The sequence below is a fragment of the Rhodococcus sp. NS-SX18 genome (assembly GCF_057367935.1).
The window spans coordinates 2,160,282-2,390,053 of sequence record NZ_CM170633.1; the positions used below are offsets into that span (position 1 = coordinate 2,160,282).

At 70.8% G+C, this 229,772-nt stretch carries 212 protein-coding genes and 2 pseudogenes (2 of these 214 cut by a window edge); 140 read left to right on the forward strand and 74 right to left on the reverse strand.

Annotated elements, in window-relative coordinates:
• The 11 genes from AC2IPW_RS10095 to AC2IPW_RS10145 form a co-directional block, all read left to right on the forward strand.
• Positions 1-3,134 carry the 3' portion of a pyruvate carboxylase gene (locus AC2IPW_RS10095; protein WP_486376799.1) on the forward strand. It extends 265 nt beyond the left edge of the window, so only the last 3,134 of its 3,399 coding nucleotides appear in the window; its start codon lies beyond the left edge, outside the window; the stop codon is at positions 3,132-3,134.
• Positions 3,094-3,723 carry a 16S rRNA (guanine(966)-N(2))-methyltransferase RsmD gene (rsmD, locus tag AC2IPW_RS10100; RefSeq protein ID WP_486376800.1) on the forward strand — a complete coding sequence of 210 codons (630 nt, stop codon included), beginning with the start codon at positions 3,094-3,096 and terminating at the stop codon, positions 3,721-3,723. Before AC2IPW_RS10095 ends, rsmD begins: the two co-directional genes overlap by 41 nt.
• Positions 3,720-4,214 (forward strand): pantetheine-phosphate adenylyltransferase, encoded by a 495-nt coding sequence (gene coaD, locus AC2IPW_RS10105; protein WP_003939055.1) that lies wholly within the window; start codon positions 3,720-3,722, stop codon positions 4,212-4,214. The genes rsmD and coaD overlap by 4 nt, the downstream gene beginning before the upstream one ends.
• Positions 4,215-4,443: 229 nt before the next feature.
• On the forward strand, positions 4,444-5,205 hold the full coding sequence (locus AC2IPW_RS10110; RefSeq protein WP_003939054.1) for a DivIVA domain-containing protein: 762 nt from the start codon (positions 4,444-4,446) through the stop codon (positions 5,203-5,205).
• Between the two features lie 126 nt (positions 5,206-5,331).
• Positions 5,332-5,946: a YceD family protein gene (locus tag AC2IPW_RS10115; protein ID WP_003939053.1), complete on the forward strand. Its 615-nt coding sequence runs from the start codon at positions 5,332-5,334 to the stop codon at positions 5,944-5,946.
• Positions 5,947-5,948: 2 nt separating this feature from the next.
• Positions 5,949-6,131 (forward strand): 50S ribosomal protein L32, encoded by a 183-nt coding sequence (rpmF, locus tag AC2IPW_RS10120; protein ID WP_003939052.1) that lies wholly within the window; start codon positions 5,949-5,951, stop codon positions 6,129-6,131.
• 19 nt (positions 6,132-6,150) lie between these two features.
• Positions 6,151-6,912 (forward strand): ribonuclease III, encoded by a 762-nt coding sequence (gene rnc / locus AC2IPW_RS10125; RefSeq protein WP_054374642.1) that lies wholly within the window; start codon positions 6,151-6,153, stop codon positions 6,910-6,912.
• Positions 6,913-6,918: 6 nt separating this feature from the next.
• Positions 6,919-7,788 (forward strand): bifunctional DNA-formamidopyrimidine glycosylase/DNA-(apurinic or apyrimidinic site) lyase, encoded by an 870-nt coding sequence (mutM, locus tag AC2IPW_RS10130; RefSeq protein WP_010592786.1) that lies wholly within the window; start codon positions 6,919-6,921, stop codon positions 7,786-7,788.
• Positions 7,789-7,897: 109 nt separating this feature from the next.
• Positions 7,898-8,347, forward strand: coding sequence for a hypothetical protein (locus AC2IPW_RS10135; protein WP_486376801.1), 450 nt, complete (start codon positions 7,898-7,900; stop codon positions 8,345-8,347).
• Between the two features lie 181 nt (positions 8,348-8,528).
• The gene (gene nhaA / locus AC2IPW_RS10140; protein WP_371383169.1) at positions 8,529-9,755 is read left to right on the forward strand and encodes a Na+/H+ antiporter NhaA; all 1,227 of its coding nucleotides are present in this window, start codon (positions 8,529-8,531) and stop codon (positions 9,753-9,755) included.
• A gap of 140 nt (positions 9,756-9,895) precedes the next feature.
• Positions 9,896-12,892, forward strand: a complete 2,997-nt coding sequence (locus AC2IPW_RS10145; protein WP_486376802.1) for a UPF0182 family protein — start codon at positions 9,896-9,898, stop codon at positions 12,890-12,892.
• Positions 12,893-13,098: 206 nt separating this feature from the next.
• Here the strand turns inward: AC2IPW_RS10145 and AC2IPW_RS10150 are convergent, their stop codons facing one another.
• The 10 genes and pseudogenes from AC2IPW_RS10150 to pcaH all read right to left on the reverse strand — a co-directional run bounded on the left by AC2IPW_RS10150 (position 13,099) and on the right by pcaH (position 23,962).
• Entirely contained in the window at positions 13,099-14,751 is a 1,653-nt protein-coding gene (locus tag AC2IPW_RS10150) for a cation:proton antiporter (protein ID WP_486376803.1), read from the reverse strand.
• A 6-nt stretch (positions 14,752-14,757) separates the two neighbouring features.
• Positions 14,758-17,529, reverse strand: a complete 2,772-nt coding sequence (locus tag AC2IPW_RS10155; RefSeq protein WP_486376804.1) for a cation-transporting P-type ATPase — start codon at positions 17,527-17,529, stop codon at positions 14,758-14,760.
• A gap of 218 nt (positions 17,530-17,747) precedes the next feature.
• Positions 17,748-17,858, reverse strand: a pseudogene (locus tag AC2IPW_RS10160) (potassium transporter Kef); the annotation flags it as partial.
• A 110-nt stretch (positions 17,859-17,968) separates the two neighbouring features.
• Positions 17,969-18,748: an ABC transporter permease gene (locus AC2IPW_RS10165; protein WP_486376805.1), complete on the reverse strand. Its 780-nt coding sequence runs from the start codon at positions 18,746-18,748 to the stop codon at positions 17,969-17,971.
• Positions 18,745-19,479 carry an ABC transporter ATP-binding protein gene (locus AC2IPW_RS10170; protein WP_486376806.1) on the reverse strand — a complete coding sequence of 245 codons (735 nt, stop codon included), beginning with the start codon at positions 19,477-19,479 and terminating at the stop codon, positions 18,745-18,747. Before AC2IPW_RS10170 ends, AC2IPW_RS10165 begins: the two co-directional genes overlap by 4 nt.
• A complete protein-coding gene (locus AC2IPW_RS10175) occupies positions 19,476-20,054 on the reverse strand; it encodes a TetR/AcrR family transcriptional regulator (protein WP_486376807.1) in 579 nt (192 codons plus the stop codon). Before AC2IPW_RS10175 ends, AC2IPW_RS10170 begins: the two co-directional genes overlap by 4 nt.
• 56 nt (positions 20,055-20,110) lie before the next feature.
• A complete protein-coding gene (locus AC2IPW_RS10180; protein WP_486376808.1) occupies positions 20,111-21,163 on the reverse strand; it encodes an ABC transporter permease in 1,053 nt (350 codons plus the stop codon).
• A gap of 39 nt (positions 21,164-21,202) precedes the next feature.
• On the reverse strand, positions 21,203-22,441 hold the full coding sequence (locus tag AC2IPW_RS10185; protein ID WP_140189121.1) for a cation:proton antiporter: 1,239 nt from the start codon (positions 22,439-22,441) through the stop codon (positions 21,203-21,205).
• Between the two features lie 106 nt (positions 22,442-22,547).
• Positions 22,548-23,213: a protocatechuate 3,4-dioxygenase subunit alpha gene (gene pcaG, locus AC2IPW_RS10190; protein ID WP_289381720.1), complete on the reverse strand. Its 666-nt coding sequence runs from the start codon at positions 23,211-23,213 to the stop codon at positions 22,548-22,550.
• Positions 23,210-23,962, reverse strand: a complete 753-nt coding sequence (pcaH, locus tag AC2IPW_RS10195; RefSeq protein WP_003939037.1) for a protocatechuate 3,4-dioxygenase subunit beta — start codon at positions 23,960-23,962, stop codon at positions 23,210-23,212. The genes pcaG and pcaH overlap by 4 nt, the downstream gene beginning before the upstream one ends.
• A 113-nt stretch (positions 23,963-24,075) precedes the next feature.
• On the opposite strand from pcaH, the gene AC2IPW_RS10200 reads away from it, so the two are divergent.
• From AC2IPW_RS10200 to trmD, 16 genes are all read left to right on the forward strand, one after another.
• The gene (locus tag AC2IPW_RS10200) at positions 24,076-25,023 is read left to right on the forward strand and encodes a LysR substrate-binding domain-containing protein (RefSeq protein WP_486376809.1); all 948 of its coding nucleotides are present in this window, start codon (positions 24,076-24,078) and stop codon (positions 25,021-25,023) included.
• 19 nt (positions 25,024-25,042) lie between these two features.
• Positions 25,043-25,480: an OsmC family protein gene (locus AC2IPW_RS10205; protein ID WP_003939035.1), complete on the forward strand. Its 438-nt coding sequence runs from the start codon at positions 25,043-25,045 to the stop codon at positions 25,478-25,480.
• Positions 25,481-25,506: 26 nt separating this feature from the next.
• Positions 25,507-26,433 carry an SMP-30/gluconolactonase/LRE family protein gene (locus AC2IPW_RS10210; RefSeq protein ID WP_289381475.1) on the forward strand — a complete coding sequence of 309 codons (927 nt, stop codon included), beginning with the start codon at positions 25,507-25,509 and terminating at the stop codon, positions 26,431-26,433.
• Positions 26,430-26,720 (forward strand): acylphosphatase, encoded by a 291-nt coding sequence (locus AC2IPW_RS10215; RefSeq protein ID WP_289381478.1) that lies wholly within the window; start codon positions 26,430-26,432, stop codon positions 26,718-26,720. The genes AC2IPW_RS10210 and AC2IPW_RS10215 overlap by 4 nt, the downstream gene beginning before the upstream one ends.
• 25 nt (positions 26,721-26,745) lie before the next feature.
• The gene (gene smc / locus AC2IPW_RS10220) at positions 26,746-30,381 is read left to right on the forward strand and encodes a chromosome segregation protein SMC (RefSeq protein ID WP_486376810.1); all 3,636 of its coding nucleotides are present in this window, start codon (positions 26,746-26,748) and stop codon (positions 30,379-30,381) included.
• Positions 30,378-31,943: a signal recognition particle-docking protein FtsY gene (ftsY, locus tag AC2IPW_RS10225; RefSeq protein ID WP_486376811.1), complete on the forward strand. Its 1,566-nt coding sequence runs from the start codon at positions 30,378-30,380 to the stop codon at positions 31,941-31,943. The genes smc and ftsY overlap by 4 nt, the downstream gene beginning before the upstream one ends.
• 464 nt (positions 31,944-32,407) lie before the next feature.
• Positions 32,408-33,715 (forward strand): ammonium transporter, encoded by a 1,308-nt coding sequence (locus AC2IPW_RS10230; protein ID WP_003939030.1) that lies wholly within the window; start codon positions 32,408-32,410, stop codon positions 33,713-33,715.
• 43 nt (positions 33,716-33,758) lie between these two features.
• Positions 33,759-34,097, forward strand: coding sequence for a P-II family nitrogen regulator (locus tag AC2IPW_RS10235; RefSeq protein ID WP_003939029.1), 339 nt, complete (start codon positions 33,759-33,761; stop codon positions 34,095-34,097).
• Positions 34,087-36,600 (forward strand): [protein-PII] uridylyltransferase, encoded by a 2,514-nt coding sequence (locus AC2IPW_RS10240; RefSeq protein WP_486376812.1) that lies wholly within the window; start codon positions 34,087-34,089, stop codon positions 36,598-36,600. The genes AC2IPW_RS10235 and AC2IPW_RS10240 overlap by 11 nt, the downstream gene beginning before the upstream one ends.
• A gap of 102 nt (positions 36,601-36,702) precedes the next feature.
• Positions 36,703-38,280, forward strand: coding sequence for a signal recognition particle protein (ffh, locus tag AC2IPW_RS10245; protein WP_486376813.1), 1,578 nt, complete (start codon positions 36,703-36,705; stop codon positions 38,278-38,280).
• A gap of 6 nt (positions 38,281-38,286) precedes the next feature.
• Complete coding sequence (locus AC2IPW_RS10250) at positions 38,287-39,381, forward strand: amidohydrolase family protein (RefSeq protein ID WP_486376814.1); 1,095 nt, start codon at positions 38,287-38,289, stop codon at positions 39,379-39,381.
• Positions 39,378-40,124, forward strand: coding sequence for a CPBP family intramembrane glutamic endopeptidase (locus AC2IPW_RS10255; protein ID WP_486376815.1), 747 nt, complete (start codon positions 39,378-39,380; stop codon positions 40,122-40,124). Before AC2IPW_RS10250 ends, AC2IPW_RS10255 begins: the two co-directional genes overlap by 4 nt.
• Before the next feature lie 176 nt (positions 40,125-40,300).
• Positions 40,301-40,741, forward strand: coding sequence for a 30S ribosomal protein S16 (gene rpsP, locus AC2IPW_RS10260; RefSeq protein ID WP_003939024.1), 441 nt, complete (start codon positions 40,301-40,303; stop codon positions 40,739-40,741).
• Positions 40,741-40,983, forward strand: coding sequence for an RNA-binding protein (locus AC2IPW_RS10265; protein ID WP_003939023.1), 243 nt, complete (start codon positions 40,741-40,743; stop codon positions 40,981-40,983). Before rpsP ends, AC2IPW_RS10265 begins: the two co-directional genes overlap by 1 nt.
• A gap of 10 nt (positions 40,984-40,993) precedes the next feature.
• On the forward strand, positions 40,994-41,551 hold the full coding sequence (rimM, locus tag AC2IPW_RS10270) for a ribosome maturation factor RimM (RefSeq protein WP_486376816.1): 558 nt from the start codon (positions 40,994-40,996) through the stop codon (positions 41,549-41,551).
• Positions 41,552-41,557: 6 nt separating this feature from the next.
• Positions 41,558-42,259, forward strand: a complete 702-nt coding sequence (trmD, locus tag AC2IPW_RS10275; RefSeq protein WP_003939021.1) for a tRNA (guanosine(37)-N1)-methyltransferase TrmD — start codon at positions 41,558-41,560, stop codon at positions 42,257-42,259.
• 10 nt (positions 42,260-42,269) lie between these two features.
• On the opposite strand, the gene AC2IPW_RS10280 is transcribed toward trmD, so the two are convergent.
• Positions 42,270-43,226: a hypothetical protein gene (locus AC2IPW_RS10280; RefSeq protein ID WP_486376817.1), complete on the reverse strand. Its 957-nt coding sequence runs from the start codon at positions 43,224-43,226 to the stop codon at positions 42,270-42,272.
• Between the two features lie 162 nt (positions 43,227-43,388).
• Between AC2IPW_RS10280 and AC2IPW_RS10285 the strand changes: the two genes are divergently transcribed.
• The 9 genes from AC2IPW_RS10285 (at position 43,389) to dprA (ending at position 52,335) form a co-directional block, all read left to right on the forward strand.
• Positions 43,389-45,734, forward strand: coding sequence for a Tex family protein (locus AC2IPW_RS10285; RefSeq protein WP_486376818.1), 2,346 nt, complete (start codon positions 43,389-43,391; stop codon positions 45,732-45,734).
• Positions 45,735-45,881: 147 nt separating this feature from the next.
• On the forward strand, positions 45,882-46,787 hold the full coding sequence (locus AC2IPW_RS10290) for a hypothetical protein (RefSeq protein WP_289382075.1): 906 nt from the start codon (positions 45,882-45,884) through the stop codon (positions 46,785-46,787).
• An 85-nt stretch (positions 46,788-46,872) separates the two neighbouring features.
• Positions 46,873-47,214 (forward strand): 50S ribosomal protein L19, encoded by a 342-nt coding sequence (rplS, locus tag AC2IPW_RS10295; RefSeq protein WP_003939017.1) that lies wholly within the window; start codon positions 46,873-46,875, stop codon positions 47,212-47,214.
• Between the two features lie 108 nt (positions 47,215-47,322).
• On the forward strand, positions 47,323-48,081 hold the full coding sequence (lepB, locus tag AC2IPW_RS10300) for a signal peptidase I (RefSeq protein ID WP_486376989.1): 759 nt from the start codon (positions 47,323-47,325) through the stop codon (positions 48,079-48,081).
• Positions 48,078-48,776 (forward strand): ribonuclease HII, encoded by a 699-nt coding sequence (locus tag AC2IPW_RS10305; protein ID WP_003939015.1) that lies wholly within the window; start codon positions 48,078-48,080, stop codon positions 48,774-48,776. Before lepB ends, AC2IPW_RS10305 begins: the two co-directional genes overlap by 4 nt.
• A gap of 37 nt (positions 48,777-48,813) precedes the next feature.
• Entirely contained in the window at positions 48,814-49,128 is a 315-nt protein-coding gene (locus AC2IPW_RS10310; RefSeq protein WP_003939014.1) for a DUF2469 domain-containing protein, read from the forward strand.
• A 221-nt stretch (positions 49,129-49,349) separates the two neighbouring features.
• The gene (locus AC2IPW_RS10315; RefSeq protein WP_371383096.1) at positions 49,350-49,706 is read left to right on the forward strand and encodes a YraN family protein; all 357 of its coding nucleotides are present in this window, start codon (positions 49,350-49,352) and stop codon (positions 49,704-49,706) included.
• Positions 49,706-51,214: a YifB family Mg chelatase-like AAA ATPase gene (locus tag AC2IPW_RS10320; RefSeq protein ID WP_486376819.1), complete on the forward strand. Its 1,509-nt coding sequence runs from the start codon at positions 49,706-49,708 to the stop codon at positions 51,212-51,214. Before AC2IPW_RS10315 ends, AC2IPW_RS10320 begins: the two co-directional genes overlap by 1 nt.
• A complete protein-coding gene (dprA, locus tag AC2IPW_RS10325) occupies positions 51,211-52,335 on the forward strand; it encodes a DNA-processing protein DprA (protein ID WP_486376820.1) in 1,125 nt (374 codons plus the stop codon). The genes AC2IPW_RS10320 and dprA overlap by 4 nt, the downstream gene beginning before the upstream one ends.
• A gap of 3 nt (positions 52,336-52,338) precedes the next feature.
• On the opposite strand, the gene AC2IPW_RS10330 is transcribed toward dprA, so the two are convergent.
• The gene (locus tag AC2IPW_RS10330) at positions 52,339-52,575 is read right to left on the reverse strand and encodes a hypothetical protein (protein ID WP_486376821.1); all 237 of its coding nucleotides are present in this window, start codon (positions 52,573-52,575) and stop codon (positions 52,339-52,341) included.
• Positions 52,576-52,720: 145 nt separating this feature from the next.
• Between AC2IPW_RS10330 and AC2IPW_RS10335 the strand changes: the two genes are divergently transcribed.
• Positions 52,721-53,494, forward strand: coding sequence for a siderophore-interacting protein (locus AC2IPW_RS10335; protein WP_289379240.1), 774 nt, complete (start codon positions 52,721-52,723; stop codon positions 53,492-53,494).
• Between the two features lie 6 nt (positions 53,495-53,500).
• On the opposite strand, the gene AC2IPW_RS10340 is transcribed toward AC2IPW_RS10335, so the two are convergent.
• Positions 53,501-54,661 carry a multidrug effflux MFS transporter gene (locus AC2IPW_RS10340; protein WP_003939006.1) on the reverse strand — a complete coding sequence of 387 codons (1,161 nt, stop codon included), beginning with the start codon at positions 54,659-54,661 and terminating at the stop codon, positions 53,501-53,503.
• A 97-nt stretch (positions 54,662-54,758) separates the two neighbouring features.
• On the opposite strand from AC2IPW_RS10340, the gene AC2IPW_RS10345 reads away from it, so the two are divergent.
• Both AC2IPW_RS10345 and AC2IPW_RS10350 read left to right on the forward strand, forming a co-directional pair.
• The gene (locus AC2IPW_RS10345; RefSeq protein ID WP_289379239.1) at positions 54,759-55,685 is read left to right on the forward strand and encodes a tyrosine recombinase XerC; all 927 of its coding nucleotides are present in this window, start codon (positions 54,759-54,761) and stop codon (positions 55,683-55,685) included.
• Positions 55,686-55,983: 298 nt separating this feature from the next.
• Positions 55,984-57,384, forward strand: a complete 1,401-nt coding sequence (locus AC2IPW_RS10350; protein WP_486376822.1) for a MinD/ParA family ATP-binding protein — start codon at positions 55,984-55,986, stop codon at positions 57,382-57,384.
• A gap of 38 nt (positions 57,385-57,422) precedes the next feature.
• Here the strand turns inward: AC2IPW_RS10350 and AC2IPW_RS10355 are convergent.
• Positions 57,423-57,908, reverse strand: a pseudogene (locus AC2IPW_RS10355) (M23 family metallopeptidase); the annotation flags it as partial.
• Between the two features lie 321 nt (positions 57,909-58,229).
• Here AC2IPW_RS10355 and rpsB point away from each other — a divergent pair.
• From rpsB to AC2IPW_RS10385, 6 genes are all read left to right on the forward strand, one after another.
• Positions 58,230-59,063 (forward strand): 30S ribosomal protein S2, encoded by an 834-nt coding sequence (rpsB, locus tag AC2IPW_RS10360; RefSeq protein ID WP_003939003.1) that lies wholly within the window; start codon positions 58,230-58,232, stop codon positions 59,061-59,063.
• Positions 59,064-59,222: 159 nt separating this feature from the next.
• The gene (tsf, locus tag AC2IPW_RS10365) at positions 59,223-60,047 is read left to right on the forward strand and encodes a translation elongation factor Ts (RefSeq protein WP_003939002.1); all 825 of its coding nucleotides are present in this window, start codon (positions 59,223-59,225) and stop codon (positions 60,045-60,047) included.
• 161 nt (positions 60,048-60,208) lie between these two features.
• On the forward strand, positions 60,209-60,937 hold the full coding sequence (pyrH, locus tag AC2IPW_RS10370) for a UMP kinase (protein WP_003939001.1): 729 nt from the start codon (positions 60,209-60,211) through the stop codon (positions 60,935-60,937).
• Between the two features lie 28 nt (positions 60,938-60,965).
• A complete protein-coding gene (gene frr, locus AC2IPW_RS10375; protein ID WP_003939000.1) occupies positions 60,966-61,523 on the forward strand; it encodes a ribosome recycling factor in 558 nt (185 codons plus the stop codon).
• A 2-nt stretch (positions 61,524-61,525) separates the two neighbouring features.
• Entirely contained in the window at positions 61,526-62,488 is a 963-nt protein-coding gene (locus AC2IPW_RS10380) for a phosphatidate cytidylyltransferase (RefSeq protein WP_416063392.1), read from the forward strand.
• A 37-nt stretch (positions 62,489-62,525) separates the two neighbouring features.
• A complete protein-coding gene (locus AC2IPW_RS10385; protein WP_416063655.1) occupies positions 62,526-63,224 on the forward strand; it encodes a class I SAM-dependent methyltransferase in 699 nt (232 codons plus the stop codon).
• Between the two features lie 31 nt (positions 63,225-63,255).
• Here the strand turns inward: AC2IPW_RS10385 and AC2IPW_RS10390 are convergent, their stop codons facing one another.
• The gene (locus tag AC2IPW_RS10390) at positions 63,256-64,116 is read right to left on the reverse strand and encodes an HpcH/HpaI aldolase/citrate lyase family protein (protein ID WP_289379235.1); all 861 of its coding nucleotides are present in this window, start codon (positions 64,114-64,116) and stop codon (positions 63,256-63,258) included.
• 105 nt (positions 64,117-64,221) lie between these two features.
• A complete protein-coding gene (locus AC2IPW_RS10395; protein WP_003938996.1) occupies positions 64,222-64,590 on the reverse strand; it encodes a LapA family protein in 369 nt (122 codons plus the stop codon).
• An 87-nt stretch (positions 64,591-64,677) separates the two neighbouring features.
• On the opposite strand from AC2IPW_RS10395, the gene rlmN reads away from it, so the two are divergent.
• Positions 64,678-65,787 (forward strand): dual-specificity RNA methyltransferase RlmN, encoded by a 1,110-nt coding sequence (rlmN, locus tag AC2IPW_RS10400; RefSeq protein WP_003938995.1) that lies wholly within the window; start codon positions 64,678-64,680, stop codon positions 65,785-65,787.
• 78 nt (positions 65,788-65,865) lie between these two features.
• Here rlmN and AC2IPW_RS10405 read toward each other — a convergent pair whose 3' ends face one another.
• Positions 65,866-66,111 (reverse strand): DUF2631 domain-containing protein, encoded by a 246-nt coding sequence (locus AC2IPW_RS10405; RefSeq protein WP_003938994.1) that lies wholly within the window; start codon positions 66,109-66,111, stop codon positions 65,866-65,868.
• Between the two features lie 142 nt (positions 66,112-66,253).
• On the opposite strand from AC2IPW_RS10405, the gene dxr reads away from it, so the two are divergent.
• The 5 genes from dxr (at position 66,254) to AC2IPW_RS10430 (ending at position 72,681) form a co-directional block, all read left to right on the forward strand.
• On the forward strand, positions 66,254-67,417 hold the full coding sequence (dxr, locus tag AC2IPW_RS10410) for a 1-deoxy-D-xylulose-5-phosphate reductoisomerase (RefSeq protein ID WP_289379232.1): 1,164 nt from the start codon (positions 66,254-66,256) through the stop codon (positions 67,415-67,417).
• Positions 67,418-67,432: 15 nt separating this feature from the next.
• Positions 67,433-68,650, forward strand: coding sequence for a M50 family metallopeptidase (locus AC2IPW_RS10415; RefSeq protein WP_289379231.1), 1,218 nt, complete (start codon positions 67,433-67,435; stop codon positions 68,648-68,650).
• A gap of 45 nt (positions 68,651-68,695) precedes the next feature.
• The gene (gene ispG, locus AC2IPW_RS10420) at positions 68,696-69,850 is read left to right on the forward strand and encodes a flavodoxin-dependent (E)-4-hydroxy-3-methylbut-2-enyl-diphosphate synthase (RefSeq protein WP_054374016.1); all 1,155 of its coding nucleotides are present in this window, start codon (positions 68,696-68,698) and stop codon (positions 69,848-69,850) included.
• 84 nt (positions 69,851-69,934) lie between these two features.
• The gene (locus tag AC2IPW_RS10425; RefSeq protein WP_003938990.1) at positions 69,935-70,771 is read left to right on the forward strand and encodes a GNAT family N-acetyltransferase; all 837 of its coding nucleotides are present in this window, start codon (positions 69,935-69,937) and stop codon (positions 70,769-70,771) included.
• 68 nt (positions 70,772-70,839) lie between these two features.
• Positions 70,840-72,681: a penicillin-binding transpeptidase domain-containing protein gene (locus AC2IPW_RS10430; RefSeq protein ID WP_486376823.1), complete on the forward strand. Its 1,842-nt coding sequence runs from the start codon at positions 70,840-70,842 to the stop codon at positions 72,679-72,681.
• Between the two features lie 39 nt (positions 72,682-72,720).
• Here the strand turns inward: AC2IPW_RS10430 and AC2IPW_RS10435 are convergent, their stop codons facing one another.
• The gene (locus AC2IPW_RS10435; protein ID WP_003938988.1) at positions 72,721-73,581 is read right to left on the reverse strand and encodes a helix-turn-helix transcriptional regulator; all 861 of its coding nucleotides are present in this window, start codon (positions 73,579-73,581) and stop codon (positions 72,721-72,723) included.
• 106 nt (positions 73,582-73,687) lie between these two features.
• Between AC2IPW_RS10435 and AC2IPW_RS10440 the strand changes: the two genes are divergently transcribed.
• The 3 genes from AC2IPW_RS10440 to AC2IPW_RS10450 all read left to right on the forward strand — a co-directional run bounded on the left by AC2IPW_RS10440 (position 73,688) and on the right by AC2IPW_RS10450 (position 76,888).
• Positions 73,688-75,346, forward strand: coding sequence for an AMP-binding protein (locus AC2IPW_RS10440; protein ID WP_416063395.1), 1,659 nt, complete (start codon positions 73,688-73,690; stop codon positions 75,344-75,346).
• Between the two features lie 69 nt (positions 75,347-75,415).
• Entirely contained in the window at positions 75,416-76,273 is an 858-nt protein-coding gene (map, locus tag AC2IPW_RS10445; protein WP_003938986.1) for a type I methionyl aminopeptidase, read from the forward strand.
• Between the two features lie 48 nt (positions 76,274-76,321).
• A complete protein-coding gene (locus AC2IPW_RS10450; protein ID WP_040784192.1) occupies positions 76,322-76,888 on the forward strand; it encodes a hypothetical protein in 567 nt (188 codons plus the stop codon).
• A gap of 58 nt (positions 76,889-76,946) precedes the next feature.
• On the opposite strand, the gene mtr is transcribed toward AC2IPW_RS10450, so the two are convergent.
• Positions 76,947-78,320 (reverse strand): mycothione reductase, encoded by a 1,374-nt coding sequence (mtr, locus tag AC2IPW_RS10455; RefSeq protein WP_486376824.1) that lies wholly within the window; start codon positions 78,318-78,320, stop codon positions 76,947-76,949.
• A gap of 31 nt (positions 78,321-78,351) precedes the next feature.
• The gene (locus AC2IPW_RS10460; RefSeq protein WP_054374771.1) at positions 78,352-79,359 is read right to left on the reverse strand and encodes an alpha/beta hydrolase; all 1,008 of its coding nucleotides are present in this window, start codon (positions 79,357-79,359) and stop codon (positions 78,352-78,354) included.
• 234 nt (positions 79,360-79,593) lie between these two features.
• On the opposite strand from AC2IPW_RS10460, the gene mqo reads away from it, so the two are divergent.
• The 4 genes from mqo to AC2IPW_RS10480 all read left to right on the forward strand — a co-directional run bounded on the left by mqo (position 79,594) and on the right by AC2IPW_RS10480 (position 85,607).
• On the forward strand, positions 79,594-81,123 hold the full coding sequence (gene mqo, locus AC2IPW_RS10465; RefSeq protein WP_289379226.1) for a malate dehydrogenase (quinone): 1,530 nt from the start codon (positions 79,594-79,596) through the stop codon (positions 81,121-81,123).
• 384 nt (positions 81,124-81,507) lie between these two features.
• Complete coding sequence (cobA, locus tag AC2IPW_RS10470) at positions 81,508-82,797, forward strand: uroporphyrinogen-III C-methyltransferase (protein WP_416063396.1); 1,290 nt, start codon at positions 81,508-81,510, stop codon at positions 82,795-82,797.
• 11 nt (positions 82,798-82,808) lie between these two features.
• Positions 82,809-84,290 (forward strand): MFS transporter, encoded by a 1,482-nt coding sequence (locus AC2IPW_RS10475; protein ID WP_289379223.1) that lies wholly within the window; start codon positions 82,809-82,811, stop codon positions 84,288-84,290.
• A 183-nt stretch (positions 84,291-84,473) separates the two neighbouring features.
• Positions 84,474-85,607 (forward strand): FUSC family protein, encoded by a 1,134-nt coding sequence (locus tag AC2IPW_RS10480; RefSeq protein ID WP_416063397.1) that lies wholly within the window; start codon positions 84,474-84,476, stop codon positions 85,605-85,607.
• Here AC2IPW_RS10480 and yaaA read toward each other — a convergent pair.
• Positions 85,578-86,321: a peroxide stress protein YaaA gene (yaaA, locus tag AC2IPW_RS10485; protein WP_416063398.1), complete on the reverse strand. Its 744-nt coding sequence runs from the start codon at positions 86,319-86,321 to the stop codon at positions 85,578-85,580. The genes AC2IPW_RS10480 and yaaA overlap by 30 nt on opposite strands.
• A gap of 53 nt (positions 86,322-86,374) precedes the next feature.
• Here yaaA and AC2IPW_RS10490 point away from each other — a divergent pair, with 53 nt between their 5' ends.
• The gene (locus AC2IPW_RS10490; RefSeq protein WP_486376825.1) at positions 86,375-88,108 is read left to right on the forward strand and encodes a proline--tRNA ligase; all 1,734 of its coding nucleotides are present in this window, start codon (positions 86,375-86,377) and stop codon (positions 88,106-88,108) included.
• A 35-nt stretch (positions 88,109-88,143) separates the two neighbouring features.
• Positions 88,144-88,818: an O-methyltransferase gene (locus AC2IPW_RS10495; RefSeq protein ID WP_003938976.1), complete on the forward strand. Its 675-nt coding sequence runs from the start codon at positions 88,144-88,146 to the stop codon at positions 88,816-88,818.
• A gap of 18 nt (positions 88,819-88,836) precedes the next feature.
• On the opposite strand, the gene AC2IPW_RS10500 is transcribed toward AC2IPW_RS10495, so the two are convergent.
• Entirely contained in the window at positions 88,837-89,283 is a 447-nt protein-coding gene (locus AC2IPW_RS10500; protein ID WP_003938975.1) for a ferritin-like domain-containing protein, read from the reverse strand.
• On the reverse strand, positions 89,280-89,780 hold the full coding sequence (locus AC2IPW_RS10505; protein ID WP_289379219.1) for a hypothetical protein: 501 nt from the start codon (positions 89,778-89,780) through the stop codon (positions 89,280-89,282). Before AC2IPW_RS10505 ends, AC2IPW_RS10500 begins: the two co-directional genes overlap by 4 nt.
• Before the next feature lie 163 nt (positions 89,781-89,943).
• On the opposite strand from AC2IPW_RS10505, the gene rimP reads away from it, so the two are divergent.
• The 11 genes from rimP to truB all read left to right on the forward strand — a co-directional run bounded on the left by rimP (position 89,944) and on the right by truB (position 101,002).
• Positions 89,944-90,552, forward strand: a complete 609-nt coding sequence (gene rimP, locus AC2IPW_RS10510; RefSeq protein WP_486376826.1) for a ribosome maturation factor RimP — start codon at positions 89,944-89,946, stop codon at positions 90,550-90,552.
• On the forward strand, positions 90,549-91,577 hold the full coding sequence (gene nusA / locus AC2IPW_RS10515) for a transcription termination factor NusA (protein ID WP_003938972.1): 1,029 nt from the start codon (positions 90,549-90,551) through the stop codon (positions 91,575-91,577). Before rimP ends, nusA begins: the two co-directional genes overlap by 4 nt.
• A gap of 44 nt (positions 91,578-91,621) precedes the next feature.
• Entirely contained in the window at positions 91,622-91,942 is a 321-nt protein-coding gene (locus AC2IPW_RS10520; RefSeq protein WP_371383080.1) for a YlxR family protein, read from the forward strand.
• A 150-nt stretch (positions 91,943-92,092) separates the two neighbouring features.
• A complete protein-coding gene (infB, locus tag AC2IPW_RS10525; RefSeq protein ID WP_486376827.1) occupies positions 92,093-95,008 on the forward strand; it encodes a translation initiation factor IF-2 in 2,916 nt (971 codons plus the stop codon).
• Between the two features lie 104 nt (positions 95,009-95,112).
• On the forward strand, positions 95,113-95,403 hold the full coding sequence (locus AC2IPW_RS10530; protein WP_003935690.1) for a DUF503 domain-containing protein: 291 nt from the start codon (positions 95,113-95,115) through the stop codon (positions 95,401-95,403).
• A gap of 59 nt (positions 95,404-95,462) precedes the next feature.
• Positions 95,463-95,945 (forward strand): 30S ribosome-binding factor RbfA, encoded by a 483-nt coding sequence (gene rbfA / locus AC2IPW_RS10535; RefSeq protein ID WP_010592705.1) that lies wholly within the window; start codon positions 95,463-95,465, stop codon positions 95,943-95,945.
• Between the two features lie 7 nt (positions 95,946-95,952).
• Complete coding sequence (locus AC2IPW_RS10540) at positions 95,953-96,936, forward strand: DHH family phosphoesterase (RefSeq protein ID WP_003935688.1); 984 nt, start codon at positions 95,953-95,955, stop codon at positions 96,934-96,936.
• Positions 96,937-96,938: 2 nt separating this feature from the next.
• Positions 96,939-98,357: an MATE family efflux transporter gene (locus AC2IPW_RS10545; protein WP_486376828.1), complete on the forward strand. Its 1,419-nt coding sequence runs from the start codon at positions 96,939-96,941 to the stop codon at positions 98,355-98,357.
• A complete protein-coding gene (locus tag AC2IPW_RS10550; protein ID WP_450121796.1) occupies positions 98,354-99,346 on the forward strand; it encodes a metallophosphoesterase family protein in 993 nt (330 codons plus the stop codon). Before AC2IPW_RS10545 ends, AC2IPW_RS10550 begins: the two co-directional genes overlap by 4 nt.
• A complete protein-coding gene (gene npt / locus AC2IPW_RS10555) occupies positions 99,343-100,047 on the forward strand; it encodes a 4'-phosphopantetheinyl transferase Npt (RefSeq protein WP_003935685.1) in 705 nt (234 codons plus the stop codon). The genes AC2IPW_RS10550 and npt overlap by 4 nt, the downstream gene beginning before the upstream one ends.
• A gap of 31 nt (positions 100,048-100,078) precedes the next feature.
• Entirely contained in the window at positions 100,079-101,002 is a 924-nt protein-coding gene (truB, locus tag AC2IPW_RS10560; RefSeq protein ID WP_486376829.1) for a tRNA pseudouridine(55) synthase TruB, read from the forward strand.
• A 12-nt stretch (positions 101,003-101,014) separates the two neighbouring features.
• Here truB and AC2IPW_RS10565 read toward each other — a convergent pair whose 3' ends face one another.
• The 4 genes from AC2IPW_RS10565 to AC2IPW_RS10580 are packed head-to-tail and all read right to left on the reverse strand — an operon-like array spanning position 101,015 to position 104,282.
• Positions 101,015-101,674 (reverse strand): metal-dependent transcriptional regulator, encoded by a 660-nt coding sequence (locus tag AC2IPW_RS10565; RefSeq protein ID WP_486376990.1) that lies wholly within the window; start codon positions 101,672-101,674, stop codon positions 101,015-101,017.
• A gap of 51 nt (positions 101,675-101,725) precedes the next feature.
• Positions 101,726-102,613 (reverse strand): metal ABC transporter permease, encoded by an 888-nt coding sequence (locus AC2IPW_RS10570; RefSeq protein ID WP_003935682.1) that lies wholly within the window; start codon positions 102,611-102,613, stop codon positions 101,726-101,728.
• Complete coding sequence (locus AC2IPW_RS10575) at positions 102,610-103,374, reverse strand: metal ABC transporter ATP-binding protein (protein ID WP_486376830.1); 765 nt, start codon at positions 103,372-103,374, stop codon at positions 102,610-102,612. The genes AC2IPW_RS10570 and AC2IPW_RS10575 overlap by 4 nt, the downstream gene beginning before the upstream one ends.
• The gene (locus tag AC2IPW_RS10580; protein WP_052033936.1) at positions 103,371-104,282 is read right to left on the reverse strand and encodes a metal ABC transporter substrate-binding protein; all 912 of its coding nucleotides are present in this window, start codon (positions 104,280-104,282) and stop codon (positions 103,371-103,373) included. Before AC2IPW_RS10580 ends, AC2IPW_RS10575 begins: the two co-directional genes overlap by 4 nt.
• Before the next feature lie 96 nt (positions 104,283-104,378).
• Between AC2IPW_RS10580 and AC2IPW_RS10585 the strand changes: the two genes are divergently transcribed.
• The 4 genes from AC2IPW_RS10585 to AC2IPW_RS10600 all read left to right on the forward strand — a co-directional run bounded on the left by AC2IPW_RS10585 (position 104,379) and on the right by AC2IPW_RS10600 (position 109,873).
• Positions 104,379-105,350 (forward strand): bifunctional riboflavin kinase/FAD synthetase, encoded by a 972-nt coding sequence (locus tag AC2IPW_RS10585; protein ID WP_200863121.1) that lies wholly within the window; start codon positions 104,379-104,381, stop codon positions 105,348-105,350.
• Between the two features lie 48 nt (positions 105,351-105,398).
• Positions 105,399-106,811 carry a wax ester/triacylglycerol synthase domain-containing protein gene (locus AC2IPW_RS10590; protein WP_486376831.1) on the forward strand — a complete coding sequence of 471 codons (1,413 nt, stop codon included), beginning with the start codon at positions 105,399-105,401 and terminating at the stop codon, positions 106,809-106,811.
• Between the two features lie 128 nt (positions 106,812-106,939).
• Entirely contained in the window at positions 106,940-107,209 is a 270-nt protein-coding gene (gene rpsO / locus AC2IPW_RS10595; RefSeq protein ID WP_003935677.1) for a 30S ribosomal protein S15, read from the forward strand.
• Between the two features lie 369 nt (positions 107,210-107,578).
• Complete coding sequence (locus AC2IPW_RS10600; RefSeq protein WP_289377887.1) at positions 107,579-109,873, forward strand: polyribonucleotide nucleotidyltransferase; 2,295 nt, start codon at positions 107,579-107,581, stop codon at positions 109,871-109,873.
• An 85-nt stretch (positions 109,874-109,958) separates the two neighbouring features.
• On the opposite strand, the gene AC2IPW_RS10605 is transcribed toward AC2IPW_RS10600, so the two are convergent.
• From AC2IPW_RS10605 to AC2IPW_RS10615, 3 genes are read right to left on the reverse strand one after another with little or no spacing between them, the layout of a single operon-like run.
• Positions 109,959-112,682 carry a winged helix-turn-helix domain-containing protein gene (locus tag AC2IPW_RS10605; protein ID WP_486376832.1) on the reverse strand — a complete coding sequence of 908 codons (2,724 nt, stop codon included), beginning with the start codon at positions 112,680-112,682 and terminating at the stop codon, positions 109,959-109,961.
• A 51-nt stretch (positions 112,683-112,733) separates the two neighbouring features.
• Positions 112,734-112,910 carry a hypothetical protein gene (locus tag AC2IPW_RS10610; RefSeq protein WP_486376833.1) on the reverse strand — a complete coding sequence of 59 codons (177 nt, stop codon included), beginning with the start codon at positions 112,908-112,910 and terminating at the stop codon, positions 112,734-112,736.
• A gap of 33 nt (positions 112,911-112,943) precedes the next feature.
• Entirely contained in the window at positions 112,944-113,090 is a 147-nt protein-coding gene (locus AC2IPW_RS10615; protein ID WP_235157193.1) for a hypothetical protein, read from the reverse strand.
• 346 nt (positions 113,091-113,436) lie between these two features.
• On the opposite strand from AC2IPW_RS10615, the gene AC2IPW_RS10620 reads away from it, so the two are divergent.
• The 9 genes from AC2IPW_RS10620 (at position 113,437) to AC2IPW_RS10660 (ending at position 124,840) form a co-directional block, all read left to right on the forward strand.
• Positions 113,437-114,648, forward strand: a complete 1,212-nt coding sequence (locus AC2IPW_RS10620) for a nitrate/nitrite transporter (RefSeq protein WP_052033935.1) — start codon at positions 113,437-113,439, stop codon at positions 114,646-114,648.
• Between the two features lie 22 nt (positions 114,649-114,670).
• Positions 114,671-118,357 (forward strand): nitrate reductase subunit alpha, encoded by a 3,687-nt coding sequence (locus AC2IPW_RS10625; protein ID WP_486376834.1) that lies wholly within the window; start codon positions 114,671-114,673, stop codon positions 118,355-118,357.
• Positions 118,358-118,397: 40 nt separating this feature from the next.
• Positions 118,398-120,074 carry a nitrate reductase subunit beta gene (gene narH, locus AC2IPW_RS10630; protein ID WP_486376835.1) on the forward strand — a complete coding sequence of 559 codons (1,677 nt, stop codon included), beginning with the start codon at positions 118,398-118,400 and terminating at the stop codon, positions 120,072-120,074.
• A complete protein-coding gene (gene narJ, locus AC2IPW_RS10635; protein WP_486376836.1) occupies positions 120,071-120,766 on the forward strand; it encodes a nitrate reductase molybdenum cofactor assembly chaperone in 696 nt (231 codons plus the stop codon). The genes narH and narJ overlap by 4 nt, the downstream gene beginning before the upstream one ends.
• 1 nt (position 120,767) lies before the next feature.
• A complete protein-coding gene (gene narI / locus AC2IPW_RS10640; protein ID WP_486376837.1) occupies positions 120,768-121,499 on the forward strand; it encodes a respiratory nitrate reductase subunit gamma in 732 nt (243 codons plus the stop codon).
• Positions 121,500-121,583: 84 nt separating this feature from the next.
• On the forward strand, positions 121,584-122,933 hold the full coding sequence (locus AC2IPW_RS10645) for a M16 family metallopeptidase (RefSeq protein WP_003935667.1): 1,350 nt from the start codon (positions 121,584-121,586) through the stop codon (positions 122,931-122,933).
• 81 nt (positions 122,934-123,014) lie between these two features.
• A complete protein-coding gene (gene dapB, locus AC2IPW_RS10650) occupies positions 123,015-123,770 on the forward strand; it encodes a 4-hydroxy-tetrahydrodipicolinate reductase (RefSeq protein ID WP_486376838.1) in 756 nt (251 codons plus the stop codon).
• On the forward strand, positions 123,767-124,243 hold the full coding sequence (locus AC2IPW_RS10655) for a hypothetical protein (protein ID WP_003935666.1): 477 nt from the start codon (positions 123,767-123,769) through the stop codon (positions 124,241-124,243). The genes dapB and AC2IPW_RS10655 overlap by 4 nt, the downstream gene beginning before the upstream one ends.
• A gap of 114 nt (positions 124,244-124,357) precedes the next feature.
• Complete coding sequence (locus tag AC2IPW_RS10660; RefSeq protein WP_486376839.1) at positions 124,358-124,840, forward strand: flavodoxin family protein; 483 nt, start codon at positions 124,358-124,360, stop codon at positions 124,838-124,840.
• Between the two features lie 23 nt (positions 124,841-124,863).
• Here the strand turns inward: AC2IPW_RS10660 and AC2IPW_RS10665 are convergent, their stop codons facing one another.
• Together AC2IPW_RS10665 and AC2IPW_RS10670 are read right to left on the reverse strand one after the other, a co-directional pair.
• Entirely contained in the window at positions 124,864-125,301 is a 438-nt protein-coding gene (locus AC2IPW_RS10665; RefSeq protein WP_054373511.1) for an SRPBCC family protein, read from the reverse strand.
• A gap of 60 nt (positions 125,302-125,361) precedes the next feature.
• Positions 125,362-125,889, reverse strand: a complete 528-nt coding sequence (locus AC2IPW_RS10670) for a toxin-antitoxin system HicB family antitoxin (RefSeq protein ID WP_486376840.1) — start codon at positions 125,887-125,889, stop codon at positions 125,362-125,364.
• Positions 125,890-126,079: 190 nt separating this feature from the next.
• Between AC2IPW_RS10670 and thyX the strand changes: the two genes are divergently transcribed.
• From thyX to AC2IPW_RS10700, 6 genes are all read left to right on the forward strand, one after another.
• The gene (thyX, locus tag AC2IPW_RS10675) at positions 126,080-126,835 is read left to right on the forward strand and encodes an FAD-dependent thymidylate synthase (RefSeq protein WP_486376841.1); all 756 of its coding nucleotides are present in this window, start codon (positions 126,080-126,082) and stop codon (positions 126,833-126,835) included.
• 49 nt (positions 126,836-126,884) lie between these two features.
• On the forward strand, positions 126,885-127,793 hold the full coding sequence (gene dapA, locus AC2IPW_RS10680; protein WP_010592676.1) for a 4-hydroxy-tetrahydrodipicolinate synthase: 909 nt from the start codon (positions 126,885-126,887) through the stop codon (positions 127,791-127,793).
• Positions 127,794-127,918: 125 nt separating this feature from the next.
• Entirely contained in the window at positions 127,919-129,607 is a 1,689-nt protein-coding gene (locus AC2IPW_RS10685; RefSeq protein ID WP_003935660.1) for a ribonuclease J, read from the forward strand.
• Positions 129,608-129,660: 53 nt separating this feature from the next.
• Positions 129,661-130,284 (forward strand): TIGR03085 family metal-binding protein, encoded by a 624-nt coding sequence (locus AC2IPW_RS10690; protein WP_486376842.1) that lies wholly within the window; start codon positions 129,661-129,663, stop codon positions 130,282-130,284.
• 90 nt (positions 130,285-130,374) lie between these two features.
• Positions 130,375-133,041 carry a DNA translocase FtsK gene (locus tag AC2IPW_RS10695; RefSeq protein WP_486376843.1) on the forward strand — a complete coding sequence of 889 codons (2,667 nt, stop codon included), beginning with the start codon at positions 130,375-130,377 and terminating at the stop codon, positions 133,039-133,041.
• Between the two features lie 207 nt (positions 133,042-133,248).
• Positions 133,249-134,235: a TerC family protein gene (locus tag AC2IPW_RS10700; protein ID WP_003935657.1), complete on the forward strand. Its 987-nt coding sequence runs from the start codon at positions 133,249-133,251 to the stop codon at positions 134,233-134,235.
• 21 nt (positions 134,236-134,256) lie between these two features.
• Here the strand turns inward: AC2IPW_RS10700 and AC2IPW_RS10705 are convergent, their stop codons facing one another.
• Together AC2IPW_RS10705 and AC2IPW_RS10710 are read right to left on the reverse strand one after the other, a co-directional pair.
• The gene (locus AC2IPW_RS10705) at positions 134,257-134,541 is read right to left on the reverse strand and encodes a YciI family protein (protein WP_003935656.1); all 285 of its coding nucleotides are present in this window, start codon (positions 134,539-134,541) and stop codon (positions 134,257-134,259) included.
• Positions 134,542-134,577: 36 nt separating this feature from the next.
• Complete coding sequence (locus AC2IPW_RS10710; RefSeq protein ID WP_003935655.1) at positions 134,578-135,105, reverse strand: amino-acid N-acetyltransferase; 528 nt, start codon at positions 135,103-135,105, stop codon at positions 134,578-134,580.
• Between the two features lie 132 nt (positions 135,106-135,237).
• Here AC2IPW_RS10710 and pgsA point away from each other — a divergent pair, with 132 nt between their 5' ends.
• From pgsA to pspM, 5 genes are all read left to right on the forward strand, one after another.
• Positions 135,238-135,894: a CDP-diacylglycerol--glycerol-3-phosphate 3-phosphatidyltransferase gene (pgsA, locus tag AC2IPW_RS10715; protein WP_486376844.1), complete on the forward strand. Its 657-nt coding sequence runs from the start codon at positions 135,238-135,240 to the stop codon at positions 135,892-135,894.
• A gap of 4 nt (positions 135,895-135,898) precedes the next feature.
• Positions 135,899-136,399, forward strand: a complete 501-nt coding sequence (locus AC2IPW_RS10720; RefSeq protein WP_486376845.1) for a CinA family protein — start codon at positions 135,899-135,901, stop codon at positions 136,397-136,399.
• Between the two features lie 146 nt (positions 136,400-136,545).
• Positions 136,546-136,941, forward strand: a complete 396-nt coding sequence (locus AC2IPW_RS10725) for a helix-turn-helix domain-containing protein (protein WP_003935652.1) — start codon at positions 136,546-136,548, stop codon at positions 136,939-136,941.
• 194 nt (positions 136,942-137,135) lie between these two features.
• Complete coding sequence (locus AC2IPW_RS10730) at positions 137,136-137,951, forward strand: PspA/IM30 family protein (RefSeq protein WP_003935651.1); 816 nt, start codon at positions 137,136-137,138, stop codon at positions 137,949-137,951.
• A 40-nt stretch (positions 137,952-137,991) separates the two neighbouring features.
• The gene (gene pspM, locus AC2IPW_RS10735; protein WP_003935649.1) at positions 137,992-138,801 is read left to right on the forward strand and encodes a phage shock envelope stress response protein PspM; all 810 of its coding nucleotides are present in this window, start codon (positions 137,992-137,994) and stop codon (positions 138,799-138,801) included.
• 15 nt (positions 138,802-138,816) lie between these two features.
• Here pspM and AC2IPW_RS10740 read toward each other — a convergent pair whose 3' ends face one another.
• Genes AC2IPW_RS10740 through AC2IPW_RS10750 form a run of 3 tightly spaced genes read right to left on the reverse strand, consistent with a single transcriptional unit; the run spans position 138,817 to position 140,718 of the window.
• On the reverse strand, positions 138,817-139,422 hold the full coding sequence (locus tag AC2IPW_RS10740) for an energy-coupling factor transporter transmembrane component T family protein (protein WP_486376846.1): 606 nt from the start codon (positions 139,420-139,422) through the stop codon (positions 138,817-138,819).
• Positions 139,419-140,099: an energy-coupling factor ABC transporter ATP-binding protein gene (locus tag AC2IPW_RS10745; RefSeq protein ID WP_486376847.1), complete on the reverse strand. Its 681-nt coding sequence runs from the start codon at positions 140,097-140,099 to the stop codon at positions 139,419-139,421. Before AC2IPW_RS10745 ends, AC2IPW_RS10740 begins: the two co-directional genes overlap by 4 nt.
• A 22-nt stretch (positions 140,100-140,121) precedes the next feature.
• Positions 140,122-140,718: a biotin transporter BioY gene (locus AC2IPW_RS10750; protein WP_371383056.1), complete on the reverse strand. Its 597-nt coding sequence runs from the start codon at positions 140,716-140,718 to the stop codon at positions 140,122-140,124.
• 217 nt (positions 140,719-140,935) lie between these two features.
• Between AC2IPW_RS10750 and AC2IPW_RS10755 the strand changes: the two genes are divergently transcribed.
• Positions 140,936-141,109 (forward strand): hypothetical protein, encoded by a 174-nt coding sequence (locus AC2IPW_RS10755; protein ID WP_003935645.1) that lies wholly within the window; start codon positions 140,936-140,938, stop codon positions 141,107-141,109.
• Between the two features lie 12 nt (positions 141,110-141,121).
• On the opposite strand, the gene AC2IPW_RS10760 is transcribed toward AC2IPW_RS10755, so the two are convergent.
• Together AC2IPW_RS10760 and AC2IPW_RS10765 are read right to left on the reverse strand one after the other, a co-directional pair.
• Complete coding sequence (locus AC2IPW_RS10760) at positions 141,122-143,608, reverse strand: bifunctional lysylphosphatidylglycerol flippase/synthetase MprF (protein ID WP_486376991.1); 2,487 nt, start codon at positions 143,606-143,608, stop codon at positions 141,122-141,124.
• Complete coding sequence (locus AC2IPW_RS10765) at positions 143,605-144,936, reverse strand: alpha/beta hydrolase (RefSeq protein WP_486376848.1); 1,332 nt, start codon at positions 144,934-144,936, stop codon at positions 143,605-143,607. The genes AC2IPW_RS10760 and AC2IPW_RS10765 overlap by 4 nt, the downstream gene beginning before the upstream one ends.
• Positions 144,937-144,993: 57 nt before the next feature.
• Here AC2IPW_RS10765 and AC2IPW_RS10770 point away from each other — a divergent pair, with 57 nt between their 5' ends.
• Positions 144,994-145,707, forward strand: a complete 714-nt coding sequence (locus tag AC2IPW_RS10770; protein WP_003935642.1) for a PIG-L deacetylase family protein — start codon at positions 144,994-144,996, stop codon at positions 145,705-145,707.
• Here the strand turns inward: AC2IPW_RS10770 and AC2IPW_RS10775 are convergent.
• Together AC2IPW_RS10775 and AC2IPW_RS10780 are read right to left on the reverse strand one after the other, a co-directional pair.
• The gene (locus tag AC2IPW_RS10775; RefSeq protein ID WP_486376849.1) at positions 145,689-146,594 is read right to left on the reverse strand and encodes a diacylglycerol kinase; all 906 of its coding nucleotides are present in this window, start codon (positions 146,592-146,594) and stop codon (positions 145,689-145,691) included. The genes AC2IPW_RS10770 and AC2IPW_RS10775 overlap by 19 nt on opposite strands.
• Entirely contained in the window at positions 146,591-148,213 is a 1,623-nt protein-coding gene (locus tag AC2IPW_RS10780) for an FAD-binding oxidoreductase (RefSeq protein WP_486376850.1), read from the reverse strand. The genes AC2IPW_RS10775 and AC2IPW_RS10780 overlap by 4 nt, the downstream gene beginning before the upstream one ends.
• A gap of 20 nt (positions 148,214-148,233) precedes the next feature.
• Here AC2IPW_RS10780 and AC2IPW_RS10785 point away from each other — a divergent pair, with 20 nt between their 5' ends.
• The 8 genes from AC2IPW_RS10785 to recX all read left to right on the forward strand — a co-directional run bounded on the left by AC2IPW_RS10785 (position 148,234) and on the right by recX (position 156,741).
• Positions 148,234-148,851, forward strand: coding sequence for a TetR/AcrR family transcriptional regulator (locus AC2IPW_RS10785; RefSeq protein WP_416063423.1), 618 nt, complete (start codon positions 148,234-148,236; stop codon positions 148,849-148,851).
• Positions 148,848-150,395 (forward strand): glycerol-3-phosphate dehydrogenase/oxidase, encoded by a 1,548-nt coding sequence (locus AC2IPW_RS10790; protein WP_203011737.1) that lies wholly within the window; start codon positions 148,848-148,850, stop codon positions 150,393-150,395. Before AC2IPW_RS10785 ends, AC2IPW_RS10790 begins: the two co-directional genes overlap by 4 nt.
• An 81-nt stretch (positions 150,396-150,476) precedes the next feature.
• Positions 150,477-151,553 (forward strand): alkene reductase, encoded by a 1,077-nt coding sequence (locus tag AC2IPW_RS10795; RefSeq protein ID WP_416063657.1) that lies wholly within the window; start codon positions 150,477-150,479, stop codon positions 151,551-151,553.
• 235 nt (positions 151,554-151,788) lie between these two features.
• Positions 151,789-153,324 (forward strand): serine/threonine-protein kinase, encoded by a 1,536-nt coding sequence (locus AC2IPW_RS10800; protein ID WP_003935636.1) that lies wholly within the window; start codon positions 151,789-151,791, stop codon positions 153,322-153,324.
• A 129-nt stretch (positions 153,325-153,453) separates the two neighbouring features.
• Positions 153,454-154,608 carry a glycosyltransferase gene (locus AC2IPW_RS10805; protein ID WP_040781729.1) on the forward strand — a complete coding sequence of 385 codons (1,155 nt, stop codon included), beginning with the start codon at positions 153,454-153,456 and terminating at the stop codon, positions 154,606-154,608.
• 130 nt (positions 154,609-154,738) lie between these two features.
• Positions 154,739-154,933: a DUF3046 domain-containing protein gene (locus tag AC2IPW_RS10810; RefSeq protein ID WP_054373281.1), complete on the forward strand. Its 195-nt coding sequence runs from the start codon at positions 154,739-154,741 to the stop codon at positions 154,931-154,933.
• Between the two features lie 180 nt (positions 154,934-155,113).
• On the forward strand, positions 155,114-156,154 hold the full coding sequence (gene recA, locus AC2IPW_RS10815) for a recombinase RecA (RefSeq protein ID WP_003935633.1): 1,041 nt from the start codon (positions 155,114-155,116) through the stop codon (positions 156,152-156,154).
• Positions 156,155-156,162: 8 nt separating this feature from the next.
• Entirely contained in the window at positions 156,163-156,741 is a 579-nt protein-coding gene (recX, locus tag AC2IPW_RS10820) for a recombination regulator RecX (protein ID WP_003935632.1), read from the forward strand.
• Positions 156,742-156,745: 4 nt separating this feature from the next.
• Here recX and AC2IPW_RS10825 read toward each other — a convergent pair whose 3' ends face one another.
• The 4 genes from AC2IPW_RS10825 to AC2IPW_RS10840 all read right to left on the reverse strand — a co-directional run bounded on the left by AC2IPW_RS10825 (position 156,746) and on the right by AC2IPW_RS10840 (position 160,057).
• Positions 156,746-157,675 carry an amino acid ABC transporter permease gene (locus AC2IPW_RS10825; protein ID WP_416063427.1) on the reverse strand — a complete coding sequence of 310 codons (930 nt, stop codon included), beginning with the start codon at positions 157,673-157,675 and terminating at the stop codon, positions 156,746-156,748.
• Positions 157,672-158,352, reverse strand: coding sequence for an amino acid ABC transporter permease (locus tag AC2IPW_RS10830; RefSeq protein WP_003935630.1), 681 nt, complete (start codon positions 158,350-158,352; stop codon positions 157,672-157,674). The genes AC2IPW_RS10825 and AC2IPW_RS10830 overlap by 4 nt, the downstream gene beginning before the upstream one ends.
• 83 nt (positions 158,353-158,435) lie before the next feature.
• Positions 158,436-159,269, reverse strand: coding sequence for a glutamate ABC transporter substrate-binding protein (locus AC2IPW_RS10835; protein WP_003935629.1), 834 nt, complete (start codon positions 159,267-159,269; stop codon positions 158,436-158,438).
• 59 nt (positions 159,270-159,328) lie between these two features.
• Positions 159,329-160,057, reverse strand: a complete 729-nt coding sequence (locus AC2IPW_RS10840) for an amino acid ABC transporter ATP-binding protein (protein WP_203011861.1) — start codon at positions 160,055-160,057, stop codon at positions 159,329-159,331.
• Between the two features lie 274 nt (positions 160,058-160,331).
• Here AC2IPW_RS10840 and miaB point away from each other — a divergent pair, with 274 nt between their 5' ends.
• A complete protein-coding gene (miaB, locus tag AC2IPW_RS10845) occupies positions 160,332-161,879 on the forward strand; it encodes a tRNA (N6-isopentenyl adenosine(37)-C2)-methylthiotransferase MiaB (RefSeq protein ID WP_416063658.1) in 1,548 nt (515 codons plus the stop codon).
• Positions 161,876-162,484 (forward strand): Rv2732c family membrane protein, encoded by a 609-nt coding sequence (locus tag AC2IPW_RS10850; protein ID WP_040781726.1) that lies wholly within the window; start codon positions 161,876-161,878, stop codon positions 162,482-162,484. The genes miaB and AC2IPW_RS10850 overlap by 4 nt, the downstream gene beginning before the upstream one ends.
• 80 nt (positions 162,485-162,564) lie before the next feature.
• Here AC2IPW_RS10850 and AC2IPW_RS10855 read toward each other — a convergent pair whose 3' ends face one another.
• Entirely contained in the window at positions 162,565-163,923 is a 1,359-nt protein-coding gene (locus AC2IPW_RS10855; protein WP_416063428.1) for a DUF349 domain-containing protein, read from the reverse strand.
• A 151-nt stretch (positions 163,924-164,074) separates the two neighbouring features.
• On the opposite strand from AC2IPW_RS10855, the gene AC2IPW_RS10860 reads away from it, so the two are divergent.
• The 5 genes from AC2IPW_RS10860 to AC2IPW_RS10880 all read left to right on the forward strand — a co-directional run bounded on the left by AC2IPW_RS10860 (position 164,075) and on the right by AC2IPW_RS10880 (position 169,163).
• Positions 164,075-164,791, forward strand: coding sequence for a class III extradiol ring-cleavage dioxygenase family protein (locus AC2IPW_RS10860; RefSeq protein WP_416063429.1), 717 nt, complete (start codon positions 164,075-164,077; stop codon positions 164,789-164,791).
• Positions 164,779-165,714, forward strand: coding sequence for a tRNA (adenosine(37)-N6)-dimethylallyltransferase MiaA (miaA, locus tag AC2IPW_RS10865; RefSeq protein ID WP_416063430.1), 936 nt, complete (start codon positions 164,779-164,781; stop codon positions 165,712-165,714). The genes AC2IPW_RS10860 and miaA overlap by 13 nt, the downstream gene beginning before the upstream one ends.
• A gap of 10 nt (positions 165,715-165,724) precedes the next feature.
• Positions 165,725-166,591: a diaminopimelate epimerase gene (gene dapF / locus AC2IPW_RS10870; protein WP_371383044.1), complete on the forward strand. Its 867-nt coding sequence runs from the start codon at positions 165,725-165,727 to the stop codon at positions 166,589-166,591.
• Positions 166,592-166,689: 98 nt separating this feature from the next.
• Entirely contained in the window at positions 166,690-168,138 is a 1,449-nt protein-coding gene (gene hflX, locus AC2IPW_RS10875; protein ID WP_003935621.1) for a GTPase HflX, read from the forward strand.
• A complete protein-coding gene (locus tag AC2IPW_RS10880; RefSeq protein ID WP_416063431.1) occupies positions 168,138-169,163 on the forward strand; it encodes a hypothetical protein in 1,026 nt (341 codons plus the stop codon). Before hflX ends, AC2IPW_RS10880 begins: the two co-directional genes overlap by 1 nt.
• Positions 169,164-169,165: 2 nt before the next feature.
• Here the strand turns inward: AC2IPW_RS10880 and AC2IPW_RS10885 are convergent, their stop codons facing one another.
• From AC2IPW_RS10885 to AC2IPW_RS10900, 4 genes are read right to left on the reverse strand one after another with little or no spacing between them, the layout of a single operon-like run.
• Positions 169,166-169,423, reverse strand: a complete 258-nt coding sequence (locus AC2IPW_RS10885; protein ID WP_003935619.1) for an HPr family phosphocarrier protein — start codon at positions 169,421-169,423, stop codon at positions 169,166-169,168.
• A 52-nt stretch (positions 169,424-169,475) separates the two neighbouring features.
• Positions 169,476-171,539 (reverse strand): PTS fructose transporter subunit IIABC, encoded by a 2,064-nt coding sequence (locus AC2IPW_RS10890; protein WP_371383042.1) that lies wholly within the window; start codon positions 171,537-171,539, stop codon positions 169,476-169,478.
• A 9-nt stretch (positions 171,540-171,548) separates the two neighbouring features.
• On the reverse strand, positions 171,549-172,565 hold the full coding sequence (pfkB, locus tag AC2IPW_RS10895) for a 1-phosphofructokinase (RefSeq protein ID WP_003935617.1): 1,017 nt from the start codon (positions 172,563-172,565) through the stop codon (positions 171,549-171,551).
• The gene (locus AC2IPW_RS10900; protein ID WP_416063432.1) at positions 172,562-173,329 is read right to left on the reverse strand and encodes a DeoR/GlpR family DNA-binding transcription regulator; all 768 of its coding nucleotides are present in this window, start codon (positions 173,327-173,329) and stop codon (positions 172,562-172,564) included. Before AC2IPW_RS10900 ends, pfkB begins: the two co-directional genes overlap by 4 nt.
• 138 nt (positions 173,330-173,467) lie before the next feature.
• On the opposite strand from AC2IPW_RS10900, the gene ptsP reads away from it, so the two are divergent.
• From ptsP to AC2IPW_RS10915, 3 genes are all read left to right on the forward strand, one after another.
• A complete protein-coding gene (ptsP, locus tag AC2IPW_RS10905) occupies positions 173,468-175,153 on the forward strand; it encodes a phosphoenolpyruvate--protein phosphotransferase (RefSeq protein WP_416063433.1) in 1,686 nt (561 codons plus the stop codon).
• A gap of 64 nt (positions 175,154-175,217) precedes the next feature.
• Positions 175,218-176,528, forward strand: a complete 1,311-nt coding sequence (locus AC2IPW_RS10910; RefSeq protein ID WP_003935614.1) for a uracil-xanthine permease family protein — start codon at positions 175,218-175,220, stop codon at positions 176,526-176,528.
• 80 nt (positions 176,529-176,608) lie between these two features.
• Positions 176,609-177,751, forward strand: a complete 1,143-nt coding sequence (locus tag AC2IPW_RS10915) for an acyl-CoA dehydrogenase family protein (RefSeq protein WP_003935613.1) — start codon at positions 176,609-176,611, stop codon at positions 177,749-177,751.
• A gap of 74 nt (positions 177,752-177,825) precedes the next feature.
• Here AC2IPW_RS10915 and lexA read toward each other — a convergent pair whose 3' ends face one another.
• Positions 177,826-178,539: a transcriptional repressor LexA gene (gene lexA / locus AC2IPW_RS10920; RefSeq protein ID WP_371383037.1), complete on the reverse strand. Its 714-nt coding sequence runs from the start codon at positions 178,537-178,539 to the stop codon at positions 177,826-177,828.
• Between the two features lie 270 nt (positions 178,540-178,809).
• On the opposite strand from lexA, the gene AC2IPW_RS10925 reads away from it, so the two are divergent.
• Complete coding sequence (locus AC2IPW_RS10925) at positions 178,810-179,328, forward strand: LysM peptidoglycan-binding domain-containing protein (protein WP_100246237.1); 519 nt, start codon at positions 178,810-178,812, stop codon at positions 179,326-179,328.
• A 192-nt stretch (positions 179,329-179,520) separates the two neighbouring features.
• Positions 179,521-179,994, forward strand: coding sequence for a transcriptional regulator NrdR (gene nrdR / locus AC2IPW_RS10930; RefSeq protein WP_486376851.1), 474 nt, complete (start codon positions 179,521-179,523; stop codon positions 179,992-179,994).
• 24 nt (positions 179,995-180,018) lie between these two features.
• Here nrdR and hrpA read toward each other — a convergent pair whose 3' ends face one another.
• Positions 180,019-183,939 carry an ATP-dependent RNA helicase HrpA gene (gene hrpA / locus AC2IPW_RS10935; RefSeq protein WP_486376852.1) on the reverse strand — a complete coding sequence of 1,307 codons (3,921 nt, stop codon included), beginning with the start codon at positions 183,937-183,939 and terminating at the stop codon, positions 180,019-180,021.
• 58 nt (positions 183,940-183,997) lie between these two features.
• Here hrpA and AC2IPW_RS10940 point away from each other — a divergent pair, with 58 nt between their 5' ends.
• Complete coding sequence (locus tag AC2IPW_RS10940; RefSeq protein ID WP_416063438.1) at positions 183,998-185,260, forward strand: aminotransferase family protein; 1,263 nt, start codon at positions 183,998-184,000, stop codon at positions 185,258-185,260.
• A 21-nt stretch (positions 185,261-185,281) separates the two neighbouring features.
• Here AC2IPW_RS10940 and AC2IPW_RS10945 read toward each other — a convergent pair whose 3' ends face one another.
• A complete protein-coding gene (locus AC2IPW_RS10945; protein ID WP_416063439.1) occupies positions 185,282-185,545 on the reverse strand; it encodes a hypothetical protein in 264 nt (87 codons plus the stop codon).
• Between the two features lie 112 nt (positions 185,546-185,657).
• On the opposite strand from AC2IPW_RS10945, the gene AC2IPW_RS10950 reads away from it, so the two are divergent.
• Complete coding sequence (locus AC2IPW_RS10950; protein ID WP_416063440.1) at positions 185,658-186,311, forward strand: hypothetical protein; 654 nt, start codon at positions 185,658-185,660, stop codon at positions 186,309-186,311.
• Between the two features lie 93 nt (positions 186,312-186,404).
• Complete coding sequence (locus AC2IPW_RS10955; protein ID WP_003935605.1) at positions 186,405-186,782, forward strand: VOC family protein; 378 nt, start codon at positions 186,405-186,407, stop codon at positions 186,780-186,782.
• 76 nt (positions 186,783-186,858) lie between these two features.
• On the opposite strand, the gene AC2IPW_RS10960 is transcribed toward AC2IPW_RS10955, so the two are convergent.
• The 5 genes from AC2IPW_RS10960 to AC2IPW_RS10980 form a co-directional block, all read right to left on the reverse strand.
• Positions 186,859-187,611, reverse strand: coding sequence for a LysR family substrate-binding domain-containing protein (locus tag AC2IPW_RS10960; protein WP_416063441.1), 753 nt, complete (start codon positions 187,609-187,611; stop codon positions 186,859-186,861).
• A gap of 4 nt (positions 187,612-187,615) precedes the next feature.
• Positions 187,616-189,058, reverse strand: coding sequence for an amidohydrolase (locus tag AC2IPW_RS10965; RefSeq protein WP_416063442.1), 1,443 nt, complete (start codon positions 189,056-189,058; stop codon positions 187,616-187,618).
• A gap of 3 nt (positions 189,059-189,061) precedes the next feature.
• Positions 189,062-191,566, reverse strand: coding sequence for a DEAD/DEAH box helicase (locus tag AC2IPW_RS10970; RefSeq protein WP_416063443.1), 2,505 nt, complete (start codon positions 191,564-191,566; stop codon positions 189,062-189,064).
• A gap of 92 nt (positions 191,567-191,658) precedes the next feature.
• Positions 191,659-192,696 (reverse strand): alpha/beta fold hydrolase, encoded by a 1,038-nt coding sequence (locus AC2IPW_RS10975; protein WP_003935601.1) that lies wholly within the window; start codon positions 192,694-192,696, stop codon positions 191,659-191,661.
• Between the two features lie 182 nt (positions 192,697-192,878).
• Positions 192,879-193,832: a proteasome assembly chaperone family protein gene (locus AC2IPW_RS10980; protein WP_003935600.1), complete on the reverse strand. Its 954-nt coding sequence runs from the start codon at positions 193,830-193,832 to the stop codon at positions 192,879-192,881.
• 138 nt (positions 193,833-193,970) lie between these two features.
• On the opposite strand from AC2IPW_RS10980, the gene AC2IPW_RS10985 reads away from it, so the two are divergent.
• Positions 193,971-194,729 (forward strand): sensor domain-containing protein, encoded by a 759-nt coding sequence (locus AC2IPW_RS10985; protein ID WP_486376853.1) that lies wholly within the window; start codon positions 193,971-193,973, stop codon positions 194,727-194,729.
• A gap of 151 nt (positions 194,730-194,880) precedes the next feature.
• On the forward strand, positions 194,881-196,014 hold the full coding sequence (locus AC2IPW_RS10990) for a DUF4192 domain-containing protein (protein ID WP_416063445.1): 1,134 nt from the start codon (positions 194,881-194,883) through the stop codon (positions 196,012-196,014).
• A 10-nt stretch (positions 196,015-196,024) separates the two neighbouring features.
• Here AC2IPW_RS10990 and galE read toward each other — a convergent pair whose 3' ends face one another.
• Positions 196,025-197,017, reverse strand: coding sequence for a UDP-glucose 4-epimerase GalE (gene galE, locus AC2IPW_RS10995; RefSeq protein ID WP_416063446.1), 993 nt, complete (start codon positions 197,015-197,017; stop codon positions 196,025-196,027).
• A 51-nt stretch (positions 197,018-197,068) separates the two neighbouring features.
• The gene (locus AC2IPW_RS11000) at positions 197,069-197,755 is read right to left on the reverse strand and encodes an iron-dependent transcriptional repressor DtxR (RefSeq protein WP_054373252.1); all 687 of its coding nucleotides are present in this window, start codon (positions 197,753-197,755) and stop codon (positions 197,069-197,071) included.
• Between the two features lie 150 nt (positions 197,756-197,905).
• On the opposite strand from AC2IPW_RS11000, the gene AC2IPW_RS11005 reads away from it, so the two are divergent.
• Positions 197,906-199,177, forward strand: a complete 1,272-nt coding sequence (locus AC2IPW_RS11005) for an acetoin utilization protein AcuC (RefSeq protein ID WP_416063447.1) — start codon at positions 197,906-197,908, stop codon at positions 199,175-199,177.
• Positions 199,170-202,010, forward strand: a complete 2,841-nt coding sequence (locus AC2IPW_RS11010; RefSeq protein WP_416063448.1) for a bifunctional acetate--CoA ligase family protein/GNAT family N-acetyltransferase — start codon at positions 199,170-199,172, stop codon at positions 202,008-202,010. The genes AC2IPW_RS11005 and AC2IPW_RS11010 overlap by 8 nt, the downstream gene beginning before the upstream one ends.
• Positions 202,011-202,167: 157 nt before the next feature.
• Here AC2IPW_RS11010 and AC2IPW_RS11015 read toward each other — a convergent pair whose 3' ends face one another.
• The 3 genes from AC2IPW_RS11015 to AC2IPW_RS11025 all read right to left on the reverse strand — a co-directional run bounded on the left by AC2IPW_RS11015 (position 202,168) and on the right by AC2IPW_RS11025 (position 205,204).
• Positions 202,168-203,130, reverse strand: a complete 963-nt coding sequence (locus AC2IPW_RS11015) for a sigma-70 family RNA polymerase sigma factor (RefSeq protein ID WP_003935593.1) — start codon at positions 203,128-203,130, stop codon at positions 202,168-202,170.
• A gap of 181 nt (positions 203,131-203,311) precedes the next feature.
• Positions 203,312-204,793, reverse strand: a complete 1,482-nt coding sequence (locus AC2IPW_RS11020) for a DUF7782 domain-containing protein (protein ID WP_486376854.1) — start codon at positions 204,791-204,793, stop codon at positions 203,312-203,314.
• A gap of 51 nt (positions 204,794-204,844) precedes the next feature.
• Complete coding sequence (locus tag AC2IPW_RS11025; protein WP_054375097.1) at positions 204,845-205,204, reverse strand: DUF3099 domain-containing protein; 360 nt, start codon at positions 205,202-205,204, stop codon at positions 204,845-204,847.
• Positions 205,205-205,276: 72 nt separating this feature from the next.
• Here AC2IPW_RS11025 and AC2IPW_RS11030 point away from each other — a divergent pair, with 72 nt between their 5' ends.
• Complete coding sequence (locus tag AC2IPW_RS11030; protein ID WP_003935590.1) at positions 205,277-205,513, forward strand: DUF3039 domain-containing protein; 237 nt, start codon at positions 205,277-205,279, stop codon at positions 205,511-205,513.
• On the opposite strand, the gene AC2IPW_RS11035 is transcribed toward AC2IPW_RS11030, so the two are convergent.
• The gene (locus tag AC2IPW_RS11035) at positions 205,486-206,661 is read right to left on the reverse strand and encodes a YihY/virulence factor BrkB family protein (protein WP_003935588.1); all 1,176 of its coding nucleotides are present in this window, start codon (positions 206,659-206,661) and stop codon (positions 205,486-205,488) included. The two genes, AC2IPW_RS11030 and AC2IPW_RS11035, sit on opposite strands and share 28 nt — an antisense overlap.
• Before the next feature lie 253 nt (positions 206,662-206,914).
• Here AC2IPW_RS11035 and AC2IPW_RS11040 point away from each other — a divergent pair, with 253 nt between their 5' ends.
• Positions 206,915-208,639, forward strand: a complete 1,725-nt coding sequence (locus tag AC2IPW_RS11040; RefSeq protein WP_003935587.1) for a DEAD/DEAH box helicase — start codon at positions 206,915-206,917, stop codon at positions 208,637-208,639.
• Positions 208,640-208,742: 103 nt separating this feature from the next.
• Here AC2IPW_RS11040 and AC2IPW_RS11045 read toward each other — a convergent pair whose 3' ends face one another.
• Positions 208,743-208,943 (reverse strand): DUF7455 domain-containing protein, encoded by a 201-nt coding sequence (locus AC2IPW_RS11045; protein WP_003935586.1) that lies wholly within the window; start codon positions 208,941-208,943, stop codon positions 208,743-208,745.
• A 255-nt stretch (positions 208,944-209,198) separates the two neighbouring features.
• On the opposite strand from AC2IPW_RS11045, the gene AC2IPW_RS11050 reads away from it, so the two are divergent.
• Genes AC2IPW_RS11050 through AC2IPW_RS11060 form a run of 3 tightly spaced genes read left to right on the forward strand, consistent with a single transcriptional unit; the run spans position 209,199 to position 211,294 of the window.
• The gene (locus tag AC2IPW_RS11050; RefSeq protein ID WP_486376855.1) at positions 209,199-209,543 is read left to right on the forward strand and encodes a DUF952 domain-containing protein; all 345 of its coding nucleotides are present in this window, start codon (positions 209,199-209,201) and stop codon (positions 209,541-209,543) included.
• 44 nt (positions 209,544-209,587) lie between these two features.
• Positions 209,588-210,070: a cation:proton antiporter regulatory subunit gene (locus AC2IPW_RS11055; RefSeq protein ID WP_003935584.1), complete on the forward strand. Its 483-nt coding sequence runs from the start codon at positions 209,588-209,590 to the stop codon at positions 210,068-210,070.
• A gap of 3 nt (positions 210,071-210,073) precedes the next feature.
• Entirely contained in the window at positions 210,074-211,294 is a 1,221-nt protein-coding gene (locus AC2IPW_RS11060; protein ID WP_486376856.1) for a cation:proton antiporter, read from the forward strand.
• Between the two features lie 8 nt (positions 211,295-211,302).
• Here AC2IPW_RS11060 and AC2IPW_RS11065 read toward each other — a convergent pair whose 3' ends face one another.
• Both AC2IPW_RS11065 and ppgK read right to left on the reverse strand, forming a co-directional pair.
• Positions 211,303-212,658: an RNA polymerase sigma factor gene (locus tag AC2IPW_RS11065; protein ID WP_054375093.1), complete on the reverse strand. Its 1,356-nt coding sequence runs from the start codon at positions 212,656-212,658 to the stop codon at positions 211,303-211,305.
• Positions 212,659-212,792: 134 nt separating this feature from the next.
• The gene (gene ppgK, locus AC2IPW_RS11070) at positions 212,793-213,578 is read right to left on the reverse strand and encodes a polyphosphate--glucose phosphotransferase (RefSeq protein ID WP_371383022.1); all 786 of its coding nucleotides are present in this window, start codon (positions 213,576-213,578) and stop codon (positions 212,793-212,795) included.
• 122 nt (positions 213,579-213,700) lie between these two features.
• Here ppgK and AC2IPW_RS11075 point away from each other — a divergent pair, with 122 nt between their 5' ends.
• On the forward strand, positions 213,701-214,597 hold the full coding sequence (locus tag AC2IPW_RS11075) for an inositol monophosphatase family protein (protein ID WP_486376857.1): 897 nt from the start codon (positions 213,701-213,703) through the stop codon (positions 214,595-214,597).
• 13 nt (positions 214,598-214,610) lie between these two features.
• Here AC2IPW_RS11075 and cei read toward each other — a convergent pair whose 3' ends face one another.
• Positions 214,611-215,294 (reverse strand): envelope integrity protein Cei, encoded by a 684-nt coding sequence (cei, locus tag AC2IPW_RS11080; protein WP_003935579.1) that lies wholly within the window; start codon positions 215,292-215,294, stop codon positions 214,611-214,613.
• Positions 215,295-215,659: 365 nt separating this feature from the next.
• Between cei and AC2IPW_RS11085 the strand changes: the two genes are divergently transcribed.
• The gene (locus AC2IPW_RS11085) at positions 215,660-215,962 is read left to right on the forward strand and encodes a DUF4193 domain-containing protein (RefSeq protein WP_003935578.1); all 303 of its coding nucleotides are present in this window, start codon (positions 215,660-215,662) and stop codon (positions 215,960-215,962) included.
• 126 nt (positions 215,963-216,088) lie between these two features.
• On the opposite strand, the gene AC2IPW_RS11090 is transcribed toward AC2IPW_RS11085, so the two are convergent.
• Positions 216,089-216,598 carry a DUF3093 domain-containing protein gene (locus tag AC2IPW_RS11090; protein ID WP_052033932.1) on the reverse strand — a complete coding sequence of 170 codons (510 nt, stop codon included), beginning with the start codon at positions 216,596-216,598 and terminating at the stop codon, positions 216,089-216,091.
• Positions 216,599-216,617: 19 nt separating this feature from the next.
• Here AC2IPW_RS11090 and dut point away from each other — a divergent pair, with 19 nt between their 5' ends.
• Complete coding sequence (gene dut, locus AC2IPW_RS11095) at positions 216,618-217,088, forward strand: dUTP diphosphatase (protein WP_052033941.1); 471 nt, start codon at positions 216,618-216,620, stop codon at positions 217,086-217,088.
• 1 nt (position 217,089) lies between these two features.
• Entirely contained in the window at positions 217,090-217,902 is an 813-nt protein-coding gene (locus AC2IPW_RS11100) for a DUF3710 domain-containing protein (protein ID WP_450120738.1), read from the forward strand.
• Between the two features lie 12 nt (positions 217,903-217,914).
• Here AC2IPW_RS11100 and AC2IPW_RS11105 read toward each other — a convergent pair whose 3' ends face one another.
• Positions 217,915-218,643: an alpha/beta fold hydrolase gene (locus AC2IPW_RS11105; RefSeq protein ID WP_003935574.1), complete on the reverse strand. Its 729-nt coding sequence runs from the start codon at positions 218,641-218,643 to the stop codon at positions 217,915-217,917.
• A gap of 135 nt (positions 218,644-218,778) precedes the next feature.
• Between AC2IPW_RS11105 and AC2IPW_RS11110 the strand changes: the two genes are divergently transcribed.
• A complete protein-coding gene (locus AC2IPW_RS11110) occupies positions 218,779-219,156 on the forward strand; it encodes an OB-fold nucleic acid binding domain-containing protein (protein WP_003935573.1) in 378 nt (125 codons plus the stop codon).
• A 69-nt stretch (positions 219,157-219,225) separates the two neighbouring features.
• Positions 219,226-219,903, forward strand: coding sequence for a DUF3159 domain-containing protein (locus AC2IPW_RS11115; RefSeq protein WP_003935572.1), 678 nt, complete (start codon positions 219,226-219,228; stop codon positions 219,901-219,903).
• 4 nt (positions 219,904-219,907) lie between these two features.
• On the opposite strand, the gene AC2IPW_RS11120 is transcribed toward AC2IPW_RS11115, so the two are convergent.
• Positions 219,908-220,561, reverse strand: coding sequence for a potassium channel family protein (locus AC2IPW_RS11120; protein WP_003935571.1), 654 nt, complete (start codon positions 220,559-220,561; stop codon positions 219,908-219,910).
• 61 nt (positions 220,562-220,622) lie between these two features.
• On the reverse strand, positions 220,623-221,288 hold the full coding sequence (locus AC2IPW_RS11125; protein WP_003935570.1) for a potassium channel family protein: 666 nt from the start codon (positions 221,286-221,288) through the stop codon (positions 220,623-220,625).
• A gap of 177 nt (positions 221,289-221,465) precedes the next feature.
• Here AC2IPW_RS11125 and AC2IPW_RS11130 point away from each other — a divergent pair, with 177 nt between their 5' ends.
• The 4 genes from AC2IPW_RS11130 to AC2IPW_RS11145 all read left to right on the forward strand — a co-directional run bounded on the left by AC2IPW_RS11130 (position 221,466) and on the right by AC2IPW_RS11145 (position 226,876).
• The gene (locus AC2IPW_RS11130) at positions 221,466-223,457 is read left to right on the forward strand and encodes an APC family permease (RefSeq protein WP_486376858.1); all 1,992 of its coding nucleotides are present in this window, start codon (positions 221,466-221,468) and stop codon (positions 223,455-223,457) included.
• Positions 223,454-224,722, forward strand: coding sequence for a class I SAM-dependent RNA methyltransferase (locus AC2IPW_RS11135; RefSeq protein WP_416063451.1), 1,269 nt, complete (start codon positions 223,454-223,456; stop codon positions 224,720-224,722). Before AC2IPW_RS11130 ends, AC2IPW_RS11135 begins: the two co-directional genes overlap by 4 nt.
• Positions 224,723-224,825: 103 nt before the next feature.
• Complete coding sequence (locus tag AC2IPW_RS11140) at positions 224,826-225,284, forward strand: MarR family winged helix-turn-helix transcriptional regulator (RefSeq protein WP_003935567.1); 459 nt, start codon at positions 224,826-224,828, stop codon at positions 225,282-225,284.
• Positions 225,285-225,343: 59 nt separating this feature from the next.
• A complete protein-coding gene (locus AC2IPW_RS11145) occupies positions 225,344-226,876 on the forward strand; it encodes an MDR family MFS transporter (protein WP_486376992.1) in 1,533 nt (510 codons plus the stop codon).
• On the opposite strand, the gene AC2IPW_RS11150 is transcribed toward AC2IPW_RS11145, so the two are convergent.
• Together AC2IPW_RS11150 and AC2IPW_RS11155 are read right to left on the reverse strand one after the other, a co-directional pair.
• Complete coding sequence (locus tag AC2IPW_RS11150; protein ID WP_003935565.1) at positions 226,877-227,716, reverse strand: ABC transporter permease; 840 nt, start codon at positions 227,714-227,716, stop codon at positions 226,877-226,879.
• Positions 227,713-228,687 (reverse strand): ATP-binding cassette domain-containing protein, encoded by a 975-nt coding sequence (locus AC2IPW_RS11155; RefSeq protein ID WP_416063453.1) that lies wholly within the window; start codon positions 228,685-228,687, stop codon positions 227,713-227,715. The genes AC2IPW_RS11150 and AC2IPW_RS11155 overlap by 4 nt, the downstream gene beginning before the upstream one ends.
• Positions 228,688-228,971: 284 nt before the next feature.
• Here AC2IPW_RS11155 and dxs point away from each other — a divergent pair, with 284 nt between their 5' ends.
• On the forward strand, positions 228,972-229,772 hold the 5' portion of the coding sequence (gene dxs / locus AC2IPW_RS11160; RefSeq protein WP_416063454.1) for a 1-deoxy-D-xylulose-5-phosphate synthase. It continues 1,173 nt past the right edge of the window; only the first 801 of its 1,974 coding nucleotides appear in the window; its start codon is at positions 228,972-228,974; the stop codon falls past the right edge of the window.

Consider the following 229,772-nt stretch of genomic DNA (forward strand, 5'->3'; position numbering starts at 1 on the left):
ACCCGGATCTGGCGGCGGCGTGTGCGGCGGAAGGGATCACCTTCATCGGTCCGTCGGCGCACGTGCTGGAGCTGACCGGGAACAAGGCCCGGGCGATCGCCGCGGCGAAGGCGGCGGGCCTGCCGGTGCTGGCGTCGTCCGAGCCGTCGGCGGACCTCGAGGAGCTGCTCGAGGCGGCGGAGTCGATGGAGTTCCCGATCTTCGTCAAGGCCGTCGCCGGCGGCGGTGGCCGCGGGATGCGGCGCGTCGCCGAGCCGGCGGCGCTGCGCGAGGCGATCGAGGCGGCGTCCCGCGAGGCGGACGCGGCGTTCGGCGATCCCACGGTGTTCCTCGAGCAGGCCGTGGTCGATCCCCGGCACATCGAGGTGCAGATCCTGGCCGACACCCAGGGCAACGTCATGCATCTGTTCGAGCGGGACTGCTCGCTGCAGCGCCGCCACCAGAAGGTCATCGAGCTGGCCCCGGCACCGAACCTCGCGCCCGAGCTGCGGGAGCGGATCTGCGCGGACGCCGTCGCCTTCGCGAAGCAGATCGGGTACAGCTGTGCCGGCACCGTGGAGTTCCTCCTCGATTCGCGCGGCAACCACGTCTTCATCGAGATGAACCCGCGTATCCAGGTCGAGCACACCGTCACCGAGGAGATCACCGACGTCGACCTCGTGCAGGCGCAGCTGCGCATCGCCTCCGGCGAGTCGCTGACCGACCTGGGCCTGTCGCAGGACAAGGTCGCCATCCGCGGGGCGGCGCTGCAGTGCCGCATCACTACCGAGGATCCGGCCAACGGATTCCGGCCCGACACCGGCCGCATCAGTGCCTACCGCACGCCCGGCGGCGCCGGGATCCGCCTCGACGGCGGCACCTCCGTCGGTGCCGAGGTCTCCGCTCACTTCGACTCGATGCTGGTCAAGCTCACGGCGCGCGGCCGCGACCTGCCCACCGCCGTCGCCCGTGCCCGCCGCGCGGTCACCGAGTTCCGCATCCGCGGCGTGTCGACGAACATCCCCTTCCTGCAGGCCGTACTCGACGATCCGGACTTCCGGGCCGGCAACGTCACCACGTCGTTCATCGACGAGCGCCCCCAGCTGCTGACCGCCAAGACGTCCGCGGACCGCGGCACCAAGATCGTCGAGTACCTGGCCGACGTGACGGTGAACAAGCCGCACGGCGAGCGCCCGACGACCGTGTACCCGCACGACAAGCTGCCGAAGATCGACCTCGACGTCGCCCCGCCGGAAGGCTCGCGGCAGCGTCTGCTCGCCCTCGGCCCGGACGGCTTCGCGAAGGCGCTGCGCGAGCAGAAGGCCCTCGCCGTCACCGACACCACCTTCCGCGATGCGCACCAGTCGCTGCTCGCGACCCGCGTGCGCAGCAAGGACCTGCTCACCGTCGCCGGTCACGTCGCGCGGATGACCCCGCAACTGCTGTCGATCGAGGCGTGGGGCGGTGCCACCTACGACGTCGCGCTGCGCTTTTTGCACGAGGATCCGTGGGAGCGGCTCGCGGCGCTGCGCGAGGCCGTCCCCAACATCAACCTGCAGATGCTGCTGCGCGGGCGCAACACGGTCGGCTACACCCCGTACCCGGAGGTGGTCACCCGCGCGTTCGTGCGGGAGGCCACCGACACCGGCATCGACATCTTCCGCATCTTCGACGCGCTGAACAACGTCGACCAGATGCGGCCGGCGATCGACGCGGTCCGCGAGACCGGCACCGCCCTGGCCGAGGTCGCGATGTCCTACACCGGGGACCTGTCGGATCCCGGCGAGACGCTCTACACCCTCGACTACTACCTGCGCCTGGCGGAGCAGATCGTCGAGGCCGGGGCGCACGTGCTGGCGATCAAGGACATGGCCGGGTTGCTGCGCGCCCCCGCGGCCGCCACCCTGGTCTCGGCGCTGCGCAGCAACTTCGACCTGCCGGTGCACGTGCACACCCACGACACCCCCGGCGGCCAGCTCGCGACGTACCTCGCGGCATGGCAGGCCGGCGCCGACGCCGTCGACGGCGCCTCCGCCGCACTGGCCGGCACCACCAGCCAGCCCGCGCTGTCGGCGATCGTCGCCGCGGCGGCGCACTCGGAGCACGACACCGGCCTCGACCTGCAGGCCGTGTGCGACCTCGAGCCGTACTGGGAGGCGTTGCGCAAGGTGTACGCGCCGTTCGAGTCGGGTCTGCCCGCCCCCACGGGCCGGGTCTACACCCACGAGATCCCCGGCGGGCAGCTGTCGAACCTGCGGCAGCAGGCCATCGCGCTGGGCCTGGGCGACCGGTTCGAGGAGGTCGAGGCCAAGTACGCCGCCGCCGACCGGATGCTCGGCCGGCTGGTCAAGGTCACGCCCTCGTCGAAGGTGGTCGGCGACCTGGCTCTGCACCTGGTGGGCTCCGGCGTCGCCAGCGAGGAGTTCGCGGCCGACCCGTCCCGCTTCGACATCCCGGACTCGGTGGTCGGATTCCTGCGCGGCGAGCTCGGCACCCCGCCCGGCGGGTGGCCCGAGCCGTTCCGCTCCAAGGCCCTCGAGGGCCGCGGTGCCCCCAAGGCCGAGGTGCCGCTGACGTCCGAGGACGAGAAGGCCCTCGACGACACCTCCACCGAGCGCCGCGCCACCTTGAACCGGCTGCTGTTCCCCGGCCCGACCCAGGCGTTCCTCGAGCACCGGGACCGCTACGGCGACACCTCGGAGCTGTCGGCCAACCAGTTCTTCTACGGGCTGCGGCGCGGGGAGGAGCACCGGGTGCGCCTGGACAAGGGCGTCGAACTGCTGATCGGGCTCGAGGCGATCTCGGAGCCGGACGAGCGCGGCTTCCGGACGGTGATGTGCATCCTCAACGGGCAGTTGCGTCCGGTGTCGGTGCGCGACAAGTCCGTCGCCAGCGAGGTTCCGGCCGCGGAGAAGGCCGACCGCACCAACCCCGGGCACGTCGCCGCACCGTTCGCCGGCGCCGTGACCCTCCTGGTCGCCGAAGGCGACCGGGTCGCCGCCGGCGACACCGTCGCCACCATCGAGGCGATGAAGATGGAGGCCGCGATCACCGCGCCGCGCGGCGGCACCGTCACCCGTGTCGCCCTCGGCGGCGTGTCCCAGGTGGAAGGCGGTGACCTGCTGGTCGTCGTGTCCGAGGCGAGCGCGGAGTGATCGGACGGTTCTCCGGGACGGTGCGATGACCCGGATCGTGGCCGGCCGGGCCGGGGGGCGGCGCCTGAAGGTGCCGCCCCGCGGCACCCGGCCCACCTCGGAGCGGGTCCGGGAGGCGCTCTTCAGCTCCCTCACGGCCCGGATGGAGCTCGACGGCGCGTCGGTGCTGGACCTGTACGCCGGCTCCGGCGCGCTCGGCCTCGAGGCGTTGTCCCGGGGCGCCACCCATGCCCTGCTCGTCGAGTCCGACGCGCAGGCCGCCGCGGTGATCCGCCGGAACATCGGCGAACTCGGGCTGCCTGCGGTGTTGCGGGCGGCGCCGGTGGCTGCGGTGCTCGGCGGTGTTCCGGACCGGATCTACGACCTGGTGCTCGCAGATCCGCCGTATGCGGTGACCGAGCAGGCGGTGACCGCGATGCTCGCCGGCTTGGTCGACGGGGGCTGGGTGGGGGAGGGTTCCGTGGTGGTGCTCGAGCGCTCCTCCCGCTCGCCGGAGACGGTGTGGCCGGACGCCCTCGAACCGGAACGCGTCCGCAAGTACGGTGAGACCCGGATCGAGATCGCCACCTGCTACGGTTCGGACTCATGAGCAGTGCGGTCTGCCCCGGTTCGTTCGATCCCGTGACCAACGGCCATCTCGACGTCATCTCGCGGACTGCTGTGCAGTTCGACGAAGTGACGGTGACCGTCGTGATCAACCCCAACAAGCAGGGAATGTTCACGGTCCCCGAGCGCATCGAGATGCTCACCGAAGCCACCGCGCATCTCGGCAACGTGCGCGTCGACTCCTGGCAGGGCCTGTTGGTGGACTACGCACGTGCCCACGGGATCACCGCTATCGTCAAGGGCCTGCGCGGTGCCAACGACTTCGACTACGAGCTGCAGATGGCGCAGATGAACCACAAGCTCACCGGCGTCGACACCCTCTTCGTCGCGACCAATCCGGCCTACAGCTACCTGTCGAGTTCGCTCGTCAAGGAGGTCGCCACCTACGGCGGCGACGTCGCGGACATGCTTCCGGCGACGGTGCACAAGCGGCTCCTCGCGCGGATCGCGGAGCGCACAGCCGCGCAGCGCTGATCGGGCCCAGCCGCGCAGCGCTGGCCGGGCCCAGCCGCGCAGCGCTGATCGGACCCGGCCGCGCAGCGCTGATCGGACCCAGCCGCGCAGCGCTGGCCGGGCGGGCCGGCCCCGCCGTTCGATTGCCGACACACCGGGTGCGCGATGCCCGACTCGGACGGTACCTGCGGCAGACTTGCATCCGGCGGCGGTCGCACCGGCCGCGCCGGGACGACGATTGGGGTTGGGCGTGTACCGGGTATTCGAGGCACTCGACGAGCTGGTCGCGATCGTCGAGGAAGCACGCAGTGTCCCGATGACCGCGAGCTGCGTGGTCCCGCGCGGCGACGTACTGGATCTGCTCGACGACGTCCGCGACGCGTTGCCCGCGGAACTGGACGACGCGCAGGACGTCCTGGACCATCGTGACAAGCTCATCGGTGACGCGCGGACCCAGGCCGACAAGACGGTCGCGGACGCCGACGCGGAAGCCCGCGAGACTCTCGACAACGCCCGCGCGGACGCGGACCGCATGCTCGCCGACGCGAAGGCGCAGGCGGACCGGATGGTGCAGGAGGCCCGTGCCCACGCCGACGATCTGGTGCGCGATGCCCAGGCCGAGGCCGACGACACGATCGCCGACGCCAAGGAGCAGTACGAGTCCGTGACGGCCCGCGCGCAGGCCGAGGCCGACCGCATGATCGAGGCAGGCAAGGCCTCGTACGAGCGGTCGGTCGCCGACGGCGAGGCCGAGCAGGCTCGGCTGGTGTCGAAGACGGAGGTCGTGCAGGCCGCGCACGCCGAGTCGGCCCGGGTCATCGACGCCGCGCATGCCGAGTCGGATCGGTTGCGATCGGAATGCGACGAGTACGTCGATTCCAAGCTCGCCGAGTTCGAGGACGTGCTCGGAACGACCCTGCGGTCGGTGGGTCGCGGCCGGCAGCAGTTGCGAACGGGCGCCGGGGTGCCCGACTACACGGAGGCCGAACGCCGGTCCGAGCGGCGCCGCTGACGCTTCCGGCGTCCGCGCGGGGGGTTGGGGGGCGATTTCGTTGTGCCCGGCTCCGTCGCGTATCGTGGAGTGGTTGCCCAGCCGTTCCGCGGCATCCGCCACCTGGAAAGAGGAAGAAGCATTCCCGTGTCTGCCCGCCGTCACAGCTCCCAGCATCCCGACCGGGATTCGGGTCTCGTGCTGGACGTACTCTCGCTCGGCCGCCGTCCGGGTTCCATGCGCACCGTCCACGAAGTGGTACCCGCGCCGGTGCGGATCGGACTCGACGCAATCGCGATCGAGGAAGGCACGGATGTGGAACTCGACCTCCGGTTGGAAGCGGTCTCGGAGGGGGTCCTCGTCACCGGGACCGTGCGTGCCGATACAGTCGGCGAGTGCTCGCGCTGCCTCGAGCCCTTCGAGGACTCGGTGGAGTTGTACCTGACGGAGCTGTTCGCCTACCCGAACAGCGTCACGGAGCAGACCACCGACGAGGACGAGGTCTACCGCCTGGTGGACGACACGATCGACCTCGAGCCGGTCATCGTCGACACCGTCGGACTGGAACTTCCGCTGCGGCCGTTGTGTAGTGACGACTGCGCGGGACTGTGCCCCGAATGCGGCATTCGCCTGGCGATTGCGGAATCCGGGCACGGGCATGAGAGAATGGATCCTCGCTGGGCTGGGTTGGCAGCCGCTTTCGGCGCAGGCTCCGAAGAACCCAGCAGTGCATCCGACAGCAAGAACAACGAGGAGAAGTAGACGTGGCCGTCCCCAAGCGCAGAATGTCGCGTTCGAACACCCGGTCGCGGCGGAGCCAGTGGAACACCACTGCGCCGACGCTCGTCACCTGCCCGAACCGCGGCTGCGGCGAGAAGAAGCTGCCGCACGTGGCGTGCCCGTCGTGCGGCACCTACAACGGCCGTCAGGTGACCGCCGCCGTCTAGTTCTCGAATCTGAGACATCGTGACGAGCGATTCGACCACCGCATCCGAGGGCGGCGAAGGGGAACACGCGTCCCTTCTCGCCGCCCTCGGTGTCGATGTGGATCCGGAGCTGCTGACGCTTGCGCTCACGCACCGCTCCTACGCGTACGAGAACGGCGGCCTGCCGACCAACGAGCGTCTCGAGTTCCTCGGCGACGCCGTCCTGGGCCTCACCGTCACCGAGAAGCTGTACCTGTCGCACCCGGACAAGTCCGAGGGTGAACTCGCGAAGATCCGGGCTTCGGTGGTGAACATGCACGCCCTCGCGGAGGTCGCGCGATCCCTCGGTGAGGGGGGCCTCGGTCCGCACCTGCTGCTCGGCAAGGGTGAGGAACTCACCGGTGGCCGCGACAAGCCCAGCATCCTCGCGGACGGCATGGAGTCGCTGCTCGGTGCCGTCCACCTGCAGCACGGCATCGACGTCGCGCGCACCGTCGTGCTGCGCCTGTTCGCCGAACTCCTGGAGCGCGGCCCGCGCCTCGGCGCCGGCCTCGACTGGAAGACGAGCCTGCAGGAACTGACCGCGGAACGCGGCGTGGGCGTGCCGGCGTACGAGATCACCGCGACCGGCCCGGACCACGACAAGGAATTCACCGCGACGGTGATCGTCGCGGGCGACGCTCGTGGTGTCGGCGTGGGACGCACCAAGAAGGAAGCCGAGCAGAAGGCCGCCGCCGCGGCCTGGCAGAGCCTGTCCGACAGCGACGCCGCCCCCACCGGCGCCGCGGCCGACCAGAACTGACCCGGCGTGCCCGAACTGCCCGAGGTCGAGGTCGTCCGCCGCGGCCTGGACGCGCACGTCCGGGGCGCCACCATCGAGTCCGTCCAGGTGCTGCACCCTCGTGCGGTGCGCCGCCACGAACCCGGCCCGCGGGATCTCGCGTTGCGGCTGACCGGGCAGGCCGTCGCCGCCGTCCAGCGTCGCGGCAAGTACCTGTGGCTCGTCCTCGAGCCCGCCGACGTCGCGCTGGTCGTGCACCTCGGGATGAGCGGACAGATGCTGGTCCAGCCGCCTGCGGTGCCGGACGAGAAGCACCTGCGCATCCGCGCCGTTCTCGACAACGGCACCGATCTGCGGTTCGTGGACCAGCGCACCTTCGGAGGCTGGGCCCTCGCCCCGCTCGTCGAGGTCGACGGCGCCGTCCTGCCGGAACCCGTCGCACACATCGCCCGCGACCCCCTGGACCCAGCGTTCGATGCGGCCGCCGTGGTGAAGGTGCTGCGCGGCAAGCACTCCGAGATCAAGCGCCTCCTCCTCGACCAGACCGTCGTCTCGGGCATCGGCAACATCTACGCCGACGAATCGCTGTGGCGGGCCGGCGTACACGGCAACCGCGCAGCCGATCGGCTCGGGGGACCGACCCTGCGCCGGCTGCTCGATGCGGCCCGCGACGTGATGGGCGAGGCACTCGCGAAGGGTGGCACCTCGTTCGATGCCCTCTACGTCAACGTCAACGGTGAGTCCGGGTACTTCGATCGGTCGCTGAACGTCTACGGCCAGGAGAACCTGCCGTGCCCGCGGTGCGGTACGCCGGTGCGGCGCGAGAAGTTCATGAACCGTTCGTCGTTCAGTTGCCCGACGTGTCAGCCGCCGCCCCGGAGCGCGCGGCGAGTCTGAGCTCCGCCCACCTCCGAGTCGAAGCAGCGAATCCGCCTCACGATCCCGCTCCGGGCAGGCACAGTGGGAGCGGCGGAGGAGGACGCACATGCGAACATCGAGGAGAGCCGTGGCCGTGGCTGCGGCAGCGCTGACGGTGGCACTCGCGGTCGGCGGCTGCGGCACCGACGACACTTACCCGAGCGAGTCGGCGCAGACGACCACCGAGGCAGCCCCGGAGACGACCCCACCGACCGGGACGGCCGGTTCCGAACCCGGGCAGCCGGGCACCGAGCCGCAGGTCACCGAGGCGACGGGTGGGATCCCGGCCTATCAGCCGTCGACACTCGTCAGCCGATCGATCGGCTCGACCGTCCTGACGACCTCCGACCCGATCGACCAGGTCGGCGCCTTCTACCTCGACTTCGTGGACCGGGAGGGGTGGCAGACGGTCTCCGAAAGCGTCACCCCGTACAGCACGAGTCTCACGATCAGGAAGGAAGGTGAGGGCGCCTCCATCTCGGTCTCGGCGGGCGGTGACGGGACGCTGGTCTCCATCAGCACCTATCCGTCCCCGTGACGGGCCGCCCGGTTGTCTCGGCTCGAATCGGGGACCCGGGGTGGGATACGGTGGATCCGGTGCGCCGGGAAGTCTGGTCGGCAGACGATGACCGCTACCCGAAATCCGAGGACGATCGATGACGACACCCTTCTCCCGCCTGCCGTTGCTCTCACGTGGATCGTGGGAGGAATCCAAGCGGGTGACCGAGATTCTCCGCAAGGAGACGGTCGGCGGTGTCCTGCTGCTCATCGGCGCGCTCGTGGCCCTGATCTGGGCCAACACGCCGTGGTCCGACGCCTACCACAGCCTACGTGACACGACGGTGGGCCCGTCCGCCCTGCATCTGGACCTCTCGCTCGGGACGTGGGCGGCCGACGGGCTGCTGGCCATCTTCTTCTTCGTCGTCGGCTTGGAACTCAAGCGCGAGTTCGTCGCCGGCGACCTGCGCGATCTACGGCGCGCAGCGGTGCCGATCACCGCCGCGGTGGGGGGAATGGCGGTTCCCGCCGTCGTGTTCGTCGCGGTGAATCTGCGCGGCGGAGGGGACGCCCTGGCGGGGTGGGCCGTGCCCACCGCCACCGACATCGCCTTCGCCGTGGCCATCCTGGCCGTCATCGGCACACACCTCCCGGCCGCACTGCGTACCTTCCTGCTCACGCTCGCCGTCGTCGACGACCTGCTCGCCGTCACCGTGATCGCGGTGTTCTACACCGACGACCTCGACTTCGTGTACCTCGGACTGGCGGTGCTGCCGCTGCTCGCCTTCGCGCTCGCGGTGCAGCGCGGCATCCGGTTCTGGTGGCTCCTGGTGCCGCTGGCGGCGCTCACGTGGTTCCTCGTCCACGAATCCGGCGTGCACGCCACCGTGGCCGGCGTCCTGCTCGGGTTCACCGTGCCGGTCGCCCGCCGGACCCGCACCGGCACGGAAGCCATGGCCGAGCAGTTCGAACATCGCCTCCGGCCACTGTCGGCCGGGGTGGCTGTCCCGATCTTCGCGTTCTTCGCCGCCGGCGTGACGATCGGGGGCCTCGACGGCCTGGGTGAGGCGCTCCGCGACCCGATCTCGATCGGTGTCGTCGCGGGCCTCGTGCTCGGCAAGGTCGTCGGGATCTTCGGCGTCACCTACCTGATGGCGCGGTTCACCCGCGCCCACCTGGACGAGGGTCTGAGCTGGCTGGACGTGCTCGGGGTCGCGCTGCTCGGCGGCATCGGCTTCACCGTCTCTCTGCTGATCGGGGATCTCGCGTACGGCGCCGGCACCGTCGCGGCCGACCACATCAAGGTTGCCGTCCTCGTCGGCTCCCTCACGGCGGCACTCGCCGCCTCGGTGGTGCTCCGCTCCCGGAACCGGGCCTACCGCAGGATCGCCGAACTCGAGACCGTCGACGCGGATCACGACGGCATCCCGGACGTCTACCAGCGCTGAGGCTCCGCCGGGTCGCGTGGCAGGGGTCGTCGGTTTCCTGGGCGGGGTGATCGCCCCCGCCTAGAATGGACGGACGGACATCGCGGCGGCACCCGCTCCGGCGTCGCCCCGGGCACCGCGGTGTACGCGGGTGATCGGAGGTGGACGTGCATCCCTCCGAACCCGCACGCGTGCTACCCCGCCGGGCGTATCGGGCGCTCGTCGCGTTTCTGGTCCTCTTCGTTCTGCTCGTCGCCGGACCTCGCCTGGTGGCGGTGTACACCGACTGGCTCTGGTTCGGAGAGGTCGGCTACCGGGACGTGTGGGGCACCGTCCTCGTGACCCGGCTGGTGCTGTTCGCCGTGGTGACGCTCGTGGTGACGGGGCTGCTCTTCGGAGCGACGGTGTGGGCGTACCGATCGCGGCCCCTGTTCGCCACCGGTCCGGACGATCCGATCGAGCGATACCGGATCATGGTCCTGCGGCGCCCGAAACTGTACGCGATCGGCATCCCGCTGCTGCTGGGACTGTTCTTCGGCCTGAGCGCACAGAGCCAGTGGGCCAGGGTGCAGCTCTTCCTCCACGGCGGAGCATTCGGAAGCACCGACGCCGAGTTCGGGCACGACATCGGGTTCTACGTCTTCGACCTGCCCTTCTACCGGCTCCTGCTGACGTGGGCGTTCCTCGCGCTGTTCCTGGCACTCGTGCTCTGCACGGCCACCCACTTTCTCTTCGGCGGACTCCGGGTGCCCTTCGTGACCGGCTCCGGCACTCGGCGCGGCACCACCGGCGCGACGACGCGCGCGGCCCGGATCCAGATCGCGGTTTCCGCCGGGAGTTTCATCGCGCTCAAGGCGGTCGCATACTGGTTCGATCGGTACGAGCTGTTGTGGAGCGGCCGGAAGGAACCGACGTTCACCGGGGCCGGGTTCACCGACATCAACGCGGTCCTGCCGGCGCGCCTGATCCTGGTGGCGATCGCCGTGCTCTGCGCGGCGGCGTTCTTCGCCTCGATCCTGCTGGACGACCTGCGGGTGCCGTTGATGGCGACCGCGCTCCTGGTCCTGTCGTCGATCGTCGTCGGCGGTATCTTCCCGGCACTCACGGAGCAGTTCTCGGTGCGCCCGAACGCCGCCGATCGTGAGAGCCCGTACATCGAGCGCAACATCGCCGCGACCAGACAGGCATACGGGATCGAGGCCGATCGCGTCGAGTACCTCGACTATCCCGGGGTCGGAACCCGGCCCCCCCGGGAGATCCCGGCCGACGTCACCACGATCGCCAACGCCCGGCTGCTGGACCCGAACGTGCTTTCCAGGACCTTCACCCAGCAACAGCAGCTGAAGAACTTCTACGGGTTCACTCCGCAGCTGGACATCGACCGGTACACCATCGACGGGAAGGTCGGTGACTACATCGTCGCCGCACGGGAACTGTCCCCGGACAGCCTGAGCGGCAATCAGACCCAGTGGATCAACCGGCACACCGTCTACACCCACGGCAACGGATTCGTGGCGGCGCCGGCGAACCGGGTCAACGCCGCCGTACGAGACGCGGCCGCGGCCGGCAGCGGAAGCGACAGCGGTTACCCCATCTACACCGTCAGCGACATCGCTTCCCAGGCCTCCGGCAGGCAACTGATCCCGGTCGAACAACCGCGCATCTACTTCGGTGAACTGATCGCGGCGTCGGACCCGGACTACGCGATCGTCGGTGGGCCCGCCGGCGCGACGCCGCGCGAGTACGACACGGACACCTCCCAGTACACCTACACCGGAAGCGGGGGAGTGCCGATCGGGAACTGGATCAACCGGCTGGCCTTCGCGGTGCGCTACGGCGAGCGCAACATTCTGTTCTCCGGCGCCATCGGGGTGGATTCGAAGATCATCTTCGATCGTGATCCGAAGACCCGCGTGGAGCGGGTCGCGCCGTGGCTGCGCACCGACGGCAATCCGTACCCTGCGGTCGTGGACGGCCGGATCGTCTGGATCGTCGACGGCTACACCACCCTCGCGCACTACCCGTACTCCCAGTCCGGCGCGCTGCCCGGCGCCGGCCTCACCGATACGGGCCGGCTGTTGCCGGGTGAGGCCGTCTCCTACATCAGGAACTCGGTCAAGGCCACGGTGGACGCCTACGACGGGACCGTCACCCTCTACCAGGTGGACACGAACGACCCGGTCCTCGTGGCGTGGATGGGCGCCTTCCCTGAGGCCGTGCAACCGCCGGAATCGATCAGCCCGGAACTGCGCGCCCACTTCCGATACCCGGAGGACCTCTTCGGTCTCCAGCGGGAGCGGCTCGCGAAGTACCACGTCGACGACCCACGGGAATTCTTCACCAACAATGCGTTCTGGTCCGTTCCCAGCGACCCCACCTCCGAGGCCGTGGGGTCTCAGCCGCCGTACTACGTGCTGGTCGGTGACCGCGAGAACGCGGAACCGTCCTTCCGTCTGGCCAGCGCGATGGTCGGGTTCAACCGGGAATTCCTCTCCGCCTACATCTCGGTGGACTCCGACCCGGACAACTACGGCCGGATGGAGGTGCTGCAGCTGCCGACCGACACGCAGACCCAGGGTCCGCAGCAAACCCAGAACTCGATGATCTCCGACACCCGGGTGGCCTCCGAACGCACCCTGCTCGAGCGGTCCAACCGGATCCACTACGGCAATCTGCTGACGCTGCCGATCGCGGACGGCGGGGTGCTCTACGTCGAGCCCCTGTTCACCGAGCGTCTCACCAGCACCGCCGACGGCTCGACGTTCCCGCAGTTGTCGCGGGTGCTGGTCAGCTATCGCGAACCCAGCGCCGGCGGCGTCCGCGTCGGGTACGCACCCACCCTCGCCGAGGCACTCGACCAGGTCTTCGGTGCGGGTACGGGCCGGGTGGCAACCGCACCCGGCGGTGACGCCGCGACCGCGCCGGATCCTGCTGCGACCGCACCGCCGCCCGAGGAAGGCGCTGCGGTGCCGCCGACCACCGCGCCAGCGGAGCCGACCCCGGAACAGCTGACCGCTGCCGTCGTCGAACTGAACAATGCCCTGGCGGATCTGCGCGAAGCCCAGCGCACGGGCGACTTCACGTCGTACGGCGCTGCGCTCGACCGGCTCCAACGCGCCGTCGACAACTTCCTGGCGGCTGGGGGAAGCCTCAACTGAAGTTCACGTGGCCGATGTCGGGGACCGTCCGGCACCGCAAGCTCCGTCCCGAGACCGCGGGATTTCGGTCGCGTCCCGGCAGAAAAGCGGTAGCCGTGCCAGGGTGATCCGCCTCGCCGTCGTAGTCGGGCAAGCGCTCGGCACCACGCAGCGGGTCCACCTGGACGTGCGCCCGGTTCCCCTCCGCGTACCGCGCAGTGCGCCGGTCAGTCGTCTGACCTTTCGGGGTCGGCGACCTCCACGAGCTGGTCCAGTGCATCAATCGTGGTGGTGGCCGCCAGCGCGAACGGGTCGACCACAAGGTCGGCGCCTGCGTCGCGGAGCCGCTCGGAGTCGTGGCTGCCGTGGGCGGTGACGGCGACCTTGCCGCGAAACCCGTGGTGACGCAGTCCGTGCAGGAGCGCGAGATTCGTCTCCAGGACAGGGATCGTGCTGATCACGTACCGCGCGGTCGACAGAGGGAGGGTTTCGAGGAAGTGTGCGTCCTCGGCGCTGCCGTAGACAGCCGTGATGCCGAGCCGACGGTTGGTCGACACGCGGTGCGGATCGAAGTCCACCGCGAGCACGCGGTGGTCGGTCTCGCTCAGTCGGTCGGCGAGGTGCCCACCGAACCGGCCCAGCCCGTAGACGATGCCGTCGACGTCGGCGTCGGGCCCGTCGAGAGCGACACGGCGGACGTCGGGACGCTCGAAGAGACGCAGACCGCACGCGAGGCGCTCGTAGATCCGGTGCGAGTACAAGATCAGGTAGGTCGATCCCCCGATCGTGACCACGCCGACGACGGTGATCAGGCTGACCGTCGCGTTCGTGATGTGCCCTAGGCTCAGCCCGAGTGCCGCCAGGATCAACGAGAACTCGGAGATCTGCGCCACCGTGAGACCGGCGAGGAAGCCCACCCGCACCGGGTACCGCATGAAGGACATGATCGCCACGACGATCAACGGGTTGCCGACCAGTACGAAGACCGAGAAGACGATCGCGGGCACGATCTGTTGCCCGGCGTCCGTGAAGTCGAGCCGGGCGCCCAGATCGAGGAAGAAGAACAGCAGCAGGAAGTCCCGCAGGCTCACCATGCGGGCGCCGAGGGCGTCGCGGTACGGCGTGCTCGCCAGCGACACACCGGCGAGGAAGGCACCCACTTCGGAACTGAAGCCCAGCCACTCGCTGAAGGCGGCAACCGAGACCGCATACGCGACACCGAAGAGCACCAGTAGTTCCTGGGAACGCGCGACGTGGCCGAGCAGCCACGGCAGGACGTAGCGCATCAGCACGACGATGCCGCCGAGCAACCCGAGTCCCTTGGCGAGCACGAGTGCGACCCCGACGGCGACGTGATCGTCCGTCGACTGGCCGAAGGCGGTGAGCACGATCATCACCAGCACGACCACGATGTCCTGGACGATGAGGAAGCCCACGGCGATGCGGCCGTGCAACTGCTCGAGCTCGCGCTTGTCCGACAGCAGCTTGACGATGATGATCGTCGACGAGAAGGTCAGGGCGACGGCCACATACATCGCCGATACCGAATCCATGCCGAGCGCCAGCGCGATGAGGTAGCCGACCACCGAGGTGAACAGGACCTGCCCGAGCCCGGTGGCGAGTGCCACGGGACCGGTGGTGCGAACGAGGTGGAGGTCGAGCTTGAGCCCCACCAGGAACAGCAGGATCGCGATTCCCATCCGGGCCAGCAACTCGACGGTGCTGTCCGCGACGACCCACCCCGTACCGGTCGGACCGACGAGGATGCCGACGCCGATGAACGCGACGATCATCGGCTGCCGCAGCCGCGTCGCGAGCAGCCCTGCCAGCGCAGCGAGGGCGAGGATCGCGGCGACGAGCGGGAAGGAGTGCACGTCCACGGCGGGTCACCTACTCACGGTCGGTGCGGCGACGGGACCGCGTCTCTGGCGGGGTGTCGTGGTCTCTCGTGCGGTCCGGGCGCGCAGGGACTTGTCGACGGCGACGACGAGCACCGCCAGCGTGGCGAGGCCGACGATGCGCAGCCATGCGCCGGCGTCGATCGGCGCGGTCTGGAAGAGCGTGTTCATGGCGGGTACATAGGTGATGGCCAGCTGCGCGAGCGTCTGGACGAACACCCCGACGAGGATCCACCGGTTGCCGAAGAACCCGATCCGCCACACCGACGACGTGAGCGAGCGGCAGCTGAAGAGGTAGAACAGCTCCACCGCGACGACGAGATTGACGGCCGAGGTGCGTGCCTCGTCGACGCCGGCGCCGTTGCCCAACTCCCACTCGAACAGCCACCACGCGCCGCCCACGATGAGCCCGGACACCAGCAGGATCCGGGTGACGAGCGCACCGGTCAGCAGCGGGCGAGTGGGGTCCCGCGGGGGCCGGGACATCGTGTCGGGTTCCTTCGGCTCGAAAGCCAGCATGAGACCCAGCGCGACGGCGGTCGTCATGTTGATCCACAGGATCTGGGTGGGCAGGATCGGCAGGGTCGTCCCGAAGACGATGGCGGCGAGGATGACCAGGCCCTGCCCGAGGCTGGTGGGGAGTACCCAGACGATGAACTTCGTGAGGTTGTCGAATACGCCGCGTCCTTCCTCGACGGCGGCCTCGATGGTGGCGAAGTCGTCGTCGGTGAGCACCATGTCGGCGGCCTCCTTGGCGACCTCCGTTCCGCCATGTCCCATGGCCACCCCGATGTCGGCCTGCCGCAGGGCGGGAGCGTCGTTGACGCCGTCACCCGTCATGGCGACGACGTGGCCGCGTTCCTGCAGGGCCCCGACCAACCGGAGCTTCTGTTCGGGGGAGACCCGTGCGAACACCCTCGCCCGGCCGACCGCCTCCGCGAGTTCCTCGACAGGGATCGCGTCGAGATCCTGTCCGGTGAGCACCAGGCCGTCGTCTGCCTCGCCGATCAGCCCGAGTTGCCGCGCGATCGCCGCTGCGGTGGCCGCATGGTCGCCGGTGATCATCTTGACCGCGATGCCGGCGACGTGGCACACGTGCACGGCGTCCACGGCAGCCTGCCGGGGCGGGTCGAGCATCGCGTGCAGGCCGGTGAACACCATCTCGTCCGAGACGACCGGCAGGTCGAACACCGCCTCCGCATCGATCGTGCGGACGGCCGTGGCCAGCACGCGCAACCCCTGCCGCGCCAAGTCCTCGACGGCCCGGTGGACCGAGTCCCGGTCCAGGGGAAGAAGGCCGCCGTCGGGACCCATGGCGTAGCGGCACCGTTCGAGAATCCGCTCGACGGCACCCTTTGCGAGCACGATCCGCTCACTCGGATGCGACCCGGCGTGCAGTGTCGCCATGAACTGGCGTTCGGAACTGAACGGGATGGTGCCGGCACGGGGATGTTCGGCGCGGACCGCGTCGGGCCCGATGCCGGCCTTGCCCGCCACGACGAGCATCGCGGCCTCGGTGGGATCACCGACGACGGACCACCGGCCGTCCTGCCGGTCGAGGTGGGCGTCGTTGCATCCGGCACCCGCGACGATCGTCCACCGCAGGGCCTCGTCCGAATCGGTCGGCGCGACGGATCCGGTGGGCTCGTGGACGGCGCCTTCGGGCGCGTATCCCGATCCGGTCACCGTGTACAGGGAGTGCATCGTCCACAGGTGGCGCACGGTCATCTGGTTCGCGGTGAGAGTTCCCGTCTTGTCCGAACAGATAACGGTCGTGCTGCCGAGCGTCTCCACGGCGGGTAGGCGACGGATCACCGCTCGGCGCCGGGCCATTCGCGCCACGCCGATGGCCATGGTGATGGTGACGACCGCCGGGAGTCCTTCGGGGATCGCACCGACCGCGAGCGCCACCGCGGCGGTGAACGTTTCCGGCGCGTCCTGACCGCGGACGAGACCGATCGCGAAGGTCGCCGCCGCCAGTACGACGATCGCCACGGTCAGAACCCTGCTGAACGAAGTCAGTTTGGCGGTGAGCGGCGTGGCCAGCACGTCCGCCGCCCCGACGAGGCGATGGATCTCCCCGAGTTCGGTCCGGTCGCCGGTCGCGACGGTGATCCCGGCGCCTGTTCCGGCGGTGACCAACGTGCCCGAATGCACCATGTTGCGGCGATCCGCCACGGCGGTGGCGCGCGGAAGGACCACCTCGTCCTTGAGCACCGGGACGGACTCCCCGGTCAGCGCGGACTCGTCGACCTGCAGTTCGGCCACGCGGATCAGGCGCAGGTCCGCGGGAACCTTGTCGCCGGCCTCGAGGACGACGAGATCACCGGGTACGAGGTCGTCCGACGGCAGGGTCTGCTGGCGGCCGCCGCGGATCACACGTGTCTGTGTGCGCACCATGGACCGGAGTGCGTCGAGCGCCGCCTCGGCCTTGGACTCCTGGACGAAGCCGACGGTGGCATTGACCAGCACGACCGCGAGGATGACCGCCGAGTCGACGTATTCGTCCAGCCACAGCGTGATCGCCGCTGCGGACAACAGGACATAGATGAGGGGATTGTGGAACTGGCGCAGAATCCGCCGCAGCAACCCGTGGCCCGACGCCGCCGGCAGGACGTTGGGCCCGAAGCGATCCAGTCTGTGGACGGCCTCGTCCGCGTCGAGGCCGCGATGTGGATCGGTCTCGTGCAGGAGCACGACCTCGTGGGCCGACAGGTCGTGGTGAGTGTCGACGGGCGAGGAATCGAGGGGTGCAACCATCACGCGACCTCCGGCATCGATTGCGGGGATGACGAGAGCAGCAACCAGGCTCGGTCCGGCACGCCGGATGCAGAGCAGGCGGTCGTCGACTCCGACGGTGAGGGCCTCCGGCGATCCGACGTGCAGCCCCGCCCGCCGTGGGTGATTCCGAGCACGATGTCGGGCAGATCTTCGACCGTCTGCACGACGCCGAGTGTGGCCGTCGCGACGCCCAGCAGTTGCCTGGCGGCGACCTCGAGCATCGACGGATTGGTGTCGACGACCACGATCCGAGACGGCGGGACGCCGTCCCCGAGCATCGCGTCCACCGCGGCACGGCTCATGGTGCCTCCCTGGTCGTGAGATGCGAACACCGATCGCCGACCAGACTTCCCGGCACTCCGGGCATCACCCTATCGTGCGTGCGGCCCGGATCGAAGGGGCTTCGGTCCCTCTGGAGTCACTGATGCACGAGGCTGAGCCGGCGCCACGACCACAGGGTCAGCCCCGCCGAGACGACAGGAACGGTGAGTGCGAGTGCGAGCTGCGGAGCGTTCACGGAACCGGCTTGCGGTCCCGCCGCCCACAGACCCGGAGCGGAGAACGGGAACCAGCCGCCGGCTCCGGTCATGACCGCCATCTGGGCGGCAATCACCACGGCGATGATCGCCCCGATCGCGGGCAGGTATCCCCGTGCCAGGGTGGCGACCCAGGCGCAGGGAAAGGCGAGCCCCGCGGTGAGCAGGGCTACGGCGAGGAATTTGCCGACGAGCGCAGCCGTCCCTGGGTCGAGGGGATCGTCGTCGACGAACGTTCCCGCGACCGCAAGCGCGGCGCCCGTCGCGACGCTGACGGCGACGGACCAGGTCAGCAGGATCAGCAGTTTCGCTGCAGCGACGGCCGAGCGGGAGACCGGGGCGGCCCACAACCCGCTGATCGCCCCGTCGGTGAACTCGCGGCCGAAGACCCAGCCGACGACTACACCGAACCCGAGAAGCCCGCCCACCGAGACGATGGTGTCGGCTGCGGCGAACAGCCCCGCACGGCCTCCGTCCCCGACGATCGCCTGCGCCTTTCCCGCCATCGCGGCGTCGGCACCGTGCACGGATCGCAGAGTCAGCACGCACATGGCCACCACCCCCGTCGTGAGAAGGACGGTGGTGACCCATACGGGACGTGCCCGCCGGAACTTGGCCCATTCCACCGCCAGCGCGGCCCGGACCTGCTCGGACGTGGTCATCGGCGCGCCTCGCTGTCGCGGTACACGAGGTCGAAGAACTGCCGCTCGAGATCGATACCGCGGGGGTCGAGGGCACCGACGGTGCGCCCCTCGTTCACGACTGTGATGCGGTCGGCCACGCGGGCGACCTCGTCGAGGTGGTGACTCGACACCAGCGTCGCCGTGCCGCGCTCCCGGCTGCGCTGCAGTAGCGTGCGCAACAGCATGATCCCGGCCGGATCCAGCGCATTGGTCGGCTCGTCCAGGATCAGCACATCCGGGTCCGCGATCAGCGCCGCAGCCAGCCCCAGTCGCTGCCGGTTGCCGAGGGACAGTTTCCGGGCACTGGTCCGTGCCCACCGGGTCAGGACGAGTTCCTCGATCCACCGGTCGGCCGCGGCGGTGGCGCCCGCCGCGGACAGGCCGGCGAGACGCCCCGCGATGCGCAGGTTCTGCGTGACGGTCAGTTCGGGGTAGAGAAGCGGTGTTTCGACGAGGTGCCCGACTCCCGTCCAGTGCCGAGCCGGCATCGATGCCGGTGCCAGGCCTCGGACGCGCACGATTCCGTCGTCGGGCTCGATCATGCCGAGGAACAGGCGCATCAAGGTCGTCTTGCCCGCCCCGTTGAGGCCCACGAAGGCGTGCACCTCGCCCGCGCGTACCTCGGTGGAGACGTTCTCGAGTACGGCCGTGGAGCCGTAGCGTGTGCACACGTTGCGGCACTCGAGCACGACGTCGCCCACCGCGGTCATGACGTCTCCCGCGACTGACGCGAAGGACGGGCCTGCGGTGCGAGCTGGTGCAGGGCCGACACAATTCGGTTGCCGAGAGTCCCGTCGCCGGTCTCTGCCCAGTCCGTCAGCGCCGCCATGAGGGCGCCCATGCAGGCCCCGGCGGCGACGGCGGCGTCGAGTCGTCGGGTGCCCGGTTCGGCGAGCGCGGCAGCGACGGCCTCCTGGGTGCGCAGCGTGTTCTCCCACATCCGCGCGCGCAGCCGGGGGTGCGCCGCGACGATTCTCAGGCGGGTGCGCACGTCCCCGAGGTCGCTCTCGGGAATCTGCGCCCAGGCGTCGAGGACCCCCCGGCACGCCCGTTCCAGCGGGCTCCGGTCCGCCGATTGCGCGGCCACGGCCTCCGCGATGACCGGGTCGTAGGGGTCGTCGAGCAGGACCGCGTCCTTGGACGGAAAGTGCCGGAAGAACGTCATGTGCGACACCCCGGCGGCGGCGGCGATCCGGTCCACGGTGACGGCGTCGTAGCCGTCCTCGGTGAACAGTTGCACCGCCGTCGCCTGGATGCGCTGACGGGTTCGCGCAGACTTGGACACCGCGTAATGTTATCGACTAACATTTCGGGGGGCAAGGAGATTCCACCGCGGGTGAGTCATGCGCTCAGGAGGTCGCGGCGCCGGAACGCGGCCAGCCCGGCCGCCGTGACGAGCGCGGCAAGAGCGACGAGAGCGACGAAGGAACCCGCGGCGAACGGTTCGAGCGGCATCTGCCGTACATGGTTCAGCGGGGAGAAGGCGCCGGCGCTGTCGGGCAGATTCAGGATCGGTCCGAAACTGCCCACCAGGTAGCCGCAGACGACCAGCACCCAGACCAGATCGAAGGCGCGAGGGACGAGACCGAACAGCGCCGCTGCGATCGCCGCGATGCCGAGCACGGCGGGAACGTAGCCGACATGCGCCCATACCGACGCGGGCGCCCGGGTCGGCTCGCCGGTGGACGCCGCGGCCCCCAGCCCGGTCCCCAAGCCGGCGAGTGCGAGGAGCGCCACCACGCCCACGGCGGTCACGGACAGCCCCGATGCCATCCATCCGGCGCGGCTCGTGGCGGTCGCCAAGACGGGCTCGATCCGGCCCGACTGCTCCTCGCTCCGCAAGCGACGGACCGACAGGATCGCGAAGCAGGAGGGGAGGAAGGCCATCGTGTACCCGGTCAGGCCCAGGAAGCCGTCGACGAGATTCGCGGTCGAACCACCCATGAGAACAAGAATGTCCTCGGGCAGGTTCGCGAAGCTCTCGGCGATCGAGCCGGTCAGGGAGCCGTAGAACAATCCCGTCAGTGCCAGGCCCGTGCCCCACCCGGCGATACTTCCGCGCTGCAACCGAAGCGCCAGCGCGAACGGGGTCGCCAGCGCCGGTGCCGCCTCGTCCCGGCCCGGCCGCGGGGGCACCAGTCCGGCGCCGAGGTCGCGACGGTCGACGACACGGTACGCGGCCGCTGCGGCGACCGCCGCGAACCCGAACGACAGGGCCAGCGGGCCCCACCGCGGATCGACGAATGCTCGCGTCTGCTGGGACCAGGCGATGGGGGACAGCCAGGACACCGCGCTGCCGTGCCGCTCCAGGACGTCGCCGACGCCCCGCACGACGAAGGCCGTTCCCAGTGCCGCTGCGGCCAGTCCTGTGGCGGTGCGCGTGTGTTCGCACACCTGGCACACCACGGCGGTGAGTGCGGCGAAGAGGAGCGCCTACGGCGAGCCCTGCACGCGCGCGTTGTCGAGCATGCGCATCACGCGCGTCGCGCTGACCCCGTGTATCAGGACGGAGAGGACGACGGTGAAGGCGACGGCCGCCCACAACTCCTGCTCCTGCGCGAGGTCGAATTCCGCCGCCGCGTACGCCAGGTAGTAGACGGAGCCGATGCCGCGTACGCCGAAGAAAGCCGTGACGCGACGTTCTCGGGCGTCCAGCTCGTCGCAGCCCAGGAGCGAGAGCCAGCCGACCACGGGCCGGATCACCAGGACCAGGGCGGCCCCGACGAGAACCGAACCCCACGACAACTCGGCGAGCAGACCGGTGGTGAGGCCGGCCCCCAGCAGGAGCAGGACGGCGAGCGTGAGGACGTGCTCGAGCTGCTCGATGAGGCTGTGCATCTCCGCGTGGTACTCGTGTGCGCGTTCGATGCGCCGCATGGCGACCGCGCACACGAAGACGGCGAGGAAGCCGTAGCCGCCGACCAGTTCGGCGATTCCGTACACCGCGAAGGTGGCCGCGAGCGCGACGATCGGTTCACCCCGGTCCGCGAGCCGGACGTGTTCGACCGGGAAATGGAACACCGCCCGGCCGACGAGATGACCCGCCACCGCTCCCACCACGGCGCCCACGACGATCTTGCCGAGCAGCTCCCACAGGACCCAGGAGACGATCCAGTCCTCGATCGGTCCCTTGGTGTACAGGAAGAGCGCGAGGTAGACGAACGGAAACGCCAACGCGTCGTTGAGGCCGGCCTCGGAAGTGAGCGCGAAGCGCACCTCGTCGTCCTCGCGATGAGAACCCTCCCCGGAGGTGGGTCCCTCGACCTGCACGTCGGACGCGAGGACGGGATCGGTGGGGGCGAGGGCCGCCCCGAGCAGCACGGCGGCCGCGGGGGTGAGGGCCGCGGCCCACCAGCCGAGCACCGCGACGGCCGCGATGCCGAGGGGCATCGCGATCAACAGCAGCCGCCGGGTGGACTTCCACGACCGCCACCCGAGGGGACGGTCGATCGCGAGGCCGACGCCCATGAGCGCGACGATCACGCAGACCTCGCTGAGGTACTCCGCCACGGCCGGATGCCAGCCGGGAGTGACGGCTTCGACGTTGTCGAATACCAGCCCGAGCAACGCGCCGGCTACCAGCACGATCATCGGTGCCGAGATCGCCCGGTTGTCGAAGAGCCGCGGCACTGTGACGGCGAAGAGCAACGCAAGTCCGGCGGAAACGTAGATGATCGCGGTGTCCAGTGCCGTGGCCTTCGTTCGCTGCGACGTGGTCGGACCAGGGATGCCCACGCGACCCCCACCCGAAACGCGCGATCACGCCCTCGGCACCCGGTCAGATGTCGAAGAACACGGTCTCGAGCCCGCCTGCCGGGGTGTCCTGCAGGTACACGTCGAAGGTGTAGACGACCCGGCCGTCGCGTTCGGAGCGCTTCGCGACCAACGTGTCGCGGCGGGTCTCCCACTCGATCCCGTTCAGGACGGGATCGGCGGCGTTGGCGTCGGCCTCGTCGTCGAAGTAGACCCGGGTGTGCAGGCCGAGGTTGATGCCCCGGGCGAAGAGCACCATGAGGATGTGCGGGGCCTGGGTTCCGCCGTTGCTCGCCGGCACCGGTCCCGGCTTGATCGTCTCGAAGGTGTAGACGCCGGTGTCGAAGTCCCCGCCCGTGCGGCCCCAGCCGCGGAACGTCGGATCGAGCTCCCTGCCCTGGGTGTCGCCGTCCGGGGTGTCGCCGGGGTGGGCGTACCTGCCTGCGGCGTTGGCCTGCCAGATCTCGATCAGCACGTCGCGCACGGGGGTGCCGGTGCCGTCGAAGACCCGGCCTTCGAGGGTGATGTGCTCGCCCTTCGTCTCCGGGGTGGTGAGGACGTTGCCGAAGTTGTTGTCGAAGATGTCGAACCCGGCCTGCTGCGGCGCGAGCCCGATGTGTACGTACGGGCCGCCGGTCTGCGAGGGGGTCTCCGGGTGGCGCGTGACCATGCTGTGCGGGGAAAGGCTCATCGGGGGGCTCCGGGAAGGGTGACGTTGTCGAAGAAGGTGGCGCGGCGGCCGCGCAGGGTGAGGTCGAAGCGGTAGGTCCGCGCATCGAACGGGGCGTTGTTCGCCGGATCCTCCTGCGCGATCAGGCTGCGCAACTGGTCCAGGGTGGGAACGGTCTTCGCGATGGGGCAGCGCTCGATGAGCGGGTCGCCTTCGAAGTACATCTGGGTGATCAGGCGCTGTGCCCAGCCGGTGCCGTGGATCGAGAAGTGGATGTGCGCGGGCCGCCACGCGTTGGTGCTGTTGGCCCACGGGTACGGTCCGGGCTTGATGGTGCGGAAGAAGTAGTAGCCGTTGTCGTCGGTGATCATGCGGCCGCAGCCGCCGAAGTTCGGGTCGATCGGCGCGAGGTAGCGGTCCTTCTTGTGGCGGTAGCGGCCCCCCGCATTGGCCTGCCAGGCCTCGACCAGGGCGCCCTTCACCGGGTTGCCGAACTCGTCGCGGACGTAGCCGTGCACGATCAGCCGTTCACCGATCGGCAGGCCGTCCCTGGCGAAGTTGAGGATCAGGTCGTTGTCCTTCTCGCCCAGCTCGCGCGGGTCGAACACCGGTCCGGTCGTTTCGGAGAGCGTGTTGCGCGGCGCGATGAGCGCATTGCGCGGGGAACGCAATACCGAGGTGCGGTACCCGGGGGTCAGGGCGGGCGGGTGCTGGGTGTGGTCGCGTTCGACGAACTCGCCGGACGCGGCGCCGGGGGCGGCGATGATCATGAGCGGTACTCCTGGGAACTGTCGCACTGCGACGGACGGGATGTGCATCACGCTATGGGTGAGCGATAGTCATGTAAATTGACGATTTCGGCGACTTTGCATAACTTTTGGTGATGCAAAGTGACGTCGTGCCACCGGGCGACCGGGCATCGCGGCTTGTCGATCGCATCCGGCTACGTCACCTGACGTGCTTCGTTGCCGTCGCCCGGGAAGGCAACCTCGGGCGGGCGGCGGCCCGGCTGCATCTGAGCCAGCCGGCGGTCACCAAGACGCTCAACGAACTCGAAGCCCTCTCCGGCGCGCGCCTGGTGGACCGGGGACGGCACGGCGCCCGGCTCACGCCCGCGGGAGAGGAATTCCTGAGTCGTGCCGTCGAGGTCACCGACGCGCTGGCATCCGCCGCGGGTGTGCTGGCCGGAACGGGACAGCCGGCCGTCGCCCCGGTGCGGGTCGGCGCCCTGCCCACCGTTGCGAGCACCCTGCTGCCCGGCGCGGTCACGCGGCTGCGGCACCGGCGTCCGCATGTCGGCGTGCAGATCCGGACGGCCCCGAACACCGCCCTGCTGGGCGCGGTGCGCGCCGGTGAGCTGGACTTCGTCCTCGGCCGGACGGCCGACCCGGAGACGATGCGAGGGCTCTCGTTCGAGCTGCTGTACGCCGAGTCGCTGGCCCTCGTCGTGCGCCCGGATCATCCGCTGGCCGGGGGGCCGGTGTCCGTGCCGTCGGTGCTGAACCACCCCCTCGTCGTCGCCACCGCCGGGACGGTGCCGCGGCACCACACCGAGGGTTTCCTCGCCCGGCACGGCCTGCGGCTGCCGGCCGGCACCGTCGAGACCCTCGACGTGTCGGTCGCGCGGGGGCTGGTCCGCGCCGGTGACGCGGTGTGGCTGACCCCCGAGCGGGTGCCTCAGGGCGACCTCGACGACGGCACGCTCGTGCGGCTGCCGGTGCCCACGCCCGGCACCGCCGAACCCGTCGGGCTGCTGCGCCGCACCAGCACCGACACGCCCGTCGCCGCCGAGGAGCTCATCGCGATCCTGCGCGAACTGGCCGTCGGGTGATCATGGCAGGATCTCCCGCATGGCCGAACAGACTTCCGACACCCCGACGACCGAGCTGTGGGTCGAACGCACCGGCACCCGCCGCTACACCGGGCGCAGCTCCCGCGGTGCCGAGGTCCTGATCGGATCGGAGACCGTCGAGGGTGTCTTCACTCCCGGAGAACTGCTGAAGATCGCGCTGGCAGCCTGCTCGGGGATGAGCTCGGACTTCCCGCTCTCGCGCCGCCTCGGCGACGACTACGACGCCACGATCCGGGTCTCCGGCGCCGCGGACCGGGAGAACGAGGTATACCCCCACCTCGTCGAGGAGATGATGCTGGACTTGAGCGAGCTGGACGAGGAGGCGCAGCGGCGCCTCGTCGCGCTCGTCGAGCGATCCGTCGACAAGGTGTGCACCGTCGGCCGTACCCTCGAGGCCGGCACCGAGGTGACGCTGAACATCGTTCCGGACGCGTGAGCGGCGGACATCGGCAGGGAGGGCGGATGAAGCGGACAGCGACCGGACTCGCGCTCGCCGGCGCACTCCTGGCGGGCGTAGCGCCGGCGGCGGCCGCACCCGCCGCGGCGGACTGCACGCCCTGGCGGGTGGACGTCGTCGCGTCCGGGCTCGGCATCCTGGAGAATCTCGCCTTCGACGGTCGGGGCCGCCTGCTGGTCTCGGCGTCCACCCCGGCAGGCGGCGGGTCGCTGTCGAGCCTCACCCCCGACGGGCGGACCGATACCGTGGTGGCCGAAGTCCCGGCGCCCGGCGGCATCGTCGTCGACGAGGGCACCGCGTTCTTCACGACAGGCAACGGCACCGTCTCCGGGCTGCTCGGCCGCACCGACGGCACCCTGGAGGCCGTCGACCTCGACACCGGGGACCGGCGCACCGTCGCGGCGGGCCTGACCATGCCCAACGGCCTCGTCCGTCTCCCCGGCGGCGACTTCCTCGTCAGCCGGAATCTGGGCAGCCCCCCGGGCCTGACACGGGTCCCGGTCGACGGCCGCGCTCCGCGGACGCTCCGCACGGATCTCGGATCCGTCAACGGACTCGCGGTCGACGGCGAAACCGTGTATGCGGCTACGACATTCGATCCGACCACCCGGATTCATGCGCTCGACGCCGACGATCTCGACGGCCCCGTCCGGACTCTGGACCCGTCCGGGCCCGGCCCCCTCGAAACCGCTGACGACCTCGACGTGGGCCCCGACGGCGCGCTGTACGTCCCGCTCAACGTCGCCGGCCGGATCCTGCGCGTCGACCCGGTGACCGGCGCCGGCTGCACGATCGCCACCGGGGTGCCCTTCGTCTCCGCCGTCGCGTTCGGTGACGGTCCCGGCTGGGACCCGGAGGTCCTCTACACCACCGGATTCGACGGCTCCGTCCACGCCGTGCGTCCGGTTCGCGGTTCCGGGGAGGCGTCGTGACGCAGTCGTCGCCGGATGCGGTCCGGCTCACCGCCTGGGTGCACGGGTATGTCCAAGGTGTGGGATTCCGCTGGTGGACGCGCTCGCGCGCCCTCGAACTCGGTGTCGTCGGTCACGCCACCAACCATCCCGACGGACGCGTGCTCGTCATCGCCGAGGGGCGCCGCGACGCCCTCGAACGCCTGCTCGCCGCGCTGCGCTCGGGGGAGACCCCGGGCACGGTGCGGCTGGTGGTGGAGAGCTGGGAGCCGGCGCGCGGCGACCTGACCGGCTTCGTCGAGCGGTGACGGCCCGCCGGTAAGGTTCTCGCACATGTATTTGAAGGGTCTGACGCTCAAGGGCTTCAAGTCTTTCGCGTCCGCGACGACTCTGCGGTTCGAACCTGGCATCACGTGTGTCGTGGGGCCGAACGGCTCCGGCAAGTCCAACGTCGTCGACGCCCTCACCTGGGTGATGGGCGAGCAGGGCGCCAAGGCGCTGCGCGGCGGCAAGATGCAGGACGTCATCTTCGCCGGCACCGCCGGCCGGCAACCCCTGGGCCGGGCCGAGGTCACCCTCACCATCGACAACTCGGACGGCGCACTGCCCATCGAGTACTCCGAGGTGTCCATCACCCGGCGGATGTTCCGCGACGGCGCGGGGGAATACGAGATCAACGGGAACTCGTGCCGGTTGATGGACGTGCAGGAACTGCTGTCCGACTCCGGCATCGGCCGGGAGATGCACGTCATCGTCGGTCAGGGCCGCCTGTCCGCCATCCTCGAGTCCCGGCCGGAGGACCGCCGTGCCTTCATCGAGGAGGCGGCCGGAGTCCTCAAGCATCGCAAACGCAAGGAGAAGGCGGTCCGCAAGCTCGACGCGATGCAGGCCAACCTCGCTCGCCTGACCGACCTCACCGCCGAGCTGCGCCGCCAGCTCAAACCGCTCGGCCGTCAAGCCGAGGTGGCGCGCCGCGCCCAGACCATCCAGGCCGACCTGCGCGACGCCCGCCTGCGGCTCGCCGCCGACGATCTCGTGACCCGGCGCGCCGAATTTGCCGATCAGGACGAGCAGGAACGCGTCCTGCGCGAACGACTCGACCACGTCGCCGCCGAACTGGACGACGCCGGCGCCGAACTCGCGCGCCACGAGGAGGCGGTCGCTCGGCTCACCCCCGGCGCCGAGGCCGCGTCGCAGACCTGGTTCCGCCTGTCCGCGCTCGCCGAACGCCTCGGTGCCACCGTGCGCATCGCCCAGGAACGCGCCCGCCACCTCGACACCGCCCCGGCAACCCGCGACGGCCAGGACCCGGACGAGATGGAGGCTCGCGCCGACCGGATCGCCCAAGAGGAGGCCGAACTCCTCGAAGCCGTCGAGATCGCCCACGGCACCCTCGAAGCCGCAAAGGAGCAGCTCGCCGTCCAGGAGGAGGCCGCCGCGGCCGCCGAGCGGGCGCACCTGGCGGCCGTGCGGGCCGTCGCCGACCGGCGGGAGGGACTCGCCCGCCTGGCCGGCCAGGTCGAGACCGTGCGCACGCGTGCCGAGTCCATCGACGCCGAGGTCACCCGGCTGACCGTCGCCATCGAGGAGGCCCGGCTGCGGGGTGTCGCCGCCCAGGCCGAGTTCGAGACGGCCCAGGCCCGCATCGACGACCTCGACGCCGGCGAGATCGACGCCGACGCCCAGCACGAACGCGCCCTCGAGGCGCTGCGGCTCGCCGACGCGCGGGTGAAGGAACTGCAGGACGCCGAGCGCGCGGCCGGCAAGGAGGTCGCCTCCCTCGGGGCGCGCATCGAAGCACTGTCGATGGGCCTCGAACGCAAGGACGGCGCCGCCTGGCTCCTCGAGCACCGCCCCGACCTCGGACTGGCGGGACCCCTCGCGGAACGCGTCCGCATCGAGACCGGATACGAGGTCGCCGTCGCAGCGGCGATGGGCCCGGCCGCCGATGCGCTCGCCGCGGACTCCGTCCCGGCGGCCGCCGCGGCCGTCGCCGCGCTGGTGGACGCCGACCAGGGCCGGGTCGCGTTCGTCGCCGGTGGCATCACCGCGCCGGCCGAGCCGGCAGGACTGCCGGACGGGACGCGCTGGGTGCGGGACGTGATCGACTGCCCCCCGGAACTGCGCGGCGGACTCGACGCGCTGCTGGCGCGCACCGTCGTCGTGGACGACCTGCCCTCCGCGCTCGAACTGTGCCACGTGCGCCCCGACCTGCGGGCCGTGACCCGCAGCGGTGATCTCGCGGGCTCCGGCTGGGTCGTCGGCGGATCCGGGCGTGCCCCGAGCACGCTCGAGGTGCAGGCCGCGATCGACGCGTCCCGCACCGGCCTCGACCGTGCGGTGCGGCGTTCCGAGGAGCTCTCGGCGGCACTCGCCGGCGCCCTGGCCGAGCAGGCGGCGCGTGCCGAGGTGGCCGAACAGACCCTCGCCGCCCTCAACGAATCCGACGCCGCGATGTCCGCGGTGTACGAGCAACTCGGCCGGCTCGGGCAGGCCGCGCGCGCCGCCCACGCCGAGTCCGAGCGGCTCGCCGCGCAGCGCACCCGCGCCGAGACGGAACGGGACACGGCCCGCCGCGAGGTCGTCGAACTCGAGGAGCGGCTGCGGCTGGCCGAACAGGAACAGAGCGACGACGGCGCCGACCCGGGCACGGACGCGACGGCCGTCGACCGGGAGGTTGCCGCGGCCGCCCTCGCCGAGGTCCGCGCGGTGGAGATGGAGGCGAGGCTTGCGGCCCGCACCGCGGAGGAACGCGCCCAGGCGTTGCGTGGCAAGGCGGACTCGCTGCGCCGCGCCGCCCAGGCCGAACGGGAGGCGCGGGCGCGGGCGGAGCGGGCGCAGCGGGCCCGCAAGCAGGCCGCGACCGTCGCCGCGGCGGTGGCCGAGTCCGGGGCCCGGGTCGCCGCCCACCTGGACGAGGTGATCGCCGCCGCATCGGACCACCGCGACGAGCTGACCCGTCAGCGCGCCGAGCGCGCCGAACAACTCGACCGGGTCAAGGAACGGGTACGCGACCTCGGTGCGCAGCGGGAGCAGCTCACCGACGCCGTGCACCGGGACGAGGTCGCCCGCGCGCAGGCGGCACTGCGGATCGAGCAGCTCGAGCAGGCCGTCGTCGAACAGTTCGCCGTTGCGCCCGACGACCTGGTCGCCGAGTACGGCCCCGACGTGCCGCTGCCGCCCAGCGAACTCGAGATCGCGGAGTACGAGCAGGCGCGCGAGCGCGGCGAGCAGGTCGTCGCGCCGCAGCCGCTGCCGTACGACCGTGCCACCCAGGAGCGGCGCGCCAAGCGCGCGGAGAAGGACCTGACGACCCTCGGCAAGGTCAACCCGTTGGCCCTCGAGGAGTTCGCCGCCCTCGAGGAGCGGTACAACTTTCTCGCCACGCAGCTCGAGGACGTCAAGAACGCCCGCAAGGACCTGCTCGGCGTGGTCGCCGACGTCGACGCCCGCATCCTGCAGGTGTTCACCGAGGCGTATGCGGACGTCGAGCGCGAGTTCGAGCAGGTCTTCGCCAAGCTCTTCCCCGGCGGCGAAGGCCGCCTCGTGCTGACGGATCCGTCGGACATGCTCACCACCGGGATCGAGGTGGAGGCCCGGCCACCGGGCAAGAAGGTCAAGCGCCTGTCGCTGCTCTCCGGGGGCGAGAAGTCGCTGACCGCGGTGGCGATGCTCGTGGCGATCTTCCGGGCCCGGCCCTCGCCGTTCTACGTGATGGACGAGGTGGAGGCCGCCCTCGACGACACGAACCTGCGCCGGCTGATCGGATTGTTCGAGCAACTGCGGGAGAAGTCCCAGCTCATCGTCATCACCCACCAGAAGCCGACGATGGAGATCGCCGACGCCCTGTACGGAGTCAGCATGCGCGGTGACGGCATCACCCGCGTCATCTCCCAGCGGATGCGCGGTCAGGATCTTTCTCGCCCAGAGCTGAACGCCTCCGCCGCGCCTGACAGTATGGGGGCGTGAGTACCGGAGCCTGGATAGCCATCGCGGCGGCGCTTGCCGTCCTCCTCGTCGCGCTCGTCGTCGGCTTGACGCTGTACCGGAGACGGCAGGTGTCGCTGACGGCGCGGCAGACGCCGCAGCTCGAAACCACCGAGCAGAAGGACCGATCCGGCGGCTACAAGGCCGCGGGCGGATTCAGCTTCAGTCAGGGTGCGACCGCGACGGCGCCCCCGCAGCCGGTCGAGCGGCCGGCTCCGGCACCTCCGGTGGTCCCGGAACCGCCGGCGTCCCCCAAACCGCCGGTTGCGCCGGAATCGACGGTGATGCCGGAACCGAAGGTCGTGCCGCTCCCGGAGGAGGTGTCGGAAGCTCCGGCGCCGACGGTCGAGCCCGAGCAGGCTCCCGAAGCCGGCGCCGCGCCCACCGTCGAACCGACTCCCCGGCTCGAGCCCGTGCCGGGCGTCGAGCCGCAGACCGCGCCGGCACCGTCCGAGGTCGTCCCGCCGGTCGAGGAAGCCGCACCGGTCGAGGAGGCCGCGCCGGCGCCCGCCGCCGAACCCGAGGTGGTCGCCCCGCCGGCCGCCGAACCCGAGGTGGTCGCCCCGCCGACCGTCGAACCCGAGGTCGCGCCGGTCCCGCAGGTGCCCCCGATCGAGGAGATCGCCCCGACCGAGGGCCGGCTCGACCGTCTGCGGGGTCGTCTCGCCCGGTCGCAGTCGGCCGTCGGCAAGAGCCTGCTCGGTCTGCTCGGCGGTGGCGACCTCGACGAGGACTCGTGGGAGGAGATCGAGGACACCCTGCTGATCGCCGACCTCGGCGCCGCGACCACCACGCAGATCGTCGAGCGGTTGCGCGTGCAGATGGCCGCCCGCAGCGTGCGCACCGAGGCCGAGGCCAGAGCCGTCCTGCGGGACGTGCTGGTCGAGGCGCTGCACCCGGAGCTGGATCGGTCGATCCGGGCCCTGCCGCACCAGGATCACCCGGCGGTGCTGCTGGTCGTCGGGGTCAACGGCACCGGGAAGACCACCACCACCGGCAAGCTCGCCCGGGTCCTCGTCGCCGACGGCCGCCGCGTCCTGCTGGGCGCCGCCGACACCTTCCGCGCGGCCGCCGCCGACCAGTTGCAGACGTGGGCCGAGCGGGTCGGGGCCGAGGTCGTGCGCGGCAAGGAGGGGGCCGACCCGGCCGCGATCGCCTTCGACGCCGTCGCCCGGGGCACCGATCAGGGCGTGGACGCCGTGCTCGTCGACACCGCCGGCCGCCTGCACACCAAGACCGGTCTGATGGACGAGCTCGGCAAGGTCAAGAGGGTCGTGGAGAAGAAGGCCGCGGTCGACGAGGTTCTGCTGGTGCTCGACGCGACGATCGGGCAGAACGGCCTGATGCAGGCACGCGTGTTCGCCGAGGTCGTCGACATCACCGGTGTGGTGTTGACCAAGCTGGACGGCACCGCCAAGGGCGGAATCGTGTTCCAGGTTCAGCACGAACTCGGGGTCCCGGTGAAGCTCGTCGGCCTCGGGGAGGGCGCGGACGATCTCGCGCCGTTCGAGCCGGGTGCGTTCGTCGACGCCCTGCTGGGCTGACGCTCCCGCACCCCACCGCCACCTCGCGACCGAACCGGCCACCCGGCCTCCGACCGGGTGGCCGGTTTTTGTCACGGAAAGATAACAAATTGTCACTCGGTTCCCGTCCGCCACTCGGGTTCGGTAGAAACAGGTGCCGGACGGATCCCGCGGGAGCGGGTGGCGACGGGGAAGCAGCGACGGGAAGCTCCTGCGGGAGTTCGCCGCGCTGGCCACTCGGTCCCGCCGGATCCGTTCGGCCCGAGTTCCGCGTCGATCCGCAGTCGTTGTTTCCCGCGAGCACTCCCGCAGCACTCGTGGGCCGGCCCACGGCGTCCGCCGGCGCGCGCGACGAAACAGGAACGAAACACATGTCCGATTTGCGTTCACTGCGCTGAAACAGCGCGGCGCTCCCACCGAAACATCACCACAGCATTCTTCTCTCGACGACGCGCTGACCGGCGCGGCCAACAGGGAGGTTGCAAGTGGAGGAAGTGGTGAACACCGGCGACGCGGCATGGATGCTGATATCGGCGTCCCTGGTGCTGTTGATGACGCCCGGTCTGGCGTTCTTCTACGGTGGCATGTCGCGCACGAAGGCCGTCCTGAACATGATGATGATGTCCTTCGGGGCGATGGCGGTCATCGCGGTGATCTACGTCCTGTGGGGCTGGTCGATGTCCTACGGCACCGAGGACATCGGGGGCATCTTCGCCAACCCCTTCCAGATGTTCGGTCTGCAGGGCGCCATCTACGACGACGCCGGTGAGTTCCTGCCCGGTCTCGGCGACTATCCGCAGATCATCGACATCGGCTTCCAGGTCACGTTCGCGGTCGTCACCACCGCCTTGATCAGCGGTGCCCTGGCCGAGCGCGTGAAGTTCGGCACCTGGCTGGTCTTCGCCGGCGTCTGGGTCACCGTCGCGTACTTCCCCCTCGCCCACATGGTGTGGGGCGGTGGCCTGCTCTCCGGCTCCGCGGACAGCATCGCCGCCAAGATCTTCGGCACCTCCGACGACGGTGAAGGCGGGCTCGTCGCGACCGTCGCGCCCATCGACTTCGCCGGTGGCACCGTCGTGCACATCAACGCCGGCATCGCCGCGTTCGTCCTGGCGCTGATCATCGGCAAGCGCACCGGGTTCGGCCGCACCGCCTTCCGCCCGCACAACCTGCCGTTCGTCATGCTCGGCGCGGCACTGCTGTGGTTCGGGTGGTTCGGGTTCAACGCCGGTTCCGCGTTCGCCGCCGACGGTGTGGCCGGCCTGGCCTGGGTCAACACCACCACGGCCGCCGCCGCCGCGATCCTCGGCTGGCTGCTCGCCGAACGCATCCGCGACGGCAAGGGCACCAGCCTGGGTGCCGCCTCGGGTGCGGTCGCCGGCCTGGTCGCCATCACCCCGGCCGCCGGTGCGCTCAGCCCGGTGGGGTCCATCGTGCTCGGAGCGACCGCCGGCGTCCTGTCCGCCCTGGCGGTCGGCCTGAAGTACCGGTTCGGGTACGACGACTCGCTCGACGTCGTCGGTGTGCACCTCGTCGCGGGCCTGTGGGGCACCGTCGCGATCGGTTTCCTCGGCACCGAGACGGGCCTGTTCTACGGCGGCGACTACAAGCAGCTCGTGATCCAGATCGTCATCGCAGTATTTGCCCTGGTCTACACCGGCATCGTCACCGCGATCGTCGCCTTCGCGCTCAAGCCGCTCGGCTGGCGGGTGTCGGAGGAGGAAGAGGCACGCGGCATCGACGAGGCCGAGCATGCGGAGTCGGCATACGACTTCGCGGCCGCCCTCAAGTGATAAGAAGACAGCAGGGCACTGGAGACTGGGAAGGGATGAGGATATGAAGCTGATCACGGCAATTGTCAAGCCGTTCACCCTCGAGGACGTCAAGGCAGGCCTCGAGCAGGCGGGTGTGCTCGGCATGACCGTCAGCGAGGTGCAGGGATACGGTCGCCAGAAGGGCCACACCGAGGTCTACCGCGGAGCCGAGTACTCCGTCGACTTCGTCCCCAAGGTCCGCGTCGAGGTCGTCGTCGACGACGCCACCGTCGACAAGGTCGTCGAGACCATCGTCGAGGCATCCCGCACCGGCAAGATCGGCGACGGCAAGGTATGGGTCACCCCGGTCGAAACGGTGGTCCGGGTGCGCACCGGCGAACGAGGTACCGATGCACTCTGACCCCAACGGGTCCGGAACTCGCGGCCCTGGTCCCGCTGCCTCCGCAGCGGGATCGGGGCCGCCGGTGTCTGCGGGGCCGACCGGAGCCGGCACCGCCGCCACCGACCTCGCCCTGGCCCGAACCCAGCTGCTCTCCGGTGGTGTCCGTCATCGCCGGCTCGACGCCCCGGCCCTGCGCCACGCCCTCGTCGACCTCCACGACTTCTGGCTCGTCACCAAGGGCGCCGAACTCGGCATCCAACCCGACTGCGGCTTCGCCGTCGTCGCCGTCGGCGGCCTCGGCCGCCGCGAGATGCTGCCCTGCTCCGACCTGGACCTGGTCCTCCTGCACGACGACATGGATCCCGCGGTCGTGTCCCGGATCGCCGATCGGCTGTGGTACCCCCTCTGGGATGCCCACATCAAGCTCGACCACAGCGTCCGGACCGTCCCGCAGGCACTGCAGGTGGCCGCTTCCGACCTGACCGCCGCGCTCGGCATGCTCGAAGCTCGTCACATCGCCGGCGACCCCGAACTGAGCAACCTGCTGATCGGCGGCGTGCGGCGGCAGTGGCGCACCGGCATCCGCAGCCGGTTCGACGAACTCATCGCGCTGACCGAGGCCCGGTGGGAGCGCAGCGGGCAGATCGCGCACCGGGCCGAACCCGACCTCAAGAGCGGCCGCGGTGGGCTGCGGGACGTGCAACTGCTCAACGCCCTGTCCGTCGCGCAGCTCACCGACGGAATGCCGGGCCTCGGACCCGACGTTCCCGGCGGCGGGCTCGCGGCGGCGCACCGCCGCCTGCTCGACGTGCGCACCGAGCTGCACCGCGTCGCCGGCCGGCCCCGGGACCAGCTCCGCGCCCAGGACGCGGACGAGATCGGCGCCGCCCTGCGTATCGGCGACCGGTTCGACCTGGCACGCGTGCTCACCGAGGCCGCGCGGACCGTGAGCTACTCGGTGGAGGTCGGGGTACGCACGGCCGGGAACGCGCTGCCCCGCAAGGGCCTGTCCCGGTTGCGGCGCGTCCCCGTCCGCCGTCCCCTCGACGAGGGCGTCGTGGAGCACGGTGGGGAGGTGGCACTGGCCCGCGACGCGAATCCCCGCAAGGACCCCGGTCTGATCACGCGGGTCGCGGCGGCGGCGGCGCAGCACGACCTCCCGATCTCCGCGTCCACTCTCGGCCGGCTGGCCGACAACGCCCCGGAACTGCGCGAACCATGGCCGCGCACCGCACTGAACGACCTGCTCGTGCTGCTCGGTTCGGGCACCCGCGCGATCGACCCCATCGAGGCGCTCGACCGGACGGGACTGTGGGGCCGGTTGCTGCCCGAGTGGGGAGCGGTGCGGGATCTGCCCCCGCGCGACGCCGTGCACATCTGGACGGTGGACCGGCACCTGGTGGAGACCGCGGTGCAGGCCGGCGGCCTGACCACCCGCGTCGCGCGCCCCGATCTGCTGGTGCTCGGGGCGTTGCTGCACGACATCGGCAAGGGCCGCGGCGGCGACCACAGCGTCGTCGGAGCCGAGCTCGCCACGCGGATCGGACGCCGGATGGGGCTGTGGCCCTCCGACGTCGCCGTGCTGTCCGCGATGGTCCGTCACCATCTGCTGCTTCCGCAGACCGCGACCCGCCGCGATCTCGACGACCCCGCCACGGTGGAGTCCGTCGTCGAGGCCATCGACGGCGACCCGGTGCTGCTCGAGCTGCTGCACGCCCTCGCCGAGGCGGACTCGCTCGCGACGGGGCCGGGCGTATGGGGCGACTGGAAGGCGGCGCTCATCCGGGAACTGGTCCGGCGCTGCCGGCTGGTGATGGCGGGGGAGGAGCTGCCGCACCCCGACCCGATCGATCCGCAGCTCGCCGAGCGGGCGGAACAGGGCGGTACCCACGTCGACCTGCAACCCGGCGAGAACCCGCACGCCTACACCGTGACGGTCGTCGCGCCCGACGAGCCGGGTCTGCTGTCCGACGCCGCCGGAGTGCTGGCGCTGCACGGCCTGCGCGTGCTGTCCGCCTCGGTGGGCAGCCACGCCGGCAGCGCGGTCAACAGCTTCGCCGTCGCCCCGCTGTTCGGGTCGCCACCGGCGGCGGGCCTGCTGCGGCAGGAACTCGTCCGGGCCCGGTCCGGGGACCTGGATCTGCTCGCCGCACTCGACGCGAAGGAGCAGGCCGCCCGCGAGGCGCAGCTGCCCGAACGACCGGAGCGGGCCGTGCCGGGCACCTACGCGCAGGCACCGCCGCACCTGATCTGGATCGACGCTCCGGAGCAGGGGCAGGCGATCCTCGAACTGCGCGCCGAGGACCGGCTCGGCATGCTGTGCCGGCTCGCGGACGCGTTCGAACGGTGCGGTGCCGACGTGCGCTGGGCCCGGGTCGCCACCCTCGGACGCACCGTCGTGGACTCGTTCTGCATCGATTTCGCAGGCTCCGACACCCGGGAGAACCGGGAGCGGATCGAGCGGGCCGTGCTGGCCGTGGTGCCTGCGCCGGAACCGAAGAAACCCGAGGACAACCGCTGAGTGCGGGACGGGCGCTCGTGCACGTGCGAGAACTCGTGCCGCGAACGGCTACCCTGGAACGCAGAACTGTCCGCATCTTCGCCAGACCCAGGAGCGCATTCGGTGTTCGAATCCCTTTCCGACAGGTTGACCGGAGCCCTCAAGGACCTGCGCGGCAAGGGGCGCCTCTCCGACGCCGACATCGACGCGACCGCCCGGGAGATCCGCCTGGCGCTGCTCGAGGCCGACGTCGCACTGCCCGTGGTGCGCTCGTTCATCGCCAAGATCAAGGAACGCGCCAAGGGCGCCGAGGTGCACGGCGCGCTCAACCCCGCCCAGCAGGTCGTCAAGATCGTCAACGAGGAACTCGTCGGGATCCTCGGCGGTGAGACCCGTCGGCTGCAGTTCGCCAAGACCCCGCCCACGGTGATCATGCTCGCCGGTCTGCAGGGTTCCGGTAAGACCACCCTCGCCGGCAAGCTCGCCAAGTGGCTCAAGGACCAGGGGCACACCCCGCTGCTCGTCGCCTGCGACCTGCAGCGACCCGGTGCGGTCACCCAGCTGCAGATCGTCGGCGAGCGCGCCGGCGCGACGGTGTTCGCCCCGCACCCCGGCACCTCGATCGGCGGAGGCGAGAACCCGCTCGGCATCACCGCCGCCGACCCGGTGAACGTCGCCCGCGACGGCGTCGCGGAGGCCCGCGCCAAGCACTACGACGTCGTCGTCGTCGACACCGCCGGCCGCCTCGGCATCGACGAGGAGCTGATGGCCCAGGCCGCCGGCATCCGCGACGCCGTGCAGCCCGACGAGACGCTGTTCGTGCTCGACGCCATGATCGGCCAGGACGCCGTGAGCACCGCCGAGGCGTTCCGCGCCGGCGTGGGCTTCACCGGCGTGGTGCTCACCAAGCTCGACGGCGACGCCCGCGGCGGTGCCGCCCTCAGCGTCCGCGAGCTGACCGGCCAGCCGATCCTGTTCGCGTCGACCGGTGAGAAGCTCGAGGATTTCGACGTCTTCCACCCCGAGCGCATGGCCAGCCGCATCCTCGGCATGGGCGACGTGCTCACCCTCATCGAGCAGGCCGAGCAGGTCTTCGACGCGCAGCAGGCCGAGGCCACCGCCGCGAAGATCGGTTCCGGTGAGCTCACCCTCGAGGACTTCCTCGACCAGATGATGGCCGTGCGGAAGATGGGTCCGATCGCGAACCTGCTCGGCATGCTGCCGGGTGCGGGCCAGATGAAGGATGCTCTCGCGAACGTCGACGAGAAGCAGCTCGACCGCATCCAGGCGATCATCCGCGGCATGACCCCGGCGGAACGCGCCAACCCGAAGATCATCAACGCCTCCCGGCGGCTGCGCATCGCCAACGGCTCCGGCGTCAAGGTCTCCGACGTCAACCAGCTCGTCGACCGGTTCTTCGAGGCCCGCAAGATGATGGCCGCGATGGCCGGGCGGATGGGAATGCCCGGATCCCGCAAGCCGCAGCGCGCGAAGAAGGGCAAGAAGGGCAAGAAGGGCGGCCGCGGGCCGACCCCGCCGAAGATCAAGGGCGGGTTCCCCGGCGGCATGCCCGGCATGCCCGGCATGGGGGGCATGCCCGCCGGGTTCCCGGATCTGTCGAAGATGCCGAAGGGCCTCGACGAGCTGCCGCCCGGTCTCGAGAACTTCGACCTCTCGCAGCTGAAGTTGCCGAAGAAGTAGACCGCCGTGGCGTTCACCCTGCGCGGACGGTCCCTGCCGGACGGCGAACCGATCGAGCTGTGGATCGACGACGAGGGCACGTTCGCCGCCGAGCCGATCCCCGGGGCCGAACTGCTCGCCGCCGACGGCTGGATCCTGCCCGGTCTCGTCGACGCCCACTGCCACGTCGGGATCCGCTTCGGTGGCGGCGCGGAGGACGCGGGCGGACTGGTCGCGCAGGCCGTCACCGAACGTGACGCCGGGGTGCTGTTGCTGCGCGACGCGGGATCGCCGGTCGACACCCGGCATCTCGACGAGCGGGCCGACCTGCCGCGGATCGTGCGCGCGGGACGGCACATCGCCGCGCCCAAGCGCTACATCCGCGGCCTGCCCGTCGATCTCGAAGACGAATCGCAACTGCCGGACGAAGTGGTACGGCAGGCCCGTGCCGGTGACGGCTGGGTCAAGCTCGTCGGTGACTGGATCGACCGCGACACCGGCGATCTCGCTCCGCTGTGGTCGGACGAGATCCTCGTCGAGGCGATCGCCGCGGCCCACCGGGAGGGGGCGCGCGTGACCGCGCACGTGTTCGGGGAGGACGCACTGCCCGGCCTGCTCGCCGCCGGGATCGACTGTGTCGAACACGGCACGGGACTGACCGACGACACCATCGCCGCCATGGCCGCGCAGGGCACCGCCCTCGTGCCGACGCTGGTCAACATCGACAACTTCCCGGAGATCGCCGACTCGGCCACCCGCTTCCCGGCCTATGCGGCGCACATGCGGGACCTGCACGCCCGCGTCGCGGACACCGTCGGCGCCGCCCGCGACGCCGGAATCCCGATCTACGCCGGCACCGACGCCGGCGGCTCGGTGCGGCACGGTCGCATCGCCGACGAGGTCGCCGCCCTCGGGAAGGCGGGGCTGACCCCGACCGAGGCGCTTGGCGCCGCCAGCTGGGCGGCCCGCACCTGGCTGGGGTACCCGAGCCTCCAGCCGGGCACGTCGGCGGACCTCACGGTGTACGCACAGGACCCGCGCAGCGGCCCGGACGTGCTGGCCCGGCCCGATCTGGTGATGCTCCGGGGTGCCGTCGTCACCCGTCGTGCCGCCTGCGCATGACCGCCCCCGAACCACCCGACCCGGACACCGCTGCGGCTCCCGCACGGCCCGCCCCGTCCCGGCCCGCGCACCGATGGGGCATTCCCGCCGCGCTGGTGGTGCTGGCCGTCAACCTCGTCGGGTTCACGCTGGGACCGGTCCTGGCCGGGGAGGGCTTCGTCGCCGAGACGTACGTGCTGGCCATCATGGCCCCCACCCTGCTCGCCGGAGCGGCGGCCCTCGCGTTCAGCGTGTGGCGTGGGTGCGGGCCCGTCGCCGACTTCGGACTGCCGCGGTCGTGGCCCGAGTTCCGCGACCAGCTCGGGATCGGCCTGCTCGGCGGGGGGATCGCGCTGCTCGGCGCGTTGATCCTGGCAGCGATCCTCGTCGTCGCCCTGGGAATCGACGCGGCCGATTCCCCGTTCACGGCGCTGGTCGGGTTGCCCGTGGGATGGAAACTGCTGCTCGTGGCCTGGGTGTGGTTCGGCGCTCCCCTCGGCGAGGAACTGATGTTCCGCGGCATGCTGTGGGGGGCGCTCGAACGCCGGCCCGACCGGTGGTGGGGACGCCCGATCGGCGTCCTGACGATCACCACGGTCGTGTTCGCCATGTGGCATCAGGAATGGTGGCGGCTGCCGGTGCTGCTGTGGGGCGGCGCGGCGATGGGGTTCGCGCGGCTGCGCAGCCGGTCGGTGTTCTCGTCCTGGGTGGCGCATTCGCTCAACAACACCCTGCCCGCGTTGGGCCTGCTGCTGCTGCTCTGACCTGTCGTTTTCGTCCCACCGGGCGGATCTGGCAGAATGGTCCGCTGTCGTCGCATCCGGTTACGTACCGCGCGGCGGTCACAGGATAGAGGCAAAACCGGGCGTGCCAGAAGGGCGCGTCGTCCGAATTGCACGTGACAGGCGTATTTCGCATGCGCCGAAGGAGATTCGCAGCAGTGGCTGTCAAGATCAAGCTCACCCGTCTCGGCAAGATCCGCAACCCGCAGTACCGCATCGTGGTTGCCGACTCGCGCACCCGCCGCAACGGCCGCGCCATCGAGACCATCGGCAAGTACCACCCGAAGGAAGAGCCCTCGCTGATCGAGATCGACTCGGAGCGGGCGCAGTACTGGCTCGGCGTCGGTGCGCAGCCGACCGAGCCGGTCGAGAACCTCCTCAAGATCACCGGCGACTGGCAGAAGTTCAAGGGCCTGCCCGGCACCGAGGGCACCCTGCGCAAGGCCGAGCCCAAGCCGTCCAAGCTCGAGCTGTTCCAGGCTGCCCTCGCGCAGGCCGAGAACGAGCCGGCTGCCGAGGCCATCACGCCCAAGAAGAAGAAGGCCGCCAAGGAAGACGCCGCGGAGGAGTCCTCCGAGTCCACCGAGGCTGCCGAGTAATGAGCGCCGTTGTCGCCGATGCCGTCGAGCATCTCGTCCGTGGGATCGTCGCCAACCCCGACGACGTGCGCGTCGAGCTGATCACGGGCCGTCGGGGGCGCACCGTCGAGGTGCACGTGCACCCCGACGATCTCGGCAAGGTCATCGGTCGCGGTGGCCGCACCGCGACCGCCCTGCGGACCCTCGTCTCCGGCATCGGAGGCCGCGGGATCCGCGTCGACGTTGTCGACACCGACCAGTAGGCGCACCGCGGTGGAGCTCGTGGTGGGCCGTGTCGCCAAGTCGCACGGCATCAAGGGTGAGGTGGTCGTCGAGGTTCGCACCGACGAACCCGAGGAGCGCTTTGCCGTCGGCGCGGTGCTGCACGGCCGCAAGCCCCGCGAGCAGACCCTGCAGACGTACACGGTGGAAGCCGCCCGGGAACACTCCGGGCGGCTTCTGCTGCGCCTGCGGGGCGTCACCGACCGCAGCGCCGCCGACGCCCTGCGCGGCACCCTGTTCGTCGTCGACAGCGCCGATCTGCCGCCGTCCGACGATCCGAACGAGTTCTACGACCACGAACTCGAGGGACTGTCCGTACGCATCGTCGCGGGCCGGCCCGACGCCGGCACCGAGATCGGCACCGTCCGCGAGGTGCTGCACACCGCCGCCGGCGAACTGCTCTCCGTCCGGCCGGCCGGCGACGAACAGCGCGAACTGCTGATCCCGTTCGTCACCGCGATCGTCCCGACGGTCTCGCTCGCGGACGGTGTCATCGAGATCGATCCGCCCGAGGGTCTGCTCGACCCCGACTTCGGCTCGGAGACATAACCTCCCGTGCGTTTCGACGTCGTCACCATCTTCCCCGAATACCTCGAGCCGCTGCGTGTCGCGCTGCTCGGCAAGGCCATCGACAAGGGGCTCGTCTCCGTCGGGATCCACAATCTGCGGGACTGGACCCACGACGTGCACAAGGCCGTCGACGACGCGCCGTACGGCGGGGGACCGGGCATGGTCATGAAACCCACGGTGTGGGGGCCCGCCCTCGACGACGTGCTCGCCGGACCCGACGGTGAACCCGACCCGGACGTGCTGCTCGTCGTCCCCACCCCGGCCGGTGTGCCGTTCGACCAGGCCACCGCGCAGCGCTGGGCCGGCGAGAAGCGCATCGTGTTCGCCTGCGGCCGCTACGAAGGCATCGACCAGCGCGTCTTCGACGACGCCGCGCGCCGGGTACGCGTCGAAGAGGTCAGCATCGGCGACTACGTCCTCATCGGCGGCGAGGTCGCCGTCCTCGTCATGACCGAGGCCGTCGTGCGGCTGCTGCCGGGCGTCCTCGGCAATCAGCAGTCCCACCAGGAGGACTCGTTCTCCGACGGTCTGCTCGAGGGCCCCAGCTACACCCGCCCCGTCAGCTGGCGCGGCCTCGACGTGCCGCCGGTACTGCTGTCCGGGGACCACGCCAAGGTGGCCGCGTGGCGCCGGGAACAGGCGCTCGAACGCACCCGCGAACGCCGACCCGACCTGCTCGCCGACTGACCGACCGCGCTCAGTGCGTCCCGGCGCTGCCGAACACCGTGCGGACCACCTCGGTGACCGTCTCCCGCGCGTGCTGCGCGCTCGCATCCCCGGTCACATCGAACAGCGCCGTGTCCGGCAGATCGGTCCACCGGTCGTCGTCCACGTCGTAGTGCACGAGTTCGCGGGAGAGCACCACCAGCACGTACCGCTCGTCCTCCCCGACGAACCCCGTGGACAGATGGATCCAGTGCCCGTCCAGGCAGCACATCCAGCCCTGCTTGACGCCGAGCCCGGTGGTGTCGCTCAGCCCGTCCGGCAACCCGAATCGCTGGTCGTACCCGTCGGCGCCGACGGGACCGGCGGCACGCAGGTGCCCCACGATCGTCGCGCGGCCCCACTCGTCCAGCCCGCCCGTGCCGTCGAGCAGATCCGCGTACCAGGTGAGCAGGTCCGACGCGGTGGTGACGGTGTTCCACCACAGCCCGTCCGCCGGCGCGACGGTACCGGTGAGCGCGTGCCGGGTGGCGGTGCGCTCGACGATCTCCGAGTCGCCGTGCCGGAACCACAGGTCGTTCGCCGCCGAGTCGTCCGACGACTCGAGCATCGCGGCGATCCGGTCGTAGTCGCTGCCGCCGAGCGGCAATTCGCCCGTCGCCGCCCGGTACAGCAGGTCGTCGGCGATGAACAGCTTGGCCACCGACGCGGTCTCGACGGGTGCGTCGACGCCACCGACGACCCGGAGCCCGGTCCGCCGGTCGAGCGCGGCGATCGTGACGTCCGCGCCGCGACCGGCCGCGGTCGCCGCCGCCGCCGTCATCCGGTCGGCCAGCGACCCGAGTGGTTCGAGCGGACCGGGGGACTCGACGGCGGCGGACGGCAGAGCGACCGGCGACACGACCGGTTCCGGACCGCACGCCCCCACCGTCGCTGCCGTCAGCAACGACAGCGCCAGCATCGCCCAGCGTCCGCCGCGCACCCGGGACATGCCTACCCTCCTGCGCTCGATTGTCCGACGTACTCGTCCCACCGTCGAGGAGACGGGCACACCCGTCCGCGTCACCGAGGGCGGAGCCCGTCCGCGTCACCGAGGGCGGAGCCCGTCCGCGTCACCGAGGGCGGAGGAAGGATAGCGGTAGGGTCGACCGCTGTGACGACCGCTCTCAAGACCGTGAATCAGCGCATCGCCGAGGAACTCGACGTCCGGGAAGGTCAGGTCGCTGCGGCGGTCGACCTGCTCGACGGCGGCGCGACGGTGCCGTTCATCGCCCGCTACCGCAAGGAGGTCACCGGCGGGCTCGACGACGCCCAGCTCCGGCAACTCGAGGAACGCCTGCGATACCTGCGTGAACTCGACGAGCGCCGCACGGCGGTGCTCGAGTCCGTCGAATCCCAGGGCAAGCTCGACGACGGGCTGCGCACGCAGATCCTGCTCGCCGACACCAAGGCCCGGCTCGAGGACATCTACCTGCCGTTCAAGCCGAAGCGCCGTACCAAGGCGCAGATCGCGCGGGAGGCCGGCCACGAGCCCGTCGCCGACGCCCTCCTCGGCGACCCCGCCACCGATCCCGCGCAGTACAGCGCCGAACAGCTCGACGGCGCCCGCGCCATCCTCGTCGAACGCTTCGCCGAGGACGCCGACCTGGTGGGCGAGCTGCGCGAGGCGATGTGGACCCGCGGCCAGCTGAAGTCCACCGTCCGTCCCGGAAAGGAAACCGAGGGCGCCAAGTTCGCCGACTACTTCGAGTTCTCCGAGCCCTTCCCCGACCTGCCCTCGCATCGCATCCTGGCGGCGCTGCGCGGCGAGAAGGAGGAGGTGCTGAGCCTGTCGCTCGAACCGGACTCCGCGGAACCCGAGCCCGGGCAGCGCACTTATTACGAAGGCCGCATCGCCGCCCGCTTCGGCATCGCCGACGAGGGCCGGGCCGCCGACAAGTGGCTGCTCGACACCGTCCGCTGGGCGTGGCGCACCAAACTGCTCGTCTCCCTCGCCCTCGACATCCGCATGCGGCTGCGGCAGTCCGCCGAGAAGGACGCCGTCGACGTGTTCGCCGCGAACCTGCGCGACCTGCTGCTCGCCGCCCCCGCCGGCACCCGGCCGACGATGGGACTCGACCCCGGCTTCCGCACCGGCACCAAGGTCGCCGTCGTCGACGCCACCGGCAAGGTCGTCGCGCACGACACGATCTACCCGCACCAGCCGCACAACAAGCGGGACCAGGCCCTGGCCACCCTGGCACGGCTCGTCGCGCAGCACGGTGTGGAACTGATCGCGATCGGCAACGGCACCGCCTCCCGCGAGACCGATGCCCTCGCCACCGAACTGATCGCGAAATCCGGCGCCACGAACCTCACCAAGATCGTGGTGTCCGAGGCCGGCGCGTCCGTGTACTCGGCGTCGGCGTACGCGTCGAAGGAACTGCCGGACCTCGACGTGTCGATCCGCGGTGCCGTGTCCATCGCCCGGCGCCTGCAGGACCCGCTCGCCGAGCTCGTCAAGATCGACCCCAAGTCCATCGGTGTCGGCCAGTACCAGCACGACGTGTCCGAGACGCTGCTCGCCCGCTCCCTCGGCACGGTCGTCGAGGACGCGGTCAACGCCGTCGGCGTGGACGTCAACACCGCGTCGGTCCCGCTCCTGGCCCGGGTGTCGGGTATCGCGTCGTCTCTCGCCGAGAGCATCGTCGCGTACCGCGACGGGAACGGACCGTTCCGCAGCCGCAGGGACCTCACCGCGGTGCCGCGCCTCGGCCCGAAGGCGTTCGAGCAGTGTGCCGGCTTCCTTCGCATCCCGAACGGCGACGATCCGCTCGACGCGTCGAGTGTGCACCCGGAGGCGTATCCGGTCGTGCGGCGCATCGTCGAACGCACCGGCAGCGACGTGCGCGAACTGGTCGGCAATACCGCGGTGCTGCGGCGCCTGCGCCCGGAGGAATTCGTCGACGACCGCTTCGGCCTGCCCACGGTCACCGACATCATCGCCGAACTCGAGAAGCCGGGCCGCGACCCGCGCCCGGAGTTCAAGACCGCGACGTTCGCCGCCGGCGTCGAGAAGGTCGCCGACCTGAAACCCGGCATGGTGCTCGAGGGCGTGGTCACCAACGTCGCGGCGTTCGGCGCGTTCGTCGACGTCGGGGTGCACCAGGACGGTCTCGTGCACGTGTCCGCGATGTCCCGCAGCTTCGTCAAGGATCCGCGCGACGTCGTCAAGTCCGGCGAGGTGGTCAAGGTCAAGGTGCTCGACGTGGACGTGCCGCGGCAGCGGATCGGCCTGACGCTGCGCCTCGACGACGAGATCCCGGCCTCCGGGGCCCCATCCGGCGACGACTCGCGCGGTCCGCAGGACCGGGGCGGACGTCGGCCGGGTGGCCGGCAGCAGGGCAGGCGTCAGGACGGACAGGGGCAGGGTGCTCGCCGCGGCGGCCGTCGCCAGGACGCCCCGCCGGCCGCCGGTTCGATGGCGGACGCGTTGCGGCGCGCCGGATTCGGCAAGTAGATGCCGCCCGGGCCGCGCCGACTACCGGCGCGGCCCGGTTCCTGACATCCTCGGGAGCATGCAGCCCACGGTGACGACCGGCCGCGCGCCGAAGGCCCCGCCCCGCCCCGCCGGCAGAGTCCCGAGGGCGATCGCGCCGTGACGGCCGTGACCGAGTGGCTGCAACGCGAGATCGTCGACCGCGGGCGCCTGCCCCTGCTGTTCTTCCTGCTCGGCTTCCTCCTCGCGTTCCTGTTCATCCGGTTCAGCGTCCGCATGATCCGCGCCCAGGTGCGCTGGTGGCCCGGCAATGTCACCCCCGGCGGCCATCACGTGCACCACGTGGTGTTCGGCGTCGTCACCATGGTGGTCGCGGGCGGATCCCTCATCGCCGTCTACGAGGACGGCACGCAGACCACCGGGGCGGCTCTGGCCGCGCTCTTCGGCATCGGCACCGCGCTCGTGCTCGACGAGTTCGCCCTGATCTTCTACCTCAACGACGTGTACTGGGAGCAGGAGGGTCGCGTCTCGGTCGATGCGGTCTTCGTCGCGATCGCCGTCACCGGCCTGGTGCTGCTCGGCCTGCAGCCCCTCGAATTCGCCGACGTCACCAATTTCCGGGAGGACCCGTCGTGGGTGACCCGCACCCTGATCGCCGTCTCCGCCCTCGGCAATCTGGCCCTCGCGGCGGTCGTGCTGGCCAAGGGCAAGATCTGGACGGGCCTGATCGGTCTGTTCGTCTTCCCTCTGCTGCTGGTCGGGGCGGTGCGCCTGTCGCGGCCCGGCGCACCCTGGGCCCGCTGGCGCTACACCGGCAAGACCCGCAAGATGCGCCGCGCGATCGAACGCGAGCGGCGCTACCGACGCCCGGTGATCCGGGCGAAGATCTTCGTGCAGGACCTCGTCGCAGGCAAACCCACGATGGACACCGTGCAGGGAGCCGTCCAGCACTCGCGCGTCGCCGCCGAAGTCGAACTGGCCCGCACCGTGCACGCCGCACCTCCGCCGATTTCCGCCACCCCGGCACCGTCTGGCACAATTGACGGGTTGCCCGGCTCGGGCACGCATACCTGACCTGGGCACGAACCAGTCGAGTACCGCCTTCCGGTGGATGCCGCTCGGTTCCTCTGCTCATGCGAACAAGCGAGGATGACAACCGATGAACACCCTGGACTTCCTGGACGCCAAGTCCCTGCGCGACGACATTCCGGACTTCCGTGCCGGCGACACCCTGAACGTGCACGTGAAGGTCATCGAGGGCTCGAAGGAGCGCGTGCAGGTCTTCAAGGGCGTCGTGATCCGTCGCCAGAACGGTGGCATCCGCGAGACCTTCACCGTGCGCAAGGTCTCGTTCGGTGTCGGCGTCGAGCGGACCTTCCCGGTGCACAGCCCCAACCTCGCCAAGATCGAGGTCGTCACCCGCGGTGACGTGCGCCGCGCCAAGCTGTACTACCTGCGCGAGCTGCGCGGCAAGGCCGCCAAGATCAAGGAAAAGCGCTGATCGTCACGCGCTGACCGTCAGGCCCCGAGTAGCCCGGTCCGGATCCGTTCCGGGCCGGGCTACTCTGATTCGGTGGCAGATTCATCGCGAGACCCGGCCGTGCCGGAGATGCAGCAGCACAGCACCGACGACACGCCCGGACGCGATCGGAAGCAGGACAAGAAGGAGAAGTCGTTCCTGCGGGAACTGCCCGTCCTGATCCTCGTCGCGCTCGTGCTGAGCTTCCTGCTCCAGACCTTCGTCGCGCGGGTGTACCTGATTCCCTCGGAGTCGATGGAGCCCACCCTGCACGGCTGCCCCGGCTGCACCGGCGACCGGATCGTCGTCGAGAAGATCGGCTACCGCTTCGGCGATCCCCGGCCCGGCGATGTCGTGGTCTTCCGCGGCCCCGACTCCTGGTCCGCCGGTTACGTCTCCACCCGCTCCGACAACGTCGTGATCCGCGGCATGCAGGAGGTCGGCTCCCTCGTCGGCCTCGTCCCACCCGACGAGAACGACCTCGTCAAGCGCGTGATCGCCGTCGGCGGGCAGACCGTCGAATGCTGCGACGACCAGGGCCGTGTCCTCGTCGACGGCCGGCCCCTCGACGAGCCGTACATCGAGATGGACTTCCCGTTCACCCCCGGCGTGGTCACCTGCGAGACCGAGGTGCGCTCGGGCCGCTGCTTCGGTCCGGTCACCGTGCCGGACGGCCACCTCTGGGTCATGGGCGACAACCGCTCCAACTCCGCGGACTCGCGCTACCACGTCGCCGACGAGAACCAGGGCACCATCCCGGTCGACAACGTCATCGGCAAGGCCCGGTTCATCGTCCTGCCGCCCTCGCGGTGGGGCACCATCGACTCCCCGGAGATCCAGCAACCGTGACCCCGTGGCCGCCGCGCGCTGTGATCCGCAGGTCCGCGGGCCTGCGCACCATGGAGTCGACGCTCGTGCGGTGCGGGCTCGGGCCGGTTGCGGGGGTCGACGAGGCGGGCCGGGGCGCCTGCGCCGGACCGCTCGTCGTCGCCGCGTGCATCCTCGATCCCCGACCGCACCCGACGCTCGCGCGTCTCGACGACTCCAAGAAGCTCACCGAGAAGACCCGGGAGGAGCTGTTCCCGATCATCCGACGCCGCGCGGTGGCGTGGAGCGTGGTGATCGTGCCGGCCGCCGAGATCGACGCCATCGGTGTGCACGTGGCCAACATCGAGGGCATGCGCCGGGCGGTGATGCGGCTGTCCGTCGCGCCCGGGTACGTTCTCACCGACGGGTTCCGGGTTCCGGGCCTGCCGGCGCCGTCGCTGCCGGTCATCGGCGGGGACGCCGCAGCGGCCTGCATCGCGGCGGCGAGCGTGCTCGCCAAGGTCACCCGGGACCGGATCATGGTCGACCTCGACGGCGAGCTGCCCGGCTACGGCTTCGCTGTCCACAAGGGTTACAGCACCGCCGCGCACATGGCGGCGCTGCGCGATCTCGGCCCCAGCCGGGAGCATCGCCTGCGATACGCCAACGTCGCCGCCCTCCTCGGCGACGACCCCGGCCACGGCCGATTCGGCTCCGACGAGGCAGATGCGGGATGATGGATCGACACACCAGAACGGGAGGACACCGAGACCGATGAGTGCCGAGGATCTCGAGAAGTACGAAACCGAGATGGAACTCTCGCTGTACCGGGAGTACCGGGACATCGTCGGTCAGTTCGCGTACGTCGTGGAGACCGAGCGACGGTTCTATCTCGCCAATGCGGTCGAGCTGCTCCCGCACAACTCCGGCGGCGAGGTGTACTTCGAAGTGCGCATGTCCGACGCGTGGGTGTGGGACATGTACCGCCCCGCCCGCTTCGTCAAGCACGTCCGGGTCATCACCTTCAAGGACGTCAACATCGAAGAGCTCGACAAGCCCGACCTGCGCCTGCCCGACAAACTGGGATAGCCCGCTCACCCCCTTCGCGTCCCGTCGGCCGAATGTCACATTCCTTCGATTCGATCGAAGCGGTGTGACATTCGGCCACGCGCTGTTCCCCGGCCGCGCCCCGTCGGCCGCACTTGTCCACACCCGGCAAGTTCATCCACAGATTCCGTGATCCGGGCCGGTGCGGGCCATGGACGTCCCTCGTGTGACGCACAGTGGTTGCCACACAGGGAGGGACGGGGATGGGACGCAATCAGCAGGTGGGGGCGCTGGGGGAGGACCTGGCCGCCGAGTTTCTCGAGTCGGCGGGCCTGGTGGTGCTCGCGCGTAACTGGCGCTGCCGGTACGGGGAACTCGATCTGATCGCCGAGGACGGCGACACGGTGGTGTTCGTGGAGGTCAAGACCCGCACCGGCCTCGGGTACGGCACGCCGGCCGAGGCGGTGACCGCGGTCAAGGCGGATCGGATCCGCCGGCTGGCCGCGCTGTGGCTCTCCAGCCACGAGCGACGGTGGCGGCGTATCCGGGTCGACGTGGTCACGGTGCTGCTCCCATCCCGAGGCGAACCCTTGATCACCCATCGCCGGCAGGTGCTGTGATGGCACTGGGGAAGGCCTACTCGGTGGCGGTCACCGGGGTGGACGGGCAGGTCGTGGAGATCGAGGCCGACATCGGCCGCGGACTGCCGGGGGTGAGGATGGTGGGCCTGCCCGATACCGCGCTGCAGGAGTCCCGGGACCGAGTCCGGGCGGCGGTGACGAATTCCGGCGGCACCTGGCCGGATTCACGGGTAGTGCTGGCCCTGTCGCCGGCGACGCTGCCGAAGGTGGGCAGCGTCTACGATCTCGCCCTCGCGTGCGCGGTGCTCAATGCCGCCGAATCGATTCCACCCGAGTCGGTTTCGCGGACGATTCTGCTCGGAGAGCTGGCGCTCGACGGCCGGATCCGGTCGGTGCGCGGGGTCCTTCCGGCGGTGCTCTCCGCCAAGCGTGCCGGATGGCAGCGGGTGGTGGTCCCGGCCGCCACGATGCCCGAGGCCGGGCTGGTCGACGGCATCGACATCTACGGGGCGGGCACTCTCGCCGAGGTGGTGCTGTGGCTGCGCGGCGACGGACCGCTCGAGCGACCCGGTCCCCGCCCGCCGGGGGAGCGGCCGGGACGAGCGGACATGAGCGAGGTGGTCGGTCAGCAAGAGGCACGGCGGGCCATCGAGATCGCGGCCGCCGGTGCGCACCATCTGATGCTCACCGGCCCGCCCGGCATCGGGAAGACGATGCTCGCCCAGCGCCTTCCCGGCGTGTTGCCGGCGTTGACGGAGGAACAGGCCCTCGAGGTGACCGCGATCCACTCCGTCGCCGGAACGCTGTCGGCGGATCAGCCGCTCGTCACCGACCCGCCGTTCATCGCTCCCCACCACACCGCGTCGGTCAGCTCGCTCGTCGGTGGGGGCAGCGGCATGGCCAAGCCCGGTGCGGTCAGTCGTGCCCACCGGGGCGTCCTCTTCCTGGACGAGGTCGCCGAGATGGGCACCAAGGCGCTCGAGGCGTTGCGGACCCCGCTCGAGGACGGGGAGGTGCGTATCGCCCGCCGCGACGGGGTCGCGCGCTACCCGGCGCGATTCCAACTGATCCTCGCCGCGAATCCGTGCCCGTGTGCGCCGCCTCGCGACGCCGACTGCGTGTGCCCGCCCGCCGCGCGCCGACGCTATCTGGGGAGGTTGTCGGGCCCGCTGCTCGACCGGGTGGACCTGCGGGTTCGGATGGAGACGGTGGCGACCGGCGCGCTCATGGGGGAGGCCGGGGAGAGCACCGAGGATGTTCGCACCCGGGTGGCCCGGGCCCGGGATGCTGCGGCCGCCCGCTGGAGCGCGCACGGGTGGAGCACCAACGCCGAGGTGCCCGGTCCCGCGCTGCGGCAGAAATTCCGCCTGCCGCGCGCGGCGCTCGGACCTGTGGAGTGGGCGCTGCGGAAGGGAGCGATCACCGCGCGCGGCGCGGATCGCGCGTTGCGGGTCGCGTGGACGCTGGCAGATCTCGCGGGGCTCGACGCTCCGGGAGAAATGCACGTGGCGACGGCTCTGGATTTCCGGGATCGGGGGACGGCATGAGTGCACCGGATCCGCGTCGGCTGGCGTGGGCCTATCTGTCGGTCGTGGCGCAGGGGGCGTCGCGGATCCTGAACGCCGCTATCACGGAGGACGGCCCGGAGGCGGTCGCGGCGGCGGTGCGGGACGGCTCGATCGGTGGCGCGCTGGGCAGACGTACTGCCGCCCGTGCTCATCTCGACTCCGCGGCGAGGGATCTCGAGCTGGTGGAGCGGCTGGGCGGTCGTCTGGTCACGCCCGACGACGACGAGTGGCCGGCATGGCAGCTGCTGGCGTTCGACGGTCTCGACGGCGCGGACGTCGATGCCGCGCCGCCGGCGTTGTGGGTGCTGGGGCGACGGCGGGTCGACGAGCTGGTGGAGCGGTCCGTGGCCGTCGTCGGCACGCGCGCGGCCAGTGGCTACGGCGAGAACGTGACCGCGGAGATCGCCGGGGACCTGGCGACCGACGGGTGGACGGTGCTGTCGGGGGCGGCCTTCGGGATCGACGCGGCGGCGCACCGGGCGGCCCTGGGGGTCGGTGGCGTGACGATGGCGGTCCTCGCGTGCGGGGTGGACCGGGCGTACCCGGCGGCGCACACCGGGTTGTTGCGGCAGATCGCCGAGCACGGGGCGGTGGTCAGCGAGTATCCGCCCGGCACGCTCCCGGCGCGGTTCCGGTTCCTGGCCCGCAACCGTCTGGTCGCGGGGCTGGGTGGTGGGGTTCTGGTGGTGGAGGCGGGCTGGCGCAGCGGGGCGCGGAACACGGCGGCGTGGGGCAGACGGCTGGGGCGGCCGGTGCTGGCGGTTCCGGGGCCCGTGACCTCGGCGGCGTCGCAGGGTTGTCATCGGATGATCCGCGAGCAGGAGGCGCGACTGGTGGGCACCGCACGCGAGGTGGTCGAGGAGGTCGGCCCGATGGGTGTGGCCGACGACGGCGACGGGCGCTGGGTGCGGGCGCTCGACGGACTCTCGGGTGACATGGCAGCCGTCTACGAAGCTCTGCCCGCGGCGGGGGCGGTATCGGTGCAGCACCTGTCGGAAACGTCGGGGCTGCTCCCGGAGCGGGTGCGGGCCGCGTTGCCGTTGCTCGAGCTCGAAGGACATGTGCAGCGGGAGGCGGCCGGGTGGGCACGCAGCAGGTGAGTGTCAGGACTGGTCGTGCCCGCGTAGTTCCTCGGCTTTGGCCAGGATGGGCTTGTAGTACTTGTCGCCGAGCACCCTGGTCACCTGGGCGGCGAGCTCGGTCTCCCCGGTCTGGAGCAGGACGTACTCGAGCTCGGCCAGCTGTGCGCCGATCGCCTCGCGCCTGCGGTCCGTCTCCTCGAGGGCGCCGACGAGGCTGGTCAGGTACTGCGACGTGACGGTGTTCATCGTTTCTCGCATACCGCAACGATGGCGGAATTCCGACGCGATGTCGGCGGATCGGACGATCCCGGTGGTGTTGCGTCGGCGCGGGGCGGTGGCCGCCGACGGACCGCACGCGTACGCTGCAGTAGTTAGGTAAGCCTGAGCAAATACGGAGGTGGGCGTGGCCCCGAAGACCCCGCGATCGACGACCCTGACGGTGACGGGCAGCGAACGCCTGACTCCGCACCTGGTTCGGGTCCACCTCGGCGGCCCCGGGTTCGACGAGTTCGAACCAGGTCCGCACACGGACTCGTACGTCAAACTCGAGCTGGAGGCCGGCGGCGAGACGGTCCTGCGCACGTACACGGTGCGGGCCGTGGACCGGGAGGCCCGGCAGATCGCGATCGATTTCGTCGTCCACGGCGATCAGGGTGTCGCCGGCCCCTGGGCGGCGTCCGTGCGGCCGGGGCAGACCGTCGTGGTCCGCGGGCCCGGTGGTGCCTACCGCCCGGATCCGGACGCCGACTGGCACCTCCTCGCCGGTGACGACACCGCGATACCGGCCGTCGCCGCGGCGCTCGAAGCCCTGGCCCCGGATGCGCGGGGCCGGGTGTTCCTCGAGGTGGCCGGCCCCGACGACGAAATCGCCCTCGCGACGCCCGCCGGAGTCGAGGTCACCTGGCTGCACCGCGGCTCCGCCACCGGACCGGACCTGACCGGCGCGAACGCGCCCCTGGTCTCGGCGGTGACGGGCGCGGAGTGGCTGCCGGGCGACCCGCAGGTGTTCATCCATGGGGAAGCGGAGACCGTCATGCAGTACCTGCGGCCGTACGTCCGCAAGATCCGCGGGGTTCCGGCTGCCCGTGCGTCGATCTCCGGGTACTGGCGTCGCGGCCGCACCGAGGAGGGCTTCCGGGAATGGAAGCGCGAACTCGCGACGGCCGAAGCGCGGTGAACGCGCTCACGCGCGTTCGCGGGTGAGGGTGAGCAGGGCGGTCATGGACAGCGCGGCCGAGATCGCGATCGCCAGCGCCATCGGCAGCGCGGTGTCCTCCCCGCCGAGCCCGACCAGTGGTGACACCAGGGCAGCCAGGCCGAACTGCGACGCGCCCATGACCGCGGAGCCGGTGCCCGCCGTCTTCGGCACCTGCCCCTGTGCCAGCGCCGTCGCGTTACCCATGACGAAGCCCAGGCTGGAGACGACGAGGAACAGCAGTGGCAGCACCAGCCAGCGGGCGGTGTCCGCGACCAGGACCGCGAGCACCAGCAGGATCCCGGCGGTCAGCATCTGGGCTACGCCGTACCGCAGCAGGTTCCGCACCTCGAAACGTCCGATGAGCCGGGTGTTGACGATGTTGCCCGCGACGAGGCCCACCGAGTTGACGGCGAAGACGAGTGAGAACTGTCCCGGCGTCATCCCCAGGACCTCCTGCACCACGAACGGTGATGCGGAGATGTACGAGAACATGGCGCCGAAGCCGAGCGCGAACGTCGCGGCGTAACCCACGAAGCGCCGATTGCCGATCACCGTGCCGAAGTTGCGGGCGAGTGTCGCCAGGCCCCCGCTGTGGCGGCGTTCGGGCGGCAGCGTCTCCGGCACGACCGTGAGCACAGCGACGACCATCACCACGGCCAGGCCCGTCAGGACCCAGAAGATGCCGCGCCAGCCGATCGGCCCCAGCAGGACGCCGCCGAGCAGGGGTGCGACGATCGGCGCCACCCCGCCGATGATCATCATGATGCTGAACAGGCGGGCGGCCTCGTTGCCGCGGGAGCGGTCCGCAATCACCGCGCGCGCCAGCACGATTCCCGTGCCGCCGCTGAAGCCCTGGATCAGGCGGGCTGCGATGAGCACCTCCACCGTCGGCGCCGTCGCGCACAGGGCGCTGCTCAGGGCGAGGACGATGGTGCCCGCCAGCAGCAGGCGACGCCGGCCCCACCCGTCGGAGAGCGGTCCCACCACGAGCTGCCCGACGCCGAGGCCGGCCATGAAGGTGGTGAGCGTGAGCTGGATGCCGACCGTGCTGGTGCCGAGACTTTCGGACATGATCGGGAGTCCGGGCAGATACATGTCGGTGGCCAGCGGCGCGGTAGCGGAGAGCAGTGCCAGACCGAACAGCATCGGCAACGGAATCGTTTTACTCACGAACTAACCCTAGTGGGCGCCTGATCGGCGTGTGCGGTTGCGTGGGCGGTGCCCACAGCGCACGGTGACGGCCATGGACACCGCGCTGCCGCCGCCTCTCGCCGTGCATCTCGAGGAGTTCGCCGAGCATCTCGACCTGCGGGGAGGACGGTCCGCCCACACGATCCGCGCGTACACGACCGACATCCGAAGTCTGCTTGCCCACCTCGAGGCCGGCCACCCGGATGCGCGGATCGACGACCTCACCCTCGAGGTGCTGCGCTCCTGGCTGGCCGACCAGGTGGCGGGCGGCGCTGCCCGCACGACCTTGGCGCGGCGCACCTCCTCCGCCCGCACCTTCTGCGCGTGGCTGGCCCGCACCGGCCGGCTCGACCACGATCCCGCGGCTCGGTTGGTGTCGGCCCGCACCCACCGCACCCTTCCGCCGGTGTTGCGTGCCGATCAGGCATCCGAGGTGATGGCGGCTGCGGAGGCCGGTGCGCGCGAGCTGGACCCGGTGGCGCTGCGCGATCGACTCGTGCTGGAACTGCTGTACGCGACGGGGATCCGGGTCGGGGAGCTGTGCGGGCTCGACGTCGACGACGTCGATGCCGACCGTCGGTCGCTGCGCGTGCTCGGTAAGGGCAACCGGGAACGGACCGTGCCGTACGGCGCGCCCGCGGCCGCCGCGCTCGACGCGTGGCTGCACAGCGGGCGGCCCGCCCTCGCGCGCCCGGATTCCGGGCCTGCGCTTCTGCTCGGTGTACGCGGCGGCCGGCTGGGCCCGCGCCAGGTCCGGTCCGTGGTGCACGAGAACGTAGCCGCAGTCCCCGGCGCACCCGATCTCGCGCCGCACGGGCTGCGGCACAGCGCCGCGACCCATCTGCTCGAGGGCGGTGCCGACCTGCGGGTGGTGCAGGAGTTGCTGGGTCACGCGAGCCTTGCGACGACCCAGCTCTACACCCATGTGTCGGTAGCGCGGTTGCGGGCGGCGCACGAACAGGCGCATCCGCGGGCGTGACCCGGGCGACGAAGACCCCGAGGTTTGGTACCGTCGCCGCCGCATCTGCTGCGCAATCCGGGGGGAATTCGTGGGGTACGAGGAGTCGACGCACGCTCTGCCTGCCTGGCTTCGGGACGAACCGGAGCCGGCGGGCCGCCGCGGAAGGCGACGGGGCGGCGACCGTGCGGTCGTGCCGCCCGAGCAGCCGGAGCCGTCTCCGCAGCCCGTACAACGACCATCCGGGACCACATCCCCGCCCGTGGATGTGGACCGACCGGCCGGTCCACCGGCCCCGGTGCCGTCTGTCCCGTTCGGCATGCCGTCTTCGGACCGTCCCGCGTCTGTGCCCGAAGCGCGGGTCGTCGAGCCGACGGTTCCCGCCCCGCCCGATGCCGAACCTGACACCGCCGAACCTGACACCGCCGAACCTGACACCGCCGAACCCGACACCCCCGAGCCCGGCACCCCCGAGCCCGGCACCCCCGAATCGGCGGAGCCGGAACCGGTGATCACCGCACAACCTGCCGACGCCGTCGCCGGACCCACCACTGCCGGGGAGGAGACCGCGGCGCAGAACGGCCCCGGAGAGCATCCCCGCACCGAGCCCGCGCCGCCTCCACCGACGCCCGGCTCGGAAGCCACCGGGTCGCCCCTGCGGGAGGCGGACGACCCCGAAGGCCGGCCGTCGTCGATCCGTTCCGGGCCTTCCACCCCAGGGCACTGCCGGGAAGCCGGCACGGTGGAGTCCGGCGCCCCGGAGCCGCGGCCGTCCGATCAGGACCTGACCTCCGGCGCGCTGGTCCGGCGGCCCCGGCGCTCTCCCGCAACCGGTTGGCGGCGCAGCGTGCACCGGCTCACCGGCGGAATCCTCGCGCCCGGCGAATCGACTGACGAGACGTATCGGCGTGAGCTCGAGGACCGGGTTCGGCAGCCGATCAGCGGCGACTACCGGATCGCGGTGCTGTCCCTCAAGGGCGGTGTCGGGAAGACGACGACCACCGTCGGACTCGGCTCCACGTTCGCCTCGCTGCGGGGGGACTGTGTGATCGCGGTCGACGCGAATCCCGACTTCGGGACGCTCGCGCAGCGAGTGCCCCAGCAGACCGGGTCCACGGTGCGCGACCTGCTCGCCGCGGCCCCGCGGATCTCCCGCTACGCCGACGTCCGCGCCCACACGTCGCAGGCGCCGAGCCGTCTCGAAGTGCTTGCGAGCGAACGCGACCCGGCGGTGTCGGAGGCGTTCAGCGAGGACGACTACCGCCGCGTCGTGGACATCCTGCGGGTGTACTACAACGTCGTCCTCACCGACTGCGGCACGGGCATCATGCATTCGGCGATGCGGGGGGTGCTCGATCTCGCCCACGCACTCGTGCTGGTCGCGTCCCCGGCGATCGACGGGGCGCGGAGCGCGGCCGCGACACTCGACTGGTTGCAGCACCACGGTTTCGGGGCACTCGTCGAGCGCACCGTCGTGGTGATCAGCGCTGCCCGGCCCGGGGCCACCAACATCGACATGCAGGCACTGACGGGACACTTCCTCGCGCGGTGCCGGGCCGTGCAGGTGGTGCCGTTCGACGAACACCTTGCCGAGGGGGCCGAGATCGACCTCGCTCTGCTCCGGCCTGCCACTCGTCGCGCCTTCCTCGAACTCGCCGCCATGGTTGCCGACGACTTCGCGGCAGTGTCGGGACGCCACGCCGCGGACCGCCGCCCGTAGCCGAGCCGCGGCCGCGGCTGAGCGGTTCCGCCGCCGCGCCCGGACACGGGCTCGAGACGGATCACCGACCGCACGAGCGGCAACGGGTCGAGGTAGTCGTCGCGGCCTCGGCGCAGACCCCAGTGCAGGCAGGCCGCCGTGGGGCAGCCCTCGTGGCCCGGCTCGAGGGAGCCGAGCGGATCCCCCCGTTCCACGCGCCGGCCCGCGGCGACCGTCGCGGTCACCGGCTCGTAGGTGGTGCGCAGCCCACCGGCGTGCTCCACCGAGACGACAGGTTTGCCGGCGACGGTCCCCGCGAACACCACCACGCCGGCGCCGGCGGCGAACACCGGCTGCCCGGGCCGGCCGGCGAGGTCGGCGCCTCGGTGCCCGGGCAGCCAGTCGTGCTCGGGACCGTCGAACGGGCGGGCCACGACCGGCCGTGGCTGCAGCGGCCAGCCGAACTCGCGGGAGGACGCCGCGGCGGGAACCGACCCCGCGAGCGCGGCGAGCGCGATCAGGACGGCGATCCCGGTGATCTTCATCCGCCCAGCGTGCCGGGCGGTGCCGGCGACGGACAGAGCCTTTCCGGCATTGTGGACAACCCTCCGATTCGTCCACAGATCGGCCGAACCGGCCCGCTGATCAGGCAGTTGTGGTTCCCGGCGGGCAAGGCCGTACACTGTTCGAGCGGTCTGTGTTCGCAGATCGACTTCGCGCGTCCGCGCGCTGATCGCCGCCCGGTGTTCCGGGCGCCATCGGAAATTGGCCGTCGGCCGGTCCCGCAAGGGTCCGACGGGCATGCGGACGCCAGGGCGGGGATCACCCGATCTCCCGCGGCAACCGAATCGAAAGAGAGAACAGCCATGGCTGTCGTAACAATGAAGCAGCTGCTCGACAGCGGCGCCCACTTCGGTCACCAGACCCGTCGCTGGAACCCGAAGATGAAGCGGTTCATCTTCACCGACCGCAACGGCATCTACATCATCGACCTGCAGCAGACCCTGACGTACATCGACAAGGCGTACGAGTTCATCAAGGAGACGGTCGCCCACGGTGGCACCGTGCTGTTCGTCGGCACCAAGAAGCAGGCGCAGGAGTCCATCGCGGAAGAGGCCACCCGGGTCGGGATGCCCTACGTGAACCAGCGCTGGCTCGGCGGCATGCTCACCAACTTCTCCACCGTCCACAAGCGTCTGCAGCGCCTGAAGGAGCTGGAGTCGATGGAGCAGACCGGTGGCTTCGAGGGGCGCACCAAGAAGGAAATCCTCATGCTCACGCGTGAGAAGACCAAGCTCGAGCGTACGCTCGGTGGCATCCGCGACATGGCCAAGGTGCCGTCGGCGATCTGGGTCGTCGACACCAACAAGGAGCACATCGCCGTCGGCGAGGCCCGCAAGCTGAACATCCCGGTCGTCGCGATCCTCGACACCAACTGCGATCCCGACGTCGTCGACTACCCGATCCCGGGCAACGACGATGCGATCCGTTCGGCTGCGCTTCTGACCAAGGTCGTCGCCTCCGCCGTCGCCGAGGGCGTGCAGGCCCGTGCCGGCCAGAGCGCCGACAAGGACGCCAAGCCGGAGGCCGGCGCCGGCGAGCCGCTCGCCGAGTGGGAGCAGGAGCTGCTCGCGCAGGCCACCCCGGCCGCCGAAGCCGAGGCCCCCGCCGCCGACGCGGCGCCCTCCGCCGAAGCCTGATCCGATGCGCGGCCCCGACCGGTAGATCCTGAGATCATGGTCGGGGCCGTCGCACGCGACCGCGCCGCATCAGTGCACCCGCACGCGACCGAGCCGCATCAGAGGAAACTTCCGCGCGAGCACCCATCGCGCACAACAGACACAGGAGGCTCGCTTCCCATGGCGAACTACACCGCCGCCGACGTCAAGCGTCTGCGTGAGCTCACCGGCTCCGGAATGCTGGCGTGCAAGAACGCCCTCGCCGACAACGACGGCGACTTCGACAAGGCCGTCGAGCAGCTGCGCATCAAGGGCGCCAAGGACGTGGGCAAGCGCGCCGAGCGCTCCACCGCCGAAGGCCTGGTCGCCGCGAAGAACGGCGTGCTCATCGAGCTCAACTCCGAGACCGACTTCGTCGCCAAGAACGACGAGTTCCAGGCCCTCGCCGAGAAGATCGTCACCGCCGCGGCCGACGCCAAGCCGGCCGACCTCGAGGCCCTCAAGGCCGTCGAGATCGACGGCAAGACCGTCGACACCCTCGTGCAGGAGCTCTCCGCCAAGATCGGCGAGAAGCTCGAGCTGCGTCGTCTCGCCGTCTTCGACGGCCCCGTCGCGGTGTACCTGCACAAGCGTGCGTCCGACCTGCCGCCGGCCGTCGGCGTGCTCGTCGAGTACTCCGGCGAGGGCGACGCCGCCGCAGAGGCCGCTCGCGCCGCCGCGATGCAGGTCGCCGCGCTGAAGGCGAAGTACCTCTCCCGCGACGAGGTTCCGGCCGACACGGTCGAGAACGAACGCCGCATCGCGGAGGAGACCGCCAAGAACGAGGGCAAGCCGGAGGCAGCCCTGCCGAAGATCGTCGAGGGTCGTCTCAACGGCTTCTTCAAGGACGTCGTGCTGCTCGAGCAGGCCTCGGTGACGGACTCCAAGAAGACCGTCAAGGCGCTTCTCGACGAGGCCGGCGCCTCCGTGTCGCGCTTCGTGCGTTTCGAGGTCGGCGCCAGCTAGACCTCTCGTTTCCTCGACCCCGTCGGCGCTCGCCGGCGGGGTCGAGGCGCGTCGGCGACCCGATATCGGGCCGATCGGACACTCGCGCCCCCGTCTCGGTTCCACGGGGTCGGATGAGGCAGGATGAAAGGGCCGAACCACCGCTCGACCCGAGGAGAACCATGTCCGAACACGCCCAGGAACGTCCCGGTTTCCGTCGGGTGCTGCTCAAGCTCGGTGGGGAGATGTTCGGCGGGGGCAAGGTCGGTCTCGACCCGGACGTGGTGACGACCGTGGCGGAGGAGATCGCCGAGGTCGTCCGCTCCGGGGTGGAGGTGGCCGTGGTCATCGGCGGCGGCAACTTCTTCCGCGGCGCCGAACTGCAGCAGCGCGGCCTCGACCGTGCTCGCTCCGACTACATGGGCATGCTCGGCACGGTGATGAACTCCCTTGCGCTGCAGGACTTCCTGGAGAAGCAGGGTGTGGACACCCGGGTACAGACCGCCATCACGATGGGGCAGGTCGCCGAGCCGTACCTGCCGCTGCGGGCCCGCCGGCACCTCGAGAAGGGCCGCGTGGTGATCTTCGGTGCCGGCATGGGCATGCCCTACTTCTCCACCGACACCACCGCCGCGCAGCGCGCCCTCGAGATCGGCGCGGAAGTGGTCCTGATGGCCAAGGCCGTCGACGGGGTCTACTCGGCCGACCCGCGGATCGACGCCGACGCGACCCTGTTCACCGAGATCACCCACCGCGAGGTCATCGAGAAGGGGCTCAAGGTCGCGGACGCGACCGCCTTCAGCCTCTGCATGGACAACGACATGCCGATCATGGTCTTCAACCTGCTCACCGAGGGGAATATCGCTCGGGCCGTCGCCGGTGAGAAGATCGGAACACTCGTACGGTCATGAACGGACAACGGAACATGGAGGAACAGCCGTGATCGATGAAGCTCTCTTCGAAGCCGAGGAGAAGATGGAAAAGGCCGTCACGGTGGCCAAGGACGATCTCGGATCCATCCGCACCGGCCGCGCGAACCCCGGCATGTTCTCCAGGATCGTCGTCGACTACTACGGAGCGCCCACCCCGGTCACGCAGATGGCCAGCATCAACGTCCCCGAGGCGCGGATGGTGGTCGTCAAGCCCTACGAGGCCTCGCAGCTCGGTCCGATCGAGACCGCGATCCGCAACTCCGACCTGGGCGTCAATCCGACCAACGACGGGTCCCTGATCCGGATCTCCATCCCGCAGCTGACCGAGGAACGCCGCCGCGAACTGGTCAAGCAGGCCAAGGCGAAGGGCGAGGACGCCAAGGTGTCCGTGCGCAACGTGCGGCGCAAGGCGATGGAGGAACTGCACCGCATCCAGAAGGACGGCGAGGCCGGCGAGGACGACGTCACCCGCGCGGAGAAGGAGCTCGACAAGACCACGGCGAAGTACGTGGCGCACATCGACGAGCTGGTCAAGCACAAGGAAGCCGAGCTGCTGGAGGTTTAACCGTGGGTACCGCCGCCGGGTCGTCCGATCCGCAGCTCCCCCTGGGCGTCACCGACGCCGACTCGGCAGCCGAAGCCGCGAAGGCGGACACCGAGGTCCCGCCGGGCCGGCCCGATCCGATCCCTGCCGCAGAGCCGGAGAAGAAGGCGTCCCGGGCCGGCCGGAACCTGCCCGCCGCCGTGGGCGTGGGCGCCGGCCTCGGCGGCCTCGTCATCGGCGTGCTCGCGTTCGCCCCCAAGGCTTGGCTCCTCGTCGTCGCGGTGGCCATCGCGATCGCCACCTGGGAGGTCACCAAGCGCCTGCGTGAGGCGGACGTCCTGGTTCCCCGTATCCCGCTCCTGGTCGGGGGGCAGGCGATGATCTGGCTCGGCTGGCCCTACGGCACCACCGGTGTGCTCGGCGCCTTCGCCGGCACCACCGTCGTGTCGATGCTGTGGCGGTTGTTCGACCGCGGACTGCGGGGCCGGCCCCGCAACTACCTGCGTGACACCGCGGTCACCGTCTTCACCGCGGCCTGGGTACCGTTCCTCGCGTCGTTCGCGACGCTGATGGTCCTCGAGGACGACGGCGCCGCCCGGGTGTTCTGCCTGATGATCGTGTGCGTCGCATCCGACGTCGGCGGATACGCGTCCGGCGTGTTGTTCGGCAAGCACCCGATGGCGCCCGCGATCAGCCCGAAGAAGTCCTGGGAGGGTTTCGGCGGGTCGGTTCTCGCCTGCATCGTCGCCGGCGTGCTCACGGTGATCCTGCTGCTCGACGCCGCCTGGTGGATCGGTGCGCTCCTCGGTGTCGTGCTCGCCGCCACGGCCACGGCGAGCGACCTCATCGAGTCGCAGGTCAAGCGGGATCTCGGCATCAAGGACATGGGCACTCTGCTGCCCGGCCACGGCGGGATCATGGATCGGCTGGACTCCATCCTGCCGTCCGCGTTCGTCGCCTGGCTCGTCCTCGGGGCCTTCGTCTAGGCCGGTGGCGAGCAGGCAGCGGTCCGACCCGCACGGGGTGGTGCCCAGCCCCAACATCTGGCACTGGCCGGAGGTCTACGAGGAGGAGAACCGGGCCCAGGACGTCCACGGCGTGGTGTACACGGCGTTGCGCGAGTCATGCGACTGGGCCGGTCGCGACGTCGTCGACGTGGGCTGCGGCACCGGTTTCCACCTGCCGATGTTCGCGGCCGCCGCGCGCACCGTGACCGGTGTCGAACCGCACCCGCCGCTGGCGGAACTGGCCCGCCGACGGACGCTGGACCAGCCGGGCGTGCGGGTGCAGACCGGTTCGGCCGAGCAACTGCCGCTCGCGGACAGCAGCGTGGACCTCGTGCACGCCCGCACCGCGTACTTCTTCGGCCCCGGATGCGGGGCGGGTATCGCCGAGGCGATGCGCGTGCTGCGGCCCGGCGGCGCCCTCGCGATCGTCGATCTCGACGCGACCGCCCATCCGTACGGCGAATGGATGCGCGCGGACCTGCCGCACTACGACCCGTCCGCAGTCGAGGCATTCTTCGACGCCCAAGGCTTCGATCTGCGCCGGCTCGACACCGAGTGGCGTTTCCCGGACCGCGCCACGCTCGAGCGCGTACTCGGCATCGAGTTCGGCCCACGTGTCGCCGAACGCGCGGCGCGCGGCACGGCAGGCACCACCCTCACGGTGCGCTACCGGCTGCACGTGCGCCGCAAGCCCCGGGGCCTGGAGATCTCCTGACCGTGCCGCGAACCTGCCGGTGGCCGCGGACCTAACGGTGGTGGGTGCCCCGGATGCGGAACACCCGGGCCAGTTCGCTGATCCGCTTGGCCTTGGCCAGGCGGGGCAGGTCACTGCCGTCGCGCACACCGCGGCCGTCCTCGCCGAGCGTGTCGATCACGTCGCGGGCCCAGCCGACCTCGTCGGAACTGGGGCTCAGGGCCGCGTTGGCGAACGGTGCCCGGGCCGGGGTCATGCACAGCTTCCCGGTCATTCCCATCGAGGCGGTCAGCTTCGCCTCCCGCTCGAGAACCTCGGGGTCGTCGGTCAGCGACGGTCCGTCGACGGGACCGGGCAGGCGGGCCGCCCGGCTCGAGACGACCAGGCGGGAACGCGGGTAGGCCATCGCGAGCGGTGAGTCGTCCATGCCGGTGTCGCGGCGGAAGTCGCCGCTGCCGAACGCCAACCGGAACGTTGCGTCGGCGCGGGCGATCTCGGGCGTGGCCTCGAGGCCCACCGCCGACTCGATGAGTACGAGGATGCGGGTTCCGGGCGGCAACTGAGCGGCGGTGGCGTCGACCTGCTGGCCGCTTTCGGTCTTGGCGAGCATCACGCCCTGCAGGCCGGGAACACCGGCGAGCGCGGTGAGATCGTCGGCCCAGTGCACGGTGGTGGCGTCGTTGATCCGCACCCAGGCCCGGCCGCCGCCGCGCAGCCATTCGACGACATGATCCCGCGCGGCGGCTTTGCCGGCCGCCGGCACGGCGTCCTCGAGGTCGAGGATGACGGCATCGGCTGCGGACGCGGCAGCCGCGGCGAAGCGCTCCGGGGCGCTGCCCGGAACGAGCAGCCAGGATCGGGCGAGCTCGGGTGCGACGGTGGCGGAGGCGGGGGCATCCAGGTGGGCGGTCACGTCAGGCTCCTCGGGTGAAGGTCTTGTCTCCAGGGTGCCCTCTTGTCGCCGCCCCGACGAGATTGGGTGCGTTGTGTTCGTCACCCGCCGCTGGGCGGCGTGGTCCTACCGCCGCTTCGCGGCGCGCTTGATCTGCAGGATCCGCACGCCGCCCGCCAGGGCCATGACGAGGGCTCCCGCGATGGCGGACAGCAGCAGGCTCACCCCGAGCGGCAGGGTGAACTCCCACGCGAACAGTTCCATGGTGACCGGATCGAGGTTCTGCAGGATGAACACGAGCAGCAGAATCAGGACCAGAACACCGATGACCAGGCCGGTCCACGTCGACGCCGCGCGGCTGCGGTCGAGGGGAACCTCCGGAGCGGGACGGAGGTCGGAATCGGGCGTGGCCTTCGTCGAGCCCTGCCGGTCGAGCCGATCCCCGGCGGGCAGGTCGGGTACCGGGTCGGGCAGATTCGCGGGGCGTTCGGTCATGGATCGATCATCTCGCTCCGGCCGCCGCTGCACACCGAATTCGGCGAGGAAGACCGGCTCCGCCGCCGTGATGGATAATGGGTCATTATGCCCTCCTCTCTTCCCCTGGTTTTCGACGCGCCCAAACGCGGAATGCCGCCGCGTCACCTCGCCGACCTCGATGCCGAGCAGCGCCGGGCGGCCGTGCGTGAACTGGGTCTGCCGGCCTTCCGGGCCGATCAGCTGGCCCGGCACTACTACGGGCGGCTCGAGGCCGATCCGGAGAAGATGACGGATCTGCCGGCGAAGGTGCGCGAACAGGTGGGGGCAGCGTTCTTCCCTGCCTTGCTGACACCGGTCAAGCACGTGGCGTGCGACGGCGGCGAGACCCGCAAGACGCTGTGGCGCGCCGGGGACGGCACCCTCCTCGAGAGTGTGCTCATGCGTTATCCCGACCGCGCCACGCTGTGCATCTCGAGCCAGGCCGGCTGCGGGATGGCCTGCCCGTTCTGCGCGACCGGCCAGGGCGGCCTGGACCGGAACCTGTCCACCGCCGAGATCGTCGATCAGGTGCGCGCCGCGGCAGCGGCCCTGCGCGACGGTGACGTCGCCGGGGGACCGGGCCGGCTGTCCAACGTGGTGTTCATGGGCATGGGGGAGCCGCTGGCGAACTACAAGCGGGTGGTGGCCGCCGTGCGGCGCATCACCGCCCCGCCGCCGGAAGGTCTGGGACTGTCGCAGCGGTCGGTCACCGTCTCCACCGTCGGTCTGGCGCCGGCGATCCGCCGCCTCGCCGACGAGGGACTGCACGTGACCCTCGCCGTGTCGCTGCACACGCCGGACGACGAACTGCGCGACACGCTGGTGCCGGTCAACAACCGCTGGCCGGTCGCCGAGGTGCTCGACGCCGCGCGCTACTACGCCGACCGGACCGGTCGCCGGGTCTCCGTCGAGTACGCCCTGATCCGCGACGTCAACGACCAGCCGTGGCGGGCGGACATGCTGGGCAGGAAGCTGCACAAGGCCCTCGGCCCGCTCGTGCACGTGAATCTGATCCCGCTCAACCCGACGCCGGGCAGCGAATGGGACGCCAGCCCGAAGCCGGTCGAGCGCGAGTTCGTCCGTCGCGTCCAGGCTCAGGGGGTCTCGTGCACCGTCCGGGACACGCGGGGCCAGGAGATCGCCGCAGCCTGCGGCCAGCTCGCCGCCGAGAACTGAACCCGGCCTCGCGGCAAACGAAGGGTCCGCCCGGGACGAACCGGGCGGACCCTTCGGCGTTGCTGCGGGGAGGTGCAGCTACCTGCGACGCCGGCGCCGGACGATGTCGCGCACCAGGATGGCGACGAGCGCCGCGGCGAAGCCGATGAGGAACCAGTTCTCGACGTTGCCGTTGTGGTTACCGATGATCATCGCGAGCAGGAACAGGGCGACGAGCCAGCCCATGAAACGGAACAGGCGGGGAGCCTCGCCACTCCAGCCCCACTCCGCCGACGGCACCTCGGCCGTGTCGACGCCAGTGGTCTTCAACTCGGTACCGGCCACCGCTTGTCCTCCTGGTCGCAAAGATCTTCGCTGTTGGGCCAATCGTGACATACGACCGGCCGTCGTACGAAGTGGGGGCGCGCTCCCGCGCGCCGGACGGGTGATTCAGCCTCCCCTCAGGAGGGTCGGGAACAATATCGGCGTGGTCGACTCCCAACCCAGCCCCCGCACCCGTGTCCTGCTGCTCGGCAGCACCGGCTCCATCGGCACCCAGGCACTCGAGGTGATCGCCGCCAACCCCGACCGGTTCGAGGTGGTCGGTCTCGCCGCCGGTGGTGGCAGCATCGATCTGCTCGCCGAGCAGATCCGCGTCACCGGCGTCACCGAGGTGGCCGTCGCGAACGCCCGGGCCGCCGCGCGGCTCGACATCCCGGGCCTGCAGGTCCGCAGCGGGCCGGAGGCGGTGACGGGGCTGGTGCGCGACGTCGAGGCCGACGTGGTGCTCAACGCCCTCGTCGGATCCCTCGGCCTGGAGCCGACGCTGGCCGCCCTGGCGACGGGCGCACGCCTGGCGCTGGCCAACAAGGAGTCGCTCGTCGCGGGCGGCGCACTGGTCACCGCCGCCGCGGCCCCGGGGCAGATCGTGCCGGTGGACTCGGAGCACTCGGCGCTGGCCCAGTGCCTGCGCGGCGGCAGCCCCGACGAAGTGGCCCGGCTCGTGCTCACCGCCTCCGGCGGTCCGTTCCGCGGCTGGACGGCCGAACGGCTCGAGTCGGTCACCCCCGAGCAGGCCGGCGCCCATCCGACCTGGTCGATGGGCCCGATGAACACCCTGAACTCGGCGACCCTGGTGAACAAGGGACTGGAGCTGATCGAGACGCACCTGCTGTTCGGCATCGGTTACGACCGGATCGACGTCACCGTGCACCCGCAGTCGATCGTGCACTCGATGGTCACCTTCACCGACGGTTCCACCCTCGCCCAGGCGTCGCCGCCGTCGATGAAGCTGCCCATCGCGCTCGCGTTGGGCTGGCCGCACCGGATCGCGGACGCGGCGCCAGCCCTCGACTTCGCGACCGCCTCGACCTGGGAGTTCGAGCCGGTGGCGCACGACGTGTTCCCGGCGATCGAGCTGGCACGGGCCGCGGGGGAGGGCGGTGGCTGCCTGACCGCGGTGTACAACGCCGCCAACGAGGTGGCCGCGGAGGCGTTCCTCGCCGGTGCCCTGCCGTTCCCCGGGATCGTGCGCACGGTGGCGGCGGTGCTGTCCGACGCCGACGACTGGTCCGCCGCACCCGCTACCGTGGAAGATGTGCTCGCCGCCGACGGCTGGGCTCGGGACCGAGCCCACGCGCTCGTGAAGTAGGAGGACCGGCCACCGATGATGTTCGTTCTGGGCGTCGTGCTGTTCGCCCTCGGCATCGCCGTATCCATCGCCCTGCACGAGGCCGGACACATGTGGACCGCGCAGCGTCTGGGGATGAAGGTGCGGCGCTACTACATCGGGTTCGGGCCGCGGCTGTTCTCGTTCCGGCGGGGTGAGACCGAGTACGGCCTCAAGGCGATCCCGGCGGGCGGGTTCTGCGACATCGCGGGCATGACGGCGCTCGACGAGCTGGCTCCGGACGAGCACGAGCGCGCCATGTTCAAGCAGAAGGCGTGGAAGCGCGTCGTGGTGATGTCCGGCGGCATCGCGATGAACTTCGTCCTCGGCATGGTGTTGATCTTCGGGCTCGCCGTGGCGTGGGGTCTGCCCCGGCTGGGGGAGACCCCGGCGGAGATCGGCGAGCTCTCGTGCGTCGCACCGACCCAGGCCGGTGAGTCCGGGGGCTACGAGCTCGCGCCGTGCAGCGGGCCGGGTCCGGCCGCCGCTGCCGGCCTCGAAGTCGGGGACGTTGTCGTCTCCGTCGGCGGCACCGAGGTCGCGACGTTCGCGGACCTGGTCGACGTCACCCGCGCCGCGACCGGCACGGTGGATTTCGTCGTCGAGCGCGACGGCCGCACGTTGACGATCCCGGTGCCGGTCCAGTCCGCCCAGCGGTGGGTGCAGGACCCCGAGACGGGCGCGATCACTTCGGAGACCGTCAGCGCCATCGGCGTGGCCGCGCCGCCGTCCGTCACCGAGTACAACGCGGTCACCGCGGTGGGTGGCACGCTGCAGTTCACCGGCGACATGTTCGTCCTCACCGCGCAGGCCCTCGCCGACCTGCCCAGCAAGGTGGGGGCGCTGTGGGAGTCGGTGACGGGCGGCGAACGCGACCCCGACACCCCGATCAGCGTGGTCGGCGCCTCCGTCATCGGTGGGCAGGTCGCCGAGCGTGGCATCTGGCAGATGTTCGTCCTGCTGCTCGCGCAGCTGAACTTCTTCCTGGGCATGTTCAACCTGCTCCCGCTGCTGCCGCTCGACGGCGGCCACATCGCCGTCGTCGCGTACGAGAAGGTCCGCAACTGGATCCGCGGGCTGCGCGGGCTGCCGGTCGGCGGCCCGGTCGACTACACGAAGCTGCTACCCGTCACCTACGTGTTCGTCCTCATCGGCGGCGCGTTCATGCTGTTGACACTCACCGCGGACATCGTCAACCCCATCCAGCTGTTCTGACCCGCATCGCTAGAATTGCCGCGTAGCTACGAAAGAAGGCGAAACGTGACCAGCCCCGTCGGTTTGGGCATGCCCGAAGTCCCCGCCGTCCTCGCGCCCCGGCGCAAGACCCGTCAACTCATGGTCGGCGACGTCGGCGTGGGCAGCGACCACCCGGTGTCGGTGCAATCGATGTGCACCACCAAGACACACGACGTCAACGCGACGCTGCAGCAGATCGCCGAGCTCACCGCGTCCGGCTGCGACATCGTCCGGGTCGCGTGCCCGCGCCAGGAGGACGCCGACGCGCTCGCCACGATCGCGAAGAAGAGCCAGATCCCGGTCATCGCGGACATCCACTTCCAGCCGCGCTACATCTTCGCCGCCATCGACGCCGGCTGCGCCGCGGTGCGCGTCAACCCCGGCAACATCAAGGAGTTCGACGGCCGCGTCAAGGAGGTCGCCAAGGCCGCCGGTGACGCGGGCATCCCGATCCGTATCGGGGTCAACGCCGGCTCGCTGGATCCGCGCATCCTGAGCAAGTACGGCAAGGCCACGCCCGAGGCGCTCGTCGAATCCGCGTTGTGGGAGGCGAGCCTGTTCGAGGAGCACGGCTTCGGCGACCTCAAGATCTCGGTCAAGCACAATGACCCCGTCGTGATGGTCGAGGCCTACCGTCAGCTCGCCGCGCAGTGCGACTACCCGCTGCATCTGGGGGTGACCGAGGCCGGGCCCGCGTTCCAGGGCACGATCAAGTCGGCCGTCGCGTTCGGTGCGCTGCTCAGCGAGGGCATCGGCGACACCATCCGGGTGTCGCTGTCGGCGCCGCCCGCCGAGGAGATCAAGGTCGGCACCCAGATCCTGCAGTCGCTGAACCTGCGCCCGCGCAAGCTCGAGATCGTCTCCTGCCCGTCGTGCGGCCGCGCCCAGGTCGACGTCTACACCCTCGCCGACGAGGTCACCGCCGGCCTGCAGGGCATGGAGGTGCCGCTGCGGGTCGCGGTCATGGGATGCGTCGTCAACGGCCCCGGGGAGGCACGCGAGGCCGACCTCGGCGTCGCGTCCGGCAACGGCAAGGGCCAGATCTTCGTCAAGGGCAAGGTCGTCAAGACCGTGCCCGAGGCCCAGATCGTCGAGACGCTGATCGAGGAGGCCATGCGCATCGCCGAGGAGATGGAAGGCGACGCCGGCACCGGAAACCCGGTGGTCTCGGTCGGCTGAACCGGTTCGGCGGGCACAGGACTCCCGCGCGGCCCCGGCTTCTGGCAGTCTGATTGCGTATCCGCAGTCGACAGGTGGTGGGACGTGCTCAAGCTTCTGGGAGTCCGGTCTCTCGGTGGCCGTGACACCGCACACGTGTTGCGGGTGCTGGCCCGCGATCCGGTGGCGGCGTGCATGGTGGCCGGCCGGATCGAGGAGTACGGTCTCGATTCCCGCGCAGTCGGCGGCGACATGTGGAGCCGGGGCGGACCCGACGAGTCGCTGTGCTTCTCGGGGGCGAACCTCGTCCCGCTGCTCGGTGATCGCGACGATCTGCACGCCTTCGCGGACCGCGCCGCCCGTGGCCCCCGCCTGTGCTCGTCGCTCGTCGGCCGCGCCGAACTCGCATTGCCGATGTGGGAGGTCCTGCAGCCGGAATGGGGTCCCGCGCGTGAGGTGCGGGCCGAACAACCGCTGCTGGTACTCGACCGGGAACCCCTCGTCGTCCCCGACCCGCTGGTGCGGCGCGTGCGACCGGACGAGATCGACGCCTACATGCCGGCCGCGATCGCTATGTTCCGCGAGGAGGTCGGGGTGGACCCGTGCGCGGGCGACGGCGGATCGGGATACCGACGCCGGGTCCAGAGCCTGATCGCCACCGGACGCGCATGGGCCCGCTTCGAGCACGGCCGCGTGGTGTTCAAGGCCGAGATCGGCTCCCAGTCCTCGTCGGTGGGGCAGATCCAGGGTGTGTGGGTGGACCCCGGCAGGCGCGACGCCGGCCTCGGCTCGACCGGCACCGCGGCCGTCGCCGCCGCCGTCACCGCCGGTGGCCGGCTGCCGAGCCTGTACGTCAACAGCTTCAATCACCGCGCCCGCGCGGCGTATGCCCGTATCGGCTTCCGGCAGGTCGCGACCTTCTGCACGGTTCTGCTGGACTGAGGGGCCGCTTCGACCGGGTCCGTGTCGCCTCCCCGATCCCGGGTGCCACCGGTCCTACGATGACGGCGATGAGAACTCGATCCACCCGCGCCCCGGTCCCGCCTGTCCGGTTCGTCGCGGCACCGCGCCGGCTCGTGCCGATCCTGGCAGCCGCCGTCGCGCTGGCCGGCGGCGTCGTGGCATGCACTCCGAAACCCGCCGGACCGGAGCCTGCCGCCCAGGAGTTCCTCACCGACTTCGCCGACCGGGACTTCGCCGCGGCCGCTGCCCTGACCGATCGTCCCGAGTCGGCCGAGGAGGCGCTCGCGGCGACGTGGTCGGGGCTGCAGGCGGAAGGGCTCGAGGTGGACACCGACGGGGTGCGGATCGAGGGGGACACCGCGACCGTCACCTACGTCTACGAGTGGGACCTGCCCGGCGAGCGTGTGTGGCGGTACTCCGGGCAGATGAACATGGGCCGCAGCGGCGAGGACTGGGTGGTGCGCTGGACGCGATCGAACCTGCATCCCCAGCTCGGGGACCGGCAGCGGATGCAGCTGCGGACCAATCCCGCCCCGCGTGCCCGCGTCAACGAGCATTCCGGCTCGGACGTGCTCGTCCCGGGCATCGTCTACGGAATCGGTTTCGATGCTGCGCAGGCCGGCGACGTCCGGGCGGCGGCGCGGGCGCTGTCGGCGGCGCTGACCGAGTTCGACCCGTCGCTGACCGCGCAGTCGATCGCCGAGACCGCGACGGCCGCCGACGGCGCCTACTCGGTCGTGCGGCTGCGCGAGGAGGACTACGAACGCGTCGCCGACACCCTCGCGGCGGTGCCCGGCGTCACGATCACCGAGCAGGCCGATCTCGTCGCCACCGACCGCACCTTCGCCCCCGACCTCGTCGGCCAGGTCAAGAAGACCGTCATCGACGAGGTGGACGGCAAGGCCGGGTGGAGTGTCGTCGCGGTCAACCAGAACGGTGTCGACACCGGGGTGCTCACCGAGACCCCACCCGAACCCGCGCCGTCCTTCTCGGTCAGCCTGGACCGTCCCATCCAGGTGGCAGCGCAGGCCGCCGTGGACGCGCGCACCGACCAGGCGATGATGGTGGTGATCGAGGCATCGACCGGCGCGGTCCTCGCCGTCGCGCAGAACAAGGCCGCCGACCGGGACGGCCCCGTCGCGCTGGCCGGGCAGTATCCCCCCGGCTCGACCTTCAAGATCATCACCTCCGGCGCCGCGATCTCCGGAGGTGTCGCCACCCCCGGCACGATGGTGCCCTGCCCGGGCCGGATCACGATCGGCGAACGCAGCGTCCCGAACTATAACGAGTTCTCCGTCGGCACCGTGCCGATGGCGACGGCGTTCGCGCGCTCGTGCAACACCTCGTTCGCCAAGATCGCCTCCGAGCTGGCGCCCGACGCCCTCACCGTGGCGGCGTCCCAGTTCGGCATCGGTCCTGACTACGACATCGTGGGCATGCCCACGTTCTCCGGGTCGGTGCCGCCCGCCGAGGACATGGTCCAGCGCGCCGAGGACGGCTTCGGTCAGGGGCGTGTCGTCGTCAGCCCGTTCGGGATGGCGCTCGCCGCGGCGACCGTCGCGCACGGGAGCACCCCGGTGCCGTACCTGCTGCAGGGACGCGAGACCGTCGTGACCGGGGACCGGCCGCCGGTAACCCCGGAGATGGTCGACGGCCTGCGCGGCATGATGCGCCTGGTGATCACCAGCGGCACCGCCGAACGCATCCGCGACCAGGGCGAGGTGTACGGCAAGACCGGGGAGGCCGAGGTCGAGGGCGGTTCGCATGCCTGGTTCGTCGGCTACCGCGGGGACCTGGCGTTCGCGACGCTCGTCGTGCGCGGCGGCAGTTCCGACAACGCCGTCGCTGTCACGCGCGACATGTTCGCGGCGCTGCCGGAGGGCTACTGACCGGCCGGGCGCGGCGCGGGAGAGCCCTCCGGTCGCCGGTCAGGGCAGCAGCCCCAGGCGCCGCGCGGCCACGACGGCCTCGTGCCGGGTGTGGGCGTCGAGCTTGCCCATCGCGCTGCGCAGGTAGCTCTTGACCGTCTCCTGACCGACCGACAGCCGGTCGGCGATCTCGGCGTTGGTGCATCCCAGCGCCACGTGCGCGAGCACGTCGGTCTCGCGTGGCGAGAGCACCACGTCGGTCTGCTGCGGTGCCGGGCCGCCCAGCGCCCCGGCCAGCCGGTCCGACAGGGCCCGCAGCTTGCGCTGTAGGCCGGCATCCTCGACGCACTGGGCGAGGCCGCGCAGTTCCGCATGCACGTCCCGGATCTGGGCGGCCGCGACCGGGCTCTCGGCCGGGCGGTCGAGGGAGCCGAGCATCGCCAGCCGCCGGTCCACCTCGTCCCGGACGGCGATCTCGCTGCTGAGCCGTCGCGCCGCCTGCACGAAGGCTCCCACCGCGCGGTCGCCGATCGGTGAGCACTCCCGGATCGCGCCGTAGAGCACGGCACGCGCCGCGCCGCTCACCATCACCGGCACCGCGAGGATCGAGCGCAGCCCCTCGCCGAGGACCGGCCGATCGAAGTGGTGGGTGATCGACGACGACCGGCCGTAGTCCGGCACCGTCGCCGGCCGGGCCCGGTCCACCACGAGCCCGCCCAGGCCGGCCCGCGGCGGCACCACGACTCCCTCGAGGCCGTTGGTGCGGGTGCCGAAGAACTCGGTCAGATGCAGGTTCCCGTCGCGGACCTCCCCGGCGAACACCACAGGGATCAGGGCCTCCGCCGCGGTACGACGGAGTTCCCCGCGCAGTGCATCGCTGTCGCGGGGACGAAGGAGAGGCGAGGTGCCGGCCGGCGCCATCGGTCACCCCTTTCCGGGGGTATCGGGACGGACGTGTGACTTGGATCATAAAGGAATCGATCCTCGGGACGTTCACCCCGGGGTGCTTCATGAGAGGACGGATTCGATGACCACCGAGACCACCGCGCGTGCGCATTCCGGACAGGAGGCACGGGTGCGGGAACTGCTGGACCGCTACGACACCGTCGACGCGTGCGCCGCAGAGCTGTTGTGCGACGGGCATCCCGCGGACGCCGTCGCGTTCACAGTGGTCGAGGCGGACCTGACCGCGACCGACCTGACCTTCGGTGAGCTGCGTGAGCAGTCGACCCGGTTCGCCGCAGCCCTCGCCGATCTCGGCGTCGAGCCGGGCGACCATGTCGCCACCCTGATGGGCAAGTCCGCGGACCTGGTGGTGGCCCTGCTGGGCATCTGGCGTCGCGGTGCCGTGCACGTGCCGCTGTTCACCGCGTTCGCGCCCCCGGCGATCGGTTTCCGGCTGCAGGCCAGCGGGGCGAAGGTCGTCGTCGCCGACGCGGATCAGGTCGGCAAGCTCGCGCCCGGCGAGGACATCCCCGCCGACGCGTCGTGGCAGATCGTCGTCGCGGGTCCCGCCGAGGACACTGCCGCCGGCATCGGGGTGAGCTTCGCCGACCTGGTGGCCTCGCACGATGCGGACGATCCGCGCGGTGCCGCGGTCGCCGTCGGTGGGCACGGCGGGCTCGTGCAGCTGTTCACCTCCGGCACGACCGGCACCCCGAAGGGTGTGCCGGTGCCGGTGCGGGCGCTCGCGTCGTTCCACGCCTACCTGGACTTCGGCCTGGACGTGCGTGAGGACGACGTGTTCTGGAACGCCGCCGATCCCGGCTGGGCCTACGGGCTCTACTACGCGCTGCTCGCGCCGCTGGCCGCCGGGGTGCGCAGCCTGCTGCTGCACGCCGGGTTCTCCGCCTCCCTCACCTGGCAGGTGATGGAGAAGTTCGGGGTCACCAACTTCGCGGCCGCGCCCACCGTCTACCGCAGCCTGCGGGCGGACTCGGCGCCGGTGCCGGAGTCGATCTCGCTGCGGCGCGCCTCGTCCGCCGGCGAGCCGCTCACCCCGGACGTCGTGGCGTGGTCCGAGCAGACCCTCGGCGTGATCGTGCGCGACCACTACGGCCAGACCGAGCACGGCATGTTCGTCGTCAACGCGTGGGCCGACGGGCTGCGCGAGCAGGTGCGGCCGGGGTCGATGGGCAAGCCCCTGCCCGGGTGGTCCTGCGCCGTGCTCTCCGACGACTCAGACGAGATCGCCGCCCCCGGCGTGCCCGGCCGGGTTGCGATCGACACCCACGCCAGCCCCCTGCTGTGGTTCACGGGGTACGTGGACGCACCGGAGAAGACCGCGCAGCGGTTCACCGAGGACGGCCGCTGGTACCTCACCGGCGACGCCGGCCAGGTGGACGAGGACGGGTTCTTCTACTTCTCCGCCCGCGACGACGACGTGATCATCATGGCGGGTTACCGGATCGGCCCGTTCGACGTCGAGAGCGTGCTGGTGATGCACGAGCATGTGGTCGAGGCCGCCGTCGTCGGTATGCCCGATCAGTTGCGCGGCGAGGTGCTCGAAGCGTTCGTGGTGCTGCGCGACGGAGTGGAGGGCACCGACGAGCTCGAGGCGGAGCTGCAGCAGCTGGTCAAGCGCAAGTTCGCGGCGCACGCCTACCCGCGGACCGTGCACTTCGTGCCGCAGCTGCCGAAGACGCCGAGCGGCAAGATCCAGCGCTACATCCTGCGCCAGGGCTGAGCCGCCCGCGTGGGGCGGCGCGGCCGACGCCGCGTCGCCCCTCGCCGGCCGGGGCTTATCCTGGTGACCATGCCTGTTCGCACCGCACTCGTCCCCGGAACCGTCTCGCCCGTCCGCGCCGTCCCCAACGGGATCGAGCGACCGGAGTACGCGTGGAAGCCGACGGCGAACGAAGGGCACGAGCCGTGGGTGCAGACCCCCGAGACCATCGAGAAGATGCGGGTCGCGGGCCGTATCGCCGCCCAGGCGCTGGCCGAGGCGGGCCGGGCCGTCGCGCCGGGCGTGACCACCGACGAACTGGACCGGATCGCGCACGAGTACATGTGCGACCACGGCGCGTATCCGTCGACGCTGGGGTACAAGGGCTTCACCAAGTCGTGCTGCACGTCGCTGAACGAGGTGATCTGCCACGGCATCCCGGATTCGACGGTGCTCGAGGACGGCGACATCGTCAACATCGACGTCACCGCCTACATCGGGGGAGTGCACGGCGACACCAATGCCACGTTCCTGGCGGGCGAGGTCTCCGAGGAGCACCGCCTGCTCGTGGAGCGGACCCGCGAGGCGACGATGCGGGCGATCAAGGCGGTCAAGCCGGGCCGAGCGCTCAACGTCGTCGGCCGGGTCATCGAGTCCTACGCGAACCGGTTCGGATACGGGGTGGTGCGTGACTTCACCGGCCACGGCATCGGCGAGACGTTCCACAACGGGCTGGTGATCCTGCACTACGACCAGCCGTCCGTCGACACCGTGCTCGAGCCGGGCATGGTGTTCACGATCGAGCCGATGATCAACCTCGGCACCGTCGACTACGAGATCTGGGACGACGGCTGGACCGTGGTCACCAAGGACCGCAAGTGGACCGCCCAGTTCGAGCACACCATCGTGGTCACCGACACCGGAGCGGACATCCTCACGCTGCCGTGACGCAGCCGGGTGCCGGACGCATCGCCTTGTCGCGTACCGTGCTTCGGCATGGAACCGACTGACGTGGCGATCCCGGCCGGCACCTTCACCGTGCGCATCGACGGCCCCGAGAGCCGGCATGCGGTGCTGTTGCTGCCCGGCGCCGGGGAATCCGCCGACGTCTACGACGCGGTGTGTGAGCGGCTGCACCGTTCGGATCTGCGTACGTTCGTCCCGGAGACCATCGAGGGTCTCGACGTCGCGGGCGTGCACGCACTGCTCGACGCCCTGCAGTTGCGGTGGGTGCACCTCGTCGGCAGCGGGGCAGGAGCGGAGCTGGCGTGGGCGGCCGCCTCGGGCCGGTTCGGGCGGTTCGCCAGCCTGGTGGTCGCCGACCGGGGCCACCCGGCGGTCCCGGACGTCGAGGGCGTCGTACGGGACGCGAACGCCGCCCCCGCCGAGGTGCCTACCACCGTAGTCGTGGGCAGCGCTGCCCGCCGCCCGGAGGCCGACGCCTCGATGCGGTACGTCCTGTCGGAGTTCCGCGTCGTCGAACTGAGCGGAGTGGACAACATCCCGGCCGAGGCGCCCGCGGAACTGGCCGGCGCGATCGCCCTGCGCACCGGCAGCTGGTAGGCGGCTTCGCCGCCGGTGTGTCCTTCGGGTGGCCCCCACCGCCTGAAGGACACACCGGTCACAACCCCAGGAGAGCGTTCTCGACCAGTTCCGGCAGGGCCGGATGGATCCAGTACTGGCCGGTGGCCGTCTCCCGGGCGGTGAGACCGAAGCTCATCGCCTGGATCAGGGGCTGGATCACCGACGACGCCTGGGCGCCCAGGATGTGCGCGCCGAGCAGCTTGCCCGTGGTGCGATCGGCGATCACCTTGCAGAAGCCCTCGGTGTCCTCCATCGCCCAGCCGTACGCGACGTCGCCGTAGTACTGGATCTTCACCGCGACGTCGTAGCCCTGGGCGCGGGCCTGTTCCTCGGTCAACCCGACCGTCGCGACCTGCGGGTCGGTGAAGACCGCGGACGGCACGAACCGATGGTCCGAGCGGCGCAGGACCGAGAGGTCCTCGCCCCACGCGTCGTGGAGCAGATTGTGCTGTACGACGCGGGCCTCGTGATTGGCGACGTGCTTGAGCTGGTGCGGCGACGAGACGTCGCCGAGCGCGAATACCCCGCGCGCGGTGGTGCGCTGGAACTCGTCGACGACGATCCGGCCGTCGTCGTGCAGCGCGATGCCGCCCGCGGCGGCGTCGAGTGCGTCCCCGTTGGGTGTGCGGCCGACGGCGACGAGCAGCGCGTCGCCGCTGACGATGGTGCCGTCGGCCAGTTCCACCTCGACGCCGTCACCGACGGGTCGGAACGCCGTCGCGGGGTTGGACAGGTGCACGTCCCACCGGTCGGTGGCCAGGCCGGTGAAGTGCTCGGCCAGATCGTGGTCGAGGTGCCGCAGCAACTGGCCGGTACGGGCGAGCACCGACACCCGGGTGCCGAGAGCGGAGAAGACGTGCGCGAACTCCATCGCGATGAACCCGGAGCCGAGGATCACCAGCGATTCCGGCAGTTTCGGCAGCCGCATGATGTCGTCGTTGGTGTAGTAGCGGACCCCGCCGTCGAGCACCTCCTGCGGGATCACCGGACGCGCGCCCGCTGCGACGACGACCTGGTCGGCGGTGATGATCTCGCCCGCACCGGTGTCGAGGGTGCGCTCGCCCACGAACCGGGCGTGCCCGCGGTGGACGGTGACATTCGCGCAGTCCTCGGTGCGGTAGCGGTCTCCGCCGGCCGCGATCGGGTCGATCCGGCCGAACACCCGGTCGACGATGTCGCTCCACCGAACCCCGTCGAGCGTCGCGTCGACGCCGTACTTCGCGGCCTTGCGCACGGTCTGCGCGACCTCCGCCGCATAGACGTACATCTTGGTGGGGATGCAGCCGACGTTGAGACAGGTGCCACCGAAGGTGCCCTGCTCGAGGATCGCCACCTTCCGGCCGTCGAATCGCTCGTCGATGATCGAGTTTCCGGATCCGGTGCCGATGATGGCCAGGTCGTAGTGACTCACTGTTCTCCCGTTGTCAGGTTCGTGTGGACGATCACAGGGATCTGCTGTGACCGTCCAACCAGTCCAGCCACAGATCCAATTCCCGGAATGCCACGTCGAGCACGTCGGGTGTGGAGAGGAACACATCGTGGCGGGCCCCGGTGATCGGAACGATCGTCGTGCGATCGCCCAGGCATCCGGCCCACCGGGCGATCTGCTTGACGTCGAGGACCGCGTCGGCGGTGTCCACCGTGGGGTCGTACGCGGGGGCCCAGCGGGTGTCCTTCGACCGCAGGATCAGCGACGGAACGCCGACATCGAGGCCGCGGTGCAGTTTCGCGTGGCCGCGCCGGACCGCACGGAGCCAGCCGAACGTGACGGGAAACCCGGCCAGCGGCTTCCAGTCCAGGTCGTACTCCCAGTGGCCGTTGGCGTCCTTGTGCAGGCTCATCCCGTAGGTGTCCAGGCTCTGCCCCGGGATGACGGCGCGGCTGCGGACCCGCCCGACGGCATCGACCGCGACGGTACCGAGGCCGCGCAGGATCGACGGTCCCTGCAGGTCGAACCACGGGCTGTTGAGGATCAGGCCGTGGATCCCGGCGCCGCCCGTGCCGCCGGGCCGGCGGTTCAACCGATCGAGCCACAACGGCAGGACCAGCCCGCCCGTGGAATGCGCCACGAGCAGGATGCCGCCGCCGACCTCACCGCGGACGATCCGCAGTGCCTCCTCGAGTTCGGCGTCGTAGTAGGTCAGATCGGTGACGAAGTGCGGTGTCTGTCCGGGTTGCCGCGAGCGCCCGCATTTGCGCAGGTCCAGGGCGAAGAACCGGTAACCCTGGGCGGCGAAGTGCTCGGCGAGGTGCTGCTGGAAGAAGTAGTCGGTGAAGCCGTGCACGTAGATCACCGCACGGTCCGGCGCGGACTCGCCGCCCGGGTAGACGGAGGGCTGGTAGCGGACGAGGGTGGCGACGGCCTCGCCCTCACCGTCCGGATCGGGGCCGAGAGGCAGCGTGAGCTGCTCGTATCCGTCACCGAGGATGTCGGGCTGCCAAGTAGTCACGATCACACTGTATTGGTCGGTACGCGGACCTGTCGTCGGGGCACAATTGGGTGAAGACAAACGCCGGACAACGCGCGGGTAACCTGTTCGTCGCAGTCGGCGCGGCCGCGACGTCGCCGGGATCCGTGAGTTCAGCGAGACCCGGCGGCCGAGCACGGACGTGCACGGGACACTCATGCGGCGCAGTGCGGAACGCAGCGGCGCGTGCGAACAGACAAGGAAGTCGATCCTCCAGTGTCAGAGAACGTGGTAGAGGCCAAGACCGATGTAGTGCTCGTGGGTGCGGGCATCATGAGCGCGACACTCGGCGCCATCCTGCGCCGGCTGCAGCCCGACTGGTCCATCACCGCTTTCGAGCGGCTCGACGCCGCGGCGGCCGAGAGCAGCGACCCCTGGAACAACGCGGGCACCGGCCACTCGGCGCTGTGCGAGCTGAACTACACGCCTGCCAAGCCCGGCGGTGGCGTGGACATCACCAAGGCGATCAACGTCAACGAGCAGTTCCAGGTCTCGCGCCAGTTCTGGGCGTTCGCGGTGGACAACGGCATCCTCACCGATCCCAAGAACTTCATCAATCCCGTTCCGCACGTCAGCTTCGTCCACGGCGCCGACAACGTGAAGTACCTGCGTGCCCGCTACGACGCGCTGGCCGGGCACCCGCTGTTCGCGGGGATGGAGTACTCGGAGAGCCCCGAGTACTTCTCCGAACGGCTGCCGCTGATGGCGCAGGGCCGTGACTTCTCCGAGCCCATCGCACTGAACTGGACCCAGGACGGCACCGACGTCGACTTCGGTGCCCTCACCAAGCAGCTGCTGAACAACGTCGCCGCCTCCGGTGGCACCGTGCACTTCGGCCACGACGTGACCGATCTGGACAAGCAGTCCGACGGCAGCTGGATCGTCAAGGTCCGCAACCGTCGCACCGGCCAGGCCCGCAAGGTGCACGCCCGGTTCGTGTTCGTCGGCGCCGGCGGCGGCGCGCTGCACCTGCTGCAGAAGTCGGGCATCGCGGAGGCCAAGGGGTTCGGCGGCTTCCCCGTCTCCGGCCAGTTCCTGCGCTGCACCAACCCGGAGCTGATCGCCATGCACAGCGCCAAGGTGTACGGCAAGGCTGCCGTGGGGGCGCCGCCGATGTCGGTCCCGCACCTCGACACCCGCGTGATCGGCGGCAAGCAGGGCCTGCTGTTCGGCCCCTACGCCGGCTGGTCCCCGAAGTTCCTCAAGAACGGCAAGTTCACCGACCTGCCCGGGTCGGTCAAGCCGAACAACCTGCTGTCGATGATCGGCGTGGGCCTCACCGAGATGGGACTGACCAAGTACCTGATCGGTGAGCTGATGCAGTCGCCGCGCGACCGTATCGGCACCCTGGGCGAGTTCGTGCCGCAGGCCCGCATGGCGGACTGGGAGCTCATCACCGCCGGCCAGCGGGTGCAGGTCATCCGCCGTAAGGGCGCAGGCGGAGTGCTCGAGTTCGGCACCGCCGTGGTCAATGCCGGCGACGGCACGATCGCCGGCCTGCTCGGCGCGTCGCCGGGGGCCTCGACCGCCGTTCCGGCGATGCTCGACGTGCTCGAACGGTGCTTCCCCGACCGGTGGACGGCATGGCAGGACACCCTGCGGGAGATGGTGCCGTCCCTCGGAGTCAAGCTCTCGGACGACACCGCACTGTTCGACAAGGTGTGGCGCTGGGGTACCAAGTCCCTGCAGCTCGATGTCGCCTCCCCGGTCGACGCCACCGCCCCGGCGGAGCCGGCGACGGTCTGACCATCCTGTCCTGGAGACGGCCCGCGCGGGATCCGGTCGGGTCCCGCGCGGGCCGTCTCGTCCGCCGGAACGTCCTGGCGTCCCGCCCGGCGGTCTACGCTCGTTTCCGGCGTGGCGTGGGCCTTGGCTGTGAGCACCGGCGCGGGAGCACTGCCGGTCGCGCCTGGCCGCCTACAGGGTCCCGCGACGGGTGGTGGTGGTGGACGACCTGCCGCGCTCCCTGATCGGGAAAGTGCTGCGCCGGCAGGTCCGCGCTTCTCTCCTCCCCGGCTGATCCTTCCGGAGCCGTGTGGGCCGCGACTGCGGCGTCCCTCACGAAGTTCGTACGGCGGATGGCGCCGCAAACCACCCTGCCCGTAGTGTTTGTGCGTTCCACGCAGCGTGATGCGCGTTGCAGACAGTGCCGAAAGATGGGAAGTGCCGGTGTCCAGTGCTGCCGATGACGAGACCAACTACCTGGTCGGGCTCAATCTGCGGGGCCGGCGAGTGGTGGTGGTCGGCGGCGGTACCGTCGCACAGCGGCGGCTCGGCCTGCTCGTTGCCGCCGGGGCGCACGTGCACGTGATCACCCGTGCCGCGACACCCGCCGTCGAGGGCATGGCGACCGCCGGGCAGATCACCCTGGAACTGCGCGACTACCGCGCCGGGGATCTCGACGGCGCCTGGTATGCCATCGCCTGCACGGACGAACCGGACACGAATGCCGCGATCGTCGCGGAGGCAGAACGCGACCGCGTCTTCTGCGTCCGGGCCGACAACGCCCGTCGCGGCACCGCGGTGACCCCGGCCACCGCCCACTACGACGGGATGACCGTCGGTGTGCTGGCCGGCGGCGACCACCGTCGCTCCGCGGCCGTGCGCACCGCGATCCGCGAGGCCCTGCAGTCCGGCGCCGTCGTCGCAGACGCCGAACCCGCCCGTCCCGGGGTCGCGCTGGTCGGCGGTGGGCCGGGTGATCCCGACCTGATCACCGTCCGCGGGCGGCGCCTGCTGGCCCGGGCCGACGTCGTCGTCGCCGACCGGCTGGCCCCGCCGGAGCTGCTCGCCGAGCTCGGCCCGCACGTCGAGGTGATCGACGCCGCCAAGATTCCTTACGGCCGGGCGATGGCGCAGGAGGCCATCAACCAGGCCCTGATCGACGGCGCGAAGGCCGGGAAGTTCGTCGTCCGGCTCAAGGGGGGCGACCCGTACGTGTTCGGTCGCGGCTACGAGGAACTCGAGGCATGCGTTGCCGCCGGGGTGCCCGTGACGGTCGTGCCCGGCATCACCAGCGCCATCTCGGTACCCTCCGCGGCCGGGATCCCGGTCACCCACCGCGGGGTCACCCACGAGTTCGTCGTGGTCAGCGGGCACGTGGCCCCGGACCACCCGGATTCGCTCACCGATTGGGGTGCGCTCGCGCGCCTGCGCGGCACGCTGGTGCTGCTGATGGCGGTCGAACGGATCGAGCAGTTCGCCGCCGCCCTGCTCGAGGGGGGCCGCCCCGCGCAGACGCCGGTCACCGTGATCCAGGAGGGCACGCTGCGCACCCAGCGGGTGCTGCGGGCCGATCTGGAGACCGTCGCCGCCCGGGTCCGGGAGGAACAGATCCGCCCGCCGGCCATCGTCGTCATCGGGCCGGTGGCCGCGTTCGACGCCGGGCCGGTGGCCGAGGTCGCCTCGGACGCTCGGTAACGTTGATCCACATGGCCGAAACCTCCTCGCCCGTGAGCTACCCCGTCACCACACGTGCGCTGGGTCTGGCGATCGTCGTCCTCAGCGGCCTGCAGCTGATGGTCGTGCTCGACGGCACGGTCGCCAATCTCGCGCTGGCTCCGTTGCAGGAGGACCTCGGCCTGAGCGACGCGGGCCGCAACTGGGTGCTCACGTCGTACGCGCTGAGCTACGGCGGTCTCATGCTGCTCGGCGGACGTCTCGGCGACGCCTTCGGTCGCAAACGCATGTTCATCGCCGGCGTCGGGCTGTTCACGGTCGCCTCGCTGCTGTGCGGGCTCGCCGTCAACGAGGGCACCCTGGTCGCGGCCCGCGCGCTGCAGGGCGTCGGCGCCGCTGTGGCCTCGCCCACGGCCCTGGCGCTGGTCGCGACCACTTTCGCGCCCGGACCGGCCCGCAACCAGGCGATCGCCATCTTCGCGGCCATGACCGGCGTCGGCTCGATCGCCGGGCTGATCATCGGCGGCGCACTGACCGAGGTGTCCTGGCGCTGGATCTTCCTGATCAACGTGCCGATCGGGATCCTGATCGTGACCCTGGCCGTGATCGCGCTCCGCGAGACCGCCGCCGAGCGGCTGCCGCTCGACGTACCGGGCGCGGTGCTCGCCACGCTCGGCTGTACCGGTCTCGTCTTCGGGCTCACCGAGGGCCCGGAGATGGGGTGGAGCAGCCCGGCGGTGGTCGGCGCGCTGCTCGCCGGTACTGCGCTGCTCGCGGTGTTCCTCGTCGTGGAGCGCCGCGCCGAGAACCCGCTGCTGCCGTTCGTGCTGTTCCGCAATCCCGACCGGGTCGCGACGTTCGTGTCGATCTTCTTCGCCGGTGCCGTCATGTTCAGCCTCGCCGCGTTCGTCGCCCTGTTCGTGCAGGACATCCTCGGGTACTCGCCGCTGCAGGCCGGTCTGGCGTTCGTGCCCTTCGCCTTCGGGCTGGGCGCCGCCGCTGCCGTCGCGTCGAAGCTCGCGGTCCGGGTGCGGCCCCGGTGGCTCGTCGTCACCGGAGCCCTGATCATGGCGGTCAGCCTGCTGTACGGGTCGACCATGTCGCACACCGTCGCGTACGTGCCGACGCTGTTCGTCCTGGTGCTCGTCGTCGGTTTCGGCGTGGGCCTGGCCGTGGTCCCACTGCCGCTGTGTGCGATCGCCGGCGTCGGCTCGCACGAGATCGGCCCGCTCGCCGCGATCGCCCAGGTGGCGCAGACGCTCGGCGGCCCGATCGGTCTCGCCGTGATCGGCGCGATGGCCACCTCCCGGACCCTGTCCCTGGGGGGTACGTCCGGCGCCGTCGCCGACATGGACCCCGCACAGCTCTACGCGCTGGGGGAGGGCTACCTGTTCGCGCTCGTCGGTTGCGCGGTGTGCGCCGTGATCGCGGGGGCTGCGGCGCTGTTCATCCGGTTCACCCCGGAGCAGGTCGCGCAGGCCCAGGAAGCGGAGAAGGCGGCGCAGGGTACATAGGCCTCCGCCGGCGAAGGCACAGGGTACATAGACCTCCGCCGGCGAAGGCACAGGGTACATAGACCTCCGCCGGCGAAGGCACAGGGTACATATACCTCCGCCGATGAAGGCACACGGTACCCAGACCTCCGCCCCCGTGGTCGCCGGGGTGTGACCGCCGTGCGCTTCGGGTAGCCCGAGCACATGCTGTCCGCCCTCACCGATCGGGTCCGATACTCGGCGTCGTGGACGGTACGCGCGGTCCGCGAACGAGGCCACGAGCGCCATATCGCCACCCAGGCCGCCAAGGCGTCCGTGGCTGCGATGATGGCCTGGCTCGTCGCCGCCGAGTGGCTCGCGCTGCCGCAGGCCTATCTCGCGCCGTACGTCGCGGTGTTCCTCGTCGAGACGACGGTGTTCCGCTCGGTCCGGCAGGCGCTCGTGCAGATGGCGATCGTCCTGTCCGGGGTACTGCTCGCCGCGGCGGCGATCACGCTCGTGCCCGGGACGACGCTGTCGATCGGTGCAGCCGTGCTCGTCGGCTGGTTCGTCGGCCGGTGGCGGGTGTTCGGCACCAACGGGATCTGGGTGGCGATCACCGCTCTGTTCGTCATCGCGACGGGCGTCGCGGGCGATCCGGTGATGTTGGGAGATCGGTTGATCGAGACCGCCATCGGCGCGGTCTGCGGACTCGTGGTGACGGCGGTGCTCTTCCCGCCCCTCTACCCGGTCGGAGACGAAGTCGAGGCACTCACCCGGGAGACCCGGTCCCTGCTGGGCGACATGGCCGCCGGGACGGGCGACGACGCGGGACCCGGCCCCGGGGGCTGGGCGCGTCGGGCGGAGGAGATCGACCGGATGATGGAACGCGCGGCGGAATCGTCGCAGTGGGCACGCGAGAGCGCACGGCTCAACCCGCGCCCGATCGCGGACCGGGTCCGGGATCAGGCCACGGCGTCCCAGGACATCCTGGGCCGGATGTGGTACGCCGTGCCCGCGCTGCGCGAACTCGCACGCGTCGCCGAGTCGGCGTCGGACGGTGTTCTCGCCGAGGCGGACGACGCGTCGCGCTGCACGGTGCCCGCCCTCCTGACGGCCCTCGCCGAGCTCGTGGACCGGATCGGGGACGCCGGCGACGACCCCGTCCGATTCGACGAGGCCCGCGACCGGTGCGCCCATCGGCTGGCCGAACTGCAGCGCTCGGCGGCCGGGTCCGGCGATCCGCACGTGGCGGCCGTGCTCGGAAGCTTCTGGCACCCGGCGCACCGGTTCCTCACCGCCGTGCAGGACACCGGGCGCACACCGCAGTCAGGTCAGGATCACCAGTTCGGTGGCTGACGCCGTCTCCACCCGCAGACCCGCGCGGGCCGCGACCCGGGCGACACCGTCGACGTCCGCCGGCTCCGCGCGGGTCAGCACGAGCGCACGTGCCAGCAGGCCCTTGTGGTGCTTGTTGAAGTGGCTGACCACCTTGCGGCTGCCGTCTCGCTGCTCGGTGAGCACAGTTGCCGTGACCGCACCGGGAACAGGTCCGAGCTGCTGATACACCCCCGACCGCAGGTCCACAACGAGTTCCCCGGCGGCCTCCGTGGACAGTGCGTCGCTCAGTTCCGGGCGCCACCACGACGCGAGGGTGCCGAACCCGGGCAGCTTCGATCCGCCCGACAGGCGGTATGCCGGGACGGGATCGCCCGCACGGACCGCGCCGAACAGCGCCGACCCGATCGCGAGCCGCCGGTAGGCCTTCTCTCGCTGCGTCCTGGTGAATGCGGCGGCGTCGAGGGCGTCGAACAGCACCCCCGTGTATCGCGCGAGCGCCGGCCGCGTGGGTGAGACCCACAGCTTGGCATTGCGCTCGATCTCGTCCGCCTGCGTGGGACCCAGGCCGAGCGCCACGGTCGACGCCTCGTGGTCCGCGGCCAGGTCGACGAGCGCCTGCACGAGCGCCTCGCGGGTCGCGGTCAGCTGCGGCATCGACAGTTCGCCCAGGTCGAGGGGCGCACCGTCGCCGCCGTCGGACTTGGTTTCGGAAGGAGGCAGAAGCACCAGCACAAGCGGTAACCGTACCGAGGCCGGTCCGGGGGCGGCAGGTAGGCTGCTCTCCCGTGATCACCCGCATGTCGCACCTGTTTCTCCGCACCCTCCGCGACGATCCGGCCGACGCCGAGGTCGCCAGCCACAAACTGCTCGTGCGCGCCGGCTACGTCCGCCGCATCGCTCCGGGGGTGTACTCGTGGCTGCCGCTGGGTCTGCGGGTGCTGCGGCAGGTCGAGCGCGTCGTTCGCGAGGAGATGAACGCCATCGGCGCGCAGGAGATCTCGCTGCCGGCGCTGCTGCCGCGCGATCCCTACGAGACCACGAATCGGTGGACCGAGTACGGCGACGGGTTGTTCCGGCTGCACGACCGCAAGGGCGCCGACTACCTGCTCGGTCCCACCCACGAGGAGATGTTCGCGCTCACCGTCAAGGGTGAGTACAACTCCTACAAGGATTTTCCGGTCACGCTGTACCAGATCCAGACCAAGTACCGGGACGAGGAGCGGCCGCGTGCCGGGATCCTCCGCGGCCGCGAGTTCGTGATGAAGGACTCCTACAGTTTCGATCTCACGGACGAGGGCCTGGCCGAGTCCTACCGAGCCCACCGGGACGCCTACGAGCGGATCTTCGCGCGTCTCGGGGTGAAGTACGTGATCGTCTCCGCGACCTCGGGCGCGATGGGCGGCAGTGCGTCGGAGGAATTCCTCGCCGAGAGCGAGGTGGGTGAGGACACGTACGTGCGCTGCCTCGAGTCGGGTTACGCCGCGAATGTCGAGGCGGTGCGCACTCTGGCTCCGGAACCGGTCGCGTTCGACGAGCTGTCCGAGCCGGTCGTGCACGACACGCCCGACACCCCGACCATCGAGACTCTCGTCGAGTGGGCCACCGGTGCGCTCGACCGTCCGGTGACCGCCGCCGACACTCTGAAGAACATCCTCGTCAAGACGCGGCGACCCGGCGGGGAGTGGGAACTGCTCGGTATCGGCATCCCCGGCGACCGGGAGGTCGACGACAAACGGCTCGGGGCGGCGCTCGAGCCGGCCGAGTACGAACTGCTCACGGACGCCGACTTCGCGGCCCACCCGTTCCTCGTCAAGGGATACATCGGTCCGAAGGCCCTGCTGGACAACGGGGTTCGCTACCTCGTCGATCCGCGGGTCGCGGACGGCACGTCGTGGATCACCGGCGCGGACGAGCCCGGCAGGCACGTCGTCGGACTCGTCGCGGGCCGGGACTTCGTCCCGGACGGCACGATCGAGGCCGCCGAGGTGCGCGACGGTGATCCGTCGCCCGACGGTGCCGGACCGCTCGTGTCGGCGCGTGGCATCGAGATCGGCCACGTCTTCCAGCTCGGCCGCAAGTACACCGACGCCTTCGCCGTCGACGTGCTCGGTGAGAACGGCAAGCCGGTGCGCCCGACCATGGGCTCCTACGGTGTCGGCGTCTCGCGGCTCGTCGCGGTGATCGCCGAGCAGCAGCACGACGACAAGGGCCTGCGTTGGCCGTCCGAGGTCGCTCCCTTCGGCGTGCACCTGGTGATCGCCAACAAGGACGAGGCGGCCCGGGAGGGCGCCGAGAACCTGGCGGCCGAACTCGACAAGGCCGGCGTCGAGGTCCTGCTCGACGATCGCAAGGCCTCGCCCGGGGTGAAGTTCAAGGACTCCGAACTGCTCGGCGTGCCGCTGGTGGTCGTCGTCGGGCGGGGTTGGGCGGACGGCAAGGTGGAGCTGCGCGACCGGTTCGGCGGCGAGTCCCGCGAGGTACCGGCCGACGAGGCGCTGCAGGAGATCCTCGGTCGCTGAGACGCGTCCCGCCGTCGGCCCCCACAATCGGTGTCATGACCGACCACGACACCGCCGACGACTGGGCCGCCACGGACAGCTACCTCGCCGAGCTCCTCGTCGGCGACGACCCCGCCCTGACCGCGACGCTCGAGGCCAACGCCGCAGCCGGGTTGCCGCCGATCGACGTGGCTCCGGTGCAGGGCAAGTTGCTGCACCTGCTGGCCCGGATCCGTGGTGCGCGGCGCATCCTCGAGATCGGCACGCTCGGCGGATACTCGACCATCTGGCTGGCGCGGGCCGTCGGCGACGACGGACGCGTGGTCACCCTCGAGTACGAACCGCGGCACGCCGAGGTCGCCCGCGCGAACCTCGACCGCGCCGGGGTGGGGGAACGCGTCGACGTCCGGGTCGGCGCCGCCCTCGACCTCCTGCCGTCCCTCACGGACGAGGCCCCGTTCGACCTGGTCTTCGTCGACGCCGACAAGGAGAACAATCCGCACTACGTGCGGTGGGCGCTGCGGCTCGGCCGGCCCGGGACCGTGATCGTCGTCGACAACGTCATCCGGGGCGGGTCGGTGACCAATGCCGACCTCGACGACGAGCGCGTGCGCGGCGCCCGGGAGGTGCTCGAACTCATGAGGGCGGAGCCCCGTCTCGACGCGACCGCGCTGCAGACCGTCGGCGCCAAGGGGTGGGACGGCTTCGCGCTCGCCGTGATGACCGGCTGACCTGCCGCGCGGGGCGGCTCAGGGTTGCCCGGGCAGCGCGACGGACGGCGGGGCGATTCCGAGGTTGGCGCGCCAGCGTGCCGCCCGCATCGCCGACTCGGTGAGCGCCTCGATCGCCGCGCCGCGGGTGTGTTCGCTGCGTGCCCGCTCGACGACGGAACGCCACGCCACTGCGACATCGGTCTCGATCTGTACTGCCAGCTGTGCCGCCGAGACCGGATCGGTCACCGGGAAGGGCGTGGTGTACCCGGCGGCAGCGGTGGGTGGGGTCACGGCCGCTGCCCGCAGCGCATCCGTCGTGGCATCGCGCCGGGCGCGGTGGGCGGCGGTGTCGGCCGAGACCTCGGCCGCACGGGCGGGGTTGGAGAAGGCGGCGACGACCCCGTAGCCGAACACCGCGGCGTACTCGGCGTTCAATGCGTCCACGAGGGCCTGCTGTTCGACGCCCAGCGATTGCGAACTCACGGCAGCAGCACCTCCGTGTGCACGGCGCACGCGGCGCTGATCGAAGCCAGCAGGCCCGCGCGGTATCCCTGCAGGGTGCGGGCGAGATCGGCGGCGGCGCGGCGGGAGGTGCCCAGCCGGTCGCGCAGCAGATCGAGGGTCGGTGGATCCGCGGCCGGAGCGACGGTCGTCGTCGTGACGCCCGACACCGTCGGGTCGGTCCCGGCGAGCCGGGCCACTTCGGCGTCCAGGGTCTGGGCGTGGGTCGTGCGTTCGGCGGCGACGGCCTGCAGCGTCTGCGCGCGGTCGGGCAGCAGCGCGACGAGCAGGGCGGCGGTCGCAGCGTCGACGCGCGCCCGCTCGGCCTGCGCGATCAGCGGATCGACCTCCCCGGTGCCGTCGTCCTCGCCGGCCGCGCAGCCGGCGACGGTGAGCGCGCCGAGGCCGCCGAGAGCGGCGCCGGACCACCGCAGCACGGTGCGGCGGGATACGGGCGGTGAGGATGCGGGCGTCGGCACCGCACCATCGTGCCAGCCCGGTCTGTGCGGAGCCGACGGTGGTCGGGCCGCAGGGGTTGGTCACGGGGCCGTCGAATGCGCGATACCCTGGGATACCTGCCGGTCCGCTCGTGCGCCGGCATGTCGTCCGCTGCGATCACAACTGAACGAGGAGCTTGTCGCGATGCCGGTGCCGCCCCCGGAGAGAATTGCCGAACTCGTCTCCGGACCGATCGAGCGCGAGGGATACGACCTCGAGGACGTCGTGGTCACGTCTGCGGGCAAGCACAGCACGGTGCGGCTGTTCGTCGACAGCGACACCGGGTTGAGCCTCGACGAGGCCGCTCGGCTGAGCACGCTCCTCTCGGAGGTCTTCGACTCCGTCGCCGATTTCGGCGAGTCGCCCTACGTGCTCGAGGTGACCAGCCCCGGCATCGGCCGCCCGCTCACCCTCGAACGGCACTGGCGCCGGTCCCAGGCCCGCAAGGCGCGGATCGAACTGGACGACGAGACGATCGTCGGCCGCATCGGTGAGCTCGTCGGGGACGAGGTCCGGATCGTCGTTCCCGGCCGCGACGGGCCGTCCGTGCGGGTGCTTCCGCTCGCCGATGTGCGGCGCGCCGTCGTCGAGGTCGAGTTCAAGGCGCCGAATCCGCGCGAACTCGAACTCGCGGGCGGGGTGCCGGACGGCCGGGCGCGTGCCGGCGAGATCGCCGAGAGCGACGGCGAGGATCCGGACGACGAGAACGGCACGGACTACAACGGCACGGACGAAGTGAAGGTGGACAAGTGAATATCGACATCGCAGCCCTGAAGGTCCTCGAGGCCGACAAGAACATCCCGTTCGATGCGCTGATCGAGACGATCCAGACGGCCCTGCTCACGGCCTACCGGCACACCGACGGGCACCAGCCGCACGCGAGTGTCGACGTCGACCGCCGGACCGGCGCAGTGCGGGTGATGGCGCAGGAGTTCGACGCGGACGGCAACCTCGTCTCCGAGTGGGACGACACCCCCGAGGGGTTCGGCCGCATCGCGGCGACCACCGCTCGTCAGGTGATCATGCAGCGCATCCGCGATGCCGAGCACGAGCAGCGGTTCGGGGAGTTCGCGACGCACGAGGGCGAGGTCGTCGCCGGCGTCGTCCAACGCGACACCCGCGCCAACGCCCGCGGCATGGTCGTGGTGAAGATCGGTGGCGAGACCACCGGCGCCGAGGGGCTGATCCCGCCGGCCGAGCAGGTGCCCGGCGAGACGTACGAGCACGGCGACCGGATCCGGTGCTACGTCGTAGGAGTCTCCCGGGGGCAGCGCGGCCCTCAGATCACCCTGTCCCGGACGCACCCCAACCTGGTGCGCAAGCTGTTCGCCCTCGAGGTGCCGGAGATCGCGGACGGGTCGGTGGAGATCGTGGCCGTCGCGCGGGAGGCCGGCCACCGTTCCAAGATCGCTGTCCACTCGCGAGTGCCGGGACTGAACGCCAAGGGCGCGTGCATCGGCCCGATGGGGCAGCGGGTGCGCAACGTCATGCGGGAACTCGGTGACGAGAAGATCGACATCATCGACTTCGACGAGGATCCGGCGCGGTTCGTCGGTAATGCACTGTCCCCCTCGAAGGTGGTATCCGTCACAGTCGTCGACCCCGACGCGCGCGCGGCCCGGGTCGTCGTCCCCGACTATCAGCTCTCCCTCGCGATCGGCAAGGAGGGGCAGAATGCCCGCCTGGCTGCGCGGCTGACGGGGTGGCGGATCGACATCCGCAGTGACGCCGCGGCCGGGGGCTCGGAGTCGGCGGGGTCGCCCGCGACAGGCAGGTAGGGGTGGAATGCACGGTTCCCGCCCGATCAGCGGTAGAGTGGTCGATGGCTCAGCATGAGCTGCCCTCGGCCGGCCGAGAGCGCATCGGTCCGGTGCGCACCTGTGTCGGGTGTCGGCAGCAGGTGCTGGCTGCCGATCTGCTGAGGGTCGTGGCGCGGGCGACGGAGCCGACAGGCTTCGTGCTGGTGCCGGACCCGGGGCGGAGGATGCCCGGTCGGGGCGCGTGGCTGCACCCCGATCCGGAATGCCTCGGTCAGGCGGAGCGGCGTCGAGCATTCGGCAGAGCGCTGCGGGTGTCGGGAACAATCGACCCGTCTGCGCTTGTTCAGCTGGTCGGGGTCCGGAACGAGGGGAACTCGGCGTAGCGATACGCGCCGGACCGGGGACACCAACTCTGAGAAGAACAGGTACGAGCACTCATGAGCACACCGTGAAGCACCAGCGATGAACGTCCATCGGAGATAACCCGAGGTCGTGCGGGCACCAGCCGCTCGACCTCATCAGTGAGGAGAGCAGTGGCAGGCAAGGCCCGTGTACACGAGTTGGCCAAGGAACTCGGTGTCACCAGTAAGGAACTTCTCGCCCGTTTGAAGGAACAGGGCGAATTCGTGAAGTCGGCGTCGTCGACAGTCGAGCCGCCGGTGGCGCGCCGACTGCGCGAGTCCTTCGCGAAGGCGAACGGCGACGGCTCAGCCCCGTCGGCAGCAGCCCCCAAGCCCGGGGCGCCGCGCCCCGGTCCCCGTCCGGCAGCGCCCGCGCAGGCCGCGCCGGCACCCACCCCGGCCCCGCAGCCGGAAGCCGCCGCCCCGGCGCCGAGCCCGGCTCCGGCGGTGCGTCCCGCCGCGTCCGGCCCCAAGCCCGGTGCTCCGCGCCCGGCCGCCCCGAAGCCGGTCACCCCGGAGGCCCCGGCCGCGCAGGCCGCCCCGCAGGCACCGGCCCCGCAGGCACCGGCTCCGCAGGCACCGGCTCCGCAGGCGCCGAGCCCGGGCCCCAAGCCGGGCGGTCCCCGTCCCGGTCCCAAACCGCCGCGTGTCGGCAACAACCCGTACTCGTCCGCGCCCGCGGAGCGGCCTGCGCCGCGTCCTGGCGCCCCGCGTCCGGTTCCCGGTCAGGGTCGTCCTGCGGCCGGTCCCGGCGGTGCCCGTCCGGCCCCCGGTCAGGGTCGCCCCGCGGCCGGTCCCGGCGGTCCCCGTCCGGCCCCCGGTCAGGGTCGCCCCGCGGCCGGTCCCGGCGGTCCCCGTCCGGCCCCCGGTCAGGGTGGCCCCCGGCCGTCCCCGGGATCGATGCCTCCGCGTCCCAACCCGGGCGCGATGCCGCAGCGTGCTGCGCGACCCGGCCCGACCGGTCGTCCCGGTCGCCCCGGTGCCCCCGGTGGGCGTCCGGCCGGCGGTGGCGGCGGATACCGCGGTGGTGGCGGCGCTCCCGGTGCCGGTGCCGGCGCCGGTGCTCCCGGTGGATTCCGCGGTCGTCCCGGAGGCGGCGGTGGTGGTGCCGGTCGCGGTGGCCGCGGTGGAACCGCGGGTGCCTTCGGCCGTCCCGGTGGCGCTCCGCGCCGTGGTCGCAAGTCGAAGCGGCAGAAGCGGCAGGAATACGATTCGATGCAGGCACCGTCGGTCGGCGGTGTGCGGCTGCCGCGCGGCAACGGCGAGACCATCCGTCTCGCTCGCGGGGCATCGCTGTCCGACTTCGCGGAGAAGATCGATGCGAACCCGTCGGCACTGGTGCAGGCGCTGTTCAATCTCGGTGAGATGGTCACGGCCACTCAGTCGGTGAACGACGAGACCCTCGAGCTCCTCGGCTCGGAGATGAACTACAACGTTCAGGTCGTCAGCCCCGAGGACGAGGACCGCGAGCTGCTCGAGTCGTTCGACATCACCTACGGCGAGGACGAGGGCACCGAGGAAGACCTCGTGCAGCGCCCGCCGGTGGTGACCGTCATGGGTCACGTCGACCACGGCAAGACCCGCCTGCTCGATACGATCCGCAAGGCCAACGTCCGCGAGGGCGAAGCCGGCGGCATCACCCAGCATATCGGCGCCTACCAGGTGATGACCCACCTCAACGGCGAAGACCGGCTGATCACCTTCATCGACACCCCGGGTCACGAGGCGTTCACCGCCATGCGTGCCCGCGGCGCGAAGTCGACCGACATCGCGATCCTCGTGGTCGCGGCCGACGACGGCGTCATGCCGCAGACGGTGGAGGCGATCAACCACGCTCAGGCTGCGGACGTGCCGATCGTGGTTGCGGTGAACAAGATCGACAAGGAGGGTGCGAACCCTCAGAAGATCCGTCAGCAGCTCACCGAATACGGCCTGGTCACCGAGGAGTACGGCGGCGACACCATGTTCGTCGACATCTCGGCGAAGCAGGGCCTGAATATCGATCAGCTGCTCGAGGCCGTGCTGCTCACCGCGGACGCGTCCCTCGACCTGCGGGCCAACCCGGACATGGAGGCGCAGGGCGTCGCGATCGAGGCGCACCTCGACCGTGGCCGCGGCCCCGTGGCCACCGTCCTGGTCCAGCGCGGCACGCTGCGTGTCGGCGACTCGATCGTCGCGGGCGACGCGTACGGCCGGGTCCGCCGAATGGTGGACGAGCACGGCGACGACGTCCTCGAGGCCTCGCCCTCGCGGCCGGTCCAGGTCATCGGCTTCACGTCGGTGCCCGGCGCCGGTGACAACCTCGTCGTCGTCGAGGAGGACCGCATCGCACGGCAGATCGCGGACCGCCGCAATGCGCGCAAGCGCAACGCGCTGGCCGCCAAGAGCCGCAAGCGGATCAGCCTCGAGGACCTCGATGCCGCGCTCAAGGAGCACAACGAGCTCAACCTCATCCTCAAGGGCGACAACGCCGGAACGGTCGAAGCCCTCGAGGAGGCCCTCATGGGTATCGAGGTCGGGGACGAGGTGCGCCTGCGTGTCATCGACCGCGGTGTCGGTGGCGTCACCGAAACCAACGTCAACCTGGCTGCCGCGTCGAACGCCGTGATCATCGGCTTCAACGTCCGCGCGGAGGGCAAGGCCACCGAGCTCGCCAACCGCGAGGGTGTCGACATCCGCTACTACTCGATCATCTACCAGGCGATCGACGAGGTGGAGAAGGCGCTCAAGGGCATGCTCAAGCCCATCTACGAGGAGGTCGAGCTCGGCCGCGCCGAGATCCGGGCGATCTTCAAGTCGTCCAAGGTCGGCAACATCGCGGGCTGCATGGTCCAGTCCGGCATCGTCAAGCGCAACGCGAAGGCCCGTCTGCTCCGCGACAACAACGTCGTCGCCGAGACGGTCACCATCTCCTCGCTGCGGCGCGAGAAGGACGATGTGACCGAGGTGCGGGAAGGCTTCGAGTGCGGTCTGACGGTCACCTACTCCGACATCAAGATCGGTGACGTGATCGAGGCGTACGAGCTGCGCGAGAAGCCGCGCGACTGACGCGGCCGGATACACCCGACGGTCTCGTCGGCGGCGGTGGGCGAGAGGATCGCCCGCCGCCGTCGGCGTGCCGGAGATCGGCACCGCACGACATCGGAGGACGGATGTATCTCGGGGCTCTGGAATTGGACGTTCTGCTCGGCGACGTGCGCTCGCTCAAGCAGAAGCGGTCCGTGATCCGCCCTGTGCTCGCCGAGCTGCGGCGGATGACGGTCAGTGCCGCCGAGACCGGTGACCAGGACCTCTACCGCCGCGCCGAGATCGGGGTGGCGGTGGCCGCGTCCGCGGTGCCGTACCTCAACGAGGTGCTCGACACGTGCGAGCGGCTCGTCGCCGAACGCCCGGAGTTGCAGCTGCTCTCCGTGCGGCGAAGGATTTTCGGTCCGGAGGACTGACCGGACCGGTCGAACAACATGTGGTCGCCGCCGGCGGCCGGGGAGAGGAACCGACTGACATGGCCGATCCAGCACGGGCACGTCGACTGGCCAAGCGCATCGCCACGATCGTCGCCACGGCCATCGATCACGAGATCAAGGATCCGCGGCTGGCGTTCGTCACGGTGACCGACGCGAAAGTCACCGCCGATCTGCACGACGCCACCGTCTACTACACGGTTCGCGGCGAGAATCTGGACGCCGAACCCGACCTCGCCGCGGCTGCCGCCGGCCTGGAGAAGGCCAAGGGCGTGCTGCGCTCGAAGGTGGGGGCAGGAACCGGAGTGCGATTCACCCCCACGCTGACCTTCGTCACCGACACCGTGCCGGACACCGCCCGGCACATGGAGGAACTTCTCGAGCGGGCACGGGCTGCCGACGAGGAGCTGGCCAAGGCCCGCGAGGGTGCCGCTCCGGCCGGCGAGCCCGACCCCTACAAGGAGCCCCGGACGCGGCCCGACGGTGACGACCTGTCAAGGCCCGACGACGGTGACGACCTGTAGCGCACCGATGGCCGAATCGACGCAGGCCGCCACCGCGGTCGATCTCCACGACGCCGTCGCGCTCCTCGAGGACGCGACTTCGGTGACGATCCTCTGCCATGTCCAGCCCGACGCCGACACCTTCGCCTCCGGCCTTGCCCTCGGCACGGTGCTCGAGCGGCGCGGCACTCCGGTGCAGGTGGCGTTCGCGTCTCCGGCTGCCGTCCCGGCCTCGATGCGCGACCTGCCCGGCGGGCACCTCCGGGTGCCAGCCGGGCAGGTCCGTCACGAGGTCGATCTCCTCGTCACCGTGGACTGCGGCACGGTCGGCCGGCTCGGGCAGCTCGCGGGCCGCCTGGCCGGAGCGAAGCGCATCCTGGTGATCGACCACCACCGCTCCAACACCCGATTCGGCACCCACAACCTGATCGACGAGGCCGCCGAATCCACCACCGCCGTGCTCGCCGAACTGTTCGACGAGTGGGGCGTGGAGATCGACGCGGATCTCGCCCACTGCCTGTACGCGGGGCTGGTCACCGACACCGGCTCGTTCCGCTGGGGGCGTGCGGGCGCGCACCGCCTGGCGGAACGGCTGCTGGCGACCGGGATCGACGGCGCCGCGATCACCCGCCGGCTCCTCGACACCCATCCGTTCGGGTGGCTGCCCATGCTGTCGAAGGTGCTCGCATCGGCGACGCTCGTCCCCGATGCCGCCGGCGGTCGTGGCCTCGTCCACGCGACCGTGCGCCGCGCGGACTCCGCGCAGCTGGGGGCCGAGGAGATCGAGAGCGTCATCGACATCGTCCGGACGACGGCTGAGGCAGAGGTCGCCGCCGTGTTCAAGGAGTGCGGGCCGGACGTGTGGACGGTCTCGCTGCGATCGAAGCGGCACATCGACGTTTCCGCGACCGCCGCCGCGCTCGGTGGGGGCGGGCACCGGTTCGCATCCGGCTACACCGCGTACGGCGACCGCGACCTGATCGTCGCGGCCCTGCGCGCGGCACTGGACTGACGATGCCGGCGCCGCAGGACACCGCCGGCCCGGAACCCGACGCAGCGTCCCACGTCGTCCCCGAGGCCACCGCGGGGCGCATCTTCGGGCTCGCGGTGCCGGCACTCGGGGTGCTTGCCGCCGAGCCGCTGTACCTGCTGTTCGACATCGCCGTCGTCGGCCGGCTCGGCGCCCTGGCATTGGCCGGGCTGGCCATCGGCGGCCTCGTCCTCGCCCAGGTCAGCACCCAGTTGACCTTTCTGTCCTACGGCACGACCGCGCGGGCCGCCAGATTCCACGGCGCCGGGCGGCGGGACGCCGCCGTCGCCGAGGGGGTGCAGGCCACCTGGCTCGCACTCGGCGTCGGGACGGCGATCCTGATCATCGGCCAGCTCCTGGCAGCACCGGTGGCTGCGCTGATCGCCGGCGACGAGCAGATCGCCGAGGCCGCGGTGTCGTGGCTGCGGGTCGCCCTGTTCGGCGCGCCGCTGATCCTCGTGGGTCTCGCCGGCAACGGCTGGATGCGCGGAGTACAGGACACCGCCCGCCCCCTGCGGTACGTGCTCGCCGGGCTCGCGCTCTCGGCGGTACTGTGCCCGCTGCTCGTGCACGGCCTGGCCGGAGCTCCCCGCTGGGAACTCGCCGGCTCCGCCGTCGCCAACGTGGCCGGCCAGAGTGTGTCCGCAGCGCTGTTCGTCGTGGCACTGCTCCGGGCGGGTGTGCCGCTGCGGCCACAACGGACGGTGATCGCCGCACAGTTGCGGCTCGGCCGCGACCTGATCGCCCGCAGTCTGGCGTTCCAGGCGTGCTTCCTGTCCGCGGCCGCGGTCGCCGCCCGGTTCGGGGCGGCCGCCGTCGCAGCGCACCAGGTGGTACTGCAGTTGTGGAACTTCGTCGCGCTCACCCTCGACTCGCTCGCCGTCGCCGCTCAGGCGCTCGTGGGTGCGGCCCTGGGGGCCGGAGCCCGCGCCGATGCGAAGCGCCTGGCGTGGCGGATCACCGCCTGGTCCACGGTGTTCGCCACCGGTCTGGCGCTGGTGTTCTCGCTGGGCGGCGACGCGATTCCGGCGCTGTTCACCAGCGATCCCGGGGTGCTCGAGCAGATCGACGTCGCCTGGTGGTTCTTCGTCGCGCTCCTACCCGTCGCCGGCGTGGTGTTCGCGCTCGACGGCGTGCTGCTCGGCGCCGGCGACGCAGCCTTCCTCCGCACCGCCACGCTCGCGTCCGCACTGTTCGGATTCCTGCCCGTCGTGTGGTGTTCGCTGGTGTGGGACTGGGGTCTCGCGGGTATCTGGACTGGGCTTACGGTGTTCATAGTGTTCCGGATGGCGGCCGTTGTATGGCGGACGCGGTCGGGGCGGTGGGCGGTGACCGGTGCGGACCGGCAGGCCCGGTTCCCGCACGAGACGGCGCGCGACGAGACGAAGAAGGAGAGCCGGTGACGGGGAAACTCTGGGCGGTCAGCGACATCCACGTCGGGCACCGAGGCAATCGCCCCGTCACCGAGGATCTGCACCCCGAATCGCCGGACGACTGGTTGATCGTCGCCGGCGACGTCGCCGAGAAGTCCGACGACATCCGCTGGGCGCTGTCGCTGCTGCGCAGCCGTTTCGCGAAGGTGATCTGGGTTCCCGGCAACCACGAACTGTGGACCACCGCCAAGGACCCGGTGCAGATGCACGGCGCCGCCCGGTACGACTACCTGGTGACGATGTGCCGCGAACTCGACGTGCTCACCCCGGAGGACCCGTACCCCGTGTGGCACGGCGAGGGCGGGCCGGTGACGCTCGTGCCGATGTTCCTGCTCTACGACTACTCGTTCCTTCCCGAGGGCACCGCGACGAAGGCCGAGGGCCTGGCGCTGGCCCGCGAACGCAACGTCGTCGCCACCGACGAGTTCCTCCTCGCGCCCGACCCGTACGTCACCCGGGACGTGTGGTGCCGCGTACGGCTCGACGAGACCCGCAAGCGTCTCGACGCCCTCGATCCGTCGCTGCCGACGGTACTGATCAACCACTTCCCGCTGGTGCGCGAGCCCACCCGGATGTTGTTCTATCCGGAGTTCGCCCTGTGGTGCGGCACGACCGAGACCGCCGACTGGCACCTGCGCTACCGCGCCCTCTGTGCCGTGTACGGGCACCTGCACATCCCGCGCACCACCTACTACGACGGCGTCCGCTTCGAAGAGGTCTCCCTCGGCTATCCGCGGGAATGGCAGCGCCGGGGCCTGCCGGAGCGGCTGCTGCGCCAGATCCTGCCCGTGCCGGAATACCCCCCGGGATCGTTGAACAAGTGGGGCGGACACTTCCGGGTCACCCCCGAGATGGAAGCCGAAGTCGAGAAGATGCGTGCTGCGCGCACTGCACAGAACATGCGCGCGGGGCGCGCTGCACAGAACATGCGCGCGGGGCGCGCTGGGGAGTTGCGATGACCGACCCGACCACCGCGACCCGCACCGGGCTGATCGGCCGGATCCTGCCCGACGGGATCGCCGCCGCGGAGTTGTTCGAGGACCCGCCCGGTCTGCGGCCGCACCCGCAGGAGGAGCCGCTGGTCGCCCGTGCGGTGGACAAGCGCCGGCGGGAGTTCGCCGGGGCGCGGCACTGCGCCCGGCTGGCCATGCGGCAGCTCGGGGTGGAACCCGGGCCGGTGCTCAGGGGCGACAAGGGGGCACCGGTCTGGCCGCGGGGGGTCGTCGGCAGCCTCACCCACTGCGACGGTTACCGCGGCGCCGTCCTGGCCTATGCGTTGCAGGTGCGGTCGCTGGGCATCGACGCCGAGCCGCACGGCCCCCTTCCGGACGGGGTGCTCGACGCGGTCTCCCTGCCGCAGGAGCGCACCTGGCTCGCGGGCACCGATCCGAGCCTGCACATGGACCGCCTGCTCTTCTGCGCCAAGGAGGCCACCTACAAGGCGTGGTTCCCGCTCACCGGACGCTGGCTGGGTTTCGAGGACGCCCACATCACGTTCGAGCGCGACGCCGCGGCCGCCCCGGGCGCAGCCGCGTCGGGCACGTTTCGTTCCGAGCTGCTCGTCCCCGGAGACACCCGGACGGGTGCCCCCCTGGCCGCGTTCGACGGGCGGTGGCTGATCGCCGACGGGCTGGTGCTCACGGCGATCGTCGTGCGCTGACGTCGCAGCCGTCGTGGCAGAATCGGGCCCCGTGTCTGCCTCCGAGAATCCCGCCCTCACCCGTGCCGGCCTGCTCGTCGTCGACAAGGACGAGGGCATGACGAGCCACGACGTGGTGGCCCGCTGCCGGCGGTTGCTCGGCACCCGCAAGGTCGGTCACGCCGGCACCCTGGATCCGACGGCGACGGGCGTGCTCGTCCTCGGGGTGGAGCGCGCGACGAAGATCCTCGGCCTGCTCGCCCTCACCACCAAGGCGTATGCGGCGACGATCCGGCTCGGACAGAGCACCGTCACCGACGACGCCGAAGGCGAGGTGCTCGCGACCACCGACGCCGCCGCCGTCACGGACGAGGCGATCGCGGCGGCCGTCGCCGCGCTCACGGGAGACATCTCCCAGGTGCCCGCCAGCGTCAGCGCGATCAAGGTGGACGGCAAGCGTGCCTACGCCCGGATCCGCGAAGGGGAGGCCGTCGAGCTGGCGGCCCGGCCGGTCACGGTCTCCCGCTTCGCGGTGCTCGCCCGGCGTGAGGTGCGCGCGGACCACGGCGACGGGTGTTTCGTCGACCTCGACGTCGAGGTGGAGTGCTCGTCGGGCACCTACATCCGGGCACTCGCCCGCGATCTGGGGGCCGCGCTGGGTGTCGGGGCGCATCTGACCGCGCTCCGCCGCACCCGTGTCGGTCCGTTCGGACTCGAGCACGCCCGCACGCTCGCCCAGCTCGAGGACGACCCGACCGTGAGCCTGGACATCGACGCCGCGATCCGGACGGCGTTCCCGTGCCGGGACGTCACCGTCGAGGAGGCGGCACTGCTCGCGAACGGCCGCTGGCTGGACCCGGTGGGCATTGCCGGCGTGTACGCGGCGATCGACCCGTCCGGTCGTGCCGCGGCGTTGCTGCAGGAGAAGGGCAGGCGGGCCTCGGCCGTGTTCGTCGTGCGCCCGGCCACCATGTAGCGGTGTAGCCGCCTACACCAGCCAGATCGCGTCGGCCGCGGGGTGCCCGAGGTCGACCGTGTTGCCGCTGTCGCCGCCGATGCGGACCGAGACGGTGCCCGCGAAGTCGCGGCGTTCGACGACGCGGATGTCGGTGTCGAGGGCGATGCCCACGTCGTCGAAGTAGCGCAGCATCGCCGGGTCCGCGTCGGAGATGCGGGCGACCCGGCCGTGCTCGCCGTCGACGAACGCGCTGAGCTGGCGGGCCGGCGGTGTGGGAATCGTGCCGTCGTCCGCCGGGATCGGATCGCCGTGCGGATCCCGTTCGGGATGGCCGAGCTTGGCGTCGATCGCGGCGACCAGACGGTCGGAGACGGCGTGTTCGAGTACCTCGGCCTCGTCGTGCACCTCGTCCCAGCCGTAGCCGAGTTCCCGGACCAGATACGTCTCGATCAGGCGGTGCTTGCGGACCATGGCCACGGCCGCCGCGCGCCCGGCCTCGGTGAGGGAGATCGCGCCGTAGCGAGCATGGTCGACGAGACCCTGCTCGGCGAGCTTGCGGACGGCCTCGGAGACGGTCGAGGCCGACACTCCGAGCTTCTCGGCCAGCAGCTTCGTCGAGACCTTCTCGCCCGACCATTCCCGGACGGTCCAGATGATCTTGAGATAGTCCTGCGCGACCGGTGTCAGCATGTCCGCCGCCGGCACTTCGGTCGTCCCACTCCTGTCGCCCACGAGGACAGCTTAGGCAAGTCTCACCGTGGAATCATCCGGCTCGCGCAGCCGAGCGCGCCGTCGCAGGGCCCCGGTGACGAGTCCCTGGTGGGGCGAGAAGAGGTAGGCCGCCGTGAACACGATCGCCTGGGCCAGGACGACGACGCCGCCGGTGGAGGCGTCGGTGTAGTAGCTGACGTACACGCCGGTCGCCGACGTCAGCGCAGCCAGGGTGGGAGCGAGCACCAGCATTCGCGACAGCCGTTCGGTGAGCAGGTACGCCGTCGCACCGGGGATGATCAGCATCGCCACGACGAGGATGACCCCGACGGCCTGGATGGCCGCGACGATGGTGACCGCCAGCAGCGCGAGCAACAGCGCGGACAACCGGGCCGGGGAGATCCCGAGGGCATGGGCCTGCCCCCGGTCGAACGCGAACAGGGTGAGGTCGCGGCGCTTGGTGATCAGCACGACGAGGACGACCACTGCCAGCGCGGTGACCTGCCACATGTCAGCGGTGGCCAGGCCCAGCAGGTTGCCGAACAGCACGTGGTGCAGGTCCACCTGACTCGGGTTCTTCGAGATCAGCACGACACCGAGGGCGAACAACGTCGTGAACACCACGCCGATCGCGGCGTCCTCCTTGACCTTGGTGGTGTTGCGCACGAGTCCGATCAGAGCGACGGCGGCCCCGGCGAACAGCAGAGCACCCAGGGCGAACGGCGCTCCCACCAGGTAGGCCAGCACCACGCCGGGCAGGACGGCGTGGGAGACGGCGTCCCCCATCAGCGACCACCCGATGAGTACGAGCCAGCAACTGAGCAGAGCACACACGATCGTGGCCGCCACCGCGACGACCAGCGCGCGCTGCATGAAGCCGTACTGGAGCGGTTCGACGATCAGTTCGACGAGGTTCACCGTGCCTCCTGGGCGACGTGGGGGGCCGGCAGGGGGTCGACGCCGAAGGCGCGCGCGAGGTTCTCCGGCCGCAGCACCTCGTCCGGGGAGCCGTGGACGAGGATGCGCCGCTGCAGCAGTGCGGCCTCGTCGCACAGCGACGACAGTCCGGCGAGGTCGTGGGTGGCGACGAGGATCGTGTGCCCCGAACCGGCGAGGTCGCGGATCACCTCCGTCAGAGCAGCCTCGGTGCGCTTGTCCACGCCGGCGAACGGCTCGTCGAGCAGGAGCAGGGGAGCGCCCTGGGCGATGGCACGGGCGACGAAGACGCGCTTGCGCTGACCTCCCGAGAGCTGCCCGATCTGCCGCTGCACGTAGGTCGCCATGTCGACGCGTTCGAGCGCGGTCCGGACGGCGGCGTGGTCGGCGGGCCGCGGCCGGCGCAGCCAGTTCTGGCGACCGTACCGGCCGGTCATCACGACTTCGCCCACGCTGATGGGGAAGTCCCAGTCGACGGCCTCGCTCTGCGGCACGTACGCGACGGCACCGGCCTTCCGGGCGGTGAGGGTGTCGGTTCCGCCGATGGACACGGTGCCGGCGCTCGGCCGCACGATGCCCATGATCGCTTTGAAGAGGGTGGACTTGCCGGAGCCGTTGGTGCCGACGAGCCCGCACACCCGGCCGGGGGTGAGAGTCAGGTCGACGCCGTCGAGCGCCGTGACGGTGCGATAGTGCACGCTGAGCCGCGAGACGGCCAGGGCGGGGGCGGATGTCGCGGTCATGGGCGCAGCCCTTCGGTGATGGTGCGGACGTCGTGCCGGAGCAGGTCGAGGTAGGTCGGCACGGGACCGTCCGGCTCGGAGAGCGAGTCGACGTACAGGATTCCACCGAACCGAGCCCCGGTGTCCTCGGCGACCTGCCGCTGGGCCTTGTCCGAGACGGTGGACTCGCAGAACACGGCAGGCACGGCGTTGGCCCGGACGAAGTCGACGGTGCGGGCGATCTGCTGTGGGGTGCCCTGCTGGTCGGCATTCACCGCCCACAGGTAGGCCTCCCTCAGGCCGGCGTCGCGGGCCAGGTAGCTGAAGGCCCCCTCGCAGCTGACCAGTGCCCGGTGGTTCGGCGGCAGCGCGGACAGCTCGGCGACGAGCTCTTCGTGCAGGGCCTGGAGTTCGGTGCGGTACGCCGCAGCGTTGGCGGCGTAGTCTGCGGCGTGCTCGGGGTCGAGGTCGGTGAAGGCAGCAGCGATGTTGTCGACGTAGGTCTGGGCCGCCAACGGGGACATCCACGCGTGCGGGTTGTGCCGCCCCGCGTAGGCGTCCTCGCCGATCGGCAGCGGCACGACCCCGTCACTGAGCACGGCGTGGGCCGCGTCGGTATCGGCGAGGAACTGCTCGAACCAGCGCTCGAGGCCGAGGCCGTTGTCGAGGACGAGGTCGGCGCGGGAGGCGTAACGCAGGTCACCCGGTGTGGGTTCGTAACCGTGGATCTCGGCGCCGACCTTGGTGATCGACTCGACCTGCAGGTGCTCCCCGGCGACGTTGCGGGCCATGTCCGCGAGCACCGTGAAGGTGGTCAGTACCAGGGGCCGGTCGTCGTCGGAACTCTGCGCCGAGGCGCAGCCCGCCAGCATCGTCGTGGCCGCGAGGGCCACGAAGATTTTGCGTAATCCAACGAAAATGTTCGGCATGCCGAAATTATGGCGGGGCGCGGGCGGAGTTGTCCATGCGGCGCCCCGGGCGAGCCGGAGATGACCGTCCGGCCGCCGGGTCGTAGGCTGCAGCTTGTGCAGAGATGGCGAGGTCTCGACGAAATTCCTGCGGATTGGGGTCGTTGTGTCCTGACGATCGGCGTGTTCGACGGTGTGCACCGCGGACATCAGCAGCTGATCGCGCGGGCGGTGAAGTCGGCGAAGGAGCGCGGCACGGCCAGCGCCCTGATGACGTTCGACCCGCACCCGATGGAGGTCGTCCGGCCGGGCAGCCACCCGGCGCAGCTCACGACCCTGGCGCGACGTGCCGAACTGGCCGAGGAACTCGGCATCGACGTCTTCTGCGTCATGCCGTTCACCCCCGAGTTCATGAAGCTGTCCCCCGAGCGGTACGCCCACGAGATCCTCGTCGAGCGGCTCCACGTCGCCGAGGTCGTCGTGGGCGAGAACTTCACCTTCGGCAAGAAGGCCGCCGGCAATGTCGACCTGCTGCGCACCATCGGCGAGCGTTTCGGCTTCGCCGTCCAGGGCCTGACCCTGCTCAGCGAACATGCGGTGACGTTCTCGTCCACCTACATCCGCTCGTGCGTGGACGCCGGCGACGTCGTCGCCGCGGCCGACGCGCTGGGCCGACCCCACCGCGTCGAGGGTGTCGTGGTGCACGGAGACGGCCGGGGCCGCGATCTCGGCTTCCCCACGGCGAACGTCGCGCCGCCCATGTACTCGGCCATTCCCGCGGACGGCGTCTACGCGTGCTGGTTCACCGTCCTCGGCCCGGGCAGCGGTGGCCTCGGCACCGTCACGCCGGGGGAGCGGTACCTCGCGGCCGTATCGGTGGGCACCAACCCGACCTTCTCCGGGCGTACCCGCACCGTCGAGGCGTTCGTCCTCGACGAGGAGGCCGACCTGTACGGCCAGCACGTCGCGGTGGACTTCGTGGAGCGGCTGCGCGGGATGGAGCGGTTCGAATCGGTGGAGGCCCTTGTCTCGGCGATGCACCGCGACGCCGAGCGGGCTCGCGAAGTGCTCGAGCGCGCTCGCGGCTAGGGGCCGTTCCGGCCCGGGATCGCGCCCCGATCGGGGACAATTTCCGGTGTGTCGATACGTCAGTGGCGGCACGCGCGCCTGACCTGGGCAGATGCCGCGAACTACTACGAGTCGAAACCGGGGCGGCCGACCGACTGGTCCGCATTCGTCGTGTTCGACGAGCAAGACGGGACTGTTCGCGGCCCCGGGGACGCGATCGCTCACCTGCGTTCCCGGGCGCATCTGCTGACGGCGCTGGACCGGCGGATCGTCGAGGCGCCCGGCCGGCTGGACTACCCGTACTGGGTGCGGGCGCAGCTCCCGCCCGAGCAACGTATCGAGTACCGCGAGTGGGCCGGCGGCTCGTTCACGGACTGCATCGACGCCATCGCCGACCTCTGCGCGGACCCGCTGGACGTCCGGCGGCGTGCGTGGTGCCTGCACGTCATCGCCGGGGTGTCCGACCCCGACGACCCGACGACGACCGTGACGGTCGTCGTGCTGCAGGTCAGTCACGCGGTGATGGCAGGCTCGGCGTTGGGCGCCTTCCTCGGCGCACTGTTCGGCGCGGACGGGCAGCCACTGCGCGTTCCCGGTCTGGCGCCGGCCGCGACGCGCCCGCACCACGTCGCCGCAGCGGTGTCGGGGGTGGCACGATCCGTTCGCTGGTACCTGGGGCTCGGCGCGGTCCTGGTGCGGCGGCCGGCGTCGGCGCGGTCCGCGGACACCCCGGCGGTCCCGTCGCCGGCGGCGCGGTCGATGTGCTCCCGCGCCCCCGGGCGCGACCGGGTGATCCGGATCGTGCGTCCGGACCTGGGCAGTCTCGTCGGCCGGACCTACACCGTGACAGCCATGGGTCTGGCGGCGGTATCCCTGGCACTGCAGCGCTACCTCGGCGAGCACGGCGCGCCCGTCGGCGACGTACACGTCGCGGTTCCGGTCGCGGTGGGCGCGGCCGGTGTCGCGCTGGGCGTCAACCGGCTCACAGCCGCGATCGTTCCGTTGTGCACCGAGGTCGCCGATCCCCGCGACCGGGTGGCGGCTGTGGCCGACGCGCTCGCCCACGAGCGGCGGATCGCGACGTCACCCGAGGTGTTGGACCGCCTCGCGGGCGCGGGTGCGGTGCCGTATCCGGTGTACCGCCGGGCGGCGGACCGGCACGACCGCGCGGCGTCGGCAGGTGCAGCCGCGGGCCCCGCCCGGACGGCGGTCACCAGTGTCGACTGTGGCGGCGAGACCGACTGGACCTACGGCGGCTCGGCATTCCGATTCGTCGCCGGCATCCAGTCTCTGCGTCCGGGGATGGGTCTGGTGCACTCCTTCAGCCGGGCCGGCGATTCGTTCGCCGTCACGGTCATGAGCTCCCCGCTGCTGATGCCGGACCTCGACCGGTACGCGACCCTCCTCGAGGAGGGATTCGCCGAGGTGATCGAGGCCACCGGCGGCCGGCGATCCGGCACCGGCCCCCGGGGTCGAGGGTGACCGAAGCGGGTGCGCACGCCTCTGGTACGCTCATCCGCTGGTGTGTGCTGCGGTTCGCGGCGGCCGCACCGACGGGCCCCGGCCCGTTCCACGAAGCGCGCGGACGTCATCGATCAGGAGTATCACCAGTGGCATTGACCACCGAGCAGAAGAAGCAGATCCTCGGCGAGTACGGCCTCCACGAGACCGACACCGGATCGCCCGAGGCGCAGGTCGCGATGCTCACCAAGCGCATCCAGGACCTGACCGAGCACCTGAAGCAGCACAAGCACGACCACCACTCCCGCCGCGGCCTGCTGCTGCTGGTCGGTCGTCGTCGCCGCCTGCTCAAGTACGTCGAGAAGGTCGACGTCAACCGCTACCGTTCGCTGATCCAGCGTCTGGGTCTGCGCCGATAGGAGCGCGACGAGGCGACGACGCGATCTGCGTTCGCTGATCTTTCCGATAGCCAACGAGGCAATGCTTAGACTGAGCCTCGTTGGCTATCGGTGTTTGGCTGCTGTGCGGTCGGAGACGGGCGACGTGCCCGTCGGACACCGGCAGCGGCACCCGCGGACGGCGACACCGCCCGCGGAACCGTATGCACCGACGGTGTCGGTCTTCGGTAGTGACCTTCCGGACTCGGTCCGGACGGTTTCGATCGACGACCGCCTCCGCACGTACGACCCGTGAGACGCGGGTACGGGCGATCGGTGCGCAGCTGCAGCCACGAGGGTTGTGGCGCCCGCGCGGGTACGGCGAAGACGAGAGGGAAGAGAAGAGTAGAGATGACCAGCAATTCCGCAGTCGAGGTCGACGAGGGCGTGTTCGAGTCCGTCGCAGTCCTCGACAACGGGTCCTTCGGCACCCGTCAGATTCGTTTCGAGACCGGCCGCCTCGCCCAGCAGGCCGCCGGCTCCGTCGTCGCGTACCTCGACGACGAGACCATGCTGCTGTCGGCGACGAGCGCCTCGAAGCAGCCCAAGGAGCACTTCGACTTCTTCCCGCTGACGGTGGACGTCGAGGAGCGCATGTACGCCGCGGGACGCATCCCCGGCTCGTTCTTCCGTCGTGAGGGCCGGCCCTCGACCGACGCGATCCTGACCTGCCGTCTCATCGACCGGCCGCTGCGCCCGTCGTTCGTCGACGGTCTGCGCAACGAGATCCAGGTCGTGGTGACGGTGCTCAGCCTGAACCCGAACGACCTGTACGACGTCGTCGCCATCAACGCCGCGTCGGCATCCACGCAGATCGCCGGCCTGCCGTTCTCCGGGCCCGTCGGTGGCGTGCGGGTCGCGCTGATCACCTCGGAGGAGAACAAGACCGGCCAGTGGGTCGCGTTCCCCACGGTCGAGCAGCTCGAGAACGCCGTGTTCGACATGGTGGTCGCGGGCCGCATCGTGGGTGGCGGCGACAACCCCGAGACCGCCGACGTCGCGATCATGATGGTCGAGGCCGAGGCCACCGAGAACGTCGTCGAGCTGGTGGCCGGCGGGGCGCAGGCCCCGACCGAGACCGTCGTCGCCGAGGGCCTCGAGGCCGCCAAGCCGTTCATCGCGCGGCTGTGCATCGCCCAGCAGCAGCTCGCCGCCGCCGCGGCGAAGCCCACCGGCGACTTCCCGGTGTTCCCGGCCTACGAAGCCGACGTGTACGAGGCCGTCGAGGCCGCCGCCTCGGCCAAGCTGAGCGAGGCGCTGACCATCGCCGGCAAGCAGGAACGCGACGAGCGGACCGACGAGGTCAAGGTCGAGGTCCTCGAGCAGGTGGCCCCCAACTTCGAGGGCCGCGAGAAGGAGATCGGCGCGGCCTTCCGTTCGCTGACGAAGAAGCTGGTCCGCCAGCGGATCCTGCGGGACCAGTTCCGCATCGACGGCCGCGGGGTCACGGACATCCGTGCCCTGTCCGCCGAGGTCGCGGTCGTGCCGCGCGCTCACGGCTCGGCGCTGTTCGAGCGCGGCGAGACCCAGATCATGGGCGTCACCACGCTGGACATGGTGAAGATGGCGCAGCAGATCGACTCGCTCGGTCCCGAGACCAGCAAGCGGTACATGCACCACTACAACTTCCCGCCGTACTCCACCGGTGAGACCGGCCGCGTCGGCTCCCCGAAGCGCCGCGAGATCGGCCACGGCGCCCTCGCCGAGCGGGCCCTGATGCCGGTCCTGCCCAGCCAGGAGGAGTTCCCCTACGCGATCCGGCAGGTCTCCGAGGCGCTCAGCTCGAACGGATCCACCTCGATGGGCTCCGTGTGTGCCTCGACGCTCTCGCTGCTGAACGCCGGCGTTCCTCTCAAGGCCCCCGTCGCCGGTATCGCGATGGGCCTGGTCTCCGACGAGGTCGACGGTGAGACCCGTTACGTCGCGCTCACCGACATCCTCGGCGCCGAGGACGCGTTCGGTGACATGGACTTCAAGGTCGCCGGCACGAAGGACTTCGTCACCGCCCTGCAGCTCGACACCAAGCTCGACGGGATCCCGTCCCAGGTGCTCGCCGGTGCGCTGGCGCAGGCGCGCGACGCCCGCGCCACCATCCTCGAGGTGATGGCCGAGGCCATCGAGACCCCGGACGAGATGAGCCCGTTCGCTCCGCGGATCACCACCATCAAGGTCCCGGTGGACAAGATCGGCGAGGTCATCGGCCCCAAGGGCAAGATGATCAACTCGATCACCGAGGAGACCGGCGCGAACATCTCCATCGAGGACGACGGCACGGTGTACGTCGGCGCCGCCGACGGCCCGTCCGCGCAGGCCGCGATCGACAAGATCAACGCCATCGCGAACCCGCAGCTGCCGAAGGTGGGCGAGCGGTTCCTGGGGACCGTGGTCAAGACCACGGCGTTCGGCGCGTTCGTCTCGCTGCTGCCCGGCCGCGACGGCCTGGTGCACATCAGCAAGCTCGGCAACGGCAAGCGCATCGCCAAGGTCGAGGACGTCGTCAACGTCGGCTCGAAGATCCGCGTCGAGATCGCCGACATCGACAACCGGGGCAAGATCAGCCTGGTGCCGGTGCCCGACGAGGACACCGCGGACGCCTCCTCCGACGCGCCCGCGGCGGACAGTGCCGCGGACAACGCCGAGGCCTGACGCACGTCCTTCGACCGCCCGCGTCTCGTCCACCTTTGCGGTGGACGGGCGCGGGCGGTCGTGCGTGTGCGACCGGTGCGGCGCGTTACGGTGCGGCCGGGGACGAGGCGGACGCCGACAGCAGCCCGAGTTCCCGCGCCCGCACCACCGCTTTGCGACGATTCGCGGCACCGAGCTTGCGGTAGAGCGACTTCAGATGCACCTTGACGGTATTGACGGACACGAACAGCTCGTCGGCGATCTCCGCGTTGCTCATCATGGTCGGCAGAAGTAGAAGGACGGCCCGTTCACGGCTGGTCAGCGGCTCGAGCAGGCACGGGCCGGCGGCCTCGCCGGAGACCCCGCCCAGCCTGCCGATCAGCATCGACACGAATCCGCCGTGGGCATCGTCGATGCGGCCGTGCCGCTCCAGCAGCGCCCGGGCGCGGTCGCCGGCCAGTAGGAACGGCCGCGCGATGCCTTCGGTGGCGGCCACCGCGAGAGCGTGCGCCACAGCGGCCTGCGCTTCGCCGTCCCTACGCAGACGGTCGTGCGCCAAGGCGGCGAGCAGCCAGGCGTCGACGGTGGGGCCGTTGTCGACGGGCGGCCCTTCGAGCAGAGCCGCCACCAGTTCGAGGCAGCGGCGCGGCTCGTTGGTCGCCAGGTGCGCCCTCGCGACGAGGACCGTCCGGTGCGCGCCTGGGCGGACGAGACCCGGCTGCGCCTTTTCGGTGCCCGTCAGCAGCGCCTGAACCTCGTGCGGCCGTCCCTCGGCCAGCAGGATCTCGGCCTCGACGAGCTTGTACCATTCGGCGAGGAAGCGTGGCGCCACCCAGTCCGACATGCGCCGGCGCAGCGACACGAGGTGGGCTCGTGCCGCCGCGGCGTTGTCCGTCGAGAGGGCCAGCCGTGCCTGCACGAGCCCGAAACTGGTTTCGGTGTAGCGGTCGCGGAACTCGCCGAGGCACGCGTGCCCCCGTGCGACGGCCACCGAGCAGGCCCCGGTGTCCGCCTCGAGCAACCGGATCATCGACTCGGCCAGCAGCGCCGTGGCCGACGGCGGCAGAAAGGTCCAGCCCAGCTCGTCGGCGATGGCCAACGCACGGGCGACCTCGACGCGCGCCTCCCGGAGCCGTCCGGCCATCGCCTCGAGAACGGCGGTGTTGCCGTACAGGTGCAGGGCGAGCACGGGCGTCATGGCCGAGCGGGCGGCCACCGCCGTCGTCGTGGCCGCGAGCATGGCCTCGGCGGTGTCGAGGTCACCGGACCACAGCCTGCCCATCGCGAGGACGGTGCCGGCGGCGATCCGGTACACGGGGGCGGCCGGCAGGTCCGCCGGGGACACCGTCTCGAGCCGGCGGATCGCCTCCTGCGCGGCGCTGATCTGCCCCGACGGATCGGCCTTCATCCAGGCGAGGACCGCGTCGAGCGTGACGAGGACCGTCTCGGTGAGCCGCGCATCGGCCGCCGGGAGCCGATCGAGCAGTTCTCGGGCGCGAGCCATGTGGGTGGCGACGCCGACAGGGTCGTACTCCGCGTACGCGGCGACCCCCGCGGCCGCAGCCACCTCGGGGTGGTCACCGACCAGATCGGCGGGCGCGTCCCGCAGCAACGCCACCAGCGCCGGCCGTTCCGGACCCAGGATCTCCGCCCCCGCGACCCGTAGGACGAACCGGGCCAGCCCCAGCCAGTCCTCCGCGGCGCGCAGGTGACGGGCGGACTCGAGGAGCTCGCCGCGGTCGGCGAACCATCCGGCGGCCCGCCGGTGCAGCATCCGCCGGCGCTCGGGATCCTCGGTCCGGAGGCGGTGGCGCAGCAGGTCGCCGAAGAGTTGGTGGTAGCGATACCACGCTCGACGGTGGTTGAGCGCGACGACGAACAGGTTGTCCCGCTCGAGTCGGACCAGGAACTGCTGCCCGTCCGTGCGCCCGGTCAGGGCATCGGCCAGTTCGCCGCAGACGCGTCCCACGACGCACGTGTCGAGCAGGAACTCCATCAGCTCCGGGTCCTGGCTGGCCAGCACCTCCTCCGCGAAGTAGTCGGCCACGGACCGCTCGTCGCCCGCAAGGGCTGCCACGGTGGCCGCCACATCGTCCGACGTCCGGAGCGACAGGGCCGCGAGTCGCAGCCCGGCCGCCCACCCTTCGGTCTTGGCGACCAGGGTCTCGAGTTCATCGGGTCCGACGGCGACGTCGTGGTCGGCCAGCAGCGCTGCCGCCTCCGTGGCATCGAAGCGCAGCGCTTCCGCCCGGATCTCGGTCAACTCGCCACCGAGCCGGAGCCGTTGCAGAGGCAGCGCCGGATCGCTGCGGGTCGCGATCACCAGTCGCACGTTGCCGAGACCCCGGCGGACGGCCGCCGCGAGCGACTCCTCGGCCGGGGTCCCTGCCAGGAGGTGCATGTCGTCGAGCGCCAGGACGACAGGACGGGGAAGCCGGGCGCACGCGTCGACGAACACGGAGACGAACCGGGGGTCGAAGCTCGGCGGGACCCGCATGGTGGCCAGCAGCGAATCGGTGGGGAACCCGCCGACCATCCGGAGCGAATCCAGGACCCGCCCCCAGAACTGCGCCGGCTCGGCGTCCTCGCGCTCCACCGAGAGCCACGCCACCGGACCGGGATGTGTCGCCGCCCACGATGCCAGCAGCAGCGTCTTACCGGACCCGGCCGGCGCCGAGACGAGCACGAGGCCGGACTTCACCCCCTCTTCGAGGACGCGTTCCAGACGCGGGCGCCGCACGACCCGGCGGGGGAGTCGGGGCACGGAGGAGCGCGCCAACGACAGCGGCGGGGCATCGTCACCCTGCGCGCCGGCCGGTGGCCCCGTCATGAGAGTCAGGGTAGTACGGCGGGACCGAGGGGAACGGAAAACGAAACCGGGTCACGTATCCGACGAACCGGTCGCCGACCGCATGCACGGCGGCTCGTTCCGCGAGTGGTGCGGCGCGGGCACGACGTCGCTGTCGTAGTCGAACATCGCGGCGATGCGGACCTTGATCTCTTCCGTGGTCATCGTGCCGGTGGGGATGCGGCCGTTCGCGGCGCGTCGTGTGCTCATGTTGTCCTTCGCGTGGGGGGTGGAGACGAGACGTCAGGCCCGGATCATCAGTGCGGCGAGGGCCACGGCGGCGGTCGTCACTACCGCAGTGAGGACGCCGGTGAGGACGGAGTCGGTGTACGCACCCACGGGCACGGAGGCGACCACCGCGGCGCCGCACACGATGCCGGAAATCGGCAAGGAGAGGGGCGTGTCGTGGCGGCCGCTATCGGGCCTACGCCACGCCGAGTTCTGCCGGCGGTTCCGGCGGGTGGACGGTGGGTTCACGGACATCGTCGATCCATTTCGTTCGATCGGGCGGCGATGCACCCGACATGCGGCCACGAGAGAGGTTCGCGGTCGACTCCGACGGTAGGGCGGCCGCTGAGCCGTCTCCTCACCCTCGGCGGGTGAACCGGCACGGGCGGGTGAATGCCGTGGTATCGCGTGGTGTTGCGGTTCCGGGGCGGCCCCCGCGCGACACCGACCGTCGGTTTGTTTCGCCGAATCCGGTTCGCGCATGCCCGGCCGATGATTCGCTGGAGCAGTGACAGCTTCAGTTGATGTTGTCGGCACGCGACGGAGCTCGAACCTCGCACTGGCAACCTGGGTCTCGGCGATCAACTTCTGGGCCTGGAACATGATCGGCCCCCTGTCCACGACCTATGCGAGCGATCTGTCGCTCAGCAGCACCCAGGCGTCGATCCTCGTGGCGACGCCCATCCTCGTGGGTTCTCTGGGGCGCATCGTGGTGGGTTCGCTCACGGACCGCTACGGCGGCCGGGTCATGTTCATTGCGATCTCGCTGGCGTCGATCCTGCCGGTGCTGGCCGTCGGGGTGGCCGGCAGCGTGGGTTCCTATCCGCTCCTGCTCGTCTTCGGCTTCTTCCTCGGCATCGCGGGCACGATCTTCGCGGTCGGCATTCCGTTCGCGAACAACTGGTACGAGCCGGCCCGGCGCGGCTTCGCCACCGGCGTGTTCGGTGCGGGCATGGTGGGCACCGCGCTGTCCGCGTTCTTCACCCCCCGGTTCGCGCAGTGGTTCGGCCTGCTGACCACCCACGTCGTCGTCGCGGTGGCACTCGCGGTCACGGCCGCGGTATGCATCCTCGTGATGCGCGACTCGCCGGAGTTCCATCCGAACACCGACCCGGTCGTTCCCAAACTGAGGGCAGCCCTGAAACTGCGGGTCACGTGGGAGATGTCGTTCCTCTACGCGGTCGTCTTCGGCGGCTTCGTCGCGTTCAGCAACTACCTGCCCACCTACATCAAGACGATCTACGGATTCTCGGCCGTCGACGCGGGCGCCCGCACAGCGGCCTTCGCGCTGGCCGCGGTGATCGCCCGGCCCATCGGCGGGGCGCTGTCCGACCGGATCGCCCCCAAGTATGTCGTGCTCGCATCGTTCACCGGCACGGCGGTCATGGCCGCAGTCGCCGCCACGCAACCGCCGCCGGACGTGTGGTCGGCTACGACGTTCATCCTGCTCGCGGTTTTTCTCGGCATGGGCACCGGCGGAGTGTTCGCATGGGTCGCGCGTCGCGCGCCCGCCAAGTCTGTGGGATCGGTGACCGGCATCGTCGCCGCCGCGGGCGGGCTCGGCGGGTACTTCCCGCCGCTGGTCATGGGTGCCACCTACGACCCCGTCGACAACGACTACACCGTCGGTCTGTTGCTCCTCGTGGCGACTGCGCTCGTCGCGCTGGCCTATACCGCGGTGAAACTGCGCGCCCACGAGAACGTTCCGACCGGAAACTGACGTCGAGTCCGAAGGGAGAGACGTGACCACCCATCACACCGGAGGACCCGCGGAGGAGCTGCTGCGCCGCAGCGGACGGTTCTTCACCGCAGGCGAGGTCTCCGACGACGGCCGCACCGTGACCCGTCACGGCGGTCGCGAAGGCGATGTCTTCTACCGCGATCGCTGGAGCCACGACAAGGTCGTCCGGTCCACCCACGGCGTGAACTGCACGGGATCGTGTTCGTGGAAGATCTACGTCAAGGACGGCATCATCACCTGGGAGACCCAGGAGACCGATTATCCGTCGGTCGGTCCGGACCGGCCCGAATACGAACCGCGCGGCTGCCCGCGCGGCGCGGCGTTCTCCTGGTACACCTACTCGCCGACCCGGGTCCGGTACCCGTACGCCCGCGGCGTGCTCGTCGAGATGTACCGCGAGGCCAGAGCGCGGCTCGGTGACCCCGTGCTGGCCTGGGCCGACATCCAGAACGACCCGCAGCGACGCCGTCGGTACCAGCGGGCCCGCGGTAAGGGCGGGCTGGTCCGGGTCACGTGGGCCGAGGCCACCGAGATGATTGCCGCCGCCCACGTGCACACCGTCAAGGAGTACGGTCCGGACCGCGTCGCGGGCTTCTCGCCGATCCCGGCGATGTCGATGGTCTCCTTCGCGGCCGGATCCCGGTTCGTCGAGCTGATCGGCGGCGTCATGACCTCCTTCTACGACTGGTACGCCGACCTGCCTGTCGCCTCGCCCCAGGTGTTCGGTGACCAGACCGACGTCCCCGAGTCGGGGGACTGGTGGGACGCGGCGTACCTCATGATGTGGGGTTCGAACGTGCCGGTCACCCGTACCCCGGACGCGCACTGGATGGCGGAGGTGCGCTACCGCGGTACCAAGGTCGTCTCCGTCAGCCCCGACTACGCCGACAACACCAAGTTCGCCGACGAATGGATGCCGTGTGCCGCCGGCACGGACGGGGCGCTGGCCATGGCGATGGGGCATGTGATCCTCACGGAGTGCTTCGTGCGACGGCGGGTGCCGTTCTTCGTCGACTACGTCCGCCGGTACACCGACCTGCCGTTCCTGGTCCGGCTCGAGGAGCGCGACGGCAGGCTGGTGCCCGGCAAGAACCTCACCGCCGCCGACCTCGGAGAGGACGTGGAGAACGCGGCGTTCAAGCCGGTGCTGCTCGACGGTGCCACCGACACCGTCGCGGTGCCGCACGGCTCCCTCGGGTTCCGCTACGGCGACGACGGAACCGGAAAATGGAACCTGGACCTGGGCGATCTCGAGCCGGCACTGACCGTCGCGCATCGGGACGAGGGCACGGACGAGACCGCACGCGTCCATCTGCCCGGTTTCGACACCGTCGACGGACACGGCGAGAGCGTCGAACGCGGCGTCCCCGTGCGGCGGGTGGGCGCACACCTGGTGTGCACGGTGTTCGACCTCATGCTGGCCCAGTACGGCGTCGCGCGTCCGGGACTGCCCGGACAGTGGCCGAGCGGGTACGACGACCCGGCCTCGCCGTACACCCCCGCGTGGCAGGAGCCGATCACCGGGGTCTCCGCCGCGCAGGCCGTCCGGATCGCGCGCGAGTTCGCCCGCAACGCGGAGGAATCCGGCGGCCGGTCCATGATCATCATGGGCGCCGGCATCTGCCAGTGGTTCCACGGCGACACCACCTACCGGGCGATTCTCGCCTTGCTGATGCTCACCGGCTCCATGGGCCGCAACGGCGGCGGCTGGGCGCACTACGTGGGTCAGGAGAAGTGCCGTCCGGTCACCGGGTGGGCCGCGATGGCCATGGGAACCGACTGGTCCCGCCCCCCGCGGCAGATGGCAGGAACCTCCTACTGGTACGTCCACACGGACCAGTGGCGCTACGACGGGTACCGCGCCGACGCGCTCGCGAGCCCGCTCGGGCGGGGCAGTTTCCGCGACAAGCACACGATGGACGTGATGGCGTCCGCCGTCGCGATGGGGTGGACTCCGTTCTACCCACAGTTCGATCGCAACACACACGACCTCGCCGACGAGGCGCGAGCGGCAGGCGAGGACATCCCCGCGTACGTCGCCCGGAAACTCGCGAGCGGCGAGGTGAAGCTGTCGGTCACCGACCCGGACAACCCGCGCAACTGGCCGCGGGTGCTGAACGTGTGGCGGTCCAACCTGCTCGGCTCGTCCAGCAAGGGCAACGAATACTTCCTGCGGCACCTGCTCGGGACAGATGCCAACATCCAGGGTGCGCCCACCGGTCCGGGCCAGCGCCCACACGACGTCGAAAGTCCGGACGAGGTGCCCGAAGGCAAGCTCGACCTGCTGATGTCGATCGACTTCCGGATGACGTCGACCACCCTGTTCTCCGACGTGGTGCTGCCCGCCGCGACATGGTACGAGAAGGGAGACCTGTCGAGCACCGACATGCATCCCTACATCCACGCGTTCAGTCCCGCGATCGACCCGCCGTGGGAGACCCGCTCGGACTACGAGGCATTCGGCGCCGTCGCGAAGGTGTTCAGCGCGCTGGCGGCGAAGCACCTCGGCACCCGCACCGACATCGTGCTCGGCACTCTGCAGCACGACACGCCCGGCGCGATGGCGTATCCGTCGGGCACGGAGAACAACTGGCGCGTGACCGGCGAGGTGCCGGTGCCGGGCAGGACCATGGGCCCGCTCGCGGTCGTCGAACGGGACTACGGTGCGATCGCCGACAAGTGGTCGACCCTCGGGCCGCTCGTCGACACCCTCGGCCTGACCACCAAGGGCGTCACGACGCACCCGGTGCAGGAGGTCGCGGAACTCGCCGCGAAGTTCGGTGTGATGAATTCCGGTGCAGGCGAGGGCCGCCCCGCGGTCACCAGCGCCGAACGAATGGCCGACGTCATCCTCGCGCTGTCGGGCACCTCGAACGGCCGGCTCGCGGTCGAGGGCTTCCGCGAACTCGAGAAACGCACCGGCCGCCGGCTCGTGCACCTCGCCGAGGGTAGTGAGGAACGCCGTATCACCTACGCCGACACCCAGTCCCGCCCGGTCCCCGTGATCACCAGCCCGGAATGGTCCGGCAGCGAGACCGGTGGGCGCCGCTACGCCCCGTTCACGGTGAACATCGAGGAACTCAAACCGTTCCACACGCTCACCGGCCGCATGCACTTCTACGTCGATCACGACTGGATCGAGGAACTCGGCGAACAACTCCCGATCTATCGACCGCCGCTGGACATGTCGCGCCTGTTCGGTGAACCGGCCGTCGGCAGCGGCGACGGCGTCGGACTGACCGTGCGGTACCTCACCCCCCACTCGAAGTGGTCGATCCACTCCGAGTACCAGGACAACCTGTTCATGTTGTCGCTCTCACGCGGTGGACCGACCATGTGGATGAGCCCGGCGGACGCGGCGAAGATCTCGGTGCGGGACAACGACTGGGTCGAGGCCGTCAACCGCAACGGCGTCGTGGTGTGCCGCGCAGTCGTCTCGCACCGCATGCCCGAAGGTGTGGTGTACGTCTACCACGCGCAGGAGCGCACCATCGACGTGCCGCTCACCGACACCACCGGTACCCGCGGCGGCATCCACAACTCGATCACGAAGATCCTGATCAAACCCACCCACATGGCAGGCGGCTACGCGCAGACCGCCTTCGCGTTCAACTACCTCGGGCCCACCGGAAATCAACGCGACGAGGTGACGGTCGTACGCCGCCGGTCGCAGGAGGTCACGTACTGATGTCGATGCTCACGACCACGACCGGCGAAGCGAGGCCGGCATGAAGGTGATGGCCCAGATGGCGATGGTGATGAACCTCGACAAGTGCATCGGTTGTCATACCTGCTCGGTCACCTGCAAGCAGGCCTGGACGAACCGTTCCGGCACCGAATACGTGTGGTTCAACAACGTGGAGACCCGGCCCGGCCAGGGATACCCGCGCACCTACGAGGACCAGGAACGCTGGCGGGGCGGATGGATCCGCGACCGCAACGGGCGGCTGCGGCTGCGTGACGGCGGCCGGTGGAACAAGCTGTTCCGGATCTTCTCGAATCCGAAGATGCCGGCGATCGACGACTACTACGAGCCGTGGACCTACGACTACGAGAACCTCACCACCGCGCCGCTCGGCGACCAGATCCCGGTGGCACCGCCTCGCAGTCTGATCAGTGGCAAGCCGATGAAGGTCGAATGGTCGGCGAACTGGGACGACGATCTCGGCGGCTCCCCGGAGATCGTGCCCGACGATCCGGTGCTGAAGAAGATCGGCGAGCAGGTCCGGCTCGAACTCGAACAGACCTTCATGTTCTACCTGCCTCGCATCTGCGAGCACTGCCTGAACCCGTCGTGCGTCTCGTCGTGCCCGTCCGGAGCGATGTACAAGCGCGTCGAGGACGGCATCGTTCTCGTCGACCAGGACCGCTGTCGCGGCTGGCGGATGTGCGTGTCCGGATGTCCTTACAAGAAGGTGTATTTCAACCACAAGACCGGCAAGGCCGAGAAGTGTACGTTCTGCTATCCGCGCGTGGAGGTGGGCCTGCCCACCGTGTGTTCCGAAACCTGCGTGGGTCGGCTGCGCTACATCGGCCTCGTGCTCTACGACGCCGACCGGGTGCTCGAGGCCGCGTCCGTCGAGGACGAGAAGGACCTCTACGACGCACTGCGGCAGGTGCTGCTCGACCCCGCCGACCCGGACGTGATCGCCGGCGCCCGCGCCGAGGGCATCTCCGACGAATGGATAGAGGCCGCCCAGCGGTCACCCGTGTACGCGTTGATCGACACGTACCGGGTCGCGTTGCCCCTGCATCCGGAATACCGCACGATGCCGATGGTCTGGTACGTGCCGCCGCTGTCCCCGGTGGTCGACGCGGTCTCGCGCGACGGTCACGACGGCGAGGACCTGGGCAATCTGTTCGGTGCCCTCGAATCACTGCGTATCCCGATCGAGTATCTGGCGGGACTGTTCACCGCGGGCGACACCGACGCCGTCGAAGCGGTGCTGCACCGGCTCGCCGCGATGCGGTCGTACATGCGCGACATCAACCTGGGCCGGGACACGCGGCCGGAGATCCCCGACGCCGTCGGCATGACCGAGGAGCAGATGTACGAGATGTACCGCCTGCTCGCCCTGGCCAAGTACGACGAGCGGTACGTGATCCCGACCGCCTACGCCGCCGAGGGCCACCGGCTCGAGGAATCCGCCACCGACTGCGCACTGTCGTACGACGGCGGCCCCGGAATGTACGACTCCGGGCCGTTCGGGGAGGCCAGCGGCGGTCCGGTCCCGGTCGCGGTGGAGACCTTCCATGCGCTCCGGCAGCGGCAGACCTCCGAGGGGATGGCGGCGAACGCGTCGAATCCCTCCCGTGTGAACCTGCTCAACTGGGACGGCAAGGGCGTGCCCCAGGGCCTGTTCCCGGCCGGGCATCGAGTCGAGGACCGGGGGAGTGGGCAATGAGGGTGCGGATACGCCGTGGGCGCGACACCGCGACGCGGCAACTGCAGCACCGGCTGATCCGGCAGACCGCCTCGCTGCTGCTGGCATACCCCGACGATCGGCTGCCGTCCCGTCTCGCGACCGTCGACGGTCTTCTCGGGCACGTCACCGGGGCGCCGGCGCAGTTGCTGAGCCGGACGCTCGCCGCCCTGCGCGACGCCGATCCGTTTGCTGCGCAGGCCGACTACGTCGACACCTTCGACATGCGCCGGCGGTCGACGATGTATCTCACGTACTGGACCGGCGGTGACACCCGCAATCGCGGCACAGCGATCCACGCGTTCGCCCAGGCCTACCGGGACGCCGGCGTGGAGCCACCGACGGGGGAGGCGCCCGATCATCTGCCGGTGGTGCTCGAGTTCGCCGCCACCGTCGACCCGGACGCGGGGGAGCGACTGCTCGCCGCGCACCGGGTCCCGATCGACGTGCTCCGAATCGCGCTCGAGGAACGCGATTCCTGCTATGCGGCGACGATCGGGGCGGTGTGCGCGACGTTGCCTCCGGTCGGCGATCAGGAAGTCCACCGCGCCCGGTACCTCGCCGAGGCCGGGCCGCCCGCCGAGGCGATCGGCCTCGAACCGTTCACCCTCACGGTCCCACCGCGCCGCACTGCACCCGCCGCGGAGCAGACCCGAGTCGAAGGAGTCGGCTGACATGTCCGCAGGGGAGATCTTCTGGGACGTCGCGCCGTACGTCACGATCGCCGTGGTCGTCGTGGGTACGTGGTGGCGCTACCGTTACGACAAGTTCGGCTGGACCACACGTTCGTCTCAGCTCTACGAGAGTCGGCTGCTGCGCATCGCCAGCCCGATGTTCCACTTCGGGATCCTCGTGGTGATCCTGGGGCACGTGATCGGTCTGCTCATTCCACAGTCCTGGACCGATGCGGTCGGCCTGAGTCAGCACGCGTATCACGTACAGGCGGTGACGCTGGGCACCATCGCCGGGATCGCCACCCTCGTCGGAATCCTGTTGCTGATCTACCGTCGCCGTAGCCGTGGACCGGTGTTCATGGCGACCACTGCCAACGACAAGCTCATGTATGTCGTCCTCGTCGCCGCGATCGTCGCGGGACTCGCCACGACTCTGATGGGGTCGGGTGTCGTGGGCGAGGAGCACAACTACCGCGAGACCGTCTCGCCGTGGTTCCGATCCATCTGGATCCTGCAGCCGCGCGGCGATCTCATGGTGCAGGCACCCCTGTCGTTCCAGCTGCACGCGCTGATCGCCTTGATCCTGTTCGCGCTGTGGCCGTTCACCCGCCTGGTGCACGCCTTCAGCGCGCCGATCGGATACCTGTTCCGGCCGTACGTGGTCTACCGCAGCCGCGACGTCGCCGCGAAGGGACAGCTCGTCGGGTCGCAGCCGCGCCGCCGCGGGTGGTGACCGGATCGGCCGGAGAGCGCCGCGTGTAGTGTGAGATGTTCCGTCCAGCACACCCACTCGCCTGTAGGACCGTCGAACATCTTCATGGCTGCCACCCGCCGCTCCGCCGCCCCGTCCGTCGCCGTATCCACATCGGCGCCCACCGAGCCCGACGCCGGGGTGCGACGCACCCTCCTGCCCGGAGGTCTGCGCGTCGTCACCGAGCACGTGCCCGGCGTGCGTTCGGCCGCCGTGGGTGTCTGGGTGGGCGTCGGCTCCCGCGACGAGCAGCCCTCCGTCGCCGGTGCGGCCCACTTCCTCGAACACCTGCTGTTCAAGGCCACCCCCACCCGGACGGCGCTCGACATCGCCGAACTCGTCGACGGCGTCGGCGGTGAACTCAACGCGTTCACCTCGAAGGAGCACACCTGCTTCTATGCCCACGTGCTCGACGACGACCTGTCCCTGGCCGTCGACCTTGTCGCCGACGTCGTGCTGCGCGGCCGATGCCGCAGCGCCGACGTCGACCTGGAACGGCAGGTCGTCCTCGAGGAGATCGCGATGCGCGACGACGATCCCGAGGATCTGCTCGGGGACGCCTTCCTCACCGCGCTGTACGGCGACCACCCGATCGGCCGGCCCATCATCGGTTCGGTCGAATCGATCGAGGCGATGACCCGTACCCAGCTGCACTCGTTCCACGTGCGGCGGTACACGCCGGACCGCATGGTCGTCGCCGTCGCCGGCAACGTCGACCACGACCACACCGTCGAACTGGTCCGTCGGGCCTTCGCCGGGCACCTCGACCCCGCCGCGACCGCCGCCCCCCGGCGGGAGGGCAGTCTCCGCCTGCGCACGGCGCCGACGCTGAGCATCACCGACCGCGACGGCGAGCAGGCGCACCTGGCGGTCGGTGTGCGGTCCTTCGGCCGTCACGACCCCCGGCGCTGGGCGCTGTCGGTACTCAACGCCGCCGTCGGCGGCGGCTTGAGCTCACGGCTGTTCCAGGAGATCCGGGAGCAGCGCGGCCTCGCCTACTCGGTGTACTCCGGTGTGGACACCTTCGCCGACACCGGTGCGTTCTCCGTCTACGCCGGGTGCCAGCCCGAGAACCTCGGCGAGGTCGCCGGCCTCGTCCGTGAGGTGCTCACCGACGTCGCCGACAACGGCGTCACCGAGGCCGAGTGCGCCCGTGCCAAGGGCTCGCTGCGCGGTGCGCTGGTCCTCGGTCTCGAGGACACCGGGGCCCGGATGAATCGGATCGGCCGCAGCGAACTGAGCTACGGCACCCACTGGAGCGTCACCGAGACACTCGAGCGGATCTCGTCGGTGAGCGCGACGGAGGTCCGCGAGGTCGCCGCCGAACTGCTGCACCGGCCGTTCGCTGCGGCCGTCGCCGGGCCGTACCGGCGGCCCCGGGACCTGCCCGCCTCGGTGCGCGCCCTCGTCGCGTGACCGCAGCCTGACCACGGGCAGGGACGTCCGGTTGCGTAGGCTGCTGCGGGACGGATCGGACGAGGAAGCGTGGAGAGTGCAGTGAACGCAGCAGCAATCCGGGTCGGTGTGCTCGGCGCCAAGGGCAAGGTCGGACAGGCGATCTGCGCGGCCGTCGAGGCGGCCACCGACCTCGAGCTCGTCGCCGCGGTCGACCGGGACGACAGCCTCGACGACTTCGTCACCTCCCGCGCACAGGTGGTGGTGGACTTCACCCATCCCGACGTGGTCATGGGAAATCTGCAGTTCCTCGTCGAGCACGGCATCCACGCGGTCGTCGGCACCACCGGATTCGACGAGGCACGACTGGGCAGGGTCCGCGACTGGCTGGCCGCGAAACCTGAGGTCGGCGTCCTGATCGCGCCGAACTTCGCGATCGGTGCCGTGCTGTCGATGCGCTTCGCGCAGGCCGCCGCACGGTTCTTCGACTCCGTCGAGGTCATCGAGTTGCACCACCCCAACAAGGCGGACGCGCCCTCCGGCACGGCCTACCGCACCGCGGCGCTCATTGCCGAAGCCCGCGCCGCGGCCGGCGTGGGCCGCAGTCCGGACGCCACGACCACCGAACTCGACGGTGCCCGCGGCGCCGACGTGGCGGGGGTGCGGGTGCACTCCGTGCGCCTGGCCGGCCTCGTCGCCCACCAGGAGGTGCTGCTCGGCACCCAGGGTGAGACCCTGACCATCCGCCACGACTCGACCGACCGCTCCTCCTTCGCGCCCGGCGTGCTGCTCGGCGTGCGCGAGATCGGCAGCCGGCCCGGACTCACCGTCGGCATCGACCCGCTCCTCGACCTGTGAGGCGCGACCTGGTCAAGGTCCTGGCGCCGATCGTCTTCATCGTCCTCGCGCTGGGGTTCTACTTCGTGCTCCTCGGCGGGCGTGGGCTCGAACTGGTGCGCTCGGGCGAGGCTGCGGCCGTCGGGCTCGGCATCGGCGTGCTGCTGCTGCCGTTGGTGGGCGTGTGGATCGTCTACGCCACCCTGCGGGCCGGTCTCCAGCACCAGCACCTGTCCCGCCGGATCCACGAGGAGGGCCTCGAACTCGACGTGAGCGATCTGCCGCGCCGACCCTCGGGGCGGCTCGACCGCGCCGCCGCCGACGCCCTGTTCGAGCAGGTCAAGAAGGAGTGGGAAGCCGACCCGGACAACTGGCGCAACTCGTACCGGCTGGCCCGCGCGTACGACTACGCCGGCGACCGCGGCCGGGCCCGGGAGACCATGCGCCGGGCGGTCGCCCTCGAGAAGCTCGAACGCACCCAGTCCTCCGACTGATCACGCGTCCGTGCGGATCACCCCGGTACCGTCCGGACCCGGCTCGGTCCGCTCTCTGCGACGGCGAGGGCGGGGGCACGGAGACTGGCCGGCGGGCGACGTACCCTGCAGGGTGTGACCGAGGCTCCCGCCGACGGCGAGCGCACGCTGCTCGTCGTCCACCACACCCCGTCCCCGTCGACCCGCGAGTTGCTCGAGGCGGTGCTCGCCGGGGCGCGCGACCCCGACATCGTCGGTGTGCGGGTACGGACGGTGCCCGCGCTCGGCGCGACGGTGCCGGATGTGCTCGCCGCCGACGGCTACGTGTTCGGCACCACCGCGAACTTCGGGTACATGTCGGGGGCGCTGAAGCACTTCTTCGACACCGTCTACTACCCGTGCCTCGACGCGATCGCAGGCCGGCCGTACGGGTTGTGGGTCCACGGCAACAACGACACCGCGGGTGCGGTCGCCTCGGTGCGCAAGCTCGTCACGGGCCTCGCCCTGGCGCAGGTCACGCAGGACCTCGAAGTCACCGGTCCGATCGACGCGCAGGTCCGGGAGCGCTGCTACGAGCTCGGAGCGACCGTCGCGGTGTCCGTGTCGCACGAGGTCTGACCGCACGGACACCGCGCGGCGCCTCAGAGCAGTTTCTCGACGAACTTCGTCAAACCCTTCTCGGCGGTCTCCATCGCCATCTTCTGGGCCTTCTTCACCATGAAGCCGGGCAGCGGAATCTTGGGGTCGATCGTGAGGGTGAAGTCGACCCGGGTGCCGCTCTCGGTGGCCGTCAGCGTGTACGTGCCGTCCTGCTGATGCTGCTGATGGCTCTCGATCAGGGTCCACGACATCGACGCGTCGCCGTTCCAGAAGTAGTCCACGACCTGCTCGTCGTGGATTCCGATGATGGACACGGTCATGCGGACGCGGTGGGGGCGGCCGTCCGGGTGGGTGGTCTCGACGACGACGGTCTTGTGGGGCCCCGACCACTCCGGCAGCCGGTCGACCGCGGCGATTCCCTCCATCACGCGACCCGGGTCGGCCTTGATCTCGAAACTGCTGGAACTGCTGACGGCCATGCGCTCACTTCCTCGGCTTTCGGGTGACGTGCGTCGGCAATGTACCGCACCGCCTCCCGCTCACCCGTCCTCACGCTCGGACGGTTCGGACGTTCCGGACGGACCCCGTCCGGCCTCCTCGTCAGGCCGCCTCGTGGCGCGCTCGTCGGCGCGGCGCTGATATCGCATCTGTTCCCGCAGCGCCCCCTGGACGGCCTGCGACACCCACGAGTTCAGCGACACGCCGTTCTGGGCCGCGGCCTCCTCGGCGCGTGCCTTGATCTGTTCGACGAGCCGCAGGGTCACCCGGCTGATGTCTCCGGTGACGTCCTCGAAAGTCCGGTCGGCGCCGGGGGTTTCGGAGGGCGCGTCCCCGCGCACCTCGAGCACCGCGTCGCTGCCGTCGAGACGGACGGTGACCACCCGGTCGCCGAGTTCGCTCGAGATCTCCGCCGCCATGTCCGACAGCGCCCGCAGCAGCGCCAGGCGGGCGGGTGCGGCGACCGCTGTGGCGAGGGCCGCCGCGGTCCGGCGGGTCTGTTCGTCGCCGAGTTCGGCGGCGGCGGCGAGGGCGTCGGTGATCGTGTCCAGGTACGGATCGAGGTTCATGACATCATTCTGACGTCACTGGTGATGTCAATCAAGGCGTCGACCGGTAGCTCACGTCCGATGACACCCTCGTGCCCGACAGCGCCGTGCCCGACAGCGCCGTGCGCGACGGCGCCGTGCGCGACGGCGCCGTGCCCGACAGCGCTACGGTCGACGGGTTCGACGGGATCGACAATCTGGAGGAGAACCGATGGCGCCCGAGCCAGTCACACTCGAGGTCAGGCTGGTGGCCAAGACCGAGTTCGTCCCGCCCGCCGACGTGCCCTGGGAAACCGACGCCGACGGGGGAGAGGCACTCGCCGAGTTCGCCGGCCGGGCGTGCTACCAGAGCTGGTCCAAGCCGAACCCCCGCACGGCGACCAATGCCGGGTACCTACGCCACCTGCTCACGGTCGGGCACCTGTCCGTGCTCGAGCACGGTTCGGTGAGCTTCTACATCACCGGAATCTCCCGGTCCTGCACCCACGAACTCATCCGGCACCGGCACTTCTCCTATTCCCAGCTGTCCCAGCGGTTCGTCCGCGGCAGCGACGCTCCGGTCGTGGTCCCGCCGGCGGTGGCGGGGGACCCTCGGCTCGAGGAACTGTTCCTCGCCGCCGCCGAGTCCAGCCGGGCCGCGTACATCGAACTGCTCGACGCGCTCGACGAGAAGCTCTCCCATCTGCCCGAGGGGCCGATCCGTGCGAAGCAGGCCCGTGAGGCCGCGCGATCGGTGCTGCCCAACGCCACCGAGACCCGCGTCGTCGTCACCGGCAACTATCGGTCCTGGCGGCACTTCGTGGCCATGCGCGCGACCGAGCACGCCGACGTCGAGATTCGCCGCCTCGCCGTCGAGTGCCTGCGTCAGCTGCAGGACGCCGCGCCGAACATCTTCGGCGACTTCACCATCACTCGTCTGCCCGACGGTTCCGAGGTCGCCGCCGGTGCCTTTGCGACCGACACCTGACCGGCAGGTGTGTGTGGAACAGGCCGGGTCACGCGGTAGCCTTCTGACCATGACCAACGGTGATTCCGCTTCTGCTGTCGAGCTTCCGTTCGGCACCATCGCCACAGCGATGGTGACCCCGTTCACCGCCGACGGCAAGCTCGACGTGGACGCGGGTGTGCGTCTTGCCGCCTATCTGGTCGACGGCGGCTGCGATGCGCTGGTTCTCGCGGGGACCACCGGCGAATCGCCGACCACCACCGAGAACGAGAAGCTCGAGCTGATGCGCGCCGTGCTCGCCGCGGTGGGGGACCGCGCGAAGATCATCGCCGGCGCCGGCAGCAACGACACCGCCCACAGCGTCGAACTCGCCCGCGACGCCGCGCGAGCCGGCGCCCACGGGCTGCTCGTCGTCACCCCGTACTACTCCCGGCCGCCGCAGGCAGGGCTCTACGCCCACTTCACGGCCGTCGCGAACGCCACCGACCTGCCCGTCATGCTCTACGACATCCCGCCGCGCTCGGTCGTGCCGATCGAAACGGAGACGCTGCGCCGGCTCGCCGAGCATCCCCGCATCGTGGCGGTCAAGGACGCCAAGGGCGATCTCAACGCCGGAGCCGAGCTCATCGGCACCACCGACCTGAAGTTCTACTCCGGAGACGACCCGCTCAACCTCCCGTGGCTGTCCGTCGGTGCCGTCGGATTCGTCAGTGTCATCGGACATCTCGTGCCCGGCCGCCTGCGGGAGCTGTACGACGCCTTCCAGGCCGGTGATCTCGTCCGCGCCCGCGCGATCAACCTGAGCCTCATGCCGATCCTGCGTGCCGTCTCCCGCCTCGGGGGGGTGAGCGCGTCGAAGGCGGGCCTGCGGTTGATGGGTCTCGACGTCGGCGAGCCTCGCCTGCCCCAGGTGGCGCCGACCTCCCTGCAGATCGACGCACTGGCCGCAGACCTGCACGCCGCAGGGGTGCTCGCGTGAGCCGCCCGTCGCGCGGCCGGGGCCGCGCCACCCGCAACGCCGGACCGCCCAGCACCCGGCCGGTGCGCCGGACCGTGCAGAACTCGGCCGACACCCAGCGGCCCGATCCGCGCAAGGTCGCGGACATGTCCGTGCGGCTGGGCACCCCGCCGAAGGCACCGCCCAAGGGGCTGCGCGTCGTCGCGCTCGGCGGCATCGGTGAGATCGGCCGCAACATGACGGTCTTCGAGCACCAGGGCAAGCTCCTCGTCATCGACTGCGGCGTGCTCTTCCCCGAGGACCAGCAGCCGGGCGTCGACCTCATCCTGCCGGACTTCCGGCACATCGAGGACCGCATGGACGACGTCGAAGCCGTCGTCCTGACCCACGGGCACGAGGACCACATCGGGGCAGTGCCGTTCCTGTTGCGGCTGCGTCCCGACATCCCGGTCGTCGGTTCGAAATTCACCCTCGCTCTCGTCGCCGCGAAATGCCGCGAGCACCGGCTGCGCCCCAACCTCGTCGAGGTCGTCGAGGGCGACAAGACCACGCACGGGCCGTTCGAGTGCGAGTACTTCGCCGTCAACCACTCGATCCCGGACGCGCTCGCCGTCGCCGTCCGTACCGAGGCCGGCCTCGTGCTGCACACCGGCGACATCAAACTCGACCAGTTGCCGCTCGACGGCCGCCTCACCGACCTCGCCGGATTCTCCCGGCTCGGCGACGAGGGAGTCGACCTGTTCCTCGTCGACTCCACCAACGCCGAGGTCCCCGGCTTCGTGATGCCGGAACGCGAAATCGGCGGCGTGCTGGACAATGTCATCGGTAAGGCCACCCAGCGTGTGATCGTCGCGTCCTTCGCCAGCCACGTGCATCGCATCCAGCAGGTCGTCGACGTCGCCGAGCGGTACAACCGCCGCATCGCCTTCGTGGGGCGGTCGATGGTGCGCAACATGCAGATCGCGCAGGATCTCGGCTACCTGCGGGTGCCGGACGGGCTCGTCGTCGACCTCGACACCGCGGCGACGCTGCCCGACAACCGGCTCGTGCTGATCTCCACCGGCTCCCAGGGTGAACCGCTGTCCGCACTCTCCCGGATGGCGCGGGGCGAGCACCGCCAGATCAACATCCGGGCCGACGACCTCGTCGTCCTGGCGTCCTCGCTGATCCCGGGCAACGAGAACTCGGTGTTCGCGGTCGTCAACGGCCTCGCCAAGCGGGGCGCCACCGTCGTCACTCAGCAGAATGCGAAGGTGCACGTCTCCGGCCACGCCTCAGCGGGCGAGCTGCTGTACCTGTACAACGCGGTGCGCCCGACGAACGCGATGCCGGTGCACGGGGAATGGCGGCACCTGCGGGCCAACGCGAAGCTCGCCGAAGCGACCGGGGTGCCGCGCGAGCGGATCGTGCTGGCCGAGGACGGCGTGGTCGTCGACCTCGTCGACGGGCTCGCCGAGATCGTCGGGCAGGTGCCCGTCGGCCACGTCTACGTCGACGGCCTGTCCGTCGGCGACGTCGGCGAATCCACCCTGTCGGACCGGCTGATCCTCGGGGAGGGCGGCTTCATCTCCATCTCCGTCGCCGTGGACGAGAGCGGTCGCGCCGTGAGCACGCCCGGGGTGTCCGGGCGCGGCTTCTCCGACGACCCGGGAGCGCTGTCCGAGGCCGCGCAGCTCGTGGACAAGGTTCTCAACGAGCTCGCTGCCGAGGGCATCGACGACGCCCATCGCATCGCCCAGGCGATCCGCCGCGTCGTCGGGCGCTGGGTGTCCGACACCTACCGGCGCCGGCCGATGATCGTGCCGACGGTGATCACCGTTCCGGGCCCGGCGTAGCCGTACTCCGCGGCGCCGGACGGTCCGGCCCGTCCGGCGCTACAGTGGGCCGGGTGAGCCTCGCCCGTGACGAACGACACGCACTCGTCCGCACCATGACGCAGACCGGCCCCGACGCCCCCACCCTGTGCGGGGACTGGACCACCCGGGACCTGGCCGCCCATCTCGTGGTCCGCGAACGCCGGATCGACACGATGCCGGGCATCGTCCTGCCGCCCCTGGCCGGGCACACCGAGCGGGTGCGCGCCGGGGCGGCGGACCGGCCGTGGGAGCAGCTGCTCGCCGACATCGAGTCCGGACCGCCCGTCTGGTCGCCGTTGTACCTCGTCGACGGACTCGCCAATGCCGCGGAGATGTTCGTCCACCACGAGGACGTGCGCCGCGCCGCGCCCGGGTGGGAGCCGCGGACGCTCGACGCGTCGACCCAGGACCGCCTGTGGCAGATGGCCCGGCAGATCGGCCGGCGTGGTTACCGCGGCACCGACGTCACGGTCGTGTTCGAGCGCCCCGACGGCACCCGCGCGACGGTCCGGCGGCGCGGTCCGCGGACCGTGATCCTGCGGGGCGAGCCCGCCGAGTTGTTGCTGCACGCCTTCGGCCGTGACGAGGTGCGCGTCGAGACCACCGGGCCGGCCGCCGACGTCGCCGAGGTCGCCGCGTCCGGTCGGGGCGTCTGATCCGTCCCGGCACCCGTGTGACCACCGCGTGCGGCTGATGCCGGTGTTGCGGATGGTTCGGTTGTGGACATTGCGACTAACCTGACGGGTATGGCAGGAAAGTCGGGTGCCCGCGGATCGTCGTCGACGACCTCACGGTCGAGGTCGAGTGCGCGCGGCTCGTCCGGGGCCACGGGTGCGTCGCGCGCGAAGGGCAGCACCCGCAAGCCCGCCACGACCACCCGCCGGCAGCCCGCCGCACGACGCCCGGCCCGCAGCACCGCCACCCCTCGGCGCAAGGCGCCCGCCCGTTCGTCACGCCCGGGCGTCCTGCACACGCTCGGCCGCGGGATCGGCACCGGCTGGACGATGATCGCCCGCGGGGTGGGTGCCACCACCCGCACGGTGGGCAGGGTGACGGAGGTCGAGCACGGCCACCGCCGCGACGGCATCGCCCTCGGGCTCATCGCCGCGAGCGTCGTCGTCGCCGGCAGCGTCTGGTTCGCCGTCGGCGGCCCGCTCGGCGGCTGGATCGAGTCTGCGGTCCGTGCGGTCGTCGGCGGCGCCAGCGCGGTGCTGCCGCTGACCGGTCTCGTGATCGCGGTCGTCCTCATGCGTACCGAGCCACGGCCGGAGATCCGGCCCCGGCTCGTCCTGGGGTCGATGCTCGTCGCCCTTCCTGCGCTCGGCCTGTGGCACATCGCCTCGGGCATGCCCAATGACGGTGCGGGCCGGGCGGGTGGCGCCGGCTTCCTCGGATACCTGGTGGGCGGGCCCCTCACCGACGGCCTGACGGTGTGGTTGTCGGTTCCGTTGCTGCTGATGGCAGCCGGGTTCGGCATCCTGCTGCTCACCGGCACGACGATCCGGGAACTGCCCGGCATGTTCCGCGAGTACTTCGGCCTGCACTACCGAGCCGACGACGAGTACGGCGCATACGACCCGGACCACGCCGACGACTACGACGCCGATCGGGACCCGACTCTGTTCGACGCCGACGGCTACCCGGTCGAGCGGCGGACCAGGGGCCGGCGGCGTACCCCCGTCGAGAACTACCCCACGGACGAATTCGACGGCGACGCCCGCACCGAGGTGCTGCCGGTGTGGGATCCGGAGCCGGCGCCCGCCGCGCCCCCGGCGCCGCAACCCGCACCGGAACCGGCACCCGAGCCGCCCCGCCCCCGCGCCCGGTCCAAAGCGGCCCCCGCGCCGGCCCCGCCGGTCGAGGAGTCCTCCGACGACGGCAAGCTCGAGCCGCTCGTTCCCGACCGGGTGGTGGAGGGCGACTACGCTCTGCCGTCGCTCGGGCTGCTGCTCGAGGGCGATCCGCCCAAGAAGCACAGTTCGGCGAACGACCAGATGATCGAGGCCATCACCGAGGTGCTCGAACAGTTCAAGATCGACGCCGCGGTCACGGGCTTCACCCGCGGCCCCACGGTCACCAGGTACGAGGTGGAACTCGGGCCGGGCGTGAAGGTCGAGAAGATCACCGCGCTCGCCCGCAACATCGCCTATGCCGTGGCCACCGACAACGTCCGCCTGCTCGCGCCGATCCCCGGCAAGTCCGCGGTGGGCATCGAGGTCCCGAACTCGGACCGCGAACTGGTGCGTCTCGCCGACGTGCTCGCCGCTCCGTCGACGCGCAAGGATCACCATCCGCTGGTGATCGGGCTCGGCAAGGACATCGAAGGCGACTTCGTCTGTGCGAACCTGGCCAAGATGCCGCATCTGCTCGTCGCCGGCTCCACCGGCTCCGGCAAGTCGAGTTTCGTCAACTCGATGCTGGTGTCGCTGCTCGTGCGTGCCACCCCGGACGAGGTCCGGATGATCCTCATCGACCCGAAGATGGTCGAGCTCACGCCGTACGAGGGCATCCCGCACCTGATCACGCCCATCATCACCCAGCCGAAGAAGGCGGCCGCCGCCCTCGCGTGGCTGGTGGAGGAGATGGAGCAGCGCTACCAGGACATGCAGGCCAACCGCGTCCGGCACATCGACGACTTCAACACCAAGGTCCGGTCCGGCGAGATCACCGCCCCGCTCGGCAGCGAGCGGGTCTACCGGCCGTACCCGTACATCCTCGCGATCGTCGACGAGCTCGCCGACCTGATGATGACGGCCCCCCGCGACGTCGAGGACGCCATCGTGCGGATCACGCAGAAGGCCCGCGCCGCCGGCATTCATCTGGTGCTCGCCACGCAGCGGCCCTCGGTCGACGTGGTGACCGGCCTGATCAAGACGAACGTGCCGTCGCGGCTCGCGTTCGCCACCTCGTCGCTGACGGACTCCCGCGTCATCCTCGACCAGCCCGGTGCCGAGAAGCTCATCGGCATGGGCGACGGCCTGTTCCTGCCGATGGGTGCCGGCAAGCCGATCCGGATGCAGGGCGCGTTCATCACCGACGAGGAGATCGCGGCCGTCGTCGACTTCGCCAAGAACCAGAAGGAACCGGAGTACACCGAGGGCGTCACCACGGCGAAACCCGGCGAGAAGAAGGATGTCGACCCCGACATCGGTGACGACCTCGACGTGTTCCTGCAGGCGGTCGAGCTGGTGGTGTCGAGCCAGTTCGGGTCGACATCGATGCTGCAGCGCAAGCTGCGGGTCGGGTTCGCGAAGGCGGGGCGCCTGATGGATCTGATGGAGACCCGCGGGGTCGTCGGCCCCAGCGAAGGTTCCAAGGCGCGGGAGGTCCTGGTCAAGCCGGACGAACTCGACGGCCTGCTGCTCTCCATCCGGGGCGGCGGGGACGCGGACGCGCCGGCACCGGCGGAGTAGGAGCAGCACGGTTCGATGCTGCTTCTCGTGTGTGGTTGAATGGACGAAGTGGAGGGGAGTATCCCCTAACTCGCGGCAGTTCCGTCAACACGTGCGACACCGATGTCGTCCCGGGGCTGTCGACCTCGAAGCTGCTCCCCGGAGCCGTGAGTCGAGGTGGGAGAGACCTCCGGTGGTTCGCTGTGCCTACCGGAGGAATGCCTGCAGATGCATGTCACCCCGCTCGTCTGGATCGTCACCATCCTGGTGATCCTGGGACTGTTCGTCTTCGACTTCTACGCTCACGTCCGCAAACCGCACGCGCCCACGCTGCGCGAGTCCGGCTTCTGGTCGGCGGTGTTCATCGGCCTCGCCGTGGTGTTCGGCGTCGTGGTGTTCGCGATCTGGGGACCGACGTACGGCGGCGAGTACTTCGCCGGGTACGTCACCGAGAAGGCTCTCAGTGTCGACAACCTGTTCGTCTTCGTGATCATCATGTCGACCTTCGCGGTGCCACGCGAGTACCAGCAGAAGGTACTCACCATCGGCATCGTCCTGGCACTCGTGATGCGCGGGGCGTTCATCGCAGTCGGGGCGGCGGCCATCAATGCCTACAGCTGGGTGTTCTACCTCTTCGGCGCATTCCTCATCTACACCGCGATCAAGCTGATCCGCGAGCACGGTGAGGAGGTCGAGCACGAGAAGGAGCGGGAGAACCGGATCGTCTCCCTGGTCCGCAAGGTGTACCCGACCACCGACGAGTACCACGGCGACAAGCTGTTCACCCGGATCGACGGCAAGCGCTTTGCCACCCCGATGCTGCTCGCTCTGGCCGCCATCGGCTTCACCGACATCCTGTTCGCGCTCGACTCGATCCCCGCGATCTACGGACTCACCAGCGAGCCGTACCTGGTGTTCACCGCGAATGCATTCGCGCTGATGGGCCTGCGACAGCTGTTCTTCCTCATCGGCGGCCTGCTCGAACGGTTGGTCTACCTGTCCTACGGCCTGTCCGTGATCCTCGGGTTCATCGGTATCAAACTGGTGCTCCACGCGCTGCACGAGAACACGCTGTCGTTCGTCAACGGCGGTGAACACGTCGCGGTGCCGGAGATCTCGACGTGGTTGTCGCTGGGCGTGATCGTCGGTGTGCTCGTGGTGACGACCGTGGCGAGCCTGCTCAAGACGCGCAGCGAGAAGGCCGACCTCACCTGACCTTCCCGCCGGTGATGGGCGTCAGTCGTTGAAGACGCCCATCACCGGGAGCCACTCCGTGATCCGGACCGCGTCGACCAGGCCGTGACGAGCGAAGGGATCCTGCGCCATGACCTCGCGCACCGCCGGCTCGTCCGCAGCCTCGACGACGATCAGCGCGCCCGATCCGTCGGCCCACGGACCGGTCGCCCGCACCGTCCCGGCGTCGACTAGTTCGCCGAGCCAGCCCCGGTGGGCGGGCCGGTGCTCGTCGCGGCCATCGGTGGTGGCTTCGGAGTAGGTGTACTCGACAGCGAACAGCGGCATGGATCCTCGCATTCGTGGTGGTGGGGCGGACGCGGCTCAGAGCGAGAGCAGCATCCGGGTGTTTCCGAGGGTGTTCGGTTTGACGTAGCTCAGGTCCAGGAACTCGGCCACACCGGTGTCGTAGGAACGGCACATCTCCGCGTACACCTCGGCGGTCACGGGAGTGCCGTCGATCTCCGTGAATCCGTGCCGGCCGAAGAACTCGACCTCGAAGGTGAGCACGAACAGGCGCTCCAACTCGAGTTCGCGGGCGACTTCGATCAGGTGGGCGACGACGAGGTGGCCGACTCCACGGCCCTTGACCCGCGGATCCACCGCGACGGTGCGGATCTCACCCAGGTCGGACCACAGCACGTGCAAGGCCCCGCAGCCGACGACGGTGCCCGCTGTCTCGGCCACCCAGAACTCCTGCACGGACTCGTACAGGGTGACGAGATTCTTCTCCAGGAGGATCTTGCCCGCATAGATGTCGACCAGTCGCTTGATCTCCGGAATGTCACCGGTTCGCGCACGTCGCACGACAATGCGGTCGTGGGTCTCCGGGTCCGTCGTCCGCGAATTCATAGTGGTGAACAGTAGCCGGTCGCTCTACCGATATTGTGTCCGTGTGCCGGTCGGATCCCCATGCTCACGTGTCGCCCCGGCGGACCCGGGTCCGCGTCGTCCCGCGGCGCCGTCCGCCGCGGGGAGGCCGGTGTGAGCGCGCCGCATCCCGAGGTGGCCGGGACCGGCGGGGCCGCGGCGGCCCCCGGGCCCCACGCGCCCGCGGCCGCGGAGCCGGTGCCGCTGTGGAACATCGCCAACATCCTCACCATGCTGCGGATCGCTCTGGTGCCGGTGTTCCTGCTGGCGTTGTTCGCCGGCGACGGCCACGATGTCGCGTGGCGCCTCACCGCCACGGCCGTGTTCGCCGTCGCGGCGATCACCGACCGGATCGACGGGCAGCTCGCGCGCAAACACGGGCTCGTGACCGATTTCGGCAAGCTTGCCGATCCGATCGCCGACAAGGCCCTCATCGGCGCCGCCCTCGTGGGCCTGTCGCTGCTCGGTGACCTGTCGTGGTGGGTGACCGGCATCATCGCGGCACGCGAACTCGGCGTCACCGCACTGCGCTTCTTCGTGTTGCGGCACGCGGTGATCCCCGCGAGCCGCGGCGGCAAGGCCAAGACCCTGTTCCAGTCCCTCGCGATCGTGCTGTACCTGCTGCCGCTGCCGGCGGCGGCAGCGCCGTTCGCTGTCGCGCTGATGGGGCTGGCGGTGATCCTCACGGTGGGCACCGGCATCGACTACGTGGTCCAGGCGGTGCGGCTGCGCGCCGGAGTGCACCGCGTCGAGCACCAGCACGGGGAGTGAGGCGGTGCCCGACCCCCTCGTTCCCGGCACCGCGGCCGCGGAACTGGTCGCGGCCCTGGCCGCACAGCGGCAGACGGTGGCCACGGCGGAATCCCTCACGGCCGGGCTGATTGCCGCGACGATCGCCGGGGTACCCGGTGCGAGCGTGGTGCTGCGCGGCGGACTGATCGTCTACGCCACCGACCTCAAGTCCACCCTGGCCGGGGTGGACGCGGGCCGGCTCGCGGTGGACGGGCCGGTCTCCGAGTTCACGGCCGCGGCGTTGGCCGAGGGCGCCGCGGAGCGCTGCGCAGCGACGTGGGGCGTGGGCGTCACCGGCGTGGCCGGGCCGGACCCGCAGGACGGGCATCCGCCGGGCACGCTGTACGTCGGGATCGCCGGACCGGGTGGCACGGTGGTCACCCGGCCGTCGGTGTCCGGTGACCGGTGGGACATCCGGACCGGTGCTACCCGCGCCGCCGTGTCGGGCCTACTCACCCGCGTGCACGCCGCCGCGGGGATGTAGTGTCTTGACACCGCGGTACCGGTGGTAACCGGACCCGTGCGGAGCCGCGCCCGGCAGGGGTTTTCGTGCCCGGGCGGGGAGCCGGGAACCCGGCGACGTGCGTCGTGCGTTGACGGGATGAGCGACGACGGACGAAGGAGGATGGGATGGCGCTGTTGTTGCGTGAGGCAATCGGTGACAGCCTTCGGCGCACCCGCGTTTCGCAGAGCCGCACCCTGCGTGAGGTCTCCAGCAGCGCCCGGGTCAGCCTCGGCTACCTCTCCGAAATCGAACGCGGACGCAAGGAGGCGTCGAGCGAACTGCTCGCCGCGATCTGCGACGCCCTCGACGTGCCCTTGTCCGACGTGCTCTTCGACGTCAGCGAGTCGCTCGCCGATGCGGTTCCGGCCCGCGGCCGGACCCCGGTGGGTGCGGCGGGTCTCGGGGCCGAGCCGGCGCCCCGCGACGCGGAGGCCCTCGCCGCCGAGCACGCGGCACTCGTCGCGCAGGACACGCGGGTGGTGATCCCGCCGCCGGCAGCACGTGCGCTGGCTGCCGCATAACATGGAGGTCGGACCGCGCCGGCCTGGCCGGACGCGGCCGAAAGCGACACACTCCGGGTCACCACCGGGGGGTGGCTCGGGACACACGACGGCCGGGTCTGCGGGGATCCCAGGGCCGTCCGGAAACGGTGCGCGAGGGCCGTGCATCGGGTCGCGTTCGCCGCGGCGTACCAGATGGAGGCAGGATCACACCCATGGCTAATCCGTTCGTCAAGGGTTGGAAGTACCTGATGGCACTGTTCAACTCCAAGATCGATGAGAAGGCCGATCCGAAGGTCCAGATTCAGCAGGCGATCGAGGATGCGCAGCGTCAGCACCAGGCGCTGTCCCAGCAGGCCGCGTCCGTCATCGGCAACCAGCGTCAGCTGGAGATGAAGCTCAACCGTCAGCTGGACGAGGTCGAGAAGCTGAACGCAAGCGCGCGACAGGCCGTGCTCATGGCCGACCAGGCCAACGCCGCCGGAGACACCGAGAAGGCCATCCAGTACACGAACGCCGCGGAGGCCTTCGCGGCCCAGCTCGTCACCGCCGAGCAGTCCGTCGAAGACCTGAAGGTCCTGCACGACCAGTCTCTGCAGGCCGCGGCCCAGGCGAAGAAGGCCGTCGAGCAGAACGCGATGGCGCTGCAGCAGAAAGTGGCCGAGCGCACCAAGCTGCTCAGCCAGCTCGAGCAGGCCAAGATGCAGGAGCGCGTGAGCGAGTCCCTGCGCTCGATGGACTCGACGCTCGCCGCGCCGGGCACCACACCGAGCCTCGACGCGGTCCGCGAGAAGATCGAGCGCCGCTACGCCACCGCGCTCGGGTCGGCCGAACTCGCCCAGAACTCGGTGCACGGCCGGATGCTCGAGGTCCAGCAGGCCACCGTCCAGATGGCCGGCCACAGCCGTCTCGAGCAGATCCGGGCCTCCATGAAGGGCGAGGCGCTGCCCGGTGCCGCGGCGCCCGCGACCCCTGCGGTCAACCCGACCAAGGAACCGCCCTCGGCGGCGGGCAGCGCCGGCTCTCAGTAGCTCCGGCGACGAGGACCGACGGCAGAAACGCGACATCGTCATGAACATTCCCGCACGCGGCCGGACCGGCCAGTTCCCCGGTCCGGCCGCGGCCGCGCTCCGGGACATGACCGGCAACGTGGTCGAGGCGGCACGCCGCTGGAACGACCCCGCAGCCCGGTTGCGCCGCAAGAAGCGTCGCGCCCGCCGCCGGGCCCGCATCTTCGGCACCGCCTCCGGAATGGGTGGCGTCGGCACGGCGACCCTGGTGGCAGCGTCGGCTCCCGACTGGACCATCGTCGCCACCGGCGGCACGACCGCCGCGCTCGTCGTGCCCGCCGCACTCGCATTCCGTACCTTCCGGCGTCTCGACGCCGTGGCGCTGCCGCCGCCGGCGCCCGCCCGCCGGGCGCTGCCGCCGTCGGGTTCCGTGGCGCGAGCCCCGATGGCCCGGCTCGCCAGCGACGAACAGAGTCTTGCCCAGCTGCTGTCGGTGCTGGCCCGCTCCCGCACCGTCGCCGCCGACGACCTCGAGGAGATCGCGTCGGCCGCTCGGGACGCCTCCGCCGCCCTCGAAGCGGTCGCGGTCGACGTGGTCGCGCTCGAAGCCGCGGCCCGTGACAGTGCCGCCGCGCAAGCCCACCTCGGACCGGCCGTCGCGGCCGCCGGGAAGCGGCTCGACACGGGCGTCGACCAGTTCGAGGAACTCGTCGCCGCCGCCGCGCGGCTCGCGGCGGCCCCGGACGGAACCCGCTCGATGGAACTGCTCGACCGTCAACGCGCGGAGCTGATCTCGGCCTCGGATCGACTCGAGGGCTGGGCCCAGTCGTGGCGGGAGATCCAGCAGATCGAGGGCCGCTACCGGTACTGACGCCGCATCGGCGACTCAGTCGTCCAGCCCGCGGGCGACGAGGGCCTCGCCCATCGCCTCGGCAGTCAGCAACGCCCCCACCACGACGGGCACCGCCAGGGCCCGCAGCGAGAAGCCGAGACCGCGCGCCTTGCGTGCCTCGGTGACCTGCGCAACGATCGTGCCGAGCATCGGGACGGCCCGCACGGTCATCACCAGTACCAGGCCCACCCGTTCCGCGTCGATGCCGACCCGGCGGAGCGGACGAAGTCCCGTCACGATCGCGTCGAGCATGTCGCTCACCTGGGTCGTCAGCGTGACAAGCGCGGCCAGGGCCACCGCGACCAGCAGCTGGCCGCACACCACCACCGCCCGCTCCCAGCCGGCGAGCAGCACCTGGAACGCCGCGATCACCACGAGCATCCACAGCAGCGGCCGGAGCTGGCGCAGTGCGGGACGGGGCGGGATCCGTGCCATCAGGTAGAGCCCGAGCACGAGCGCCGCGGCAACCGGCACCTGCCACGGCTGTCGCATCCATACCGTGAGCACCACGATGAGTGCGGCGGTGACGAGCAGCTTCGGCCCCGCCGGTGCCCGGTGCATCGGTGACGACGCACGGTGGTACAGCCCCAGGGTGCTCACGAGACCAGCCTGCGGTAGAAGTCGATCGCCGGGCCCGGCGCATCGTCGGCGACGACGCGGCCGCCGTCGACGACGAGCACCCGATCGAAGCCCGCCAGCAGGTCCAGATGGTGGGTGACCACGACCAGTTGCTGCTCGAGGGCGGCGAAGGTCCGGGCGATCAGCCGGGCGTTGCGCAGGTCCAGCAGTGTCGTCGGCTCGTCCGCCACCAGTACGCGCGGCTCGGTGACCATGATCGCCGCGAGGGCGAGGAGCTGCTTCTGCCCACCGGAGAGCAGGTGACTCGGGTGGTCGTGGTGCCCGGCCAGCCCGAAGTCGGCGAGCACCCGCCGTACCCGTTCCGCGCGCTCGTCCTTGCCGAGTCCGCTGCGGCGCAGGGAGAACGCGACGTCCTCCGAGACGGTGGGCATCACGATCTGATGATCGGGATCGGTGAAGACGAATCCCACGCGCCGGCGCACCTCGCGGGCCTTGCGGGCGGTGTCGAGGCCGTCCACCGTCACCGTGCCGGAGGTCGGGACAACCAGTCCGTTGATCATCCGGGCCAGAGTGGACTTGCCGCTGCCGTTGGCACCGACGATCCCGACGCGCCGCTCGGTGAGGGTCACGTCGATGCCGTCGAGGACGGTGCGCTCCCCGTAGGCGTGCCCCACCTGCCGGAAGCGGATCTCGCTCATGCGGTCGTGTCCGGCGAGACGTCTACTGCGCGGGATCGACGGCCGGGCGCGCCGGTGCGCTCGGGCTCGACAGGGCGGGGTAGGCGCGGTGCACCTGCGCGGCGACGACCGCCGCCACGACGGCCTTGAGCAGGTCACCGGGCAGGAAGGTGGCGTTCGCGCTCAGGGCCGCCCACAGCGTGAGATCGGTGCGCGCGAGCATGCCGGCGATCCCGAACACGTAGAGCACGACGATGCCGCCGAGCACGTTGACGGCGATGCCCGGCAGCACCCGGTAGCGGGGCAGCATGCGCGCCGAGAGCCAGCCGATCACCGCGACGGCGGGCAGCCAGCCGAGCAGGAAGCCGACCGTGGGCCCGGCCAATGCGGTGAGGGTGGTGCGTCCCCCCGCGAGCACCGGCAGCGCCAGGCCCAGCACGATCACCGTGGCCACCGACAGCACGCCCTTGCGGACGCCGAGCAGAGCGCCGGCAAGCATGACGCCCAGCGTCTGCAGCGTGATCGGCACGCCCGACGAGCCCACGGTGATCTGTCCGGGCAGGCCCAGGGCGATGATCAGGGCGGCGAACACGGCGATCTGCGCCAGGTCGCGGGCGGGCGTGCTGCGGGTCGAGGACACGATTCTCAGCCTTCTGACGAGGGGACCGAACCTGTCGAGGGTATGCCGCCGCGGCGTGCTCCTTGTCACCACCCCGCTCCGGGCCGGGCCCCCAACGGTGCCGCCCCGGCCTCGGGGTAACCACCCATCTTTCCCTGATCTCTGTGTTGACCTGGTGTTTTTCGATGCGGTGAGTGTCAGGATCGACCTCGAACGGCAACGAGGCAAGGAGTAGGCGATGTTCTGGAAGATCGTGGGTGTGGTGGCGCTGGTGTGGATCGCTCTCGTGGTGATCGGGGCGCTCGCGGAGCACCTGTTCGGAATTCTCGTGGTGAGTGCGCTGATCTTCGGCGGCTACATGGTGTACAAGGCCGTGAGCGGCAGCAAGGACGATCACATCACCCGCGTGTGAGGTGACGCCGGCTCATCTGCGCAGCAACTGTGCGACCAGCCGGCGTCCCTGCCCGAGCGACACGTCGGGCAGATACGCATGCCCGACGGCGAGTCCGATCCTGGGCAGTGCTGCAGCGTCGGGGAAGACCATGTACATGGGCCGGTGCTGCGGCTGGAACTTCGCCTTGAAGGCGAGCAGGGACCGGAATCCGTAGACCGGCTCGAGGGTGCGGCCCAGCAGATCGAGCAGCGCGTCGAGTGCGCCGCGGTCGAATGCGTCGGCGGCCGGGTCGGTTCCGGCGAGCGGCGCGCCGGACAAGCTGAGGAACTCGAGACCCTCCTCCTGCGCGGACATCGCGGCGGAGGCGATGAGGAATTCCATCGCGGGACGGAATCCGTCCGAGCGGCGGCGCATGAAGTCCAGCGTCAGACCGATCAGGGCGCCGTCCCGGTAGACCGGCAGCCACGAGGTCACCGCGTGCACGCGGTCGTGCGCGTCGATCGCCAGGAGCAGCCGCACCTCGGGGTCGCGCAGCTCCTCGAGCCCGCCGAGGGTGAAACCCATCTCGGGGAGGCCCTTGTCGGCGACCCACTCCTCGGAGATCTCCACGATCTGTTCCGTCACCGCCAGCGGAGCCTCCGTGAACGTCGTCCACCGTGCCTGCACTCCGTCCTTGACGGCGCGGTTGAGCGCGGTGCGCACGTCCTGGAACCTCTTGCCCTTGAAGGCGAGGCCGGGCAGCGCCACCACCGTCTCCTCGGCTACCCGTAGGCAACTCCAGCCGTGGTCCCGGCCGATCGCGGCGGTGCCCTCCCCGACGGAGTAGAAGCACGGGGTCCAGCCGTTGCCGAGACAGTACGTGGCGAACTCGTCGACCGCCCGCTCGAGGTCGGCCGGATCGCCCACGGGATCACCGGTGGTCAGCGCGACACCCGAGTGCACCCGGTAGGCGACGGCGTGCCGGCCGTCGTCGGCGAACCAGTACCGGTTGCCGCTCCACGTGGTCATCCAGGACAGGGAACCACCCCCCGGGTGGTGCAGCAGCGCGCGGACGCGGAGCTCGTCGCGCGGATCGTGCCCGACGGCCGGGACCACGAAGCTGCGCAGCATCAGCAGGCAGAACGTGACCCACACGACGACTCCGGCCCACTCGAACAGCAGCGTGGCGGGCGATGTCAGCGGCAGCACGGGCGGTTCGAACAACTGCAGGTACACCGGCGGGACGAGCCGCCGCGGCGCGTCGCGCAGCAGCGTGCCCATGCCCGGATCGCGGTCGAAGTCGTCGGAGAGAAGAGTTCCCAGCGCAACGTAGGCCACGAGGGCGACGCCTGCGGCGGCCCCGGTGCCCAGCCACACGCGGGGATAGGTGCCACGCGGTGCCCGCACGCCGAACAACCGCCGGGTCGCCAGCAGCAGTACGAGCACCGCGACGAGGGCGAGCAGCGGGGCGAGTTCCGTGGAGACCGAGCTGCTGCGGCGCGCGCCGTGCAGCAGCGAGCGGGTCTCGTCCTGCTCGGTGACCTGCACGATCACGCTCACTGTGGCCACGGCGATCAGTGCGGCATGTCCCCACACCGACAGCAGCCAGGCCGCGCGACGCCCACGGCGCAGACCCTCCGCTCCGACCAGCAGCACCGCCGACGGCATGAGGTTCATCACCAGGGGCCCGATGCCCGACAGGCGCAGCGCCTGCTGCCCCTTGCGGCACTCGTCACGCAACGCCGGGTCCGCGCAGACGTCGACCAGCTCCCGTGCGGTGTAGGGGACCTGGTCGAAAAGCTCGCGCAGCGCGGACAGCGGGCCGATGGCGTGGGGGGAGAACGCCGCGAGGACGGGCCCGAGGACGCTCGCCGCCACGACGAGCGCCACCAGGGTGCGGCGCTCCCGCACCGTGCCGCCGAGTGCCGGACCGCGGGCGGCCCGCCCGAACAGCACCGGACCGAGGAACAGCCCCGTCAGCGCCGCACAGAGGCGGGTGACGTCCTGCAGGTGGCCGGCGAACAGCGCGGTCGTGACGAGGAACGCCAGCAGCAGGGTGCGAATACGGCGACGCCACAGTGTGCCCATCGCCGCGGTGGCCGCGAGCAGGGTGCCCAGGATCCACGGCAGCGGGTCCTCGATCAGGTGACCGTGCAGTGCGAAGCCCCACGAGTTCGGCACGGAAGACGCGAGCAGCGCCACGACGAGCGCGAGCGCGGCCCCTGTGCCCTGCGAGACGATGGCGGCCACCGCGAACCTGCGGGCACCGATCCGGTTCTCGACGGGCACGGCGACCGCAAGAATCGCCGCGGTCGCGAGAACGTACTCGCCGAGACCGGAGGCGAACAGCCCGGAGGTCCACAGCACCCACACGCGGCCCTCGCCGATGCTGCCGGTGCCCAGCGAGATCTGGAGGGCCAGCTCGCGCGACGGGCCGTGCAGCACCGAACCGGCGACGAGTCCGGCCACCCAGATCACCGCGAGCAAGGTCAGGGACACCGGAGCCCGGCGCAGCACCCGGCCGGCACGCGCCGTCATCGAGCGACGAGGCCGAGTCGTCGGCTGAGCCACGGTAACTCCTTCTCCAGTCCGGCCGACCACACCGCGAAGCTGTGTGCGCCGGGCAGCTCCGTCAGGTGGACGTCCATTCCGGCGGCCGCGGCCGCTGTCGTCAGTTGCTCCAGTCCGGAACGATATTCGCGGTCGTCGAGACCGACGACGAAGACACCCGCCGATCCGGGGTACCGGTTGCGGGTCAGCAACTCGGCCGGGTTGTTGCGCGCAAAGGCGGCCGCGTCGCCGCCGAACACCTCCCGGACGGTGCGGTCCCGGTCTCCGATAGTGGGTTCCGCCTGTCCCGACAGGTCGAGGAAGGTCGGGTAGACGTCGGGCCGGGTGGTCGCCAGCTGCAGGGCGCACGTCCCGCCGTAGGAGAAGCCGCCGATCGCCCATCCGGACGGATCGGGGTCGACCTGCAGCTGCCCGCGCACCCAGGCCGGCACGTCGACGGTCAGGTACGTCGCCACGTTGCCGAGATGCGAGTCGACGCACAGCGGGTTGTCGAACTGCCCGCCGGTTCCGTCGGCCAGCACGACGACGGGTGCGAGACCGTCGTGCTCCGCCGCGTAGGCGTCCATGATCTGTGTCAACCGTCCGCCGACGAGCCAGTCCTCGGTGCCACCGGGCTGGCCGGCCAGCAGCACCAGCACGGGCAGCTCGGGTCGCGGGTCGGCGAAGTACGCCGGGGGGAGGTAGATTCGCGCGTCCCGCGCACGGAATCCGGAGACAGCCCCCGGTATCCGTGCGGTCGTCACGGCCCCGGTTTTCGGCAGGTCGCCGGGCGGTGTCCAGTTCTCCGACAGCGGTCGCCGGTCGATCGTCGCTGTCGCCGGGCCCAGGGCCTCGGCGAGCGGCACCGTGCGGTAGTTACTCAGACCCAGGGCCGCACGCACCGTCGGATAGGCGTCGTACACCGCGTTGACCTGACCCGCGGCGGCCACCACCACCGCCACGACGGCCACGACGAGACCGGCCGCGGCCAGCGGTCGCCGGTCCCGGTGCCGGACGACCCACCGGCCGGCGCCGAGCGCGATCGCGAGGACCGCCAGGCCGGACCACACGTACACCGAGCGTGGCAGTCGGTCCGGAAACGGTCGCCACACCTGCTCGACGAGCACGGCCGCCGCGAGCACGAGCACGACCGCGGAAGCGACGGCCACGGGAACCCACACGACGAGCCATCGGCGGCTCCGGCGTGCGAGGAGCACGGTGAAACCGCCGAGGGTGAGGACGACGAACACCACGGCGGCGGCCGTCGTGGTCAATCGCACGTCGAGCGCTGCCTCGACGAGTCCGGACCACGACACGACCTCCAGTATGCGCGAGGCTCCCACCGGCGCACCGGGATCGGCGATAGTGGAGCAATGGAACCGGTACCCGAGGACTGGCAGCGTGCGCTCGTGATCGCCGCGCACCCGGACGACATCGAGTACGGTGCGGCGTCGGCGGTGGCGCGGTGGACCCGCCAGGGCAAGGACGTGCGGTACGTGCTGGCGACCAGCGGTGAGGCCGGCATCGCAGGTCTGCCACCGGCCGAGTGCGGGCCGCTGCGTGAGCAGGAGGAGCGGGCTTCGGCTCGCGTCGTCGGAGTCGAGGTGGTGGAGTTTCTCGGGCACCCCGACGGCCGCCTGGTGGCCGGACCGGAACTGCGTCGCGATCTTGCGGCGGCGATCCGGCGTCACCGTCCGGAGATGGTGGTGACCGGCCATTTCGGGCTCACGTGGTTTCCCGGTGTCCTCAACAGTGCCGATCACCGGGCCCTGGGACTGAGCGTGCTCGACGCGGTCGCCGACGCGGCGAACGAGTGGATCTTCCCGGAGCTGACCGAGCAGGGACTGCCGCCGTGGCCGGGAGTGCGGTGGGTCGCGGTGAGCACGACGTCACCTACTCACGCGGTGGACGTCACCGACACGGTCGAGGCCGGTGTCGCGTCCCTGGCCGAGCATCGTCGCTACCTCGAAGCACTCGCGCCCGACCCCGTGATCGACCAGGCCCGGGCGCAGGTGGAGTCGGCCACCGCGGCGCTGCCCGGCTTCGACCGGGCCGCCGGCTTCGAGCTCTACACGTTCGGGGGCTGAGCAGCGGGCACGAGGACGACTCCGGCGCCGGGTACGGCCTCCACGTCGACGGGCAGCGGGCCGAGCGGCTCGCCGTCCGCGTAGGCGGAGATGCCGGGACATTCGAGCCGGACTCGCCGGGTGCGGCGTACGGTCACCTCGTCCAGCTCGACATGGGTGCCGCGATAGACGGTCGGGAACAGGCGCAGCAGGCGGGTCCTGTTGGCCGAGGTCACGATCACGATGTCGAGGAGGCCGTCGTCGAGACGTGCGTCCGGGGCGATGCGCATGCCGCCCCCGTAGGTCGAGGCGTTGCCCACGGCCACCATCGTCGCCGCCACCTCGAGGTCGTTGTCGTCCAGCGTGATGCGGTACGGGAGCAAGCGCAGATGTGCCAGTTCCGCGACCATCGCGACGTTGTAGCGCAGCCGGCCGCGCGGCCGCCGCATCCGGTTGGCGCGGTCGGTGACCAGTGAGTCGAAGCCGCTGGCGAGCACGGTGCCGAACCAGTAGTCCGGCCGGCCGGCGGCCCGGACCCGGCCGAGATCGATCGTCCGCGTGGACCCGTCGGCGACCACGTCGGCCGCGGCCACCGGATCCGACGGCAGATGCAGGACGCGGGCCAGATCGTTGCCGGTTCCGGCCGGGACGATGCCGAGCGGTATGCCGGTCTGCGCGAGTGCCTGCCAAGCGAGCCAGACGAGCCCGTCCCCGCCGACCGCGACGAGTGCCCCGGTACCGGCGGCCACGGTGTGCCGTACCAGTTCGAGCGAGTGATCCGGGGTGTCGCCCGCGATCTCGGTGACGTGCAGGCCCCGTTCGCGCAACCGGGCCGTGGCAGCTCTCGTCGCGCGCGCGGTACGCGGACCCGCGGCCGGATTCGTCAGGACGGTGACGGATTCGATCACGGCAGCAGCTTTCCAGGGTTGAGGATGCCTCGGGGGTCGATTGCGTCCTTGACCGCACGCAGCAGGCCGGTGCCGAGTGTGCCGATCTCCTCTGCCATCCAGGGCCGGTGGTCCCGGCCCACGGCGTGATGGTGGGTGACCGTTCCGCCGGCCGTCACGATCGCGTCCGTCGCGGCACGCTTGGCTGCCGACCACTGCGTGAGGGGATCGTCCGCCTGTGCGCACACGACGGTGAAGTACAGGGATGCTCCGGTGGGGTAGGTGTGCGAGATGTGACACAGCACCAGCGGTGGGGTGCCCTGGTCCTGCAGTGAAGCGGTGAGCGCGTCGGTCACCGCGGTCCGCAACCGCCCCAGATTGCTCCAGGTGGTGGCGGTTTCGAGGGTCTCGGCGAGTGCCCCCGCCCGCAGCAGCGCGTCGCGCAGGTGCGGTGCGTCGAATCTGCCGTGCTCCCAGGTCCGGGCCGGTTCCTCGCCGAGGTCGGTGCCGCCGGTGGCTGCAAGCAGCGCATCGATCTCGGCGGCGCGGGCCCGCACGTGGTCGGCGGTGCCCTCGACGGTGGTCACGGCCAGGCAGCCGGTAGGGGCGGTCGAACCGATGTGTTCGTGCATCGCGAGGTTGACCGCGGTCTCGGACTCGTCCGACAGACGCAGCACGGTGGGGACGGCGCCGGTCTGCACCAGGGTGCGCAACGCGTCTGCACCCGTGGCGAAGTCCGGGAAGGACCAGGCGCGACGGGCGACCGCGGTGGGGATCGGGTGGATGCGCACGCCGACCTCGGTGACGATGCCGAACAGTCCCTCGGAGCCGAGGAACAACTGCCGCAGGTCCGGCCCGGCGGCCGAGGCCGGGGCGCGGCCTGCCCGCACGGTACCGCTCGGCGTGGCGACGACGAGATGCTCGACCATGTCGTCGAATCGGCCGTAGCCCGCAGACGCCTGGCCGGAGGACCGGGTCACGGCGAATCCGCCGACGGTCGCGTGGCGGAAACTCTGCGGGAAGTGCCCGAGCGAGAAGCCGTGGGCGCCGAGCAGTTCCTCGGCCTGTGGTCCGGTCGCGCCGGCCTGCAGCGTCGCCAGACCGGAGACCGGATCGAGATCGGTGAGCGCGTTCATTCGTCGCAGGTCCACTGCGACGACGGTGTCGAATCCGCCGCGCACCGGGTCCAGTCCGCCGACGACGCTGGTGCCGCCGCCGAACGGAACGACGGCGATCGCCTCGCCGGCGCAGTAGTCGAGTACGGCGAGTACCTCGTCGTGGCTGCCGGGGCGCACCACCGCGTCGGGGGCTTCCTGCGGACCGGGGTCCTGTCGTCGCAGCAGGTCGAGGGTGCTCTTGCCGCCGGCGTGGCGGAGCCGGGCCGCGTCGTCGTCGGCGACCTGCCCGGGACCGACGATGCGTTCGAGGCTGTGGCGGTGCCGGGTGTCCAGCCGGGAGGGGAGGAGCCGCACCGCGGTTTCGGGCAGAGACGGGGCCCGGCGGGTGTCCACGCCGAGGGCCTGTTGCAGCAGGGCGCGGACGCCTTCGCCGAGTTCCTTCCGGCGATCCGCCGTACCCCACGCGTCCCACTCCATCTCGGTGGCAGCGGACGGATGTCGGGGTGTGAAGCTCGCAGTCATGCGTTACAGTGTTACATACAATGTCTATCCGTAACGAAGAATTCCGGTCGTCGGGCGCGCCGGCGACGACCGTCGAGAATCAGATCCTCGACGCCACCCGCTCCTGCCTGCTCGACTTCGGGCTGCGGCGCACCACCCTCGCCGAGGTGGCGCGCCGCGCCGGTGTCAGCCGCCCCACGGTCTATCGCCGCTGGCCCGACACCCGTGCCCTGGTCGCGGACCTGCTCACCCGGGAAATCCGCGCTGTCCTGCCGGATCTCGGCGGCGAGGGACCCGTCCGCCCGCGGATCGTGCGGGCCGTCGTGACGGCCGTCGACGAGATCGGCACGCACCCGCTGTTCGAGAAGATCCTGCGGTCGGATCCGGACCTGCTCATGACGTACATCGTGGATCGGCTCGGCACCAGCCAGCACGCGGTGCTCGAGGTGCTGACCGGTGCGCTCACCCGCGGTCAGCGCGACGGCACCGTCCGCGCCGGGGACGCCCGTACGCTCGCCGCGTTCGTACTGCTCACCGCCCAGTCGGTCGTACAGTCCGCCGGAATGATCGCCGAGGTGGTCGACCGGGAGGCGCTGCTGACCGAGCTGGCGCACGCCGTGGACACCTACCTGGCCCCAGCCGGAGAGGATCGACCGTGACCGGACCTGCCTCCAGCGCCCTCGACGCCGCCCGCAGACGGCGGGAACTCGACGACCTCGCCGCCCACCCCTCCGTCGACGTGCTCGTCGTCGGCGGTGGCGTCACCGGCACGGGCGCCGCCCTCGACGCGGCGGCACGCGGCCTGAGCGTCGTCCTCGTCGAACGTCACGATCTCGCCTTCGGCACGAGCCGGTGGAGCTCGAAGCTCGTCCACGGCGGACTGCGCTACCTCGCCACCGGGAACATCGGCATCGCCCGCGAGAGCGCCGTCGAGCGGGGCATCCTGATGACCCACACGGCGCCGCACCTGGTGCGGGCGATGCCGCAGCTGGTACCGCTGCTGCCGTCGGTGGGCCGCGGCGAGGCTGCACTCGTGCGCACCGGGTTCCTCGCCGGCGACGCCCTGCGCGTCTCCGCGCACACGTCGTCCGCGGTGCTGCCGCGCTCGCGTCGCATCGGCGCGGGACGCGTCGCCGACCTGGTGCCCGCCGTCCGGCGCGACGGGTTGCGCGGGGGACTGCTCGCCTACGACGGCCAGCTCGTCGACGACGCCCGGCTCGTCGTCGCTCTCGCCCGCACCGCCGCCTCGCACGGTGCCCGCATCCTCACCCGCGTCGACGCGCATTCGGTCACCGCCGGCGGTGCCGTCCTGCGTGACACGCTCACCGGCACCGAGATGCGGGTGACGGCCGCTGCCGTGATCAATGCGGCCGGCGTGTGGGCCGGACAGGTGGATCCTTCGATCCGGCTGCGACCCAGCCGCGGCACGCACCTCGTCCTCGACGCCGCCGCCCTCGGCAACCCGACCGCCGCGCTCACCGTGCCGATTCCCGGCGCCACCAACCGATTCGTCTTCGCGCTGCCCGCGCAGTCGGGCCGGATCTACCTGGGTCTGACAGACGAGGCGGCGCCCGGTCCGCTGCCGGACGTCCCGCAGGCCACCGACAGCGAGATCGATTTCCTCCTCGACACCGCCAACACGGCCCTCGCCACGCCCCTGACCCGCAACGACGTCCTCGGGACCTTCGCGGGACTGCGGCCGCTGCTCGACTCGTCTGCACCGGGCACCGAGACCGGGGATGCCACCGCGGACCTGTCACGCCGGCACGCAGTCGTGCGGTCCGAAGCCGGTCCGATCGGCATCGTCGGGGGCAAGCTCACCACCTACCGGCGGATGGCGCAGGACGCCGTCGACGCGGCCGTCGAGACGGCCGGGCTGCGTGCCGGGCCGTGCCGCACCACCCGGCTCGCCCTCGTCGGCGCGGCCCCGCCCGGCGTGCTGCGCACCGTCGCGGCCCCGCCGAACCTGGTGCGGCGCTACGGCACCGAAGCTGCGCGGCTCGCCGTGGGCCCGCATGCACTCGAACCGATCGCCCCCGGACTCGACGTCAGCCGTGCGGAACTCGAGTTCGCGGTCACCCACGAGGGCGCCCTCGATGTCGACGACCTCCTCGACCGCCGCACCCGGATCGGACTCGTACCCGGTGACCGGGCCCGGGCGCTCCCCGCCGCCGGTGACGTGCTGAGCGACGTACCGGACTGACCCCGGCGGCGACCGGTGTGACGCCCGCCGCACTCCCGCCGATCGGGAATCGCAGGTGTGCCCGCGCCCGTTGCCCCTGCCATGGACTTGTTCACACCCGTCACTCTCGGAGATCTCGAGCTCGCCAACCGGGTCGTCATGGCCCCGCTGACCCGGCTGCGGTCCGGACCGTCCGGTGTTCCCGGCGACCTGGTGGTCGAGCACTACCGGCAGCGGGCGAGTGTCGGGCTGATCATCACCGAAGGCACCTACCTGAACCACGAGTCGCAGGCCTTCGTCGGCCAGCCGGGAATCGTCACCGACGCGCAGGTGGCCGGTTGGCGAAGGGTGGCCGAGGCGGTGCACGCCCGCGGCGGCCGCATCGTGATGCAGGTGATGCACGGCGGACGTGTGACCCACCCCGACGTGAACGGCGGACGGCGGGTCGTCGCTCCGAGCGCGATCGCGATCGACGGCGTGGGGCACACCGAGAAGGGCAAGCAGACGTATCCGGTACCGCACGCGCTGAGCGCCGACGAAGCGCGGGGGATCGTCGAGGAGTTCGTCGCCGCGGCGCGCCGGGCGATCGAGGCCGGGCTGGACGGCGTGGAGATCCACAGCGCCAACGGCTACCTGCTGCACGAGTTCCTATCGCCCGCCGCCAATCAGCGCACGGACGAGTACGGCGGCTCTCCGGAGAACCGGGCTCGCTTCGTCGTCGAGGTGGTCACGGCGGTGGCGTCGGCCATCGGCCCCGGCCGGGTCGGACTGCGGATCTCGCCCGAGCACAACATCCAGGATGCCTACGAGACCGATCGCGACGACGTCCTCGCCACCTACGGCGCCCTCCTCGACCGGCTCCGTCCACTGGGCCTGGCATACCTCTCCGTGCTGCACAAGGATCCGGCCGGCGAGCTGGTGCAGGAGCTGCGCCGGCGGTTCGGCGGCAAGCTGATCGGCAACAGCGGCTTCGGCTCGCCGACCACCCGGGACGAAGCGGTGGAGCTGATCGAGGCCGCCCATGCCGACGCCGTGGCCGTGGGCCGGGCGGTCCTCGCGAACCCGGACCTGGTCGAGCGCTGGGCGGGGGAGCACCCGGAGAACCAGCCGCAGCCGTCGTTGTTCTACTCGTCGGGCGCCGAGGGCTACACCGACTACCCCTTCCTGCACGCGGGCTGAACACCGCGGCTCTGCCCGGCTCCGGCAGCCGGGCAGAGCCGGCCGGGTGGCCGCGCGCCTCGTGGTCACCTGCCGCCGACCAGGCCTCCGGCGCCGGGGTGCGTGCGATCCTCCCGCGCCTCGGACGACGTCGGCTCGCGCCTCGATCCGATTCGGAGCATTCGGCTGCGGGGCCTACGTCGGTGCGCGATAGTCTGAGGCGGCAGTCGGGCGGGCGCCCGCGACGGACTCGGGAGTGGACGACACCGTGGGAGAATTGCAGCCCGGTTCCGTGTTCGCCGGGTACCGCATCGAACGCCGCCTCGCGACCGGGGGCATGGGCAGCGTCTACCTGGCGCGGCATCCCAATCTGCCGCGTTTCGTCGCACTGAAGCTGCTCGACCTGTCGGCGACCGCGAACCCCGGCAACCGCAGCCGGTTCCTCCGGGAGGCCGACCACGTGGCGCGGCTCGAGCATCCCAACATCGTCACCGTGTACGACCGCGGCAACGTCGGCGACCAGTTGTGGATTGCGATGCAGTACGTGGACGGCACCGATGCGGTGGGTGCGCTGCGAGAGGGTCCGATGCGTCCGGCGCGCGCCGTGCACATCGTGTCCGAGACCGCTCGGGCACTCGATCACGCGCACGCGCACGGTGTGCTGCACCGCGACGTCAAGCCCGCGAACATCCTGCTCGCCCCGAGTAGTGGCAGTGAACCGGAGCGCGTCCTGCTCGCGGACTTCGGGATCGCCAAGGGTCTCGGCAGCACGGCGGTCACCGAGACCGGCATCCTCGTCGCCAGCCTGCAGTACGCCTCCCCGGAACAGATCGAGGGACGGCCGCCCGGTCCTCGCACCGACGTCTACGCCCTGGGCTGCACGCTCTATCAGCTGCTCACGACCCGGCCCCCCTTCCCGGGAACCGAGGCGGCGCATCTGGTTCACGCACATCTGCACTTGCCCCCGCCGCGTCCCACCGTGGCGAGGCCGGAGCTGCCACCCGCGCTCGACGCGGTGATTGCCCGTGCGATGGCCAAGCGACCCGAGGACCGCTTCCCCACGTGCGGCGCGCTGGCCGCCGCCGCGCGCGCCGCTCTCGACGAGCCGGTCACCGAGCCGACGCGGACGGTCGCCGCCGCATCGACCCCCGCCTCGCTGCATCCCGGGCCCACCGCCGCGTCCGAACCTCCGACGGCGCGTTCCCGGCGGCCGTTGTTCGTGCTGCTGGGCGTGGTGGCGGCTGTCGCGCTGGCCGGGGCACTGACCGGGATTCTGCTCGCCCGCGACGGCTCGCCGGACGCGGACGTACGGGCCGGCGTCTCGGCCACCGGACAGGCCGCCACTCCCGGGCCGGCCACGCCTCCTTCCGCGTCCGCTCCCGCCACGGCGGAGATCACCGACCTCACGACCTCCGCCCTCGCACCGACGACCACCGCCGTGCCGCAGAGCCGGCCGGACCGCATCCCCGTCGCGCAGGCAGGTATCCGGGGCTTCGACGACGACATCGGGCCGCGCTGCAACGCTGCCGACGAGGCGGTCGCGGTGGCGCGCACCTCGGAGTCGCGGGTGCTGGTGTGCCGCAACGGGTTCGACGACCTGTACTACAGGGGTCTACGGCTCAGCGACGGCGCCGACATCGAGCTGGCCGATGCCGTCCCGGATGCCACCGGATTCACGGTCGTCTCGGGACCCGTGCGGTACACGTTCGACCGGAACGAACTGCTGATCATCGAGAACGGAACGGTCACCACCCGCGAACAGGTGCTCCAGTTCTGGTCGGCGTATCCCTGACGGCCGCCCGGGACGACGGGATCGGCCCGGCGCCCGAGGGCGCCCCCGCCGCCGGTGACGCCCTCGGTCGCCCGGGCCGACCCTCCGCCGCTCGCAGAGTGCGAGAACCCGGTGTGGCAGTCTGAATCGATGCGAGTGGCAGTGGTTGCCGGGCCGGACGCCGGGCATGCGATCCCCGCGATAGCCCTGAGCTTGCGGCTGGCCGAGGCGGGCGACGACCCGGTCCTGTTCACCGGCGAGCGGTGGCTGGGCCTGGACCTCGACGGCGTGACCCTCGCGCCGCTCGCCGGCCTGGCGCCGCGTCCGGAGGACGACGACGCCGATGCCGGTGCCCGCATCCATGCCCGCGCCGCGCACATCGCGTCGGAGATGCTGCCCGGGCTCAGCGCCCTGCTGCCCGACCTCGTCGTCTCCGACGTCCTCACCGCCGGCGGCGGCATGGCCGCGGAACGTCTCGGCATCCCCTGGGTGGAGTTGTCGCCCCATCCGCTGTATCTGCCCTCGCGGGGGTTGCCGCCCGTCGGCAGCGGTCTCGCCCCCGGCACCGGCCTGCGCGGCCGGGCGCGGGACGCTGTGCTGCGGGCGGCGACCGCCCGCTCGATCCGGCAGGGGGAGCGCGAACGGGCGCAGGCCCGCGTCGGGATCGGCCTGGCCGCGCGGGACCCGGGGCCGGCAGCCCGGCTCGTCGCCACCCTGCCGGCCCTCGAGGTGCCGCGACCAGACTGGCCCGTGCAGGCGCACGTCGTGGGTCCGCTGTTGTGGGAACCCACCCGCGAGGTCCTGGAGCCGCCCTCCGGTGACGGACCTCTGGTGATGGTGGCGCCGTCCACCGCGGCCACCGGGGTGCCCGGCCTGCTCGACGCCGTGTGCACGGGTCTCGGCGGCTCCGGGATTCGGATCGTCGTCGCGATGCTCGAGCCGCCCGAGCGGACCTGGCCGGACGGGGTCGTGGCGGGGCACGGCCGGCAGGATCTACTGCTCGAGCAGGCCGACGTGGTGGTGTGCGGCGGCGGGCACGGGATGCTCGCCAAGGCGCTGGGTGCCGGGGTGCCCGCGGTGGTGGTGCCGGGCGGCGGCGACCAGTGGGAACTGGCCAATCGGGCCGCCCGGCAGGGCAGCGCGGTCGTCGTGCGGCCGCTCGACCCCGGCGCGCTGCGGGCGGCCGTGGACACCGTGCTGGCCGAGCCGCGCTTCGCCCGGGCGGCGCGCCTGGCCGCCGCGACGGCAGCGCAGGTCGAGGACCCGGTGAAGGTCTGCCGCGGCGTCGTGCGGTCGGCGCGGTGACATGGGCGCGGTGACATGGGCGCGGGGACATGGGCGCGGGGACATCGGCGCGGCGACGGGGGCCGGGGCCGGGGCCGGGGGCGCTGCGCCGGGGCCGGGGCAGGTGCCGGAAGCGACTACCGTGGCACAGGTGCGATTGACCGAATTCCACGAGTGTGTCCGCAACGAGTTCGGGCAGATGCGTGGCGATGCCCTGCTCCGTGACCACGTACTGCTCTCCCTCGGCGGGTGTACCGCGGCCGAGGCCATCGAGGCCGGGCAGGAACCTCGCGAGGTGTGGCGGGCCCTGTGCGACGAATTCGACGTCCCGCCCGCGCGGCGGTGAACCGCACCGTTCCGTTCGAACAATTGTTCGCCTATGCTGGGGCGCGGGTGGTGGAGAAGTAGTCCACAGGCGTCCGATTCATCCACAGATCCGGCCGCTCGCCGGTCGGGACGGCGAACTTGTCGGTGCCGGACTCTAACGTCATCGGCAAGTAAGACGAGACTCGAAAAGGGGACCACGATGGCACCACAGGCACACGATCGCGACAAGGCGCTCGAACTGGCGCTCGCGCAGATCGACAAGAGCTTCGGCAAGGGCTCGGTGATGCGCCTGGGGGAGGAGTCCCGCCAGCCCATCGCCGTGATCCCGACCGGCTCGATCGCACTCGACGTCGCGCTCGGCATCGGTGGCCTCCCGCGCGGACGGGTCGTCGAGATCTACGGCCCGGAATCCTCGGGTAAGACGACGGTCGCGCTGCACGCAGTCGCCAACGCCCAGGCCGCCGGCGGCATCGCCGCCTTCATCGATGCCGAGCACGCTCTCGATCCGGAGTACGCCCGCAAGCTCGGCGTCGACACCGACGCCCTGCTCGTGTCGCAGCCGGATACCGGTGAGCAGGCACTCGAGATCGCGGACATGCTGATCCGTTCCGGCGCACTCGACATCATCGTGGTCGACTCGGTGGCGGCGCTGGTGCCGCGCGCCGAGATCGAGGGCGAGATGGGCGACAGCCACGTCGGCCTGCAGGCCCGGTTGATGAGCCAGGCGCTGCGCAAGATGACCGGCGCGCTCAACAACTCCGGCACCACCGCGATCTTCATCAACCAGCTGCGCGAGAAGATCGGCGTCATGTTCGGCTCGCCCGAAACGACCACCGGCGGTAAGGCTCTGAAGTTCTACGCCTCGGTGCGACTGGACGTGCGGCGCATCGAGACCCTCAAGGACGGCTCCGACGCGGTGGGCAACCGCACCCGCGTCAAGGTCGTCAAGAACAAGGTGTCGCCGCCCTTCAAGCAGGCCGAGTTCGACATCCTCTACGGCCAGGGCATCAGCAAGGAGGGCTCGCTCATCGACATGGGTGTCGAGCAGGGCTTCATCCGCAAGTCCGGCTCCTGGTACACCTACGAGGGCGACCAGCTCGGTCAGGGCAAGGAGAACGCCCGCAAGTTCCTGCTGGAGAACACCGACATCCGGGACGAGATCGAGAAGAAGATCAAGGAGAAGCTCGGTATCGGGGCGGACGTCACCGCCGAGCCCGCCGACGAGCCCGCCGACTTCTGAGTCGGGCATTGGACGGCGACTCCCGTCGCGGTGACCGGCGCGGCGGCGACCGGCCCGGTGGTGGAACGGAGGCACAGGCCAAAGACCTGTGCCTCCGTCTGCTGACCGACCGGGCTCGCAGCCGCGCCGAACTCGCCGCGAAACTCGAACAGAAGGGTTTCGCCGCGGACGTCGCCGAGCGGACCCTCGACCGGTTGACGGAGGTCGGTCTCGTCGACGACGCCGAGTTCGCCCAGCAGTGGGTGCGCTCCCGCCACCTGTACGCCGGGAAGGGCAAACGCGCCCTGGCCCTGGAACTGCGCCGCAAGGGAATCGGGCAGTTCGAGGCCGCGGAGGCGCTCGAGCAGATCGACGGCGACGACGAACGCGCCCGCGCCACCGAACTGGTGCGCAAGAAGCTGCGCACCCAACCTCCGCTGCCCACGGAGGGCGACCGGCGCGAGATCGCCGCGGAGCGGGACAGGGTAGTGCGACGGCTGGTCGGCATGCTCGCCCGCCGGGGGTACCCGCAGGGCCTGGCCTTCGAGGTGGTGCGCAACGAACTCGCCGGGCACGATCCCGGGCCCGGCGAGTTCGCCACCGACTGACGCGTTACCGGCGCTTGTCGTGCTCGCCGGTGATGTCCACCCCGGGCACGGTCATGCCGGACAGGACGTTGTCGGGCGCGTTCTCGTCGGCCTCCGGCATGGCGGCCCGGTTCTTGCGCCCGGTCCGCAGGCGACGCTCGAGCCGGGTCGCGAGGACCGTCAACGCGCCGTTGAGCACGATCATGATCGCGGCCACCACGAGCAGCGACGGCAGGTAGTTGCCGAAGAACGCGCCGAGCTGCTGACCGGACCGCACGACTTCGACGTAGCCGATGAGATAACCGAGTGCGGAGTCCTTCAGGGCCACCACCATCTGCGAGACGATCGCCGGCAGCATCGCGGTGACGGCCTGCGGTAGCAGGATCAGACGCATGATCTGGCTCTTGCGCATGCCCAGCGCCGCGGCGGCCTCGGTCTGCCCGCGGGGCAGGGACCGGATGCCGGCACGCACGATCTCGGCGATCACCGAGCCGTTGTAGAGGGTCAGACCGGTGACCACCGCAGCCAGTGCCAGATACTTCGACTGGAAGACCTGGTACTCGGCGAACAGCTGGTAGGCGAAGATCATCAGGATCAGCACCGGGATGGCCCGGAACAGTTCGACGACGAACCCGCACACCGCGCGCACGGGCCGGTGATCGGAGAGCCGGCCGATCCCCAGTGCGGCCCCGAGGACCAGGGCGAGCACGATCGATATCGCCGCGGCGACGAGGGTGCCGCGGATGCCGGGGATCAGGTACGTGGTCCACGAACTCGATTCGAGGAACGGGTCCCACTTCTCGCTGGTGAGCTGCCCCTTCTCGTCGAGAGCCCGGTAGACGAAGTAGCCGACGGCGACGAGCAGCACGGCAACCGCCGCCGAGGCGATGTGGTAGAGGGTTCGCGCCCGGGGACCGGGAGCGTCGTAGAGGACGGTTGCGCGGCCGGTGCTCACCGGGACACCTCGAATCGCGTGCTCAGCCAGCCGAACAGCAGGCCCGTGGGCAGGGTCAGGATCACGAAGCCGAGGGCGAAGATACCGCCGATGAGGAAGATCTGCGCCTCGTTCTCGATCATGGTCTTCATCAGCAGGGAGGCCTCCGAGACGCCGATGACGGACGCGATCGTCGAATTCTTGGTCAAGGCAATCAGCACGCTACCGAGAGGGGCGATCACCGCACGAAACGCCTGGGGCAACACGATCAGGCGCAGATTCTGGCCGAAGGTCAACCCGAGGGAACGGCCCGCCTCGGCCTGCCCCACGTTCACGGTATTGATGCCCGAGCGCAGCGACTCGCAGACGAACGCCGCGGTGTACACGCTCAATCCCAGCACGGCGAGCCGGAAATTGTTGTCCACCAGGAAGGTCGGCGACGACTGCGGCGCCAGGCTGATGCCGAGCGTCTGCGACAAACCGAAGAGACAGAAGATGATGATCAGCGTCAGGGGGGTGTTGCGGAAGATCCCCACGTACACGGTGCCGACCGCCCGCGCCACCGGCACGGGGGACACGCGCATCCCGGCGAGGATCGTTCCGAGGATCAGCGCGCCGATCGCCGAGAGCACCGTCAACTGCACGGTGGTCCAGAAGGCGTCGATCAACTCGTCGCCGTACTTGCTCAACAGATCCACAGGTCAACTCCACCGATCGGGGACTGGGATCCGGCCGGCCCGCGACGAGTCGTCGCACGGGCCGGCCGGACGGCATGGGACGGTCAGTAGCGGTCGACCTGCGGCGGCTCCGGCAACGGGTAGCCGGACGGACCGACCGTGGACTCGAGGGCCGCCTGCCAGGCACCGCTCGCGATCATCTCTTCGATCGCGTCGTTGAGCTGATTGCGGGACTCGGTGTCACCCTTGGCCAGGCCGATGCCGTAGCGCTCCTCCGTGAACGGCTCGCCCACGACCTTCAGCTGGCCCGGGTACTGAGCCGCGTAACCGGCGAGGATGATGTCGTCGGTGGTCACGGCGTCGACCGCGCCGTTGCGCAGCGCCTCCACGCAAGCGGAGTACGTGTCGAACTCCTGCAGCTGCACATCCTGCGCGTAGGTGTCCTTGACGTTCTGTGCGGGCGTGGAACCGGCCACCGAGCACAGCCGCTTACCACCGCTGAGCGACTCCGGTCCGGTGATGTCGGTGTTGTCGGCCCGCACGAGCAGCGACTGGCCCGCGATGAAGTACGGCCCGGCGAAGTCGACCTTCTCCTTGCGCGCGTCGGTGATCGAGTAGGTGGCGACGATGTAGTCGACCTCACCGTTCTCGATGAGGGTCTCGCGCTGCGGCGACGGAGCCTCCTTGAACTCGATGTTCTCCGGCGCCACCCCCAGCTGCTGCCCGACGTACTTCGCGACCTCGACATCGAATCCGCTGAAGGTGCCGTCGGGGTTGCGCAACCCGAGTCCGGGCTGGTCGAACTTGATGCCGACGACGAGGGAGCCGCTCTCGGCGGACTGCGACACACTGCGCTGCTCGTCTCCGCCACACGCGGTGGCGAGCACAGCGACGGCTACAGCGCCGATGCCCAGGCGAACCGAGCGGGTGATTCTCATCGAGTACCTCCGTGTTGTGGGTGGTGCCGCCCCGGATCGGGTGCGGCGGCGACGCCGGGTCAGTGACTGAGGATCTTGCCGAGGAAATCCTGGGCGCGGGCGGACTTGGGTGCGGTGAAGAACGTGTCGGGATCGGTGTCCTCGACGATCTGCCCGTCCGCCATGAACAGCACGCGGTTGCCGGCCTTGCGGGCGAAACCCATCTCGTGGGTGACGACGAGCATCGTCATGCCCTCCCGGGCCAGCGACGTCATGACGTCGAGCACCTCCTGGACCATCTCGGGATCCAGCGCCGACGTCGGTTCGTCGAACAGCATGACCTTCGGGCTCATCGCCAGGGCCCGCGCGATCGCGACGCGCTGCTGCTGCCCGCCCGAGAGCTGGGCGGGATACTTCTCCGCCTGGTTGGCGATGCCGACACGGTCGAGAAGCTGCAGGGCCTGCTCCTTGGCATCGTTCTTGCCCTTGCGTCGCACCTTCACGGGGGCGAGCATGACGTTCTCGAGGATCGTCTTGTGCGCGAACAGGTTGAACGACTGGAACACCATGCCCACGTCGGCTCGCAGCGCCGCGAGCGCCTTGCCTTCCGCGGGAAGTACCTTCCCGTCCACCCGGATCTCGCCCGAGTCGATCGGCTCGAGCCGGTTGATGGTCCGGCACAGGGTGGACTTGCCCGACCCGGACGGCCCGACCACGATCACGACCTGCCCCGCAGGTACCTCCAGATTGATGTCCTGCAGCACGTGCAGGGCTCCGAAGTGCTTCTGCACCTCCGACATCGAGATCATCGGGGGTGCGCCGCCCGCCGAGCCGGAGGGCTTCTCGGATTCGACCGCCGCTGGTGTCATGGACAGAACCCTATGCTGCCCGTGCCGCCGTGCAGCAACTTTCGGAAGCCGAGTTCGGACTGCGTAATGGAAAATTTACGGTCGGCGCCGAAAGACCGGAGCCGGTTCGCCCCGCGGCGACCGGCGATGGACTAACTTGTTTCCCTTGGCGTTGTTTCCCTCGGCCCATTTCGGGCCCGGCCCGGCCCGTGAGCTAGGCTGAGACGTGTCATCGATCGACCGTGAACCCAGCGCCCCGGCCGCCCTCGACGCGACCGTCGAGGCCGGCGCCCGCACCTACGAGGTGCGCACCTATGGCTGCCAGATGAACGTGCACGACTCCGAGCGCCTGTCCGGCTTGCTCGAGGACTCCGGATTCGTCAAGGCCGGGCCGGGTGCGGCCGCCGACCTCGTGGTCTTCAACACCTGCGCGGTACGTGAGAATGCCGACAACAAGCTCTACGGCAACCTGAGCCATCTGCGGCCGGTCAAGGACGCCAATCCGAACATGCAGATCGCCGTCGGCGGGTGCCTCGCCCAGAAGGACCGCGAGGTCGTCGTGAAGAGGGCGCCGTGGGTCGACGTCGTGTTCGGCACGCACAACATCGGCAGTCTGCCGGCACTGCTCGACCGTGCCCGGCACAACCGCCGCGCCGAAGTGGAGATCCTCGAATCCCTCGAGGCGTTCCCCTCGACCCTGCCCGCCCGACGCGAGTCCAGCTACGCCGGGTGGGTGTCGATCTCCGTCGGCTGCAACAACACCTGCACCTTCTGCATCGTCCCGTCGCTGCGTGGCAAGGAGGTGGACCGCCGGCCCGGTGACATCCTCGCCGAGGTCCGTGCGCTCGTCGACGAAGGTGTGCTCGAGGTGACTCTGCTCGGGCAGAACGTCAACTCCTACGGCCGCTCGTTCGCGGACCCCGAACAGCCCCGTGACCGCGGCGCGTTCGCCGCGCTGCTGCGCGCGTGCGGCGACATCGAGGGCCTCGAACGGGTCCGGTTCACCTCCCCGCACCCCGCGGAGTTCACCGACGACGTCATCGAGGCGATGGCCGAGACCCCCAACGTGTGCCCGCAGCTGCACATGCCGCTGCAGTCGGGTTCGGACCGCGTCCTGCGCGCAATGCGACGGTCGTACCGCAAGGAGCGGTTCCTCGGGATCATCGAGAAGGTGCGTGCGGCCATGCCGCACGCGGCGATCACCACCGACATCATCGTCGGATTCCCCGGCGAGACCGAGGACGACTTCCAGGAAACCCTCGACGTCGTCGAGAAGGCCCGATTCACCAGCGCCTTCACGTTCCAGTACTCCAAGCGCCCCGGCACCCCCGCCGCGGAGATGGACGGCCAGCTGCCCAAGGCCGTGGTCCAGGAACGGTACGAACGGCTCATCGCTCTGCAGGAGCGGATCGCCCTCGAGGGAAACCGCGCACTCGTGGGTACGGAGGTCGAACTGCTCGTCGCCGCCGGGGAAGGCCGCAAGGACGCCGAGACCGCCCGCATGAGCGGTCGCGCCCGTGACGGCCGGCTCGTACACTTCCGGCCCGCGGGGAACGTCGACCGTGCGGTCCGCCCCGGGGACATCGTCACCGTCGTCGTCAGCGACGCGGCTCCCCATCATCTCGTCGCGGACACCCCGATCCTGACCCACCGGCGCACCCGCGCGGGCGACCGGTTCGAGCAGGGCCGCACACCCAAGACACCGCCCATCGGTGTCGGGCTCGGCCTCCCGCAGATCGGTGCGCCCGAACCGCTGCCGGCCCCGACGGGATGCGGCGCATGACGGCGGGCGGCCCCGACGAGGGTAGAACCCCCGGCGACGGCGCCGGGAACGACGGAAGGGATCCGATGGACGAAGTCCGTGCCGACCTCGAAGCGGCCGAACGCAAGATCGCCGGTGAGATCGACCCGGGCGCCCGGGCGCTCGTCGTCGCGGTCGCGGTGCTCGTGCTGCTCGGCTCGTTCAGCCTGCCCCACGCCGGGGCAGCGAACGCGTGGGAGGTGCTGTCCTTCGCCCCCGATGCGACCGCCGAGTCCATCGCCCTGCCGTCCCGCATCTTCGTGTGGCTCGCCCTGGTCTTCGGCGCGATCTTCGCCATCCTGGCGCTCGTCACCCGCCGATGGGTGCTGGCGTGGCTGGCGCTGGCCGGCTCCGCGGTGTCGATCGTGTTCGGCATGCTCTCGATCTGGACGAGGCAGACCCTGCCCGTCGGCGACCAGGGAGCAGGACCGGGCATCGGGCTGATCCTGGGCTGGTTCGCCCTCATGGTGCTCACCTTCCACTGGGCGAAGGTGGTGTGGACGCGCACTTCGCTCCAGCTCGCCGCCGAGGCGGAACTGCGTGACGCGGCGGCCCGGCAGGAGAACAAGGGCCTGCTCGACGACTGACCGTCCCCCGGCATCCGACGGTGCCCCGGCTCGAACGAGCCGGGGCACCGTCGTGTCCGGGGTTCAGTCGTGTCCGGGGTTCACCGCTCCCCGACGGCGCCCTCCGCGGCGTCGGCCCATTCCCGCCACTGCTGCGCCTGCGCGAGCGCGCTCTCGGCGTCCTTCGGGCGGCCCGCCGCGGTGGCCTTGGCCGCCTGCTCCTCGAACTGGCGCACACGCTCCCGGAACTGGGCGGCCCGGGCCAGTGCCTCCGGGTCGGTACGCCGCCACTCGGACTCGGCGGCCTCGCGGACCCGCTTCTCGATCGCCCGCAGCCGGCCCTCGAGGTCGTGCATGCGTTCCCGCGGGACCTTGCCGATCTCCTCCCACCGGTCCTGCAGTTCGCGAAGCCGGGCCCGGGCGGCGTCGATGTCCGCCGACGGATCGATCGACGCCGCCGACTGCAGCAGCGCCTCCTTCGCCCGTGCGTTCTCCTCGAACTCGGCGTCCCGCTCCGAGGCGGCGGCGTTGCGGGCGGCGAAGAACACGTCCTGGGCGCCCTTGAACCGCTTCCACAGCTGATCGTCGGCCTCGCGCGGGGCGCGGCCGGCCGCCTTCCACTCCGCCAGCAGTTCACGGAAGGCGGCCGCCGTCGCGCCCCAGTCCGTCGAGTCCTGCAGTTCCTCGGCCCGCGCCACGAGTTCCTCCTTGCGGGTCCGGGCCGCGGCACGCTCACGGTCCAGTTCGGCGAAGTGCGCGCCCCGCCGGCGGTTGAACGCCTCCCGGGCCTTCGAATAGCGCCGCCACAGGGCGTCGTCGACCTTGCGGTCCACGCCGCGGATCGTCTTCCACTCCTCGAGGATTTCGCGCAACCGGTCACCGGCGGCCTTCCACTGCGTCGACTCGGCGCCGATCTGCTCGGCCTCCGCCGCGAGCGCCTCCTTACGGGCGGTGGCCGCTGCCCGCTGGTGCTCCTTCTCCTGCTTCGCGGCGACGGCCGCCTTCTCGGAGTCCGCCACGATCGCCGCAAGCCGTGCGGCGAGGGTGTCGAGGTCACCGATCACGGCGGCGGTGGGAAGGGACTCGGCGAGCGACTGGGCGGCCGCCCGGGTCTTCTTCGCATCGCCGGTGCCCGAACTCAGACGCGACTCGAGGATCGCCACCTCGGTCGCAAGGTCGTCGTACCGGCGGCCGAAGTGAGCCAGACCTTCGGCGGCATCGCCCGCCTGCCAGGACCCGATGCACCGCTCGCCCCCGGCGGTCTTCACCCACGCCGTGCCGTCCTCGTCGACGCGGCCCCACCGGCTCGGATCGCTGGCCGGAACGGTGGGCTGCGGGTGGGGATGAGCGGCCGGGTGTGGTTTGGGAGCGGAGGTCTCGGCGGCCGGCCGCTGCCGACCCGGTTTGGGGGCGCCCGGCTTCGGAGCGCGGGATTCCTGGGTTGCGTTCGGGTCGGTCATCGGTCCTCATCTCTGCCGCGCGGCACGGCTGCCTGGTCGCACTGGTTCGCGTGGTCGGGCCGCGGAGGTCGCTCCGAGACCACGCCCGCCCACTATTGAAACAGGTCGCACGGCCGCGAGGCGGCGGGTCGGGTCGACTACGGTGGCCCGTGTGTTGATCGCCGCGGCGTTCGTGCCGTCCCCACCCCTGCTCGTTCCCGAGCTGACCGGCTCCGCGGCCACCGAGACCGCCGACCTGCGCGCCGCCGTGCTCGCCGTCGGGGCGGAACTGCGTGCCGCCGCGCGGTGGGTCGTCGTCGGTGCGGGCACGGACGCGTCGGACGTTCCGGACACGGCCGTCGGAACGTTCCGTGGCTTCGGCGTCGACCTGGTCGTCGCGCTCGGGCCGGCGGCCACGGGGACCCCCGATCCGCAGCTGCCGTTGCCGGCGCTCATCGCAGGCTGGCTGCGCGACCGGACGGCGCCGGTCGTGCGCGCCACCACGCACGTCGTGCCGGCCGGGACGAGCCCGCAGGACTGCGCCCGGCTCGGGCGACGGCTGCGCAGCACCCTGGACGCGGACCGCACCCCGACGGCGCTGCTCGTGGTGGCCGACGGCCCCGCCACGCTCACCGCGAAGGCCCCCGGCGCCTACCATCCGGAGGCGCAGAACCTGGACGAGGCGCTCGGCGTCGCCCTGGCGGTCGGCGACGTCGCCGCCCTCGCCGCGCTCGACCCGGCACTGTGCGCCGAGACGGTCTGCGACGGCCGCGCGGCCTGGCAGGTGCTGGCCGCCGTGTTCGGTCCCGACGGACCGGCGTCGGCCGCCACGACCCACTGCAGCGCACCGTACGGGGTCGGATACCACGTGGGGATGTGGCGGCCGTGAGCGCCTACTCCATCCGCCCGGTCGCCGTCGTCGGCCCGACGGCCACCGGAAAGTCCGACCTGGGCCTGGATCTCGCCGAGGAACTCGGCGGGGAGATCGTTAACATCGACGCCATGCAGCAGTACCGCGGCATGGACATCGGCACCGCCAAGCTGGCCGTCGGCGAGCGTCGCGGCATCGCCCATCATCAGCTCGACGTCCTCGATGTCACCGAGACCGCCACGGTCGCCCGGTACCAGCAGGCCGCGACCGCCGACGTCGAGGCGATCCGGGCGCGGGGCGCCGTGCCGATCATCGTCGGCGGCTCGATGATGTACGTCCAGGCGCTCCTGGACGAGTGGCAGTTCCCCGCCACGGATCCGCAGGTCCGGGCCAAGTGGGAGGCGCTGCTCGCCGACGAGGGGGTGGGCGCGGTGCACGACGCGCTGCGCCGGGCCGACCCGGTGGCCGCGGCGACGATTCTGCCCACCGACGGCCGCCGCATGGTTCGCGCACTCGAGGTGGTCGAGCTCACCGGGGCGCCGTTCGCGGCGTCGCAGCCGCAGATCGGCGAACCCCGATGGGGGACGGTCGTGATCGGGGTGGACCGGGACACCGTGGCGCTCGACGACCGGATCGCGCGGCGCACGGACCGGATGTTCGAGCAGGGACTGGTCGACGAGGTCGCGGCCCTGTGCGACCAGGGGCTGCGCGAGGGTGTCACGGCCCGCCGGGCGATCGGGTACGCGCAGGTGCTCGAGTACCTGGCCGGGGACTGCGACCTCGCACACGCGCGAGAACGCACCTTCATCGGGACCCGGCGCTATGTGCGCCGGCAGCGCTCGTGGTTCCGCCGGGACCCGCGGGTGCACTGGATCGACGGCGCGGATCCCGGGCTGCGGGACGTGGCGCTTCGAGTTCTCGCCGGGGCGGACCGTCGATAAGGTGGCGGGCATGGACTTCAGCAAGGGCCACGGCACCGAGAACGATTTCGTGATCCTTCCCGATCCGGAGGTGCGGATCTCCCTCGAGCCGAAGCGGGTGGCGGCGTTGTGCGACCGTCGTCGCGGTCTCGGCGCCGACGGCGTCCTGCGCGTCGCGCGGGCGGGGGCGCTGGTCGACGCCGGGGTCCTGCCCGCGCTGCCGGAGGGGACGGCCGCCGACGACTGGTTCATGGACTATCGCAACGCCGACGGGTCGATCGCGGAGATGTGCGGCAACGGAGTGCGGGTGTTCGCCCACTTCGTCACGGCCGGCGGGTTGGAATCCCGCGACGCGTTCGTCGTCGGCAGTCGCGCCGGCGGCAAGCCGGTGCAGGTGCACAGCGCCGACGCGACGCACGGCGAGGTCACCGTCGACATGGGCGTGGTGCGCGAGCTGGGCGAGTCGACCGCCACCATCGAGGGCCGGGTGTACCGCGGTCTGGGCATCGACGTCGGGAACCCCCATCTGGCCTGCGTCGATCCGCACCTGACCGCGGCGACCCTGGCGGCCCTGGACCTGTCCGGTCCGGGTTTCGACCCCGGTTTCTTTCCCCAGGGCGTCAACATCGAGTTCCTCACGCCGATCGCCGCGGGCGCGGTGGACATGCGGGTGTACGAGCGGGGCGTGGGGGAGACCCGGTCCTGCGGCACCGGCACGGTCGCGGCCGCCGCAGCGGCGTTGCGCTTCGACGGTGCCGACTCCGGAACCGTCCGGGTGCACGTCCCCGGTGGGGCGGTGCAGGTGCGCATCGAGGACGGCCGGGCCGCGCTGCGCGGCCCCTCGGTGCTGGTCGCATCGGGCACGATCGGCGACCACTGGTGGGACGGTCTGGGCTGACTGTCACTGCGACACCGCGACGTCGCCGGGTTTCGCCCTGCGCGGACACCCGGAAAGTCGCATGCGTCGGCGCGCCCGAAGTGGGACGATGGTCGTGTATGACGAACACACCACGAAACGAATCGGCCACCGACGACACGGACCGTGTCCCCGGCTGGGCCGCCGCCGACCCGTCGGTCGGCGAGATGCAACTCGAGGACCGCAGCGCCCTGCGCCGCGTCGCCGGGTTGTCCACCGAACTCGAGGACATCACCGAGGTCGAATACCGGCAGCTGCGCCTCGAGCGGGTCGTGCTCGTCGGGGTCTGGACCGGAGGCACCGCGGTCCAGGCCGAGGCGAGTCTCGCCGAGCTCGCCGCCCTGGCCGAGACCGCCGGTTCCCAGGTGCTCGAGGGCCTGATCCAGCGCCGGGACCGTCCCGACGCCGCGACCTACATCGGTTCCGGCAAGGCCGAGGAACTGCGCCAGGTGGTTCTGGCGACCGGCGCCGACACCGTCATCTGCGACGGCGAGCTCACCCCCGCGCAGCTGACCGCCCTGGAGAAGATCGTCAAGGTCAAGGTCATCGACCGCACCGCGCTGATCCTCGACATCTTCGCCCAGCATGCGACCTCCCGCGAGGGCAAGGCACAGGTGTCGCTCGCGCAGATGGAGTACATGCTGCCGCGGCTGCGCGGGTGGGGCGAATCGATGTCGCGGCAGGCCGGCGGCCGTGCCGGCAGCAACGGGGGCGTGGGTCTGCGTGGTCCCGGTGAGACGAAGATCGAGACGGACCGTCGCCGTATCCGCGAGCGGATGGCCAAGCTGCGCCGCGAGATCAAGGCGATGAAGTCCGTTCGGGACACCAAGCGCACCCGGCGGATGCGCAACCGCATTCCTTCGGTCGCGATCGTCGGCTACACCAATGCCGGCAAATCGAGCCTGCTCAACAAGCTCACCGGTTCCGGAGTGCTGGTGCAGAACGCGTTGTTCGCGACGCTCGATCCGACCACCCGCCGCGCCGAACTCCCGGACGGGCGCGAGTACGTGCTCACCGACACCGTCGGGTTCGTGCGGCACCTGCCGACCCAGCTCGTCGAGGCGTTCCGTTCGACCCTCGAGGAGGTCACGGACGCGGACCTGCTGCTGCACGTCGTCGACGGGTCCGACCCGCTGCCGACCGACCAGATCAAGGCGGTGCGCGAGGTGATCACCGACGTGCTGCGCGAGTCCGACGCGCCGCCGCCGCCCGAGCTGATCGTGGTGAACAAGGTCGACGCCGCAGACCCGTTGACCATCACCGAACTACGTGCCCTGCTCCCCGACGCGGTATTCGTCTCGGCGCGCAGCGGTGCGGGACTCGACGACCTGCGCGAGCACCTCGCTGCGCTGCTCGAACACCCGGACGTCGAGGTGAAGGTGCTGCTGCCGTACACCCGGGGCGACCTGCTCGCGCGGATCCACTCGGACGGGCAGGTCCTGACCTCCGCGCACGAGGTGGACGGTACGCGCGTACACGCCCGCGTGCCGCTGGCCCTCGCGTCGGCCCTGGTCGAGTACGCCGCCTAGTGCGCGGCGCCCTCGTCGCTCTGGCGGTCGCGGCGGTGTCGGCGCCGGTCGCCACGGCACAGACCACGACGGCCCCGGCCGCCGAGGTCGACGGGGGTGTGCTGTGCACTCCCACCGACCCTGCCCTCGCGGAGCTCTCGGGCCTGGCCGTCGCCGGGGGGCGGCTGTTCGCGGTGCCGGACGCCGGCGCCGACGAGGCCGTCTTCGAGCTGGGGGACGACTGCGCGGTGCTGCGGCGCATCCCGCCGGCCGTCGACCCGTACGACGTGGAGGACCTCGCCGCGGGTCCGGACGGCCGGCTCTGGCTCGGCGACATCGGCGACAATCGCGCCGCCCGCGAGACCGTCGCGTTGATCTCGGTCGACCCGGATACCGGCGCGGGGAGTCTGCACCGCCTCACCTACCCCGACGGTCCGCGCGATGCGGAGACGCTGCTCCTGCCCCGCGACGGGGTGCCGCTGATCGTCTCCAAGCCCCTGTTCGGCAGCGCCGGCATCTACCGGCCGGCCGGCGGACGGAGCGTGGACGAGCTGCCGGAGCCGGGGCCGGTCCCTCTCGAACGCATCGGGACCCTCACCCTCGGTCCCACGGACACCCCCGGCGGACCCGTCGGCGGGGCGTCCTCCACGCTGGTCACCGGTGGCGCGGTCGGTCCCGACGGCACCGTCGCCGCTGTGCGCACGTACACCGACGTCCACCTCTTCCACGCTCCCGACGGCGACGTCGTGGCGGCGCTCGCGGCGGGACCGTCCCTGCGGGTGCCGGTGCCCGGCGAACCCCAGGGCGAGGCGGTGGCCTTCACCGCGGCCGGGGATCTGCTGACCGCGTCCGAATCCGCCGGGGGTGCCCTGCCGGCGGTGCGGGTGTGGCGTGATGTGGTGACCCTCTTCCGGCCCGCGGCCGCGCCGGAGCCGGCGCAGACCCCGCAGGGCGCGATGCCCGCGGCGATCGCCGCGGGCATCGTGGTGGTCGCCGCCGCTGCCGGCGGGCTGTGGCGACGGTCCTCGCGCCGGCGCCGGGGCTGAGGTCAGGCGTCGAGGTCCGCGGCCACCAGCTCGGCGATGCGGGCGAGCACGTCGGCGTCGTCGCTGGTGACGGTGACCTCGGTGCCCTGGGTGGCGCCGAGCGTCATGACGAGCAGCGCCGAGCCCGCGTCGACGGGTTCGCCGCCGTCCACGGCGAGGGTCACCGGGACGCCGGAGGCGACCACGGCTTCGGCGATGATCCCGGCCGGCCGCGCATGCAGGCCGATGGACGAGCCGACGGTGACGGTGGTGCTGGGCATGAGAACTCCTTCGGGGTAGGGACGGTCGTCGATCGGATCGGGCGACGTCGGATCAGGCGACGGCGGGCTGGGCCGCGGTGTCGCTGCTGCGCAGGTGGGCGGGTCGGTGCACCTCCTTGGCCAGGGTCACGCAGAGCGCACCCACGACGGTGCCGGCGGCGAGGGCGACGAGGAACCACAGCAGGTTGCCGATGGCGAAGAACACGAAGATGCCGCCGTGCGGGGCGCTGAGGGTTGTCCCGGTGGCCATCACGATCGCACCGGTGACGGCGCCGCCGGCCATCATGGACGGGATCACCCGAAGCGGGTCCGCCGCCGCGAACGGGATCGCTCCCTCGGAGATGAACGAGGCGCCGAGCAGCCAGGCGGCCTTGCCGTTCTCCCGCTCGGCGGTGCTGTAGATTCCCGGCCGCAGAGTCGACGACAGCGCCATCGCCAGCGGCGGCACCATACCGGCGGCCATCACGGCCGCCATGATCTGCAGCGAGGCGTTGTTCGAGACGTCGAGCCCGGCGACGGCGAAAGCGTAGGCGGCCTTGTTGACCGGGCCGCCGAGGTCGAAACACATCATCAGGCCGAGGATCACGCCCAGGATGACGACCGAGGTCCCGGACAGGCCGTTGAGCCAGTTCGTCAGGCCCGAGGTGATCGCGGCGAGGGGCTTGCCGAGGACGAGGAACATCAGGGCGCCGACAGCGAGGGTCGCGAACAGCGGGATGATCACCACCGGCATCAGGCCGCGGGCCCACACCGGGACGGGGATGCGACCGACCCACAGCGCGGCGAAACCGGCGATTATGCCGCCGACGAGGCCGCCGATGAATCCGGCGCCGACGAACACGGCCACCGCACCGGCGGTGAAGCCGGGTGCCAGGCCGGGCCGGTCGGCGATGGCGAAGGCGATGTAGCCGGCCAGTGCGGGTACCAGGAACGAGAACGCGAGCGAGCCGAGCTGGAAGAGCACGGCGCCGAGGTAGGTGGGCAGGCCACCGGCCGGCAGGTCGGCGAGCGAGTTGTTCACCACGATGTCGGCGGCGGAGTCGGTGATCTCGTATCCGCCGAGCAGGAAGCCGAGGGCGATGAGCAGGCCGCCCGCGGCGACGAACGGAATCATGTAGCTCACGCCGGTCAGCAGGATCTGCCGCAGCCGGATCCCCCAGCCCACCTCGCCGGAGGAGGGTTCGGCGGCGGCGGCGGCAGCGGCGGCGGCCGCGTCGACGGTACTCGCGGATGGATCCTTCGCCGCGCGGACGGCCTCGGCGACCATCACGTCGGGCTCGTTGATGGCTCGTTTGACGCCCGAGGCGATGACCGGTTTGCCCGCGAACCGTTCCCGGTTCTTCACACCGACGTCCGTGGCGAAGATGACGGCGTCGGCGCCGGCGATCACGGACGCCGGCAGCGGGGTGCTGCCGCTCGAGCCCTGGGTCTCGACCCGCACCGTGACCCCGGCACGCTCACCCGCGGCCTTGAGGGCATCGGCGGCCATGTAGGTGTGGGCGATCCCCGTCGGGCAGGCAGTGACAGCGACGATGGTGCGCTCGGCGGTCGCGGGGGCCGGCGTGGGTTCGGTGACGGGAACGGGTGGGGCAGGTTCGGCCGCCGCATCGGCAGCCGCAGTGGTGGTCGGCGCGGGCTTCGGCAGCACTCCTTCGACCAGCGCGATCACGTCCGCGGCAGTGGCGGCCTCGCGCAGCGACCCGACGAAGTCCGGCCGCACGAGCGCCCGGGCGAGCGACGAGAGCAGCTTCATGTGCTCGGCACCGCCCCCTTCCGGGGCGGCGATCAGGAACACGAGGTCCGCGGGTCCGTCCGGGGCGCCGAAGTCCACCTTGGGGGACAGCCGCGCGAAGCCGAGCGATGCGGTGACGACGGCGTCCGCGCGGCAGTGCGGGATGGCGATCCCACCCGGCAGGCCGGTGGCCGACTTGGCCTCCCGGTCCAGGGCGGCGGCCGTCAGTGCCGCCGCGTCGGTGGCGCGGCCGGCGTCGGCGAGCCGCGCGGCCAGCGCGGCGATGACCGACTCCTTGTCGGCGCCGAGGTCTGCGTCGAGTGCGATCAGGCCGTCGTCGATGATCGCGGGCCCGGAGGCGGGGCCGGAGGCGAGGTCTGGCATGGCGTGTCCTTACTGGTGGTGAGGGAGGGCCGGGGAGGGGGTGCCGAGGGGGCGGGGACGGATCGGGGTGACCTCGACGGCGCCGGTGTCGACGTCGTCGGGTCCGGGCAGCGTGGTGCCGGGGAGGGCCACGGCTGCCGAGCCGTATGCGACAGCGTGGCGGAGCCGCTCGGCGGGATCGAGTCCGGCCAGCTCCGCGACGAGATATCCGGCGAGGGAGGAGTCGCCGGCGCCGACGGTGCTGCGGGCGGTGACGGGGCCGGGTACGGCGTGCCAGGCACCGTCGGCGGTGACCAGGACCGCGCCGGCCGCACCGAGTGTGGCCAGTACCGCCCCCACGCCACGTTCGACGAGCCGGCGTCCCGCGGTGACGACGGGTCCGGTGTCACCGGCGGCCGCCGCGGATTCCAGGGTGGTGGCGTCCGCGCCGGTGAGTTGCGCGAGCTCGTCCGAGTTCGGCTTGAGCAGATCGGGTGCGGCATCCGGGAACCCGGCCGCGAGCGACAGCAGGGGAGCCTCGGAGGTGTCCACGGCGATTCGGCAGGCCGACCCGTCTACGGCGGCACGAACGGAGCGGACGAGGTCGGCGTACCAGTCGGCGGGCACGCCGGGCGGAAGAGATCCGGACATCACCAGCCAGTGAGCGGCGGCGGCGGTGTCGACGACGGTGTGGCGCAGCGACTCCAGTGTGCCGTCGGTGTACGCGGGCCCGGGTTCGTTGAGTTTGGTGGTGGTGCCGTCGGGCTCGGCGACGGTGATGTTGCTGCGGGCGGGACCCCCGGTCGGCACGGCGCGGTAGCCGATGCCGTGGTCGTCGAGTGCGGTGAGCAACGGGTCGCCGGTGTTTCCCGGCAGGACGGCCAGGACCGGTCGTCCGGCCGCGCGGAGCACCCGGGCGACGTTGACGCCCTTGCCGCCCGGGTCCACGCGGGTGGCGGCGGCGCGGTGCACGGCACCGCGGACGAGCGGGCCGGTCAGCGCGACCGTCCGGTCCAGGCTGGGGTTGGCGGTCAGCGTGACGATCATGCCGTCACCACCTCGATTCCGTTGTCGGTGAGCTCTTTGCAGTCGGTGTCGTCGATCTCGGTGTCGGTGACGAGCACGTCCACGGCGTCGACCGGGGCGAAGCTGATGAGGTGCTGTCGGCCGATCTTGGAGGAGTCGGCGAGGACCACGACCCGGTCGGCGCAGCGCACCATCGCACGTTTTACGGCGGCCTCGTCCGGGTCGGGAGTGGACAGGCCGTGGCCGACGCTGAACGCGTTCGTGCCGATGAAGGCGACGTCGACGTGCAGCGCGCGGAGGAACCGCAGCGCGTCCTCGCCGACCGTGGCCTGCGTGATCCCGCGGACCCGGCCGCCGAGCATGTGCAGATGCACCGATCCGAGGCCGGCGAGCCGTGCGGCGATGGGAACCGAGTTGGTGACCACCTCGAGGTCGACGTCGGCGGGCAGGGCCGCCACCAGGCGGCCGGTGGTGGTGCCGGCGTCGAACACCACGCTGCCGCCGGCGGCGGGGAGGTACCGGGCTGCCGCGGCCGCGATCCGGTCCTTCTGTGCGGCGTGGGTGTGCTCGCGCTCGTTCAGCGCGGGCTCGGTGACGGTGAGTGCGGCGGTGGGGATTGCGCCGCCGTGCACGCGGCGCACATGTCCGAGCCGTTCGAGCAGGGCCAGATCCCGGCGGACGGTCTCGGTGGTGACGCGGAAACGGGTCGCGAGATCGGCGACGGACATCCGTCCCCGTCGGCCGATCAGCTCGGCTATCGCCTGCTGCCGTTCCTCCGCGTACACACCGGGCTCCTTGCTGCTGAATGTTGTTTCATGTTGTTTTACGCCCGTATGTGTTGACATGTCAATGGTTCGGAGTAATCTCGATCACAGAGTTACCCCGGACGCACATCCCGACACACCGGGCGGCGAGGAGGAGACATGGAGAAGGTGATCCCCGCAGCGGCGGCGATCTCGATCGTGCGGGGCACGCCGGTCGTGCCCGGGGTTGCCTACGGGCCGGTCGTACGCCCCGCGCCGCGGCCGCAGATTCCCACCACGTTCGAGCGCATCCCGGACACCGCGCGCGACGCCGAGGCCGAGCGCTTCCGGGTGGCTGCCGCCGCGGTCGCGGATCGGCTGCGCGGTCGCGCCGGCCGGGCCTCGGGCGCCGCCGCCGAGGTCCTGCTCGCCAACGCCCAGCTCGCCGAGGACCGCGGGTGGCTCGGCGCCGTCGCCGCGAAGATCCGCAACGGAGCCGGCGCGATCGAGGCCGCGGTCGGCGCCACCGATCAGTTCGCCGACATGTTCACCAAGCTCGGCGGGCTGATGGCCGAGCGCGTCACCGATCTTCTCGACATCCGCGACCGGGTGATCGCCGAACTCGCCGGCCATCCGGAACCGGGTCTCGACCTGCCCGACGAGCCGTCCATCCTGCTCGCGGAGGATCTCGCCCCCGCCGACACCGCGGGCCTCGATCCGACCCGGGTGATCGGACTCGCCACCACCCTCGGCGGGCCCACCAGCCACACCGCGATCATCGCCCGCCAGCTCGGTATCCCCTGCGTGGTCGCGGCGGCCGACCTCGACACCGTCCCCGCCGGCACCCGCGTCCTGCTCGACGGCGCTGCCGGTGAGCTCCGCCTCGACCCCGACCCCGACGAGGCAGCGGCCGCCGTCGCCGCGGACCGCAGCGAGCAGGCGCGCGTCGCGTCGTGGGCCGGTCCGGGCACCACCGAGGACGGGCATCGCGTCGAGATCCTCGCGAACGTCCAGGACGGTGCCGGTGCCCGCGCGGCCCGCGCGACCCCCGCAGAGGGGGTCGGGCTGTTCCGGACCGAGCTGTGCTTCCTGGACCGGGAAACCGAGCCGACCGTCGAGGAGCAGGCGGAGATCTACGCCGAGGTGTTCGGCGCCTTCGCCGGCCGCAAGGTCGTCCTGCGGACCCTCGACGCGGGCTCCGACAAACCGCTGCGCTTCGTCAACCATCCCGACGAGCACAACCCGGCACTCGGCCTGCGCGGTATCCGGATTGCGACCGCCACCGAAGGTCTGCTCGACCGGCAGCTCGACGCCGTCGCCGCCGCGGCCGAGCGCACGAGCACCGAGCCCTGGGTGATGGCACCGATGATCGCGACTGTCGCCGAGGCCGCGCACTTCGCCGCCGCCGTCCGTGCCCGCGACCTCGTGCCCGGGGTGATGGTGGAGGTGCCGGCCGCCGCGCTGCTCGCCGAACGCCTCCTCGAACACGTCGACTTCCTGTCGATCGGCACCAACGACCTCGCGCAGTACACGATGGCCGCGGACCGCATGTCGCCCCACCTCGCGTCCCTCACCGACCCGTGGCAACCGGCCGTGCTGGCCCTGGTCGCCCGCACCGCCGCCGCCGGACGCGCCGCCGGCAAGCGAGTCGGGGTGTGCGGGGAGGCGGCCGCAGACCCGTTGCTCGGCTGTGTCCTGGCCGGCATGGGCGTCACCTCGTTGTCGTGTGCCGCCGCGGCCGTCGCCGGTGTCGGGTCCCGCCTGGCCGCGGTGACCCTCGACCGCTGCCGCGAGGCCGCGGACGAGGTCCTTCGCGCCGTCGACCCCGGCGAGGCCCGCGACGCGGCGGCCCGCGTACTCGCCTGACGCACGTGATCGGCGCCGGGAGCCACCGACGCGACCGGACCGGGGACGCCTACCATTCCCCGTTGTGAAGGAACAACTGAGGACGCGGACGGCCGGATTCGGCTGGACCCTGCACGGCGACGGGCGTCGCGTTGCCGACGGCGAGGTCGTCGCCCCGGACGAACGGCTGTCCTGGCCCCGCACCGTGGGCATCGGCATGCAGCATGTCGTCGCCATGTTCGGCGCGACACTGCTCGTGCCGACGATCACCGGCTTCCCGGTCACCACGACGCTGCTCTTCTCCGGCATCGGCACTGCCCTGTTCCTGCTGATCACCCGCGGGCGGGTACCCAGCTACCTCGGCTCGTCGTTCGCGTTCATCGCACCGCTCACGGCCTCGGCCGGTGCGGGCCCCGCCGCCCAGCTCGGCGGCATCGTCGCCGTGGGCCTCGCTCTCGGGCTCGTCGGGCTCGTCGTCAAGGCGTCGGGATCCCGCGTCGTCGACGCACTGATGCCCCCGGTGGTGACCGGCGCGATCGTCGCGCTCATCGGCTTGAATCTCGCGCCGGTCGCGGTCGGGTCCTTCGAAGCGCAGCCGCTCGTCGCGGCGATCACGCTGACCGCCATCCTGCTGGTCACCGTGCTCGGCCCCGGCCTCCTCGGTCGCCTCGGCATTCTCGTCGGTGTCGTCATCGGCTGGGTGTTCGCCGCCGTCACCGGCGGACTCGCCGAGGAACGCGTCACAGCCCTCCGTGACGCCGCGTGGTTCGGCCTGCCCGAGCTGCGCGCCCCGGCGTTCGAGTTGTCCGTCGTACTGCTCGCCCTGCCTGTCGTGGTGGTGCTCGTCGCCGAGAACGTCGGCCACGTCAAGGCCGTGGCGGCCATGACCGGACGAAACCTCGACGACGTCGCCGGCGACGCCCTGCTCGCCGACGGCCTCGCCACGACCCTCGCCGGAATCGGAGGCGGGTCGGGCACCACCACCTACGCGGAGAACATCGGCGTGATGGCCGCGACGCGGGTGTACTCGACCGCGGCGTACTGGGTGGCCGCCGCAACCGCCGTGGTCCTCGCCTTCTCGCCGAAATTCGGTGCCCTCGTCTTCACCGTCCCCGACGGGGTGCTCGGCGGCGCCACCCTGGTGCTGTACGGCCTGATCGGCATTCTCGGCGTGCGGATCTGGATGGAGGCCGATGTCGACTTCACCGATCCGGTCAACCTCACGGTGGCCGCCGCCGCGCTGGTGGCCGGGATCGGCGATCTCACCCTCACCGTGGGCTCCGTCGAGCTCGGCGGCATCGCGTGGGGCTCGATCGGCATCCTCGTCGCCTACCCGATCCTGCGCCGGGCGGCGGATCTGCGCCGTCCGGCGCCCGGCGCGTCCGGTCACAAATAACGCTCGTTCCTGTCAGCGTCAGACGGGCCTTCCGATGTCTACCGTGAGCGTGACGTACGTCATCGGATACAGGAGCGCACATGGAACGCACCCTCTTCGAGCCCGAGCACGAACTCTTCCGGGAGTCGTACCGGAAGTTCCTCGAGCAGGAGGTGGCTCCCTTCCACGAGCAGTGGGAGCAGGACAAGATCGTCGACCGTGAGGTCTGGAAGAAGGCCGGCGCGCAGGGCTTCCTGGGCATGGCGGTGCCGGAGGAGTACGGCGGCGGCGGTGTCGAGGACTTCCGCTACAACACGATCGTCACCGAGGAGACCACCCGCGGAGGATTCAGCGGCATCGGTTTCATGCTGCACAACGACGTCGTGGCCCCGTACCTGCTGAAGCTGGCGGACGAGGAGCAGAAGCGGCGCTGGCTGCCGGGATTCTGCTCCGGTGAGATCATCACTGCGATCGCGATGACCGAGCCCGGCACGGGCAGCGATCTGCAGGGCATCAAGACCCGCGCAGTGCGGGACGGCGATGAGTGGATCCTCAACGGTTCCAAGACCTTCATCACCAACGGCATCAACGCGGACCTGGTGATCGTCGTCGCCTGCACCGATCCGGAGAAGGGCGCGCAGGGTTTCTCGCTCCTCGTCGTCGAGCGCGGGATGGCGGGCTTCGAGCGGGGCCGCAACCTCGACAAGATCGGCCTCGCGGCGCAGGACACTGCCGAACTGCACTTCACCGACGTGCGGGTGCCTGCCGCCAACCTCCTCGGCGAGGAGGGCATGGGCTTCATCTACCTGATGCAGAACCTGCCCCAGGAACGTCTGTCGATCGCGGTGGTGGCGGCGGCGGCCATGGAAGCGGTGCTCGAGGACACGATGCAGTACTGCCGCGACCGCAAGGCATTCGGCAAGTCGATCGGCAGCTTCCAGAACACCCGGTTCGAGCTGGCCGAGCTGGCCACCGAGACCACCCTCGCGCGCGTCTTCGTGGACAAGTGCATCGAGCAGCTCAATGCCGGCACCCTGAGCGTGCAGGAGGCGGCGATGGCCAAGTACTGGACCACCGACAAGCAGGTCGAGTTGATCGACCGCTGCCTGCAGCTGCACGGCGGATACGGCTACATGCGTGAATACCCGGTCGCGAAGGCGTATCTCGACGCCCGCGTGCAGAAGATCTACGGCGGCACCAACGAGATCATGAAGGACATCATCGGCCGCGGTCTGAACCTCTGATCCCACCCGGGAACGAGCAGGGCGGCGCCGCGGATCGCGGCGCCGCCCGTGCATGTTCGGCGGAAGTGGCGAGGTCAGATCTTGCGGATCACGGTCACGACCTTGCCGAGGATCACCGCGTCGTTGCCCGGGATCGGTTCGAACATCGGGTTGTGCGGCATCAGCCACACGTCGTTGTGTACGCGCTTGAACGTCTTCACGGTCGCTTCGCCGTCGAGCATCGCGGCGACGATGTCCCCGTTGTCCGCGACGTTCTGCTGGCGCACCACGACCCAGTCGCCGTCACAGATGGCCGCGTCGACCATCGATTCGCCGACGACCTTGAGCAGGAACAGCGAACCCTGCCCCACCAGTTCTCTCGGGAGCGGGAACACGTCCTCGACGGACTCCTCCGCCAGGATCGGCCCGCCCGCGGCGATCCTGCCCAGCACGGGGACCATGGCAGCCGACGTGGGGGACCCGGCGGCGACGTCGACTCCGTCCACCGGCTGTCCCTGCGGCGCCGGCGGCTGCGAATCGTCGAGGCCGCGCACGTCCACCGCGCGGGGACGGTTCGGATCGCGCCGGAGGAAACCCTTGCGCTCGAGGGTGCGCAGCTGGTGCGCCACCGACGAGGTGGAATTGAGGCCCACCGCGTCGCCGATCTCGCGGATGCTCGGCGGGTAGCCGCGCTCGGTGACCGATTCGCGGATCACCTCGAGGACGCGGCGCTGGCGTTCCGTCAGGCCGACGGCCGGATCCGCGGTGGTCGTCCGGCTCCGCCCGGCCGGGGGATGGCCGTCCGTCATGTCGTGACCTCCGTGCGTCGTGGGTCGGATGTGCTGGATGTGATGGAACGAATCTAGCTCTCCGCGGCCCGGTTATCAAACATCTGTTCGACGTTTTCCGCCCGTTGTGCTGACTTTGCCGGCGCGACGTGGTACACATCGAACATACGTTCTTTCGAACACGTGATCGAACAAGAGTCGACCGAGCGATGACCGAAGTTCCGCCGCGGGTCCTGTCCCGCGGACATGTGACACGGACGAGTGACACGCACGAGTGACACGGAGGCCTCGATGAGGACATCAGCAGTGCGCCGGACCGAACGGAACGACCCGCAGTTCGACGACCCCGGGCCGCACGACACCGGCGGCGGGGCACGCCGTGCCGGGACGACGCATCTCGTGCGACGCCCGCACGAGGCGGCAGACCGCCGGCTCCCCGTCCGTCCGGACGCGGGGATCGTGGACTACCGGCGCGTTCCGGTCCGGGTCTCACGCGTTCCGCACCGGCCGGCCGAGGTCACGCGCACCCGCCCGGGCACCGTACTCGCGACGGCGCTGCTGACCGCGCTCGTGACTGCGGGACTGCTCGGCATCGCGCACCTGCGCACCAGCCAGGTCGCGGCCGGCGCCGCACGCACCGACGTCACCGTCGTCCAGGCGGGCGAGTCGCTCGGCGACGTCGCGGCCCGGGTGGCTCCGGGTGTGTCCCGGTCCGAGGCGATCGAGCGGATCCTCGACCTCAACGCCATGCCGGACGGCCGCCTCCGCACCGGCCAGACCCTGCTCGTCCCGGCGTCTGCGCCGCGGTGACGTGGCATGGGCGTGCAGGCACCGGGTTCGGCCGACGACCCGGGTATGCAGGTATTGTCGACTCTTGTCAGTGACACCACCTCGTGTGGTCGCGCCGAGAGCGATTCGCCTGCCGGTGGGTCCGGTCTCGGGAGGACGGCATCGGTTCCACGCCGACGTCGCGGCCAGCACGGCTACGACGAAGGAATCGACATGTACTGCCCGTATTGCCGGCACCCCGATTCCCGCGTCGTCGATTCCCGGGAGGCCGACGAGGGTGCTGCGATCCGGCGCCGGAGAGCATGCCCCCAGTGCGGCAGGCGGTTCACGACGGTCGAGACGGCGGTGCTGTCGGTCGTCAAGCGCAGCGGCGTCACCGAACCTTTCAGCCGGGATAAGGTGGTGCGCGGCGTAGCTCGGGCCTGTCAGGGGCGAGACGTCGACAACGATGCCCTCAACCTCCTCGCCCAGCAGGTCGAGGACGCGGTGCGGGCCAAGGGGTCCCCGGAGATCCCGAGCAACGAGGTCGGTCTGGCCATCCTCGGACCCCTGCGCGACCTGGACGAGGTGGCGTACCTGCGATTCGCCTCCGTCTACCGGTCCTTCAGCTCTGCAGAGGATTTCGAGCGCGAGATCAAGGAGTTGCGCGAGCACCAGCACCGGCGCGAGACCGGGTCCGAGGACTGATCGCCCGGCGGGACACGGTGCCGCTCAGCGAATCGCCGCGACGGCCTTGAGGATCCGCTGCTCCGAAATCGGCCCACGGGTCCCGAGGTGCTGGGCGAACAGGCTGACCCGCAGCTCCTCGATCATCCACGAGATCGCCACCACATCGGGGGCGGTGGTCCGCTCCTGCGGCAGTCGTGCGAGCAGGCGGTCGTACTCGGCGTAGACCCGGTCCAGCACGTCCATGCCCTGCCGGTCGCGGTGCGCGCTCGCCGGCAGCGCTTCGAGCCGGTATGCCGCCGCGGCCAGATAGCGGGGCAGGTCGGCGAGCCGGGCACTGCCCAGCTCGGTGACGAATCCCTGGAAGAGTAGTGAGGCCAGCTGTTCCCGCACGTCCTCGGCAGCCTCGCCGCGCACCTTCTCGAGCAGTACTTCCACGTCGTGTGCACGCGCCAGGGCGGGCACGACGAGTTTCAGGAGCGCCGCGACCCGGTCCGGCAGCTGGGCCCGCACCACCTTCACCAACGCGGTGAACTCGTCGGGTGTGCGTACCGGCTTGCCGTGCCGGACGATCGACTCGTCCACCGCACAGGCCCGGCAGTCCTCGAGCAGATCCTCGAACGAGCCGTCTGGGTTGCGTCCGAGCGCCAGCCGCTCGCTGTTGCTCAGACCCGTCGCCGCAGCGCGCGCCTGCACGGGGACCGCCTCGAGGAGCAGTGCCCGCAACCCGGTGCGCATCGCGGCCTGCTGCGCCTGCGGGGTGCTGAGCACCCGGACCGCCACGCCACGATCCTCGGAGACCAGCGTCGGGTATCCCGTCACGCGCTGACCGGCCACCGTGCGTGTCACCGTGGGTTCGAGGGTGCCGAGGGTGTCGGCTGTCCAGACCAGTGCCGGCGCACGTTCGGTGCTCGACGCCGCCCGCGAAACCTCGGCCTCGACGCGGGTTTCCAGCCGTCTGCGCAGGTCGGTCAGGCTCTTGCTGCGCGCGAGAACCGACCCTCGTTCGTCGACGGCGGCGAACGTCATCCGCAGGTGGTCCGGCAGCGCGGCCGGGTCGAAGTCGCCCGGCTCGATCCGTGTCGCACCGAGCCGCGACAGCTCCCGGGCCATCGCGTTGACGAGGGGCTCGGATCGGGCCCGGACCGACGCGAGGGCCGCCGCGGCGAAGTCCGGTGCCGGAACCACTTGGCGGCGAAGATGCTTGGGGAGTGTCTTGATGAGGGCGGTGACGAGCTCGACGCGCATGCCGGGCACCGACCAGTCGAAGCCGACGGGCCGGACCCCGGCGAGCAGTGCCACGGGGATGCGGACGGTGACGCCGTCCTCTTCCGTGCCGGGCTCGAATTGGTAGGTGAGGGGGAACTGCAGATCGCCCTGCCGCCACGCGTCGGGGTAGTCGCCGCCGAGGACCGCGGCGGCGTCCTGGTTGACCACCGTGTCCGGGGTGAAGGTGAGCAGTTCGGGATTCTTCTGCCGCTCCTTCTTCCACCACGTGTCGAAGTGCCGCGCCGACACGACTTCCGGTCCGACGCGCTGGTCGTAGAAGTCGAACAGGGTCTCGTCGTCGACGAGGATGTCACGCCGGCGGGCCCGGTGCTCGAGCGCCTCGACGTCGTCCAGCAGCGCGCGGTTGGCATGGAAGAACTTGTGACGCGTCCGCCACTCGCCCTGCACGAGGGCGTGCCGGATGAACAGCTCGCGGGAGGCCTCTCTGTCGATCGCCCCGTACTGCACCGGCCGTTGCGCCACGAGGGGGATGCCGTAGAGCGTGACCCGCTCGTAGGCCATCGCCGCCTCGCGCTTGGTGGACCAGTGCGGTTCGGAATAGGTGCGTTTGACCAGGTGCGGCGCGAGCTTCTCGGCCCACTCGGGCTCGATGCGCGCCGCCGTCCGGGCCCACAGCCGCGACGTCTCGACGAGCTCGGCCGCCATCACCCAGCGCGGCGGCTTCCTGGCCAGCGACGAACCGGGGAAGATCCCGAACCGGGTTCCGCGCGCGCCGAGGAAGTCCCGCTTCTCGCCCTCGCGCAGGCCGACGTGCGAGAGCAGCCCCGCCAGCAGCGACTGGTGGATCGCGTCGGGCCCCACGTCCTGGTGCCGGGTCTCCCAGCCGAGGTTCAGGGTGATCTGACGGAGCTGGCCCTGCAGGTCCTGCCATTCCCGGATCCGCAGCCAGTGCAGGAACTCGTCGCGGCACATCTTGCGGAACCTGCTGGACGACAGCTCCTTCCGCTGCTGCTTGAGGTAGTCCCACAGTTGCAGGTAGGCGAGGAAGTCCGAGCCCTCCACGGCGAACCGGGCGTGCTTCTCGTCGGCCGCCTGCTGGAACTCGGCCGGGCGCTCGCGCACGTCCTGGATCGACAGGGCGGCGACGATGATCAGGACCTCGCGCAGGCATCCGTTGCGGTGCCCCTCCACGATCATCCGGGCCATTCGCGGATCGACCGGCAGCAGCGCGAGTTCGCGCCCGGTCCCGGTGAGCCGGGGCAGTTCGTCCTTCGCTGCCCGTTCGAGCGCCCCGAGTTCCTCGAGCAGCGCGATGCCGTCGCGGACGGCGCGCGGGTCGGGGGCTTCGACGAAGGGGAACGAGGCGATGTCCCCGAGTCCGAGCGCCGTCATCTGCAGCACGACCGAGGCGAGATTGGTGCGCAGAATCTCCGGCTCGGTGAACTCGGGGCGGGCCTCGAAGTCCTCCTCCGAATACAGCCGGATACAGATGCCGTCGGCGACACGGCCGCAGCGTCCGGACCGCTGCCGCGCCGAGGCCTGCGAGATCTCCTCGATCGGCAGTCGCTGGACCTTGGTGCGCACCGAGTAGCGGGAGATTCGCGCGGTGCCGGGGTCGACGACGTAGCGGATGCCCGGCACGGTGAGCGAGGTCTCGGCGACGTTGGTGGACAACACCACTCGCCGGCCGGTGTGCGGGGTGAACACCCGGTGCTGCTCGGCGGCCGACAGCCGCGCGTACAGGGGCAGGATCTCGGTGCCCCGGAGTTTGCGCTCGCGCAGGGCATCGGCGGTGTCACGGATTTCGCGTTCACCGGAGAGGAAGACGAGGACGTCCCCGTCGCCCTCGGCGGCGAGTTCCTCGACGGCCTCACAGACGGCATCGACCGGGTCGCGGTCGACGAGTGTGTCGCCCACCTCGACCGTCAGGGGCCGGTAGCGGATCTCGACCGGATAGGTGCGGCCGGAGACTTCGACGATGGGCGCGGGCGTGCCGTCGGCCGCTGCGAAGTGGTTCGCGAACCGCTCGGGGTCGATCGTCGCCGAGGTGATGATCACCTTCAGGTCCGGTCGGCGGGGGAGCAATTCCTTGAGGTAGCCGAGGATGAAGTCGATGTTGAGGCTGCGTTCGTGCGCCTCGTCGATGACGAGGGTGTCGTATCGGCGCAGCAGCCGATCGCGCTGGATCTCGGCGAGGAGGATGCCGTCGGTCATCAGCTTGATCAGGGTGGCGTCCGACACCTGATCGGTGAAGCGGACGGTGTAGCCGACGGTGTCGCCGAGCTCGGAGTCGAGTTCCTCGGCGATGCGCTCGGCGACCGCGCGCGCGGCGATGCGGCGCGGCTGCGTGTGCCCGATCAGGCCGCGCACCCCGCGGCCCAGTTCGAGGCAGATCTTCGGGATCTGGGTGGTCTTGCCGGATCCGGTCTCCCCGGCGACGATGACGACCTGGTGGTCGCGGATCGCGGCGGCGATGTCGTCCTTGCGCTGCGAGACCGGGAGGTTCTCGGGGTAGGTGACGGTCGGCGCGGCGGCCACCCGCGCGGCGAGCCGCAGTCGGGCCTGCTCGATCTCGTCGGCGATCTTCGCCAGGTCCCCGGGCCGGCGGGCACGGTCGAGCCGTCGGCGAAGGCGATGCTCGTCGCGCAGCGACACGTGGTCGAGGGCCGACTTCAGGTCACGGCGTGTCGGCCCGGGCGGGGTAGGGGAGCGCGGAGTCTCGCGTGAGGTGGACATGCTGGATGTACAGCCTAGCGAAGCGCGCGTTCTCGCTGCGCGCCGCCCGGCGCATAGGATGGCGGTTTCATCGCCGTTCGTGGAACAGGAGCAGATCGTGGGCGCGTTGTGGCACGGGTTCGCAGACATGGGTGTCGTCGAGCGGGACGGTGCGTTCGTCGTCGCGCGCGGCGAAGGCGCCTACATCTGGGACCGAGCCGGCACCAGGTATCTCGATGCCACCGCCGGCCTCTGGTTCGCGAACGTCGGCCACGGCCGCTCCGAGATCGGTGACGCGGTGGCAGCGCAGCTGGCGAAGGTCGCGCACTACTCCAACTTCGGTGACCTCGCCGCGGAGCCGACCGTCGAACTGGCGGAACGGCTCGCCACGATCGCACCCGTACCCGGCAGCAAGATCTTCTTCACCTCGGGCGGTTCGGATTCGATCGACACGGCGGCCAAGCTGACGCGCCGCTACTGGCAGGAGATGGGACGGCCGGAGAAGACCCTCGTCGTCAGCCGGGAGAAGGCCTACCACGGCATGCACGTCGGGGGCACGTCCCTCGCCGGGATCCCGGTCAACGCCGAGGGGTACGGGAGCCTCTGGGACGACGCCGCCAAGGTGTCGTGGGACGACGCGAAGTCGCTGCTCGCCCTCATCGAACGGGTCGGCGCCGACCGGATCGCGGCGTTCTTCTGCGAGCCCGTCATCGGCGCGGGTGGTGTCTATCTGCCGCCGGAGGGCTATCTTGCCGAGGTCCGCGACATCTGCCGCGAGCACGACGTGCTCTTCGTGGTCGACGAGGTTGTCACCGGATTCGGCCGCATCGGCGGCTCGTGGTTCGCCTCGGACCGGTTCGGTCTGGAACCGGACCTGATGACCACAGCGAAGGGCCTCACCTCCGGGTACGTGCCGATGGGCGCGGTCTTCGTGGCCCCGAAGGTCGCCGAACCGTTCTTCGCCGGCGGGGTGTGGTGGCGACACGGCTACACCTACGGCGGGCATGCCGGTGCCGCGGCGGCGGCCCTGGCGAACCTGGATATCCTCGAGCGCGAGAACCTGCTCGCCGAGTCGGCGCGACTGGAGCGGACCCTGCACGAGAAGCTGTCCCCGCTGGCCGAGCACCCGCGCGTCGCGGAGGTTCGCAGCGGACTCGGTGCCGTGGCCGCAGTGCAGCTCGCCGACGCGTCCGAGGCGCTGCAGTTCGTGAAGACTCTTCGGCAGCACGGGATTTCGAGCCGTGCGGCGGGGCAGGGGGCGCTACAGATCTCGCCGTCCTTCGTGATGACGGACGAGCAGGTGCAGGACCTCGCGGACGGGTTCGCCTCCGCCCTGGGGTGATCGGTGGCCGACGTGGCCGCCTCAGCGACGGACCCGGACCCGTCGGAGCCCGGTGCGGATCCGCGTGCACAGTCCCGTCGTCACCTCGTCCAGGGGCACCGCGCTCTGCGTGTCGTGCGTGGCCGCGACGCGGGCGTAGCGGTCGTGCAGCTTCGTGCGTACCTCGTCGGCGGTGTACGCACGCCGCCTGCGCTCGTCGCGCATGACGACTGCGCCCGTCGCGGCGACGCCGACCGCACCGGCCAGGCCGACGAGCTTCCACCACTGCCTGCCCTTCAATGCCATGCGCGCGAGCCTAGACCGCGCGAGATCGGGCACTCGCTGCACGGGTCTCTCTGTCCCGCCGGCGCGCAACGGACGGTGAGCCACGACGGTTCCACATGAGAGGCTGTCGCACATGCCGCAGCCGAGCCCGCCGAAGTCCAGGATCACCCTCGACGAGGCGGTGGCGCTGACCCGCACCGGGGACCTGTGGATCTTCCGCGGCACCAGCAATGCCGACCGGGCGATCCAGACGCTGACCAACGCCCCCGTCAACCACGTCGGCATGGCCGTGGTGCTCGACGACCTGCCACCACTGATGTGGCACGCCGAGCTGGGCAGGAGCCTGCCGGACATGTGGACCGGCCGGCACCACCGCGGTGTGCAACTGCACGACCTGCGCGCGGCGGTCCAGGTGTGGAGCGCCCGGTACGGCCAGCGTGGCTGGCTGCGCCAGCTCGACGTCGAGGTGACGCCGGCGCAGGAGGACCAGTTGCTGCGCACCGTAGCCCGGCTGGACGGCACGCCGTTCCCGTCGACGGGCCGGCTGGCGAGTCGCTGGTTCGCGGGCCGGCTGCCGTGGCGCACCCGTCCGGATGCGAGTCTCGAGCGCGCGTACTGCGCCGAGGTGGTGGGCGCGACTCTCGAGGCGATGGGCCTGCTCGAGCAGCGCGGACGCGGCAGCAATTGGTACGACCCCGGACGGTTCTGGAGCGGAGACCGGCTTCCGGCCGCACCCGGCGTCTCGTGGGGGCGTGAGATCGAGGTCGTGCCTCCCAGGAACGGGTGAGGGGCGCACGCTCTGGGTCGCCGCCGGGAGCCTGCGCCGCCGAATCACCCCGTTCCCCGGCCTCGCACGGTGACTTCGCGGGATCATGAGCCCATGTCACGTCCCGCCATCGCCCTGCAGGTCTACGTCCTCGACACCCCGGATCCGTCCGGGCTGGCCTCGTTCTATTCTGCGCTGCTCGGCTGGGACATCGACGACGCCGCCACCGACGACGACTGGGTCCAGTTGCGTGCCCCGGCCGGCGGAGGCCTGGCGTTCCAGCTGGCACCCGGATTCACCCCGTCCACGTGGCCGGACGGCAGGGTGGGGTTGCAGGCGCACCTGGACCTCGAGGTCGACGACCTCGAGGCCGCGGAGGCGTGGGCCCTGCGGCACGGCGCGACCCGCGTCCCGGGTCCCAACCCCAGCCCTACCTTCCGCACCTACCGTGATCCGTCCGGTCACGTGTTCTGCCTCGTGCGTTCGGGGTGAGCGGACGCACGCCGGGGCCCTGCGCGGGGCGTCCCGCGGTCTCCCCGCACCGCGACCGGTCACCCCGCCGGATCCGCTATCGGCGCCGCCGCGCACGTCCGGCGCTCTTCGGGCGTCCCGCATTGCCGCGGCGGGTCTTCGGCTTCTTGTCGCCGACGACCTTCTTCGGTTGCGAACCCTGGCGTTCCCCGCGCCGCTTCTGCTTCGGCTGGGACTCGTCCTGCCGGCCCCGCGAGCTGTTGGCGGTGCGACCCCGCACGATCCCGACGAACTCCTCGACCAGCTCGGTGGTCCGCTCCGACAGCCACACCAGTCCCACCTGCGACTGCGGGGCATCGGTCACCGGCCGATACGTCAGATCCCTGCGGTGGTACAGCCGCGCCAACGACTGCGGCACGACCAGCACCCCCACCTCCGAGGCGACGTACGATACGGCCGTCTCCGTCGTAGGCGGTCGCTCGAACGCCTCCTGTCCCGGCAGGTGCGCCCAGTCCAGCACGTCGTCGCGCGGATGCAGCACTGTTTCCTCTGCGAGATCCGCGACGTCCAGTTCCTCGACTGCCGCGACCGCATGCTCTTCGGGCACGACCACCACCGACGTCTCGGTGTACAGATTGATCACCGACAGTCCCTCGCGAGGCAGCGGCAACCGCAGCACCGCGGCGTCGACCGTGCCGTCGCGCACCGCGCTCTCGCCGGCGGCGGCCGCCACCGGCACCAGTTCCAGGGGGACGTCGGGTATCCGTTCCGCCCACACCCGCGCCCATTTCCCGGGGGTGACGCCGGGGACGTAGCCCAGCCGGAACGCCGGGGCGGACTTCTCGCTCACCCGCTCAGGCTAGCGGCCCGTGCGTCCAGCGGCCGCCGAGCATCGTGCCCCACACCGCCGTCGCGGCCAGCTCCGCGCCGGAGCGCGGCAGCGTGTCCGCGTCGAGCACCACCAGATCGGCGACGTCGCCGCCGGTGACGCGGGTCCGGCCGCCGGTGGACGCTGCCAGCGCGACGTGCAGTTCCAATTCCTGTTCGCGGTGCCAGACCCGGCCGTCGGGCAGGGTGCGGTCGATCGCGGCGGCCAGCGTCCGCCACGGATCGAGCGGCGCGACCGGTGCGTCGGAGCCGAGGACGAGGCGCGCACCCGCCGCGTGGAGCGTCGCGTACGGGAACGAACGATGCGTCCGGCCGGGCCAGTACCGCTCGGCCAGGTCCACGTCGTCGTACACGTGTGCCGGCTGGATGCTCGCCGCGATACCGGACCGCGCGAAGCGGGGGACGTCGCGTTCGGCCACGAGCTGGGCGTGTTCCACGCTGCCGTGTGCCCCGGTGGCGGCGAACGCGTCGAGCACGTGCTCGCATGCGTGGTCGCCGATCGCGTGGACAGCGCTCTCGAACCCGTGGTCGTGGGCGTGGCGCATCAGCGGCTGCAGTTGTTCCGGGGGCACCGACAGCACCCCGCGCTCTCCGTCGGGATACGGCTCGTGGCAGTAAGCGGTGCGAGTGCCCAGCGATCCGTCGACGATCACCTTCACGGGACCGACCGTCGCCAGACCTGCCGTGCCGGGTACCGCGTCGCCGGTACGCATTCCCGCCGCGATCGCAGCGCCGAGCCACCGCGGCCAGATGCCGCACCGGACCCGCAGATACCGCGTCCCGGCGCCGATGCGGCGTGTCCATGCGGCGAGATTGTCGGCGATCTCGAAGTCGACGACGCCGACGACACCGCGGGCCGCGGCCGCCCGGGCCGCGGCGTCCACGAGGCGGTCGCGCACCTCGGGGTCCACGCGCTGGATGTCGTTCATCAGCGGCATGAACTCGCTCTCGCGTAGCACACCCGTGGGGTGTGGATGCAGCGAGAAGTGTTGTAGCGCATAAGTATTGAACCAAGCGCAGTGCAGGTCCGCGCTCAGTGCGACAACCGGCCGGCCGGGGGCGATCGCGTCGAGCGCCGCCGCGGTGGGTGCATCCGGCCACAGCCCGTCGCGGAATCCGCGGGCGACCAGGACGGGAGTGGAGTCGACGGCCAGCCGGGTGGCCACCAGCGCGACCGCGTGCGCGGCCGACGTCGCGCCCGACAGGTCGAGCGCGGCCTGCGCGAGGGCCCACTGGTCGAAGTGCACGTGCGCGTCCCACAGCCCCGGCAGCACGAGTCGCCCCTCGACGTCGACGATCTCGGCGCCGCCCGTGGGATCCGCGTCGATGCGGTCGCCGCTGATCGGCAGGTCGACCGGGTCGGCGCCGGGGGCCGTGCGGGCATTGCGCAGGACCAGAGGCGACGGCACAGCTCAGCCCTCGACGATCTCGAACTCGTCGAACACGACCTCGCCGGCCGCATCGGATTCGGCGAGGTTCACCTCGCCGAGTAGCGCCCAGCCGTGGTCGCCCTCGGGGTCGGCCAGGGTCTGCCGGACCCGCCACAGGTCCTTCTCCTCGACGACGGTGAACAGCTGCGGGCCCCGCGCGTCGGGACCGGTGCCGATCTCGTCGTACTCCTCGAAGTACAGTTCGAGCAGATCGGCCCAGTCCTGCGCTTCGAGCCCGTCACCGAGGTCGGCGAGGGCGTCCCAGCGTCGGCGCGACGCCAGTTCCACCCGCTTGAACATCGCATTGCGCACCATCACCTTGAACGCCCGTGGATTCGCCGAGATCGGTTTGGGCACATCGGCGCCGAAGGCCACCTGCTGGTCGTCGGATTCGATGCCCGGGTTGGTCAGCGACTCCCACTCGTCGAGCAGGCTCGAATCGACCTGGCGGATCAGCTCGCCGAGCCACTCGGTGAGGTCTTCGAGTTCCTCGGTGCGGGCCGCGTCGGGAACCGTCTGACGCAGGGCCCGGTAGGCGTCCGCGAGGTAGCGCAGCACCAGCCCCTCCGAGCGCGCCAGCCCGTAGTGGCCGACCAGTTCGGCGAACGTCATGGTGTGCTCGACCATGTCCCGCACGACCGACTTGGGGGACAGGGGGAACTCCGAGACCCACGGGTGCCCCGCGCGGTACGTTTCGAAGGCCGGCTCGAGCAGATCCGCGAGCGGCTTCGGCCAGGTGATCTCCTCGAGGAGCTCCATCCGCTCCTCGTATTCGATGCCGTCGGCCTTCATCTGCTGCACGGCCTCACCCCGGGCGGCGTGCTGCTGGGCCATGAGGATCTGCCGCGGATCGTCGAGCGTGGACTCGATCACGGACACCACGTCCAGCGCATACGTGGGGGAGTCGATGTCGAGCAGTTCGATCGCGGCGAGCGCGAACGGTGACAGCGGCTGATTCAGCGCGAAGTCGCGCTGCAGGTCCACCGTCAGGCGCGCCGTCCGGCCGAACTCGTCGGGCTCGTCGAGCTGCTGCACCACGCCGGCCTGCACGAGCCCCCGATACAGCGAGATGGCCTTGAGGATGTGCCGGCGCTGGGCCGCGCGCGTTTCGTGATTGTCCTCGAGCAGATGACGCATCGCCTCGAAACAGCTGCCCGGCCGGGCGATGACGTTCAGCAGCATGGAATTGCTCACGGAGAAACGGGACGTGAGCGGCTCGGGCGAGGCGGCGACGAGCTTGTCGAACGTCCCCTCGCCCCACGAGACGAACCCCTCGGGCGGCTTCTTGCGCTGCACCTTGCGGCGCTTCTTCGGGTCGTCACCGGCCTTGGCGAGGGCCCGCACGTTCTCGATCTCGTGCTCGGGGGCCTGCACCACGACGGTGCCCATCGTGTCGAACCCGGCGCGGCCGGCGCGACCGGCGATCTGATGGAACTCGCGGGCCTTGAGCTGCCTGGTCCGGGTGCCGTCGAATTTCGTCAGGCCCGTGAGCAACACCGTGCGGATGGGCACGTTGATGCCCACGCCCAGCGTGTCGGTGCCGCAGATGACCTTCAGCAGGCCGTCCTGGGCCAGCCGCTCGACGAGTCGCCGGTACTTCGGCAGCATCCCGGCGTGGTGCACGCCGATACCGTGGCGCACCAACCGTGAGAGCGTCCTGCCGAAACCGGTGGAGAACCGGAACGCGCCGATCGCCTCGGCGATCGCATCCTTCTCCTCTCGGGAGCACATGCTGACGCTGGTCAGGGCCTGCGCTCGTTCCAGGGCGGCGGCCTGGGTGAAGTGGACGACGTAGACGGGGGCCTGGTGGGTGGTGACCAGTTCCTCGATCTCCTCGCCGATCGGCTTCTGGGAATAGGTGAACGACAGCGGCACGGGGCGCTCGGAGCCGGACACCTCGGTGGTGGGGCGGCCGGTGCGGCGGGTCAGGTCCTTCTGCAGGAAGGTGACGTCACCGAGGGTCGCCGACATCAACAGGAACTGCGCACGGGGCAGTTCGACGAGGGGCACCTGCCAGGCCCATCCGCGGTCCGGCTCGGAGTAGAAGTGGAACTCGTCCATGACCACCTGGCCGATGTCCGAGTCGGCGCCCTCGCGCAGCGCCAGATTGGCGACGATCTCGGCGGTCGCGCAGATGATCGGGGCACCGGGGTTCACCGAGGCGTCACCGGTCATCATCCCGACCCGATCGGCGCCGAACACCTCGCACAGTGCGAAGAACTTCTCGCTGACGAGTGCCTTGATCGGAGCCGTGTAGAACGTGCGCTTCCCGGTGGCCAGGGCGAAGAAGTGCGCACCGAGTGCGACCATCGACTTGCCCGAGCCGGTCGGCGTCGCCAGGATGACGTTCGACCCGGAGACCAGTTCGAGCAGCGCCTCCTCCTGCGCCGGGTACAGCGAGAGGCCGCGCCCGGTCGTGAAGGCGGTGAAGGCGTCGAACAACGAGTCCTCGTCGACGATGTCGGGGATCAGTTCCGGAAGCAGCACCGCTCCAGGCTAGTTGTTGCCGGCGGGACCGCGCCGACGCGCCGGACGACGGCGCTCGTCCGGTCGGCCGGTCGCGCGGGTGAGCGGGGCGCTCAGGTGGCGCTGCGTTCGTCGGCGCCCATTGCACCGAGCACAGCCTGCCGGGTGGCCGGACTGCCGGTGATCTGGTTCTCGCTGACGCCGTTGATCAGCAACTCACGCCAGCGTTGCTCGTCGAACACGAGAGGCGCGGTCGAGTCGAGGAATTCCTCGACGACCCGCAGGAACCGGATGGGATCGTCGCGGAACGGGAAGTGACCGGCGCCGCGGAAGATGTCGAGCCGGGAATTCGGCATCGCCGAATGCGCCAGGTAACCGTGGCTCACCGGGATCACGCTGTCGTGATCTCCCCAGATCAACTGCACGGGCAGGTTCTCGGTCAGGTAACAGCGGTCGAGCATCGTCACCACCTGGCCGCGCCAGTCCACGACGGCCCGCAGTGTGCGCAGGAACGCCTCGTAGGCGGTCGGATCGGGCAGTCCGCTCAGGACGCGGATCAGATCCGACGTGTCGTGCAGGAAGACACCGGGACGTAGCGGCGTGTCGTGCAACTGCCCCAGCAGGTCGCCGGCGACGCGTACCGCCGGCATCGCGCCGGGCAGCCGCAGCAGCTTGAGGACCTCGCTCAGGCCTGGCATGGACAGCAGGCGGAGGGCAGGGTGGACGTCCTTGGTGACGCCGCCCGAGGAGACGAGGATCAGCCGGTCCACCATCTGCGGGAACTGGTACGCGAACTGCATCGCGACGCCGCCGCCGAGGGAGTGCCCGACCACCGTGACGTGCTCGATGCCCAGCACCGACAGCAGATCTCGGACACCGTTGGCGTATGCGGCGACCGAATAGTCGGCGCGGGGCTTGTCGGAGCGTCCGTGGCCGAGCAGGTCGGGGGCGATGACCGTGTACTTGCGGGCCAGGTGCGGAATGACCTCTTGCCAGGTCGAGGAGTTGTCGCCGATCCCGTGGATCAGCAGCAGGGCGGGCCCCTCACCGGCGAGCCGGAACGCGCGGCGGTAGCCGTGGATGGTCCGGAAGACCACCCGCGTCTCCGCATCCGGTACCGGCCGGAGCGTACGTGTGCGTGATGAACCCATATGCGTCTCCTGACCGCCGGATCCTCGTCGACCTGTGGTGTTCGAGGCGCCGGACCGTCACCGGCCCGACCCTTCAGCTCAACTCGTCGAACCGAGCGTACTGACTGTATGTGACCTGCACAACGCGAAGGGTAACGAGAGAGTAATGATCCGGGGTCGGACCGGCGGCGATTCGAACCCGGTCAAGCGGGCGGTTCCGCCTCGCCCGGCCCGTTTCCGCCGCGATCGTCGTACTCGGCGAGGAAACGTTCGAACTCGGCGCCGATCTCCTCGCCGGTCGGCAGATTCTCGTCCGTCGGCAGCTGGGCGGCCTGCTGCTCCTGCGCGGCGACATAGCTGTCGTACTGCCGCTCGAGTCCCCGGACCACCGCCTGCACTTCCTCGTTCTGGGCGATGTGCTCGTCGATCTGCTCGCGCACCCGTGCGGCGGCTTCGCCGAGCGCGGCCAGGGGCAGCGCGAGCCCCCCGGCTTCGGCGACGTTCTCGAGCAGCGTCTCGGCGGCACCCGGGTAGTCGGTCTGGGCCAGATAGTGCGGCACGTGGACCGAGAACCCCACCGACTCGTGCCCGTGCTGAGCCATCCGCAGCTCGAGCAGGGACGACACCCCCGCCGGCACCTGCAGTTCGCCGGTCCAGCGGTGGTGATCGGCGATCAGGTCCTTGTTCGTCGAGTGCGCGGTCACGCCCAGTGGACGGGTGTGGGGGATCGCCATCGGGATCGCGCTGATCCCGATCGTGCGCCGGACGCCGAACTGCTCGGCCAGCAGGCGCACCGCCGTGATGAACCGCTCCCATTTCAGGTCGGGCTCCGCGCCGGCGAGCAGCAGGAAGGGAGTACCGGCGGTGTCGATCAGGGCGTACAGGTTGAGTTCCGGGGCGGCGTAATCCGAGAAGTGATCGGCCTTGAACGTCATGGTCGGGCGCCGGGACCGGTAGTCGATCAGCTCGTCCACGGCGAACGACGCCACGAGCTCGCTTTCGAGGCTCTCACGCAGGTGCGTGGTGGCGAGCCGTACCGCATGCCCCGCGTCGGCGAACCCTTCGAGGCCGTGCACCAGGACCGGGCCCTCGCCGTCCGCAGACGTCAGCCGGGGAGCAGGGAACTCGAGCTCGTACATGCGGGACTGATCGTCCATGCGAACATCCTCCGTTCGATCCGGGGCGCCGTGGTACCGCCGGGTCACCGGCGTGGCATGGTGGAGTTCGAGTCTAGTTGAACTGATGATCAGCCTCCGCCGGGGCGCGACCCGGCGGAACGCGACAGCGGAGGTCCGGTGGCACCCCACAGCGCAGGAGACGACGTCCGGCCGCCGCGCCGTCCCCCGACCCTCGGTCGCCGGCTGGGCACCGCCGCGTTCGGCGCAGCGCTGTTGCTCGTGGCCGGGTGCTCGTCGACCGTCGGCGGGACACCCCAGCCCGAGCCGGCCGCGCTGGCCACCACGGGCGACGCCGCCACCGCGAGCCGGCCCCTCGCCGAACTACTGCTGCCCCCCGAGGAGTTCCCCGAGCCGTACGACGCCGTGGTACTTCCGCCGCAGGCGGTCGCCCAGGCCGCTCCCGATCTCACGGGCGTGCCGGAGGGTGCCAAGGTGGATCCGCCGGGATGTCTGCCACCACCGCAGAACTTCGGCCCGGACGGGACCGCGATGGTGGTCGGCACGGACAACGACAGCCGGGCCACGATCTCGGTGGAACTCGTCACCGTCACCGACGGGCTGGCCGTCTACCGTGAGCGTCTCGCCGAATGCCCGGTCGTCGCGGCGACCCGCCGGGGCGTCACCGCCACGGTGACCACCACGATCGACCCGTCGGCACCCCCGGCGGCCCCGGGGGTCGAGGCCTTCGCATTCACCCGGACCGTCCGGTCGGGGGAGGGCCGGGAGGTGGTCACCCAGTCGATGACCAGCCGCATCGCCCAGATCGGCGACGTTCGGGTACTGGTGACCTACATGTCCTTCGGTGCCGGGCCCGCCGACACCGACGGCCTCACCCAGGTCTTCGATGCGAGCGTGGAGCGCGTGCGCGCCGCGTGAGCGCAGCACGCTACCAGCGCCCACCGACACCGGGTGGTGTGGACTCCCGCAACCGCCGGAGTTGTCCACAAGCGGAGGACTCGTCCCCAGATTCGGCGAATGCGGGGCTCACGGTCCCCGGGGGGCGCCGACCGTCGGGGACAGTCGGGCCATGACCACATCGACTTCCTCGTCCCGGCCGCTGCGACTCACCGATCCGGGCGATCTGATCGCCGCCGTGCCGGCGATGCTCGGCTTCCTTCCCGCCCGGTCGCTGATCGTGCTCAGTCTCGCGTCCGACGCCGGCGGCGGATGCGACGGCGTCCGGTCCGCGGCCGTCGGCGCCGTCATGCGCCACGACCTGATCCTGCTTCCCGGCGAGGACGATCCGGTGCCGGCCGCGATGCGTGACGTCTTCGAGCGATTCGGTGCGCTCTGCGACCGGGAGGGCGCCGACGCCGTGCTCGTCGTCCTGGTCGACGACCGCCTCGACCATCCGGACGCCCCCGCCGTCGCCGCAGCCTGCCGGCTGCTCGACGACTTCGCCGTCCGTCTCGATCGTCACGGGATCCGTATCGCCGGCGCACACGCCGTCTCCGAAGTCGCCTGCGGCAGAACATGGTTCGCGCTCGTCGGCGGCGTGCGCGGGACGGTGCCGGACCCACAGGCCTCACCCGTCGCCGCCGCGCGCGTCTTCGAGGGCGGAGCCATCCGACGGTCCCGCGCCGAACTCGCCGACCTGCTGGCCCCCGTGCCGATGCCCGGACGGATGCAGGTCGCCGACCACATCGACGAGGCGATCGACACCCGCGACCTCGCCTACGAACTCGCCGTCCGCGCCGGCGGCCGCGATCGCGCCGACCGGCAGGAACTCGAGGCCGTCCTGAGCCACATCGCCCGGCACGGCGACGGCGCGGAGCTGCTCGCCCCCGAACTCGCCGAACTGGCAGTCCTGCTGTCCAATTCGACCGTGCGAGACGCCGTGATGGCCCTCGCGACGGGCGCCGAGGCCGACGCTGCCGAACGATTGTGGATCGCGCTCACCCGGCGTCTTCCGGATCCGGAACGAGCCGAGGCCGCCGCCCTCGTCGGCTACAGCGCATACGTACGCGGCGACGGACCGCTCGCCGGGGTCGCGCTGGGTGTGGCACTCGAATCGAACCCGCGGCACCGGCTCGCCGACCTTCTCGACCAAGCCCTGCAGGCCGGGTTGCGGCCGCACACCGTACGCGGACTCGCCGACACCGGCTACGAGATCGCCGCGCGACTCGGGGTGCGAATGCCCCCGCCGGAGCCCGCGGCGTGACCTCGGCGGCTCAGCGCCGCGCCGCGTGCGACCGGTCGCCGAGATCCTGCAGGTAGGCCCAGGCGTCGGCGACGATCTCGTCGAGGCTCGTGTGCTGCGGCTTCCAGCCCAGCTCCTCGACGGCGCGGCGGCTCGATGCAATCAGCACCGCCGGGTCCCCGGCACGCCGGGGTGCATCGACCACCGTGATCGGCAGCCCCGTCACCCGGCGGCACGCCTCGATCACCTCCCGGACGGTGAAACCCTCACCGCTGCCGAGGTTGTAGACGGCGTGTTCGCCGGGACGGGCGGCCTCCAGTGCCAGGAGATGGGCGTCGGCGAGGTCCTTGACATGGATGTAGTCCCGCACCGCCGTGCCGTCCTTGGTCGGCCAGTCGGTGCCGAACACCGAGATGTGCTCGCGCTGGCCGAGGGCCACCTGCAGCACGAGTGGAATCAGGTGGGTCTCGACCACGCGGTTCTCCCCGGCGCCGCGGTACGCGCCCGCGACGTTGAAGTAGCGCAGGCTCGTCGCGGCCAGCCCGTACGCCCGGGTGTAGGACGAGATCGCATGGTCGATGGCGAGTTTCGTGGCGCCGTACGGGTTGGTGGGCCGGGCCGGGGCGTCCTCGGTGATCGGGACCCGCTCCGGTTCGCCGTACGTCGCCGCCGTCGACGAGAACACGAGCCGCGGAGTTCCCGATCGCCGCATCGCGTCGAGCAGGGCGAGGGTCGCGACGACGTTGCCGTGCCAGTACTTGTCCGGCTGCTCGACGGACTCGCCGACCAGGGACTGCGCCGCGAAGTGCAGCACCCCGTCGAACCGGGAGCGGGCGCCGTCGCCGAGCACCGCCGCGGCGGCGGTGGCGATGTCGCCCTCGACGAACTCCACGCCGGCCGGCACGGCGTCGGCGTTGCCGGTGGACAGGTCGTCGAGGACCACCACCTCGTGCCCCTGCTCGAGCAGCACCGTGCTGCAGACGCTACCCACATACCCGGCGCCGCCGGTCACCAGAAGCCTCACGCTGTGCGCCCTTCTTCGCCGGCCCGCGCAGGGCCGGCGAAGGGTCCTGTCTCAGACCTGCTTCACCTGCACCGCGTGGGCCATTTCGTCGGAAAGTTCGAAGCCGTCGTGGCCGGGCACGTTGATGATCACCGACCCAGGCTTCGTCTCGACTGTAACGCGTGCGTCGGGCACGATCCCCGCCTCACGCAGCCGGCCGATCACCTCGTGATCGGACTGCACATATTCCGCGAGCCGACGCACGACCACGGCGGTCGGCTTACCCGGCGGGATCTCGGTGAGCCGGACCAGGGGCTCGTCCGCCGCGGCCGGCCGGTCCAGACCGAGCTGGTCCAGGCCGGGGATGGGGTTGCCGTAGGGCGACGTCGTGGGGTTGTGCAGCACCTCGACGAGGCGGCGCTCGACCTCCTCGCTCATCACGTGTTCCCAGCGGCAGGCCTCGGCGTGCACGTTCTCCCAGTCGAGGCCGATCACGTCCACGAGCAGCCGCTCGGCGAGCCGATGCTTGCGCATGACCGACACCGCCAGATCGCGGCCCTTCTCGGTCAGCTCGAGGTGCCGGTCGCCCGCCACACGCAGCAGTCCGTCCCGTTCCATCCGGGCGACGGTCTGACTCACGGTCGGACCGCTCTGCTCCAGGCGTTCGGCGATGCGCGCACGCAGCGGCACGACGCCCTCTTCCTCCAAGTCGTAGATCGTCCGGAGGTACATCTCCGTGGTATCGACCAGGTCTTTCACTCTCACACCCCTTCGTCTGCGGCCGATTCTAACCGGGCGAAACCCCCGACGGGTGAACCCCGAGCGGCCCCGCCCGGCGTGGTGGGTGGTGGGCGCGCCGGGGTATTCCGGCACTCGCGTCCCCCAGGGCGGCGCAGTAGCTTTGTGGCCATGACCACGACCTCCGCCGCGACGGGCGATCCGACACATCCGAGCGGCGACCGAGTGGTGGTGTGGAGTCCGGACTTCCTCGACTACCGGTGGGGTCCGACCCATCCGATGAACCCCACCCGGCTCGATCTCACGATGGCGTTGTCCCGAGGGCTCGGCCTGCTCGAGGGGGTGGAGACCCTGCGTCCGCCCGCCGCGACCGACGCCGATCTGCTGCGCATCCACACCCCCGCCTATGTCGAGGCCGTCAAGCACGCCGGCAACCTGCCACCCGGCTCGAGCGCCGGACCGGAGGCACCGCACGGTCTCGGCACCGAGGACAACCCGATCTTCCCGCGCATGCACGAGGCGAGCGCCGTCCTCGCGGGCGGCACCCTTGCGGCTGCCCGCGAGATCGCCGCCGGCCGCACCCGGCGGGCGGTGAGCATCGGCGGCGGGATGCACCACGCGATGGCCGACTGGGCCGCCGGATTCTGCGTCTACAACGACGCCGCCATCGCGATCTCCTGGCTCCTCGACCACGGCTTCGACCGGATCGCCTACCTCGATGTCGACGCCCATCACGGCGACGGAGTGCAACACGCGTTCCTCGGCGATCCCCGGGTGCTCACCGTCTCCATCCACCAGCACCCCGCGACGCTGTGGCCGAACACCGGCTGGTCCAGCGAGATCGGTACCGGCGCCGCCGAGGGCACCGCGGTCAACCTGCCGGTTCTGCCCGGCACCGTCGACGCCCTGTGGCTGCGCGCGTTCCACGCCGTCGTCCCCGCGGCGGTCGCCGCGTTCCGGCCGCAGATCATCATCAGCCAGTGCGGCGCCGACAGCCACCGGGAGGATCCGCTGGCCGACCTCTCGTTGACCGTCGACGGTCAGCGCGCGGCGTACCTGGCCATGCGTGAGCTCGCGGACCGGCACTGCGAGGGCCGGTGGCTCGCCGTCGGGGGTGGTGGCTACGGACTGGTGCGGGTGGTGCCGAGATCATGGACCCACCTGATCGCCGCCGTGCTCGACCGCGAGATCGACCCCGCCACCCCGATCCCCGGCGAATGGCGGGAGCGGGTCGCTGCGATGGCGCCGGGGATCGATCTGCCGACCGTGATGGGAGAGGGCGGTGACGTGGCGTATCTGCCGTGGGACGGTCCCGGCGGCACCCCCGAGACCGGCGTCGCCGCGTTCGATCGTGCCCTCAGCCGCGTCGACTCGGCCATCGTCGCCACCCGTCGGGCCTGCTTCCCGCTGCTCGGCCTGGACCCGGAGGACCCGCGTGACTGAATCCGAGAGCACGGCACCCGAGAGCACGGCACCGGAGAACACGGCACCGGAGAACACGCCACCCGAGGGCACGCCGCCCGGTCGCGCGGGACAGACGCCCGACGGCGACGCACCCGCCGGCACGCAGACCGACGCCGCAGCGCGCGCCCAGGCGGAGAAGGACGCCGCCCGCGAACGGGCACTCGCCGTCGCGCGGAACTACCCCAAGCACTGGGTGGCGGACGTCCTGGCCTCCGACGGCAAGGCCGTGCACCTGCGGCCGATCGTCCCCGAGGACGCGGACCTGCTCGTGGACTTCCACAGCAAACTCTCCGAGCGCACTCGCTACCTTCGCTACTTCGGTCCCTACCCGACGATGTCGAAACGGGACCTGTTCAACTTCACCGTGGTCGACCACCACCGCCGGGTCGCATTCGTCGCCCTGCTCGGCGGGGAGATCATCGCGGTCGGCCGCTACGAGGGTCTGCCCGAGGACGACGGCCTGTCCGCCGAGGTCGCCTTCACCGTCGCCGACGCGCACCAGGGCCGCGGCCTGGGCCCCATCCTGCTCGAGCACCTGGCCGGCGCCGCCGCCGAGAACGGCATCCACACCTTTGTCGCGGAGGTGCTGGCCGAGAACCGCAACATGGTCACCGTGTTCCGCGAGGCCGGATACCAGGTCAGCCGAAGCTTCGAGGGCGGCGTGGTGCGACTCGAGTTCGCCATCGACCCCACCGAGGCGCTGGTGTCGGTCCGCAATGCCCGCGAACGTGCCGCCGAGGCTCGAAGCGTCCGCAACCTGCTCAGCCCGGGCAGCGCCGCCGTCATCGGCGCGTCCACCGACAGTCGCAAGGTCGGCAACGCGGTCCTGGTCAACATGCTGCGCAGCGGCTTCACCGGCCCGGTCTATCCGGTCAACGCCGAGCACCGCTCGGTGCGCGGTGTGCGCGCCTATCCGACCGTCCGCGACATCCCCGACGACATCGACCTCGCGATCGCGGCGGTCCCGGCCGAGGCCATCGACGCGGTGCTCGACGACTGCCTCGCCAAGGGCGTCAAGGCGCTGCTCGTCGTGTCGTCCGGCTTCGGCGAGACCGGTCCGGAAGGCCGGGCCGCGGAACGCCGCCTCGCGCATGCGGCGCGGGCACACGGCATGCGGCTGATCGGTCCGAACGCCCTCGGTGTCGCCAACAACGACCCGGATATCCGACTCAACGCGACCCTCGCGCCCGTGCTGCCCGCGGCCGGCAACGTCGGCTTCTTCTGTCAGTCCGGCGCGCTGGGTATCGCCATCCTCGACGAGGCCGCCAAGACCGGCGTCGGCTTGTCCTCGTTCGTCTCCGCCGGCAACCGCGCCGACCTTTCGGGCAACGACCTGCTGCAGTACTGGGACACCGACCCGGCCACCGAGGTGGTGCTGCTGTACCTCGAGAGCTTCGGCAATCCGCGCAAGTTCTCGCGCATCGCCCGGCGCGTGGCTCGCAGCAAGCCGATCGTCGCCGTCAAGAGCGGCCGGCACGCCGTACCTCCGGTCCTGGCCGCCCGCACGGGGGAGATGGACGACACCATCGTGCGGGACCTGTTCGAGCAGGCCGGGGTCGTGCAGGTGGGTTCGATCTCCCAGTTGTTCGATTCGGCCCTGTTGTTCGGCTATCAGCCGCTACCGGCCGGTCCGCGCGTCGCGGTGGTGGGCAACTCCACGGCCCTGGGTGTGCTCGCCGTCGACGCCGCCCGGAGTGAGGGTCTGCACGTCGGCGAACCCGTCGATCTGGGGGCGACGGCGTCCCCGCAGCAGTTCGCGGCGGCCGTCGCCCACGCACTCGAGTCGGCCGATGTCGACGCGGTGATCGCAGTGTTCGTACCGCCGGTCGCCGTGACGGTCGAGCCGTACGCGCAGGCCCTGCGCGACGCCGTCGCCGGCACCGACAAGCCGGTGCTCACCACGTTCCTCGCCACCGAAGGCCTGCCCGACGTCCTCGCGGTGCGCGGACCCGACGGCCATCCCACACGGGGGTCGGTGCCCTCGTATCCGGGTCCCGAGCGGGCGGCCCTCGCGCTGGCCCGGGCATGGCGGTACGCCAAATGGCGCAGCCGTCCCGCCTCGCAGGTCGTCCGCCCGGCGGGCATCGACGCAGAGAAGGCCCGCACCCTTGTCGAAGGGTGGCTCGCGACGTCGCCGGACGGACGCTGGCTCTCGGACACCGAGGCCGCACTCCTGCTCGCGTGCTACGGCGTGCACATTGCCGAGTTCCGCGCGGTGACCACGGCCGAGGAAGCCGTCGCCGCCGCGGAGGAGATCGGGTTCCCCGTCGCGGTGAAGGCGACCGGCGCCCACTGGCGGCACAGGCCGGACCTGAGCGGCGTTCGGCTGGACCTGCTCGGACCGGAGGCGGTGCGGATCGCCTACCGCGACCTCGCCGCGGTCTCGGGGGAGCCGTTGCTGCACGTACAGAAGATGGCCACCAAGGGCATCGGATGCGTCGTGCAGGTCCAGGACGACCCGTCGTTCGGGTCGCTGATCTCGTTCGGGCTGGCCGGAGTCATCTCGGACCTGCTCGGCGATCGCGCCTTTCGGGTCCTGCCGGTCACCGAGGACGAGGCGGTCGAGTTGATAGACGCCCCCAAGGCGGCGCCACTGCTGTCCGGCTACCGCAACACCGAGCCGGTCAGCAAGGCGGCGCTCGTCGACCTCGTCCAGCGCATCTCCGCCCTCGCCGACGACCTACCGGAGGTGCGGGAGATCGCGTGTGAACCGGTCCTCGCGTCCCCCACCGGCGCCGAGCTCACCGACGCGCATCTGCGGATCGGTCCCGAGCCGCATCCACTCGACCTCGGCCCCCGCCGGCTGCGCTAGACGGGCCGCCGAGTCCCGCGGCTGTGCCGAGGGGCCGCGGCGTCCCGCGGCTGTGCTGGACGGGCCGCGGCGTCCCGCGGCTGTGCCGACAACCACAGAGAAAGAGATCCCCGAGAACCCAGCCCGGTTCTCGGGGATCGTCCGGCCGACTGCCCGGTCAGCTGGCGTAGGCGCGGAGGCGTTCGGCGCGGTCGCCCTCGCGGAGCTTGCCCATGACCTCCCGCTCGATCTGGCGGACTCGTTCACGGGAGAGGCCGAAGAGCTTGCCGATCTGGTCGAGGGTGCGGGGCTGGCCGTCGTCGAGGCCGTAACGCAGGCGGATCACCTGCTGCTCGCGCTCGTCCAGGGTGGCCAGGACGCTGCGCACGTCGCTGTGCAAGAGCCCGGCGATCACCGCGTTCTCCGCGGACGTCGCCTCGGCATCCTCGATGAAGTCGCCGAGCGGGGCCTCCTCGTCGTTGCCGACCGGCATGTCCAGGCTCACCGGGTCGCGGCTGTGGTCCAGCAGATCACCGATCTTCTCGACCGGGATCCCGGACTCCGCGGACAGTTCGTCGTCGGTGGCCTCCCGGCCGAGCTGCTGGTGCAGTTCCCGCTTGATCCGGGCCAGCTTGTTGACCTGCTCGACGAGGTGGACGGGGAGCCGGATCGTGCGGCTCTGGTCGGCCATGCCGCGGGTGATGGCCTGACGGATCCACCAGGTGGCGTAGGTCGAGAACTTGAAGCCCTTGGCATAGTCGAACTTCTCCATGGCGCGGATCAGTCCGAGGTTGCCCTCCTGGATCAGGTCCAGCAGCGGCATGCCACGACCGGTGTAGCGCTTGGCCAGGGACACGACCAGCCGCAGGTTCGCCTCGAGCAGGTGGCTGCGAGCGGCCTGCCCGTCGCGTACCAGGATCGCAAGGTCGCGCTTCTTCGCTGCGGTGAGCCGCTTCTTGGTCTCCAGCAGGTGCTGGGCGTACAGGCCGGCCTCGATCCGCTTGGCCAGTTCCACCTCGTCCGCAGCGCTCAGCAGGGCCGTGCGGCCGATCCCGTTCAGATAGACGCGGACCAGGTCTGCGGCCGGGCTCTGGCTGTCGAGGTCGGAATCGACGCGGGCGGTGGTATCGGGGCGTGCCATGACGTGCCTCCTCATCGGTGGTGTCTCGAAGCGTTCAACGCGCAAGACCCCTGGGAAAGTTCCCGGGGTTCCATCGCCGGAACTGCTCTGACCTGCGTAAACGGCGCCGAGGTCCTGAGAAGTTGCTGAGAACACACCGCTGAGGGAACCGGCCGGTAACTTCCGGCCCGTCCGGAGCGTCCTACCGGACCGGCTCGACGAGCCCGTGCCGAACGAGCGCTTGTACCAGCACCACCGCCCGTTCGGCCAGCGCCTGTTCGTCCTCGTCGTGCGCGACGGCGAGCAGCGCAACCAGCTCCGCCAGCGGCAGACCGTCGGCCCGCATCCCGGCGAGCAGCGCTGCCGCCGGCTCGTCCACTTCGTGCTGCCAGTTCGGGCCCCCACCGCGGTGCACACGCGTCACCACCTGCTGCCAGCCGTCCGCTCCGGGGAGGTACACCCGTTCGAGGGCGGTGTCGGGTCGGACGACGAACCGCGCTTCGAGGACATCGTGGTCGCGCAGCCAGGCCAGTCGCTCGAAGTACGCGACGGCTTCCGCCCCCAACGGATCGGTGAAACCGTGCCGCAGGTCCTCGGCGAGGACGTCGCTCGGCGCGTCGGTGCGCCGCAGGTAGACGAATCCGAAGCCGATGCCCTGAACCTTGTGTCGCGCGAAGTGGTCGAGCCAGTCCTCGGCGCGCGCCGCCACCGCCGGATCCCGCGGGTCGGCATCACCGTCGCGCAGCCACGTGCCGACGTAGAGAGCCGGATCGGCGACGTCGCGCTGCACGATCCACGCGTCTACGCCGTGGGCGGGAAGCCAGGACGCGATCCGGCGTCGCCAGTCCTCGTCCTCGAGGTGCACCCACGAAGCCAGCATCGCAGCGGTCCCGCCCGGGTTCAGGTGCTCGGCAGCGCGCGAGATCATCAGTTCGCTCGCGCCGTCGAGGTCCAGGCCCGAGTCCCGGTAGGTGTGCTCGACCCGTCCCGTACTCACCACGAACGGCGGGTTCGCCACGATCCGGTCGAAACGGCGGCCGATCACCGGTTCGAACCACGACCCCTCGAGCAGTTCGATCTCGACCTCGTTGAGTGCGGCCGTGGCGGCAGCCAGTGCCAGTGCCCGGGCGTTGACGTCGGTGGCGGTGACGGTGCGGGCGAAGTCGGTCGCGCGCACGGCCTGCACGCCGCAGCCGGTGCCCAGGTCCAGTACCGAACCGACCGGGTCGGTGGGCATGGCCTGCAGCAGCGACAGCGAGGCGTGTCCGACGCCGAGCACATGATCCTCGCGGGTCTGCCGGGGACGCATCGCCCCGTCGAGGTCCGACAGCATCCAGCGGGTGCCGGTGCCGGCGTCGAGTGGTCGCAGATCCAGTGCTGCGCGCACACCGTCGCCGTCGCGTTCGAGGAGCCCCGCCGCGATCGCCGTCGCCACGTCGAGCGGTGCGAGCGCGTCGGCCACCTCGGCGGCGGGAAGCGTGTCGCACACGAGGAACAGGCGCACGAGGGTGCCGAGATCACCGCCGCCCGCCGCGGCCCGTCGCACCGGCACAGGCTCGCCGCGTCCCAACGCGGCGTGCGCGTCGGGACCGAGGAGCTCGAGCATCGTGTCGGTGTCGAACCGTGCGCGAGTGAGTGCCGTGCGCATCGCGGGACAGATCGAAAGCAGCAGGTCGCGGTCCATCCACGCATTGTGGCAGCACCCTGCTGCCGCGCCCGGGGCCGGGGAACCGGGTCAGCCCTCGATGATGCGCGGCTGTGGGCCCTCGAGCGCAGTAGTGTCGTCGGCGCGACCGTCCCAGCGGCTGGGCTCGTCCTTCGACCGCGGAGGGCGATCGTTGGCGATGAGCACCGCCACCCACGGAAGCGGGACCGACAGAGCGAGGATGCCCACCGAGAGCCACGGATTGGCGAACGCCGCGTATGCGAGCGCGGCGAGGATCATGGCGGGGATGCGGAAGGACATGAGCGTGAGGTACTTGCGGACCCTTGCTCGGTGCTGCTCCTCCAGCGACGACGCCGCCTCGGTGATCAGAACCGGTTTCTCGGGTGACCCGTCGTCGTAGCCCCCATGGAAACCCGGAGTTCTCGACATCCTTCTACTGTCCCACTCGCGTCCGCGGAATGCACATACACATCCGCACCCGGGGTGCGGCATCATGTAACGGTGAGCACCGACATCAAGGAACGGCCGGATACCACCACCGACGAAACCACCGACGACGACACTCCCAAGTTCTTCCACTACGTCAAGAAGGACAAGATCGCCGAGAGCGCGGTCATGGGGACCCATGTCGTCGCCCTGTGCGGCGAAGTCTTCCCGGTGACGCGCTCCCCGAAGCCGGGGTCGCCGGTGTGCCCGGAATGCAAGAAGGTCTACGAGGGTCTGCGCAAGGGCGACTGATCGACCGTCTCGTCCGGGGTCGCCGGCGCGGGTTCGCCGACGGCGTCCTCCGCTGCGGGTGGGTGCGGCGCGTCCACGGGGCACGACTCGGGTTCCCGCTGCCCCGGCCGCATGATGTCCGGTAGCCGGATCGGGATCGGTGCCGTTCCCAGCCGCCGGGTCAGGCCGGTCACCGCGGCCGGTGCGGGCGCTGCGGCCGCCCGATCGGCCAGCCACCGGCGCACCTGTTCGATGCGGGTCTCGCGCGCCGGCCAGAATTCCTGCACTGTCGCGTTGAACTCGGCTCCCAGCACGACGGCGAAGCCGAGGAAGAAGGTGAACAGCAGGAACGCGATCGGGGTGGCGAGCGCTCCGTACGTGTATCCGGTCCCGGACACCCATCGCAGGTACCAGCGCAGAGCCGCGCTCGATGCCATGAAGAACGTGCCCGCCAGGATCGCACCGCCCAGCAGGCGGTGCCACGGCAGGGACCGCGGCAGGGCCACCTTGTACAGCGTCGTCAGGCCCACGAGCAGCAGCAGCGCCACGCCGGGGTAGTAGAAGGTATCCAGCAACCGGGACCCGACGTCGTACCACGCCTCCGGCAGCGCCCGTCCGATCATGGTCGGCCCGAGCGCGACGAGCGGCAGCGTGAACACCGCCAGGACGAGGAACACCACGTACAGCAGCAGGGCGAAGAACCGCTGCCAGACGGGATGACGGTGGTCGTGCTGGTCGTGTGCCTCGTCGATGGAGTCGACGAACGTCGAGATCGCCGACGACCCCGCCCACAGCGACAGCAGGAATCCGAGGGACATCACGTCGGCGCGGCCCCGCAGCAGCACGTCCTGGACCGTGGGCCCGATGATGTCGTCGACCACGTTCTCGCTGAACATGGTGCGGCTGAACGTGACGATCTTGGACTGGATGATCTCCACCGTGTCGGGCCCGAACCACCCCGCCACGTAGCCGAGACTGCCCAGCAGGCCGAGCAGGAGCGGGGGCAGCGACAGCGTCTGCCAGAAGGCGGCCGCCGCGGCCTTGCTGAAGATGGAGTCGTCCCACGCCTTGACCGCTGTCCGGGCGAGCACCTGCAGCCCGCGGTGCACCGGCCGCCGCCGCGGGCGCGGTGCGGCGGTCGATCCGGCTGGAGGAGGTGTGTCGCTCATGGGTACTTCCAGCATTCCTGACGACACGCCGCAGTGCTCGGCGGCGGGCCGACGACACCGCGAATTCTGACATGATCGTCTCCTGTCGCCCGCGTCACGGCCGGCGGCTCGGATGCGGGCGGGCCCGGCGGACCGGGATAGGCTGCTCGACGGCCGTCGTCCGTCCGGCGACCGCACGGCGGATTCCGTACGCCCGACGGCGGGCCGCAGAGCGAGACCACCCGCACGACCGGAGAAGGAGCACGAGTAGCCGGTGAGCACCGAGACCGTCGGAACAGCGCCCTCCGCCCCCGCCGGACAGCTGCGCGCCTGGCAGCGCCGAGCCCTGACGAAGTACCTCGCGACGAGCCCGCGGGACTTTCTCGCCGTCGCGACCCCTGGCGCCGGTAAGACCACGTTCGCGCTTCGTGTCGCGGGCGAGCTGCTGCGCGACCGCACCGTCGACCAGGTGACGGTCGTCGCCCCCACCGAGCACCTCAAGCACCAGTGGGCCGCTTCGGCTGCGCGCTCCGGCATCGCCCTGGACTCGAACTTCACCAACTCCACCGGCCAGACGTCGAGCGACTTCCACGGGGTCGTGGTGACCTATGCGCAGGTGGCCTCGCACCCGTTCAAACACCGCGTCCGCACCGAGGCCCGTCGCACCCTGGTGATCCTCGACGAGATCCACCACGGCGGCGACGCCAAGAGCTGGGGTGAGGGAATCCGGGAGGCGTTCGGCGACGCCACCCGCCGCCTCGCGCTGACCGGCACCCCGTTCCGCAGCGACGACAGCGCCATCCCGTTCGTGACGTACGAACCGAACGGCGACGGCTTCATGCAGTCCAGGGCCGACCACGCGTACGGCTATGCCGATGCCCTCGCCGACGGTGTCGTGCGTCCGGTGGTCTTCCTCGCCTACTCCGGTGAAGCCCGATGGCGCAACAACGCGGGGGAGGAGTACTCGGCGCGCCTCGGTGAGCCGCTCAGCGCCGAGCAGACCGCACGCGCGTGGCGGACCGCTCTCGATCCGGCCGGCGACTGGATCCCGGCCGTCCTCACCGCCGCGAACACGCGGCTCGAGCAACTGCGCCAGGGCGGGATGCCCGATGCGGGCGGACTGGTCATCGCCAGCGACCAGACGGTGGCCCGCGCGTACGCCAAGATCCTCGAGCAGCTCACCGGCGAGACTCCCGCCCTGGTCCTGTCCGACGACCCGACCGCGTCGCGGCGCATCTCGGAGTTCGACGCCAGCACCCAGCGCTGGATGGTGGCGGTGCGCATGGTGTCCGAAGGTGTCGACGTTCCTCGGCTCGCGGTGGGCGTGTACGCCACCAGCGCCTCGACGCCGCTGTTCTTCGCCCAGGCCATCGGCCGGTTCGTGCGGTCGCGACGCAAGGGCGAGACCGCGAGCGTGTTCCTGCCGTCCGTGCCGGTGCTCCTCGACCTGGCGAGCCAGCTCGAGACGCAGCGGGACCACGTGCTCGGCAAGCCGCACCGCGTGAAGGAAGGCTTCGACGACGACCTGCTCGCGGACGCCAACCGGACCAAGGACGAACCCGGCGAGGAGGAGAAGGCGTTCACCGCACTCGGCGCGGACGCCGAACTCGACCAGGTGATCTACGACGGCTCCTCGTTCGGCACGGCGACGTTCTCCGGCAGCGAGGAAGAGGCCGACTACCTGGGCCTGCCCGGGCTGCTCGACGCCGAGCAGATGCGGGCGCTGCTGCGCCGCCGACAGCAGGAGCAGCTGGACAAGCCGGCCTCCGCCCCCGCACCCACCCCGCCGCCGCAGGTGGCCGAGCGGGTGGCGACCGCCGACTCGCTGGCCCGGCTGCGCAAGGAACTGAACTCGCTCGTCGCGATGCACCACCACCGGACCGGTAAGCCGCACGGGGTCATCCACGGGGAGCTGCGGCGGCAGTGCGGTGGTCCGCCGACCGCGATCGCCACGGCCGAGCAACTCGGCGACCGCATCGCGCTGCTGCGCCAGTGGTGAACCCGTCGCCGGCACACCCCCGGAACGGCGAAACGGGCGACCACTCTCAGTGGTCGCCCGTTTCGGCTCGGGTCTCGGAGTCGTACGGCTCCGGAACGGTGGATCAGACGGCAGCTTCGGCGTCGGACTCGGTCACGATCGTGGCGCCGAGTTCACGCAGCCGGTCGGTGTGCTCCTTGGCGTGGTGGCCGCAGAAGAGCAGCTCGCCACCGGTGGCAAGGACTGCACGGACGCGAGCGGCTGCACTGCACCGATCGCAGCGGTCTGCGGCGGTCAACTTCGGGCTGGTCAACGTTCCGGGCATGACTCCTCCAAACTGGCCACCACTGTCGTCGGTTGCCTGGGGTCTGGTCCGCCGCACCGGGCCGGCGCGGTGGAACTACTGTGTCAGACGATTCCCGTTCACGCGTTGTTCCAATCCTCCGAAAATCGTGTCGAGTTTCACCCCCGAACCCGCCGAATGCCCACGACGTGCGGTTTCGGCGCTGCGGGTGTTCGCTCACAGCGCAGAGCCTCCGGCGGTGTCGCGGGCCCGGAACGGCCACCGGGAGGGGCTGCGGTGACGAATCGGCTGGTCCACATCTGCACGCGAGCCGACTGGGAGCGGGTACAGCGCAGTGGGGTGCTGGTCCCCGACTCACTCGCCACGCACGGGTTCGTACACCTGTCGACGCCGGAGCAGGTGCACCTGCCGGCGAACCGGTTGTTCGCCGGTCGCACGGATCTGGTGCTGCTTCACATCGACCCGGCACGGCTCGCGGACGAAGTGCGGTGGGAGCCGGGCGTCCCGGACGATCCTGCGGGGATGACGTTCCCGCACCTCTACGGCCCGTTACCGGTCGCTGCGGTCACCGCGGTGGTGGACTACCTCCCCGGCGATAACGGACTTTTCGGACACCCCTGAGGGTGCGCCGCCGCCCATGGGGCCGCGAGTCCTACTCTGACGGCATGAACGTCGAAGTGACGCCGCTTCCCGGAATCGGTGTGCGCAAAGACTTCGAGCTGGCGTCGGGTCGTCGGATCGGGGTCATCACGCATCGGGACGGCCATTCGGACCTGATCGTCTCGAAGGCGGACGATCCCGATGCCTGTGCGGCCTCCCTGCCGCTGACCGTCGAGGAAGCAGCCACCCTGAGCAACCTCCTCGGTGCGCCGCAACTCGTCGCCCAGCTCCAGGAGGACCACCGGGAACTGCCCGGGATCATCACCCGGCAGCTGCACATCCACGACAGCTCCCGCTTCGACGGGGCGGTGCTCGGAGACACGGCGATGCGTACCCGCACGGGCGTATCCATCGTCGCGGTGATGCGCGCCGGGCAGGTGACGCCCTCGCCGGGGCCGGATTTCGTACTCACCGGGGGAGACATCCTCGTCGCCGTCGGCACGGCCGACGGCCTGGACGCCGCGGCCAGGATCCTGCGCAACGGCTGACCGATGAACTCGACCACGCTCGCCCTGATCGAACTGGGGGCGGTGTTCTTCGCCCTCGGGGTGCTCGGACGGGTCGCCGCGCGTTTCGCCATGTCGCCGATCCCGTTCTACCTCCTCGGCGGTCTCGCGTTCGGCACCGGCGGGTTCATCCAGCTCGGTGACATCAGCGAGTTCAGTCACGTTGCCAGTGAAATCGGCGTGGTCCTGCTGCTGCTCCTCCTCGGCCTGGAGTACACGGCCTCCGAACTCGTAACCGGGCTCAAACGGTCCCGCGCGGCGGGCCTGCTCGATCTCGTGCTCAACGCCGCGCCGGGAGTGGTGATCGCGCTGCTGCTCGGTTGGGGCGCGACGGCGGCGTTCGTCCTCGGTGGCATCACCTACATCTCGTCCTCGGGCATCATCGCCAAGACCCTGACCGACCTCGGTCGTCTGGGTAACCGGGAGACTCCCGTGGTGTTGTCGATCCTCGTCTTCGAGGACCTCGCGATGGCGGTGTACCTGCCGATCCTGACCGCGGTGCTCGCGGGGATCAGCCTCATCGGTGGGCTCGAGGCCGTCGCGATCGCGCTGGGCCTGGTCACGGTCGTGCTCGTGCTGGTGCTGCGCTACGGACGTTACGTCTCTGCGGTGCTCGACAGCCCGGACAGCGAGACGTTGCTGCTCAAGCTGCTCGGCGCCGCGCTGCTGGTCGCCGGTGTCAGCTCGGCGATGCAGGTGTCGGCGGCGGTCGGCGCGTTCCTGCTCGGCATCGCGATCTCCGGATCGACCGCTCACAACGCGGCCCGTGTCCTCGAGCCGCTGCGGGACCTCTTCGCGGCGATCTTCTTCGTGTTCTTCGGCCTCAACACCGATCCGACCGCCATCCCTCCCGTACTGGGATGGGCGGCGCTGCTCGCCGTCGTCACAGCGCTGACGAAGATCGCCACCGGCTGGTGGGCGGCACGGCAACACGGCATCGCCACCATGGGCCGCGCTCGCGCGGGCGCCGCCCTCATCGCCCGGGGTGAGTTCTCCATCGTCATCGCCGGACTCGCCGTCACCTCCGGTCACGTGGACGCCGAGCTCGCGGCTCTCGCTTCGGCGTACGTCCTGATCACAGCGGTGCTCGGCCCCGTGGCGGCGCGCGTCGTCGAGCCGGTGACCCGCGCCGTGGTGCCCCGGCTACGCGAACGGCCGCCGGCTGCGGAGCCGACGGCCGATCGCCGTGAAGCGGAAGAGTTCTAGGTCGATCCTCAGTCGAGGTAGTCGCGCAGCACCTGCGACCGCGACGGGTGCCGCAGCTTCGACATGGTCTTGGACTCGATCTGCCGGATCCGTTCGCGAGTGACCCCGTAGACCTGCCCGATCTCGTCGAGGGTCCGGGGCTGACCGTCGGTGAGGCCGAACCGCAGCCGGACCACACCGGCCTCACGTTCGGACAGTGTCTCGAGTACCGACTGCAGCTGATCCTGCAGCAGCGTGAACGACACCGCGTCCACCGCCACCACGGCCTCACTGTCCTCGATGAAGTCGCCGAGCTGGCTGTCGCCCTCGTCGCCGATGGTCTGGTCGAGCGAGATCGGCTCCCGGGCGTACTGCTGGATCTCCAGCACCTTCTCCGGGGTGATGTCCATCTCCTTGGCCAGCTCCTCCGGAGTGGGCTCGCGCCCGAGGTCCTGGAGCAGCTCACGCTGGATGCGGCCGAGCTTGTTGATCACCTCGACCATGTGCACCGGGATGCGGATGGTGCGGGCCTGATCGGCCATGGCGCGGGTGATGGCCTGCCGGATCCACCAGGTGGCGTACGTGGAGAACTTGTAACCCTTGGTGTAGTCGAACTTCTCCACCGCGCGGATCAGACCGAGGTTGCCCTCCTGGATGAGATCCAGGAATGCCATGCCCCGGCCGGTGTAGCGCTTGGCGAGTGAGACGACGAGCCGCAGGTTGGCCTCGAGCAGGTGGTTCTTGGCGCGATTGCCGTCGCGGCAGATCCAGTTCAGGTCGCGGCGCTGCGCGACCGGCAGCTTCTCGCCCTTGTCGGCGTATTCCTGCAACCGGTAAGTGGCGTACAGGCCGGCCTCGATGCGCTTGGCGAGCTCGACCTCCTCCTCGGCGTTGAGCAGGGCAACTTTGCCGATCTGCTTGAGGTAGGCGCGCACCGAGTCGGCGGAGGCGGTCAGCTCGGCGTCCTTGCGGGCCTGCCGCAGCGCCTCCGACTCCTCCTCGTCCCAGACGAAGTCGCCCGACGCCTTGTCCTTGTCGCTGGGCTCGTCGTCGGCGTCCGCCTCCACGACCACGTCCTCGGCACCTTCGAGATCGGCCTCGGCGACGTCGATGTCCTCGAGCGCGGCTTCCTCACCCTCGAACTCGTCGCCGGCCGGCTTGCCCGCCTTCTTGGCGGCGGCCTTCTTCGCCGTGGTCTTCTTCGCGGCGGCCTTCTTCGCCGGGGCTTTCTTGGCCGCGGCCTTCTTCGCCGGGGCCTTCTTGGCCGCGGCCTTCTTCGCCGGCCGCTTCGTGGCGGGTGCGGTACCGGTCGCGGATTCCGCGGCGTCCGCGGAGGCTGCCGATTCGTTGGGGGAATCAGCCGTGTGGATGTCGGTGGCTGCCACGTACGCCCTTTCGTGACGAGGTAGTGCGGCGTCGCGCCAGAGGGGTTCCGGCGGAGAGGTCTGTCGGGATCAGGCCGGTTCGCAGCCGGCTGTGCACCATTGTAACGATCGCCGTCACGCGCGATGTGCAGGACTCAGGGGTGGACGCCTGTTTTCGCAGCCCAGGCGGCCCCGATGATGCCGGCCGCGTTGCGCAACGCGGCCGGAACGACGGGCGTGCGGTTGGTCAGCAACGGGATCCACTTCTCGTGCTTGCGGCTGATGCCGCCGCCGGCGATGAACAGGTCGGGCCACAGCAGGGCCTCGAACCGCGACAGCACCAGCGAGACCTCCTTGGCCCACCGCTTGTACGACCACTCGTTGTTCTCCTTGACCGACGACGCCGCGCGGTGCTCGGCTTCCATCCCGTCGACCTCCATGTGCCCGAACTCGGTGTTCGGCAACAGGACGCCGTTGTGCAGCACCGCCGAGCCGATCCCGGTTCCGAAGGTGAGCAGGACGACAACTCCGGACGCGTCCCTGGCCGCACCGAAGCGGTCCTCGGCGAGACCGGCGGCATCCGCGTCGTTCAGCACACTGACCGGACGGTCGCCCAGCACCGAGGCGAACAACGCCCGGGCGTCGGTGCCGATCCATGCCGGATCGATGTTCGCGGCCGTGCGCGCCACCCCGCCGGTCACCACACTGGGCAGGGTGACACCCACCGGTCCGGTCCACTGCGCCTGTTCCACGATCCGGGCGACCGTGTCGGCGACCGCCTGTGGAGTCGACGGCTGGGGAGTGAGGATCTTGATGCGCTCACCCACCAGGACACCCGTGGACATGTCGACGACCCCGCCCTTGATGCCGCTGCCCCCGACATCGACACCGAATCCCAGAAGGTCCGGATCCGGCGTGGCCGGCTGGGTCGTCTGCGTCATCTCGCGCTCCCTCTCGTCACCGGAACAGTCACCGCGGGCAACCGCTGTCGTGACGTCACCCTAATGCGAATGCGACGGCCACGCGGGTGGTGCCGTACCGCGTAGTGTGTTCGGATACCCGGGTGCCCGACACCCCGGATCGCCACCCTTGCACCCTTTCCCGCGACGCCACCACGGACCCGGCCCGGCTGCGGGAGATCGCTGTGGACGTCGCGGTGGCGGCCGCCGCCCACGTGCGCGCCCGGCGGCCCGAGCTGTTCCCGGCCGCCGACCCGAGTGCTCGCACAGCCGGCGCGGTGCGATCGAAGAGCACCGAGACCGACCCGGTGACGGTGGCGGACACCGAGACCGAGGACCTGATCCGGCGACTGCTGACCCGGTCGCGGCCGGGCGACGCGATCCTGGGGGAGGAGGGCGGCGCCGACGCCGGGTCGACCGGTGTCCGATGGGTCGTCGACCCCATCGACGGCACGGTGAACTTCGTGTACGGCATCCCCGCTTACGCGGTCTCGGTAGCGGCCCAGGTCGGTGGGACATCCGTGGCGGGAGCGGTGGTCGATGTCGCAGCCGGAGACGTCTACTCGGCTGCGCGCGGAGGTGGCGCCACCCGCACCGACGCCGGGGGATCGGTGACGCGTCTGCGCTGCAACCCGGTCGGCGACATTGCCCATGCACTCGTTGCGACCGGCTTCTCCTACGCGCCGCACCGGCGCGAACGGCAGGGTGCTCTGGTGGCGGAGCTGCTGCCGAGGGTGCGGGACATCCGCCGGATCGGTGCGGCCGCCCTGGACCTGTGCATGGTGGCCTCGGGCCGCGTCGATGCCCACTACGAGCACGGGCTGCAACCGTGGGACTGGGCCGCCGGTGCGCTGATCGCCGCGGAGGCGGGCGCCTGGGTGCGGCTACCGACCGGCGGGGGCGACGACGGCGAGATCACCGTCGCCGCTGCGCCCGGCGTCGCGGCACAGCTCGCGGACCTGCTCGCCACGTTCGGCGCCGACGCACCGATCCCGGCCTGACGGTCCGCGGCGCTCAGCAGCGGGCGTCGCGGGCCGCCGCCAGCAGGTCGATGTCGAGCGGCGCGGCGGCCGCACCCACCGGAGCCTCCCGCAGCGACTGCAGCACCTCCTCGGCGTCGGCGTTGGGTGCGATCTCCTTGGAATAGGTGCCCAGGGCGAGGTCGACGGTGTCGTCGGCACGGTCGTCGCGGACGAGCTCGGCGCACGGTGCGACCAGCCACACCGTGCTGGCCGCCGCGGTCCCGGCCGCCCCGAACCTGATCTGACCGTGGCACTGCAGGTTCTGGTCGACGTAGACCGGGTCGTTGCCGGCCTGGACGTCCGGTGCGCTCGCAAACCCGTATTCGGCCAACTGGGTGGCCACATGGGTGGCCTGGCCACGTTCACCGTTGGCGTTGAACACCCGCACCCGCGTCGCCGCCAGGGGAGCAGGTTCGACGTCGAGCAGGGCGGACCGGTCGACCACCTCGCCGAGCGGGGCCGGTTGCGGTCCTCCGGGCTCCGACGGCACGGTCGGCGGGGCGTTGCATGCCACGGTCCGCGATACCGGGTCGGAACCGGCGAACACCGATGCCCACACCACGATCCCGATCGTCGCCAGAACCGCGAACAGGGCCGCGGCCGGCACCAGGCGGCGGCGGGGGAACGGCCGGCCGCGTTCGTCACGCGCCCGGCCTTCGGTGATCAGGGAAACCACGGCGCCCTGCCTCTCGCATCTCCAAGGGGTGTGTGCGACCACTGTAGAGGGCATCCCGATGGGGTCCGCGAAGGCGGGCGAACGGTGGAATGTCTCGAGTTGCTGTGGTGTTGGTGACAATTGACCGACATTTTCCCGGACCGCGTGCATCGGTTACGGCTTCTGTGGGTACTTCCGCTATTGTTCGGCGGCCCAGGTCGTCGAAGATTCGACGATCGGGCCTTCGACAGGGGAGGCCCGGGTCGTGTCCGGGACCCGGATACGGTCGGCGGGAACTTCCGGAGACGGTCGGGCGTTGCCCCCGCCGAAGGACATGAACAGTGTCCTTCGGCAGGGCACCTGCACGAGGACTAGAGGTAGAGGAAATGGCGACTGACTACGACGCACCGAGGCGAACCGAAACCGACGAGGTGTCGGAGGATTCACTCGAAGAATTGAAGGCGCGACGCAACGAGGCGCAGTCCGCCGTCGTGGACGTCGACGAGTCGGATACCGCGGAGTCCTTCGAGCTGCCCGGCGCCGATCTGTCCGGTGAGGAGCTGTCGGTTCGGGTGGTGCCCAAGCAGGCCGACGAGTTCACCTGCTCGAGCTGCTTCCTGGTACACCACCGCAGCCGACTCGCCAGCGACGAGAACGGCGTGATGATCTGCCGGGACTGTGCAGCCTGAGTCCCGGCGGGACTGTGCAGCCTGAGTCCCGGCGGGACTGTCCAGCCTGAGTCCCGGCGGGACTGAGCAACCCCGGGGCTGTGCAGCCTGAGCTCCGGAACATTCCGCTGACCGGCCGTCCTCGGTTCAGCCTTCGGATTCGTCGGCACAACCCAGGGCGGCCAGCAGCTCCGCGGGCCGCCTCGTGCTGATCAGCCAGTACGGGGTGGGGTCGTCCGGATCGTCCAGCACGACGAGCACCATCGTCCCGATCCACGGGCGGTGCTGGACGTACGCCGCCGGGTCGAGCTGGCGTCCCAGGGCGGCGCTCTTCGCCGATGCCGGCACCACGACGGCCCGGGAGATCACCTCGAGCGGCAGGTGCGCCCGGCCGACGATCAGCTCCCCGGCCGTCACCTCCAACCGCAGACGGGACAGCCACACGAGCGCCCAGACAGGGAACGGCAGCAGCAGCACGTACGGCAGCCAGGCGTACAGGCCGGGCGCCCCCATGTGCAGTTCCGCGGCCAGCAGTGCGGCCACGCCCAGGCCGAGGGGCCACCACCACAGCGGCACCCACATCCGTTCGGAGTAGACCGGCACGTCGGTCGTCTGCTGCGCATCCGCATCGGGTCGAGAGGTTCGAGACACGTCCATCAGAGTAGTCTCGGTGCACGTGACCGATCTTCCAGCCGTCCCTCTGCTCCGTCTGGACCCGGGGATTCCCATGCCCGCCCGCGCACACACCGGCGACGCCGGCGTGGACCTGTGCACGACGGTGGACGTGACCCTCGAGCCCGGGCGGCGAGCGCTGGTGGGGACCGGCATCGCGGTGGCCCTGCCCGTCGGCACGGTGGGTCTGATCCATCCGCGTTCCGGCCTGGCCGCGAAGTTCGGGCTCTCGGTGGTCAACACCCCCGGGACGGTGGATGCGGGCTACCGCGGCGAGATCAAGGTGTGCCTGATCAACCACGATCCCGACCGCGTGGTCGAGCTGCGTCGTGGCGACCGCATCGCCCAGCTGCTCGTGCAGAAGGTGGAACTCGTCGACTTCGTCGAGGTCGACTCTCTCGACGACACCAGCCGCGGCGCCGGAGGATACGGATCGAGCGGTGGGCACGCCGGTCTGGTGAAGGAAGGTTCCTGACATGTTCGGACGACGCCGGAAGAACCGGGACGCCGAAGCGCCCGGACTCGCGGACGACGGTGAGTTCGCCCCCACCCCCGGGGAAGACGAGACACCGGTGCCGCAGGGCGGCCCCTACGACATCGACGACATCGGTGAGGACGCGGTCGGCAGCCGGCTCGACCTCGGGTCGGTCCTCGTGCCGTTGCCGCCGGGCGGGCAGATCCAGGTGGAGATGGCGCCGAACGGTCAACCCCAGGCCGTGCACCTGGTGACCCAGCACGGACGGATCACGATCTCCGCGTACGCGGCGCCGAAGTCTCCGGGGCAGTGGCGGGAGGTGGCTGCCGAGCTGGCCGAATCGCTGCGCCGCGACAATGCGACGGTCAGCATCGAGAGCGGACCGTGGGGCCGGGAACTGCAGGGCAGCACCCCGAACGCGGATCTGCGCTTCCTCGGTGTCGACGGCTACCGGTGGATGATCCGCTGCGTTGTCGCCGGGCCGGCCGGTTCGGTGACGGGTGACTCGCCGCTGGTGGAGACCGCACGCAGCATCGTCGCCGAAACCGTCGTGCGTCGCGGCCAGGATCCGCACCCGGTGCGCACGCCGTTGCCGGTGGTGCTCCCGAAAGCTCTTGCGGAGCAACTGGCCGCCGCACAACAACAGCAGCAGGCAGCCGCGCAGCAGGCGTCCCAGCAGCCGACGCCCCAGCAGCCGGCACCGCCCCAGCAGCCCGCACCGCCCCAGCAGCCCGCACCGCCCCAGCAGCCCGCGCCCCAGTCGCGCCCACGCCACGGTGAGTCGGGGTCGGCGATGCAGCAGCTCGGTTTCTGACGGACCGACCCGTCAGGCCCGGACGCGCCGCAGTGCCTCCAGGGAGGCTGTCCCGAGTACGGACGGGTCGGTGCCGATCTCGGCGAGAGTGACCGTGCCCAGCTCGGCGCGCACCAGGTGCGAACACCACTCCTGCGCGACCGCGAGGGGATGCACCGCGTCGTCCACGGCGGCGGCGATGCCGACCGGCACCTCCACGGCCTGCAATTCGTGCAGGTCCAGCGCCCGGTATCGGGACGCCTCGTCGAGCGCCGCCGGCAGGTCCGGCCACTGCGACCGCCAGGACCGGGCCAGTTCCGTCCCGAGCCACGCGGGACTGGACTCCACCATCGCCGCGGTCACCGCGGCCAGCCCGTGCGCGCGCAGCTCCCCGGCCGTCCAACGAGCGCTCGCCGCCGCCGGGGCGGCGTCCGGCGAGCCCGTCCACGCCGGCAGCGCGGCCAGCACACCGACGGCGCGCCCGGGATGCTCGGCCGCCCACCGCAGTGCGACGGCAGCCCCGAGCGACACACCGCCCACCAGCACGGGACCCTCGGCCGCGGCACGGTCGAGGGCATCGACGTAGCTGCCCACCACACGCGCCGGATCCGGGTCGACCGCGACGGTGCGTACGCCGGCAGCGGCGAGCGGACCCGCGAACGCACGCTCGGCGAAGTGCGCGTCGGAGCCCGTTCCGGGCAGGACGACAGCGACGACAGTGCTGGTCCCGCGGTGTTCTGGGGAGCTGTTCGCGGAGCGCATGCCACGATCCTGCCGGACCCGTCCGCGCAGGTGGGAACCGGAGTGGTTGCCCCGTCCCGATAGGTCTACAGTGGCCCTCAGGAAAGCCCCATGCGCGGCCCGAGACCCGTGCCGCGCCCGTTCCAGGAGCACGCTATGGCAACCGCCGCAGCCGGTTACTTCCGCCGACTCACCCGTCGGCTCACGGAGGATCTCGAGCAGCTCGACGCCGAGGAGATCGCCGAAACCGCCCAGGCGACCGGGGCCCGACGCGCTTGCGACTGCGCACGCGGTGAGGAAGTGACCATGTTCGGCCGCCTCCGCAGCGTCGAGGCGTGTCCGAAGGCTGCCAGCGCCGCCGTCGAAGCCGAACTGTTCGACGGCACCGAAGCCGTCAAGCTCGTGTGGATCGGCCGTCGCCGCATCCCGGGCATCGAGCCGGGCAAGACGCTGCTGGTGCGCGGACGCGTCGGTGAGCGCGACGGCGCGAAGGTCCTCTACAACCCGTATTACGAACTGCGCGAGCGAGCCTGAACCCTGGCGCCGCCGCGCCCGTTCCCGGCGCCACCCGCCCTCGCGCGCGGCTGTGGCACCCTCGTAGGAGTGAGCGAGAAGCAGCAGACGGTCCTGGAACAACTCGGCGGACTCAGCGGGTTGGTCTCGTCGACCGTGCCCGTGCTGGTGTTCGTTCCGGTCAACAGCGTCTGGGGTCTGACCGCCGCGATCTGGGCGGCCCTCGCCGCAGCCACCGCCGTGCTCGTGTGGCGACTCGTCCAGCGCACCCCCGTCCAGCCCGCGGTCTCAGGCTTTCTCGGTGTGGGTGTGTGCGCCTTCATCGCCTACCGCACCGGCGACGCCAAGGGTTACTTCCTCTTCGGCATCTACACCAGCCTGCTGTACGCCGCCGGCTTCGTCCTGTCCATCCTGGTGCGGCGGCCCCTGGTCGGTGTGATCTGGGGCATGCTCAACGGGCAGGGATCGTCCTGGCGGCGCCACCGTGTCGCCGTGCGCGCTTACGACATCGCGACGGCGGCGTGGGCGCTGGTGTTCGCGGCTCGCTACCTCGTGCAACACGAGCTGTACGACGCCGACCGGACCGGCTGGCTCGCAGTGGCCCGCATCGGCATGGGATGGCCGCTGACGGCGGTGGCGTTGCTGGTCACGTTGTGGGCGGTGCGCCGCGCCGACCGAGTCGTCGAACCGGCGCCCGAGACGGTCGACGAGCCGATCGAGACCGAGCCGGGTCGGACGGCCGACGGTCCCGAGCAGGACGTCCGCTGACCCGTCAGAGCCCGAGTGCTGCGCGCAGTTCCTGTTCCACCTCGGTCGCGGCCACGAACAGCAGCTCGTCGCCGCCCTCGAGGGGGTCGTCGGGCTGCGGGACGATGACGCGGCCCCCGCGCAGGATCGTCACCAGGGCCGCATCCCGGGGCAGCTGCAGTTTGCGTACCGGTTTACCGGCGAGCGCGGTGGTGTCCGGCAAGGTGATCTCGACCAGGTTCGCGCCCTTCCGCAGCGTCATCAGCCGGACCAGATCGCCGACCGAGACGGCCTCCTCGACCAGCGACGCCAGCATGCGCGGTGTGGAGACAGCGACGTCGACCCCCCACGACTCGTCGAACAGCCACTCGTTGCGGGGGTCGTTGACGCGGGCGACGACCCGCGCGACGCCGAACTCGGTGGTGGCGAGCAGGCTCAGCACCAGGTTCGCCTTGTCGTCGCCGGTAGCGGCGATCACCACGTCGTACTGCTCGAGTTGTGCGGCCTCGAGCAGGCTCAGCTCGCAGGCGTCGGCGTGCACCCACTTGGCATCGGGCACGGAGTCGGGCTCGACGTGCTCGAGCTTGCGTTCGAGCAGCATGACGTCGTGGTGGTTGCGGATCAGTTCGCGCGCGATGGAGCGTCCGACGGCTCCCGCTCCCGCGATGGCCACCTTCATCGGCGTTCCTCTCGGTGATGTCCGGGTCGTGTGTTCGGCTGCGTCTGCAGGCACCGGACGGTCAGTCGTCGGCCGCAGGGGGCTGTCCGGCGAGGGCGATCGCCTCGGCAACGGTGCCCGAGACGGCCGCGATGTATACCTGATCGTCGGCCTGCAGCACCGTCTTGCGGTCGGGCAGGACCCCCGTGCCGAAGCGGATGACGAATGCGACCCGGGAATGGGTGGCGGCCTCGAAGTCGGTGACGTTGCGGCCGATCCAGTCCTCGTGCAGCGAGACCTCGGCGACGGCGACGGTGCCGGTCGGGTCCCGCCACTTGGCCGTCTGGCTCTCGTAGGTGAGGTTGTGCAGGAACCGGTCGGTCGTCCACGGCACCGTGGCGACGGTCGGGATCCCGAGTCGTTCGTACACCGCGGCGCGCTTGGCATCGTAGATGCGGGCGACGACCCGCTCGACGCCGAAGGTTTCCCGGGCGACCCGGGCGGAGATGATGTTCGAGTTGTCCCCGGAGGAGACCGCGGCGAACGCGTCGGCTCGCTCGATGCCGGACCGCACCAGCACGTCCCGGTCGAAACCCATTCCCACGATCGTGTGACCCGGGAAGTCCGGGCCGAGCCGTAGGAACGCGCTCGGGTCGCGGTCGATGACGGCCACTTCGTTGCCCAGCCGGACGAGCGCCGCAGCCAGGGAGGAACCCACCCGGCCGCAGCCCATGACCACCACGTACACCGTTCGCTCCGATTCTCTTCCTTGCCGTGTCGCCCGGTCGCGACGCGCAGAACCGAACCGTACCGCTCGCACGGGACCGGTGTGCGGTGCCGGGCGACGGTACCCCCGCAGCGGTGCATTTCGGACACGGCCACGGGTGCTCGGCGGGTGGCCGGCGGGACGGCTTAGGCTTTGCGAGTGTCCAAGCTCTCGACCGCCACGAAGCGGTTGTTGTTGGGTAGGCCGTTCCGCAGCGACACGCTCGGTCACACGTTGCTGCCCAAGCGAATCGCCCTGCCGGTGTTCGCATCCGACGCGTTGTCGTCGGTGGCGTACGCCCCGGAGGAGATCTTCCTCGTCCTGTCCGTCGCGGGTCTGTCGGCGTACGTGTTCACACCGTGGATCGGCGTCGCGGTGGCGCTCGTCCTCGCGGTCGTCGTCGCGAGCTACCGGCAGAACGTGCACGCGTACCCGTCGGGGGGCGGGGACTACGAGGTGGCGACCAAGAACCTGGGGCCCACCGCCGGCCTGACCGTCGGCAGCGCCCTGATGGTCGACTACGTGCTCACCGTCGCCGTGTCGATCTCCTCGGCTGCGGCGAACATCGGCTCGGCAGTCCCGTTCGTGGCGCACCACAAGGTGCTCTTCGCCATCGCCGCGATCGTCTTGCTGACTGCGGTCAATCTGCGTGGCCTCCGCGAGGCCGGCACGGCCTTCGCGATTCCCACCTACGCCTTCATGATCGGCATGGTCGTGATGTTGGGCTGGGGACTGGTGCGCATCTTCGTGTTCGGCGACGACGTCCGGGCCGAGTCGGCCGGTTTCGAGCTGGTCGCCGAGCAGTCCGGTCTGACCGCGATCGCGTTCGTGTTCCTGATCGCCCGCGCGTTCTCGTCCGGGTGTGCGGCCCTGACCGGGGTCGAGGCCATCAGCAACGGGGTGCCTGCGTTCCGCAAGCCGAAGTCCCGGAACGCGGCCACGACCCTGCTCATGCTCGGTGGGGTTGCGATCGTGCTGCTTCTCGGCATGATCCTGCTCGCGAACAAGGTGGGTGTGGTGATCGCCGAGCATCCCGAGACCCAGCTGCGCGGCGCGCCGGACGACTACCGGCAGAAGACACTCGTCGCGCAGTTGGCGCACGCGGTCTTCGAGGGCTTCCCGCTCGGCTTCGTGCTGATCACCGTCGTGACGGCGCTGATCCTGGTGCTGGCCGCCAACACGGCGTTCAACGGCTTCCCGGTGCTGGCTTCGGTGCTGGCGCAGGACCGCTACCTGCCCCGGCAGCTGCACACCCGCGGCGACCGGTTGGCGTTCAGCAACGGCATCCTGTTCCTGTCGGGTGTGGCCATCGTGTTCGTGTGGGCCTTCGACGCGGAGGTCACGAAGCTGATCCAGCTCTACATCGTCGGTGTGTTCGTCTCGTTCACCCTCAGCCAGACCGGCATGATCCGGCACTGGACGAGGCACTTGGCGTCCGAGACCGACCCCGAGCAGCGCAGACGCATGCAGCGGTCGCGGATCGTCAACACGATCGGCCTGGCCATGACCGCATCCGTGCTGGTGATCGTGCTGGTGACGAAGTTCGCGGCGGGCGCGTGGATCGCGATCGTGGCGATGGTAGCGATCTTCGGCGTGATGAAGGCCATCCACCGTCACTACGACAGCGTGGCCGAAGAACTGGAGAACACCGAATGGGACGGGGTGCTGCCCAGCCGCACCCATTCGATCGTGCTGGTGTCCAAGCTGCACATGCCGACCCTGCGAGCGCTGGCGTACGCGCGGGCGACCCGTCCGGACACGCTCGAGGCGGTCACCGTCAACGTCGACGACGCCGACACGCGGATGCTGGTGCGCGAGTGGGAACGTAGCGACATCACCGTCCCGCTCAAGGTCGTCGAGTCGCCGTACCGGGAGATCACCCGTCCCGTCCTCGAGTACGTCCGGCGGGTGCGGCGGGATTCACCGCGCGACGTGGTGACCGTGTTCATCCCGGAGTACGTCGTAGGTCACTGGTGGGAGCAGATCCTGCACAATCAGAGCGCGCTGCGGCTCAAGAGCCGGCTGTTGTTCCAGCCCGGTGTCATGGTGACCAGCGTCCCGTGGCAGCTGAGTTCGTCCGCCCACGCCCGCGCGGAACGTCTGGATTCCGCGCCGGGATCGGTCCGGCGGGGATTCGAGGAGGAACGGTGAGTATCGACTGGTCCGGACGCCGGCTCGAGGTGACGCTGGGCAACCCGGCGCACGGAGGGTTCTGCGTCGCACGGCACGAGGGCCGGGTCGTGTTCGTCCGGCACGGTCTGCCCGGCGAGCGGGTCGTCGCGTCGGTGACGGAGGACCGTGGCGGCTCGTTCTGCCGCGCCGACGCCGTCCATATCCTGGAGGCCTCGCCGGACCGCAGGGAACGGGTGTGTCCGATCGCCGGGCCCGGCGGATCGGGATGCTGCGACCTGTCCCACGCGACGGTCCCGGCCCAGCGGGCATTCGGGGCCGCGGTGGTCGCGGAGCAGTTGCGCCGTCTCGGCGGCGTCGAGCGGGACGTGCTCGTCGAGGAGTTGCCGGGTGGGGCAGCGGACGGCACCCGTTGGCGCACCCGGGTGCGTCTGGCGGTCGACGCCGCGGGCCGAGCGGGGTACCGGCGGTACCGGAGCCATGAGATCGAGACCGAACTGGCCTGTCCGCAGATCGAGGCACGGGCCTACGAGGGGCTGGCCGAACGGGTGTGGCGACCCGGTTCCGAGGTCCAGGTGGTCCTCGATGCCGACGGGACGCGGCACGTGATCGAGATCGCACCGCCGCCGGTGTCCCGCACGGGACGTCGCAGCCCGGGCCGGCGGGGAGCGGCCGCCCGGCGTGCGGCGGCCGGGGCGCCGCGCGCCGAGAAGGTGGTCGAAGGTTCGGGGCGGGCGGTCGAGCGCGTCGGCGACCGCGAATGGCACCTGGCCGCAACCGGCTTCTGGCAGGCGCACCGAGGGGCAGCGCAGGCCTATTCGGACACCGTGGGGGAGTGGGCGGCGGTGTCGCCGGGTGCGACGGCGTGGGATCTCTACGGTGGCGTGGGAGTGTTCGCCGCCGTCCTGGCCGATCAGGTCGGCACCGGCGGCCGGGTCGAGTCGGTGGAACTGTCCCGCCGGGCGGTGCAGGACGGGGCCGAAGCGCTCGCGGATCTGGGGCAGGTGCGGTTCCATGCGGGCCGGGTGGAGCAGCTGCTCCCCGACCTTCCCGCCCCGCAGGTCGTGGTGCTCGACCCGCCCCGGGCCGGCGCCGGGCGGGATGTGGTGGCTGCCGTCGCGGCGGCCGGGCCGGAACGCGTCGTGCACGTCGGATGCGATCCGGCGGCGTTCGGCCGCGATGTCGGCCTGTACCGGGACCACGGCTTCGAACTTGCCGAGCTGCGCGTCTACGCGGCATTCCCTTCGACGCACCACGTGGAGTGTCTGGCCTTGTTCACCCGCTGATCGAGGCTGCCGACGCCGTCCGGGCCTTCGTGGTTGCTTGCAGCATGCAACTAAATGTATAGTTGCGTGTTGCAAGCAATTAATATCGATTCGGAGGCGATCCGTGGCCGTCCAGCCCGACACCGCGCACGCGCTCGTCGACGCGATTTTCCTGTTCGGTCGCACGCTGCGCACGACCCTCGCCAACTCGACGGGCGACGCACTGCCCACCGCCCTGACCGGGGTCCTGTTCGTCCTGTGGCGGATGGGGGAGTGCCGTCCCAGCGAACTCGCTGCGGAACTGTGCATGAGCCAGTCCGCGTTGAGCCGGCAGTTGGGCGAACTCGTCGAACGGGGAATGGTGGACCGTCACCGCGACCCCGACGACCGGCGGGCCCACCGCGTCAGCGTGTCGGAGACCGGGCACAAGGTCCTGCGCGAGATCCGCGACCGTCGCGCCTCCCGATTGCACGAGCTGCTCGGCGGCTGGGACCAGGCGCAAGCCGAATCCGCCCTCGGCGCGCTCGCGCACCTGAACGACACCCTTTCCGTCCACGACACCACCGGAAGGAACTGCCTGTGAGCGCCGCAGCTGTCAGTCCGCCCTCCTCGGTGAGCGCCTCCGGCACCGCCGAGACCACCATGACGCACCGTGAGATCCTCGAGGCTCTCGCCGGGCTGCTCGCCGCCCTGTTCACTGCATTGCTGAGCAGCACCATCGTGGCGGTTGCGCTCCCGACGATCATTGCGGACCTGAACGGGTCCCAGACCCAGTTCGCGTGGATCATCACCACCGCGCTGCTCGCCAACGCGGCCTCGACACCGATCTGGGGCAAGCTCGCGGACCTGTTCAACAAGAAGCTGCTGGTCCAGACGGCGATCCTCGTCTTCGTGGCGGGCTCGATCATCGCCGGCTTCGCCACCAACGTGCCCGTCCTGCTCGCCGCCCGCGTGATCCAGGGCGTCGGCATGGGCGGTCTCACCGCGCTCGTCGTCGCCGTCATCGGCAGCATCATCCCGCCCCGCGAACGCGGCCGGTACTCCGGTTACATGGGCGCGGTGATGGCCGTGTCCATGTCGGGCGGCCCGATTCTCGGCGGCATCATCGTCGACAGCCCGCTCGGGTGGCGCTGGTGCTTCTTCATCTCCATCCCGATCGCCGTCGTCGCGCTGATGCTGCTGCAGCGCACCCTGCACATCGTGACCGAACGTAAGCAGGACGTGAGCATCGACTGGCTCGGCGCCACGTTGCTGACCGCCGGTGTCAGCGTCCTGCTGATCTGGGTGTCCTTCGCGGGCAAGGCCGGCTACTACGAGTGGCTGTCGTGGGAGACCCTCGCATACGTCGGCGTCGGCCTCGGACTGCTCGCCGCCACCGTCGTCGTCGAGTCCAAGGTCGCCGATCCGATCATCCCGCTGAAGATCGTCACCGAGCGCACCACCGCGCTCGCGATCATCGCCTCGATCGCTGTCGGTGTGGGCATGTTCGGCGCCACCGCCTTCCTCGGGCAGTACTTCCAGACGGCCCGCGGCTACAGCCCCACGGCGGCCGGCCTGCTGACGATTCCGATGGTGCTCGGCATGCTCTTCGCCTCGGTCACGTCGGGCCAGCTCATCACGCGCTTCGGCCGGTGGAAGCCGTTCCTGGTGCTCGGCGCGGTCCTGCAGGTGGTCGGCTTCGGTCTGCTCGGCTTCCTCGACCACGCCACTCCGATGTGGCTGATCGGGGTGGACATCGCGATCGTCGGCCTCGGCACGGGCATGCTCATGCAGAACCTGGTGCTCGCCGTGCAGAACACCGTCAGTGTCCGCAACATCGGAGCCGCGAGCAGTTCGGTCGCGTTCTTCCGCACCTTCGGCGGCGCGATAGGGGTGTCCGTGCTCGGATCGATCCTCGCCACCCGGGTGACCACGCTGTCCGCGGACGGCTTCGCCGCCCTCGGCATCGACACCGGCTCGGCCGGCGGTGGCGGCAACCTCGACCTCGCGGCCCTGCCCGAGCCGGTCGCGGAGATCATCCGCCACGCCTACGGCGACGCCACCGGGCTGCTGTTCCTCGTCGCCGCGATCATCGCGCTGGTCACCGTCGCCGCGGTCGTGTTCATCCCGAACCGTCCGCTGCGGAAGACCATCGACATCGTCACCGAGGAGCAGCCCGCGGCGGCGGAGCACTGATCAGGACCGGCGGTTGTACAACCACATCGTCGCCGGGCCGAACAGCACGACCAGCGCCGCGCACCACCCGAACACCATCGCGAGGTGCGCGGCGTCCGGTGTACCCGCCGTCAGGTCCCGGACGGCCGTGACGAGGCGGCTGATGGGATTGACCGTCACGAATCCCTGCAGCCAGCTCGGCATCGTCGCGGGATCGACGAACACGTTCGACGCGAAGGTGAGCGGGAACAGGATGGTCATCGACACACCCATGACCGCCTGTTCGGTGCGCAGCAGCATCGCCAGCATCGTCCACACCCACGAGAGACTGAACGCGAACAGCAGCACGAGCGCCACCGCCGCAGCAGCGCCGACCGGACCACCCGTCGGCCGGAAACCGAGCACGACCCCGAGCGTCAGCACGATCACCGACGCCAGCGTGTAGCGGGCGAGATCGCCGAACAAGGCGCCGACGAGCGGAGCGGGCCGCCACACCGGCATCGACCGGAACCGGTCGAACACCCCCTTCTCGATGTCGCGGTTGAGGGTCATCCCCGTGTACATCGTGATGGTGCACACCGTCTGCACCAGGATCCCGGGGATGAGGAACTGCACGTACGCCTCGGTCGACCCGGCCAGCGCCCCGCCGAACAGGAACGTGAACAGCAGCGTGAACATCAACGGGAACACGGTCACGTCGAACAACTGCTCGGGGACGTGCTTGATCCGCAGCAGCGCCCGCCACCCGAACGACAGCGACGCGGCGAACGCGGACGCCGGAGTGGGACGCGGCCCGGTGATGTGCAGGACGTCCACGACGGCGGCCGGGGTGCCCGCCCGTCGGTCGGCGGTCGAGGTCACGACGCGATCTCCTCGTCTTCGTCGGGAACTTCCGTGGGATGACCGGTGAGGGCGAGGAAGACCTCGTCGAGGCTCGGCTGCCCGAGGGCGAACGTCGTGACCGCGATGTCCGCGGTGTCGAGGGCGGTCAGGGCCGCCGCCGCGGCTCGCGGATCGTCCACCCGCGCGGTCAGCGCCGCCGGGTCCGAGCCGGCCGTCACCGCCACCCCCAGCACCGCGCCCAGCACGGCTGCCGCATCGTCCCGGCGCGCAGGATCGGCCAACCGCACGTGCAGCGAACCGGATCCGACGGACGCCTTGAGCTCGCCCGGGGTGCCTTCGGCGATCACCCGGCCCCGGTCGATGACTGCGATCCGATCGGCGAGCTGGTCCGCCTCGTCGAGGTACTGCGTCGTCAGCAGCACCGTCGTCCCGGCTGCGACCAGGGCTCGCACGATCTCCCACACCTGATTGCGGCTTCGCGGGTCGAGTCCCGTCGTCGGCTCGTCCAGGAAGATCAGTTCGGGTGCGACGATGATGCTCGCGGCGATGTCGAGACGGCGCCGCATACCCCCGGAATACAGCTTCACCTGGCGGCCCGCGGCCGCTTCCAGGTCGAACGCGGCCAGCAGCTGTGCGGCCCGGGATCGGGCGCCGGCCCTGGAGAAACCCAGCAGCCGCGCGAGCAGCATCAGGTTCTCCGACCCGGTCAGATCCTCGTCGAGCGAGGCGAACTGACCGGTGAGCGAAACCCGGCGGCGAACCCGCTCGGGTTCGAGGCGCACGTCGTGCCCGAGGACGGTCGCGGTGCCGCCGTCCGGTGCGAGCAGTGTCGCGAGCATCCGGATCGTGGTCGTCTTCCCGGCGCCGTTCGGGCCGAGCACGCCGTAGACGCCGCCGGCGGGCACGGCGAGGTCGATGCCGTCCACGGCGGTCTCCGCGCCGAAACGCTTGATCAGGCCCGAGGTCTCGATGGCCAATGCAGGGGGCATGGCTCCAGCCTTGCCCACGGTGCCGGGCGCGGCAATCGGTTTTGTCGGATTCGACCGGCCGCCGTCGCCGCGCATGGTGGGCACCCCCGGCGACGAGGGATCCCGCGACCGGCTCCGCGAGCCGGGTGTGCAGCGTCACAGCACCGGCATAATGAGGTGAGGGACACGGTGTGAGACGGGCCGGCGGCGCGACGTGACGAGTCGACCACCTCCGACGCTCCGTAGACTGAGGAGAACCGCCCGCGCGGAAACGCACGGGTCCGAGCCGGAGGGAGCAATACCAGTTGGGTGTCCTGTCCCGCATCGAGTCGCCCGAGGACCTGCGCCGGCTCAGCCAACCCGAGATCCGGGAACTCGCCGAGGAGATCCGGCGGTTCCTGGTGGAGAAGGTGGCGGCGACCGGGGGACACCTCGGCCCCAACCTCGGCGTCGTCGAACTGACCATCGCAATGCACCGGGTGTTCGACTCACCCCACGATCCGATCATCTTCGACACCGGCCATCAGGCCTACGTCCACAAGATCCTGACCGGCCGCAAGGACGGCTTCGACACGTTGCGCAAGCAGGGCGGCCTGTCGGGGTACCCCTGTCGCGCCGAGAGTGAGCACGACTGGGTCGAGTCCTCGCACGCCTCGGCGGCCCTGTCCTACGCCGACGGCCTCGCCAAGGCCTACGAACTGACGGACCAGCAGGACCGGACCGTGGTCGCCGTGGTCGGCGACGGCGCGCTCACCGGCGGAATGTGCTGGGAGGCGCTGAACAACATCGCAGCCGGACGGGACCGCCCGCTCGTGATCGTCGTCAACGACAACGGCCGCTCCTACGCGCCCACGATCGGCGGGCTCGCCGAGCATCTGGCGGCGCTGCGGCTGCAGCCCGGCTACGAGCGGGTCCTCGACAACGGCCGCCGATTCGTGAAGAGGCTGCCGTGGATCGGGGCGGCCGCGTACTCCGTGCTGCACGGGATGAAGGTCGGTATCAAGGACGCGGTCAGCCCGCAGGTACTGTTCACCGATCTAGGCCTGAAGTACCTCGGACCGGTCGACGGTCACGACGAGGCCGCTCTCGAGGCGGCTTTCCGCCGG

What these genes read in the sequence shown, in the direction of transcription:
- AC2IPW_RS11090 (WP_052033932.1), bottom strand. Translation starts at nt 216,598, where the DNA reads ATGGACGTGTCTCGAACCTCTCGACCCGATGCGGATGCGCAGCAGACG.
- AC2IPW_RS10805 (WP_040781729.1), top strand. Translation starts at nt 153,454, where the DNA reads ATGCGAGTGGCAGTGGTTGCCGGGCCGGACGCCGGGCATGCGATCCCC.
- AC2IPW_RS10440 (WP_416063395.1), top strand. Translation starts at nt 73,688, where the DNA reads ATGACCACCGAGACCACCGCGCGTGCGCATTCCGGACAGGAGGCACGG.
- AC2IPW_RS10890 (WP_371383042.1), bottom strand. Translation starts at nt 171,539, where the DNA reads ATGCCAGACCTCGCCTCCGGCCCCGCCTCCGGGCCCGCGATCATCGAC.
- AC2IPW_RS10520 (WP_371383080.1), top strand. Translation starts at nt 91,622, where the DNA reads ATGGCTCAGCATGAGCTGCCCTCGGCCGGCCGAGAGCGCATCGGTCCG.
- rpsB (WP_003939003.1), top strand. Translation starts at nt 58,230, where the DNA reads ATGGCTGTCGTAACAATGAAGCAGCTGCTCGACAGCGGCGCCCACTTC.
- AC2IPW_RS10975 (WP_003935601.1), bottom strand. Translation starts at nt 192,696, where the DNA reads ATGGGTTCATCACGCACACGTACGCTCCGGCCGGTACCGGATGCGGAG.
- AC2IPW_RS10940 (WP_416063438.1), top strand. Translation starts at nt 183,998, where the DNA reads ATGGCGGTTTCATCGCCGTTCGTGGAACAGGAGCAGATCGTGGGCGCG.
- AC2IPW_RS11155 (WP_416063453.1), bottom strand. Translation starts at nt 228,687, where the DNA reads ATGCCCCCTGCATTGGCCATCGAGACCTCGGGCCTGATCAAGCGTTTC.
- AC2IPW_RS10885 (WP_003935619.1), bottom strand. Translation starts at nt 169,423, where the DNA reads ATGCCCAGCACCACCGTCACCGTCGGCTCGTCCATCGGCCTGCATGCG.
- AC2IPW_RS10155 (WP_486376804.1), bottom strand. Translation starts at nt 17,529, where the DNA reads ATGGTTGCACCCCTCGATTCCTCGCCCGTCGACACTCACCACGACCTG.
- AC2IPW_RS10670 (WP_486376840.1), bottom strand. Translation starts at nt 125,889, where the DNA reads ATGAACCTCGATCCGTACCTGGACACGATCACCGACGCCCTCGCCGCC.
- narH (WP_486376835.1), top strand. Translation starts at nt 118,398, where the DNA reads ATGAAGGTGATGGCCCAGATGGCGATGGTGATGAACCTCGACAAGTGC.
- dapF (WP_371383044.1), top strand. Translation starts at nt 165,725, where the DNA reads ATGGACTTCAGCAAGGGCCACGGCACCGAGAACGATTTCGTGATCCTT.
- AC2IPW_RS10785 (WP_416063423.1), top strand. Translation starts at nt 148,234, where the DNA reads ATGTCTATCCGTAACGAAGAATTCCGGTCGTCGGGCGCGCCGGCGACG.
- AC2IPW_RS10170 (WP_486376806.1), bottom strand. Translation starts at nt 19,479, where the DNA reads ATGACCGCGGTGGGCGACGTCGTGCTCGAGTGCCGCAACGTGTGCACA.
- rbfA (WP_010592705.1), top strand. Translation starts at nt 95,463, where the DNA reads ATGGCCGATCCAGCACGGGCACGTCGACTGGCCAAGCGCATCGCCACG.
- AC2IPW_RS10330 (WP_486376821.1), bottom strand. Translation starts at nt 52,575, where the DNA reads ATGCGAGAAACGATGAACACCGTCACGTCGCAGTACCTGACCAGCCTC.
- AC2IPW_RS10415 (WP_289379231.1), top strand. Translation starts at nt 67,433, where the DNA reads ATGATGTTCGTTCTGGGCGTCGTGCTGTTCGCCCTCGGCATCGCCGTA.
- AC2IPW_RS10990 (WP_416063445.1), top strand. Translation starts at nt 194,881, where the DNA reads ATGACCACATCGACTTCCTCGTCCCGGCCGCTGCGACTCACCGATCCG.
- AC2IPW_RS11120 (WP_003935571.1), bottom strand. Translation starts at nt 220,561, where the DNA reads ATGAAGGTGGCCATCGCGGGAGCGGGAGCCGTCGGACGCTCCATCGCG.
- narI (WP_486376837.1), top strand. Translation starts at nt 120,768, where the DNA reads ATGTCCGCAGGGGAGATCTTCTGGGACGTCGCGCCGTACGTCACGATC.
- AC2IPW_RS10255 (WP_486376815.1), top strand. Translation starts at nt 39,378, where the DNA reads ATGACCGCCCCCGAACCACCCGACCCGGACACCGCTGCGGCTCCCGCA.
- AC2IPW_RS10725 (WP_003935652.1), top strand. Translation starts at nt 136,546, where the DNA reads ATGGCGCTGTTGTTGCGTGAGGCAATCGGTGACAGCCTTCGGCGCACC.
- AC2IPW_RS10665 (WP_054373511.1), bottom strand. Translation starts at nt 125,301, where the DNA reads ATGGCCGTCAGCAGTTCCAGCAGTTTCGAGATCAAGGCCGACCCGGGT.
- AC2IPW_RS11015 (WP_003935593.1), bottom strand. Translation starts at nt 203,130, where the DNA reads ATGGCACGCCCCGATACCACCGCCCGCGTCGATTCCGACCTCGACAGC.
- AC2IPW_RS11060 (WP_486376856.1), top strand. Translation starts at nt 210,074, where the DNA reads ATGAACTCGACCACGCTCGCCCTGATCGAACTGGGGGCGGTGTTCTTC.
- map (WP_003938986.1), top strand. Translation starts at nt 75,416, where the DNA reads ATGCCTGTTCGCACCGCACTCGTCCCCGGAACCGTCTCGCCCGTCCGC.
- AC2IPW_RS11085 (WP_003935578.1), top strand. Translation starts at nt 215,660, where the DNA reads ATGGCGACTGACTACGACGCACCGAGGCGAACCGAAACCGACGAGGTG.
- tsf (WP_003939002.1), top strand. Translation starts at nt 59,223, where the DNA reads ATGGCGAACTACACCGCCGCCGACGTCAAGCGTCTGCGTGAGCTCACC.
- lexA (WP_371383037.1), bottom strand. Translation starts at nt 178,539, where the DNA reads ATGACGGACGGCCATCCCCCGGCCGGGCGGAGCCGGACGACCACCGCG.
- AC2IPW_RS10350 (WP_486376822.1), top strand. Translation starts at nt 55,984, where the DNA reads ATGCCGTCTTCGGACCGTCCCGCGTCTGTGCCCGAAGCGCGGGTCGTC.
- AC2IPW_RS11110 (WP_003935573.1), top strand. Translation starts at nt 218,779, where the DNA reads ATGGCAACCGCCGCAGCCGGTTACTTCCGCCGACTCACCCGTCGGCTC.
- pcaG (WP_289381720.1), bottom strand. Translation starts at nt 23,213, where the DNA reads ATGAGCCTTTCCCCGCACAGCATGGTCACGCGCCACCCGGAGACCCCC.
- AC2IPW_RS10240 (WP_486376812.1), top strand. Translation starts at nt 34,087, where the DNA reads ATGCACTCTGACCCCAACGGGTCCGGAACTCGCGGCCCTGGTCCCGCT.
- lepB (WP_486376989.1), top strand. Translation starts at nt 47,323, where the DNA reads ATGCAGCAGCACAGCACCGACGACACGCCCGGACGCGATCGGAAGCAG.
- narJ (WP_486376836.1), top strand. Translation starts at nt 120,071, where the DNA reads ATGAGGGTGCGGATACGCCGTGGGCGCGACACCGCGACGCGGCAACTG.
- rplS (WP_003939017.1), top strand. Translation starts at nt 46,873, where the DNA reads ATGAACACCCTGGACTTCCTGGACGCCAAGTCCCTGCGCGACGACATT.
- AC2IPW_RS10310 (WP_003939014.1), top strand. Translation starts at nt 48,814, where the DNA reads ATGAGTGCCGAGGATCTCGAGAAGTACGAAACCGAGATGGAACTCTCG.
- AC2IPW_RS10450 (WP_040784192.1), top strand. Translation starts at nt 76,322, where the DNA reads ATGGAACCGACTGACGTGGCGATCCCGGCCGGCACCTTCACCGTGCGC.
- AC2IPW_RS10480 (WP_416063397.1), top strand. Translation starts at nt 84,474, where the DNA reads ATGCTGTCCGCCCTCACCGATCGGGTCCGATACTCGGCGTCGTGGACG.
- AC2IPW_RS10955 (WP_003935605.1), top strand. Translation starts at nt 186,405, where the DNA reads ATGTCACGTCCCGCCATCGCCCTGCAGGTCTACGTCCTCGACACCCCG.
- AC2IPW_RS10315 (WP_371383096.1), top strand. Translation starts at nt 49,350, where the DNA reads ATGGGACGCAATCAGCAGGTGGGGGCGCTGGGGGAGGACCTGGCCGCC.
- AC2IPW_RS10530 (WP_003935690.1), top strand. Translation starts at nt 95,113, where the DNA reads ATGTATCTCGGGGCTCTGGAATTGGACGTTCTGCTCGGCGACGTGCGC.
- AC2IPW_RS10915 (WP_003935613.1), top strand. Translation starts at nt 176,609, where the DNA reads ATGGAACGCACCCTCTTCGAGCCCGAGCACGAACTCTTCCGGGAGTCG.
- AC2IPW_RS10580 (WP_052033936.1), bottom strand. Translation starts at nt 104,282, where the DNA reads ATGCCGAACATTTTCGTTGGATTACGCAAAATCTTCGTGGCCCTCGCG.
- AC2IPW_RS10395 (WP_003938996.1), bottom strand. Translation starts at nt 64,590, where the DNA reads ATGACCGAACGCCCCGCGAATCTGCCCGACCCGGTACCCGACCTGCCC.
- AC2IPW_RS10835 (WP_003935629.1), bottom strand. Translation starts at nt 159,269, where the DNA reads ATGAGAATCACCCGCTCGGTTCGCCTGGGCATCGGCGCTGTAGCCGTC.
- ptsP (WP_416063433.1), top strand. Translation starts at nt 173,468, where the DNA reads ATGGAGAAGGTGATCCCCGCAGCGGCGGCGATCTCGATCGTGCGGGGC.
- AC2IPW_RS11145 (WP_486376992.1), top strand. Translation starts at nt 225,344, where the DNA reads ATGACGCACCGTGAGATCCTCGAGGCTCTCGCCGGGCTGCTCGCCGCC.
- AC2IPW_RS10925 (WP_100246237.1), top strand. Translation starts at nt 178,810, where the DNA reads ATGAGGACATCAGCAGTGCGCCGGACCGAACGGAACGACCCGCAGTTC.
- AC2IPW_RS11005 (WP_416063447.1), top strand. Translation starts at nt 197,906, where the DNA reads ATGACCACGACCTCCGCCGCGACGGGCGATCCGACACATCCGAGCGGC.
- recA (WP_003935633.1), top strand. Translation starts at nt 155,114, where the DNA reads ATGGCACCACAGGCACACGATCGCGACAAGGCGCTCGAACTGGCGCTC.
- AC2IPW_RS10540 (WP_003935688.1), top strand. Translation starts at nt 95,953, where the DNA reads ATGGCCGAATCGACGCAGGCCGCCACCGCGGTCGATCTCCACGACGCC.
- rlmN (WP_003938995.1), top strand. Translation starts at nt 64,678, where the DNA reads ATGCCCTCCTCTCTTCCCCTGGTTTTCGACGCGCCCAAACGCGGAATG.
- AC2IPW_RS10980 (WP_003935600.1), bottom strand. Translation starts at nt 193,832, where the DNA reads ATGGACGATCAGTCCCGCATGTACGAGCTCGAGTTCCCTGCTCCCCGG.
- AC2IPW_RS10430 (WP_486376823.1), top strand. Translation starts at nt 70,840, where the DNA reads ATGAGAACTCGATCCACCCGCGCCCCGGTCCCGCCTGTCCGGTTCGTC.
- AC2IPW_RS10205 (WP_003939035.1), top strand. Translation starts at nt 25,043, where the DNA reads ATGGCCGAACAGACTTCCGACACCCCGACGACCGAGCTGTGGGTCGAA.
- AC2IPW_RS10770 (WP_003935642.1), top strand. Translation starts at nt 144,994, where the DNA reads ATGGAACCGGTACCCGAGGACTGGCAGCGTGCGCTCGTGATCGCCGCG.
- AC2IPW_RS10210 (WP_289381475.1), top strand. Translation starts at nt 25,507, where the DNA reads ATGAAGCGGACAGCGACCGGACTCGCGCTCGCCGGCGCACTCCTGGCG.
- pfkB (WP_003935617.1), bottom strand. Translation starts at nt 172,565, where the DNA reads ATGATCGTCACGCTGACCGCCAACCCCAGCCTGGACCGGACGGTCGCG.
- AC2IPW_RS10780 (WP_486376850.1), bottom strand. Translation starts at nt 148,213, where the DNA reads ATGACTGCGAGCTTCACACCCCGACATCCGTCCGCTGCCACCGAGATG.
- pcaH (WP_003939037.1), bottom strand. Translation starts at nt 23,962, where the DNA reads ATGATCATCGCCGCCCCCGGCGCCGCGTCCGGCGAGTTCGTCGAACGC.
- dprA (WP_486376820.1), top strand. Translation starts at nt 51,211, where the DNA reads ATGAGTGCACCGGATCCGCGTCGGCTGGCGTGGGCCTATCTGTCGGTC.
- nrdR (WP_486376851.1), top strand. Translation starts at nt 179,521, where the DNA reads ATGTACTGCCCGTATTGCCGGCACCCCGATTCCCGCGTCGTCGATTCC.
- AC2IPW_RS10340 (WP_003939006.1), bottom strand. Translation starts at nt 54,661, where the DNA reads ATGCTGTTCGGTCTGGCACTGCTCTCCGCTACCGCGCCGCTGGCCACC.
- AC2IPW_RS10855 (WP_416063428.1), bottom strand. Translation starts at nt 163,923, where the DNA reads ATGACCGACCCGAACGCAACCCAGGAATCCCGCGCTCCGAAGCCGGGC.
- AC2IPW_RS10165 (WP_486376805.1), bottom strand. Translation starts at nt 18,748, where the DNA reads ATGACCACGTCCGAGCAGGTCCGGGCCGCGCTGGCGGTGGAATGGGCC.
- smc (WP_486376810.1), top strand. Translation starts at nt 26,746, where the DNA reads ATGTATTTGAAGGGTCTGACGCTCAAGGGCTTCAAGTCTTTCGCGTCC.
- AC2IPW_RS10945 (WP_416063439.1), bottom strand. Translation starts at nt 185,545, where the DNA reads ATGGCATTGAAGGGCAGGCAGTGGTGGAAGCTCGTCGGCCTGGCCGGT.
- rimP (WP_486376826.1), top strand. Translation starts at nt 89,944, where the DNA reads ATGCCGGTGCCGCCCCCGGAGAGAATTGCCGAACTCGTCTCCGGACCG.
- AC2IPW_RS10265 (WP_003939023.1), top strand. Translation starts at nt 40,741, where the DNA reads ATGAGCGCCGTTGTCGCCGATGCCGTCGAGCATCTCGTCCGTGGGATC.
- pspM (WP_003935649.1), top strand. Translation starts at nt 137,992, where the DNA reads ATGAACATTCCCGCACGCGGCCGGACCGGCCAGTTCCCCGGTCCGGCC.
- AC2IPW_RS10760 (WP_486376991.1), bottom strand. Translation starts at nt 143,608, where the DNA reads ATGACGGCGCGTGCCGGCCGGGTGCTGCGCCGGGCTCCGGTGTCCCTG.
- AC2IPW_RS11105 (WP_003935574.1), bottom strand. Translation starts at nt 218,643, where the DNA reads ATGCGCTCCGCGAACAGCTCCCCAGAACACCGCGGGACCAGCACTGTC.
- AC2IPW_RS11035 (WP_003935588.1), bottom strand. Translation starts at nt 206,661, where the DNA reads ATGAGCGACACACCTCCTCCAGCCGGATCGACCGCCGCACCGCGCCCG.
- AC2IPW_RS10435 (WP_003938988.1), bottom strand. Translation starts at nt 73,581, where the DNA reads ATGGCGCCGGCCGGCACCTCGCCTCTCCTTCGTCCCCGCGACAGCGAT.
- AC2IPW_RS10795 (WP_416063657.1), top strand. Translation starts at nt 150,477, where the DNA reads ATGGACTTGTTCACACCCGTCACTCTCGGAGATCTCGAGCTCGCCAAC.
- AC2IPW_RS10700 (WP_003935657.1), top strand. Translation starts at nt 133,249, where the DNA reads ATGCATGTCACCCCGCTCGTCTGGATCGTCACCATCCTGGTGATCCTG.
- AC2IPW_RS10745 (WP_486376847.1), bottom strand. Translation starts at nt 140,099, where the DNA reads ATGAGCGAGATCCGCTTCCGGCAGGTGGGGCACGCCTACGGGGAGCGC.
- AC2IPW_RS10605 (WP_486376832.1), bottom strand. Translation starts at nt 112,682, where the DNA reads ATGACGGGGCCACCGGCCGGCGCGCAGGGTGACGATGCCCCGCCGCTG.
- pyrH (WP_003939001.1), top strand. Translation starts at nt 60,209, where the DNA reads ATGTCCGAACACGCCCAGGAACGTCCCGGTTTCCGTCGGGTGCTGCTC.
- AC2IPW_RS10545 (WP_486376828.1), top strand. Translation starts at nt 96,939, where the DNA reads ATGCCGGCGCCGCAGGACACCGCCGGCCCGGAACCCGACGCAGCGTCC.
- dapA (WP_010592676.1), top strand. Translation starts at nt 126,885, where the DNA reads ATGACCAACGGTGATTCCGCTTCTGCTGTCGAGCTTCCGTTCGGCACC.
- cobA (WP_416063396.1), top strand. Translation starts at nt 81,508, where the DNA reads ATGCGCGTTGCAGACAGTGCCGAAAGATGGGAAGTGCCGGTGTCCAGT.
- AC2IPW_RS10695 (WP_486376843.1), top strand. Translation starts at nt 130,375, where the DNA reads ATGGCAGGAAAGTCGGGTGCCCGCGGATCGTCGTCGACGACCTCACGG.
- AC2IPW_RS10600 (WP_289377887.1), top strand. Translation starts at nt 107,579, where the DNA reads ATGACCAGCAATTCCGCAGTCGAGGTCGACGAGGGCGTGTTCGAGTCC.
- AC2IPW_RS10565 (WP_486376990.1), bottom strand. Translation starts at nt 101,674, where the DNA reads ATGCTGACACCGGTCGCGCAGGACTATCTCAAGATCATCTGGACCGTC.
- AC2IPW_RS10710 (WP_003935655.1), bottom strand. Translation starts at nt 135,105, where the DNA reads ATGAATTCGCGGACGACGGACCCGGAGACCCACGACCGCATTGTCGTG.
- hflX (WP_003935621.1), top strand. Translation starts at nt 166,690, where the DNA reads ATGACGAACACACCACGAAACGAATCGGCCACCGACGACACGGACCGT.
- npt (WP_003935685.1), top strand. Translation starts at nt 99,343, where the DNA reads ATGACCGACCCGACCACCGCGACCCGCACCGGGCTGATCGGCCGGATC.
- AC2IPW_RS10475 (WP_289379223.1), top strand. Translation starts at nt 82,809, where the DNA reads ATGGCCGAAACCTCCTCGCCCGTGAGCTACCCCGTCACCACACGTGCG.
- AC2IPW_RS10840 (WP_203011861.1), bottom strand. Translation starts at nt 160,057, where the DNA reads ATGATCTCGATGTCGGAGGTGCAGAAGCACTTCGGAGCCCTGCACGTG.
- AC2IPW_RS11020 (WP_486376854.1), bottom strand. Translation starts at nt 204,793, where the DNA reads ATGGACCGCGACCTGCTGCTTTCGATCTGTCCCGCGATGCGCACGGCA.
- AC2IPW_RS10645 (WP_003935667.1), top strand. Translation starts at nt 121,584, where the DNA reads ATGGCTGCCACCCGCCGCTCCGCCGCCCCGTCCGTCGCCGTATCCACA.
- AC2IPW_RS10755 (WP_003935645.1), top strand. Translation starts at nt 140,936, where the DNA reads ATGTTCTGGAAGATCGTGGGTGTGGTGGCGCTGGTGTGGATCGCTCTC.
- AC2IPW_RS10730 (WP_003935651.1), top strand. Translation starts at nt 137,136, where the DNA reads ATGGCTAATCCGTTCGTCAAGGGTTGGAAGTACCTGATGGCACTGTTC.
- AC2IPW_RS10280 (WP_486376817.1), bottom strand. Translation starts at nt 43,226, where the DNA reads ATGTCCCGGGTGCGCGGCGGACGCTGGGCGATGCTGGCGCTGTCGTTG.
- AC2IPW_RS10495 (WP_003938976.1), top strand. Translation starts at nt 88,144, where the DNA reads ATGACCGACCACGACACCGCCGACGACTGGGCCGCCACGGACAGCTAC.
- ppgK (WP_371383022.1), bottom strand. Translation starts at nt 213,578, where the DNA reads ATGACGCAGACGACCCAGCCGGCCACGCCGGATCCGGACCTTCTGGGA.
- AC2IPW_RS10685 (WP_003935660.1), top strand. Translation starts at nt 127,919, where the DNA reads ATGTCCGTGCGGCTGGGCACCCCGCCGAAGGCACCGCCCAAGGGGCTG.
- AC2IPW_RS11045 (WP_003935586.1), bottom strand. Translation starts at nt 208,943, where the DNA reads ATGCCCGGAACGTTGACCAGCCCGAAGTTGACCGCCGCAGACCGCTGC.
- AC2IPW_RS10345 (WP_289379239.1), top strand. Translation starts at nt 54,759, where the DNA reads ATGGACACCGCGCTGCCGCCGCCTCTCGCCGTGCATCTCGAGGAGTTC.
- AC2IPW_RS10200 (WP_486376809.1), top strand. Translation starts at nt 24,076, where the DNA reads ATGCAAAGTGACGTCGTGCCACCGGGCGACCGGGCATCGCGGCTTGTC.
- AC2IPW_RS10575 (WP_486376830.1), bottom strand. Translation starts at nt 103,374, where the DNA reads ATGACCGCGACATCCGCCCCCGCCCTGGCCGTCTCGCGGCTCAGCGTG.
- AC2IPW_RS11055 (WP_003935584.1), top strand. Translation starts at nt 209,588, where the DNA reads ATGAACGTCGAAGTGACGCCGCTTCCCGGAATCGGTGTGCGCAAAGAC.
- AC2IPW_RS10610 (WP_486376833.1), bottom strand. Translation starts at nt 112,910, where the DNA reads ATGAGCACACGACGCGCCGCGAACGGCCGCATCCCCACCGGCACGATG.
- AC2IPW_RS10705 (WP_003935656.1), bottom strand. Translation starts at nt 134,541, where the DNA reads ATGCCGCTGTTCGCTGTCGAGTACACCTACTCCGAAGCCACCACCGAT.
- AC2IPW_RS11025 (WP_054375097.1), bottom strand. Translation starts at nt 205,204, where the DNA reads ATGTCGAGAACTCCGGGTTTCCATGGGGGCTACGACGACGGGTCACCC.
- AC2IPW_RS10850 (WP_040781726.1), top strand. Translation starts at nt 161,876, where the DNA reads ATGACGGCGGGCGGCCCCGACGAGGGTAGAACCCCCGGCGACGGCGCC.
- coaD (WP_003939055.1), top strand. Translation starts at nt 3,720, where the DNA reads ATGAGCAGTGCGGTCTGCCCCGGTTCGTTCGATCCCGTGACCAACGGC.
- thyX (WP_486376841.1), top strand. Translation starts at nt 126,080, where the DNA reads ATGGCGCCCGAGCCAGTCACACTCGAGGTCAGGCTGGTGGCCAAGACC.
- AC2IPW_RS10950 (WP_416063440.1), top strand. Translation starts at nt 185,658, where the DNA reads ATGCCGCAGCCGAGCCCGCCGAAGTCCAGGATCACCCTCGACGAGGCG.
- AC2IPW_RS10320 (WP_486376819.1), top strand. Translation starts at nt 49,706, where the DNA reads ATGGCACTGGGGAAGGCCTACTCGGTGGCGGTCACCGGGGTGGACGGG.
- AC2IPW_RS10235 (WP_003939029.1), top strand. Translation starts at nt 33,759, where the DNA reads ATGAAGCTGATCACGGCAATTGTCAAGCCGTTCACCCTCGAGGACGTC.
- AC2IPW_RS11100 (WP_450120738.1), top strand. Translation starts at nt 217,090, where the DNA reads ATGTTCGGACGACGCCGGAAGAACCGGGACGCCGAAGCGCCCGGACTC.
- hrpA (WP_486376852.1), bottom strand. Translation starts at nt 183,939, where the DNA reads ATGTCCACCTCACGCGAGACTCCGCGCTCCCCTACCCCGCCCGGGCCG.